Origin of the sequence: Sphingobacterium sp. FBM7-1 (assembly GCF_020687765.1) — a bacterium.
Taxonomy (GTDB): Bacteria; Bacteroidota; Bacteroidia; order Sphingobacteriales; family Sphingobacteriaceae; genus Sphingobacterium.
Genome location: NZ_JAJEWJ010000001.1, coordinates 1 through 230,686, shown reverse-complemented (window position 1 = coordinate 230,686; position 230,686 = coordinate 1). Strand labels below are relative to the sequence as shown.

General features: G+C 42.3%; 222 protein-coding genes, 4 tRNA genes, 2 pseudogenes and 1 riboswitch (1 of these 229 cut by a window edge). Of the genes and pseudogenes, 104 read left to right on the top strand and 124 right to left on the bottom strand.

Annotated features, from left to right (window positions below; genetic code table 11):
• On the top strand, window positions 1-33 hold the final stretch of the coding sequence (locus LKO28_RS01140) for an NUDIX domain-containing protein (RefSeq protein ID WP_227692676.1). The gene continues 414 nt to the left of window position 1, outside the view; 33 of the gene's 447 nt are visible here — the last part of the coding sequence; the start codon falls outside the window, past its left edge; it ends in the stop codon at window positions 31-33.
• Between the two features lies 1 nt (window position 34).
• Here LKO28_RS01140 and LKO28_RS15395 read toward each other — a convergent pair whose 3' ends face one another.
• Both LKO28_RS15395 and rlmH read right to left on the bottom strand, forming a co-directional pair.
• Complete coding sequence (locus LKO28_RS15395) at window positions 35-166, bottom strand: hypothetical protein (RefSeq protein ID WP_262905950.1); 132 nt, start codon at window positions 164-166, stop codon at window positions 35-37.
• Between the two features lie 56 nt (window positions 167-222).
• Window positions 223-696 carry a 23S rRNA (pseudouridine(1915)-N(3))-methyltransferase RlmH gene (gene rlmH, locus LKO28_RS01135; RefSeq protein WP_227692675.1) on the bottom strand — a complete coding sequence of 158 codons (474 nt, stop codon included), beginning with the start codon at window positions 694-696 and terminating at the stop codon, window positions 223-225.
• A gap of 209 nt (window positions 697-905) precedes the next feature.
• Between rlmH and LKO28_RS01130 the strand changes: the two genes are divergently transcribed.
• The gene (locus tag LKO28_RS01130) at window positions 906-1,505 is read left to right on the top strand and encodes a riboflavin synthase (RefSeq protein ID WP_227692674.1); all 600 of its coding nucleotides are present in this window, start codon (window positions 906-908) and stop codon (window positions 1,503-1,505) included.
• On the opposite strand, the gene LKO28_RS01125 is transcribed toward LKO28_RS01130, so the two are convergent.
• Window positions 1,493-3,235, bottom strand: a complete 1,743-nt coding sequence (locus tag LKO28_RS01125) for a chloride channel protein (RefSeq protein ID WP_227692673.1) — start codon at window positions 3,233-3,235, stop codon at window positions 1,493-1,495. The genes LKO28_RS01130 and LKO28_RS01125 overlap by 13 nt on opposite strands.
• A gap of 61 nt (window positions 3,236-3,296) precedes the next feature.
• Complete coding sequence (locus tag LKO28_RS01120) at window positions 3,297-4,238, bottom strand: hydrogen peroxide-inducible genes activator (protein ID WP_227692672.1); 942 nt, start codon at window positions 4,236-4,238, stop codon at window positions 3,297-3,299.
• A gap of 111 nt (window positions 4,239-4,349) precedes the next feature.
• Here LKO28_RS01120 and LKO28_RS01115 point away from each other — a divergent pair, with 111 nt between their 5' ends.
• The gene (locus tag LKO28_RS01115) at window positions 4,350-6,515 is read left to right on the top strand and encodes a S46 family peptidase (RefSeq protein WP_411028032.1); all 2,166 of its coding nucleotides are present in this window, start codon (window positions 4,350-4,352) and stop codon (window positions 6,513-6,515) included.
• A gap of 15 nt (window positions 6,516-6,530) precedes the next feature.
• Here the strand turns inward: LKO28_RS01115 and LKO28_RS01110 are convergent, their stop codons facing one another.
• The 5 genes from LKO28_RS01110 to LKO28_RS01090 all read right to left on the bottom strand — a co-directional run bounded on the left by LKO28_RS01110 (window position 6,531) and on the right by LKO28_RS01090 (window position 11,041).
• Window positions 6,531-7,688 (bottom strand): ABC transporter permease, encoded by a 1,158-nt coding sequence (locus LKO28_RS01110; protein WP_227692670.1) that lies wholly within the window; start codon window positions 7,686-7,688, stop codon window positions 6,531-6,533.
• Window positions 7,689-7,701: 13 nt separating this feature from the next.
• On the bottom strand, window positions 7,702-8,658 hold the full coding sequence (locus LKO28_RS01105) for an HlyD family secretion protein (protein WP_227692669.1): 957 nt from the start codon (window positions 8,656-8,658) through the stop codon (window positions 7,702-7,704).
• 2 nt (window positions 8,659-8,660) lie between these two features.
• Complete coding sequence (locus tag LKO28_RS01100; RefSeq protein ID WP_227692668.1) at window positions 8,661-10,049, bottom strand: TolC family protein; 1,389 nt, start codon at window positions 10,047-10,049, stop codon at window positions 8,661-8,663.
• A gap of 94 nt (window positions 10,050-10,143) precedes the next feature.
• The gene (locus LKO28_RS01095; RefSeq protein ID WP_227692667.1) at window positions 10,144-10,704 is read right to left on the bottom strand and encodes a Crp/Fnr family transcriptional regulator; all 561 of its coding nucleotides are present in this window, start codon (window positions 10,702-10,704) and stop codon (window positions 10,144-10,146) included.
• Window positions 10,705-10,729: 25 nt separating this feature from the next.
• Window positions 10,730-11,041, bottom strand: a complete 312-nt coding sequence (locus LKO28_RS01090) for a hypothetical protein (protein ID WP_227692666.1) — start codon at window positions 11,039-11,041, stop codon at window positions 10,730-10,732.
• 139 nt (window positions 11,042-11,180) lie between these two features.
• On the opposite strand from LKO28_RS01090, the gene mazG reads away from it, so the two are divergent.
• The 3 genes from mazG to LKO28_RS01075 are packed head-to-tail and all read left to right on the top strand — an operon-like array spanning window position 11,181 to window position 13,649.
• Entirely contained in the window at window positions 11,181-11,984 is an 804-nt protein-coding gene (gene mazG, locus LKO28_RS01085; RefSeq protein ID WP_227692665.1) for a nucleoside triphosphate pyrophosphohydrolase, read from the top strand.
• 49 nt (window positions 11,985-12,033) lie between these two features.
• Window positions 12,034-13,032: a tryptophan--tRNA ligase gene (gene trpS / locus LKO28_RS01080; protein WP_227692664.1), complete on the top strand. Its 999-nt coding sequence runs from the start codon at window positions 12,034-12,036 to the stop codon at window positions 13,030-13,032.
• 2 nt (window positions 13,033-13,034) lie between these two features.
• Entirely contained in the window at window positions 13,035-13,649 is a 615-nt protein-coding gene (locus tag LKO28_RS01075) for a deoxynucleoside kinase (RefSeq protein WP_262905949.1), read from the top strand.
• A gap of 12 nt (window positions 13,650-13,661) precedes the next feature.
• Here LKO28_RS01075 and radC read toward each other — a convergent pair whose 3' ends face one another.
• A complete protein-coding gene (radC, locus tag LKO28_RS01065; RefSeq protein WP_227692662.1) occupies window positions 13,662-14,348 on the bottom strand; it encodes a RadC family protein in 687 nt (228 codons plus the stop codon).
• A 149-nt stretch (window positions 14,349-14,497) separates the two neighbouring features.
• Between radC and LKO28_RS01060 the strand changes: the two genes are divergently transcribed.
• A complete protein-coding gene (locus LKO28_RS01060) occupies window positions 14,498-14,956 on the top strand; it encodes a peptidylprolyl isomerase (protein ID WP_227692661.1) in 459 nt (152 codons plus the stop codon).
• Between the two features lie 13 nt (window positions 14,957-14,969).
• Complete coding sequence (locus LKO28_RS01055) at window positions 14,970-15,374, top strand: DUF5606 domain-containing protein (protein ID WP_227692660.1); 405 nt, start codon at window positions 14,970-14,972, stop codon at window positions 15,372-15,374.
• A gap of 58 nt (window positions 15,375-15,432) precedes the next feature.
• Here LKO28_RS01055 and LKO28_RS01050 read toward each other — a convergent pair whose 3' ends face one another.
• A complete protein-coding gene (locus LKO28_RS01050; protein WP_227692659.1) occupies window positions 15,433-16,503 on the bottom strand; it encodes a PA0069 family radical SAM protein in 1,071 nt (356 codons plus the stop codon).
• Between the two features lie 144 nt (window positions 16,504-16,647).
• Between LKO28_RS01050 and LKO28_RS01045 the strand changes: the two genes are divergently transcribed.
• Window positions 16,648-17,118, top strand: a complete 471-nt coding sequence (locus LKO28_RS01045) for a response regulator (protein ID WP_227692658.1) — start codon at window positions 16,648-16,650, stop codon at window positions 17,116-17,118.
• 24 nt (window positions 17,119-17,142) lie between these two features.
• Here LKO28_RS01045 and LKO28_RS01040 read toward each other — a convergent pair whose 3' ends face one another.
• From LKO28_RS01040 to LKO28_RS00975, 14 genes are all read right to left on the bottom strand, one after another.
• Complete coding sequence (locus LKO28_RS01040; RefSeq protein WP_227692657.1) at window positions 17,143-18,243, bottom strand: sensor histidine kinase; 1,101 nt, start codon at window positions 18,241-18,243, stop codon at window positions 17,143-17,145.
• Window positions 18,244-18,428: 185 nt separating this feature from the next.
• Window positions 18,429-19,181, bottom strand: coding sequence for a hypothetical protein (locus LKO28_RS01035; RefSeq protein WP_227692656.1), 753 nt, complete (start codon window positions 19,179-19,181; stop codon window positions 18,429-18,431).
• 159 nt (window positions 19,182-19,340) lie between these two features.
• On the bottom strand, window positions 19,341-22,088 hold the full coding sequence (locus LKO28_RS01030; RefSeq protein WP_227692655.1) for a phage tail protein: 2,748 nt from the start codon (window positions 22,086-22,088) through the stop codon (window positions 19,341-19,343).
• 10 nt (window positions 22,089-22,098) lie between these two features.
• The gene (locus LKO28_RS01025) at window positions 22,099-24,486 is read right to left on the bottom strand and encodes a hypothetical protein (protein ID WP_227692654.1); all 2,388 of its coding nucleotides are present in this window, start codon (window positions 24,484-24,486) and stop codon (window positions 22,099-22,101) included.
• Window positions 24,487-24,493: 7 nt separating this feature from the next.
• On the bottom strand, window positions 24,494-25,000 hold the full coding sequence (locus LKO28_RS01020) for a hypothetical protein (RefSeq protein ID WP_227692653.1): 507 nt from the start codon (window positions 24,998-25,000) through the stop codon (window positions 24,494-24,496).
• Window positions 24,990-28,964 (bottom strand): hypothetical protein, encoded by a 3,975-nt coding sequence (locus LKO28_RS01015; protein ID WP_227692652.1) that lies wholly within the window; start codon window positions 28,962-28,964, stop codon window positions 24,990-24,992. Before LKO28_RS01015 ends, LKO28_RS01020 begins: the two co-directional genes overlap by 11 nt.
• A gap of 199 nt (window positions 28,965-29,163) precedes the next feature.
• Entirely contained in the window at window positions 29,164-29,646 is a 483-nt protein-coding gene (locus LKO28_RS01010) for a hypothetical protein (RefSeq protein ID WP_227692651.1), read from the bottom strand.
• Between the two features lie 2 nt (window positions 29,647-29,648).
• Window positions 29,649-30,158: a hypothetical protein gene (locus LKO28_RS01005; RefSeq protein WP_227692650.1), complete on the bottom strand. Its 510-nt coding sequence runs from the start codon at window positions 30,156-30,158 to the stop codon at window positions 29,649-29,651.
• Between the two features lie 40 nt (window positions 30,159-30,198).
• Window positions 30,199-30,642, bottom strand: coding sequence for a hypothetical protein (locus tag LKO28_RS01000; RefSeq protein ID WP_227692649.1), 444 nt, complete (start codon window positions 30,640-30,642; stop codon window positions 30,199-30,201).
• Window positions 30,632-31,165: a hypothetical protein gene (locus LKO28_RS00995; protein WP_227692648.1), complete on the bottom strand. Its 534-nt coding sequence runs from the start codon at window positions 31,163-31,165 to the stop codon at window positions 30,632-30,634. The genes LKO28_RS01000 and LKO28_RS00995 overlap by 11 nt, the downstream gene beginning before the upstream one ends.
• Window positions 31,162-31,566 carry a DUF5675 family protein gene (locus LKO28_RS00990; protein ID WP_227692647.1) on the bottom strand — a complete coding sequence of 135 codons (405 nt, stop codon included), beginning with the start codon at window positions 31,564-31,566 and terminating at the stop codon, window positions 31,162-31,164. The genes LKO28_RS00995 and LKO28_RS00990 overlap by 4 nt, the downstream gene beginning before the upstream one ends.
• The gene (locus LKO28_RS00985) at window positions 31,550-31,864 is read right to left on the bottom strand and encodes a hypothetical protein (protein WP_227692646.1); all 315 of its coding nucleotides are present in this window, start codon (window positions 31,862-31,864) and stop codon (window positions 31,550-31,552) included. The genes LKO28_RS00990 and LKO28_RS00985 overlap by 17 nt, the downstream gene beginning before the upstream one ends.
• A gap of 59 nt (window positions 31,865-31,923) precedes the next feature.
• A complete protein-coding gene (locus LKO28_RS00980; RefSeq protein WP_227692645.1) occupies window positions 31,924-33,027 on the bottom strand; it encodes a hypothetical protein in 1,104 nt (367 codons plus the stop codon).
• 61 nt (window positions 33,028-33,088) lie between these two features.
• Window positions 33,089-34,135: a hypothetical protein gene (locus tag LKO28_RS00975; RefSeq protein WP_227692644.1), complete on the bottom strand. Its 1,047-nt coding sequence runs from the start codon at window positions 34,133-34,135 to the stop codon at window positions 33,089-33,091.
• Window positions 34,136-34,311: 176 nt separating this feature from the next.
• Between LKO28_RS00975 and LKO28_RS00970 the strand changes: the two genes are divergently transcribed.
• The 6 genes from LKO28_RS00970 to LKO28_RS00945 all read left to right on the top strand — a co-directional run bounded on the left by LKO28_RS00970 (window position 34,312) and on the right by LKO28_RS00945 (window position 40,505).
• Complete coding sequence (locus tag LKO28_RS00970) at window positions 34,312-34,767, top strand: terminase gpP N-terminus-related DNA-binding protein (RefSeq protein ID WP_138090393.1); 456 nt, start codon at window positions 34,312-34,314, stop codon at window positions 34,765-34,767.
• A complete protein-coding gene (locus LKO28_RS00965; protein WP_227692643.1) occupies window positions 34,767-36,293 on the top strand; it encodes a hypothetical protein in 1,527 nt (508 codons plus the stop codon). Before LKO28_RS00970 ends, LKO28_RS00965 begins: the two co-directional genes overlap by 1 nt.
• Before the next feature lies 1 nt (window position 36,294).
• Window positions 36,295-36,711, top strand: a complete 417-nt coding sequence (locus tag LKO28_RS00960; protein WP_227692642.1) for a phage protein Gp36 family protein — start codon at window positions 36,295-36,297, stop codon at window positions 36,709-36,711.
• Between the two features lie 2 nt (window positions 36,712-36,713).
• On the top strand, window positions 36,714-39,389 hold the full coding sequence (locus tag LKO28_RS00955; RefSeq protein WP_227692641.1) for a DUF935 family protein: 2,676 nt from the start codon (window positions 36,714-36,716) through the stop codon (window positions 39,387-39,389).
• A gap of 141 nt (window positions 39,390-39,530) precedes the next feature.
• Complete coding sequence (locus LKO28_RS00950; RefSeq protein ID WP_227692640.1) at window positions 39,531-40,070, top strand: phage virion morphogenesis protein; 540 nt, start codon at window positions 39,531-39,533, stop codon at window positions 40,068-40,070.
• Between the two features lie 3 nt (window positions 40,071-40,073).
• Window positions 40,074-40,505 (top strand): hypothetical protein, encoded by a 432-nt coding sequence (locus tag LKO28_RS00945; RefSeq protein ID WP_227692639.1) that lies wholly within the window; start codon window positions 40,074-40,076, stop codon window positions 40,503-40,505.
• Between the two features lie 8 nt (window positions 40,506-40,513).
• Here the strand turns inward: LKO28_RS00945 and LKO28_RS00940 are convergent, their stop codons facing one another.
• The 15 genes from LKO28_RS00940 to LKO28_RS00870 form a co-directional block, all read right to left on the bottom strand.
• On the bottom strand, window positions 40,514-41,206 hold the full coding sequence (locus tag LKO28_RS00940; protein ID WP_227692638.1) for a DUF4145 domain-containing protein: 693 nt from the start codon (window positions 41,204-41,206) through the stop codon (window positions 40,514-40,516).
• 32 nt (window positions 41,207-41,238) lie between these two features.
• Window positions 41,239-41,553 carry a hypothetical protein gene (locus LKO28_RS00935; RefSeq protein ID WP_138090408.1) on the bottom strand — a complete coding sequence of 105 codons (315 nt, stop codon included), beginning with the start codon at window positions 41,551-41,553 and terminating at the stop codon, window positions 41,239-41,241.
• A gap of 85 nt (window positions 41,554-41,638) precedes the next feature.
• Entirely contained in the window at window positions 41,639-42,193 is a 555-nt protein-coding gene (locus LKO28_RS00930) for a hypothetical protein (RefSeq protein WP_227692637.1), read from the bottom strand.
• Between the two features lie 18 nt (window positions 42,194-42,211).
• Window positions 42,212-42,628, bottom strand: a complete 417-nt coding sequence (locus LKO28_RS00925; RefSeq protein ID WP_227692636.1) for a hypothetical protein — start codon at window positions 42,626-42,628, stop codon at window positions 42,212-42,214.
• Window positions 42,628-43,062 (bottom strand): hypothetical protein, encoded by a 435-nt coding sequence (locus LKO28_RS00920; protein WP_138090416.1) that lies wholly within the window; start codon window positions 43,060-43,062, stop codon window positions 42,628-42,630. Before LKO28_RS00920 ends, LKO28_RS00925 begins: the two co-directional genes overlap by 1 nt.
• A 5-nt stretch (window positions 43,063-43,067) precedes the next feature.
• Entirely contained in the window at window positions 43,068-43,871 is an 804-nt protein-coding gene (locus tag LKO28_RS00915; RefSeq protein ID WP_227692635.1) for a hypothetical protein, read from the bottom strand.
• On the bottom strand, window positions 43,868-44,188 hold the full coding sequence (locus LKO28_RS00910; protein WP_227692634.1) for a hypothetical protein: 321 nt from the start codon (window positions 44,186-44,188) through the stop codon (window positions 43,868-43,870). Before LKO28_RS00910 ends, LKO28_RS00915 begins: the two co-directional genes overlap by 4 nt.
• Before the next feature lie 8 nt (window positions 44,189-44,196).
• On the bottom strand, window positions 44,197-44,457 hold the full coding sequence (locus LKO28_RS00905; RefSeq protein ID WP_227692633.1) for a hypothetical protein: 261 nt from the start codon (window positions 44,455-44,457) through the stop codon (window positions 44,197-44,199).
• Between the two features lie 318 nt (window positions 44,458-44,775).
• Window positions 44,776-45,432, bottom strand: coding sequence for a DUF3164 family protein (locus tag LKO28_RS00900; protein WP_227692632.1), 657 nt, complete (start codon window positions 45,430-45,432; stop codon window positions 44,776-44,778).
• Window positions 45,433-45,578: 146 nt separating this feature from the next.
• On the bottom strand, window positions 45,579-45,920 hold the full coding sequence (locus LKO28_RS00895) for a hypothetical protein (protein WP_227692631.1): 342 nt from the start codon (window positions 45,918-45,920) through the stop codon (window positions 45,579-45,581).
• On the bottom strand, window positions 45,901-46,221 hold the full coding sequence (locus tag LKO28_RS00890) for a helix-turn-helix domain-containing protein (protein WP_138090434.1): 321 nt from the start codon (window positions 46,219-46,221) through the stop codon (window positions 45,901-45,903). The genes LKO28_RS00895 and LKO28_RS00890 overlap by 20 nt, the downstream gene beginning before the upstream one ends.
• Window positions 46,208-46,618, bottom strand: a complete 411-nt coding sequence (locus LKO28_RS00885) for a hypothetical protein (RefSeq protein WP_227692630.1) — start codon at window positions 46,616-46,618, stop codon at window positions 46,208-46,210. Before LKO28_RS00885 ends, LKO28_RS00890 begins: the two co-directional genes overlap by 14 nt.
• Window positions 46,618-47,472: an ATP-binding protein gene (locus LKO28_RS00880; protein ID WP_227692629.1), complete on the bottom strand. Its 855-nt coding sequence runs from the start codon at window positions 47,470-47,472 to the stop codon at window positions 46,618-46,620. Before LKO28_RS00880 ends, LKO28_RS00885 begins: the two co-directional genes overlap by 1 nt.
• Window positions 47,473-47,532: 60 nt before the next feature.
• Complete coding sequence (locus LKO28_RS00875) at window positions 47,533-49,614, bottom strand: hypothetical protein (protein ID WP_227692628.1); 2,082 nt, start codon at window positions 49,612-49,614, stop codon at window positions 47,533-47,535.
• Window positions 49,615-49,620: 6 nt separating this feature from the next.
• On the bottom strand, window positions 49,621-49,866 hold the full coding sequence (locus tag LKO28_RS00870) for a hypothetical protein (protein WP_227692627.1): 246 nt from the start codon (window positions 49,864-49,866) through the stop codon (window positions 49,621-49,623).
• An 84-nt stretch (window positions 49,867-49,950) separates the two neighbouring features.
• Between LKO28_RS00870 and LKO28_RS00865 the strand changes: the two genes are divergently transcribed.
• Window positions 49,951-50,856: a helix-turn-helix transcriptional regulator gene (locus LKO28_RS00865; protein WP_227692626.1), complete on the top strand. Its 906-nt coding sequence runs from the start codon at window positions 49,951-49,953 to the stop codon at window positions 50,854-50,856.
• Between the two features lie 317 nt (window positions 50,857-51,173).
• On the opposite strand, the gene LKO28_RS00860 is transcribed toward LKO28_RS00865, so the two are convergent.
• From LKO28_RS00860 to LKO28_RS00850, 3 genes are read right to left on the bottom strand one after another with little or no spacing between them, the layout of a single operon-like run.
• Entirely contained in the window at window positions 51,174-53,324 is a 2,151-nt protein-coding gene (locus LKO28_RS00860) for a 7TM diverse intracellular signaling domain-containing protein (RefSeq protein WP_227692625.1), read from the bottom strand.
• Between the two features lie 7 nt (window positions 53,325-53,331).
• Window positions 53,332-54,102: a methyltransferase domain-containing protein gene (locus LKO28_RS00855; RefSeq protein WP_227692624.1), complete on the bottom strand. Its 771-nt coding sequence runs from the start codon at window positions 54,100-54,102 to the stop codon at window positions 53,332-53,334.
• 11 nt (window positions 54,103-54,113) lie between these two features.
• Window positions 54,114-54,926, bottom strand: coding sequence for a hypothetical protein (locus LKO28_RS00850; protein WP_227692623.1), 813 nt, complete (start codon window positions 54,924-54,926; stop codon window positions 54,114-54,116).
• Window positions 54,927-55,103: 177 nt separating this feature from the next.
• Between LKO28_RS00850 and LKO28_RS00845 the strand changes: the two genes are divergently transcribed.
• The gene (locus LKO28_RS00845; RefSeq protein WP_227692622.1) at window positions 55,104-56,840 is read left to right on the top strand and encodes a thiamine pyrophosphate-dependent enzyme; all 1,737 of its coding nucleotides are present in this window, start codon (window positions 55,104-55,106) and stop codon (window positions 56,838-56,840) included.
• A 16-nt stretch (window positions 56,841-56,856) separates the two neighbouring features.
• Here the strand turns inward: LKO28_RS00845 and LKO28_RS00840 are convergent, their stop codons facing one another.
• From LKO28_RS00840 to LKO28_RS00825, 4 genes are all read right to left on the bottom strand, one after another.
• Window positions 56,857-57,987 (bottom strand): aldo/keto reductase, encoded by a 1,131-nt coding sequence (locus LKO28_RS00840; RefSeq protein WP_227692621.1) that lies wholly within the window; start codon window positions 57,985-57,987, stop codon window positions 56,857-56,859.
• A gap of 101 nt (window positions 57,988-58,088) precedes the next feature.
• Window positions 58,089-59,153 carry an acyl-CoA dehydrogenase family protein gene (locus LKO28_RS00835; RefSeq protein WP_227692620.1) on the bottom strand — a complete coding sequence of 355 codons (1,065 nt, stop codon included), beginning with the start codon at window positions 59,151-59,153 and terminating at the stop codon, window positions 58,089-58,091.
• Window positions 59,143-59,769, bottom strand: coding sequence for a nicotinamide riboside transporter PnuC (gene pnuC, locus LKO28_RS00830; RefSeq protein WP_227692619.1), 627 nt, complete (start codon window positions 59,767-59,769; stop codon window positions 59,143-59,145). The genes LKO28_RS00835 and pnuC overlap by 11 nt, the downstream gene beginning before the upstream one ends.
• A gap of 57 nt (window positions 59,770-59,826) precedes the next feature.
• Window positions 59,827-59,958: riboswitch (TPP riboswitch) on the bottom strand.
• Window positions 59,959-59,969: 11 nt separating this feature from the next.
• On the bottom strand, window positions 59,970-61,463 hold the full coding sequence (locus tag LKO28_RS00825) for a malate:quinone oxidoreductase (RefSeq protein WP_227692618.1): 1,494 nt from the start codon (window positions 61,461-61,463) through the stop codon (window positions 59,970-59,972).
• Window positions 61,464-61,657: 194 nt separating this feature from the next.
• Between LKO28_RS00825 and fabG the strand changes: the two genes are divergently transcribed.
• From fabG to LKO28_RS00785, 8 genes are all read left to right on the top strand, one after another.
• A complete protein-coding gene (gene fabG, locus LKO28_RS00820; protein WP_227692617.1) occupies window positions 61,658-62,401 on the top strand; it encodes a 3-oxoacyl-[acyl-carrier-protein] reductase in 744 nt (247 codons plus the stop codon).
• A 114-nt stretch (window positions 62,402-62,515) separates the two neighbouring features.
• A complete protein-coding gene (locus LKO28_RS00815; protein ID WP_227692616.1) occupies window positions 62,516-63,643 on the top strand; it encodes an NEW3 domain-containing protein in 1,128 nt (375 codons plus the stop codon).
• Window positions 63,630-64,595: an ABC transporter ATP-binding protein gene (locus tag LKO28_RS00810; protein WP_227692615.1), complete on the top strand. Its 966-nt coding sequence runs from the start codon at window positions 63,630-63,632 to the stop codon at window positions 64,593-64,595. Before LKO28_RS00815 ends, LKO28_RS00810 begins: the two co-directional genes overlap by 14 nt.
• Entirely contained in the window at window positions 64,570-65,559 is a 990-nt protein-coding gene (locus LKO28_RS00805; RefSeq protein WP_227692614.1) for an ABC transporter permease, read from the top strand. Before LKO28_RS00810 ends, LKO28_RS00805 begins: the two co-directional genes overlap by 26 nt.
• Window positions 65,556-66,536, top strand: a complete 981-nt coding sequence (locus tag LKO28_RS00800) for a helix-turn-helix domain-containing protein (RefSeq protein WP_227692613.1) — start codon at window positions 65,556-65,558, stop codon at window positions 66,534-66,536. The genes LKO28_RS00805 and LKO28_RS00800 overlap by 4 nt, the downstream gene beginning before the upstream one ends.
• A 744-nt stretch (window positions 66,537-67,280) precedes the next feature.
• Window positions 67,281-67,901 (top strand): hypothetical protein, encoded by a 621-nt coding sequence (locus LKO28_RS00795; RefSeq protein ID WP_227692612.1) that lies wholly within the window; start codon window positions 67,281-67,283, stop codon window positions 67,899-67,901.
• Window positions 67,902-68,041: 140 nt separating this feature from the next.
• On the top strand, window positions 68,042-68,713 hold the full coding sequence (locus tag LKO28_RS00790) for a hypothetical protein (RefSeq protein WP_227692611.1): 672 nt from the start codon (window positions 68,042-68,044) through the stop codon (window positions 68,711-68,713).
• Window positions 68,714-68,780: 67 nt separating this feature from the next.
• On the top strand, window positions 68,781-69,761 hold the full coding sequence (locus LKO28_RS00785) for an acyl transferase (RefSeq protein WP_227692610.1): 981 nt from the start codon (window positions 68,781-68,783) through the stop codon (window positions 69,759-69,761).
• A gap of 4 nt (window positions 69,762-69,765) precedes the next feature.
• Here the strand turns inward: LKO28_RS00785 and LKO28_RS00780 are convergent, their stop codons facing one another.
• A complete protein-coding gene (locus LKO28_RS00780) occupies window positions 69,766-70,623 on the bottom strand; it encodes a neutral zinc metallopeptidase (RefSeq protein WP_227692609.1) in 858 nt (285 codons plus the stop codon).
• A gap of 989 nt (window positions 70,624-71,612) precedes the next feature.
• Here LKO28_RS00780 and LKO28_RS00775 point away from each other — a divergent pair.
• Window positions 71,613-72,191 carry a PhnA domain-containing protein gene (locus LKO28_RS00775; protein ID WP_227692608.1) on the top strand — a complete coding sequence of 193 codons (579 nt, stop codon included), beginning with the start codon at window positions 71,613-71,615 and terminating at the stop codon, window positions 72,189-72,191.
• Window positions 72,192-72,231: 40 nt separating this feature from the next.
• Here the strand turns inward: LKO28_RS00775 and LKO28_RS00770 are convergent, their stop codons facing one another.
• From LKO28_RS00770 to LKO28_RS00760, 3 genes are all read right to left on the bottom strand, one after another.
• Entirely contained in the window at window positions 72,232-72,447 is a 216-nt protein-coding gene (locus tag LKO28_RS00770) for a hypothetical protein (protein ID WP_227692607.1), read from the bottom strand.
• 23 nt (window positions 72,448-72,470) lie between these two features.
• Complete coding sequence (locus tag LKO28_RS00765; protein WP_227692606.1) at window positions 72,471-73,361, bottom strand: SDR family oxidoreductase; 891 nt, start codon at window positions 73,359-73,361, stop codon at window positions 72,471-72,473.
• A gap of 64 nt (window positions 73,362-73,425) precedes the next feature.
• Window positions 73,426-73,611, bottom strand: a complete 186-nt coding sequence (locus LKO28_RS00760; protein WP_227692605.1) for a hypothetical protein — start codon at window positions 73,609-73,611, stop codon at window positions 73,426-73,428.
• 242 nt (window positions 73,612-73,853) lie between these two features.
• Here LKO28_RS00760 and LKO28_RS00755 point away from each other — a divergent pair, with 242 nt between their 5' ends.
• Together LKO28_RS00755 and LKO28_RS00750 are read left to right on the top strand one after the other, a co-directional pair.
• A complete protein-coding gene (locus tag LKO28_RS00755) occupies window positions 73,854-74,102 on the top strand; it encodes a Rho termination factor N-terminal domain-containing protein (protein WP_227692604.1) in 249 nt (82 codons plus the stop codon).
• A gap of 6 nt (window positions 74,103-74,108) precedes the next feature.
• The gene (locus LKO28_RS00750; RefSeq protein ID WP_227692603.1) at window positions 74,109-75,140 is read left to right on the top strand and encodes a DNA topoisomerase IB; all 1,032 of its coding nucleotides are present in this window, start codon (window positions 74,109-74,111) and stop codon (window positions 75,138-75,140) included.
• Window positions 75,141-75,161: 21 nt separating this feature from the next.
• Here the strand turns inward: LKO28_RS00750 and LKO28_RS00745 are convergent, their stop codons facing one another.
• From LKO28_RS00745 to LKO28_RS00725, 5 genes are all read right to left on the bottom strand, one after another.
• Complete coding sequence (locus tag LKO28_RS00745; RefSeq protein WP_227692602.1) at window positions 75,162-75,683, bottom strand: ferritin-like domain-containing protein; 522 nt, start codon at window positions 75,681-75,683, stop codon at window positions 75,162-75,164.
• Between the two features lie 249 nt (window positions 75,684-75,932).
• A complete protein-coding gene (locus LKO28_RS00740) occupies window positions 75,933-76,121 on the bottom strand; it encodes a CsbD family protein (protein WP_227692601.1) in 189 nt (62 codons plus the stop codon).
• A gap of 95 nt (window positions 76,122-76,216) precedes the next feature.
• Window positions 76,217-76,756, bottom strand: coding sequence for a CinA family protein (locus LKO28_RS00735; protein ID WP_227692600.1), 540 nt, complete (start codon window positions 76,754-76,756; stop codon window positions 76,217-76,219).
• A 29-nt stretch (window positions 76,757-76,785) separates the two neighbouring features.
• On the bottom strand, window positions 76,786-77,445 hold the full coding sequence (locus LKO28_RS00730; RefSeq protein ID WP_227692599.1) for a response regulator transcription factor: 660 nt from the start codon (window positions 77,443-77,445) through the stop codon (window positions 76,786-76,788).
• Between the two features lie 114 nt (window positions 77,446-77,559).
• Complete coding sequence (locus LKO28_RS00725) at window positions 77,560-78,240, bottom strand: DUF421 domain-containing protein (protein ID WP_227692598.1); 681 nt, start codon at window positions 78,238-78,240, stop codon at window positions 77,560-77,562.
• A gap of 105 nt (window positions 78,241-78,345) precedes the next feature.
• On the opposite strand from LKO28_RS00725, the gene LKO28_RS00720 reads away from it, so the two are divergent.
• The 7 genes from LKO28_RS00720 to LKO28_RS00690 all read left to right on the top strand — a co-directional run bounded on the left by LKO28_RS00720 (window position 78,346) and on the right by LKO28_RS00690 (window position 85,816).
• A complete protein-coding gene (locus LKO28_RS00720) occupies window positions 78,346-79,518 on the top strand; it encodes a cysteine desulfurase family protein (RefSeq protein WP_227692597.1) in 1,173 nt (390 codons plus the stop codon).
• A gap of 110 nt (window positions 79,519-79,628) precedes the next feature.
• Window positions 79,629-79,955 (top strand): HesB/IscA family protein, encoded by a 327-nt coding sequence (locus LKO28_RS00715; RefSeq protein WP_227693534.1) that lies wholly within the window; start codon window positions 79,629-79,631, stop codon window positions 79,953-79,955.
• A gap of 173 nt (window positions 79,956-80,128) precedes the next feature.
• Window positions 80,129-81,133: an aspartate--ammonia ligase gene (asnA, locus tag LKO28_RS00710; RefSeq protein ID WP_227692596.1), complete on the top strand. Its 1,005-nt coding sequence runs from the start codon at window positions 80,129-80,131 to the stop codon at window positions 81,131-81,133.
• A 79-nt stretch (window positions 81,134-81,212) separates the two neighbouring features.
• A complete protein-coding gene (gene fabV, locus LKO28_RS00705; RefSeq protein WP_227692595.1) occupies window positions 81,213-82,418 on the top strand; it encodes an enoyl-ACP reductase FabV in 1,206 nt (401 codons plus the stop codon).
• Window positions 82,419-82,612: 194 nt separating this feature from the next.
• Window positions 82,613-83,332 (top strand): TetR/AcrR family transcriptional regulator, encoded by a 720-nt coding sequence (locus LKO28_RS00700; RefSeq protein WP_227692594.1) that lies wholly within the window; start codon window positions 82,613-82,615, stop codon window positions 83,330-83,332.
• A 17-nt stretch (window positions 83,333-83,349) separates the two neighbouring features.
• Entirely contained in the window at window positions 83,350-85,380 is a 2,031-nt protein-coding gene (locus LKO28_RS00695; RefSeq protein ID WP_227692593.1) for a M3 family metallopeptidase, read from the top strand.
• 97 nt (window positions 85,381-85,477) lie between these two features.
• Complete coding sequence (locus tag LKO28_RS00690; protein WP_227692592.1) at window positions 85,478-85,816, top strand: DUF2853 family protein; 339 nt, start codon at window positions 85,478-85,480, stop codon at window positions 85,814-85,816.
• 76 nt (window positions 85,817-85,892) lie between these two features.
• Here LKO28_RS00690 and LKO28_RS00685 read toward each other — a convergent pair whose 3' ends face one another.
• From LKO28_RS00685 to metA, 6 genes are all read right to left on the bottom strand, one after another.
• Window positions 85,893-87,827: a cation acetate symporter gene (locus LKO28_RS00685; RefSeq protein ID WP_227692591.1), complete on the bottom strand. Its 1,935-nt coding sequence runs from the start codon at window positions 87,825-87,827 to the stop codon at window positions 85,893-85,895.
• Window positions 87,824-88,126 (bottom strand): DUF485 domain-containing protein, encoded by a 303-nt coding sequence (locus tag LKO28_RS00680; RefSeq protein WP_227692590.1) that lies wholly within the window; start codon window positions 88,124-88,126, stop codon window positions 87,824-87,826. The genes LKO28_RS00685 and LKO28_RS00680 overlap by 4 nt, the downstream gene beginning before the upstream one ends.
• A 115-nt stretch (window positions 88,127-88,241) precedes the next feature.
• Window positions 88,242-89,291, bottom strand: a complete 1,050-nt coding sequence (locus LKO28_RS00675; protein ID WP_227692589.1) for a histidine kinase — start codon at window positions 89,289-89,291, stop codon at window positions 88,242-88,244.
• Between the two features lie 48 nt (window positions 89,292-89,339).
• Complete coding sequence (locus LKO28_RS00670) at window positions 89,340-90,317, bottom strand: hypothetical protein (RefSeq protein ID WP_227692588.1); 978 nt, start codon at window positions 90,315-90,317, stop codon at window positions 89,340-89,342.
• 80 nt (window positions 90,318-90,397) lie between these two features.
• On the bottom strand, window positions 90,398-90,541 hold the full coding sequence (locus tag LKO28_RS00665; RefSeq protein ID WP_227692587.1) for a hypothetical protein: 144 nt from the start codon (window positions 90,539-90,541) through the stop codon (window positions 90,398-90,400).
• A gap of 441 nt (window positions 90,542-90,982) precedes the next feature.
• Window positions 90,983-91,936 (bottom strand): homoserine O-succinyltransferase, encoded by a 954-nt coding sequence (metA, locus tag LKO28_RS00660; RefSeq protein WP_227692586.1) that lies wholly within the window; start codon window positions 91,934-91,936, stop codon window positions 90,983-90,985.
• 265 nt (window positions 91,937-92,201) lie between these two features.
• On the opposite strand from metA, the gene LKO28_RS00655 reads away from it, so the two are divergent.
• The gene (locus tag LKO28_RS00655) at window positions 92,202-92,627 is read left to right on the top strand and encodes a nuclear transport factor 2 family protein (protein WP_227692585.1); all 426 of its coding nucleotides are present in this window, start codon (window positions 92,202-92,204) and stop codon (window positions 92,625-92,627) included.
• A gap of 93 nt (window positions 92,628-92,720) precedes the next feature.
• Here LKO28_RS00655 and dnaB read toward each other — a convergent pair whose 3' ends face one another.
• Entirely contained in the window at window positions 92,721-94,304 is a 1,584-nt protein-coding gene (gene dnaB / locus LKO28_RS00650; RefSeq protein ID WP_227692584.1) for a replicative DNA helicase, read from the bottom strand.
• Window positions 94,305-94,695: 391 nt separating this feature from the next.
• Between dnaB and ubiE the strand changes: the two genes are divergently transcribed.
• The 4 genes from ubiE to LKO28_RS00630 are packed head-to-tail and all read left to right on the top strand — an operon-like array spanning window position 94,696 to window position 98,532.
• Complete coding sequence (gene ubiE, locus LKO28_RS00645; protein WP_227692583.1) at window positions 94,696-95,436, top strand: bifunctional demethylmenaquinone methyltransferase/2-methoxy-6-polyprenyl-1,4-benzoquinol methylase UbiE; 741 nt, start codon at window positions 94,696-94,698, stop codon at window positions 95,434-95,436.
• A 49-nt stretch (window positions 95,437-95,485) separates the two neighbouring features.
• Complete coding sequence (locus LKO28_RS00640; RefSeq protein WP_227692582.1) at window positions 95,486-95,935, top strand: GatB/YqeY domain-containing protein; 450 nt, start codon at window positions 95,486-95,488, stop codon at window positions 95,933-95,935.
• Window positions 95,936-95,959: 24 nt separating this feature from the next.
• Window positions 95,960-96,595 carry a 3'-5' exonuclease gene (locus tag LKO28_RS00635; RefSeq protein ID WP_227692581.1) on the top strand — a complete coding sequence of 212 codons (636 nt, stop codon included), beginning with the start codon at window positions 95,960-95,962 and terminating at the stop codon, window positions 96,593-96,595.
• Between the two features lie 29 nt (window positions 96,596-96,624).
• Window positions 96,625-98,532 (top strand): DUF294 nucleotidyltransferase-like domain-containing protein, encoded by a 1,908-nt coding sequence (locus LKO28_RS00630; RefSeq protein WP_227692580.1) that lies wholly within the window; start codon window positions 96,625-96,627, stop codon window positions 98,530-98,532.
• A 209-nt stretch (window positions 98,533-98,741) separates the two neighbouring features.
• Here LKO28_RS00630 and LKO28_RS00625 read toward each other — a convergent pair whose 3' ends face one another.
• The gene (locus LKO28_RS00625) at window positions 98,742-99,416 is read right to left on the bottom strand and encodes a YceI family protein (RefSeq protein ID WP_227692579.1); all 675 of its coding nucleotides are present in this window, start codon (window positions 99,414-99,416) and stop codon (window positions 98,742-98,744) included.
• Between the two features lie 154 nt (window positions 99,417-99,570).
• Here LKO28_RS00625 and LKO28_RS00620 point away from each other — a divergent pair, with 154 nt between their 5' ends.
• Window positions 99,571-100,020, top strand: coding sequence for a nuclear transport factor 2 family protein (locus LKO28_RS00620; RefSeq protein WP_227692578.1), 450 nt, complete (start codon window positions 99,571-99,573; stop codon window positions 100,018-100,020).
• 3 nt (window positions 100,021-100,023) lie between these two features.
• On the opposite strand, the gene LKO28_RS00615 is transcribed toward LKO28_RS00620, so the two are convergent.
• The 7 genes from LKO28_RS00615 to fbaA form a co-directional block, all read right to left on the bottom strand.
• Window positions 100,024-100,998, bottom strand: coding sequence for an NAD(P)H-quinone oxidoreductase (locus LKO28_RS00615; protein WP_227692577.1), 975 nt, complete (start codon window positions 100,996-100,998; stop codon window positions 100,024-100,026).
• Window position 100,999: 1 nt separating this feature from the next.
• A complete protein-coding gene (locus LKO28_RS00610) occupies window positions 101,000-103,753 on the bottom strand; it encodes an outer membrane beta-barrel protein (RefSeq protein ID WP_227692576.1) in 2,754 nt (917 codons plus the stop codon).
• A gap of 109 nt (window positions 103,754-103,862) precedes the next feature.
• On the bottom strand, window positions 103,863-104,390 hold the full coding sequence (locus LKO28_RS00605) for a ferritin (RefSeq protein WP_227692575.1): 528 nt from the start codon (window positions 104,388-104,390) through the stop codon (window positions 103,863-103,865).
• Between the two features lie 173 nt (window positions 104,391-104,563).
• Complete coding sequence (locus tag LKO28_RS00600; protein WP_227692574.1) at window positions 104,564-104,926, bottom strand: DUF6686 family protein; 363 nt, start codon at window positions 104,924-104,926, stop codon at window positions 104,564-104,566.
• Window positions 104,927-105,043: 117 nt separating this feature from the next.
• The gene (hpf, locus tag LKO28_RS00595; protein WP_227692573.1) at window positions 105,044-105,388 is read right to left on the bottom strand and encodes a ribosome hibernation-promoting factor, HPF/YfiA family; all 345 of its coding nucleotides are present in this window, start codon (window positions 105,386-105,388) and stop codon (window positions 105,044-105,046) included.
• A 14-nt stretch (window positions 105,389-105,402) separates the two neighbouring features.
• The gene (locus tag LKO28_RS00590; RefSeq protein ID WP_227692572.1) at window positions 105,403-106,284 is read right to left on the bottom strand and encodes a tyrosine-type recombinase/integrase; all 882 of its coding nucleotides are present in this window, start codon (window positions 106,282-106,284) and stop codon (window positions 105,403-105,405) included.
• A 138-nt stretch (window positions 106,285-106,422) separates the two neighbouring features.
• Window positions 106,423-107,502 carry a class II fructose-bisphosphate aldolase gene (gene fbaA, locus LKO28_RS00585; protein WP_227692571.1) on the bottom strand — a complete coding sequence of 360 codons (1,080 nt, stop codon included), beginning with the start codon at window positions 107,500-107,502 and terminating at the stop codon, window positions 106,423-106,425.
• A 142-nt stretch (window positions 107,503-107,644) separates the two neighbouring features.
• Here fbaA and LKO28_RS00580 point away from each other — a divergent pair, with 142 nt between their 5' ends.
• The 3 genes from LKO28_RS00580 to LKO28_RS00570 are packed head-to-tail and all read left to right on the top strand — an operon-like array spanning window position 107,645 to window position 110,639.
• Window positions 107,645-107,995, top strand: coding sequence for an ArsC family reductase (locus LKO28_RS00580; protein ID WP_227692570.1), 351 nt, complete (start codon window positions 107,645-107,647; stop codon window positions 107,993-107,995).
• Window positions 107,996-107,999: 4 nt separating this feature from the next.
• The gene (locus tag LKO28_RS00575) at window positions 108,000-109,949 is read left to right on the top strand and encodes a M1 family metallopeptidase (protein ID WP_227692569.1); all 1,950 of its coding nucleotides are present in this window, start codon (window positions 108,000-108,002) and stop codon (window positions 109,947-109,949) included.
• Window positions 109,950-109,961: 12 nt separating this feature from the next.
• On the top strand, window positions 109,962-110,639 hold the full coding sequence (locus LKO28_RS00570; protein ID WP_227692568.1) for a carboxypeptidase-like regulatory domain-containing protein: 678 nt from the start codon (window positions 109,962-109,964) through the stop codon (window positions 110,637-110,639).
• 15 nt (window positions 110,640-110,654) lie between these two features.
• Here LKO28_RS00570 and LKO28_RS00565 read toward each other — a convergent pair whose 3' ends face one another.
• Both LKO28_RS00565 and guaB read right to left on the bottom strand, forming a co-directional pair.
• On the bottom strand, window positions 110,655-110,771 hold the full coding sequence (locus LKO28_RS00565; protein ID WP_227692567.1) for a 30S ribosomal protein THX: 117 nt from the start codon (window positions 110,769-110,771) through the stop codon (window positions 110,655-110,657).
• 98 nt (window positions 110,772-110,869) lie between these two features.
• Window positions 110,870-112,342 carry an IMP dehydrogenase gene (gene guaB / locus LKO28_RS00560; RefSeq protein WP_227692566.1) on the bottom strand — a complete coding sequence of 491 codons (1,473 nt, stop codon included), beginning with the start codon at window positions 112,340-112,342 and terminating at the stop codon, window positions 110,870-110,872.
• A 205-nt stretch (window positions 112,343-112,547) separates the two neighbouring features.
• On the opposite strand from guaB, the gene LKO28_RS00555 reads away from it, so the two are divergent.
• The 4 genes from LKO28_RS00555 to metQ all read left to right on the top strand — a co-directional run bounded on the left by LKO28_RS00555 (window position 112,548) and on the right by metQ (window position 115,396).
• Window positions 112,548-113,042 (top strand): hypothetical protein, encoded by a 495-nt coding sequence (locus LKO28_RS00555; protein ID WP_227692565.1) that lies wholly within the window; start codon window positions 112,548-112,550, stop codon window positions 113,040-113,042.
• A gap of 97 nt (window positions 113,043-113,139) precedes the next feature.
• Complete coding sequence (locus tag LKO28_RS00550) at window positions 113,140-113,886, top strand: methionine ABC transporter ATP-binding protein (protein ID WP_317206588.1); 747 nt, start codon at window positions 113,140-113,142, stop codon at window positions 113,884-113,886.
• Window positions 113,887-113,897: 11 nt separating this feature from the next.
• On the top strand, window positions 113,898-114,554 hold the full coding sequence (metI, locus tag LKO28_RS00545; protein ID WP_227692564.1) for a methionine ABC transporter permease MetI: 657 nt from the start codon (window positions 113,898-113,900) through the stop codon (window positions 114,552-114,554).
• A gap of 32 nt (window positions 114,555-114,586) precedes the next feature.
• The gene (metQ, locus tag LKO28_RS00540) at window positions 114,587-115,396 is read left to right on the top strand and encodes a methionine ABC transporter substrate-binding lipoprotein MetQ (RefSeq protein WP_227692563.1); all 810 of its coding nucleotides are present in this window, start codon (window positions 114,587-114,589) and stop codon (window positions 115,394-115,396) included.
• Between the two features lie 212 nt (window positions 115,397-115,608).
• Here the strand turns inward: metQ and LKO28_RS00535 are convergent, their stop codons facing one another.
• Together LKO28_RS00535 and LKO28_RS00530 are read right to left on the bottom strand one after the other, a co-directional pair.
• Entirely contained in the window at window positions 115,609-116,136 is a 528-nt protein-coding gene (locus tag LKO28_RS00535) for a class I SAM-dependent methyltransferase (protein WP_227692562.1), read from the bottom strand.
• Window positions 116,137-116,196: 60 nt separating this feature from the next.
• Entirely contained in the window at window positions 116,197-117,594 is a 1,398-nt protein-coding gene (locus tag LKO28_RS00530; RefSeq protein WP_227692561.1) for an APC family permease, read from the bottom strand.
• Between the two features lie 173 nt (window positions 117,595-117,767).
• Between LKO28_RS00530 and LKO28_RS00525 the strand changes: the two genes are divergently transcribed.
• On the top strand, window positions 117,768-118,766 hold the full coding sequence (locus tag LKO28_RS00525; protein WP_227692560.1) for a beta-ketoacyl-ACP synthase III: 999 nt from the start codon (window positions 117,768-117,770) through the stop codon (window positions 118,764-118,766).
• Between the two features lie 49 nt (window positions 118,767-118,815).
• Window positions 118,816-119,772 (top strand): hypothetical protein, encoded by a 957-nt coding sequence (locus LKO28_RS00520; protein WP_227692559.1) that lies wholly within the window; start codon window positions 118,816-118,818, stop codon window positions 119,770-119,772.
• A gap of 9 nt (window positions 119,773-119,781) precedes the next feature.
• Here the strand turns inward: LKO28_RS00520 and LKO28_RS00515 are convergent, their stop codons facing one another.
• Complete coding sequence (locus LKO28_RS00515) at window positions 119,782-121,293, bottom strand: SulP family inorganic anion transporter (protein WP_227692558.1); 1,512 nt, start codon at window positions 121,291-121,293, stop codon at window positions 119,782-119,784.
• A 265-nt stretch (window positions 121,294-121,558) separates the two neighbouring features.
• Between LKO28_RS00515 and LKO28_RS00510 the strand changes: the two genes are divergently transcribed.
• Entirely contained in the window at window positions 121,559-122,809 is a 1,251-nt protein-coding gene (locus tag LKO28_RS00510; protein WP_227692557.1) for a PQQ-dependent sugar dehydrogenase, read from the top strand.
• A 5-nt stretch (window positions 122,810-122,814) separates the two neighbouring features.
• On the opposite strand, the gene recR is transcribed toward LKO28_RS00510, so the two are convergent.
• On the bottom strand, window positions 122,815-123,429 hold the full coding sequence (gene recR / locus LKO28_RS00505) for a recombination mediator RecR (protein WP_262905948.1): 615 nt from the start codon (window positions 123,427-123,429) through the stop codon (window positions 122,815-122,817).
• Window positions 123,430-123,487: 58 nt separating this feature from the next.
• Between recR and LKO28_RS00500 the strand changes: the two genes are divergently transcribed.
• The 7 genes from LKO28_RS00500 (at window position 123,488) to coaA (ending at window position 128,802) form a co-directional block, all read left to right on the top strand.
• Window positions 123,488-124,192 (top strand): TIGR00730 family Rossman fold protein, encoded by a 705-nt coding sequence (locus tag LKO28_RS00500; RefSeq protein WP_227693533.1) that lies wholly within the window; start codon window positions 123,488-123,490, stop codon window positions 124,190-124,192.
• A 14-nt stretch (window positions 124,193-124,206) separates the two neighbouring features.
• Window positions 124,207-124,851 carry an MgtC/SapB family protein gene (locus tag LKO28_RS00495; protein ID WP_227692555.1) on the top strand — a complete coding sequence of 215 codons (645 nt, stop codon included), beginning with the start codon at window positions 124,207-124,209 and terminating at the stop codon, window positions 124,849-124,851.
• 220 nt (window positions 124,852-125,071) lie between these two features.
• Window positions 125,072-125,665, top strand: a complete 594-nt coding sequence (locus LKO28_RS00490; RefSeq protein WP_227692554.1) for a nucleosidase — start codon at window positions 125,072-125,074, stop codon at window positions 125,663-125,665.
• Window positions 125,666-125,724: 59 nt separating this feature from the next.
• Window positions 125,725-126,954, top strand: coding sequence for a nucleoside recognition domain-containing protein (locus tag LKO28_RS00485; protein WP_227692553.1), 1,230 nt, complete (start codon window positions 125,725-125,727; stop codon window positions 126,952-126,954).
• Between the two features lie 54 nt (window positions 126,955-127,008).
• Window positions 127,009-127,377 carry a methylglyoxal synthase gene (locus LKO28_RS00480; protein ID WP_227692552.1) on the top strand — a complete coding sequence of 123 codons (369 nt, stop codon included), beginning with the start codon at window positions 127,009-127,011 and terminating at the stop codon, window positions 127,375-127,377.
• Between the two features lie 15 nt (window positions 127,378-127,392).
• On the top strand, window positions 127,393-127,794 hold the full coding sequence (locus LKO28_RS00475; protein WP_227692551.1) for an OsmC family protein: 402 nt from the start codon (window positions 127,393-127,395) through the stop codon (window positions 127,792-127,794).
• 66 nt (window positions 127,795-127,860) lie between these two features.
• Window positions 127,861-128,802, top strand: a complete 942-nt coding sequence (gene coaA, locus LKO28_RS00470; protein WP_227692550.1) for a type I pantothenate kinase — start codon at window positions 127,861-127,863, stop codon at window positions 128,800-128,802.
• 1 nt (window position 128,803) lies between these two features.
• Here the strand turns inward: coaA and LKO28_RS00465 are convergent, their stop codons facing one another.
• Window positions 128,804-129,673 (bottom strand): mechanosensitive ion channel family protein, encoded by an 870-nt coding sequence (locus LKO28_RS00465; protein ID WP_227692548.1) that lies wholly within the window; start codon window positions 129,671-129,673, stop codon window positions 128,804-128,806.
• A gap of 122 nt (window positions 129,674-129,795) precedes the next feature.
• On the opposite strand from LKO28_RS00465, the gene LKO28_RS00460 reads away from it, so the two are divergent.
• Entirely contained in the window at window positions 129,796-130,749 is a 954-nt protein-coding gene (locus tag LKO28_RS00460) for an acetyl-CoA carboxylase carboxyltransferase subunit alpha (RefSeq protein WP_227692547.1), read from the top strand.
• A 120-nt stretch (window positions 130,750-130,869) separates the two neighbouring features.
• Here the strand turns inward: LKO28_RS00460 and LKO28_RS00455 are convergent, their stop codons facing one another.
• On the bottom strand, window positions 130,870-131,859 hold the full coding sequence (locus LKO28_RS00455; RefSeq protein ID WP_227692546.1) for a polysaccharide deacetylase family protein: 990 nt from the start codon (window positions 131,857-131,859) through the stop codon (window positions 130,870-130,872).
• A 133-nt stretch (window positions 131,860-131,992) separates the two neighbouring features.
• Between LKO28_RS00455 and ychF the strand changes: the two genes are divergently transcribed.
• Both ychF and LKO28_RS00445 read left to right on the top strand, forming a co-directional pair.
• Window positions 131,993-133,093 carry a redox-regulated ATPase YchF gene (gene ychF, locus LKO28_RS00450; RefSeq protein ID WP_227692544.1) on the top strand — a complete coding sequence of 367 codons (1,101 nt, stop codon included), beginning with the start codon at window positions 131,993-131,995 and terminating at the stop codon, window positions 133,091-133,093.
• A gap of 75 nt (window positions 133,094-133,168) precedes the next feature.
• A complete protein-coding gene (locus tag LKO28_RS00445) occupies window positions 133,169-134,050 on the top strand; it encodes a DUF72 domain-containing protein (RefSeq protein WP_227692538.1) in 882 nt (293 codons plus the stop codon).
• On the opposite strand, the gene LKO28_RS00440 is transcribed toward LKO28_RS00445, so the two are convergent.
• Both LKO28_RS00440 and LKO28_RS00435 read right to left on the bottom strand, forming a co-directional pair.
• On the bottom strand, window positions 134,047-135,027 hold the full coding sequence (locus tag LKO28_RS00440; protein ID WP_227692537.1) for a tetratricopeptide repeat protein: 981 nt from the start codon (window positions 135,025-135,027) through the stop codon (window positions 134,047-134,049). The two genes, LKO28_RS00445 and LKO28_RS00440, sit on opposite strands and share 4 nt — an antisense overlap.
• 15 nt (window positions 135,028-135,042) lie before the next feature.
• Window positions 135,043-135,813, bottom strand: a complete 771-nt coding sequence (locus LKO28_RS00435; protein ID WP_227692536.1) for a C40 family peptidase — start codon at window positions 135,811-135,813, stop codon at window positions 135,043-135,045.
• A gap of 80 nt (window positions 135,814-135,893) precedes the next feature.
• Here LKO28_RS00435 and LKO28_RS00430 point away from each other — a divergent pair, with 80 nt between their 5' ends.
• The gene (locus LKO28_RS00430; RefSeq protein WP_227692535.1) at window positions 135,894-136,361 is read left to right on the top strand and encodes a universal stress protein; all 468 of its coding nucleotides are present in this window, start codon (window positions 135,894-135,896) and stop codon (window positions 136,359-136,361) included.
• Here LKO28_RS00430 and LKO28_RS00425 read toward each other — a convergent pair whose 3' ends face one another.
• The 8 genes from LKO28_RS00425 to LKO28_RS00390 form a co-directional block, all read right to left on the bottom strand.
• Entirely contained in the window at window positions 136,362-137,537 is a 1,176-nt protein-coding gene (locus LKO28_RS00425; protein WP_227692534.1) for an RsmB/NOP family class I SAM-dependent RNA methyltransferase, read from the bottom strand.
• 8 nt (window positions 137,538-137,545) lie between these two features.
• Window positions 137,546-138,703: an ABC transporter substrate-binding protein gene (locus LKO28_RS00420; protein ID WP_227692533.1), complete on the bottom strand. Its 1,158-nt coding sequence runs from the start codon at window positions 138,701-138,703 to the stop codon at window positions 137,546-137,548.
• 82 nt (window positions 138,704-138,785) lie between these two features.
• Window positions 138,786-140,336 (bottom strand): glutamine-hydrolyzing GMP synthase, encoded by a 1,551-nt coding sequence (guaA, locus tag LKO28_RS00415; protein WP_227692532.1) that lies wholly within the window; start codon window positions 140,334-140,336, stop codon window positions 138,786-138,788.
• Between the two features lie 53 nt (window positions 140,337-140,389).
• Window positions 140,390-140,899, bottom strand: coding sequence for a hypothetical protein (locus tag LKO28_RS00410; RefSeq protein WP_227692531.1), 510 nt, complete (start codon window positions 140,897-140,899; stop codon window positions 140,390-140,392).
• Between the two features lie 104 nt (window positions 140,900-141,003).
• Window positions 141,004-144,144, bottom strand: a complete 3,141-nt coding sequence (locus tag LKO28_RS00405) for an error-prone DNA polymerase (protein ID WP_227692530.1) — start codon at window positions 144,142-144,144, stop codon at window positions 141,004-141,006.
• 8 nt (window positions 144,145-144,152) lie between these two features.
• Window positions 144,153-145,658, bottom strand: a complete 1,506-nt coding sequence (locus LKO28_RS00400) for a Y-family DNA polymerase (RefSeq protein WP_227692529.1) — start codon at window positions 145,656-145,658, stop codon at window positions 144,153-144,155.
• Between the two features lies 1 nt (window position 145,659).
• Complete coding sequence (locus LKO28_RS00395) at window positions 145,660-146,400, bottom strand: ImuA family protein (RefSeq protein ID WP_227692527.1); 741 nt, start codon at window positions 146,398-146,400, stop codon at window positions 145,660-145,662.
• 178 nt (window positions 146,401-146,578) lie between these two features.
• The gene (locus tag LKO28_RS00390; RefSeq protein ID WP_227692525.1) at window positions 146,579-146,929 is read right to left on the bottom strand and encodes a 4Fe-4S dicluster domain-containing protein; all 351 of its coding nucleotides are present in this window, start codon (window positions 146,927-146,929) and stop codon (window positions 146,579-146,581) included.
• Between the two features lie 135 nt (window positions 146,930-147,064).
• On the opposite strand from LKO28_RS00390, the gene LKO28_RS00385 reads away from it, so the two are divergent.
• The 8 genes from LKO28_RS00385 (at window position 147,065) to LKO28_RS00350 (ending at window position 153,327) form a co-directional block, all read left to right on the top strand.
• Window positions 147,065-148,078, top strand: coding sequence for an acyl-CoA reductase (locus LKO28_RS00385; RefSeq protein ID WP_227692522.1), 1,014 nt, complete (start codon window positions 147,065-147,067; stop codon window positions 148,076-148,078).
• A gap of 13 nt (window positions 148,079-148,091) precedes the next feature.
• Window positions 148,092-148,295, top strand: coding sequence for a fructose-6-phosphate aldolase (locus LKO28_RS00380; RefSeq protein WP_227692520.1), 204 nt, complete (start codon window positions 148,092-148,094; stop codon window positions 148,293-148,295).
• Between the two features lie 6 nt (window positions 148,296-148,301).
• On the top strand, window positions 148,302-148,988 hold the full coding sequence (locus tag LKO28_RS00375; protein WP_227692519.1) for a cell division ATP-binding protein FtsE: 687 nt from the start codon (window positions 148,302-148,304) through the stop codon (window positions 148,986-148,988).
• A 143-nt stretch (window positions 148,989-149,131) separates the two neighbouring features.
• Window positions 149,132-149,671 (top strand): nucleotide exchange factor GrpE, encoded by a 540-nt coding sequence (locus LKO28_RS00370; protein WP_227693532.1) that lies wholly within the window; start codon window positions 149,132-149,134, stop codon window positions 149,669-149,671.
• Between the two features lie 4 nt (window positions 149,672-149,675).
• Complete coding sequence (gene dnaJ, locus LKO28_RS00365; RefSeq protein WP_227692518.1) at window positions 149,676-150,827, top strand: molecular chaperone DnaJ; 1,152 nt, start codon at window positions 149,676-149,678, stop codon at window positions 150,825-150,827.
• Window positions 150,828-150,989: 162 nt separating this feature from the next.
• Window positions 150,990-151,733 (top strand): nucleotidyltransferase, encoded by a 744-nt coding sequence (locus LKO28_RS00360; protein WP_227692516.1) that lies wholly within the window; start codon window positions 150,990-150,992, stop codon window positions 151,731-151,733.
• A gap of 4 nt (window positions 151,734-151,737) precedes the next feature.
• A complete protein-coding gene (locus LKO28_RS00355) occupies window positions 151,738-152,475 on the top strand; it encodes a metallophosphoesterase (protein ID WP_227692515.1) in 738 nt (245 codons plus the stop codon).
• A 267-nt stretch (window positions 152,476-152,742) separates the two neighbouring features.
• Window positions 152,743-153,327, top strand: a complete 585-nt coding sequence (locus LKO28_RS00350; protein WP_227692511.1) for an outer membrane beta-barrel protein — start codon at window positions 152,743-152,745, stop codon at window positions 153,325-153,327.
• Between the two features lie 69 nt (window positions 153,328-153,396).
• Here LKO28_RS00350 and LKO28_RS00345 read toward each other — a convergent pair whose 3' ends face one another.
• The gene (locus LKO28_RS00345; RefSeq protein WP_227692507.1) at window positions 153,397-155,610 is read right to left on the bottom strand and encodes an NADP-dependent isocitrate dehydrogenase; all 2,214 of its coding nucleotides are present in this window, start codon (window positions 155,608-155,610) and stop codon (window positions 153,397-153,399) included.
• 180 nt (window positions 155,611-155,790) lie between these two features.
• Here LKO28_RS00345 and LKO28_RS00340 point away from each other — a divergent pair, with 180 nt between their 5' ends.
• The 4 genes from LKO28_RS00340 to LKO28_RS00325 all read left to right on the top strand — a co-directional run bounded on the left by LKO28_RS00340 (window position 155,791) and on the right by LKO28_RS00325 (window position 158,687).
• Entirely contained in the window at window positions 155,791-156,729 is a 939-nt protein-coding gene (locus tag LKO28_RS00340; RefSeq protein ID WP_227692506.1) for an ABC transporter ATP-binding protein, read from the top strand.
• Entirely contained in the window at window positions 156,722-158,038 is a 1,317-nt protein-coding gene (locus tag LKO28_RS00335) for an ABC transporter permease (protein WP_227692505.1), read from the top strand. Before LKO28_RS00340 ends, LKO28_RS00335 begins: the two co-directional genes overlap by 8 nt.
• Window positions 158,039-158,074: 36 nt before the next feature.
• Window positions 158,075-158,482 carry a hypothetical protein gene (locus tag LKO28_RS00330; protein ID WP_227692504.1) on the top strand — a complete coding sequence of 136 codons (408 nt, stop codon included), beginning with the start codon at window positions 158,075-158,077 and terminating at the stop codon, window positions 158,480-158,482.
• 131 nt (window positions 158,483-158,613) lie between these two features.
• Window positions 158,614-158,687: transfer RNA gene (locus LKO28_RS00325), tRNA-His, on the top strand.
• A gap of 155 nt (window positions 158,688-158,842) precedes the next feature.
• Here the strand turns inward: LKO28_RS00325 and LKO28_RS00320 are convergent.
• The 6 genes from LKO28_RS00320 to LKO28_RS00295 all read right to left on the bottom strand — a co-directional run bounded on the left by LKO28_RS00320 (window position 158,843) and on the right by LKO28_RS00295 (window position 162,102).
• Window positions 158,843-159,223: a hypothetical protein gene (locus tag LKO28_RS00320; protein ID WP_227692502.1), complete on the bottom strand. Its 381-nt coding sequence runs from the start codon at window positions 159,221-159,223 to the stop codon at window positions 158,843-158,845.
• A gap of 130 nt (window positions 159,224-159,353) precedes the next feature.
• Window positions 159,354-159,782 (bottom strand): DUF4279 domain-containing protein, encoded by a 429-nt coding sequence (locus LKO28_RS00315; protein ID WP_227692501.1) that lies wholly within the window; start codon window positions 159,780-159,782, stop codon window positions 159,354-159,356.
• Window positions 159,783-159,870: 88 nt separating this feature from the next.
• On the bottom strand, window positions 159,871-160,281 hold the full coding sequence (locus LKO28_RS00310; RefSeq protein WP_227692499.1) for a DUF4279 domain-containing protein: 411 nt from the start codon (window positions 160,279-160,281) through the stop codon (window positions 159,871-159,873).
• A gap of 477 nt (window positions 160,282-160,758) precedes the next feature.
• Window positions 160,759-160,962 carry a hypothetical protein gene (locus LKO28_RS00305; RefSeq protein ID WP_227692498.1) on the bottom strand — a complete coding sequence of 68 codons (204 nt, stop codon included), beginning with the start codon at window positions 160,960-160,962 and terminating at the stop codon, window positions 160,759-160,761.
• Window positions 160,946-161,458 (bottom strand): DUF5675 family protein, encoded by a 513-nt coding sequence (locus tag LKO28_RS00300; protein ID WP_227693531.1) that lies wholly within the window; start codon window positions 161,456-161,458, stop codon window positions 160,946-160,948. The genes LKO28_RS00305 and LKO28_RS00300 overlap by 17 nt, the downstream gene beginning before the upstream one ends.
• Before the next feature lie 8 nt (window positions 161,459-161,466).
• A complete protein-coding gene (locus tag LKO28_RS00295) occupies window positions 161,467-162,102 on the bottom strand; it encodes a fibronectin type III domain-containing protein (protein ID WP_227692496.1) in 636 nt (211 codons plus the stop codon).
• Between the two features lie 495 nt (window positions 162,103-162,597).
• Between LKO28_RS00295 and LKO28_RS00290 the strand changes: the two genes are divergently transcribed.
• A complete protein-coding gene (locus LKO28_RS00290; RefSeq protein ID WP_227692494.1) occupies window positions 162,598-162,891 on the top strand; it encodes a hypothetical protein in 294 nt (97 codons plus the stop codon).
• Window positions 162,892-163,105: 214 nt separating this feature from the next.
• Here LKO28_RS00290 and htpG read toward each other — a convergent pair whose 3' ends face one another.
• Window positions 163,106-164,992, bottom strand: a complete 1,887-nt coding sequence (gene htpG, locus LKO28_RS00285) for a molecular chaperone HtpG (RefSeq protein ID WP_227692493.1) — start codon at window positions 164,990-164,992, stop codon at window positions 163,106-163,108.
• Between the two features lie 144 nt (window positions 164,993-165,136).
• On the opposite strand from htpG, the gene LKO28_RS00280 reads away from it, so the two are divergent.
• Entirely contained in the window at window positions 165,137-166,171 is a 1,035-nt protein-coding gene (locus LKO28_RS00280) for an SMP-30/gluconolactonase/LRE family protein (RefSeq protein ID WP_227692492.1), read from the top strand.
• A gap of 3 nt (window positions 166,172-166,174) precedes the next feature.
• On the opposite strand, the gene LKO28_RS00275 is transcribed toward LKO28_RS00280, so the two are convergent.
• The 5 genes from LKO28_RS00275 to LKO28_RS00255 form a co-directional block, all read right to left on the bottom strand.
• Window positions 166,175-166,408 carry a hypothetical protein gene (locus LKO28_RS00275; RefSeq protein ID WP_227692490.1) on the bottom strand — a complete coding sequence of 78 codons (234 nt, stop codon included), beginning with the start codon at window positions 166,406-166,408 and terminating at the stop codon, window positions 166,175-166,177.
• A gap of 79 nt (window positions 166,409-166,487) precedes the next feature.
• Complete coding sequence (locus LKO28_RS00270; RefSeq protein ID WP_227692489.1) at window positions 166,488-166,724, bottom strand: DUF4256 domain-containing protein; 237 nt, start codon at window positions 166,722-166,724, stop codon at window positions 166,488-166,490.
• 116 nt (window positions 166,725-166,840) lie between these two features.
• A complete protein-coding gene (gene trxA, locus LKO28_RS00265; protein ID WP_227692488.1) occupies window positions 166,841-167,158 on the bottom strand; it encodes a thioredoxin in 318 nt (105 codons plus the stop codon).
• 98 nt (window positions 167,159-167,256) lie between these two features.
• The gene (dnaE, locus tag LKO28_RS00260; protein WP_227692486.1) at window positions 167,257-171,681 is read right to left on the bottom strand and encodes a DNA polymerase III subunit alpha; all 4,425 of its coding nucleotides are present in this window, start codon (window positions 171,679-171,681) and stop codon (window positions 167,257-167,259) included.
• Between the two features lie 468 nt (window positions 171,682-172,149).
• Window positions 172,150-172,524: a hypothetical protein gene (locus LKO28_RS00255; RefSeq protein WP_227692485.1), complete on the bottom strand. Its 375-nt coding sequence runs from the start codon at window positions 172,522-172,524 to the stop codon at window positions 172,150-172,152.
• A 175-nt stretch (window positions 172,525-172,699) separates the two neighbouring features.
• Between LKO28_RS00255 and LKO28_RS00250 the strand changes: the two genes are divergently transcribed.
• Window positions 172,700-173,092: a single-stranded DNA-binding protein gene (locus tag LKO28_RS00250; protein ID WP_227692484.1), complete on the top strand. Its 393-nt coding sequence runs from the start codon at window positions 172,700-172,702 to the stop codon at window positions 173,090-173,092.
• Window positions 173,093-173,161: 69 nt separating this feature from the next.
• On the opposite strand, the gene LKO28_RS00245 is transcribed toward LKO28_RS00250, so the two are convergent.
• Window positions 173,162-174,565 (bottom strand): alkaline phosphatase, encoded by a 1,404-nt coding sequence (locus tag LKO28_RS00245; protein WP_227692483.1) that lies wholly within the window; start codon window positions 174,563-174,565, stop codon window positions 173,162-173,164.
• A gap of 121 nt (window positions 174,566-174,686) precedes the next feature.
• Here LKO28_RS00245 and LKO28_RS00240 point away from each other — a divergent pair, with 121 nt between their 5' ends.
• Together LKO28_RS00240 and LKO28_RS00235 are read left to right on the top strand one after the other, a co-directional pair.
• Window positions 174,687-174,995, top strand: coding sequence for a hypothetical protein (locus LKO28_RS00240; protein ID WP_227692481.1), 309 nt, complete (start codon window positions 174,687-174,689; stop codon window positions 174,993-174,995).
• Window positions 174,996-175,076: 81 nt separating this feature from the next.
• Window positions 175,077-175,150: transfer RNA gene (locus LKO28_RS00235), tRNA-Ala, on the top strand.
• A gap of 46 nt (window positions 175,151-175,196) precedes the next feature.
• Here the strand turns inward: LKO28_RS00235 and LKO28_RS00230 are convergent.
• Entirely contained in the window at window positions 175,197-175,730 is a 534-nt protein-coding gene (locus LKO28_RS00230) for a lipocalin family protein (protein WP_227692480.1), read from the bottom strand.
• Window positions 175,731-175,813: 83 nt separating this feature from the next.
• Between LKO28_RS00230 and LKO28_RS00225 the strand changes: the two genes are divergently transcribed.
• The gene (locus LKO28_RS00225; RefSeq protein ID WP_227692478.1) at window positions 175,814-176,278 is read left to right on the top strand and encodes a DUF4268 domain-containing protein; all 465 of its coding nucleotides are present in this window, start codon (window positions 175,814-175,816) and stop codon (window positions 176,276-176,278) included.
• On the opposite strand, the gene LKO28_RS00220 is transcribed toward LKO28_RS00225, so the two are convergent.
• From LKO28_RS00220 to leuS, 5 genes are all read right to left on the bottom strand, one after another.
• Window positions 176,271-177,245, bottom strand: coding sequence for a bile acid:sodium symporter family protein (locus LKO28_RS00220; protein WP_227692477.1), 975 nt, complete (start codon window positions 177,243-177,245; stop codon window positions 176,271-176,273). The genes LKO28_RS00225 and LKO28_RS00220 overlap by 8 nt on opposite strands.
• Before the next feature lie 79 nt (window positions 177,246-177,324).
• Window positions 177,325-178,533: a pyridoxal phosphate-dependent aminotransferase gene (locus LKO28_RS00215; RefSeq protein ID WP_227692476.1), complete on the bottom strand. Its 1,209-nt coding sequence runs from the start codon at window positions 178,531-178,533 to the stop codon at window positions 177,325-177,327.
• A gap of 117 nt (window positions 178,534-178,650) precedes the next feature.
• Window positions 178,651-179,379: a DUF3307 domain-containing protein gene (locus LKO28_RS00210; RefSeq protein ID WP_227692475.1), complete on the bottom strand. Its 729-nt coding sequence runs from the start codon at window positions 179,377-179,379 to the stop codon at window positions 178,651-178,653.
• Entirely contained in the window at window positions 179,376-179,966 is a 591-nt protein-coding gene (locus LKO28_RS00205) for a SatD family protein (protein WP_227692474.1), read from the bottom strand. Before LKO28_RS00205 ends, LKO28_RS00210 begins: the two co-directional genes overlap by 4 nt.
• Before the next feature lie 138 nt (window positions 179,967-180,104).
• Window positions 180,105-182,888 carry a leucine--tRNA ligase gene (gene leuS / locus LKO28_RS00200; protein ID WP_227692473.1) on the bottom strand — a complete coding sequence of 928 codons (2,784 nt, stop codon included), beginning with the start codon at window positions 182,886-182,888 and terminating at the stop codon, window positions 180,105-180,107.
• Window positions 182,889-183,088: 200 nt separating this feature from the next.
• Here leuS and LKO28_RS00195 point away from each other — a divergent pair, with 200 nt between their 5' ends.
• From LKO28_RS00195 to LKO28_RS00175, 5 genes are read left to right on the top strand one after another with little or no spacing between them, the layout of a single operon-like run.
• Window positions 183,089-183,967 (top strand): cell division protein FtsX, encoded by an 879-nt coding sequence (locus tag LKO28_RS00195; protein ID WP_227692472.1) that lies wholly within the window; start codon window positions 183,089-183,091, stop codon window positions 183,965-183,967.
• A 42-nt stretch (window positions 183,968-184,009) separates the two neighbouring features.
• The gene (locus LKO28_RS00190) at window positions 184,010-184,252 is read left to right on the top strand and encodes a DUF3098 domain-containing protein (RefSeq protein ID WP_227692471.1); all 243 of its coding nucleotides are present in this window, start codon (window positions 184,010-184,012) and stop codon (window positions 184,250-184,252) included.
• A 2-nt stretch (window positions 184,253-184,254) separates the two neighbouring features.
• The gene (locus LKO28_RS00185) at window positions 184,255-185,049 is read left to right on the top strand and encodes an undecaprenyl-diphosphate phosphatase (RefSeq protein WP_227692470.1); all 795 of its coding nucleotides are present in this window, start codon (window positions 184,255-184,257) and stop codon (window positions 185,047-185,049) included.
• Window positions 185,049-185,786, top strand: a complete 738-nt coding sequence (truB, locus tag LKO28_RS00180) for a tRNA pseudouridine(55) synthase TruB (RefSeq protein WP_227692469.1) — start codon at window positions 185,049-185,051, stop codon at window positions 185,784-185,786. Before LKO28_RS00185 ends, truB begins: the two co-directional genes overlap by 1 nt.
• Window positions 185,787-185,795: 9 nt before the next feature.
• Window positions 185,796-186,773, top strand: coding sequence for a bifunctional riboflavin kinase/FAD synthetase (locus LKO28_RS00175; RefSeq protein WP_227692468.1), 978 nt, complete (start codon window positions 185,796-185,798; stop codon window positions 186,771-186,773).
• 9 nt (window positions 186,774-186,782) lie between these two features.
• Here LKO28_RS00175 and ispE read toward each other — a convergent pair whose 3' ends face one another.
• Entirely contained in the window at window positions 186,783-187,598 is an 816-nt protein-coding gene (gene ispE, locus LKO28_RS00170; RefSeq protein ID WP_227692467.1) for a 4-(cytidine 5'-diphospho)-2-C-methyl-D-erythritol kinase, read from the bottom strand.
• 860 nt (window positions 187,599-188,458) lie between these two features.
• Between ispE and LKO28_RS00165 the strand changes: the two genes are divergently transcribed.
• Complete coding sequence (locus tag LKO28_RS00165) at window positions 188,459-191,209, top strand: DNA gyrase/topoisomerase IV subunit A (RefSeq protein WP_227692466.1); 2,751 nt, start codon at window positions 188,459-188,461, stop codon at window positions 191,207-191,209.
• Between the two features lie 105 nt (window positions 191,210-191,314).
• Entirely contained in the window at window positions 191,315-191,839 is a 525-nt protein-coding gene (locus LKO28_RS00160; RefSeq protein ID WP_227692465.1) for a YceI family protein, read from the top strand.
• Between the two features lie 56 nt (window positions 191,840-191,895).
• Here LKO28_RS00160 and LKO28_RS00155 read toward each other — a convergent pair whose 3' ends face one another.
• From LKO28_RS00155 to LKO28_RS00145, 3 genes are read right to left on the bottom strand one after another with little or no spacing between them, the layout of a single operon-like run.
• Window positions 191,896-192,801, bottom strand: a complete 906-nt coding sequence (locus LKO28_RS00155) for an aldo/keto reductase (protein WP_227692464.1) — start codon at window positions 192,799-192,801, stop codon at window positions 191,896-191,898.
• A gap of 36 nt (window positions 192,802-192,837) precedes the next feature.
• A complete protein-coding gene (locus tag LKO28_RS00150) occupies window positions 192,838-193,524 on the bottom strand; it encodes an FKBP-type peptidyl-prolyl cis-trans isomerase (RefSeq protein WP_227692463.1) in 687 nt (228 codons plus the stop codon).
• Window positions 193,521-194,510 carry a glycosyltransferase family protein gene (locus LKO28_RS00145; protein ID WP_227692462.1) on the bottom strand — a complete coding sequence of 330 codons (990 nt, stop codon included), beginning with the start codon at window positions 194,508-194,510 and terminating at the stop codon, window positions 193,521-193,523. The genes LKO28_RS00150 and LKO28_RS00145 overlap by 4 nt, the downstream gene beginning before the upstream one ends.
• Before the next feature lie 113 nt (window positions 194,511-194,623).
• Here LKO28_RS00145 and LKO28_RS00140 point away from each other — a divergent pair, with 113 nt between their 5' ends.
• Window positions 194,624-195,565, top strand: coding sequence for a zinc dependent phospholipase C family protein (locus LKO28_RS00140; RefSeq protein WP_227692461.1), 942 nt, complete (start codon window positions 194,624-194,626; stop codon window positions 195,563-195,565).
• Here LKO28_RS00140 and LKO28_RS00135 read toward each other — a convergent pair.
• On the bottom strand, window positions 195,562-197,049 hold the full coding sequence (locus LKO28_RS00135) for a PLP-dependent aminotransferase family protein (protein WP_227692460.1): 1,488 nt from the start codon (window positions 197,047-197,049) through the stop codon (window positions 195,562-195,564). The two genes, LKO28_RS00140 and LKO28_RS00135, sit on opposite strands and share 4 nt — an antisense overlap.
• Window positions 197,050-197,101: 52 nt before the next feature.
• Here LKO28_RS00135 and LKO28_RS00130 point away from each other — a divergent pair, with 52 nt between their 5' ends.
• From LKO28_RS00130 to LKO28_RS00110, 5 genes are all read left to right on the top strand, one after another.
• Window positions 197,102-198,970 carry a TonB-dependent receptor plug domain-containing protein gene (locus tag LKO28_RS00130; protein ID WP_227692459.1) on the top strand — a complete coding sequence of 623 codons (1,869 nt, stop codon included), beginning with the start codon at window positions 197,102-197,104 and terminating at the stop codon, window positions 198,968-198,970.
• A 172-nt stretch (window positions 198,971-199,142) separates the two neighbouring features.
• Window positions 199,143-199,430: a DUF4342 domain-containing protein gene (locus LKO28_RS00125; protein ID WP_227692458.1), complete on the top strand. Its 288-nt coding sequence runs from the start codon at window positions 199,143-199,145 to the stop codon at window positions 199,428-199,430.
• Window positions 199,431-199,515: 85 nt separating this feature from the next.
• Entirely contained in the window at window positions 199,516-200,298 is a 783-nt protein-coding gene (locus LKO28_RS00120) for an N-formylglutamate amidohydrolase (protein WP_227692457.1), read from the top strand.
• Window positions 200,288-202,135 (top strand): flavohemoglobin expression-modulating QEGLA motif protein, encoded by a 1,848-nt coding sequence (locus LKO28_RS00115; protein ID WP_227692456.1) that lies wholly within the window; start codon window positions 200,288-200,290, stop codon window positions 202,133-202,135. Before LKO28_RS00120 ends, LKO28_RS00115 begins: the two co-directional genes overlap by 11 nt.
• Before the next feature lie 15 nt (window positions 202,136-202,150).
• Window positions 202,151-203,152 (top strand): glutathione synthase, encoded by a 1,002-nt coding sequence (locus LKO28_RS00110; protein WP_227692455.1) that lies wholly within the window; start codon window positions 202,151-202,153, stop codon window positions 203,150-203,152.
• A 50-nt stretch (window positions 203,153-203,202) separates the two neighbouring features.
• On the opposite strand, the gene LKO28_RS00105 is transcribed toward LKO28_RS00110, so the two are convergent.
• Window positions 203,203-203,718 (bottom strand): OmpA family protein, encoded by a 516-nt coding sequence (locus LKO28_RS00105; RefSeq protein WP_227692454.1) that lies wholly within the window; start codon window positions 203,716-203,718, stop codon window positions 203,203-203,205.
• A gap of 65 nt (window positions 203,719-203,783) precedes the next feature.
• A complete protein-coding gene (locus LKO28_RS00100; RefSeq protein ID WP_227692453.1) occupies window positions 203,784-205,982 on the bottom strand; it encodes a glucoamylase family protein in 2,199 nt (732 codons plus the stop codon).
• Between the two features lie 183 nt (window positions 205,983-206,165).
• On the opposite strand from LKO28_RS00100, the gene LKO28_RS00095 reads away from it, so the two are divergent.
• Both LKO28_RS00095 and LKO28_RS00090 read left to right on the top strand, forming a co-directional pair.
• Window positions 206,166-206,238 (top strand) — tRNA-Gly (locus tag LKO28_RS00095).
• 5 nt (window positions 206,239-206,243) lie between these two features.
• Window positions 206,244-206,328: transfer RNA gene (locus tag LKO28_RS00090), tRNA-Leu, on the top strand.
• A gap of 272 nt (window positions 206,329-206,600) precedes the next feature.
• On the opposite strand, the pseudogene LKO28_RS00085 reads toward LKO28_RS00090, so the two are convergent.
• From LKO28_RS00085 to tnpA, 4 genes and pseudogenes are all read right to left on the bottom strand, one after another.
• Window positions 206,601-207,620, bottom strand: a pseudogene (locus LKO28_RS00085) (5-methylcytosine restriction system specificity protein McrC).
• A gap of 27 nt (window positions 207,621-207,647) precedes the next feature.
• A complete protein-coding gene (tnpC, locus tag LKO28_RS00080) occupies window positions 207,648-209,132 on the bottom strand; it encodes an IS66 family transposase (RefSeq protein WP_227692452.1) in 1,485 nt (494 codons plus the stop codon).
• A 35-nt stretch (window positions 209,133-209,167) separates the two neighbouring features.
• Complete coding sequence (gene tnpB / locus LKO28_RS00075; protein ID WP_227692451.1) at window positions 209,168-209,521, bottom strand: IS66 family insertion sequence element accessory protein TnpB; 354 nt, start codon at window positions 209,519-209,521, stop codon at window positions 209,168-209,170.
• A gap of 1 nt (window position 209,522) precedes the next feature.
• Window positions 209,523-209,804: an IS66 family insertion sequence element accessory protein TnpA gene (gene tnpA, locus LKO28_RS00070; RefSeq protein ID WP_227692450.1), complete on the bottom strand. Its 282-nt coding sequence runs from the start codon at window positions 209,802-209,804 to the stop codon at window positions 209,523-209,525.
• A gap of 102 nt (window positions 209,805-209,906) precedes the next feature.
• On the opposite strand from tnpA, the gene LKO28_RS00065 reads away from it, so the two are divergent.
• The gene (locus tag LKO28_RS00065; RefSeq protein WP_227692449.1) at window positions 209,907-210,200 is read left to right on the top strand and encodes a hypothetical protein; all 294 of its coding nucleotides are present in this window, start codon (window positions 209,907-209,909) and stop codon (window positions 210,198-210,200) included.
• A gap of 44 nt (window positions 210,201-210,244) precedes the next feature.
• Here the strand turns inward: LKO28_RS00065 and LKO28_RS00060 are convergent, their stop codons facing one another.
• Window positions 210,245-210,850, bottom strand: a complete 606-nt coding sequence (locus LKO28_RS00060) for a tetratricopeptide repeat protein (RefSeq protein ID WP_227692448.1) — start codon at window positions 210,848-210,850, stop codon at window positions 210,245-210,247.
• A gap of 123 nt (window positions 210,851-210,973) precedes the next feature.
• Window positions 210,974-214,984 (bottom strand): hybrid sensor histidine kinase/response regulator transcription factor, encoded by a 4,011-nt coding sequence (locus LKO28_RS00055; protein WP_227692447.1) that lies wholly within the window; start codon window positions 214,982-214,984, stop codon window positions 210,974-210,976.
• A 276-nt stretch (window positions 214,985-215,260) separates the two neighbouring features.
• Here LKO28_RS00055 and LKO28_RS00050 point away from each other — a divergent pair, with 276 nt between their 5' ends.
• From LKO28_RS00050 to LKO28_RS00020, 7 genes are all read left to right on the top strand, one after another.
• Complete coding sequence (locus tag LKO28_RS00050) at window positions 215,261-215,899, top strand: MFS transporter (RefSeq protein WP_227692446.1); 639 nt, start codon at window positions 215,261-215,263, stop codon at window positions 215,897-215,899.
• The gene (locus LKO28_RS15540; RefSeq protein ID WP_227692445.1) at window positions 215,872-216,048 is read left to right on the top strand and encodes a carbohydrate-binding protein; all 177 of its coding nucleotides are present in this window, start codon (window positions 215,872-215,874) and stop codon (window positions 216,046-216,048) included. The genes LKO28_RS00050 and LKO28_RS15540 overlap by 28 nt, the downstream gene beginning before the upstream one ends.
• Before the next feature lie 66 nt (window positions 216,049-216,114).
• Window positions 216,115-218,553, top strand: coding sequence for a glycoside hydrolase family 31 protein (locus tag LKO28_RS00040; protein ID WP_227692444.1), 2,439 nt, complete (start codon window positions 216,115-216,117; stop codon window positions 218,551-218,553).
• Window positions 218,554-218,574: 21 nt separating this feature from the next.
• The gene (locus LKO28_RS00035; RefSeq protein ID WP_227692443.1) at window positions 218,575-219,939 is read left to right on the top strand and encodes a family 43 glycosylhydrolase; all 1,365 of its coding nucleotides are present in this window, start codon (window positions 218,575-218,577) and stop codon (window positions 219,937-219,939) included.
• Between the two features lie 73 nt (window positions 219,940-220,012).
• Window positions 220,013-223,102 carry a SusC/RagA family TonB-linked outer membrane protein gene (locus tag LKO28_RS00030; RefSeq protein ID WP_227692442.1) on the top strand — a complete coding sequence of 1,030 codons (3,090 nt, stop codon included), beginning with the start codon at window positions 220,013-220,015 and terminating at the stop codon, window positions 223,100-223,102.
• A 26-nt stretch (window positions 223,103-223,128) separates the two neighbouring features.
• Complete coding sequence (locus tag LKO28_RS00025; protein WP_227692441.1) at window positions 223,129-224,757, top strand: RagB/SusD family nutrient uptake outer membrane protein; 1,629 nt, start codon at window positions 223,129-223,131, stop codon at window positions 224,755-224,757.
• Window positions 224,758-224,768: 11 nt separating this feature from the next.
• Complete coding sequence (locus LKO28_RS00020; RefSeq protein ID WP_227692440.1) at window positions 224,769-227,189, top strand: beta-L-arabinofuranosidase domain-containing protein; 2,421 nt, start codon at window positions 224,769-224,771, stop codon at window positions 227,187-227,189.
• 297 nt (window positions 227,190-227,486) lie between these two features.
• On the opposite strand, the gene LKO28_RS00015 is transcribed toward LKO28_RS00020, so the two are convergent.
• On the bottom strand, window positions 227,487-228,125 hold the full coding sequence (locus tag LKO28_RS00015) for a helix-turn-helix domain-containing protein (RefSeq protein WP_227692439.1): 639 nt from the start codon (window positions 228,123-228,125) through the stop codon (window positions 227,487-227,489).
• Window positions 228,126-229,171: 1,046 nt separating this feature from the next.
• Here LKO28_RS00015 and LKO28_RS00010 point away from each other — a divergent pair.
• On the top strand, window positions 229,172-229,537 hold the full coding sequence (locus LKO28_RS00010; RefSeq protein WP_227692438.1) for a hypothetical protein: 366 nt from the start codon (window positions 229,172-229,174) through the stop codon (window positions 229,535-229,537).
• 255 nt (window positions 229,538-229,792) lie between these two features.
• Here LKO28_RS00010 and LKO28_RS00005 read toward each other — a convergent pair.
• Window positions 229,793-229,993: pseudogene (locus LKO28_RS00005) on the bottom strand (IS66 family transposase); the annotation flags it as partial.
• Between the last annotated feature and the right edge of the window lie 693 nt (window positions 229,994-230,686).

Sequence of the window (230,686 nt, the reverse complement as noted above, 5' to 3'; positions counted from 1 at the left end):
GCCTGGCAGCAATTCCGGGAACTAATCTTGTAAGCTATCCTAGAAAGTACGCCAAAGCAATCACCACGATAACGCCGAGTACGATAATAATCATATTACGTTTGCTATCATTGTCCGATTCTGCACTTTTAAATTTATAGTCTCTTTTAAATTTATTGATGTCCATAGCAGTATCTTTTTCCTTGATGATGATATCTCTCGTAAATTTACATAAAAAAATCTTTATTCGTGGTGATAAGGCTCACCCCGTATAATGGTAAACGCACGATAAAGTTGTTCTACAAAAAACAAACGGACCATCTGATGGGAAAAGGTCATTTTGGACAACGATAGCTTTTGACCCGCCCGACGATATACCTCGTCCGAAAAGCCATAGGGGCCACCGATAATAAAAACGATATGTTGGACCGAACCGATCATTTTCTGTTCGAGGTATTTGGCGAACTCGACTGAGCCAAAGGATTTCCCGCGTTCATCTAATAGAACGACATAGTCTCCGTTATGAAGTTGTTTTAAAAGAAGCTCTCCCTCTCGAATCTTTTGCTGCTCTTGCGTCAGGTGTTTAGCATTCTTTATATCAGGGATCACAGACAGATCGAAATGCACATAATGGCGCAGCCGTTTCAGGTAGTTTTCGATACCCGTTTTGATAAAACTTTCATCTGTTTTCCCTATACACAATAACGTTACTTTCATCGTAATCGACAATTTACGGTCTTCCATTAAAAAAGCCCGGGTGTAATCTTGCGATTTCCCAGGCTTTAAAATATGTTCCCGAAATCGGGATAATCAACCTAAACCTCTACAAAGGTATAATATATTGTTAGACTGCCCAACTTTTAGACGCTTTTTTTACGGGGAAAAGAAGGTATAAAGCCTTACCTTTGTAAAAAAAGACAAAGCGTATGTTTACCGGCATCATCGAAACTATTGGAACTGTGACCCGCACCGAAACGGATTTGGGGAATATCCACTTTTTTATACAATCGACTATTTCTAAGGAGCTCAAGATCGACCAAAGCGTAGCGCATAACGGTGTATGCTTAACGGTCGTCGATATCCAGGACGATGTCCATAAGGTAACCGCGATACAGGAAACCTTGATTAAATCTAACTTAGGCGATCTTAAAGCCGGCGACCTGATTAATTTGGAACGTTGTACACCGACCAACGGTCGATTTGACGGCCACATTGTGCAAGGGCATGTAGACCAGACCGCCATTTGTGTGGCAAAAGAAGAACAGCAAGGTAGTTGGTTATTTACTTTTGCCTATCAACCAGACTTGCAAAATATCACGGTAGAAAAGGGCTCGATTACCGTAAATGGAATTAGCCTGACTGTGGTTAATTCGCAAGCCGATCGGTTTTCCGTCGCAATTATCCCCTATACCATCGCGCACACCAATCTACAACATGTTAACGTAGGCGAGACGGTCAATCTAGAGTTTGATATCGTGGGGAAATACGTATCAAGAATAATGGCAATGCGGGATCAGGCTAAGTAATTCCCCTGACGTACTAACAAGGCTCTGTATTTATTGAAAACGCTGGACTTCGAAATAAATCCTAGATAGCGGTCATTGGTGTCCACCACGGGTAATATCCATACATCGTCCTTATTCATTTTCGTCATTACACTTTCCATATTTTCCTCCTCCCGCACGACGTCATTGGGCTTTTGGGCCAAATGTTCGAAAGCTTTATCTGCTCCCTCCTCTTCATTCAACAGCATAGACAATAGTCGCTCAATATGGATCGTCCCCAGCAGTTTCCCCTTATGGTCTACGACCGGAAATATATTCCGTTTGGAATGAATGATCGCTAGTTTTCTTTCGAGGGGGGTTTCCTCGGGCCGTAAAATCACAAAATTAGTTTCAATAACATACCGCAGTTTCATCATACTCAATACTGTTCGATCCTTGTCTTCATAAGACAGGAGGTCGCCAGAGTCGGCAAGCACTTTTGTGTAAATGGAATATTGAAGTATAGACCGATTGATAAGGTAAGAAATAGACGTTACGAGCATCAAAGGTACCATCAGCGTATAACCGCCGGTAACCTCGGCAATCAAAAATAAGCCGGTCAAGGGTGCATGCATGATGCCAGCCAGTGCGCCCGCCATACCGGCGACTACAAAATTGGGCACATTTAGCATGACCATACCGGTTTGATTAATGCCGTAGGCAAAGGCAAAACCTAGCAATCCACCCATAACCAGACTCGGTCCAAACATCCCCCCGTTTCCGCCACCGTTTAACGTAAACAAGGAAGCAAGAGATTTTGCGAATAGCGTTAGCACGGTATAACAGACTACCACGCCTGCCATATGTCTGTATTCGGCAAATAGACTATTCTTCACGATAGCGTTAAATTGACCGTCCAACATTTGTTGGATGGTCAAATACCCTTCCCCGTATAACGCTGGAAAAATAAGGATCATCACGCCGAGTGACAGCCCACTAAACCAGACCTTGTTGTAGGGATTGCTAATTTTCGAAAACCAAGCTTTTACAGTTGTACTAATCTTTGCAAAATAAACGGTATATAAGCCCACCACTACAGCCAATAATATATAGAAAATAAGTGCGCCGACTTCCCAATCGCTACTCACGGTATGAAAAAGCGGCTCACTATACAGCAACCGAGATACGACGGAGGCCAGCGCCGCAGAAATCAATAGGGGAATAAAAACCGGTATAGAAAACTCAGGGAGTAAGATCTCGATCGCGAAAATCATGCCGGCTATCGGACTGTTGAAAGCTCCGGCAATTCCAGCAGCAGCGCCACAGGCTAGCAGCATCGTTACTTCTTTATAATTTAAGCCAAAAAAACGGCCCGTATTCGACCCTATTGCCGAACCGCTATAAGCAATAGGAGCTTCCAGTCCGCAAGATCCTCCAAAACCAACCGTGATGGCACTCGTCACAATCTGGGAATAAATATTGTGGGGCTCTATTCTGCTGGATTTTCGGGATATAGCATATATTATCGGCGTGATGCCGTGATCCATCTTTTTGTTTTTAATCACCTTGCGCACGTAGAGTACGCTCAATAAAATTCCCAACAGTGGGAGGACCAAATAAAAAGAATATTTATACTGCCAGTCAATATCATTCTGCAACGTGGCGGCAATAAAGTGCGTTAAGCCTTTTAGTAAAGCAGCGGCTAATCCACCAATAATCCCTACCACAAAAGCCAACATGATTAGAAAATTTCGATTAGAAATCTTCTGCATGCGCCAACGGTTTAATCTATCTAATTTTCTCCTAAGGTTTATCTTCATCCATTACGCCTCCTTAAAGGTTGAATCGCATGATTTCCTTTTTCTTCTTCGTTCTAAAACGTTCGGGTACACTATTTAAAATTTCATCTTTCAACGCATTTAACGCTTGCTTTCGTACGAAATTCGCTGCTGTTATCAAGCTGATCTCCCGGACAGGTTCGGGCGTTTTGAAATACCGAACCCGATTTAACTGGTCTTCATCATAGGCCAAAACACTCATCTCCGGCAAAACCGTAACACCGCCATTGACATCCACCATCCGTTTCAGTGTTTCTACGCTACCGGTATGATAGCCAAATGTTCCATCCTCTGATTGATTATGCTTATAATGACACATGCTCAGTACCTGTCCGCGCATACAATGACCTTCATTCAGCAACCACAGTTTTTCGTTTGACACTTCGTCTGTTGTTACGATCTTCTTCTCGAATAACGGACCTTTTTCCGAAACATAAGCGACGAAGGTTTCGTAATATAAGGGCATTTCCTCAATACCATTCTCCTGCAAGGGTGTAGATACAACCCCGCAATCTAGGCGCCCTGTCTTAAGATCCTGTATAATACGCTCTGTAGTATACTCCCATATTTCCAATTTTAGTTGCGGATATCGCCGCAAGATATTGGTCAATACATCCGGGAGCAAATATGGGGCCACGGTCGGAATAACACCCAACTTTAGTTCGCCAGAAACCACCCCCATCTCCTCTTGGAGTAATTCCGGGATTTTCTTGCTTTCATTCAGAACCACACGTGCCTGTCGAATGATCTTTTCCCCTACTTCGGTAGGTACGACAGGCTGGCGACTCCGATCAAAGATTTTCGCACCCAAGGATTCTTCCAACTTTTGGATCTGCATGCTTAACGTAGGCTGCGTGACGTAGCACCGCTCGGCTGCTGCCACAAAACTACGGTACGTATCCACCGCGATAACGTATTCCAATTGCACTAATGTCATTCGATCAACTTTAACTATTCAAAGGTAATAATTTCCCGTTGCCCTGCTATTGATTTATCCCAAGTTAGAAAACTTTCTTAACTTTGAATCACGCTAAATTTGAAGTGTATGATGAATATAAAATTAAAAGGCGGCCTATTGTGTACGCTTTTATTGGCGGCGAGTGTATTTAATTTTTCAGCCTCCATTCCCGACGAGGGCATGTTCCCCCTAAGCGAACTGAATCGGGCAGGCTTAAAAAAAGCCGGATTAAAAATAGCGGAGAAAGATATTTATAATCCCGGTCAGATTGGATTAGTTGACGCCCTGGTCCAAGTAAGTGGCTGCTCGGGTTCCTTTGTTTCGCCTAACGGACTCATTATTACGAATCACCATTGCGCCTTTAGCGCAGTACAACTAGCGAGTTCGCCCGAATTCAACTACCTGAAGAATGGCTTTGTGGCCAACACCCGGGAGCAGGAGATTGAAGCGCAGGGATTAACCATAAGAATTACAAAATCTTACGAAGACGTATCTGAAGAAATCCTAAATGCCGTCACTTCGGTTAGCGATCCAGCAGAGCGTATAAATATTATCAACAAAAAACGCGCAGAAATTGCTAAACGTGCCGAAGCAGCGGACCCTACCATTAAAGCCGAGGTATCGGAGATGTTTATCGGAAAAAGCTATGTGCTTTTCCACTACCAGACTATCGAAGACGTACGTCTGGTATATGTCCCGAGGCAAGATATCGGAGAGTTTGGCGGAGAGACCGACAATTGGGTTTGGCCACGGCACACTGGTGACTTTTCCTTTCTGCGCGCTTATGTTGCACCAGACGGCTCCACTGCAAAATATGCCAAAGAGAACGTGCCTTACCAACCGAAAAAGCATCTCAAAGTAAATCCCAAAGGCGTCAACGAAAATGATTTCGTCTTTATACTAGGCTATCCGGGCAGAACGTTTCGGCACCGGCCCGCACAGTACATTGCGTATCAACAGAAATATTTATTACCCTATACATCAGAACTATACGACTTTCAAAATCAACAGATGCTAATAGTCGGAAAAGAAGATCCGAAAACAGCGCTTGCCTTGGCTACACGCATAAAACGCAATGCGAATGTGATGAAGAACTATCGCGGAAAACTGAAAGGTTTACAAAATTTGGATTTGGTAGATCGTAAAACAAAGGAAGACGAGGCGCTACGGAAGTTCATCGACAGCAAGCCCAGTCTTCAGGCGAGATACGGCACCTTGATGGCGGATATAGACGAACACTATCAAGCAGTGTTTGCCCTGGCACCCAAAGAACTTTGGTTCAACAATATCTACAGCAGCGTCTCCTTGTTACGCGTAGCGTATACCATACGGGATTTCAAAGAAGCGATTTTGAAACAAAATGGACTTAAAGCGCAAGAAGAAGTGTTTGCTCTAAACATCAATCAACTAAGAGAATACCTAGACAATATATATGGAAGTTATAACCTTACGGTCGACAAAAACATTGGTCGTCGGATGTTCGAAGATGCTTATCAGCTGGACGAAGTAAACAAACTAAATTACTTCGGGAAGAAAAATTTCGCGAGCAAAACAGAAGCAGGCGATTACTTGGTTAGCGTTTTAGAAAAATCCAAACTCAACAACAAAGAGCTGCTCTACCAAACGATATTGAAAGATATCCAATCACTTAAGAATTATAACGATGACCTATTAGTAATGCTGGACGAGCTGGACAACGAACGGGAAACATTTAATGCCGAACAAAAGCGCCGGGAAGGCAACTTGAATAGATTAATGGGCGACTATGTAGCGGTCAAAGAGCGATATCAGGCGAAAAACTTTATTCCGGACGCCAATTCTACGCTCCGCCTTACCTTTGGAAATATAAAAGGATACAGCCCTGCCGATGCCACTTATATGAGTCCATTTACTACGATAAAAGGACTGTTGGAAAAAGGCAATTCCGGATTAGCGGAATATGAATATCCCGAAAGTATCAAAACCGCGTGGCTCGAAAAAAATTTCGGTGCTTACGCCAAGAAAGACTTGAACGATGTTCCGGTAAATATTCTCTATAACATGGATACCACTGGAGGAAACTCGGGCTCACCCATTATGAACGCCCATGGCGAATTAATCGGAGTCAACTTTGACCGTGCCTATGATGCGACCATAAACGATTTTGCCTGGAGCGAAGATTATAGCCGTTCCATTGGTGTAGATATTCGCTACGTCTTATGGATAGCCGATAAAATCGACAATGCACAATTTATTTTAAAGGAAATGGGAATTTAAGTAAAGAGTAACCAGTTATTGGTTACTCTTTACTTTCCGTATCTTCACGGCCAGCACTACTGTAGCAATAACAAAACACACTGCAGCAATAATGGCCATGGCGATTAAACCGCTATAGGTATGATAATTTTCTCCGTGCTGGATAAACATAACTCTAAAAATGCGTAGGTAGTGGGTAGAAGGAATGACATCCGCAATAAGCTGTACCCAGGTTGGCATCAAACTAGACGGCCAGGTGAAACCACTTAAAATGAACGCTGGTGTTGCGATAACCATTAATATCTCCGTGGCTTTCAATTGTGACGGCAAAACGATGCTTACCAAAACACCGATAAAACATACCGCTAGCATAAAGACAAACGTACATAACACAAACCACCAAAAGTCGGCATGCAGCGGCATCTCATACCATTTTCCAAATCCCCAATACAAGATCAATATACCAATGGACATGAGGATATAAGGAATAATTTTAACAAAAATAAGCCCTACGGGATTCCGCATTCTCTGCGCTAATTCGACAAAGGTACCGTTTTCAAATTCCGAGGAAAAAGATAACGCCAACCCCAACAGTAGTACCTGTTGCAATACAATAATCAATACACCCGGCAGCATAAAATACAGGTAATTACCACTTCGGATATTCTGCCTTACCATGGTCGTTTTGAAAGGTTCGTATTGTTCAGCTGCAATCTTGGCAGGAACGCCTTGTTTCATCTGCGTCTCTATTTGTACACCCGCTTTGAGCGTCATCGCACAGACATTCACTGCCATGGCAGCTGTATTTGAAGTCAGGGTATTGGAACCATCCACAAAAATGGTCACTTCCGGAACCCGCTTTTGCTGGACACCTGCTGCAAAGCCCTTTGGGATATGCACAATAACCGTTGCATCATGTTCAATAGCAATCTCCTTTGAATCAAACAGCGATGGCAGCATACGCACCACCTTGATGCTTTCGTTGTCGTTCATCATGTCAACAAAAGTAGCGCTCATTGGACTACTGTCCTCATCGACAACAATAATCGGCATTTCCGTTACTTTCCCTTGTTGATACACATGCCCGATCAATACACCATAGAGAATAGGTGCGCCAATAAAGAGCATCATTAGCACACTGTTGTTGAAAAAGAGCTTAAACTCGCGTTGAATGAGTTCGATAAATTTTTTCACGTTCTAATCCTTTCTATGGTGCTTGAAGAACAACCAGCGTCTTTGTTAACAAATCACTTACCTCTGCATGATCTTGAGGCACTACTTTAACCTCAAATACCGTCAATTGGTTATCATAGTCCGGATAAGCCGTAGAAATATTCGCATACGAGCTCAATGCTTTCATCGCCACTACCCTACCTTTGATTTCTTTATTATCCAAATAAGGGACGCGCAGGATAACTTCACTTCCTCTATTTAATTTACCTACTCTATTTTCAGGAACAGTAAACCGGAAATAAGTCGCATTGTTAATGTAACCATTGATAACAGCATATCCAGCAGTGGCGAGTTCCCCTACGTTTAAATTAACGGTCTCCACACTCATATCCTGCGGAGCGATAAGGTATTTTTCCCGTGCAGCTACCTTAACTTCCGCTACCGCCCCTAAAGCACGCTCTTTCTGACCTAATGCCATAACCTGCTGCTCGTAACGAGCACCATTCCGCGCCTCTTCCATTTCCGCTTGCGCCGCAAGGTATTGATTTTTCGCTCCTTGGTATTTGGCGTACGTTTCGTCATATTGTTGCTGCGATACTAGACTGTCACGCAATAAGTTTTTCAAGCGATTGATAGATTTCTCGGCGAATTCATATTGCTCTTTTAATCCGTCTACCTTAGCCTGCAATTGTATCAATTGGCCGCGTGTAGCACCTTTTGTCGCCATATTATATTGTGCTTCGGCAGATTGTAGAGCTCCTTGTGCCTGCTCTGCTTTTGCATCTACTTCGGGGATATCCAATATCACCAACGTATCTCCCGCATGTACAAACTCTCCTTCTTGAACACGTATTTCCGCCACCTTTCCGGGAACTTTTGTCACAACCGTTATTTGTTCACGTTCTACTTTTCCTTCCAGAGGCTTCTCCCGAACTTCATTTTTGCAAGCAAAAAACAAGAAAGCAAAGGGTATAAGGTACAACTGTTTCATTTCTATTCGTATATGGTTTGTAATAGTTTTCCTGATGTATGTAATAATTCCAATGCCACTGCACGTTGCTGCAAAACATGGCTGTAAAAATTAAGATTGACTTTATACCATTCATTTTCGGTTGCCAACAGTTCCGTTACGTCAATCAAACCAGCTTCATATTGCTTCGAAGCCATCTTCAAATTATTTTGGGCAACTTTTACCTGCTGGTCACCGACTTTCAATTTTTGATTGCTAGTGGTATAACTGACTTTGTTTTTATCCAGCAACAGATTTAATTTTTCCGTTGCGTCAAGAAGCTTCGTTTCATTGATGGCTAGATCTAATTGTACTTGCTTTACCTTATTTCGGTGCTCCCCACCGTTAAAGATATCCCATCTCACCCCCACGCCAACCATAAAGTTAGGTCTACCTTTTAGATAGTTGGTGGAAAGATTGATATCACCTACTACGGGTCTGTCTTTAATGGTTAAATTAGTGTTATGAAGATTCAAATAGCTCGCTGAGCCGAAAGCAAAAACCGTCGGCAGTGACGCCCCTTTTTCTTTTTTATACAGATATTCATAAGCTTTAGATGACGCATCCAACGCTTTTAATTCGGAACGCTCCTCCACTCCCGTTGGTACATCCGATAGATAGATGGGCGAAAGATTATACAATACCTCTTCTACTGCTGATGTCGACAAACCTGTTTCCTGTTGTATTTTTTTGACCAGTAACGCACGATTTCCAGCTAACTCCACCTTTTTTTCTTCCAATTCCAACAGAGCAAGTTTAAGTTTATCCCGATCATATGGTATAGCCAATCCATTTTCGATGGCCTTATTCACTTTTTCCTGTTCCTTTGTCAACCTCCGTTCGGAATCTACAATCAGTTTATCAACCTCGTTCAACAACATCAGCTGATCGAACGTAGACGCAATCTCCTTTGCCATTCCCTCTTTTCCCGCTTCGGCTAGATACCCTTGTGCCCGCGCCTTTTCTTGGAGTGCACGTTCGCCATTGGGGATCTGCAATCCCGAAAAAATAACTTGTCTTACAGATACACCCCCATATGCAGCTTGTGATCTAAGATTAAAATCTGTCGCCCCGTCAAATAGCCCTAGATTTAATACCGGCAGATTGAGTGTAGGAATATCAAGGCTCCCATTGTTGTACATAAAACCATACAAGCCTGTTGCTGATACATGGGGTAGTTTATTAGCTTTCACACCCTCTGCTTCCAGGTTGGCTTTATCAACCTCATAGTTTTTGAGTTGCAAATCCTTATTGTTTTGGAATGACTGTTGGATTATTTCTTTGACTCTAGGATCAATAGTGGATTGTGCTTTTCCTGTCTGCTGGAGAACTCCGCTAAACAATGTAAAAATCCATATCCATTTTTTGTTCATAATCTTTACCTATTTATTGCGAAACAAATATCTGGTTAATTCGGTTTGCTTTTTTTAAGATATCTTAAAAAAATGGTTGACACTCGATACCAAGCTAACGCTGTGCTCTAATGACGCTGAGCGTTTGTTGAGAAATTCCCAAATAAGAAGCGATATCTCCTAATGGCGCACGCAAGAGTATATTAGGGTGCTGCTCCATTAATTGTTGATAACGCTCTTGTGCTGTTTCAAATTGCAGACTCTGCAGGCGGCTGGAGAATCCAATCAATGCTTGTAATAAAATTTCTTGTATGAGCCTGCTCATTGCTATAGAGTGGGATGCTAACCTTTCTATGGCATCAAACGGGATTAACGTAATGGTCGAAGGCTCAAGCGCTTCGATACCATAGATAGATTTTTTGTGATAGAATACACTTTCTGTACCCGCTGCAAAAGTATGCTCCGCAAAAAAATAATGCGTAACAACTTTACCTGATTTATGATAAAACATCCGGACAAGCCCTTTCTCAATGAAAAAGATATTACGCGAATAATGTCCCGCATCTAGAATAATATCTTTCTTCACATAAGATTTTGTGATTGAAACTTGTCCAAGATGTTCTAACAAATCATCGGATAACCCGAATGTAGTTTTTAGATAGGGAATTAATTGCATTCCCTAAAGTAACATTTTTTTTAAATTAAGCGTGCCGTCCGGTTTTATATTTAATTTCCAGTGCTAATATAATATCCCGTTTTTTGCCTTCTATCAAAGATAAATTTCCGGCAACAAATACGCCTTTTTTACCATTATGTGCATTCGAAATACCATACACGGTGGATTCATCCGCGGGATTCGACGGACCTTCGTAACGATAGAGATAATCAATCTGATAATTTTCTGCATCGGCAAGGATCTCATCAAATTCCACGTTAAAATCTACGTCATATCCCATTTCTTTTAATCTGGCCAACGCGACATCGGTCGTCTCGTAATTGTGTTTTGTATCCATAATATATATTCTTTGTCTGTTTTTGATTCATACAAGTTCAATAAGATAACACGCTAACGGGCTGTTCTGTTTTCGCTTTTTTTGGCTAGCTTTGAATAACTTTGATAAAACAGCTTCGATAAATAGGTAGATAATAACTATGGCATATCCCATACCCGAACCCCAATACACACCCGGAAAAGCCTTTGAAAGGTTGATCAGCATTCTAGATACCCTCCGCATAGCTTGTCCCTGGGACCGCAAACAAACAATGGATTCTTTACGGCTTCTAACGATAGAAGAGTTATACGAACTGACCGATGCGATCTTGGAAAAAGACTATCAGGAAATAAAAAAAGAACTGGGCGATGTGATGCTACATTTACTTTTTTACGCAAAAATTGCCGACGAACAGCAGCAATTCAACGTAGTAGACGTCCTGAATGCTATCTGCGATAAACTCGTGGTCCGACACCCCCATATCTATGCCGATACTCAGGTGGAAAATGAGGAAGATGTAAAAAACAACTGGGAATCCATCAAACTAAAAGAAGGCAATAAGTCCGTATTATCGGGCGTTCCCAAAGGCTTACCCGCACTAGTAAAAGCTTACCGGATACAGGACAAAGTGCGTGGCGTGGGCTTTGATTGGGACGACAAGGCGGAAGTATGGGCAAAGGTTGAGGAAGAGTTAGCCGAGTTTAAAAACGAATTTAACTTGACAGACACGGTTGCCGTCGATCAGGAGAAAGCCGAAGCCGAGTTTGGCGACCTCCTATTTTCGCTCATTAATTACGCGCGACATCTAGGCATCAACCCCGAGAACGCGTTAGAACGTACTAATACCAAATTCATCAAGCGCTTTAGTCATCTGGAAAAGCGGGCAAACGAAAAAGGACAGGATTTGAAAGACATGACATTGGCCGAAATGGATGTTTATTGGAACGAGGCGAAAAAACTATAGCTGAACTCTCAATCCTTTTTAATTAGCAATTAATCCGTAAATTCGCGACATGAAAGAAACTGTTGTTAGCGGTATTAGAAGTACCGGTAAATTACATTTGGGCAACTACTACGGAGCGTTGAGTAATTTCGTCAAAATGCAGCACGAATACAACTGCTTCTTCTTTATAGCAGACTTGCATTCCTTGACGACGCATCCTACCCCTGAACACTTAAATCGTACGGTAAGAGAAGTGGTGGTCGAATACCTAGCAGCCGGTATCGACCCTGAACAATCCACGATTTATGTACAATCGGATGTTCCGGAAGTGGCGGAGCTCTACTTATACATGAACATGAATGCCTATTTGGGCGAGCTGGAAAGAGCGACGGCGTTTAAAGATAAAGTTCGCGCCAATCCGGACAATGTGAATGCCGGCTTGTTGACCTACCCCGTCTTAATGGCCTGTGATATCTTGCTTCATCACGGCACCAAAGTTCCGGTTGGAAAAGACCAGGAACAGCACTTAGAAATGACGCGCACATTTGGTAACCGCTTTAACAGACTGTATAATGTCGACTATTTCAAGGAAGCTTTTGCTTTCTCTTACAGCGATAAATTAGTTAAAATTCCGGGACTAGACGGAAACGGGAAGATGGGGAAATCGAATGGCGAAGCCAGCTGCGTATACCTGAGTGATACGCCGGAGGTGATCCTCAAAAAGGTAAAGCGGGCCGTATCCGATGCGGGGCCTACTGCTATGAATCAAGCAAAACCGGAACCCATTCAGAATCTATTTGATTTGATGAAAGTCGTGTCCACCCCCGATACATTGCAACATTTCGACGATTTATACAACCGTTGTGAAATACGTTATGGCGATTTCAAAAAGCAGCTCGCTGAAGATATCATCACTGCCACGGAACCTGTCCGTTCGCGGATTCAGGAAATCTCCAATGACGATGAATACGTTAAAAAAGTCATTCGGTTAGGTGCAGAGAAAGCAAGTGAAAGCGCACGGAAAACTATACAGGAAGTCAGGGAAATCATTGGAATAAAAAAATTGTAACTATGCATATAGCCATCGTAGGAAATATAGGAGCCGGAAAAACCACCTTAACGGAATTAATTGCGCGTCATCTTAATTTTGAACCGCAATTTGAAGCTGTGGAAGACAACCCTTATCTGGAGGATTTCTACGGGGATATGAAACGCTGGGCATTTAATTTACAGATATTCTTTTTAAATAGCCGATTTCGGCATATCGTAGACTTACAAAATCAGCAGATCAACATGGTTCAGGATCGTACCATCTATGAAGACGCCTATATTTTTGCCGAGAATCTCTACGACATGGGATTGATGAGCGCCCGCGATTTTGAAAACTACAGCGGTATTTTTCAGAGTATTGTACATTATATCAAGCCACCTGATTTATTGATTTACCTCAAAGCTTCCGTACCGACGCTTGTGAGTAACATCCAAAAAAGAGGTCGCGATTATGAATCAGCAATCCGTTTAGATTACCTATCCAAACTCAACGACAAGTATGAGAAATGGATAGGCAATTACACAGATGGCAAACTATTGATTTTGGACCAAGACAATCTCGACTTTGCCAACAAACCGGAAGACCTCGGGCATATTATCGAAAAAATAGAAGCCAAAATGTTCGGTCTATTCTAGAATAGCCCTTGCTCACAACAAGCCTTCGTCGCGGAAACTGAAATAAGCGGTATCCGTAAAAATGATGTGGTCATTTACGCCAATACCCATCAGTTCCGCGGCGGTTACAATACGTTTGGTGATGAGCTTATCGGCGTTGCTGGCCCGCAGCGTGCCCGACGGATGGTTGTGGGCTAATATCATGGAATTTGCCTGTACCTGCAATGCGAAGCGCAGGACAACCCGCACATCAACCGGCGTTGCATCATTTCCGCCACGACCTATCAGCTTCCTATCCAGTAATTTGCATCCGGTATTTAAATATAGTACCCAAAACTCTTCATGCGGCAAATCCTGTATATAGCCGCTAAAATAATCATATACTTTTCGGCTGCTGTTCAATATTGGGATAACTTCTGGCTGCATCTCTCGACGACGGCGCCCCAACTCCAGCGCCGCTATAATGCTGATGGCCTTCGCTTCACCGATTCCACGGTAGCTGCATAGATCCGGCACCTCTAACCTAGCAATGTTATTTAAATTGTGTTGCGCGTCCGCTAGTATACGACGACAGAGTTCTACGGCTGTTTCCTTTCGGGAGCCCGAGCCGATCAAAATCGCCATCAATTCCGCATCAGACAGAGCTCTCCTACCCTGTTCCAATAACTTTTCGCGCGGGCGGTCGGCTTCCGACCATTCCCGAATAATAAGTTTTTCCATGTCAACAAGCATAAATGGTTAGTTAAATCTACTACTTTTTTTAGTAAAAACAAGCATGGCAGAACAAATGTGTTAACAAATCTTAACGATTAGACCACCGCAATTCGTCGAGAAATTTTATCTTTGCAATTCCATATAAATATGAAAACATGAGTAAAGCGATTATTAAGACGGAAAAAGGCGATATGACCGTGCAGTTTTACACGGAAGACGCTCCCAATACAGTAGCCAATTTCATTAAATTGGCGAAATCAGGTTATTACGACGGACTGACTTTTCATCGGGTAATCCCTGACTTCGTTATTCAAGGCGGATGCCCCAACACACGGGAAGGTGCAAGCGGCGTACCTGGTACCGGAGGTCCCGGATACAAAATCGATTGTGAATTGACGGGTGAGAACCAATACCATGATCGCGGCGTATTGTCTATGGCACATGCCGGCAGAAACACCGGAGGCTCGCAATTCTTTGTCTGTCACAGCCGCAACAATACGGCGCATTTAGACAGAAACCACACTTGTTTTGGTAAAGTCATCGAGAATGTTGATTTGGTAGATGATATCCGTCAGGGCGATCGCATATTAGGAATAGAGGTTATCGAAGGATAGTAACTAAATAAAAATGAATTTAAGAGCTTTAGTATCAGTTACGGGAAAACCAGGCCTTTTTAAATTGGTCGGACAGAGTAAAAATGGATTTATCTTAGAAACGTTAGACGAAAAGAAAATCAAATCCACCGTCAACCTATCCACCACAAAAATGGCTACGCTGGAAGACATTACGATTTACGGTGAAGAAGAAGAAATACGCTTATTGGACGTATTTGCAAACATCAAAGAACGCGGCGAAAATCTACCCGATAGCAAAGACGGGAAAGCTTTACGTGAATTTTTCCGGGAAGTAGCACCGGGACACGACGAGTCGCGTGTATACGCCTCGGATATGAAAAAAATCATATCTTGGTACAACATTATCAAGGAGCTTCCGTTATTTAGCGAAGAAGCACCTGAACCGATCGAACAATAACCCATACGTTCGGTAGTGGAAGCGCGCTAGCCCTGAGGTTAGCGCGCTTCATTTTTTCTCAAAACAGCTGCAATTGCCCGTCCCGATTGGGCCTCGTAAATAAATCCGTTCGCAAAGGCGGGGCAGCCGGACCATTCATATATTTCTGGACAGCAATGTTGAATAACTGCCGTATGCCAGCAGCAGTCTCCCCATCCCCCCGAATCCTTCTGCCCCATTGACTATCGTTCAACTTTCCGCCGTGGCAAGCCTCAATACCGTGTATAATCTTGGCAGCACTATCGGGATAATTCTTATGTACCCAATCTGTAAAAATTTGTGCGATCGCGCCATTTAAACGAACAATCGTGTAACTAGCCCATCGTGCCCCCGCATTGGCCGCCTGCTTGATCAAGGCCGGCATTTCGTCACTATTGATGCCGGGAACAATAGGCGCAATCATCAGCGACACCGGAATATTCCGTTCCGCCAATTGCTCGATCAACTTCAGTCTGGCCCCTGCCGTAGCCGTACGCGGCTCCATCTTACGCCGCACTTCCTCCCGCAAACTGTTGATGGTTACGGACACCCGAACCAGACCAAGTGTTGCCAATTCGGTTAAGATATCCAAATCACGTAGCATTAGCACATTTTTACTAATCAACGAAACCGGATGTTTATACGTCAAAAACGTTGACAAAAGCCGCCTGGTAAGTTGTAATTTACGTTCAATCGGTTGGTAACAATCCGTATTGCCGGACATAAAAATCAATTCCGGCGTATAGGTCTCTCGGTTAAACGCCTCTTCCAGCAACTCCACAGCGTTATATTTTACCAGAATCTTCCGTTCGAAATCCAAACCCGCACTGTACCCCCAATACTGGTGCGAGTTGCGCGCATAACAATAAATACAACCATGTTCGCACCCTTGATAAGGATTTAAAGAACGGGAAAATCCGATATCTGGACTATCCACCTTAGCCAAGATCGACTTAGGGTACGTCCCGATAATCTTTGTCCCCTCAGCCGCAAGAAACGGTTCATCCAAACCTTCTATATACTCCTGCACATATTGCTGTTCAAAAAATTTATTATGAGGATTAACCTGTGCGCCTCTGCCCTTGAAATAGGTCTCTTCGTTTGTATCCATACCACAAAAATACTAAAAATATTAGCTCACCATAACGACGTCGAAACAAAAAAATTACATTACGACAATATTTGTTACTTTAATTCCCCAAATATTGTCTTTACCTTGGTATACATTTTTCTCAGTGTAAAAGGATTAAAGAAAATGGAAAATAAGGGCGGTAAAATTTCTGTATTATACGTGGACGACGAGGAAAATAACCTAATTTCTTTTAAGGCTACTTTTCGGATGAAATATAAGGTCTACACCGCTATTAGCGGCGCAAAGGCCATAGAAATGGTAAAAGCACATCCGATCGATATCATCATTACGGACCAGCGTATGCCGGGAATGACGGGGGTAGAATTCTTAGAAGAAATCATTAAAATCAATCCGGACTCCATGCGCATTCTACTCACGGGCTATACCGATATGAGTGCGGTCATCGACGCGGTTAACAAAGGGAAAATTTTTCATTACCTCAGCAAACCGTGGAGTGAAGAAGAGCTTGATGAGACCATCCAACGCGCCTATGAGATCTATGCCGAAAAGAAACAGATCTTAGAAACCTATTCCAAACTAGAGGTGTCTAACGAACAATTGGAATTTTTGCTCCGTCAGAAATTACTTTCTTAAGGCTGCTTTTTTTAACCCTATAGGTTATTTACTCGGGATTGTTACACGGAAACAGGTACCTATCCCCAGTTCGGATTCTACCTTGATCGTGCCTTGAACCTTCGAAAGCGCGCTCTGCACGTTATACAAGCCGAAACCCATACCTTCTGCTTGATCGCTATCTCTAAAGAAGAGTTTGAAGATGTTATCAATATTCTTAGGAGAAATGCCGATACCGTTGTCTTTCACGGTTATAAAGGCGTGCCCCTCCCGAACTTCCACCGCTAAATTAACCTGATTGACGGCTATATCCTTCTGCTGATACTTAAAGGCATTCGAAAGTAGGTTGTGTAAAATCAATTCCAGCACGGCCTTATCTCCCTGAAACGCTTCCTCCTGCTGCACACTGACGTTAAATTGTAAGCGACTGTTCTGTGTATGTATCTTATAAAACTGTTGAATGTTTGCGAACAGCTCATTGAAATCGACCGCCGAAAGGTTAAGTTCGCCCCGGCGCAATAGATAGTAATCTCGCAAACTATTGATATAATCATCCAGCATGGTCACCGAACCTTCCATTAAGCCCAGTAATTCTCGAATTTCCGTTAGACTATCCAAGCTCGATGCCAATTGTAGCGCCGATAAAATCCCGGTAAGGGGATCCCGAAGATCATGGCTTACACTATACGCAAACTTATCCAACTCGTCGTATGCCTTTTGCAACTCCTCATTCCGAATATCCAACAAGGAGGTCGCCATATACAATTTACTAGCTTCCTCAACAGCAGAAATAATCTCCTCCTCAATCCAAGGTTTACGCACGAACCGAAATATATGCCCTGTATTGATTGCATCTATAACGGTTTCCAAATCCGCATGTGCTGTTAGCAATATACGGATCGGCCTCGGAAAATCACTCTTTATACGACTGAAAAAATCAATGCCCATTTCGCCCGGCATGCGCTGATCACAAAAGATAATCTGCATATCCGGATGCTCCCGGAGAACCTGTGCACCTTTATTGGTATCGGGAGCCGTAAAAACGTCATAACGATACCGAAAATTAGCTTTAAAGCCAATTAAATTATTAGGTTTAAAATCGCCAAAACCGCTTGACCCAAAATTTTTAAAAAAAATCAAAACCAAATGTACCAATTTTAAAAGGGTTATTTATTTGCATTTAAACACATATTTTTGTTGTTATTATCAATCGAATTTTGTATTTTTATAGTGTTAAGTTAGCCTTTTTTCATTTTAAAAACAACTGAAAACAAGCCATTAGGCATTAAATAAATGAAGCCCTTTAAAACAAATTTAAAGGGCTTTTAACATTACTTTGAAACCAATTCATAAACCATCTTAACACACCTATCTTTTATTAGTGTGGTATTCCTAACCCACTGTGTTGGTGTTTCTCCTTTTTCATACTCTGGGTATGTTTGCTCTTTTGATTTGATGAATTTGAAGTGTTTACACAAAGGATAAATGTACCTATAAGTTTTAACGCTGAATGTTTCAAAATCACCCAACAAATATGAAATGTTAGCTCTCAAATATCCAGTAGTTGAGGTGCTATTTGTGAATATCTGCTGATGTACTACTTCACCAGTTCGTTTATTTCTTAGGAACAAAGTATTGTGATATCCAAAATACTTAAAGTTAGAGGCTTTGTAAATTGTACCACATCCAAGCCTGCCATCAGCAAAGGACTGAACAGCCACAACGTCTTTATCCATTTTCTTTATCAGCTTCAACGAAGCCCCAATAAGTACAGTTTCTGCATTCTTACCCAATTCATCAGATATCCACATACGGTTTAGTTCACTCATCCAAGCTTTTTCATTAGGATGCTCAAAGAGCCTTGCATTTGGATTTTTTAAATAACCATAAACAGCAACACCCAAACAATTTTCCTCATCACTGCTTTTAAATATCCCAAAGTTGTATTTTCCGAAACCGCCATCGTTCCATTTGTGGCTATAATGATTTTTTACAATCAGTTCTTTTGCGATCCTTTTTTCAATTGGTTTTATTACTAATTCCCCTAGTCCTGAAGTCTTTTTTACAATTTTCAATAGTTCCATAATCTCTTATAAAGTTTAAGTTGAATTGTGCTATATTTGTACCTCTCACAACGACAAAATGCACAAATTGCCAGCAAGAGCTTTACGCCTCCAGCATGGTGCTTTGTGCATTTTCTTTTTGACGTTGTGAGAGACCAATAAAAGACTGGAGGCTACTTTTTACCCATAAGCTTCAAGCCACTGACTTCCTGAATATCTATACTTGTAAGTTCCTCCACGAACAAGACTTGAATTCCCTGAAGCCGTGTTATCCATTTTATAGATATCGCTTCCATTACCATAGATTGTGATATTACCGCCTGTAGCATTTTTAATTAAAACTGAACGTCCTGTTTCAACTCCAACGGATGGAAGAAATACATTTGAATTTGAGCCACCTTTGGCAACGTAGTAATCAAATTCAGTTATGTAAGTATCAGCATTTTCATTATCAACCCTTACAGGTTCGTACATAGCACCAAGAAACTTAACGCTTGATAACATTGCACCATAACGCCCCCACGCTCCCCAAAGCAATTGCAATGCTTGTGCTGCTAAATCTTGCCTCCTGACACCGATAACACCAGCACGAACATTTGATGTGAAAATTGGTCGCTCAGAAGGTCTTACAACAGAAGCTTCGCCAACTAAAGACCCTGAAAAATCTAAACCTGTAGATGATGGTAAAAAGCTCATACCTGCATTTCTGCTCAAAACACCCCAATCACTTAATATAATTCCACTGGATGGATTTGTAGGATTTGATCCGCCATCATCAACATTTGATGAGCGTAATGTAGTAGAATCAATTTCAAAGCCCCCGATCTTACCTTTTGTTGCTGACATTGATCCATCATTAAGAACTTTGTAAGGTGCTGTATTTCTATTTTCAGCCGTTGCACCAGCCCAAAACCTTACAGATGAATTACCAGCATCTGCAAGCCCCGAAATGCCTGCATTTGAATAACCATCAGAACCAACACTAATCAACTGAGCAAAGAGCCGAACCACATTGATAAAATAAGCAGTAATTGTGTCCGTTTCAATATCACCACCGCTGATCATGGTAAACATCTTTGTTGGTCTAAAGGATCGTTTACCTTCGATAACGGATGAAAGTACACCAAGATTAAAAAACCAGTAGCCGTTTTCCGAATCAACAGCTTGCTGATCTATTGTCAAAACCCATTCGCCAGTTAAAGCTGTTTGTGAACATTTGGCAGACAAATAGTATGGTTTAGTAGGTATTAGACCATTGGCATTAAAAACAGGCAAATCCCATATATATCCAAGCCCATCAATTTTATAACGCTTGTGTATGAGTTTGCCAGCTGTCAAACTGATAGCATTAGCATCATTTCCAGCATTGACAGTCAAAGAAATGCTATCCAAATCATAGTACATGCTATCCGTACCGAACAATCCAGCAATAGCCTGAATCAAGGCGTCTTCCAAATTTCCATCAGGATCAAACACAAGCCCTTTAAATTCATTTAGGGCTTGGATGTTCCTGCGATCATTTTCAATGCTAGTTTTGCTAACCTGAGTAACAACTTCTTTGGTTTCTTTAATATCCTTTTCAGCCTTTTGGATGCGTGTATATGTGACCTCGTTTCCAATTTCAGCTGTGAACTTCATTCCTTGTTCTAGTACAGGGAACATAGCTGGATAGCTGACAGCCGTCACCCGAATGTTATCATCAAGTCCTATCTTTTCATCCACTACATGAACAATATCGCCTTCATACAATTCGGTGTTTTGTCTCTTTAGCCAAAGGATGTCCGTATCAAGTTCATAGACCACTCTAGGCACTTTATTTGAATTCAGATATTCCAATCGCTTTGCTTCCAACTCGGATAAAGCAGATGTAACATAACTTTCAGGCATTCTTATACCAATAAGCGTATATAAATCACCGACTTCAGCAACCATTGCCCCAAATGGGGTAACATTGCCGTTGGAATCTTCATTTGCTTTATATCGAATTGTTTTCGAGGTAGGGCTATAAGAAAGAATTGCAAACTCTTGACCGTTCAAACCTCCCGACTTAAAAACAATTTTTGCTTCAGTTCCCTCAATACGTTGACCGTTCAAATCAAAATCTAAGCTACTATCGGAAATACTGAAGGTACGGTCATTGATCTGCTCGACCCCTGTAACCGATCCAGTACGTTTAGGATAAATCTCATGATCTTCAAAAATTCCTTCACGTATTCCATAAAGGTCAACAGATACAGGATCATCAAGATAACCATCTAACGTCAATTGCTTTTTTGAATATCCCTGAGGTAAATTTTGTGTCCCACCTACTGCATAAGCACGGGTAATGATGGAGCTGTTGACCAAAGCTTGACGTGACAATGAGTAAAGACCGTTGTCCTTTCCGTATCGCAATGTCAAAGCTCTAGCCGTTCCAACTGTTTTTTTGATGGTTATTTCTTTACCTACGATCTGCCATTCACATTTAGAGGCTTCAGCAATATCATTCAAAGCTGACAAGCAATCGATTTTGTTAAATTCTAACGCAAACGGTTCAACGTCTTCCAATTCTCCAACCGTCCAGCCCGAATCAATCGAATTGAGACATTCCAAAAACATAAACATATAATCGGTCAGGTCTCCGAAATAATCAAACACAAATGCACCTTCATCCTTCAGTTTAAACCGTTCCAATGTATGCCTTGCACCCTGAAAGGTCACAACGTATTCAAATACGTTGCTTCCTAGCTGGGTGTATTGCGGTTCTTGATTAACGGTCATAACTTCACCTTTATAGGTTAAGTAATCCCCAATGGTAATATCTAAAACATTTGCTATATTGATGGTAAATACAAGCGTATGCTCTGACATCAACCGCTTTGTATAGATGCCTGATTCCAATGGTAATCTAATATTAGATATTTGATTTCTAAAAATCTCAATGTTCATATAAAATCGGCTACTGATTGATATTACTAAATTTGTACTCAGTCTCTACATCCCAAAAATCCCCAGGATTTACCTCATTACCACCCATAGTGCCGTAAATTTTGTTATAATTTGGAGCTGTAGTATTTTTAACGAACATCCCTGAATTTGAATAAGCATATGGCAATATACCTCCATCTCCAAGGATGACTTGTTTTTTTATCATGGATACTTCAGCTTTAAATTCGTCACCCCATAGCACTATTGAATTACGTTTTGTATTCTGAAAATCGGTATTTATTGTTGTGGTAAAACCTGCTTGAGAAACATCATAAATAGTTCCATCTTCGTTACTCATTGCCGAATGCGTGATGTTACCCAAAATATCACTACGCATAACAGAGCACATCGTCACAAAAGCCCCGTTAGAACTACCAACTCTCAGATATAAATGTTCTTTCCAATCTATACTGTTTTTTAATTTTAAAACTCCGTTTCTAAACTCCCATTTCTTAAACGAAGAAGCTACATCGCCCGAACCATCGGCTTTCTTTAAACCAGTTTTCGTACAAAAAGTAAGGTATCTTCCTTTTACATCCTTTTCTATTCCGTCAACATCGATACGTTTACCATCCATGAATAGGCTAAAGCCATCATCCGATAACATTTCCCATCCGTGAGATGATCCTAAAGCGTTGTTATAAGAAGGCTCATTAAGATATATAGCATTTTCATATACACCAGTTAATATTACTTGCCTGATGTTTGTGAACACATCATTATTTCGCATGACAATCCAGCCTTCATCTAACCTCCATACATCTATAAATCGGGACTCATTCGTAAAACGACGTAAGTTTATCCTAAACCACATATTATCATTACCCCCGATATGATAATATATATGAAAATAATTGTCGGAAGTTTTACGAACAATAACTTCAGCTAAATCATACTTTGAGTTCGACGATTGAGGAAGTTTTGCTGGATCAATTTTATATCCAAAGGGTTCATAGGGCAACTGTACGATTCCCTCACTTACCATAAAGGAATTTGTAAAATCATTGTCTAATGGTCGTAGTCCAATACCCCCATTAGAAGATTGATTTGCGACAGAAAACGCATAGTCAACTGCACCTTGCGGAACTTCATAGACGCTTGGATAAGTAGTATTACCACTTCCAGCAATAATCTGCTCAATTGCTCCTGAAGCACTCCAGAATATGACGGCAGCCCCACCTGATGAGGGAACGCTACCGCCTCCATTCACTGCTAAAAAAACCTGCTCATGATTATCTAATTTATCTAAAATTGACTGAGGCAATCTCTTGCGAACTGTCTTAATCCAATTGGAAGAATTATTATGACTGCCTGACAAATTCCAGTACCCCCTAACAACATCCTCAGAAGTATCTACAAGGTTATTTGCAGGAATTACGACCGAATCTATACTTTCTTTGATTCTGAAAATTTTCGATGAAGGTACTGCGCCTTCACCTTCCTCAGTGATTTCGTTAGAAAATTTTATCGAATCGGGACGATCTATCTTTTCTGATTTAACTGACACACCAAATGGCTCGTAGGGGATAGTTTCAGTTCCCTCGTTAGCAATAAAAGAATTTGAAAAAACATTATCATTAGGGCGTGTACCGATCCCATTATTGGAAGGATCATTAGCAGGTGTGAAACCCCAAGTTTTAGCGTTTGCAGGAACTATAACTGTAATAAATTGGGGCGTTGCTGAACCACTGCCACCAACAGAATCTTCATTCATCCAAATTCCATCATTATCCCTAAAGGATACCGCCAAACCTCCAGCAGGTACACTTCCAAACGGACCAATAGTTACTTGCTTTCCTTTCAACTCGTTTGGAACAGTAGAATAAGGATATCGAATCCAATTTAGAGAAGATGTATAACCACCATTTAACGAGTCGATGTATCCTGCCTCTAGTTTTTTTGTGTCAACATAGTTCTTGCTTTTGGATGTAATCCCTGCAACTGTATCATATTCAGCGACACCACCCTCAACACCAATTTCATCCTTTTTTACTGAATTTGCATCTACTGGTAAATATGCCTCATCGGTTTTTTCCCAAGTATTATTGATTCCATCCCCAAATAGCTTTGCAACGGTATTGGGCAATATTTCAATACTATTACTTTCATAAGTCAATACTTTACCATTTACACCACCATAAACCTCAAGATAAACGTTTCCTTCTCCAAGTTCAGGTAATTCCGTTCCAGTAAACTTAACTGCTCCACCAACGTTCTTTCCAGCCTCTAAAACCAACAGATCAAATTCAACTGATCCGATTGTATCATCATCGCCATTGACAGCAAGTAATGACTTTACTTTGTTCGCCTGAGCAATTTTAGGCGTGTCTTTATCAAAATGTACTATATTATCTTCCATAAGTCTTTTAGTAACTTGTTTTAACCATCATTTTTTTATTATTGATCACAATGTATCTTCCTGAATTGTCCACAAGGTATTTGAATATGTACCCTTTGTTGTGATTGCATTCCAAGCGTAACACAAAACGAGCTGAAGTAGATGAACCTAGATCGACATTGATAAAGCTCCAAGATGCTACTCCTTTGTACCTCAATCGGAACGCTTCACCCCAATCAATTACTTGCAGGTCAAATTCACCGTTAAAGTCTATCAGAGACAAAAAGTCCTTTTTCTGCTTTCGGTAATCAACCATATTAGAAGCCGTAATCAGAAACGGAACTTCAAAAGTTTGGGTTTGATAAACTACAGGTGATTCCGTATCATAGTCACGCCCATTCTGATCAGACCATTCATTGAAAAAAGGTTCTTTAGGAATTGGTGGGATTTCAAAAACTTGCAACCCACCATCTTCAAGATAAACCCCAAAGGCATCCCTTAGATCAAATCCATTTATCAGGACACTAACCGCCATATTTGCCCCCTTTCGTATTGGTATTAATTGCCTTCAGCTCTGTAACTGCATTCTTTAACTCAGTCACGGTATTTGCCGTATTATCTCTAATTTCTTCCTGAACTTTTAAACTTTGCACAAGTGTTCTGTAGGTGCTTTGAATGAAGTCTAAGGATTTTTGGATTAGCTGATACTTTTGTTTGTTCAGATCATAGTCAGCACGGTTGATCCCCATGAGTTCCGTACCTGTTTGCTCTGAGATACGTTCAATACCTGAAGTCGCTAAAGAGTTAGAAGAACTGGTTGTATTGAAGATGTCCAAACCTTGCTGTTTAGCTGCTTCCTTAGCTGCTTCCATCCACTTGTAATAATTCTCACCAGCTGAACCAGCATCCTTCAGAAACTGAGCAAAAACATCAATTACATCACCTTCCTCGCCAAATAGTAAAGTGTCTGTCAATTGATCTTCAAATTGTTTAAAGATTTCGTCAAATGCTTTGGAGAATAAGAGCTGTGACATCATATCTTCCAAAACCTTGTTAACGGTTTTACCCATTGCTAAAGCAGCCGATTCACCTTGCTTAAAATATTCGACAAGGTTGTTCCGCATATCAGAGCCTAATGATCCTGTAAGCTCCTGAACTACCTCTTTTATTTGCGCTCTAGCTTCCTCAATCTTTTCAATCCATTCAAGAACACCCTCAATCATTTGCTTGGTGTTCGCATCGACCGCCTTATCATTGTTCAAAGACGTAAGCAAAGCTTTTACATCTCTTAAATCTTGTGGCTCTGACGATGTCAGCACATCCGCAACCTCTTTTGGAAGATTGGTGTATAAATCCTCATACTTAGGCTTTTTCTTTTTTCCCCCAAATAAACCAGTAAAGAAACCTACAACAGCACCAACAGCACCCCCGATCAGCGTACCAATGACTGGTAAAACTGAACCAATAGTAGCACCAATAACAGCACCGCTTACCGCTCCCGAACCAATATTTTTCCAATCAACGGCATTTTCTAAACCTTTGCTTATTTTCCCTTTTTGGGATAGCTCAATGACTGCTTTTTGATAATTTTTGATCGCATCTTCAGCAGCTAACATGCCATCCTTCATCCTGCCTACATAATCCTTCAGATAGATGCTTTCACCTAATTGGGATTGCAAACGGATTTGATCATTCAGGCTTAGATTGTATTCACGTTGTAAATCAATAATTGCCCTGTAATATTCTTCTTCAGCTTGTTTTCTTTCAGCAGCTGCATTTGCCACCATACTGATCAGGTCTACAGCTGAACTTATAGCAGCTGCATATTTTTCGGAACTGGTTGCATTCTTGTCAAAAGCAACTGATAAATTATCAATACCATTAGCCAAGCCTGAAAGAAATTGACCAGCATTGCTAATTAGGCTGTTTCCAAACGCATCACCTAAATTTGAAAGACTTTCACCAAGTTGGCTAACTGAAAACGCTATCCTCTGAAGAAGCTGAAGCATATTGCTCAAACCATCTTGATTGATTTGGTCAATTTCCTCCTGAGTTTCCTGAAGCTTATCATTGACCGCTTTAATTTCCTCTGCACTCGCTCCAACCTTTTTTAAACGTACCAACTCATCAGCCAGCTTTCTGTATTGCTTTTGAAGATTTGCGAGCGTTGCAGCTCTAGCACCAAGTTTGGCAGTTGATTGAGCATTTGTTAATGCTGATTCAAGTTCATTGCGGAATTGTGGTGTTAAATCTTCACGAGCTAACAAGTCTTTTATAACTTTGATTTGCGCACGAATACCAGCAGTTGTGATGACTAATTGCTGTTTAGCTGCTTGGATCAGGATTCGGTTTTTCCTAGCTTCAGTTTCGTTCAACTGGTCAATTTCATCCTGTCTAGCCTGTTTTAGAAGTTCTTTCTTTTCTTCAGACATTTGCTCACCTTGTGCTTTGTACAGCCTTTGGTATTTTTCATTGATGTCTGCAAGTTTATCACCGTATGTTTTGGTAAGATTAAACGATTCTAAAAAGGCTTTATCCTCCAAAGCTTGCTTACTTTGGTTGTATTCCTTTAAAAGCTCTAAAAGCTTATTTAACCGTTCCGTCTCAGCTCCTGTCAATCCAACCGTGTACTGTTTACCCTGAAGCGCATTTATTTCACCAGTTACATCACGGTAATAGTTTTTTATCTTGGATAGTTCAGAAGCAAAACGCTTATCAGCTTCCTTTTCACTCGATGAAGTTTTAAATTCCTCATATTCCTGAACCAGCTTTTTACGCTCATTCAATGATTCTGAAAGCTTATTCGTTTCATGCCTATACCTCAGGTCACTCATTGCCCTTTGCTCAATAGGATCAACAGCAGAAACGTCAATTAAATCAATCGGAGATTTTTTGTTTTTGGCATTGTACTCAGCAATCTTTTTATTTTCGTCCTGAAGCACACGTCTGAGATCAGCAAACTTTTGCTTTAATGCCTCAATCTCCTGTTGATCATTTTCAAATGACTTAACCCTGTATTCAGCATCAATTTCCTGAATTTTTTCAAGGGCTTCCTTTCTGATATTGACAATACGCTTGTAGGCGTTTTCTATGGCGGTTGTATTAACTTTTTTAGGATCATCACCGAAAACAGATATACCCATCTTACCAGCTATCTCAGATGCTTTTTTAAGAAAGTTGTCAGCAATTTTGGTTTGTGCATCCTCAGTTTTCTTAGCTTCAGCGATTGCAGCATCACGGGTTGCATTCCCCATTCGCTCCATATCCTTTTTAGCTTGCGCATCAACTTGATCAACATCGTACCTCATTCCGGGACCACCAAGTCCAGGCATTCTGTTCAGACCATCAACAAATTTTTGCCAGCCAGTCAAAGATTCTTCAGCGGTTTTTATTCTAGCTTGCTCAGCTTCATAAGCTCCTTTAGCTGCCTCCTGTAATGCGATGTTAGCAGCTGCTTTGTACATCGTCATTTTGACATAGTTTTGTGCATTGTCGATTAGGAAGCTTTCAACATCGTGGAGGGTTTTAACTTCACCTGTAGTTTTCCCAATGGTTTTATTGTACTCCTGTACAACAGCCTTTTTGGACACAAAACCTTTTTTAGCCAAATCGACTGCTATTTCAAGCCTTTTCACGTTTTGTACAGCTGTAGTGTATTCCGTACCAGCTAAAGAATTATGAAGGGCTTTATTCGCTTCCTCCAAAGCATTGATTTCTTTCTTAGCATTAAATAGACCTTTGATCCATTGACCGATTTCCTTTCCATAGGTTGTCATCAGGACAATACCGACCATCATAGCCGTTTGCCAGCTAAGTAAAGCTGATCCCAATTCCTTCCAGACCGATTTACCTTTTTTACCCGATGCTATAAGAGCTTCGTTCTCCTTTTTTACCCTAATGATTTCATCAGCGAAAATTGGAAGGTTGTTTGATATTGCCATCGCAAACGTCTGAAAGCCGTATGTCATGGCTGGCAATTCCCTAGTTAACTGATTGACGGAATTTTGCAGACCGTTCCAAGAACCACCGATGTTTTGCCCTTTTGTAAGCTTTGATATTTCGGAATTGATCAAACCAAGCTTTTGGCTGTACTTTTCCAAATTAGCTGGATTAGTCGCTTCCAACATTCCCTTTTCGTAAAGCTGGGCTGCACGGTACAAACGCTGTAAAATGCCCTCATTAGAAAGCATCGCATTCCCATGAGAATCAAAACCAGCCCGACCAGCCCGACCGACACGCACAAGCTCCTGCTCATAACGCTGAAGCTCTTTGTTTATGGAAGCAACCGACATAACGGAATTAGCCTTTTCAGCTTCATTCTTCAGTTCAGCCATACGTCTCCGCAAACGCTCCAAAATACCTTCACGTTCTTTCAGCGGAGCATTACCGCCCTTAGCCTCATCGTTGACAGATTTGACACCCTTGCGGATATCATCCGTTTCACGCTTAGCTTCAGGCGTATTAAATCTAAATTCTATATCTAATTGTCCGTCACTCATTGTTTAGTATTTGGTAGCTCATCGAAGCCCTTTAATTTTTGTTTCTTTTTACCGCTGGAACGCTGTACTCTTGGAGCATCAGCCAGCATCATTCTGATATTGATCCAGCTTCTTTTATAAAGTATTTCATCCCAACTGCATCCAGTTTCTTTTTGTGCTGTTATAATTGTTCCCCAAAGGCTATGTAGACCAACGGTCTTTAACTCCTCTGACTTTTTCTTTGGCTCGGATCGTTTGGTTTCGTCAGTCTCATCCCCTCTAACAATCCGATAGTATTCATAAAATCCTCTAGCCCTCCAAGCGTGATGATATGCATGATGTTCAAGAGAACGGAAAAAGGATAATGTTTTAATAATTGCTTTGCCAGCCATTTTCCAGCCAGCCAATTTCTTTTCCGACCTCGTAAAATGCCAATAGCGAGAATGCGACCGACCGTAAACCCATGATTTACCCTATACTTTAGACCATCTTCAACACTCATCTGCTCAAAGTCAACATCAGTTACCCCCATCTGCAAACGAAGTTTTGTTATACGCAAACAGACAGATGCAGTTGGATCGTGTAGAACAAGCGGAATCGTTTTGATTCGGAACAGCCTTAAAAAAAAGGGGGCAGGGATATCTAACCTGACCCCTTCTTCTAATATGGTCTGTGCTGCCTGTATTTCAGTAGCTGCCTCCATACTTATCCAGCATCTAATACACCGATGATCTCAGGAGCAATCCCAGCCTTTTTAGGTTGCAATACCGTCCAGCGCAATTCAATGTGATTAGGCTCACCAACACGGAAACGACCGATAACCTTAGCATTGATACGACAACGAGGATATGTATAAGGCATACCTTTGCCATCAATGATCTGAATAGCCTTTTCGATGTTTGGCGTGCCTGAAGGAGCATGGTACTGACCAGCAACTACAGCTCCTCCCAATAGATCAGCTCCAACCTCAGCAGTGACTTTGATAAGGTTTGCTACACCAGTTCTAAGACCAGCTTTTAATGAGGTTTCTAGTGGAGTGGATTCACCTTGTGCATAAAATGCATTTTCGGTCGGATCAGCCTGAGTGATTTCAATTGTATCTTCATGAACTTTCCCTGGGGATGTGAAGGCAGTCGCTAAACCACCATCTGCTGGAATGTCGGCAATCTTAAAGCCGTCAATCTCCATATCATAGCTTACTTCGTCTCTAAACATGATTTTAAATAGTTTTAAAAGGGTTTTAAAAGTTTGTTAATTACTCGTTTGGCAAAGTAGTTTCTTCAGTGCCTTCAACATCGTCCGAACCTTCAGGATCATTTGATTCAGCTTTCTTTTCATCAATTAAAGCCTTGACTTTTTCATCAGACCATTTGTGGTGTGGCTTGGTATCAAAAAGCTCAATGTATTCCTTTACCAAAGCATCACGATCGGTTTGAGAAGATCCATTTTCCGAACCTGTTGAACCTTCACTTCCTGAAAGGGTTTCTTTGATCTTTTCAATGATCTTGCTAACAGGATTGTGACGATGATAAACTTCAACAGTTCTATCCTTTAGTTTTTTCTTCCAGTCCTGTGCATAATGATCTGCACTGAAAACATTGCCATCAGAAGTGATGTAACAGGTGTTTTTATTACTGTTCTTTTGATTGGCAAAAAACGCCTTGGCTTCTTGCTCAAATTTTTTCTTATTATCTGCCATAAATCTTTTTATACAGTTTGAAAGCACCATATCCGACAAATCCCAAAAGGATCACTCCGAATATTTTGCCTAGATTGATAAATACTTTTTGAAAGAAGGTTAATTCTCGCTCGACTGGAACATTTACATACTGAGTTTCCTTAGTGTTCATTTCGGTCACCAGCTCTTCTATTCGAGCATGTAATTCAAGATTCTCAGTTTGACAGTCAACCATCAATTGTCCTAAATCGTCCAATTTGACTTTAGGAGCTTGCAACTGATTTTTCCCAGCACTTGAAATAGGATTCTTCAGTACAGGTTTATTGTTCACACATTCAATCCATGCCCTGTAATAAGAGCTATCCGCTTCAACCTCGATGACCGTATCACGGACTGTTTTTGTGACCAGCTTTTCTACTTCAACCGTTTTGGTTGAGGGAATTGTAATGGCTTGTTTGCTTTTGCATCCGATACACATAGCAATGATTGCCACGATTGCGAAAACTGCAATCTTTAGTTTTATAGTCGAAATTCTTCCTTTCATGCTACAATTAGTTTAAAGCCTTTTGGGGCAAGTTTTAAAATTCTGTCTAACGTTATTCTGCTGGATGTCACATCAAGGCTACCATCACCATTGATGTCCTTAAATTCCGAACCTACAAGGATGCACCCTAATATTTGAGTGTGATAATTTCCAGTGTGGATCAGGATATAAGTCCTGTTAGGCACATCCAAAATGTGGTAATGCTTAGAAAACTTTGGAGATGTGCGAGGAACAACATTGTATGTTCCTGAAGGAATACACGACTTTTGAAACTCATTGTTCCTCCACGGAAGCTCCAACGTTTTACACTTCATCAGTACCGTTCCTTTATCATCTTTCAGGATAAATTCACCTAGTGTCTGTTTATCCGTTTTAATGGTTCTGTTAATTTGTGCTATCATAACCTTGTTCCTTCTGTACTTTCTTTATTTGCTTCAACTCACTCAAAAGCCTTGCATTATCACGTCTGAGCGTTCCTATTTCCAGCTGTAGATTTTGAATCTGTAAACTTTGCTCTGCCAGCTCCTTTTTTAAATCCTGAGCTATTTCACGCCAAATAGCAACCGCCTTTTCAACTGATTCTAATTCGCTCTGGACGGCTTCAGCTGTTTGTTTACGTCTTCCAAAAAACCAACCTGAAAAAGCCCCAGCGATGCTAGTAATGAGAGGAATCAAAAGCGATTCTATTAGTTGCTCCATTTGCTAAGGATTAGAAGCGGGTCGCACGAAGCGTCCCCGCTATTGGTTTGGTTGATTAATTATTCTGCTGGCACTTGTTTTACCACACAAACACCTTCAAATTTTTCACGTTTTGCCCTTGCTCCAGCACGAACCAAGAATGAATAAATATCACCGTAGTAAGTTGCATCGTTTAGGTTTTCAAAGAATTTGATATCACCTAAGGCAAATTCAACGTTATTGCCGTTGTACAAAAGAATTCCTTCCACATCGGTTGTAGCAGCTTCAGCAGTCAAAGGTTTGAACGCACCAGCTGCATTCAACAATAACACTGTTGAACGTGTGAAAATCTTAAAGCCCTGGGCTTTGTACATGACACCATTACGGCGTTCCTCTTCTGTTACGCTTGCCATGTAAGTAGCTGTAACTTGACTGTCAGCAGGGAACATTTGCGCCTCAGCTTCAGCCGTAATTACTGCATACATGTGACCTTCACGCCATGTGCCTTGACGGATAAAGAATGATCTACCACGTTGCAAATCCTTCAGACTGTAAGCCTTTACATTTGCAACTGCTGTTGGAGCTGTTGGAGCAACGGCACTACCTTCAGTAGGCAAAATACTAGTTGCTGGAAGATTGGTTGTTGTTCCAATGGAAGCCGTAACCGTAGACAATAATACGTCCTCAGCAACATTTTGATTTAGGTTCGCCTGTTCATCCTGTAGAACCGATTGACGTTTATCATAAGAAAGCTCAACAGTATCTGCATTAGGAATCAAGATCGGATCAGAAGTGTACTCATTAATTTCATACGATGTCGGAATATCTGTACGGGTCTTAACGGTTGCTGGTAATGAACTTCTGTTTTTGACCACATCGCCAGCCCTGCCAGCTTGTGGAATGTGTACTGTTGTACCGTTGATGTTTTCCTTGTCAGCCTTTGAGAATGAATTAAGGAAAGTATTGTTCTTGTACAGGTTGTTTTGGATGTCCTTTGTCCAAATCTCTTTTTGGATAGCCATAAACAATGCAGCTTCAGGAGATTTGACGAATCCCAAAACAATACCCGAGACAATACCTACAGGAACGGAATAAACAATGTTCACACCTATCAAGGCAAACAACAACGCCACAACCAACACATTGTATAACAGGTTAAGCGGTTTGAATTCTAAATTTCTCATTTGATTTTAAATAGTTTTAAAGGGGTTTTAAAAGTTTGTTAATTACTGATTGATTTGTGGTTTAACCTTCGTACTCTTTGTCAAACTCAGCTTTAAAAAGCTCTTTGAACAAATTAGGATCATCAGATTTAAGCTTGATCAATAAGCCTTCCTGATCCAATTGTTCCCATGTCTTGTTTGCGTAAAGACTTACCTTGGCTTCCTTCTTTGTTTGGATTTGGCTCTGTACTGTTGGCGCACCTTGTTTGCCTCCCAAAATATTTGCAACTGAATCATAATCAGTCATTGCCAAAGTCACGAAATGTGGTTTTTCGTCAGCAGTGATTTTTCGGTCGTCTACTGCACCTTGAACTAACGTTTCCACTTTGGATGACAGCTGAATTTTTTCAGCATCATCAACCTTCTTTTGTAAGGCTTGATTTTGATTTTTAAGGTTGTCGATTTCGTTTTTTTGGGATGCAGCCAATTGAACTACTTCCATCACCTTTGTTTCAAATTGGTCAACTGACTTCACATCAGTTCCCAATATCGCTGCTGCCTTTGCAGCTGACAATTCGATTTTTTCCATATGTGATTTTTTATTATTGATAAGCAATGGGATTACAGCACTCGTGTCGCTGGATGAGAGTTCGATACGAGTATGATTGGAATCATACAAAGCGATGGATAAGGCATTATTATCTGCACCTATATCGGCAATACTGACTTCTTCGAGGATAGACCTTGCTAAGGTTTCACCTCTTTGCCCCTGAATGATCAGAGTTTCATCGGATGACCATTCGACAGGAAGCAAACCAGCCGAACCCATACGAAGTGTACCGTTCTCATATTTATTGTAAATAGACACGGCAAAATCGTCCGTATCATCAAAGACTGGCAAACCTGTCAAGCATTTACCAATACCGTCAATGGTTTCTATCTTCAGTTCAATGACGTTGCCCAAAGGAAGGATCACTTCATTCTTTTTCCCAAAAGCACGATAGTGCATCCAAAGTAAGATTGGGTTTCTTTCGTATTGTGCTAAGTCAACGCCTTCAACCAAAGCCCTGAAGCCATATTTGTTGACCTGTTCACTTAAAATTATTAGCCGTTTTGTCGCTTTTAACATCTGTCTTTTTCGCTATTGTTGGCACAAACCTACATCGACAAAAACAGTCAAAAAAATCGCCTTTTTGAATGCTAACACCCTGTGCAGTAAAAGCCTGTAATTATTGCCAGCTTTTAATTTTCCGATTTTTTACCCCTATATATAAGTGCCATTTTTGACCAGTTAACACGGTTTTTATGGCAAAAAATAGACTTAGCAAAGCAGAACTTCAGGAGAAAAGGGAACATGCAAAACTTCTTTTCATCCGTGAAAAATTAACCCAAAAGGAGATTTCCAGACGGCTTCAGATTACTGAAGGAACAATCAGTAAATGGTCAAACGAGGATAATTGGGAACAAGCAAAAAAGAGCATCATGATGACTAGGGAGGATCAACTTAGACAGATGATGGATGAGCTGGAAATTCTAAACACTGAGATTGCAACTGGTGGTAGAGGATATGCAACAAAAGAACAAGCCTATATCCGAGACACATTGATCCAAAACATTAAGAAGCTTGAAACGGATGTTTCCGCATCAGAGGTATTTGATGTTGCAACCAAAATGATCAGTCATTACAGAGGTATTGACTTAGACAAAGCTAAAGCACTTACAGAGGATTTTGATGGATATATTAAAACGCTTTTAAGATAATGGCAGCACAAAAGTTTACAAACAAACAGATATCCATAAAATGGGAGGACTTTGCCAAAGAAATGAGGCAAGCGACACCCATTGACATCCATGAAACTCCAACGCAAAAACAAAAGCGGATCGCTCGCTTAGAAAAAGAAGGGAATGAAGTGGAGTGGATGAAGTACTATTTCCCGAATTTCTGTAAAGCGGATTTTGCACCATTCCATTTAAAAACGTTTCGAAGGCTGATCAAAAACAAAAGATGGTTTGAGCTTTTAATGTGGGCTCGTGAATTGGCAAAATCTACCTCAGTGATGTTGATCGTGTTATACTTGGTTTTAGTAAGAAAAGAACTAAGGAACATACTTCTTGTTTCCAACAGCTTCGATAACGCTGTTCGTTTATTGATGCCATACAAATTAAGTCTTGAATGCAACCAACGCCTGATAAATGACTATGGAACTCAGGAGAAGTTAGGATCATGGACGGACGGCGAATTTACAACCAAAAGCGGTGTGAGCTTTCGTGCATTGGGTGCAGGTCAATCGCCTCGTGGTACACGTAATGAAAATTTTAGGGTTGATTGCATCCTGATCGATGATATTGATACAGATGAAGAATGCAGAAACCCACGCAGGATCATTGAAAAATTCAAATGGATTCAAGAAGCATTAATCCCAACGGTATCCGTTTCGGGCAATTATCGGATCATAGTGTGTGGGAACAAGATCGCAAAAGTATGTGTCGTTTCGCTTTGTGAGAAATTGGCTGACTATGTACATCAGGTAAATATTAGGGATAAGAATGGTAAAAGCTCATGGTTAGCAAAAAACAGTGAAGAAGATATTGACAAAATTCTCTCATTGATTTCTTATGCTTCAGCTCAGAAAGAATACTTCAATAACCCCATTTCAGAAGGGACGGTATTCAAGGAGATGAACTATAAAAAATTACCGCCATTATCACAATACAAATGGCTGGTGTGCTATACTGACCCTTCATTTAAAGATTCCAAGAAAAACGACTTTAAAGCAACTGTCTTGGTAGGAAGATGGAAAGACGAATTCCATGTTATTAAAGCCTTCTGTGATCAGACCACTACTGCCAATATGATTGAATGGCATTATCAGATAGCGGAATTGGTTGCAGACCGTGTGCCAGTTTATTACATGATGGAAGCCAATTTTATTCAAGACACGCTTATAAACAAGTTTTATGAGTATTCCAGCGAGCACGATAAAAAGATCATCCCACTAAAAGGAGATCAGCGAAAAAAGGCTGACAAATTCACTCGGATTGAAACCCTATTAGAGCCATTGAACCGAAACGAAAAGCTATGGCTTAATGAAAAGGAAAAAGAAAGCCTGCACATGCAAAGGCTGGAAGAACAATTTTTAGCTATCGAAGCTGGTAGTTCAGCTCATGACGATGCTCCCGATGCAGTAGAAGGAGCTGTATGGGTAATCAATAACAAAAGCATTCACAACGCAGATAACATTCAAACTATATCAACCAGCCAAAACGGCTCTAAACGTATCGCATAATATGGGACTAATAACACCTGAAGATTTTTACACGCACATGTACAGCGGAACTATCGAAGCTATTTCCGATGGTAACGAAGAAAGTTTAGCTGAAGCAATTGACACGGCAATAAGTGAAGCATTTGGCTATTTATCAAGATTTGACCTTGATGCAATCATGACCAGTGACGACCGTAAGACATACGCCAACCTTAGAACATGGCTAAAAGATATTGCCAAATGGCATTTTATAAACATCTGTAATGTTGCCACTGATTTGGAATTAGCAAAAGAGCGTTATGATGATGCCATTGAAAGACTGAAGGACATTCAAAAAGGAATAGTAACGCCTAAAGGCTGGGCATTGCCTCAGGATGAAAATGACCAATCAGGAGCTTTCACTGTATCCAGTAGACCTAAACGAGAAAACTATTATTAACAATGGCAAAGAACAACAGACAAAGAACAAAACAGAAAATTGTTGCTGGAAAGAATACTTCAGCACCGATTATCCAAAATATTTCAATTCAACCTTTTGCAAGGCAAAGTCAGGATATATCCAGCTGGAGGAATGCAACCCGATCAGCGGAATCACATATTCCAAGACGTGTTTACTTGTATGATCTGTATCACGACATCTCCACAACTGATGGACAGATCATAGCGGTATGGGGCAAACGTCAGGATGCAATCACAACAGCAAATTGGGAATTCACGGATAAAGATGGTAATCCCGTAGATGAAATAAACGAGCTTATTGACTGTATAGGCTTTGAGGATTTATTAAAGGAAATAATAGATTCCAAAGCTTGGGGTTATTCGATGTGCGAACCTACCTTTTTCATTAATGAAAACGGTCAGAATGAATTTGAACTTTATTCAGTACCAAAGAAGCACATGAGACCTGAAAGGGGATTCATTGTAAAACACCAAACGGATGATGAAGGAATAAATATCAACGATGGTATTTATAACAAAACCATCATGAAATTTGGTAAGGCAAATGATTTGGGGCTTTTGCTTTCTGCTGCTATGTACTCAATCTATAAAAGAGGCAGTACATCCGATTGGGCTGAATTCATTGAAATTTTTGGACGTGGTATCATTGATGCTGAATGGGACGGATTTGATGAAGGACAACGTCAGCAACTTGCAAAAGCAATCCGTGAAATGGGATCAGGAGGAATCATGATCCGACCTTCAGGAACTAAGGTTGATATCAAGAACAATACAGGTAATGCCAACGGTCAGCTTCAAGACACTTTTGTCAGTAAAATGGATGCGTACATTTCAAAGGTTCTTTTGGGATCAACCGAAACAACAGATTCCAGCACAAGAAGCGGTTACGCACAAGCCGAAATACACCAAAAAGAAGATCAGAAAAAAAATGAATCCGATCTTCAGTTTGTAAGACGTTCATTGAACTCGCAGTTCATCAAAATTTTGAAGGCTGCTGGATTTGATACCAAAGGAGGAACGTTTGTCATTAAAAAAGATAAGAACCTTGATAAGACCTCCTATGAAATACACAAGTCCATGCGTAAAGATTTGGGAATACCAATTGACGATGATTTTTATTACGAAGAATATGGAGTAAGAAAGCCCGATAACTATGAAGAATTAAAAAACGAGCTTGAAGATAGTAAGAACAAAGCTTTAGAAGCTAAATCCGATAACAAAAATGCAGTTACCCCCGAACTTTCAGAGGAAGAAAACACCGACACTCCTACCGAAAACAAGGTGGATAAACTCAAAAAGCTATCTTGGTTCAGGAGGTTGTTACAGCTTTTTCACCCAGCCCCGACAGCACAAAACAGACAGCTAGTCGGGGCGTTTGGAGATCACCACACGAGTAAAATACAGTTAGCAAAATTCACCGCTTCCAAAGCTTTTGACACCATTAAAGATGATGTCATCCAAAGAGCTTGGATTGCAAAAGGGACATTGAATTTTGATACCCAGCTGTATGAATTCACGGCTACGACTTTAACGATGGGTTTTGTTCAGGGATGGAAAACAAAGCCAACGAAGTTAATGGATTTGGGCTTTTCGTATGATGTAAACGATCCAGCAACGTTAACAGCCTACGAGATGAATCTCTTTAGGTTCGCTGGTGCTAAGACACTATATGAAGCCCAGCAATTAAATGAGTTGTTCCGTAAAGCAAAATCATTCCGTGAATTCTATGACACGGCAAGCTCAATGCTGGACGTTCACAATAAAGCTTGGCTGGAAACCGAATACAACACGGCTATTGCAGCAGGTGAAATGGCTTCTACTTACAATAGGCTGATGAAGCAAACGGATAATTTCCCTTACTGGCAGTATAAGACTGTTGCAGATGAGAGGGTACGTCATTCACACGCTTTATTGCACGATATTATATTACCGTGGAATCACCCAGCATGGAAGTACATTTTACCTCCCAACGATTGGAATTGTCGTTGCTGGATTGTTCCAAGAACTAAAGCTGAGGTTACGGATGAAGAATTGAAAGCTTCAGAAGAAAAGGTTAAACTGTATTTGGATAGCCCAGAATTTAAGAAAGCAGCTAAAGGGGGTTGGGGTATAAACAGAGCGGACAAAGGCCAGGTATTTACCGAAAACCAACACTATACAACGGATTATCTTGATGTAACCAAACGGATGAATAATCTAGGCTATAAGGATTGGGGTCTAAAACCGCTGGATCAAAATTTCAATGCAAAACAGTTCAGTCCCAAATTTGGTGAAGATCAGATTGAAGATGCAATTGAATATTTTACAGACAAACTCAAAAAGGTTACATCCAAGAAGTTTGGTATTACCGACTATAACAATAGGATCATTACCATTGATAAAGCAACTTTAAAATCTCATACAAATACACGGTATCAAAAGTACAGGACTAGGCATCTGTATTTATCTGAAGTGGAAAACATTTTAACCGCTCCTGATGAAGTATGGCTACAGAATTACCGAAACCAAAAGTATCAATCGTTTATATACCTGAAGTATTATAATGATCAAGCTGTTGTAGTGGTTTGTACGCTAACGGATAGTTTAGAGCTGAAAATCGAAACATGGCACAAGCTGGATGATACAAGGCTTAGAAGGGGATTGCTTATTAAGAATTAAAGCCATTAGCGTTAACTAATGGCTTTAATTAAGGTTGTGTAAAGTACCACGTTGGAAAACCAGTCATGAGCCACTGCTCAACCTATTTAACAGTCTCTCATTTACACGAGGTAGTATTACAATACAAATATAGCAAATAGTATGGATAAGTTTGATAAACAGCTTGAAGCATTATTTAAAAAGATTGACACAAAGATAGAATTAGCACCTCAGCTGGTTGCTGAAACCGCTTTGGAACATTTTCAAAATGCCTTGCTAAAGAAAGAATGGGACGGAAAGCCTTACCAGCCTTATAAGGACAAAAAAAGAGAGCCGTCAAGAGGATCACTGATGTACCGTACTGGAAATTTATTTCGGACACTTAGGATCAATTACGTTTATCATGATAGGGCTGGTCTATCTGCTGGCTCATCAAGAGTGCTATACGCTAAAGCACACAACGAAGGTGAAACCATCCAGCACAAAGGAGGAGTAAAACACATTACATTCAAGAAACATACAAGAGGAAAATTTAAAGGAAAAACACTATTCTCCAAAAACAATGAACGTGCATCCTTCAGCCAAAAAGCTTCAGTTGGCGCATATTCCATCACACTTCCTAAACGTCAATTTATGGGCAAAAGTCAAAGCCTAATAACGGATATTAAAACAAGATTTAAAACTAATTTTAAAACCCTTTAAAAAATGAAAGAAATATTTAAAAACACATTGTTAAAATTGGACACACTGGATAGTATAGCATTTATTGACAGAGATCGGGGGCAACTCGAAGGCTACAATCAAAGACCTGAAGTAAAATTCCCATGTGCATTGATTAAGGTAAATATTCCAAGACGTGAAAATTTGAACGCTATGATCCAACGGGCAACCTGTCAAATTCAAATCCGTGTAGCATTTGAAAAGCTTATCGACCAAAACAATTTAAACGCCTCACAACGGCTCGAAAAAGCTTTAGAGTATTACGACACCATTGAAGAGATTGAAAGCTTGTTTCAGGGCTTAAAATTAGGTAAAACGGAAAAATGGGAATGCACCAGCATAATTGATGAAGATAGAGCGGATTTTGATGTAGTGCGAATTACTTTTGCGACTGGTTTTGTCAAGGAATATCTATAAAAAAGCGGTTATTTACCGCTTTTTAACTTTGGTTTTCCGAGTGATGCTAATTTTTCATTTAAGTCGTTCCTTCTTGCCTCCAGCTTTTTGGGTTGAACAAATGTAAAATCAAACAATGCTTCAATAACCTCTACAAGCCATTCCGCTTCTCCATCTTCAACATCAACGACAACGCCAGTTTCAGAGTTTTTAAGAGGATGAGCAGCGATATTCCCAATCCATCTAACAGCATCCACAGCATCTGAAATATATGTTGGTATTGACGGCAAGGAAATGAATTTATGTATCTCTGCATCTAACGTTCTTTCGCTTATAGCATAGTGTTCCCTTATAATGTTTTGTAAAATTCTTCTAGACATTGCAGCAGACGATTTCCGACTTACTGGTAACACATCTATAGATTCTTTATACTCTCCATATAAATTTTCCGGTATATAGTCTGGCTTCATTGTTCGACTATATTGAGGGTAAACAATCTCTTCAAAAATGGGCGTGTCCACATTGTGTTTACCAAAAGCCCATCCTTTTTGACCATATTGTACCCCGACGATCAATTTTCTACAGATTGGACATTCATTATAATAAATTTGCTTAGCTAAATCATTTTCCCTGTCTTCTTCAAATAATTCAGTAGTTTTCCAGTGGATGAGAGGATCCTTAAAACAATAAGGACATTTAATAGTTGATTCGTAAAATGGCATACTAAATAGATTATCTTAACAAATCTATATAATTAATTCCAGACAAATTGAGGGTATTTTTCTCTAAGCTCTTTTTTTGAAGGCTTATTGTAGACTATATCTTTTAATAAATCGGCATAATCAACAAGTCTGGTCATGATGGTAGAAGCGGAAACAAAAAATTCTTTTTCCATAGTAGCAACGGCATCATCCATGCGTACACGAAGTATTTCATAATGGTAGTAGTAGCGGTAACACATACAAATATCACGATCCTGCGTATAAACTCCTTTGATGCTTTTACGGCTCGATTCGGATTTTATAGCAGTCGGAAAAATTTGAGTAATGGTTTGGCTTCCTCTTATCATTAATACAAAAATATATCAAATTCCAACACCAAGTTAACCGAGTTTTAAAGCATAAAAAAAGCCCCTAATTCATAGGGGCTTACATTTACCAAGTGGAATAGTTTTTTATTTCTTTATCTAACCATCCAACCCAATTATTGAAATACTTTTCTACATCTTCTTTCAACCATTCATTTTTTAGATTACCATCATAATCCCATATTCCATTTGTTTTGCCTATTTTCTTTCTGTTTGCAACTAAAAAGAAATTATATCCGCTTAAACTTTCTTGTTTAAATAGGACTGAGGGTATCTCAATACGAATTTTAGAATCTTTAAAATCCAATAAAACTACATAGTCAACGCTGTATTTTTGCTTTTCAAGAGCTGTCAGTTTATTTACAGAAATGATATTGCTGTTAGCGTTCACTTTTATTGATGCATTTTCCACGGCATCAATCACATGTTCAGGAGAATTATAAAGCTTATTTAACGCACTCAATGTAGCTTTATATAATTCCGATTGTGGAACTTGATAATCCAAAACAATGAAGTGATTTGAGGTATCATTAGCATCCCTTATGCCATCCTGTGTAAGTTGTATTTGAGCATTTACGGTAATGCAAGCTATAAGTATAAAAAGAGTTAACAGAGTTTTCATATTACGAATATATAACTTTTAAATCCCTTTTAAATGCTTTAAATACATGTTTTCAAATGCAGACACTAAAGCAGGAAGTTCGTTTTCGGTATATTGATCTAAACGCTTACTCAGATAGCCATAATTGATGCACCAATTGTTGACCCTATTCATATCTATTTTACCGCTTGGAAGCTCCCAGCTCATTTCATGAGCCATAGATAATATCTTACGTCTCATTTTGTTTGCTGGTGACTGAAATTGAACGTGACCACTGGTCAAAGCTTTAATTACTTCTTTGGCTTCTTCAAATTGTAATTCCCGAATGCTGGTGGTTCTACCATCAGTATAGCTGTAAATGATTTCTTCTTTGGTATCATCATCCAGCTTTAATCGGCTAACTAAGTAGCCGATCATTGCATTTTGTTTTTTAGTACTTGATATTTGTTTCATCATTAAACCCTTTCCGCTTTCCAGTCAACATTCCAATAGCCCTTTTTAAAATAGTTTTCAGGGTCACACTTACCTCTATAGCCAGTACGTTCTAAATATTCCTCATACGGCTTGATATTGCGAATAGCTAATAGCTTTTCAGCATCTTTTAATTTCTTGAAAATAGGTTCACACCTGATCTTATTTATTTTTTTTCCATACCTATTCCAAAATGCATCAAAGCTGATATCTTCAGGTAGTTCCTCCAAATATCCTTTAACCTTTCTTTTGTATTCTGACAATTGACTTTCATGGATTGGAAGGAAGTCCCAAAACCAAGAAAATTGCTTTTCGGTCATTATAGCATCATTCTCCACAAGAGACAATAAACCATCTTCGTTATAGCCTAAAACCACTTGACCTTTAAAACTGTCTGATGTTAACACGAATCTTTTCATTGCATTTACCCCACTACTTTTAATTTATTGTTTGCATCTACCCCCTTACTTTCAACAGGAACTTTTTTCGATACCCCTTGCTTTTCATTCTCCGATTCTTCAAATAGCTCCGCTTGTTGGTTTTGGTTTTTACATTTTACCTTACTCTTTGGATCAAAGAAAAGTGGGTTTAGCTCTCTCGCTTTTTTCTCCCAAATTACAAATGGATCAAAGCCCCCAAAGCGATTTTTTAAGGGAGTAGCTATATACTTTGAAACGAAAATAAACATGCCACCATCAAAGATGATATCACGTGCAATGGACTTTCTTGGATTTCCTGAAGGATCAGTATGGCAGATGAAAATAAACGTCTTTTTCCCTTCATATTTCTCTTTCAAGTATAAATAATCTTCCTTCTTCCAGTTGGTGTAATCAATACTGTCAATGAATACATATTCAGAGCTTCCACGCTTTTCAAGATATGCGTCCAAATCTTCCAAAAAACTAACCCCCTGAGGTAAATTAGCTATCGGGTCAATTGGGATAAATAAGCCTGAAACCTCTTCCATATTGTTACGCATGGTCGCTGTTTGCAAGTCAAACCCATGCCTTTGCTCATACGACCACCAAGAAGCCTTTACCCCGAAACGCTCACAAAACATTTTAGCCAATCGGATGCAAAATTCAGTTTTACCATTACCGCTAAAACCGCCAATTACACAAGTAAAGAACTTTGGTATATTACCCAGAGTAGGTTTAAATTGAGAACCTTCTAAATCGAGTAATTTGAATGTTTTCTGATGAAATTGTTTTATTCCTAATGCTTTCATTTGCCCTTTTCGTTGTTAATTATTGTAGTCGGTATTCTATACCTATGCACGTTAAAATAATCCACCATTGATATCACGCTATCATCAGCTGGATCGCTGTTCAATTTCAGAGTATCGCTAAATCCATGTACAAAGCCCGCCACTAAATTAATTTCACCAGCACTAACTACTTGTATTTCGCTATCACCCCAATAATTTGAAATGACTTTAGTAATTGCTTCAGCAATGTCTTTATGCACTAATTCTTTAGGAAAGATAATCGGATACATAGTTACATTATCATCGTCCATAGAGGATGACAATGTTCTTTGAATCATAATGTACTTCATATAAATCCCTCCTTTGATCTTAAATAAACAACCTTAGTTTCTTTACGGATCGGCTTCACAAAGGCAGCCTTAAAAGTGTCAGAACCTCTACCATCAGACACGCTTGCAGGAATGCACCAATTAGAATAGGTTTGGTAGTTTGTGACCTTCTTTTCATGTTCTACCATTTCCCAAACCACCTTGTTTTTGTCATTCAGGAAATAGAAACGGTCGCCAATTTGCAGATTGTCAGCCGTTGTTACTTCATTCTTTTTCATATTTATTCGCTTTAGTTTACTTGTCAATATCACGTCTACATGATGGACATATTTTCTGATGCCATCTTGCATCATACACCTCGCCACAATGGGGACATGTCCACCATATTTCGTGGTTAAATTCAGGCATTAAATTACCGTATCCCCAATGCATCAATAATATTGGAGGCAATTGCCATTCAGATTGATTAAAACTGATTTGATTATCCATGTTATTTCGCTTTATTAATATTTTGAACCCAACAGCGGTAACGATCCGCTGTACGTTCCATACTTGGGTTTATCATTCGTTTTAATGATATTCAGGATTATCATCAGTTACACTGATAGCTTAGCGAAGTTTAACAGGATTGGACACCATTCCCCGTCATCACTACGGTAGTAGTATTCTGCATAAAATTTGGTGTTATCGGGTACAATTGACTCTTGTAATAGTTCAATACCTTTGTGCCAATGCTCATTGTTGAAATCGTTTTTCATACCGATAAGCTTTAATACAAGGTTCTTATCCAACGCACCTTTTTTACGTTCTAACAGTGATCGAATAAGTTTGGAAGTGTTACTTCCTTCAGGATATTCAGAGGTTAAAAAATCCAATATATGAGCTTCAGCCTGTGTGGCTCTTTCGTCAAATCGAGTATTGTCCGACCTTTTATATACTACTCTATATTGACCATCAGCCGTGTCTAAAGTCACATTACCTTTGCCGTTAGCATGGCGGTCACTATGCTCTTGTAGCATCTTATAAAGGGTTTCAATCATCTCAAATGATGAATTCTTAAATCCTGTCAATTGCTCATTTAGCGATAATGCATAGGATATCATGTTGCTAATAGCCTCATCTCGTAAAGTCTCGTATGCCTCACGAGCCTTCTGTTTTTTATCGTTAGCCTCAGCTCTTTTTTGTGCTGCTATTGCTTCGATTTCTTCTAATGTCAGTTCATTTACTGGTTTGCTTAAAATTGTAGTTTCCATATTATTTTGAATTTATTTGTGCTTTTAATGGGCTTTCGCCTTTGTTTAATAGTTTCAATCCTTCCTGAAGCTTATTCAGCCTCTCATTAAGTTCTCGTAGCCTACTAATCATTTCTGATTTTTCGGTTTGACCAACGTGAGGCTTATCACGTAGCCAATTTTCTATGACTGCTATCTGTGTTAATAAGTCTTCCATATTCTTGATCTAATTTTATGTAAATAGTATCCAGTTGAATTTCTTCGTATAAGTAGCCATGTGGTATGGGAAAGTTTGAAATGAACACATGCATCGCCAAAGCTTCTTGCTCCCCAAATTTGATGCTCCAACCTTCTTTAGTGGCAGTAGCACGCTCTACACGTGTACGGATTCGGCTATAAAATTTATATACGATATCGTAAACCAGTTTTTCAGCTGGATTGGATGGTTTGTTTTCATCCAACATCAATCGAATAATTAACTCAACAGCTTCAAGCTGATTTCTGGTCATTTTCATCTTCATAATCGCTATCCTCCACGGCTTTCACCGCCTTTAAATACATATCCTTAAATTTTCTATTGTAGGAAAGAAGATCATTGAACACCTCTACACAGTGGTTTGCAATGTTATTACGTGACCATTCTGTAAACAGGGATGCTATTTCATTGGTACTATAACCTTCCTCCCTTAGGATGGCAATCGTTATATAGCGAGCATACAACACATCCGTTTTCTTTCCTTTGGTTAAAATATCCTCAACACTATAGCCCAACTCCTGAGCTATAAGCTTTAAAATGTTACGCCTTTTCATATTGTCCTTTAGTCATTGGGATCACTACTTCTTTATGGAAGATATCTTCCAGCACTACAGCATGGGGTTTAAAGTCTGCGTGCAGTGGATCATGCACATCATCATAGAGCTTAGCCCACTGATCTCTTGGAACTTCTTTAGTGTATTCCAAGAAACGAGTATCCCAGCGTTGCCAATGGTTCAACCACCATTTCCAAAAGATGCGAGCATTCATAAATTCGGGCTGCCATTCACCAACTTCAATCACATCCGTTAAATAATGGATTCCAGCATCTAACCACATATCGTGATAATCTTCTTCTGAAATACCCAGCTTACGCATGACCAGCTCACGGTTTACCTGCTGTATAGTCTTAACCTTGTTAATCCAGCTTGTTTTAGTGTTTGTCATTTCCATTATGCAGCTCCTTTCTTGCGTTTATAAGCCAATACAAGACGTTTAACCCTTCTGATATCCCTTTCACTGTCATTCACTATTCTAATGGCTTCAAGCTCATCATTCACACCGTTCAACATGGCTATTCGCTTTAGTTCCTCATCGGTATTGTGAGGCAACTCAATGAACTTTCTACCAATACGGCTTAATATCTCCTTAAACCCTTTCTTATTGATTGCAACGCCTTTTTGTATTCTCTTTTTAAGGTGATCCGTTGCCTGAAGAACCAAGCCACATTTACCTTCAGTTTCATTGTAGATTGTAATGAAGAAGTAAAGCACCTGATCACTGATCTTATCCGCTTCATCCAATATGATTAGAGGTGATTCAGCCCTCAATATGGCTTCCAGTACCACGGTCATCATTTCATAGACCGTATATCCTCCGCTGTCTTTACCCATAGCCTGTAGCAATTCGCTCAAAAAGGTTTTGCGGTTCAAATGCTCTTTACATTTTAGGATATACACGTTTTCATTGCTGGAAAAAATCTTTGCTGGCTCTGTCTTTCCGCTTCCTTCAGGAGCGACAATACAGAAAACCTCACTGAAACGCTTAGCATCCATATACAGCTGATGCATCATGCTCATACGTCTTGTATCGGTCAATACTTTCCACTCGTTGCCGTTTGCGGAAACTTGTTTCTGAATGCTTATCCACATACTATCACCTATGTTATCCCACTTTCCAGCAAGAATATTGGATATAGTAGCATTGCTTACATTCGTCAATTGCTTAGATGCAGCGTTTTGGCTTCCGACTTTCTGCACAAATTGGTACAAGTCGTTTTTAATTTGTTCTTTTGTGGTTGTATTCATTTTTATTCGCTTTATTAATGTGTACACTTTGCACTCTCACGGTTGCAGCCGTGGGAGTTTTTACATTAGATTATAAATGTCAAATCCTTCATCGTTATCCTCATCTTTCTGAGGTTCAACAGGTACTTTAAATTCTTCTTTTGGCATTGGTAACGCTTCTTTTTTACCGTATAGCTGTTGTAGATATCCAGCTTCAGCACCATTTTTCAAATCCTTTAAAAGGACACCAGCCTGTAGCAAGCTTTCAGGGTTGATGTTTGAGCCATCCAAAGCTTTTAGCTTATCCTGAAGCACCGAGGTTAGGCGTGTTGATATTTCCTCTTTATTATCCCAATCCTGTTGTATCCGTTTTCTATCTCCTTCCTGATAATCAGCTATTGCAGATGGGCGTTCGTCATATTGTCCAGCGACAAACCGTAAACCGCTACCATCCGTGATCAATACTTCATTTAGGTTAGACGGATCATAGAACACATCTACTTTTGCACCGTTATATTTCCATATCACTTCATTAGGAAGATCGAAACGCAATTTTTGCCCTGAAACAGTCCATTCAATACCTTTGGAAGATATCTTTAAAGGTTCACCAGCACGTTTTTTACCAACAATGGAAAGCTTTGTAGCTGTATCAATATGATTTTTACGGCTCTTATCGCTATTTCTGAATGCTTCCAGCCATTCAGCTTGACGGCTGATCCCTGTTTTTGGATTAGCCTTTGTTCGCATCAAATTGATAAAGCCCTCGATGATCGTTGGCATTTCAGTTATTGAAGGATGGTTTTTGGCATTTTGTGCAACAAACTCAGGGTTTAAGCTCTCTTTAGCCTTTACGTTGTAGCCAGCATAATTATTGAATGGAAGGGCTTTTAATACTTGATGCCATTCTTTACCGAAAGAACGTTCGATATATTTACCCTGAGGAACTTTGTGGGCTTGTGGTGTGAATTTACCCCCAACTTTGCGATAAAATTCACCAAGCTCATTCTTCATTTTCACATCCAGCCCCCAACGGTCAGTTTGCAACTGGTGTGATAGGTAGTAACCGCCAGTAAGCTCGTAAATATGATTTATAGCATTTCGGAATGCTTCATAAATCAGTTCATGCGTTGAGTTATCTCCATACGCATAGCCTAGTATATAATCATTGAAGGTATCAATGACAACATATAATACAGGACGGTAATAGTGGTTTTTCTTTGTAGCACCAGCGTTATCCTTATATTCTACAGTAAAGAAAAGGTCAAGGTTGTTATCATCACTGTTTAGCAATAGCAATGGAGCTGAAGCACGTTTACGTTTGATCTCTTTGGTATATTGGTTATAAGCTGCTTTAGCACCGTCACGCGTGGCTTTTATAATATGCTCATTTTGCCTACGTATATACCCAACAGCCCCAGCCGTGATAGTTTCTTTTTCATTGTCAACAGCATATTTATTATATGCAGCAGCTATTACAGTATCATCATGCTTTCTTGGATCGCTCAGGAGCTTTAATAATAATGCTTCACCTTCTTCATCCGTTTTCTTTGCATTTGAGTTACCAAAACGATGTTTTTCAATAAGCATTTCATATTTGTCACTCGCATCAACATAAGAGTTGAATTCTTTAAGTTTCTCCTTTAGCCTTTTTGGATTGGCAGGAAGTGCAATCTTTTCCTTTACGACCAATTCCCCTACAACATCCCAAAACTCCATTACGGATATATTTAAAGCTTGTTTTAAAGCTCTTTTATCTGTTGTGAATTTACCCAGCATATTGAGCCAGTTAACAGCTTTAGTATATCGGTCAACATAGTTTATTTGCGCTTTACCCATAGCATCTAAATCACTTGCAGGCAACTTAGTGCCATTAGGAAGGACATAATCAGTGTAGAATTTTTGCGCTTGGTAATCCCAATCTATTAGGTCTAAAATGGGTTGTTTGGCTAAATAGTCATAAGGATTTCCATAGTGTTTTACTATAGTTTCTTTTCGGTTTGGTTTCAGGGATTCAAATTCAATAAACACTTTGCGACCATTACCACCAATACCGTGAACAACGATATTATTACGTTTCTTATCGGATTTATATATTTCTATACCGAACAAGCTAACGTATTCGTCATATGTCAAACACAGGATATTATTGTTAATGTATTGCATAATTAATTACTTGGTAGATTCGACTACCTTTTGAACTTCTTTTACCCCCATATCAACAGCTTGTATTAAAAGCTGATCTACTAAAACCACCTGTTGGCAGGTCTTACCTCTGCCACTTTTTCCTATTACACCAGTGCGAACCTTTTTCACCGTTGATTCGGAACATCCCACTATCCGTGCAGTGACAACCGCTGGAATAATGATTCCATCCGAAATCGCAGAAAATTGGCACAACTCGTTTTTGTTTTTCATATATTCGCTTTATTAATGTTCCTTTGCGTTCACAATTATACAGACAATATTCTGTATAAACAAAAATAATAGAGACTTTTTTCTGTGGAAAATAAAACTGTAAATAGAATCAAACATTACCTCGATAGTAAATCAATCAGCTTAAATGCATTTGATAAGGCTATTGGCGTGGGTAATGGCTATTTCGGTAAACAAATAAAGAGACAGGCTTCTGTAGGAAGTGATATATTAGAGAAAATTGTCTGTGTTTACCCTGATATAAATCCTGTATGGTTACTAACAGGAGAGGGGCAAATGTTACTCAGCCCTGAAGCTGATAGCACAAAAATTGTAAATACCCCTAATGCTCGTAATCAAAATACTATGCTTTCAAATGAAAATATTACAAGTATTGCCCCCCCAACTAACGATAAAAACGCCCCCCCAAATGCCCCTGCAACTACCACTTTAGGACTACCAAAGGTTATAACAGTAGCTGAAAATGATAGAGAGGTTATAAGCTTAGTTAGTACCAAATCTGCTGCTGGTTATCTAAATGGTTATGCTGATCCTGAATACATAGAACAGTTACCAACGCTTAGGATTCCAAACATTGGACATGGTACATTTAGGGCTTTTGAGATTAAAGGACAATCAATGTCACCCACACTGCACAATAGCAGTCTTGGTATAGGTCAATGGATAGAAAGCTTTGAAGATATCCGTGACAGGCGTATTTACACGATTGTAACGAGGTCGGAAGGAATTGTGACCAAACGTGTTTTAAATAGGATTGACGATACTGGAAGGCTTATTTTGATAAGTGACAACCAAAATAAACGTGAGTATCCTAACATTCTTCTTGATCCTGAAGAAGTATTGGAAATGTGGTATCTGAGAGCTAACCTAGCGTTTGAGTTCCCCGAACCCGATGCCATTTATAATAGGGTGAATGACCTAGAAGCAAAGGTCACTTTAATAATGGATCAGCTTCAGCACCGTTTAAAATAGAAGCGGATTTGAACGGTTATCGAACTTATTTTAATAACCATTTAAAACCGCTTTAAAAAATTATAGTAAAATTGCACCAAATTATAGAGGATTGCACAAGTGGTTTTTTATCCTCTTTGACTAAAAACCGCCTTAACACTATCAAAAAACACATTTTTTGCACTTTTTTATATTATTGAATTGGTACAAGTGGTTTTAACCCCCTTAGGTTCATCATCAATATATAATATTTTTGTTTTTTCTGACATAACCTGATCACCCAGACCGAAAACAGTATTATTTGAAACGAAGTTAGGGATTATTCCAATAACTAACGGTTATTTTCCCGTAATGTTTTGATGAATAGGCAGAATAAGGGTGAATACTGTACCCACTCCTTCTTCGGATTCCACCTCGATTTTCCCTTGATGTTTAGCGATGGTATTATAGGTGATCGACATGCCTAAGCCCGTACCCTCCCCCACATCCTTGGTCGTGAAAAAAGGTTCGAAGATCTTTTCGCGGATCGTCTCGGGGATACCAATACCGTTATCTGCGATTCGCATATAAATATTGGCTGAATCTTTATGAAGTCCTGTTTCGATTTCCAGCTTCCCCCCGCGCGTGTTACCGAATTTCTGGTTGATAGCGTAAATCGCATTCGTCAATATGTTCAAAAATGCTTGATTCATCTTACCCGCCGCACATTCCACTTTAGGTAACTCTCCGTAATTTTTCTCCACCGTCATATCCGGCGTGATGAGGGTATTAAGGATCACCATGGTCGATTCCAGCCCTTCGTTGATATCGACAAACTTGAAACCATCTTCGTCCACCCGCGAAAAAATACGCAGACTTTTCACGATTTCGGCCGTACGGTGTGCACCGTCATGCATCCCTTTCAGTAGAAAATCCACTTCCTCCCTCAGATAGGCTATGTCGATCTCTTCTTTATACGCTGCTATCTGGGCGTGCTTTTCTTCCACCGATAACTCAGGATCAAATGCAATCCGTTCCACTTCTGCTAAGGTATCCCAGATCATCTTTATATCGCGTTTAAGCGGCGCCACATTGGACGACACAAAGTTGATAGGATTATTTATTTCGTGGGCCACGCCTGCGGTAAGCTGCCCTAAAGAGGCCATTTTTTCCGCTTCCACCAATTGAGATTGCGTTTCTTTCAGGTGAAGCAAAGTCTCCTGAAGCGAAACATTCGATGCCGTCAGTTCCTCTGTACGCTCCTCCACTTTCTGTTCCAAAACAACATTTTGTTCGCGGACCAACCTGTCGTTTTCCATCAAACTAGCCAGTTCGCGTGCCTGCGACTCCTCTTTTTCTTTCTTCAGAATATTGATCCGGGCAGCTAGCGCGAACGACAAGAGCGCCATCTCGACAATCGAGGCTAGTCTAAACGAGTTGCTGGTAAACGTTGTATACGGCAAGATGCCGTAGTCTTTAAGCAGGAATATCAAGGCACCCACCAATACGATTGCCCAGGCAATAAAAAAGTAAAATGCCGGTCGGTAGTTTTTCCGGAGCATATACATGGAAATCCCAAATAGGGTCAACGCCTCCAAAGTTGTTGCAAGCTGCATAATTTGGAAACCAAACCGTTCGATTCCACCAACGGTGGTGATAAAACCCGCAACGAACAACAACAAGAGTCCCGCTAGCATGCAGCGGGCTCTTGGTAAATATCTTTTGAGCTGTAAAAAATGATCGGAAAAGAAAAGAACGGCGATTCCGCTAATGCAGGCAAACAGCGTTACGCTTACTTCTTCCCAGGCGTGCCAGTTGGGCCAAAGGAATTCAAAGTTCAAGCCGGCAATACCGAATTGTGTAAATCCTAAAAAAACGACGTAAACGACATAATACAAATAGGAATAATCCCGGACAGAAAGAAATAAGAAAAAGTTATATAGGGCCATAATAAGCACCACGCCTAAATAAAGTCCCAATAAGATATCCGTCTTACGTATTTGTCCCCAAACATCATCCCGCATACCCAACGTAAGTGGCAAGATAATTTGTTCAGCACTCCGCACCCGTAGATAGTAAGTTTTCGATTCAGCGGGGCGGATAGGCATATCGAAGATATAGTTCGGATGTTTATACCGGCGATCGCTAAATTTCTTAAAACTACCAAAATGCGCAACCGAATTTAAATGGCCCAGCGTATCCACCTCATACAGTTCGATTTCATCCAACAAAGGATAAGCCACATTGAGCAAATAGTCTGACCATTGACCCAAGTTTTCAATCTCGAAGCGCACCCAGATATTATGACGGCTCAGGCCCAAATTCGGATTGACCGCCTCGCTCCGCACAAATTCATCCCGCAGTGATCCGATCTCGTTAGCATTCACCTGTCGGTCGGGCTTCAATATATACAGGCAGGAATCTAATCCAACCAAGGTGTCTACATCCGTTAGTTTGATTTGACCAAATATTCCTAACGGAAACAGGAGTAGCAGAAGAAGGAACCTCACTATCATATTATTTTACTGCGGATACGAGTACAATATTCATACTACAAGCAAAAAAACCACGTGCGTCCGCAGCCTGCTGCGCCGCTACAAAATCCTGCTGCTGGGCTGCTGTAATCCGATCCAACGCCACCATTTCCTCGATCATCTTGTCGATCCACAGATACGTACAGGCATCCGCATAAGAAGTCAGGACAAACGGAAAAACCTCGGCAGTCACCTTGCCGAATCCCCATTGATCCAGATAGGTGCTCAGCGATTGCGCTGCTTTCCCATTATTTACCTTTTTAGCGGATAAATACTGGTTGAGTTTATCGGCTACGGACAAATCACCCTGGTAAAACGCAATACTTTTCCAATCCGACTCCACAATCACCACCCTACCGCCGGCTTTCATAACGCGGTACACTTCTGTAAACAGCGCCTTCGGGTCGACCACGTGCTGTACCAAACGCTCCATACGTATACCATCCACCGTGGTATCCGCTAACGGTATATGCAGGGCATCCCCCACCAAAAATTCGATACGCGGATCCGATGCACTAGCCCCGTTCTCCTTAGCGATCATATTTGCGTCGTGATCTATGCCAATAAAACGCAGGTTATCTCCCGAGAAAGTGCGTGCCATGTTGAGTACGTCCTGCCCGGTTCCGCAGCCTAAATCCACCAGTGTTCCACCATCCGCGACGGAGTTAAAAAAAGTGTAGGATTTGGTTTTGACCCCTTGGAGTAATCGCATCGTGTCGGATAGATACGTGCTATTATAATGTTTTTCAGCCATAGTCTTATTTTTCAGAATATACTCGGTTCTTTACCGTCAAAGGATTGGTCGTTAACGTCATAACGGGTCATGCCTTGTATCATCTTCTGGAGATCCCAATTCTTCAAATTATCCAATTGAAGACTGTAATGAATTTCAATTTCCTTTCTACGTAGTTCCTCTATCCGCACCACTTCACCCTGTGCCCTTAACGCTAAAATCGCGGCTTTATCTTCTTCGGACGCTAAAGGCAGGCTTTCTACATCATCCAGAATCATCGTTGTGGCCAACAGATCCAATTTGGGATAATAAAACGTTCCGTTATTGCCCACGCCCGTTTCCTGCCGATATCCCACGCTTTTCGTCAGATTTATGGTGTAAGGTGCACAAAGGGCAAAGAGCGATTTTATACCGATACGCGGAGCGATCGCAATAGCAGCCCGGGTTAGAAAGATACTACCGATACCGTATCCGGCAATCTCGCGGGAATTCCACAAGCCGCAGCCCTCTCCGGTTCCCTCCTGCGCGTAATCCCATACCAGATCGAAAATTTTGGGATCCATATTTCCGGTTGCTTCTTCGATCGGAAGAGGTTGAGAGCCTCCTGCCACATGTATCCGCGCACCACCGTACACCCGCTCCCCGTCCAGCGATTCCACAATCAACACAAAAGCGGCCGGATTATACATCCAGTCGTTTTTTGAAGAGGTAACTTTCTTTACGCCTATTGCCGTGAGCACGTGCTCATGTCCTTCAATAAAACGTTCACACGTTTTAGGATCATCAATAGCTCGGAATGCTCTGAGTCGGACTACCGGGCGTCCATCTTTAAATATTAATGCCACGTTAAAGGTTAAAATTTTATCTACACTAACAAAACTACTCAAAAGTCTTGTATATGACATGTATTCCGCGACATTTTTCCATAAGAAATAGGGAACAAAAAATTACAACGACACTTTTTAGAAAAAAACCATTTGCTGCAAATCGTGTTTTATAGTCAACCCTTTTACAGAAATACTATGGCAAAACTTATAGCAGACCAACTCGTAGAAACAATCGCGCAGGCGGGCATTAAACGTATTTACGCCGTTGCCGGCGATAGCCTAAATGAAGTAAATGACGCCGTCCGCCGATCTAGTGATATCGAATGGATACACGTAAGGCATGAAGAGACTGGTGCATTTGCCGCTGCTGCAGAAGCGGAGCTCAATGGAATTGCCTGTTGTGCAGGAAGCAGCGGTCCCGGACATGTACATCTTATTAACGGGCTGTATGAGGCACAACGAAACAATGTGCCTGTATTAGCGATCGCTTCAACCTGTGCAACGGAAGAATTTGGCACAGGCTATTTTCAAGAAACCAACACGATAAAGCTTTTTGCCGATTGCAGTGGCTATAACGAGATCGCCACCACGCCGAAACAACTTCCCCGTATGTTGCAGGCGGCCTTACAATATGCCCATACCAATGGAGAAGTAGCCGTTTTGGGACTTCCAGGGGATCTCACGAAGGAAAAAGCCGAAGAAAGTAGCACCTCTCCCTATTTACTTACACAACAGCCTATTTTCCGACCTTCGGACAGTGAGCTTCGCGAACTTGCCGAACGCTTAAATAAAGCATCTAAAATCACTATTTTTTGTGGATTTGGTGCAACAGAAGCACATCAAGAAATCATCACCTTGGCAGGCCTGCTAAAATCACCGGTGGCTTATTCCTTTCGAGGCAAGATGGGCATACAGTATGACAATCCGTTTGAGGTAGGCATGACCGGCTTACTTGGGTTACCTTCCGCTTTTTATGCCATGCATCATTCCGAGCTGTTGTTGCTGTTGGGAACAGATTTTCCTTATAAGGAATTTATGCCAGATGATCTCGAAATTATACAAGTGGACAAACGCGCAGAGCGTCTCGGACGGAAGGCTAAGGTATCATTAGGTTTAGCCGGAAACATAAAAGACACGTTGGAAGCACTACTCCCTTTAGTTGAAGAAAAAAAGGATGATGCATTCCTACAAAAACAATTGGATAAATATGAAGATGTTAAGAAATCGCTTCGAACCTACGTAGAAGATACAGGAAAGCACCATGCCATATCGCCTGAGTTTTTGACGGACACCATTAATCGGTTAGCAGATGACGACACTATTTTCACCGTAGATACCGGAATGTGTTGTGTGTGGGGAGCGCGATACTTACACGCAACCGGGAAACGAGTATTATTGGGGTCGTTTACACACGGATCGATGGCTAATGCCTTGCCACATGCGATAGGAGCTGCTTTAGCCAGACCCGCTCAACAGGTTATTGCACTTTGTGGTGACGGTGGGCTATCCATGATGATGGGCGATCTGGCTACCGTCGTGCAATATAAACTGCCAATAAAAATTATCGTATTCGATAACCGATCATTAGGCATGGTAAGATTGGAAATGCAAGTAGAAGGACTGCCCGATGGCGAAACCGATATGTTCAACCCTGATTTTGCCAAAATAGGTGATGCGATGGGCATGAATAGCTTTACGATAGATTCCCCAGATGATGTGGAGAGAACATTGCAAAATGCGTTCGCTGCCAACGGGCCGGCTTTGATACATGTATATACCAATCCCGATTCACTCGCTATGCCTCCAAAAATAGAATTTGAACAGTTGAAAGGAATGGCTTCTTCCATGGGTAAAATGATGCTCCATGGTGATTTTAAAGATGTTGCCAATATCATTAAAAGTAACTATAAACACCTTAAAGATGTCTTTTAGATAGTGTGCCTATTACCTATTTCGGTACAGGCGCATTTTCTTCGATCAATCTTTCCTGTTTCAACTCCTCCCAAAAAGCGGCCGGTATCTTTTCTTCAAAAGATGCCGCATTTTCTTGGGCTTGCTCAACGGTATGTGCCCCTGGAATAACGGCAGAGACCACCTCTGGAGCGGCGGCAAACTGTAATGCTGCAGTACGTAAATCTACCCGATGATTATCTGATACGCGTTGCAAAGCAGCAAGCTTTTCTTTTACCCCAGCCGGAAAATCACCGCCATATAGGTAACGATCTTTACCGGCCAGAAATCCCGCACAAAGCGGAGCGCCTACTACAATTGAAATATCACGTTCTGCGGCCTTCGGAAATACTTGGTTTAAATCATCCCGATGATGAATAAGGGAATATTGGCAAGCTGAAAGAAAGATATCGGGATCGGCAACTTCGATTGTTTTCAAAATAGGCTCAATCGTATTGACCCCCAATCCCCACCCTTTAATTAGTCCTTCCTCCCGCATCTTTGTCAATTCCGGCATGGCACCTCGGGCGGCTATTTCGAAATATGTTAACCAATCATCTTTCATATCGCCATTGTCGGGAGACAGATCATGGATAAAGACAATATCCAAAGAGCCGATACCTAAGCGTTGCAAACTAGCTTCCACACTTCTGCGGACACCTTCCGCGGTATAGTCATATTCATAGGAAAAATTCAATTGACCTTTCCAGTTCTCTTCCAATTTAAAGTCATCATGCGGATGAAGGATTCGTCCGATTTTGGTTGAAATGACGTAGTCTTCCCGTTGTTGATCCTTTAAGAACAAACCCATTCTGCGTTCACTTATACCTAAACCATACCACGGCGACGTGTCGAAATAACGAACGCCAGCATCCCACGCCGCTTCCATGGATTGCAAACACTCCACATCGGGATTGACATCAAAGCCATTTCCCAATGCTACTCCACCAAATCCTACTTTACTGTTCGGTCTAAATCGTTTATGATATCCTGAATTTTGAACTTGTTCCATTGTCTTATTCTTACTATTAATACCTAAATCTGTCGCAAATACAGGGAGCAGTGCAGAAGCTGCCATTCCGGCTGTTGCCAAACCTGTATGCTTTAAAAATGTCCGTCTTTGCATCATATAGCTATTTCGTCACTATTTATCTTTACCCCACCTATCAATTAAAGAACAAACACGGGAAAAGGTTGTTTTGATAATTTCTATATGCGAAATGTAGAAGACTAAATATTTAATAAAGCGTGTTGCGAAGCCGTGAAAATATGACGAAAAACAATATTCAACTCGTTATCACGCTGTGCGCCGGCAATGCCCGCATAAGGAAACAAATCCACTGTTCCTATTCGAATATCGCGCACCATCTCCTTACTTAAATCAGCTATTTCAGACAATAGTATTGCATCCGGTGCTATCTTATCCCATGTTTCGTCTATGAGTTCATAAAAACGATCACGTTTCTTTTGAAAGGCACTTCTTACAACATCGATTTTTTTAAACAATGTTTTTCCTTTCTCCCTCGCCCATTCCGGATCGGAAGACTTCACAAGAAGTTGCTTTTCGAACAGGTCAAGAAAGCGTCGAAACATCCCGATATAATTGACCGCAAGTGTACATTCGGCAAAGGTCATAAACGGATAATAGAAAACCGGTTCTTCGCTTGTCCGCTTATCGGGTTGCAAGTCGAAGGCCCGCCCTGCCGGCACACGCAATTCGTGTACCGAAAAGCTATGGCTCGCTGTGCACTCCAGCCCGAAGGTATCCCAATCGTAGTGGATCAGCACATCCGCTCGATCAATAAAAAAAGAATGGTAAATGGGTTCACCCTGCTTGTCCAGGAGCGGAACGCCATCTTCGTATATCCAGGCGTTTAGCGTAAAATGCGTTAAATGCGGTGCGCCGGTAGCATATTTCCAGCTTCCGCTGATGATAAAGCTATCGCCGTCCTTATCGGCGCGTCCGCCAGGCTTACCACTTCCCCCCCAGCACACTTCCCGCTCGCCAAAGATCCGGCTTGCCAGTGCTGGGTCTATAAATCCGGCAAACATATTCGCCCCTGCACAGAGTGTTACCGTCCAAGCAAAACCACCATCTGTATAGGCTAACTCTTCCAGTAAGCGGCAACCCGCGGGAAGCGCGGTATTCCGGCCGCCGTACGCCTTAGGCACCCATAAATTAAACCAGTTTTGCTGGTAGACCAGTTCTAACAGCTCCGGGCTCAACGTTTTCAGCGCGATACTTTCACGCATGTAATCTTTAATCGTATAACGGATTTCAGTATCAAGTAACATGCAGTTGAGATTGAGTAGACATAATCTTCTTCCATTTTACATAGCCCGAAATGGCGACAATAAATAGAAATAAGGTTAAACAAGCAAAGAGATAAAGTTCTTTATAAAACAATAAGGGGATCGCCACAAAATTGCTGATATTTAATAGGATCCAATTTTCGATTTTACGTTTCGCCAACAGCCACATCCCCGCCCAAGCCGTACTCGATACAAAAGCGTCCATGATCGGCACATCCGAGTCGGTAAAAGCAGTTAAAAAGACAAACAGAAGCACAAAGCCCCCTAATACAATCCCTGCCACTACTGACCAATCCCGGCGGCCGCACCGGGTGATAGCCAGCTGCCGCTGACTTCCGCTACCATAGCGCCAGTACCATAGGCCATAGACGCTCATGACGAGATAATAAATATTCAAGAAAATCTCGGCATACAACTTGGCCGCATAGAGTACCGATATGGTCAGGCAAATACCTATAATACCAAAAAAGTAGTTGGATATTTTATTTTTACGAGATAGCAGTACCTGCACGATCCCGAACAACACCGCGAGGCGCTCTAACCAAGAGGTTTGGAGAAAACCACTTTGTACTTGTTCCAAAAATTCTGATACCTGCATACTATATAACGGTGTAATGGATAAATCCAACACATTTACGGGGTAGCAATATAACAGAATAAGAATAGAAATTATCCCTACGCCAGCATTATCTGGATCAGGTTCCTCCTGTAAATAGACAGGATTGGGTATATTCTCAGCCTTGTAATCAAGCGGTTCCCAACCGCCTGAAAAGCACCCCATTAAATATGTTGCTTAGCTTATGCTAACTGTAGCGCTTCTTTCGAACGCTTTCTGACCGTTTCGCAAAGCTCCTGGTCATCGTTCAAACTTTTACCCCAAGAAGGAATAAGTTCTCGCAGTTTTTTGCGGTACTCGTCCGACTTGGCTCTTTCCGGGAAACAGCGTTTCAAGAGATTGATCATGATCGGTACCGACGTCGATGCACCCGGCGATGCACCTAGTAAAGCTGCAATCGAACCATCTGCACTCGATACCACCTCGGTACCAAACTCTAAAATGCCCCCGTGTTTCGGATCTTTCTTAATAACCTGTACCCGTTGTCCGGCAACTTCGACTTTCCAATCTTTCAATTGTGCCGTAGGAATAAATTGCTTCAGGGAATCCAGTTTATCCGACGGACTTTTCATCACTTCGGTGATGAGGTATTTCGTCAAATCTAAATTATGTAAACCAGCCGAAATCATCGGTTTGATATTCGACAACTTGATCGACGCCGGCAAGTCGAAATAGGATCCCTTCTTCAAGAACTTCGTTGAAAAACCCGCATACGGACCAAATAATAATGCCTGCTCCCCGTCGATATAACGGGTGTCCAAATGCGGCACAGACATCGGCGGCGCACCTACCGATGCTTTCCCGTACACTTTAGCATGGTGTTTTTCAATGATCTCCGGATTGGTACAACGCAGCCATTGTCCGCCCACCGGGAATCCGCCATAACCCTTTGCTTCGGGTATACCGGATTTTTCCAATAGCAACAGCGAACGGCCACCCGCTCCGATAAACACGAATTGCGCTTTGATTTCGCGCTTTTCACCCGTGTTCATATCCTTGATTTCCACTTCCCAGCGACCATCGTCCTCGCGTTCAATGTCCCGCACTTCCTGATTGAGCGAAAGTTTAATATTATCTTTAGTCTGCAAGTGGCTAATCAAATCCCGCGTCAGCGCACCGAAGTTCACATCCGTACCGATCTCCATGCGCGTTGCCGCCATAGTTTCCGTCGCGTCGCGTCCCTCCATCATCAACGGAATCCAATCGCGCAATACCGCTTTATCTTCGGTATACACCATCCCTTTAAAGAGGTTTTCTTTCTCCATCGCTTCATAACGCGTACGCAAAAAGTTTACGTCTTTTTCACCAAACACCGCACTCATATGCGGCACTTGGCGGATAAATTCCGTCGGATTCTTCAAAATACCCTTTTCGACCAAGTAGGCCCAAAATTGTTTGGATATCTCAAATTGTTCCGCAATATGAATGGCTTTATCTATTTTCACACGCCCATCAGGTTGTTGGGGTGTATAATTTAATTCACATAAGGCAGAATGCCCTGTACCGGCATTATTCCAGGCATCTGAGCTTTCAGCAGCGACAACGTCCAACCGCTCGATGATCTCGATATTGATATCGGGATTCAGTTCGTTTATTAAGGTCGCTAATGTAGCGCTCATAATACCCGCACCGATCAATACGACATCGACTTCAGATTTTTTTGCTTTTTTACCCATAGTTTCAAAATTGCGTACAAAATTAACATTCAAATTGCTTATAACCGAATGAATTTGTCAAAATTCTTTCATTATTGTTTAAAATTTCCTAACCAATCACTTTATGTGCCGACAGTTTATATTGCATATAAATGCGAAATTATTTAGGTTTGTTGTAAATTGGATAGAGAAATAAAAAAAACGAAAATAAACAGATGAAATTATTAGCAGGCAAAACGGCTCTAATCACCGGAGCATCAAAAGGTATCGGCCGGAAAATCGCCGAAGTTTTTGCTCAACAGGGAGCGAATGTAGCATTTACCTATTTATCTTCTGTAGAAAAGGGAGAAGCATTAGAGCAAGAATTGCAGGCTTTTGGGACCCGCGTTAAAGGTTTTCGCTCTGATGCATCGCAATTTGACCAAGCCGAAAAATTAATCGACGATATTGTCGCCGAATTCGGAACGATCGACGTGGTGGTGAACAACGCCGGTATCACGAAAGATGGTTTGTTGATGCGTATGACGGAAGAAAACTGGGACGATGTGATCAATATTAACCTAAAATCCATATTCAACGTTACGAAAGCGGCTTCAAAAATCATGATGAAAAACCGTAAAGGTTCGTTTATCAACATGAGTTCGGTAGTTGGTGTACAGGGAAATGCCGGACAGGCCAATTATGCTGCTTCGAAAGCGGGTATCATCGGCTTTTCGAAATCCGTGGCAAAAGAATTGGGTTCGCGCAATATCCGTACAAATGTGATTGCACCGGGCTTTATCCGCACGGAAATGACGGACGTACTTGACCCGAAAGTAGTAGCCGGATGGGAAGCGAATATTCCGTTAAAACGTGCTGGTGAACCGGAAGACGTGGCTAACGCTTGTTTATTTCTAGCGTCCGATTTATCTACGTATATCAACGGACAGGTTTTGCCGGTTGATGGCGGTATGCTCTAGCCCGTAGCTGGAATTGCGACAGTGTAAAAAAATGTTAAAGCCCTTGACAATGTTGTCAAGGGCTTTTTATTTTAGTGCCTAATTATAAAAACCAAATTTTTAAAAAGTTTACTTATGCTAAAAAGTCGAATAATCTATTTATTGGGCCTGCTTTTGGCATCAACCATAGCCTATGCCCAGCAGCTCCAGCTGTACACCACGTACCCGAAGATTTCCGTATCTCCTGGGGAGGTAATTGATTACACTGTAGAATTGATCAATAGAAGTAGCACGACACGTAATGGGCAGATCCGTGTGCAGAACCTTCCCAAAGATTGGGATTACGAAATAAAGTCAGGAAATTACAATACCACCGAAATATCTGTCCTACCTAAAGAACGTAAGTCACTCAACCTGAAAATCATTGTGCCGTCGAAAATCGAGAAAGGCCAATACCGCTTTCAATTGGTTGCACAAGGAGAATCCACTTTACCGCTTACCGTCGATGTAACTGCTGATGGAAAAAGCTCTTCGGAGTTCAACAGTACGCAAACCAATATGGAGGGATCAGCGAAATCTACCTTCACCTACAATGCCTCCCTGCTCAACCGTTCTTCGAAAGCACAGGTATACAGCCTGGCCGCAAATTTACAACCCGGTTGGGGAGCTACCTTTAAAGTGGATGGCAAACAGGTCTCCTCGGTTAATATAGAAGGGAACCAACGGAAAGACATATTGATTGAGCTCCTTCCGCCCGAGAGTGTAAAAAAAGGAACTTACACCATTCCGGTATTTGCAAAGAGTGCTCTCAATCAATCGGAGCTCGCGCTAGAAGTGGTGATTACCGGCTCCTACAGCATACAGCTTAGCACACCCGAGGGCTTGCTCAGCACGACAGCCACCGCTAACCGCAACAAATCCATTTCACTTGTAGTGAAAAATACGGGCAGTTCGGATCTGAGTCAAATTAACCTCAATGCCTCCTCGCCGACCCAATGGGAAGCTCATTTTGAACCCAGCCGCATCGCAAGTCTCAGGGCCGGGGAAAGTCAAACCGTTACCGCAATTATTAAACCTGCTAAGAAGGCGATCGCGGGTGATTACCAACTTACGTTCGATGCCAAAACGAGTGAAACGAGTGATAGTGTTAAATTCCGCGTCACGGTAGAGACTTCCCTGCTATGGGGTTGGGTAGGCGTGTTAATCATTGCCCTGGCCGTTGGTCTAGTCTATGTGTTGATCCGTAAATATGGAAGGAGATAAAATGACCGAGCCTATTATCCGTGTACGGCAGTTGACCAAAAAATATGGAGATTTCACGGCGGTAAATGACCTGAATCTCGAGATCGCTCAAGGCGAGGTGTTTGGCTTGTTAGGACCCAACGGTGCCGGAAAATCGACAACGATCTTGATGCTGCTCGGCTTGAGCGAACCTACGGCCGGCGAAATCACGGTCTGTGGTATTGATCCCGTGCGTTCCCCGCTGGCCGTTAAGCGCCTGGTGGGTTACCTGCCCGACAATATTGGTTTTTACGAGCACTGGACGGCGCTCGAAAATTTGCTATTAACCGCGCAGCTGAACGGGCTATCCCGTACTGCAGGCCGAAAGCGAGCGTTTGCGCTATTAGCGAAAGTGGGGCTTCAGGATGTCGCCGAGAAAAAAGTAGGCAAGTTTTCCCGCGGTATGCGGCAGCGGCTGGGTTTAGCCGACAGCTTGATCAAAGAACCAAAGGTATTGATTCTGGACGAGCCCACTTTGGGTTTGGACCCGATGGGCGTTAAAGATTTCACGGCCTTGATCCTGCAGCTGAGCCGAGAAGAGAAGCTGACTGTTCTGCTCTCCAGCCATCAGCTTTACCAGGTGCAACAAATCTGTGATCGAGTCGGTTTGTTTATCCAAGGTAAATTAGTGGCGGACGGCCCTATACAAGATTTAGCTGCCCGCCTATTTCAAGACGAAAAACGCTATATTCAACTTCAGGTAGACCCGGCAGATACCGAACGTACCCACCAGATTTTAACCAGGATGGAGGCTATTGACACGGTCGAGCAAAACGGTGATCGCTTTCAAATCCACACCGACAAAACCCCGGTGCAGCAACTCCTTAAACTATTGGTGGAGCAAGCGATTAATATTGTACAGCTACAACAACGCAGCTATGGTATAGAAGATATTTACACCCATTATTTTGAAGGAGGAACTCGCCATGCCTAACCCTAAGCATTCCCAGCTTTATGCCTTTTCCATTTTAGTACGAAAGGAAATTGCCGATCATATCCGCAGCTGGAAATTTATCATTCTTTTGGCCATTATAGGCCTGACCTGTGTCGCATCCCTCTACACGGCTTTATCGGCCTTAAAGAATACCGCACCCGCCCCGAATGATCCCGACGCGGCATTTTTCTTCCTCAAGATTTTTACCACTTCTGACGGCACCATGCCCTCGTTTCATCTATTTGTCGGGTTCTTGGGTCCCCTTTTGGGAATCTGTTTGGGCTTCGACGCGGTGAATGCAGAGTTTAACGGCCGCACCTTGGGGCGTATCCTTTCACAACCTATCCATCGGGATTATTTCCTTAACGCTAAATTTATAGGTGCGTTATCGGTCATCGCGAGCTTATTTGTTGCGCTCATCTTATTTACTGTGGGCGCTGCAACCCTACTGGTAGGTTTTCCGCCCAGTTGGGCAGAGTGTAACCGGCTCATGCTATTTACCTTATTGACTGTGGTGTACATCGCCTTCTGGTTAAATTTGTCCATTTTGTTTTCGGTACGTTTCCGACATACCGCCACCTCTGCGCTGGTCGCCATTGCGATCTGGCTGTTCTTTACCGTATTCTATCCGATCATCCTCAATATCGTTGCGAAAAGCCTACAACCGAATACCTATGCTTCGGAAGCCGAAATAATGCAATACCAACATGCTATGCTCACCCTCATGCGTTTTGCGCCCAGTCAGCTTTACAGCGATGGCACCAATATGCTACTCATGCCTTCTATCCGGAGCCTCGGCCCCTTACATATGGAACAGCTCCAAGGTGCCATTCCTTCGCCATTACCCCTGTGGGAGAGTATTAAGGTGGCCTGGTCACAGATGGTGGCTTTAATTGCCTGTACGATTATCTGTTTTGCAGCCTCCTATTATTTTTTCATGCGTAAAGAAATACGTTGCCCATGATCGCCTCTAAAAACTATAAAGGCTACCTTTCCTTTTTGCCTCCTCCGGATAGCTTCACGCCGCAGGAGGCTCCTTTTAAGGTACACTTGGATGCTGCCAGCCAACACCAATACCGAAAATACCACAGTCGAGATTTTTGCTGGTTTGAATTTAAAGATGTCCTGCCGGAGCAGCCTTTGCAGTTTTCGATCGAAACAAAGGACAATTACCTGTGGATCTTTATTCAGCTGTTGGGAAGCGGAAAGATAGCGATTGTACCGACCTTATATGTAGCCGACGGAAAGGTATATTGCTACCAGCTGCACGATCGAAAGAAACATATGGCCTTAGACCCCGGCAAGAACTGGTTCTTCTTGCTCGGTATTGCCCAAAGTCATTGGCCGGATATAGCTGCAGAATACCCGTTGCTACAGCCGATTGCGGAAGCAACGACACCCGAGGGATTAACCCGCAGCGCACTTTTGGGCCAAACCAACGTGCAGGCCAAATTAATGGCCGCACTGGATGCGCTGAGCCGTTTTGAATTTCGTCCGTTCAGTCTCTCCTTTCGGCTGGCGGCCTGGAATCTACGACTGTTCAACCTGGTCTTTCAAGAATTGAAAAGTCCCGAGAAGCCCCAAGAAGATACGCTGATCACGCTTTACTACAAAGCAACGCACTACATACGGGAAAACTTTCGCGAAGAAGCGCTCACAGCCGAACTGGTCGCCAAGACGCTGCATGTTAGTCTACGGAAACTATACAGCAGTTTTGAAAACAGGCCGTATTCGGTGATGGGGTATGTGCAGGAATTACGGCTTGTCCTCGCGCGTGACATCCTCAAGGATTCTCAAAACACCATCGCAAGCATCGCGTTCTCCTGTCATTTTAGCTCCGATAAACACTTTAGCCGACTGTTCAAAAAGCGTTTTGGTAAAGGACCAAATGCCTACCGTGAGGCCATGCAGGGCAATGTTTCTTATAAATATAAGCGGTAGCCCCCTACCCGAGCGCAAGGAAAAAGCTTACCGTCGTTTCTCTGCTATCTTCACTCCTTGCAGGTATAGCATCCTGCTGTCCTGCCCTAGGTTGGGGTACAACAGGTATCGGTGTGCGGCCTTTCGTGATAACAAGACGCCCATACCGTATCCGTTGGCGTCCTATCGGTATAGGTGCTCGCATTGCGCGTATAACGAATATACCGCAGTGTATCGCTCACACGTCATCCTATATGCCGAGTACCTTACCCCGTACAACGAATTCACTGTAGCGTATATATAAAGCATCCCGCCGTATAACGAGTGCATAGCCGCGTATAACGAATATACCGTAGCCTATAACGAAAGCATGGCCCCGTATAACGAACAAGTCGTCAGGTATACAGATCGCGCCATCACGTAGCGCTTCTAACGGATTCCATCAGCGAGTTGTCTGGCGGGCTATACGATTTCTTCCGGCGCGCCTACCTTTTGAAGCATAACGTATAACAAATGGATGATCTCGTAGGAGTTTTCGTTCATTACGTATACGTAACGGTAAGTATACACTTACCACAAGAACTGCCTTTACGACGGTTAAACCCACTTTTTTAGCTGTTTTTGCCACAAGGTGACTAAAAATGCAAACAAAAAGTGCCCTTGTGCGGAAAAGTTTGCACCCACAGACCCCAAGTTGATCAGACCTACCTCCTATATTTGACACCGATAAATAATTAATTTCTAACTATTTAAATTTTTATGATTATGGCAAAGCCTACTTTATCGTCAAAAATCGGTACAGCAACAAAGCTGTTAACGTATGCAGAAAACGTCCTGCAGAAAACCAAAGACAATGCGGATCTTTTCGCCGATGCAGCAGAAACGATCGTACTGCTAGAAACCGCCGTTGAGGCCTACCGAAATGGCCTCGTCGAATCCGCTTACCGCGACAGGCGGCAGGTTGTTATCAAAAACCAGCAAGCCGAAACGCTGAAACGTGTGTTGCACACGCATGCACTCTATGTGGAATCCGTCTCGGTCGGCGATCCCAATGTGATTCTGGCTGCAGGTTTTATTCCGAGCCAAAGCACTGTGCAACCTCCCGTGGGTGCGTCTCCTCGCCCCAGCGACCTACGGGCAGAAATTAAGCACGCCGGTACCTGCTCCGTCCACCTCCGAGTGAATAGCTGGAAGTACGCGCGTTACTATCAGTTCGAATATCGGAAAGTCGGTAGCATGAGCGAGTGGACACGCGTGCTAAGCACAAGATCCAGAACGGTAATTCAGGAGTTGGAAAAAGGACAGGAATACGAGTTCCGTGCTACCTATCTCGGCAGCGATCCTGCGCCCAATTACTGCGACACCGTACACTGTTACGCGGTTTAAGGACGCATCCATGCGTTTTCTGGTGTCCGAGCGGCACCAGAAAACGCTATTTAATTGTTAAATTCCCGTCACTTCTGTATCTTTAAGGCTCATAACAATCCGTTAACTTTATCTAGCATTACCTAATCAACACTAAATTGATGACAACGATCTATATACCACACCCCTTTCGGGATATCACTTACCAATCCAAAAACAAATACTACTTCCTGCCGTACGAGCGGCAGCAACTACAACGCTATCGGGCCGCACACGACGAAGCCTGGCAACTAAAAAAGCGTTTCGAAACCGCCAAAGGTGCGGCTCTGCTCGCACAAAATGAACTCAACGATTACGACTACGACCGCGAGGAGCTGGAGTTTATTTGGGAAAACTACGTGACGGAAATTGATTTTACCGACAAAGCCCTGCTGCATACCTTAGATATCCGTGCGCAGGTAGAATTGCGGGATTTCTACCTGGAAGTCCGTAAGCTGCATGAACGCCTGATTAAATTTTACGATAGGCTAGCGGCGGTAGAAGCGGAATACAAGGAACTAACGAAAAGCTATTTACGACAAGACAAGCCGCTCGACCCGCTAAACTTTACCCTGCTCGACGATATTTTCAAGTTCCATGCAGACCGGGAAACGGATATAGAATCCTTGGATAAGGATTTACAGGCCTTTCTCCAGGAACTAACCGCGGTATACGCCATCTTAGACACTTACGTGGAGGTCTATAGTGCGCTGCACAGCCAATATGGGGACAGTCTCCATAAAATGGCGCAGCTGATGGATACGATCCAGCAGCTGGATAACTTGTGGAACTAAACGCAGCGGCAATTTTCCGTTTTCTCCGCGTGAATACAAAGCATTTTTGGTAGGTTTGCATCCGAATATGGACATACAGGAACGTATTTTTTCGATCGATAGCGCAGATACCTTTAACGAACTCTGCCTGGAAGTATACCGTTTTCAAAAAGCGCACTGTGCCCTTTACAGTCGATACCTCGACCTGCTGGGAAAGACCGAAACCGACGTCCGGCACTACACGCAGATCCCCTTCTTACCCATAGATTTTTTTAAAACCCAACAGGTATTGGCCAGCGGAAAGCAAGCGGAAATTATTTTTTCCAGTTCCGGCACTACGGGTATGGTCGCGAGCCAGCACCATGTGGCCGAACTTGCTTGGTACGAACGGAGTTTTCGTAGTGGCTTTCAGCGTTTTTATGGAGCCGTCGAAGATATCGCTATTTTAGCGCTGCTTCCTTCTTACCTAGAACGTTCCGGGTCTTCGTTGATCTATATGGTGGACGACCTCATCGCGCAAAGCCAGCATCCGGCCTCGGGTTATTTTTTATATAACCACGAGGATCTTTACCAGCAGCTACTTGCGCTACAGCAAGGTGGTACAAAAACGTTGCTCATCGGCGTCACCTACGCCCTGCTCGATTTTTGCGAGCAATACCAACTAGATTTTCCTGAACTCATCGTGATGGAAACCGGGGGGATGAAAGGCAAGCGGAAAGAAGTGATACGCGAAGAATTACATACGATCCTCCGGCAGGGTTTCGGCGTGGAAAACATCCACTCCGAATACGGTATGACGGAGTTATTATCGCAGGGCTATTCTTCCGGAAAAGGGATTTTTCAGACACCACCTTGGATGAAAGTCTTGATGCGCGACACGAACGACCCCCTTAGTTTGGTCGAACAGGGGAAAACCGGCGCGTTGAATGTCATCGATCTGGCCAACTATTATTCCTGTTCCTTTATTGCCACCCAAGATCTCGGGAAATTGCACCTCGACGGGTCATTTGAAATCCTAGGGCGTTTTGATAACAGCGATATCCGGGGCTGCAATTTATTGGTGCAATAGGTCGTTATTGCAAACTGGGATCGTTAAAGGTGTTCCCGGCTTGGATATCGCCACTGTCATACCCTTTCTTAAACCATTGCACGCGCTGCTCCGAAGAACCATGGGTGAAGGATTCGGGATTAACATGTCCATGAGCCTGCTCCTGTAAGCGGTCATCTCCTACCGCAGCCGCGGCCTGCATCCCGTCCACAATGTCATCATACGTCAGCTCGATATCCGAATAATTTTGAACATGATGTGCCCACACACCGGCATAAAAATCGGCCTGCAGCTCGGTCATTACCGATACTTTATTGTACGCCCGCTCACTCATTTTCGCTCGCATGGCATTCGTCTGTTCCAATACTCCCAGTACATTTTGTATATGATGTCCCACTTCATGGGCAATAACATAGGCTAAAGCGAACTCCCCTTTTGCACCGTATTTTTTAGACAACTCTTCGTTAAAGCTCAAGTCGAGGTAAATCTTATGGTCACCGGGACAATAGAAAGGACCAAAAGCCGATTGCCCGACACCGCATCCGGCCGTTTCGACAGCACCATTGTATACCGTTAATTTGGTCACGGGATAATCCAAGCCATTGGCCGCAAAAATATTTTTCCAGACATCCTCTGTACTTCCTAAAACCACATCGGCAAAATCGAGTAACCGATCTTCCTCCGGCGTAGACTGATAGGCTTCCTGCGTCGCCGGTGCACTTTGCTGCATCTGCGTTAATAACTCCCCCGGATCGCCTCCAAATAAAAATCCAATTATCAGAACGATAACGCCCCCAATACCACCGAACGCCAGTTTCTGTCCGCCGCTCATGCCTCTTTTATCTTCGATATTTCCGCTTCTGCGGCCGCCTTGCCATTTCATAATTTTGTTTCTTCTTTTTCTCCGTGAAAAAGAAGCAAAAACCTCGCCGCTTCGGATGTTTTACATAAGGGAAAGTGCAAAAATTGATTAAGTGCAGTTGTAAAACATCCGGATGCGGCCTTAAAATGTTAATAAGGGTTGGTGCAAATGTATAGTCCGATATTGAAAATAAAGTTCTTTGTAAAACAAACCCATGTTCGTAAACCTTGCCGATTATCATGGTTTACTTTCTTTTTTTTTCTCCGGGAAAAAGAAGCAAAACCGAACGAAGTGAGCTCATGGACACCAAAATAGATACGAGTCCATAAACCTCGCCGCTTCGGATGTTTACAGGAAGGAAAGTGCAAAAATTGAATAAGTACAGTTGTAAAACATCCGGATGCGGCCTTAAAATGCTAATAGGGGTTGGTGCAGATGTATAGTCCGATATTAAATAATAAAGTTCTTTGTAAAACAAACCCATGTTCGTAAACCTTGCCGATTATCATGTTTTACTTTCTTTTTTTTCGTGGAGAAAGAAGCAAAACCGAACGAAGTGAGCTCATGGACACCAAAATAAACACGACTCCATAAACCTCGCCGCTTCGGACGTTTTACATAAGGGAAAGTGCAAAAATTGATTAAGTGCAGTTGTAAAACATCCGGATGCGGCCTTAAAATGCTAATAGGGGTTGGTGCAGATGTATAGTCCGATATTAAATAATAAAGTGTAAAATTCCAACCGTATATCAATTGAAACAATACAAAAGCACTAGCCCCCTTTTAACTTTGACTGTCGCATCCAGCTATTTGAGATATGTAGAAATTCATCCTTAGTACTACCCATTAACTCAAATAGATGAAGCGACGATTTTTTGTCAACTTTTTTTAAAAAAAAGTTTAAAGGAAACTCTAAAACCACAGAGCCTCATCCATACCAAAAAAACAGACACGAATGGATAAAAAGTTAAAAGAAATATTTCTTAATTTAGCAATTAAATCAATTTATTATGTCTTTAGAACAACAGCTGATAACGCGAAGTAATAATACCTGCGAATTGTGTACGCGTGACAATAATTTGTCTGTCTACGCGGTTCCTCCGGCGGATCAGCAAACTGCAGATAACGTGATCTATGTATGCTCCACCTGTTTAGACCAAATCGAAAAACGGGAGCAGCTCGATTCGGCGCACTGGAAAGTCCTTTCGGAAACCATGTGGTCGGAGTATCCCGCCGTACAAGTAGTTGCATGGCGTATGTTAAGCCGGTTGCGTCATGAGGGGTGGGCCGCTGATAACCTGGATATGCTCTACTTGGATGATGAAAATTTAGAATGGGCAAAGAAAACGGGCGATCATGAGCAGGACGGCACGGTGCAGTTTCATGTCGATAGCAACGGCACCCGTCTCTACGAGGGAGATACCGTCGTACTCATCAAAACCTTGGATGTGAAAGGTTCTTCCATCTCGGCCAAATTAGGAACCGTGGTGAAAAACATCCGTTTAGTGCCGGATAACCCCGAACAGATTGAGGGAAAAGTCGAAGGACAAACCATTGTGATCTTAACGAAATACTTGCGTAAGGGCTAATATCCGAAGTAAAACCGGGGCAGATAGGCTACGCGAACAACTATTCCGCTAGCGTATCTGCCGCAACCGAATCTTGGCTGTCGTGCAGCATCTCGTCGGTCTCATTCAGATTATACCGAGATTTATCCATCTCCGTTATGGGTCCAGGCGATAGGGTGTCGGCATCGAGATCTGTCTCGTTCCTATTTCCGCTCGCACAGGACAGCAAGCAGCTTACTGCAAGCGGTATCATAAAATATTTTAGTGGATTGAACATATGCTTATTGCTTAAAAAGTGTACTAAATCGTTGCTCGCCCGCCCGTAGCCGGAATGGTTGCTCCAGAAACGTAAGAAGCGGCGTCCGACGCTAAGAATATATATACGGGAGCGATTTCCGCAGGCTGTCCCGGTCGGCCCATCGGGGTATCTTCACCAAATTTTTCGTGATCAGGAATCGTGCTCGGAATGAGCGGGGTCCATACCGGCCCAGGCGCCACGGCATTAACGCGTATACCCGAACCGTCTTGTAGAAACATTTGGGCCAGACTCGATGTGAAATTTTGGATAGCCCCTTTAGTGGCGGCGTAGGGCAGCAAACTGGGATTGGGGTTATAGGCATTTACCGAGGTGGTATTAATTATACTGGAACCTGGCGCCATATGTTTTTTTGCATATTTTACTAAGTAGAACATCGCGCTCATATTTACCTGAAACGTCTTGTTCCATTCCTCTTCGGAGATATCTTCTACGCCATCATAACTCATTTGATAAGCGGCATTGTTCACCAAAATATCAATTTTACCGAATTTGGCTACGGCTTGATCCACGATGCGTTTGCACTGGGCGTCGTTCCGTATGTTACCTTTAATGAGCAAAGCCGTACGCCCTGATCGTTCTACCCAGTCGCGCGTATCGAAAGCGTCCTCATCCTCTATATCATCCTTATAGGAAATCACAACATCTGCTCCTTCCCGCGCCATGGCGATGGCCACCGCTTTCCCAATGCCCGAGTCGCCGCCGGTAATGATGGCAACTTTGCCCAACAAGGTATCGCAACCGATGTAACTTTCTTCGCCATGATCGGGTCTTGGTTGCATGGCCGAGGTGATACCTGGTGGTTCCTGGGTTTGTTTGGGAAAAGGAGGTTTGGGGTACAAATCCTTCGGATTGCCTTTTTTGTAGGTATTCATAAATCTTTGTTTTAATAGCTTATTAATATCGTTTCCACATCATGTATCTTCTACCTAGACCGAACTAGTAGAAAAACACGAAGTAAATGATGGCGAGTATAAGCACTGCTATAAGAATCGTCCACTGAATGGTACGGGCGGCAGGCTTATCATCTGGTTCCTCTTTAGCAACTTCTGGCACCTCTTTACGGGGTACACCGTGCATGGATTCGTCCATTTCCATTTCATTGGGGTCTCTGCTATTTTCCATAACCTTATTTTTAAGTTTCTTATTTTTCACGCTAATCGCTAAGCGTTACTGTCTGACATAAAAACAACCTGCATCACATTTAAGTTTGGAAACCCATACATAACAAGTATTTATTACAGCAATACCTAACCGATGGAAGATTTAGTAAGTACTTCACCTCCGGCAAACCGTATAAAAACCCAAAACTTATTCCAATTGACAACGGTTCACTCTAAAAGATTTCAAGGTTAAAATATACAATCATGACAAAGAATCATGGAAAGTCCATTAAGGACGACGAAAAGTATGAGGCACTGCGCGACAAAGGCATGAGTAAAGAAAAAGCAGCCCGTATAGCCAATACACCAGACGCCAGTAAAAAAGGCGGAAAAGCTAGTCCGTTGGACGAGCGCACGAAAGAGGATTTACTTCAAGAAGCAAAAAAAATCGGGATCACCGGGCGGCATAAAATGAATAAATCTGAACTTATCCGTGCCATCCGTAATCATTAAAAGGCTGTGGACATTCAAAATACGACTTTACTGGCCCTGGTAGATTCGGGACTCCGTTATACATCACCCCAACAAAAGGGATATAGCCGGAAAGCCAAAGGGAATAGCTTTGTGTACCTGGATAAAGAAGACCAGCCGATTACTAACTCGCAGATACTGGCACGTATCCGCTCGCTAGTGCTCCCACCGGCCTGGCGAGATGTTTGGATCTGCGCATCTCCCAATGGACATTTACAGGCTACTGGCATAGATCTTAATAACCGAAAACAGTATAAATACCATCCAAAGTGGGTTGCGTTGCGAAGTGAAAAGAAGTTTTCGGACCTCTATGCTTTTGGGCGAAAACTCCCCTTGCTGAAAAAGAAACTAGCACAAGATCTACGAAAAAGAAAATTATCGCGCGACAAGGTCTGCGCGCTAGCCATCGCCATCATGGGCAAAACCTCTTTCCGCGCTGGAAATCGGTTTTATGAGAAAAATTATGGCTCGTACGGCTTAACGACCTTACGCAATAAACATATACAGCAGGTATCTGCCCATAAGGTGTTTTTTAAATTCGTCGGTAAAAAGGGTGTCGTACAACAATGTTTTTTGCGCGAAAAAGCCTTGGTACGGGTTTTAGCGAAAGTGAAAGACTTACCGGGGCAGTCGCTTTTCCAATATTATGACGAATACGGGGATATTAAGCCGCTAGATTCGGGTACTATTAACGATTACCTCAAGGAGGCTATGGCAGCGGAGGTAAGTTGCAAAACCTTCCGGACCTGGAATGGTTGCTTATTGGCGTTATCGTATATGACGGCCTTGCCCATCCCGGAAAACGTGACCGACCGAAAGAAGTACCTTATCCATATCATCGACCAGGTAGCGAAGGAACTCGGCAATACGCGGACGGTGACGCGGAATTACTACATTCATCCGCGCATTCTTTCAGCTTATGAGGAAGGCGCTTTAGATAAATGGATACAGCGTATGGGCAATAAAACGGAAATAAAGGAAAAAGCGGTACGAGACCGCTTAATGAAATTGTTAAAATAACTACGCTTTACTATTTGCAAGTTAAGCGGTCTCGCCGACATTCGCCTCTGACATGGCTATTTCTGTCAGCAGCTCATCGGTCTCTTTTTCCTCGGCTAGGGTTTGTCCGAGTAGGTCTTTCACCTCGTCGTGTCCCATTAGTTTTGCATAGGTCACGATACAACCGTAGCTAGCAATTTCGTAGTGTTCTACTTTTTGTGCGGCGGCGATCAACGCGGCATCCACCACTTCGGGACTACCTTGAAATTCCTCAACGATTTCTTCGGCTTCCACTAGCAGACCCTCCATAGCCTTACATTTTTTTCCGCGCCCGCTTAAGCCCAAGCTAGAAAGAGCAGTTTTTAAACGTTCTATATGATTTTCAGTCTGCTCGTAATGCGTCTTAAAGGCTTCTTTTAGCGTCGGACTTTCTGCGGCGCTTTCTAACTTTTTTAAACCTTTTAAAAGCTGACGCTCAGCGCCCATAATGTCGCGTAACTCGTCAACTAAAAGTTCGTGTAGATGTGCATTCGGCATATTGCCATTTCCTTTTGTCTGTGCCATAATTCCTATTGTTTATTTAGTAATAGAACAGCGCGGCTTTTCGATGGTTCGCCCTTTTTCTATTTTCCGTAATAATCGGTCGGCGGGCAGCGTACAAAGACCCGAGCCCGACGTATAAAACCCCGGGGGGAGTAACGCCCACCCGCATAAACGGAGGACGAATATCGGGCAAAAAAAAGAGGCAACTTTTCTTTAAAGTCGCCTCTTCTTCTTCTGACCTAATCGCTTACGCGATTATAAACAGGTTTCTTAATCCAGATTGTTTAACCAATCTTCTACTTCTTCTTTTGTTTTGCCTGTTTTCTTTTGCAGCGTACCTAGTAATTCATCTTCTTTACCTTCTGCATATAACAAGTCGTCATCTGTTATATCTGCATATTGTTGTTTAACTTTCCCTTTTAATTCGTTCCAACGACCTTTCCATGTTAACTTATTCATTGTTTCCTCCTTTTAATATATTGTCTATATAAAGAACGTGGCTGCTTCTTTTTAGTTCTGTTTTTTTCAAAAAATTATTTTTCGGCGCTGGCTGCCTAGATAGTTTTTCGGCCATCATCCGTTTGTTCTTCGTCCGCGTGGGCCACTTCAGGTAGCCAGGTCAACAGATCATGAAAAATACTGTTGCAGGTTTGAATAAGCACCGCGCTGGCGTTGCCTGAAAATTGCTTTTTGTAGATACGCTTTTCCTGTTTATACTGAAAAGCATAATAGACGGTGCCAACATTGCGTTTCTGCGTCGGATTTTTCGTCTTAAAGGCTAGCCCCGTAGTAGCCAGCAGAACCGTAGCTTCAGGGATATCTTGCCGGCTTAAGCCGTCGAGCATGCACAGGGTCACAACGGCCGACTCGGCGCAGTATTTTTCGATCGTATGCTCGGGAACGCCGAGTAATTTGGTTTTGCAATGGTTATCGTAACAGACCAACGAACCCAGGTAATAATCGCCACTATGAAACTCTAAGGACCATAGCGTACTTAAATAGCCGGCCGTCATACTTTCTGCGCATAAGAGTTTCAGACCGTGCTCCTTAAAAAATTTGCCACAGGCGGCTAAAGCTTCTTCAGCTATCTGCATGGTACATCTTGTTTTTAAGCTTTTTCTTCCTAATTCAGTAATCCGTTCTTAATAGCGAACTTGATCAATGCGGGCGTATTTTTTGACTTGGTTTTATCGATTAAATTCTGCCTATGCCCTTCTACCGTACGTTTGCTCAGAAACAGTTTTTGCGATATCTCTAGATTGGTTAACCCTTCCCCCAGCAGCTCCAAAACCTCCATCTCACGGGAGGAAAGCGACAGTTCAGCTGGATCTATTTTACGGAATTGAGATGCTTCTTTGTTAATCAACTTATCGACTAATTTCATCGTAAGTTCCTCGCAAAGGTAACGGCCACCTTTGGCTACATGATTTACACAAAAAAGCATTTCGTCTGCCGTGACATTCTTAATCAGATAGGCTCTCACTCCATATTGGAAACTTTGTGCAACGTGCTGTTCATCATCGAGCATCGATAATACAATGACGCGTATCCCGACGCCGCGCTGATTCAACGTTCGCATGAGTTCCAAACCGTCTACGTTATCCATCGTCAAATCGGTAATCAAAATATCGGCGCTTACGCCCGAATCCAATACGTCCAATATCTCCCTTCCACTCCCTACATCGGCCACCACTTCAAAATTTGCTTGGGTATCCAGCAACAGCTTGATTCCGTTGCGGACCACAAGGTGATCTTCGGCCAATAAAATTTTTGTTTTTTCCATGTTGCGTTTTAATCCTTTACTGCTTCTCTCTTCATCGAAACTGTCTGTTCAACAAATAACTTGCCGGAATGGTTTCGGGGTTTATGCAATTCCTTAAAAAAAATCAGCGGAGCGTTAGGTTATGCGCTTTGTTTTTAACGCTACTGCCCATTTCTGATGGTTACAGCGTGGGCAAGTGGAACCCAACAGGACAGCTTTGTACGCCTGTGTACAGCCGCAGTGCATGCAGGCTAACACGCCTGGATCGCTCGACAAATCGGCTTCCTTATAATTTTGAGGAAACAAAGGTAAACCGAAACGTACCTCGTCATCGGCATAAAATAACACACTCATCGTCCCATCGACTTCCAGTACAGCCGTTCTGACCTGGCCTAAGTGCTCCACGGATTGGTTGCGTAATTCGGCAAAGAACTCGAGGGTAGAAAAATCACGATCTTCATTTTTTACATTAAACACGCTGTTTTCGACCACAACTAGCTCTTGTCCCTCTAGCATGCGATGCACACGCAGGGATTTTGCTGCCATCCAGGTTAACGTTTTATAGATCCCCATTACGATTGCAAAAACAACAAATGCCTGAAAAATAGGAATGTCTTCCTGAAACATGGGGTCGCCGGCTGCAGATCCTAAACCGAGTATAATGGCCACCTCGAACAAGGTCAACTGACGAACGCCCCTCTTCCCAGAGATACGAAGAACCAATATGATCGTGACAAACATAATGGCGGTACGCAGGGCGACCTCGACCATAAAATGCCAGTCACCGTCGCCGAGGAATAGATTTTTAATATCCATGTGAAGTCTATTGTATGCGCTATAGTAGTAAGACAACATAGGATTCAAATAGTTTTCCGGAGAGTGGTATGGTAAAAAATATTTTTTTACGCTATCTTTAGGGCTATGTCATGGATATACTTAGACAATAACGCGACCACAAAGATGGATCCGGAGGTACTCGAGGCCATGCTGCCTTTTTTACAGGAATCGTATGGGAATGCCTCGAGTGTTCAGCACCGGATTGGACGGGAAGCTCACCGGGCCGTAGCCGAAGCACGGGAGCAGGTTGCGCAGACTTTAGGCGCCGCCGAAAGTGAAATTTTCTTTCATTCGGGTGCTACCGAGGGGATCAATACGGTACTACGTGGCGTGGCACAGGCTTATCTGCGCAAAGGAAAACACATCGTGACCTGCCAGACAGAGCATAAGGCTGTGCTAACCACCTGTGCCCAGTTGGAACGTAACGGCATGGAGATTACCTACCTACCGGTTGATCATACCGGCGCGATCAATTTGCAACTTCTTCAGAAAAGTATTCGGCCAGATACGGTGCTTGTTTGTCTCATGGCGGCCAACAACGAAACAGGGGTGATCCACCCGCTCTCGGCTATTGCCGAGCTATGCCAGGAAAAAAATGTACTGTTTTTTTGCGATGCCACACAATTGATCGGTAAAGCAACCATCGATGTGCGGCAGATTCCGATCGATATCCTAACGTTTAGCGCTCACAAATTCCACGGTCCTAAAGGGGTTGGCGCGTTATACGTACGCCGAAAACGCAGCCCCATACAAATCCCGTCCTTAATATCAGGGGGACAGCAGGAAGCCGGCTTCCGTGGTGGCACATTAAATGTGCCCTATATCGTAGGTTGTGGTAAGGCTTTAGCTTTGGCGACTCCTCACCCAACGATGGCACAATACCGGAACGAGCTGGAAAGGCAAGTCAAAGCCCAAATTCCCGAAGTTATTATCCATGGTGAACAGTCGCCTCGTTTGGCCAACACCAGCTTCATCGCTTTCCGGCACATTAAAGCCGCCGAGATCATGACGGGCATCCCCCATATTGCCCTCTCCTCTGGCTCGGCTTGTACATCCGGCTTGCTAGATCCTTCGCATGTATTGAAAGCCATGTCGGTGAGCGACGAAGACGCTTTCAGCAGTATCCGCATCAGCTTGAGTAAGTATACGACGGCCGCAGATATTCGACAAACGGTGGAGAGCTTGCAGGAAACTGTTCAGAAACTGCGGGCCGCCTCGCCTATCTGGCAACTCTTTAAAGATGGACTGATCGCGTAATACCGTGGTCAGTTTTCGCGGAAATTTGACATTCAGCAAACCGCGAAAATTGGAAGTCAACAAAAGATTAACGATTTTTGTATTCTTAAGCGCTAAAAAAAATGAACGAATTGGTAACAATCACAGATAAAGCAAAGCAACGTATCGAGCAAATCATGCAGCAAGAGAATTATGACCATAATTATTTTGTACGCGTTGCTGTGGAAAGTGGTGGATGTTCCGGCTTGTCCTACAAGTTGACCTTTGATAATGAAGAGAAAAAAGGAGACCAGTTTTGTGAAGATAAAGGCATAAGGGTCTGTCTCGATATTAAATCGTATCTCTATTTAGCCGGCACGGAACTTGATTATTCGGACGGATTGAACGGCAAAGGCTTTGAGTTCCACAACCCGAATGCATCGCGTACCTGCGCCTGTGGAGAGAGTTTTTCGGTATAAGGAACAAATAACCGGCTGAGTATAAACGTTTCGGATCTTGCTAGACGATATTTTAGTAATATTTTCAAAACATCCTTTGTTTTATTGTTAAAACCTTTATTTTTGCTGATAAAATTTAGGAAAATATCAATCTTCAAAATCTGGATTATGGTATTTTGAGGGCTAGCATTTTTATGGGACGTAACTTACTAAAAACAGAACAAGCGATTACGTTTGTTAAGCATACTTTTTCACAGAAATTAATTCAGGCGCTAAACCTTATTCCGGTTTCGTCTCCACTTGTTGTGCTCGACGGAACAGGCATCAATGATGATCTAAATGGCATCGAACGCCCAGTGGGCTTCCCTATTAAATCTTTAAATGAACAACGCGCTGTGGTCGTTCATTCGCTTGCAAAATGGAAACGTTTACGTTTGAAAGAGCTGGAAATAGAATCGGGGGAAGGAATTTTAACGGATATGCGTGCTTTACGTCCGGATGAAGACTACAGTCCGATACACTCGATCTATGTAGACCAATGGGATTGGGAAAAATGCATCGATAGTCAGGACCGTACATTTGCTTACCTAAAAGATACGGTGTTAAAGATCTATCAGGCGCTCTACGAAACAGAGCAAGAAGTGGAACAACGATATCCGGCCAAACAGGCTATTCTACCAAAGGATATTCATTTCATCTCCTCCGAAGAATTGCTGGCCAAATATCCTGACCTTACTCCAAAAGAGCGGGAAAACGCGATTGCTAAAGAATATGGAGCGGTATTTATATATGGTATTGGGGGCGAGCTTAGTAACGGTTTTCCGCACGACGGCCGCGCAGCGGATTACGATGACTGGAGTACGGAAAATGAGAACGGCTATAAAGGTCTCAATGGCGATATTCTCATATGGAATCCTATTCTCCACACGGCTTTTGAGCTTTCTTCTATGGGTATCCGGGTAGATAAAAAAGCATTATTACATCAGTTGGAATTGAGACACAGTATGGAAAGAACAAAACTTTCCTTTCATAGCATGTTGCTTAACGATGAGCTCCCTTCTGCTATAGGTGGAGGCATTGGCCAATCTCGCGTGTGCATGTTTATGCTAAAAAAGGCGCATATCGGGGAAGTGCAGGTGAGTATCTGGGATGATGCACAACGCGAAATACTGGCATCGCAAAACATCAACTTGTTATAACGATGTGCTTTGAGCCCTTTGGGCCTCGTGATATTTTATGTAAGTTTGCACTCATTATTTGGTTAAGAAAACAGACAATATGATTATACAACCACGTGTAAGAGGTTTTATCTGCTTGACTTCCCACCCGGAAGGAACAGCCCAACATGTTAAACAACAGATCGATTATGTAAAATCTAAGGGTAAAATAGCAAATGGCCCTAAGAAAGTATTGGTGATTGGTGCATCAACCGGTTTCGGTTTGGCATCCAGAATCACAGCGGCTTTCGGTTCTGACGCGGCTACCATTGGGGTATTTTTCGAAAAACCGGCAGCGCCGGGAAAACCGGGCACAGCAGGCTGGTATAATACGGCCGCTTTTGAAAAGGAGGCACAGGCTGCCGGACTTTACGCGAAAAGCATTAATGGCGACGCGTTCTCGGATGAAATCAAAAAGCAGACGATTGATCTTATTAAGGCAGACCTTGGTCAAGTGGATTTGATTGTATATTCGTTGGCATCACCCCGCCGGACACATCCGAAAACGGGTGTAGCGCATGCTTCCGTTTTGAAACCTATCGGGCAGTCTTTTACGGATAAGACGGTGGATTTCCATTCGGGCGTCGTTTCCGATATTTCTATTCAACCTGTAGAAAATGAAGAGGACATCCAAAATACCATTGCGGTTATGGGGGGCGAAGATTGGAAATTTTGGATGACGGAATTGAAAGCAGCAGGTGTGTTGGCGGAAGGTGTAAAAACGGTTGCCTATTCTTATATTGGGCCGGAGTTGACTTATCCGATATATAGAAACGGTACGATTGGTAAAGCAAAAGACGATTTAGAAGGTACCGTACCGGTTTTAAACGATTTATTAAAAGAATTAAATGGACGCAGCTATGTGTCTGTGAATAAAGCACTAGTAACACAATCAAGTTCTGCTATTCCGGTGGTGCCTCTTTATATTTCTTTACTCTACAAAGTGATGAAAGCAAAAGGGATACACGAAGGTACTATCGAACAGATGCAACGCTTGTTCGCAGATCGGCTTTATAACGGTAACGAAATTGCTTTAGACGAGAAGGGTCGAATCCGTGTAGATGACTGGGAAATGCGTGCAGATGTACAGAAAGAAGTAGCGGAATTATGGGGGCAGATTACGACAGAGAACTTGGAAGGGCTCGCAGATATCGCTGGCTATCGAAATGACTTCTTTAACTTATTCGGCTTCAATTTTGATGCGGTCGATTACGAGAAGGAAACGGAGGAAGTGGTGGCTATACCGAGTATCAAGGAAAACGCATAGTCACTTTGTGTAAGATAAAAAAAGGCAGAACGGATAGGATCCGTTCTGCCTTTTTTATTGATAATCGGTCGTCAGATGCTTCCCTGTCAATATCCGACTACTATACATGGAAAAAATATTTCATCTATTGGTATTTACAAGATAAATAAGGAACTTTACTTATCGACAGAAAGAACGATTCAAACTAACCGACCATGGCAAAAAATAAAAATCAAGCAGCACAAGAAACAGATGCTATTCCCGCGAAGAAACCCCGGAAAACCGTTGCCGGCCCTATTCGGGATAAGGAACGGACGAAACGGAGATTAATCGCGACTGTGGGAAAGGTCCTCCAAAAGTATACGTATGCCGGACTCACCATTACCAATATCGCGAAGGAATCTGGTCTAAACCCCAAGCTTATTTATCTTTATTTCGGGAATCTAGATGGTCTAATCGAAGCCTATATTCTGGAAAAGGATTTTTGGGCGGGCAAGCTCCGTTCGCATATTTCGGACCTTGCCGAAAATCCCAAACCGATTACTGCGGAAGATACCAATGATTTATTTCAACTACACTTTGACTCATTCCGGAAAGATAAATCCTTACAACGGGTTATCCATTGGGAAATGGGCGTGAAAAACAAGTTGTTGCGAAAAATTGCGGACGAGCGGGAAAACGTTAGTAAAGGTCCGCTTGAGCTTATCGCCCACCAGTTTGAAGGCAGCGATGTAGATATACAGGCTACATTAGCAATTGTTCTCGGAGGCATCTATTATTTAACGTTACATGCTAAAAACAACGGCAGTACGGTTAGTGGCATCGATATCAATGAAGATGAGGGTAGGCAAAGGATTGAAAGAACCATGCAAAGATTGATTTTCCGAGATTTCGAAGATGCCAAAAAGAAAAAAACGCCTCAAGGGAAAAAATAAAGGCGTATTTTTGTGACATGTCTATATTAAATCAAAAATTCGAAACAGTGCATGATACGGCACCGTTTTCAAAAATAAAAAACGAAGATTATATCCCGGCATTTGATTCTGCTATCGAAAAAACAAAAAAGGAGATTGATGCCATTATACAGATGGAGGATGTACCCACCTTCGAAAATACGATCGAAGCTCTGGCGTATTCAGGCATGGAACTTGAGCGCATCTCTTCTATCTTTTTCAACTTACATTCCGCAGAAACTAATGATGCGCTGGAGAAAATTGCGCAGGAAGTGGCACCGAAACTTTCGCAACTGGCCAACGATATCACGTTGAACCCGCAGCTGTTTGAGCGAATCAAAGTAGTCTATAACCAAAAAGACAGCCTTTCCTTAAGCGCCGAACAGCAAACCTTGCTGGAAAAATCTTATCGTGATTTCGTTCGAAATGGAGCACTGCTGGATGAAAAGAAAAAGGAAAGGTTACGCCAAATCGATGCAGAATTGGCGGTACTGACTCTGAAATTCGGGGAAAACGTACTGGCGGAAACCAACGCTTATCAACTGCATATAACCGACGAAGCGGATTTAGACGGACTTCCCGAAGGTACGATGGAAGCTGCCAGAGGAATTGCTGAAGCACAAGAAAAAATCGGTTGGATATTCACGTTGGATTATCCCAGCTATGTTCCTTTTGTGACCTATGCAAACAATCGTGCTCTTCGCAGGGAAATAGCCCTTGCGGCCGGTCGTAAAGCTTTTCAGGACAACACTTATAATAATGAAAAAAATATTCAGCATATTGTCCAATTACGTTTCCAACGGGCGCAGCTCTTGGGGTATGAAACCCATGCACATTTTGTTCTGGAAGAACGTATGGCTCAGCAACCGACTGATGTGCAAGCTTTTTTAAACGATTTGTTGCACAAAGCAAAGCCGGCAGCGGAACGGGAATTTCAGGAACTACAAGCTTTCGCACAGGAAATGCATGGCATCACGCAGTTGGAGAAATGGGACACTGCCTATTACAGCGAGAAACTGAAACAGAAAAAATTTAGCTTAGACGATGAATTGTTAAAGCCGTATTTTCAACTTGAAAAGGTTTTGAACGGTGTATTTACCATCGCGCAACGACTGTATGGAATACACTTCAAAGAGGTACAGCACATCGATAAATACCACGACGAGGTGCGTACCTTTGAGGTTTATGATGACAGCCAACACCTGGTTGCCGTATTCTATGCGGATTTCTTTCCACGAAAAGGGAAGCGTAACGGTGCTTGGATGACCTCCTTTAAACCCCAATATCGACAAGCGGATCAAGATCACCGCCCGCATGTAGCGATCGTGTGTAATTTTACCCGTCCTACAGCGACTAAACCCTCCTTACTAACCTTCAATGAGGTGACGACCCTCTTCCATGAATTCGGACATGCTTTACACGGCATGCTGGCCAACACCACCTACCCTAACCTATCCGGCACATCCGTATTCTGGGATTTTGTAGAGCTGCCGAGCCAGATCATGGAAAACTGGTGTTACGAAAAAGAAGCATTGGAACTGTTTGCTCAGCATTACCAAACAGATGAAACGATCCCGATGGAGCTTATTGATAAGATCAAAGCTTCGGCCTCTTTTATGGAAGGTATGGCCACGCTACGCCAACTGGGCTTCGGCTTGCTCGATATGGGCTGGCACGGCCAAAACCCCAGCGGGATCGACAATATTAAAGCATTTGAAACCAGCTGCCTCCATTCTACCCAGTTACTCCCAGATGTGAAAGAAAACGCAATAAGTCCCTCTTTTTCACATATTTTCAATGGAGGTTATGCTGCTGGATACTATAGCTATAAATGGGCGGAAGTATTGGATGCGGATGCGTTTGCTTATTTTCAGGAAAAAGGGATTTTTAACGAGACGGTTGCCAAAAAATTCAAGGACAACATCCTTTCTAAAGGAGGTATAGAACATCCTATGACGCTTTATAAGCGGTTCCGCGGAAAAGAACCTAGCGTAGATGCTTTATTGAAGCGGGCAGGATTAATCGTGTAATCGCTACAAATTTGGTTTAAAAATCGGGTTCATTTCCAAATACACAAAAATGTATTTAACTTTAGTTCAATAATCGTTGTATCTTAAATATATACTTATGAGCAAATTAGAAGAAAAAATCACTGCTTACGTAGCGGAAGCGAAAAAACTAAATCTTTCTCTTGATGAAAAACTAATTGCTGCGGTAGCGAAAGGATTGGGCCCCTCTATCTATAATGCAGATGCGGAGACTATTGCTTCCTCCGATCAAGCGGAACTTGATCGTGTGAAGAATAATTTTTTAGTGAAGAAGTTAGGTTTGACAGATAGCCCTGCTTTAGACTCAGCTATCGATGAGGTTATTGAACAAGTTGGAATATCAAACAGGAATAAATACCGCGCTATTGTTTACGCATTACTGGTTAAAAAATTCAATAAAGAAAGCGTGTATGCTTAGATAGACATGCATAAAGTAAGAAAGCTCGATTCGGATAACCGAATCGAGCTTTTTCTTTAGATACAAATACGAAACCTTACGATACTATTTCGTTTTCGATACGCGCTACTTTATTCCGTTTAGGGTACCACAACGACACAAAATAGACTGTTAATACCGCAAGCGGAAAAGAAATCAATGCCGGATTTTCCAATTGATGCCAGGCATTTGAAGCACCTAATCCATATCGATCCCACATGGTGGGCGAGGTTAAGATGATAAGCAACGAAGATAGGATACCGACGATAATCGATGCGGCAATCCCCTTTTCTGAGGTTTTCTTCCAAAAGAGTAAAAACAAAATAGCCGGCAAATTGGCGGAAGCCGCGATAGCAAACGCCCAACCTACTAAGAAGGAAACATTTATTCCTTTGAAAGCCATACCCAGAAGGATGGCAAAAATGCCGACAGCGAATGCCGCAATTTTTCCGACTTGAACTTTTTTGAGATCGCTTAAGTTCTTCTTCAGGTAAACGTCTATAAAATCATGCGCGATCGCTCCCGAAGATGCCACAATCAGTCCGGCGACGGTACCCAAGACAGTAGCAAAGGCTACCGCAGAAATAATAGAAAACAACACGGCACCAAAAGCACGCGCTAACAAGGGTGCCGACATGTTACTAGACTCTACATCCAGCACACCGTTCACGGCCGATCCTAGCCCCATAAAAAGCGTAAGGATATAAAAACCTCCTATAGCCGCTATCGCTAAAATAGTGGATTTTCGTGCGTCACGCGGTGTTTTTACGGTGTAATAACGGATAAGAATATGCGGTAAAGCGGCCGTCCCTAAAAATAAGGCGAGCATGAGGGATATGAAATCCAGCTTACTCCATAAAGTGGCATCACGACCAATTTTGTACTTGAGGCCGGGAAGCATAAAAGACGCGCCTGCGGTGGGTTGCTGATAGTATAGGGAAACTTCGTCATTTCCGTCGGGAAATTTCACCTGCAAAAAGCGAACGATCTCACTCTGCTGTAAAGTAGAGAGAAACTGAAACGGACTCAGCGCACCGGTCTCTTGTACTTCCTCTCCATTTACGATAATCTTACTCATGTGACCCACTTGATAAAACCGACGGCTCTCTTTCGGCTCGCCGTTGTATAAAATCGATCCGTCTGCCCGCTGTGTGACGGTCAACGTTTCCTTTAACACGGGGCCGTTCTGGCTCGCCGCTAGATCAAACCATCGCGCTACGCCGTCTTGCGATAGCTGGACAAATGTTTTATTTCCTACAGCTTGTTGTGAAATCACTTCCCAATTGGCTACGGCTATTATTTTTTCATTTTCTATTTCAGGACACAGTTCCATAAATGTATAATGGCCACTACTCCCTTTGAAATCAGGATTTAGCGTAAAGCCATTTTTTAGGATAAAAAACGTCAGCACCAAGGAGAGTATAATCAACAGTCCCCCTTTTAGAAATTGCACGTAGGTCGTCGAGGCCATCCCTGCACTCGCTACGATAATAATCACAATGGCCCCCACCAGCAGAACCCCTGCCCAGTGCGGCATACCCAGAAGTGGCATCACCAAATCGCCGGCACCTACCATTTGGGGAATAAGATAGAAGATGGAAACGATTAGCGTACTGATCGACGCAGAAAGGGTGATCGCCCGCGAATTGAATTTGGAGTTTAGCGCATCAGTGAAGGTATATTTACCTAGTCGCTTAAAGGGTTCCGCAATGAGAAATAGCGCCACAATCCAACCGGCCAAAAAACCAATAGCATATAAAAATCCATCGAAGCCGGATACGGCAATCATTCCGCATATTCCTAAGAAGGACGCGGCAGATAGATAGTCGCCAGCAAACGCAATTCCATTTACACCCCAGTGAATCTGTCCACCTGCGGCAAAATAAGAGGAGGAGGAACTTGTCTTCCTTCCAAAATAGAAGGAAAGCCCCACTACCAAACCCACAAAAATAAAGAAGAATATCAGTGCGGTATACGAAATTTCATAAATCATGCAACACCTCCACCTTCGATCTCATTTGATGGTTCTGCATCAGCTTCATCCTCGTATTTCGTACAGTAATAATTGTATACGACACCGAGAATAACGGCAAAGATGATGAGGCCAATTCCGTAAGCTAAGGCTAAATTGAGCCCGCCCAGTACCTGTATGGCCAATAGTTCGTATTGGAACACACCAATGGCGACGAACCCTGCATAACAAATAAGATAGATGAAAAATAAGCGTATCCCCAAAACAGATTTTCGCTTAGTCAGACTTTCCTTTTCTGTAGACGTATTGTTAACGTGCATAATAATATTTTGGAACGGTTTATAAATTGAAACTCCGGCTGTATGATTGTATTATACAGCCGACACACAAACAAATGTAACCAAAAACAGGAAAAATGTATAAGATTTTTGAAATTTAATTTAGGGCCTGTTTCACAATTAATTCTACATAGAAATAACCTAAACGCTTACCGTACCGCAAATGATAACGTTGCGGAGCCAAAAGCTCCAGACGTTCTTTAACGTTGGAAAGTCCAATGCCGCTTCCCGGACGGCTTCTTCGCTGATCATCATATTTATTGATCGCGCAAAAAGTAAACTGCTCTTCCTGACAATCAATTTTTATTTTAATCGCACGACCGCTAGGATTTACGGAGGCGTATTTCAAAATATTGTCCATAAAACTCAAGAGCAAAACGGAAGGAACCTGATGTTCTTCCACCGAGCCTTTCTTCACGTATTCCACCACATTGGTACGCCCGTATTGAAGACGCAGTACGTCCACTAAACTTTCTACTTGATTCAGTTCCTCCCGCAGATTGATCATCGTTTGACGAGCCTGTGTTTTCTCATAACTATAGCGCTGGACACTTCCTAATCGCCCCAAGGACCGGGCAAACTCCCAATTCCCCCTCAACGCCAATTGATTGGCAATGGATGAAAGGACGTTATACTGGAAATGGCCATCCAGTACGAACCGTAATTGTTGTTCCTTAAGCGCGCTGTTCTCGCTTTTTTGCTGCTGCAGGAGCGAGATGGAACGGATTCCCCAAAGTATTAACCGGAATAGAAACACATGTATCAGTAATTTGCAATATTCGACGATCAAGGTTCCGAAAAGGTCTGTCCAGGTCAATCTATATTCACTGTTATAGAACACTACATCATACAAGGGGAACAATTTATAGATCACTAGGTAAGTTAAACTCACCAAAGTAGGATAAAACAGAAGTAACAGAAGAAAACAAAATTGCCAGGCGCGTTTCGCTGCACAATAACTTACGATGTACCACACCGTATAAAAAAGAGGAATATAGAGCGCTAAAAAACTAGCCGCCGCCAGATAAATGTTTCCTTCAAATTCACTTGTTTGGTTACGGGAGACCGTTAACCCATAATAAGCAATCCAACCTATAAGATGGATAAGGATACGGATAGGGGCTGTAACGGCCGTTATGTTTTTCATCAGGGTTGAATAAGGTAGTACTTCAACCGTTAAAACTACTAAAAAAAATTAATTTTTTAGCTGTCCAGTGAAACGTTTCCATTTATAGAGGCACCAAAACGACCATTTACCGATCTCCTGACAAGTATATTGGGGACTAATCATGACGTAATATCTTGTTCCAACGCGACACGGCCAGTACGTTTGCGTCCTTCTTTTACTTTGGTCGACGGGCATGGTATGCACATAGAGCCAGCCCTCCCACATCGCCACCTGATGCCTAATAACTTCCTGCAAATGAGTATATAACCCCCGAAATACACGTGCGCTATAATCTTCTAAGAACTCGCCGCTTGTAGGCAGAATAGCAGGATAACCCTGATAGCATATTTCATCTGCTTCATTCAACCCCGATAGGATGGGATAAATAGGAATTTGGCGTTTATAAGAAAGTACGGCCAAGCCTTTTCGTACCCGGAGATCGCTCTGAAAGAAAGGTACTTCCTCCATATCAGACCCATCTTTAGCAGTTCCAGCTCCGTGGTTGCCGTCCATATATACAACAATATGATAGCCATCGCGAATAGCTGCCAGAATTTTCAGCAGGCTATTGCCGGCATCGGCATCGATCAGTTGCAGTCGACCAACATCATTCATTTGCTGATGCTGTGCAAATAAATATTCCCCCTGCTCCGCCAAAATCTCTCGAGACATCAATACCGCTACATTTAAACCTTGCGTATACATCACCCGGCTGAGCAGCCGATACGAACCGGTATGAAAAGTAGCTACGATACCCGGGGCATCTTTTATTTGTCGGACGTAAGTCTGCAATTCGGCCAGGACGTCTTCTTGAACGGGTAAAACAGTAGCCATCTGATCGTCTGCCGCGCGGTATTTTGACGATATCAAGCGTTGGTAAATCTGTGGATAATCGCGAGCATCTATCTCGGGACGGAAACGGTATAGGTTCGCCGCAAAGAGCGCGTACAGCCATGACGTGGCTCCATCACTCCCATCCACAGCACCATTCTCCAAAGCATCCATGATGATGAAGTTAAAATAAGTAATGCGTTCTTAAAACAGGGTCTGTCTCCCGCGGTGGAAAACAGACCCCCATCTTTACTTTAGAATGTTCTGAAAAAACACTTTGGTTCCTTTCTGCCGTAAGACTCCAGATCCCAGAATGCCACCATCGTCGGCAACGCCACTTGTGCGTTTTGCCGGTTAAGCCCCAGTACTTTACGTAACCATACTTTTAAGTTTCTCATGTTTTTCAAGTTAAATGTTAATTATTACGTATTCCAGCAACGGTCAGTTCCCATGCCGCCCCTCCCTTGTGGTTAGGAGTTTTATGAAATACAGGAAAAAGTTAATGATAATATTTGGAATTAAAAAAATAAAAGCAGGCGTTTCGGACGGTTTTTGTACTATTTCACCCCTTAAAACACCTTATATACCCCCAAAAATAGGTTTATTACAGTTATTTTTTGTCGTAAACTGATAAATATCCACTTTAGCATCGTTGCGGGGACAAAATCATTCGGCTTGTTTCTGTTGCCCCTAGGATTGAAAATCTGAGTTATGAAAACAGAAGGGGCACGCCATAGAAACAGCTTATCAGGAAGTAGTAAAAGTCATGGTGTTGCATCCGGGTGTGGCACACCTGACTTACTTCCAATGATAATCTTGAAGCTACATTATGTTAAGAATTAATTTCCGCTCTCCGGGTGCTTGATCTCTCCTAACTGGGGGACATCTTTTAAATCGAACGGGGTTTCTTGATAGACAAAATAATTTAACCAGTTATTGAACAATAAATTTGCATGACTAGTCCAACGCACCAATGGCGGATTATTCGGATTATTGTCGACATAGTAATTTAGAGGCATACGGATGCTGACGCCTTTTTCCAAATCCCTTTTATATTCATCACTCAACGTAAGCGGTGCGTATTCGGAATGACCGGTGAAATAGAACTCACGTCCTCCTCGGGAAGAAAGAATTGCAAGACCGGCATCTTCGGATTCGGACAAAACCGAGATCTGTGCCTTTTCCGCGATCGACGATTTTAGAATAGTGGTATGACGACTGTGCGGAATAAAGAATTCATCATCAAAGCCGCGGAATAGCGGATGACGCTTTTCCGTAGCAGTATGTTTAAATACGCCGAATAACTTCTCATCCAAAGGCGATTTGTCTACCCCATAAAAATGATATAGCGCGGCTTGCGAAGCCCAGCAGATATATAACGTAGAGGTCACATGGGTTCTAGCCCATTCAAATATTGACTTGATTTCTTCCCAATAAGATACTTCTTCAAAGTCCATCATTTCCACCGGTGCACCGGTGATGATCATACCGTCATAAAAATCATCCCGTACTTCATTAAAGCCTTTGTAAAACATTTCTAGATGTTCTTCCGGTGTATTTTTAGAAATATGGGTATCCAATCGTACAAATTCTATTTCAACTTGCAACGGGTTATTAGACAATAATCGTATGAAATCGGTCTCCGTGGATATCTTCAGTGGCATCAGGTTCAGAATAAGAACACGTAAAGGGCGAATGTCCTGCGCATCGGCTCTTAAATCGCTCATCACAAATATATTCTCTTTCTCCAAAAGTTGAATAGCTGGAAGATTATCTGGTATCTTGACTGGCATACTATTTCCCTCGCTTAAGTTAATCTAAAAAATTACATGCAAAAATATAAAGAATAAACCGCAAGAAAAAACATGCTGCACTAAAAGGCAGTGCTGTCTATGTGATTTTGATAACGGCCGGCGAAAAATTCACCGAAAATTAATCCCGTTTCACCGAGAAATAGGGAATACTGATCTAAACCGTGTTCGGTGTTTTCTCCTGTCCACTTACTTTTGATGCAACAAAACAGCACAAAAAAATAGAACACATTTAAAACTTAAGACAATGAAAACGAAAATTACCAGCATCGCGACAGCCTTTATCGTCATGGCATCTTTCTGTTCCTTTGCAGCAGAAAAAATAAACCCACTCAAAGACCTCAATTCGGCTAACATCATCCGAACCTATCTAGAAGCCGCAACGGCGGGCAGTATTGAATACAACAAATTTTTATTTTCGGATGACTTTCAATATTTCAATACGGCAAACAACGTTTCGCATAGTAAAAGACGTTACCTAAGCTTTCTGAAAGCAAACCGGGGTTTAAAATTCAACTGTGAAACGACCTATCAGCTATTGGACGAATGCGGTAAAGCTTGTGTGGCAAAAGTTATGATGAAATTTGATAAGTTTACGCGTATAGACTATATTACGCTCAATCAAAGTGAGGACGGGTGGAAAGTAAGTAAGGTAGTCACAACCTATCTTTAAGAACACATCCAGCTTTTTAGCGTTGTCCCCGTGTACACAAGCGGCCCTATATAACAAAAAGCCTACGAATTGTAGGCTTTATCTTTTTATCGGTTAAAACGGTGCGTCGTCCGGCATATCGTTCATTCTGGATGGCATAGTGATACCTCCTCCACCAAATGCGCCAGCTCCGCCGAAAGCATCTGACGGGTTGATGGCCGAGAAGCTGTCCATTCCACCTCCAAATGAATCTGCGCCGCCAAAGTCTTCTTCCAAGTCCACGAACTTGACATATTTACCAATAAAACGCAGGGGTACGATACCTGTTTCGCCGTTTCGGTGTTTCGCAATAATAACCTCACCTACCCCTGCAGTCGGCCGCCCTTCTTCATCCTCCGTCAGTCCATAATATTCCGGACGGTACAAGAATAACACCATATCGGCATCCTGCTCAATGGATCCCGACTCCCGGAGATCCGATAACATGGGCCTTTTACTATTTCCGGGGCGTGATTCTACCGCACGGCTTAACTGAGAAAGGGCCAATACGGGTATATTCAATTCTTTCGCTACCGATTTCAGTGCACGCGATATACTACCAATTTCCTGCTCCCGGTTTCCGCCACCTTTCCCTTCACTTTTCCCATGCATCAGCTGCAAATAATCCACGATAACCATCTGTATATCGTGTTGCGCTTTTAAACGGCGACATTTTGCCCGGAATTCAAACACGTTAAGTGCCGGAGTGTCATCAATGATCAACGGCGCTTCGGTTAATCTGCCGATGCGCGAGTGCAACTGTTGCCATTCGTGATCGGCTAAGTTTCCTTTTTTTAGTTTCTCCTGCTCAATTTCGGTTTCGCCAGCTATCAGACGGTTAACCAACTGCACCGACGACATCTCTAGGGAGAATACCGCTACTGGTCGCTGGTGATCTACAGCGGCATTCCGCGCCACCGACAAGACAAAAGCGGTTTTACCCATCGCCGGACGAGCAGCGATAATAACCAAATCGGACGGTTGCCAGCCCGAAGTCATACGGTCCAATGCCGTTAACCCAGAAGGAATCCCTGTTAGCCCATCTGTACGATCACGCAGAGCCTCCAGATTGGTAATGGCTTCCCGCATAATATCGTCCATCTTTCTCGAATCCCTACGCAAATTATTTTGTGCGATGTCGAACAAGGATTTCTCGGCATGATCCAACAAATCAAATATATCTGTCGTCTCGTCGTACGAGTTATTAATAATCTCCGTTGATACCTTTATCAGCTCCCGCTGAATGTATTTTTGAGAAATAATACGAGCATGGTATTCGATATTCGCAGCCGAAACTACACGGTCTGTCAGCTGCGTGATATAATATGCACCACCTACTATCTCCAGAGCACCCATTTTACGCAATTCAGCGGTTACGGTCAATAGATCGATGGGCGAGGTGTGTTGAAATAGGTTATAAATGGCTTGATATATTTTTTGATGTGCTTCTTTATAAAAAGAATCAGGCGTAAGAATATCTATCACTTCACTCAGCGCATTTTTTTCCAACATAAGCGCACCTAAAACCGCCTCTTCTAAATCTACAGCCTGTGGTGGTAATTTACCCAATCCACCTACCAGATTACTTAGACTCGCCCGTTTCTTAGCAAAGTTAGTCCTGCCTCCCGCAGTGTTCGAAAATTCATTCTCTATCGCCATTCCAAAAAATTTCTCTGTTTATTGTTCGTTTTGATCGTAAAGCTTAACAAAGCTATAAAAAATAAACAGGAACAATCCAACTATTTGTACACACCGTTTTCCTACCGTACAAAGCAAGCCTTATACCTTCTTGTAGATGAAGCTCTTTCTAAAGTAGTTTATCCACAACCTTTGTTTATAACCTGTGGAAAGTTAAAAAAGTCTCTTTACAATCAGTCTGTTGTGGACTTGTGGATAACTCCGAGGAATGTTAATAACCGCAATCTCAACGCTTCTTAAACCAAAAACAGGCATACCCATAGTATTCTTATTCAGTACCAAACAGTTATCGTATGTGACAATTTTTATCTTCCTTTTTTAAAAAAGAATTTATAGAATGTATCTTTGTCATATGGCAAAGGATACTCCTACGATAAAACCTTACAAAGCAAAAGAAGGTGGAAAGAAAGAACAAGTAGCTACGATGTTTAACAACATATCGAAGACATATGATATGTTGAATCGCATGATGACCCTGGGTATCGACACGATATGGCGTAAAAAGGCAATTCGATCACTCCGCAGCATCCATCCTCAACACATGCTGGATGTCGCCACCGGTACAGGGGATTTTGCATTGGAATCCATACGGATCCTCAATCCCAAAAAAATCATCGGTGTGGATATTTCAGCTGGCATGTTGGAGGTCGCCCGCCAAAAAATTGTAAAGAAAGGCCTGCAGGAACAATTTGAAGTACAGCTTGGCGATTCGGAAAAGCTACAATTTAACGATAACACATTTGACGCCATAACCGTCGCTTTCGGGGTTCGAAATTTCGAGAATCTTGAACGTGGCCTGAGCGATATCCTTCGCGTATTAAAGCCAGGCGGAAAAGCCATTATCTTGGAATTGTCGAACCCGACCACCTTTCCTATTAAACAGCTGTATCACTTTCATTTTCATAAACTGACACCGGCTTTAGGCAAACTCATTTCTAAGGATGCTAGTGCTTATTCGTATCTTCCAGAATCTGTAGCCAATTTTCCGGACGGTGAGCGATTTGCCGCTATTACCAGAAAGGTAGGTTTCGGCGAGACTAAAGTCCGTCCGCAAACGTTAGGGTTCTGTACGATTTACGAATGTACCAAATAACATCTCCCAGCTTATATAACGGATCTATCACTTATAATCATAAAACACTATGGCATTAGAACAAAACATTAATCAGGATATCAAAGCCGCCATGATTGCCAAGGACAATGTTAAACTACGTGGTCTGCGTGCGATAAAAGCAGCTATATTACTCGCTAAGACGGAAAAAACACAAGTAGAAGAACTTAACGAAGAAACAGAAATCAAAGTTTTACAAAAGCTTGCCAAACAACGTAAAGAATCAGCTGATATTTATAAAAATCAAAACCGGGATGACTTGTACCAGATCGAGATAGAAGAGCTACAAGTTATCGAAGCCTATCTGCCCCAACAACTTGATCGTGCGGCCATCGAAGAAATCGTAAAAAACATTATCGCGGAGACCGGCGCATCATCTATCAAAGAAATGGGCAAGGTTATGGGTGCAGCGAATCAGAAACTTGCTGGTAAAGCGGATGGTAAAACGATATCGGAAGTCGTAAAGTCTATGTTAAATTAGTTAGCTTTTTATTTCATTGCGTTGTTGAAGAATCATCTTTTATTTATCGATACCGAAACATCGGGTATTCCACAGCGCTGGAACCGTCCCTATTCCGACGGAAAGAACTGGCCAAACGTCATCCAAGTGGCCTGGATCGTCTATGCACTTGACGGAACCGAAATCAAACGTACCAGTAAATACATCTATGAAAATGATATCGATATTACCGCTCGTTCCTATGATGTACATGGCATTACACGCGATTTCCTAAAGGAACATGGGGATAAAAGGAAAATTGTATTACGTAAGTTAGCACATGATATACAAAAGTATAAACCGCTTATAATCGGACATTTCGTCGAGCTGGATGTACAAGTACTAAGTGCAGATTATTACCGGGCAAATCTTCCCAACCCTTTTTCCACCCAATCGTTTTTTTGTACGATGCTGGATAGTGAGAAATATGCTACGAATCCGTCGGTCAACTATTTCCGGCTTCCACAGCTTCACGAATACGTGTTTGATACCCCCCTAACAGAAATCCACGAAGCCGAACAGGACGCCAGTGCCACGGCAAAGTGCTTTTTCGAATTACGGGGCCGTAAGGAAATAACCTTATCGGATATTGAACGACAAGAGAAGCTATTTTCACAGAAACTTAACTTTTTAGATAAATAGAATAGTTAATATTGCCTTAAAAGCAGATTATGCCGAATTTGATTGAAGTATTAAAAAAGACAACGCCCTTTAATATCCTCCCGGAGAGTATCCTGGGCGACATTTCCGAATCGCTGATCCAAACCTCCTATTCCCGGGATACCTTGGCTTATCGACAGGGGATTACTGAGTTAACCGGTGTGGATATCATCGTTAAAGGAGAATATGAAACTTTTTTTTATGACGCTTCACAAAACAGGCGGTCTATTGAGATTCACCATCCGGTTTATTGCTTCGGTGGCATTTCTATCCTACTCAACCGAAAGAAAGCGTTAAAGTCGGTAATGGCGAAGCGAGGTACCGTGGTATATAGTTTGCCTCGTAAGGAATTTCTCAAACTTTGCCAAGCCTACGATGAATTCTTCCAATATTACACGACCGACTACGGCCGGCGCATGTTGGACGAAGAATTTTCACATTTTGTCAAAACGCCGGCTTCTTTTGAAGAAAGTTACATCGCTGCAGAGCAGCTTTATTCCCGAAAGATCGACGGAATCACCTATAAGGACATTGTTGCCTGTCCGCCCGAGACACCCATCTATCAAGCGGCAAAATACATGGCCGAAAATCGAGTGAGCTGTCTTTTCATCGAGGACAAAGACCAAAAAATACTTGGTTACGCCACAGATATAACACTTCGGGATAATGTCATTGCAAAACGTATAAATGTGAATACACCTATCGCGGATGTCATGGATAACCCGATTGTATCGATATCGCATCAGGCATATCTCTACGAAGCAGTGCTCATGATGTTTAGTACCAAAACACGTTACCTCCTTGTCGAGAAAGAAGGGCGATATGTAGGGTTTTTGAGCAGAAACCGAATATTAAGTGAACAGGGACAGTCCCCCCTGGTATTTATTCAATCTGTGAAACTGGCAGAAACGATCGAGGAATTACGACAAAAATGGAACTATGTACCCCAAATCATCAAACAGCTTTTGGGAAGAGGTATCAATGCAGAAATCACCAATCAAGTAATCACGACGATCGCCGATACAATTGCCATTAAGGTGATTGAACGGGTTGTGCGCGAGATGGGTGAACCACCCGCCAAATTCGTGTTTATGGTTACAGGAAGTGAAGGCCGGAAAGAGCAGTCCCTAAAGACTGATCAGGATAACGCGATTATCTATGAGGATAAGGCTAACGAACAACGCGAAATGGTCCGCGAATATTTCTTGACTTTTGCTACTAAGGTGTCTGATTATTTAAATGAGATTGGCTTCAGTTACTGCGAAGGTGGATATATGGCGAGCAATCCTGAGTGGACACACTCACTCTCACATTGGAAACGTAACTACAAAAAATGGATTGAGGACAGCGTTCCCGAAAACGCCATCAAATTCTCCACCTTTTTTGATTGCCGCTTTTTGTATGGAGACCGCAATATTATCGAGGAGCTTAAGCTGTTTTTAGATGAGGAACTACAAAAGCCCAACGACCGCTTTTTTGCCTTTACTGCTAAAAATGCGCTTCAATATGAACCACCTCTTACGTTCTTCCGGAATATTAAAACAGAAACTATTGGCAAAGCAGAGGTTTTCAATATCAAGAACGCCATGACACCAATCGTGGATCTAGTTCGAGTATACGCGCTTCAAAAAAGAATCTATCAAGAGAATACAGGTGAACGGCTAAAAAAACTGCTGGAGCGAGGAGTATTTACTCCTCAGCAGTACCATGAATTGTACCAGTCTTACTATTATCTGATGGCTATGCGCCTGGAAAATCAAGCCAATCAAATCCTAGTAGAGAAGCTGGATCCTAACAACTACATCCGCATAGATACCTTAACTAAAATAGAAAAAGCCACGTTGAAAGAGATATTCAAGACCATCAGTAACTTTCAAATGGGGATAAAAATGCGGTTCACGAATAACATATTGGGATAAGCATAATATTGTTACAATCCAACAACTAGAAAGACTTGACTTAGTGTTGAAAACACACTATATTTGTACTTTCATAATTTAGGTTTATAATTGGTTAGTTAAGGGCTTTCATTCTCTCCGTTTGAAAGTCCTTTTTTATTTAAATAACCTACAAAAAAGCCCCCTCAAGTCCTGAGGAGGCGATTATTCTGTTAAGGAACTATTAGAGCTTACTGCTTTGTCGCTTGTAAATTCACACCAACTTCTATGTCTTTGCTGATACCCCATTCTGCTGGATCTAACTCTGACGCGCCGAATTTAATTCCCCAATCAATACGGTTCACCGTGAATTTAGCTTCCACAGCAACCTGATCGCCTTGGACATCTATTTTAGCCGGGAATGTCACATTCAAAGTACTGTCCTGCAAAGTTAGGTTTCCACTAACCAGCTTATTGGCGCCTTCTAGTAAACTTTCTGCGGCGGGATCCAAATCGCTCACTTGCGTAATATGGAAGGTTGCTGTCGGATATTTTTCAACCTCAAAAAAGTCAGCACCTTTCAAATGGTTTTGTAGGTCGATCGCTTTCTTGTCAGCTTCTGTTACTGAAGCATTGTCAACAACGATAGATTCCATATCAACTACGAAATCACCTGCTGTCAAATTGCCATCGGTCACCGATAACTCTCCAGAAGTGATGGCAATATTTCCCCAGCGAGGAGCAAGTCCGCCTTTATGTGTAGCCCTCCAGCTCACATTGGATGTCGTCGTATCCGTTATAAATATTTCACCCTGTTTTTCAGCAACCTCCTGTTTTTCGGAAGTTTGTGTATTTGTGGAGTTCCCCCCGCAAGATGCAAATAGGATGGCAGTACCTACCATCGCTGATAAAAAAATCTTTTTCATAAACGTGTTTTTATCTAAATAAAATTGATACCAAAATAACTATCTTTTTTGAAGTTCACAACACCCTCAATTATGACTCGGCTATTGTAGATAATTTATTTGGAATACCGACCCAGAGTCGGTAAATTCGGTTATTAAATAAAATTATCACCATATGATGTTATACAATAAAGTATCCGTCGTCATGCTGACGATTATGATGACAGCTATTTTTTCCGAGGCATCCGCACAGGAAAACAAAGCCACCCAGGAAGTAGAGATCGCGACAAAAGCACTCATCAACGCTATGTTAAAGCCAAATAGTCAGCAATTAAATCAACTGGCATCCGATAAACTCAGTTACGGGCATTCCAGTGGTAGAATAGAAACGAAAGAAGATTTTGTCCATACACTTGTTTCGGGAGCGTCGGTGTTTGAAGAGATTGAAATCACCGATCAGACGGTCGATGTACAAGATCGTACGGCTATCGTCCGTCACACACTAAGCGCCCGAACAAACGACCCTGGGAAAGGAGTCGCTAATATCCGCTTAGGTATCCTATTAACCTGGGTAAAAGCGACGGATGGCTGGCAGCTATTAGCAAGACAGGCGTTCAAACTCTAAAACCTAGACGCGGAGCACAAGTTTACCTAAAAAAGCGCCATTCTCCATAAGCGCATGTGCTTCGGCTGCTGCTTCCAGTGGAAATACCCTAAACAACTGCGGTTGGAAAGATTTCCCCATAAGCGGCCATACATACTGCAATACATCACGCGTAAGGGATATTTTGAAAGAAAGATCCCTAGCGCGTAATGTACTACCCGTTATCAAAATACGTTTTTGCATCAAGGTTAAAATAGGAAGCTCAACTTTTTGCCCTCTCATCGCATTGATGTAGATTAAGCGTCCGTCGGCCTGCAATAAATCGATATTCTTCTGAAAATAATCCCCACCGATACTATCTACCACAAGATGTACATGTTCAGCAGCGAAGCCTTCCCTAAAATCACGTGCCGTATAACGCACAACTTCATCTGCGCCCAAGTTCCGACAATATTTTTCTTTCTCTTCTGAACTAACGGTAGTCAGTACACGCGCGCCGAAGGCTTTAGCTAGCTGTATAGCCGTACTCCCAATTCCACCGGATCCACCGTGTATCAAAACCGTCTCTCCTTTCTGTAGAGCCCCCCGCCGAAACACGTTGTCCCATACTGTATAAATAGTTTCGGGTAAAATTGCTGCTTCTTCAAAACTGAATCCGGCAGGCATCGGAAGACACATAGCTGTATGGGTAGTCACAAACTCGGCATATCCACCACCTGCGACTAAACAACATACCTTATCCCCCACCTTCCAGGATGTCACGGCCGAACCGATCTGCGTAACGAGACCCGAAACCTCCAGCCCCGGAATATCTGCTACTACTCCCAATGGTGCTGCATAATTTCCCTTACGCTGGAACAGATCCGGTCGGTTAATTCCGGCGGCTTTCACCTGTATCAACACCTCATCATCCCCGATAACAGGAACAGCTCGGTTTTGCAACTGTAAAACATCTGGACCGCCTGCTTTTGTAATCACTATGGCTTTCATCTGTGTCATGTTATCTATCTTTTGGGAATTTCTGTAACCGCAGGTTTAAGGTGATCATAAAGTAACGTCCAAGTCGGTTATTTCGTGCTTCATATAGATCATTCCCTACATACTCGCTATAAGTACCCATGTTTTTATTCTGATCCAATAAATCAAATCCTTGTAAACGCAGTAATGCTCGTTTATTATGCAAAAAAGAAAACTCTAGATACGCGTTTATGATCGTCGGGTTAATATTCATAAAACTACTGGCATATCCCGAATTAAAACGTTGAGACATCTCTGCACCCACCGTCACATATTCACCCAAATAACTTTTGGCAGCCGCACTGGCCAGTAAGCTATGTCCCGTGATCTTCGTCGGATAAGGCCATGTATAACTAGCTTGATTAAGCAGATAATTCGCTTTAAATACAGACTCTACGTATTCCCCCCAACTATAGCGGAGCTGGGCCGATTGCGAATAGAGGAATTGCTGAGTAGTATTCCGTTGATCATTTACGTACGACAAATTATGGTAATAATCCGTGTTTCCACTAATATCCAATTGGACATTTTCGCTAAACAAAGGAGTATTGAAAAGATAATACCACCTGATATCGTAATAACCGTCCGTATTTTTGAAAGTCGTTTCCTGAATGGTAGAACCGGAAAAGGCGGTTTTATCCGATACGATCTTATTACTCACGTAATTGTACGCAAAATTCGTCTCCAAATATTGCCCTCTCGAGGTTACAAACTTTCGCAGCGTCGTACTAATTCGGTTGGAAAATTCGGCTTTTAGCTCAGGGTTTCCTACGATAATATTTTGAGAGTTGCTATTATCGCGAATGGGAATAATATGTAAAAGATTCGGTTGGTTGTTTTTACCGATATAATCTACACTCCAGTCCGTCTCCTCGTTCAACCGCCACTTAAAACCTGCTGTGGGTACCAGATTTACATTTTCGTAGGTGTACTCCATATCTTCCTTCGGTAGAAAACTGCTTAATCTTACTGGCTGTACCGCGAAGCCAATATTGGTTTTAAACGATTTGTTGGGCGTATACTGATAATTCAATCCCATCCGGCTATTCCGAAACCGGTAATTATAATTTACCCCTAAGGAATCCACATACACGAAATCTCCTAACTCCTCTGACTTTAATTTATCCTCCACTAACCTTTGCGTAGTCATATCGGTAAGCTCATAATGATATAGAAGCTCTAGCGTGCTATAATCGGAAAAAGGCTCTACAAAAGACATTGATGCTCGAACCGCATCCGTTCCATTTCGCAGTTGAATAAAATAGCGTTGTTCAAATAAACTGCGCAAAGGCTCTAAGGGTGTGGAATCCAGCGACACATAACGATCCAGTACGTCCTCCAGTTTACGCTGACTATTAAAATTGAAGGAAACGTTCCCCAACAGTTTTCTACCCGGTTTTTTGAATGCTTTCACATAGAGCAAATCTAAGTCAAGATTCGGATTTTTTTGATAAGACGAATCTTGATACGTTCCCCTATTCGTTATGCGGTTATTATTAACTTGTCTCCTTCGGTTATTCCAAAGGTGCACGCTACTGTACGAAAAAATCGGTTTTATTTCTAGTACATCCTGATTTTTAAATAAATGTTTAAATTCTGCTGCAAGTCGATGGAAATTATTATCGTTCGTGATATCATAGTTTTCCTCATTAGAAATTCGGTTCAACAGATAATCTGAGCGAAGTATAGAATTCCCTTCCGTAAAATTTTTCTTCCGACTAAAAGTGTAGCTGGCATTAAACTGCGTATTTTCCGCTAAATTATCTGAAAAACTAACCCCTAGCGACTTGATATTATTAAGCCCATCAGTCGGATCGACAAAATCGGTAGCATCAAAAAGAGAGGTTTCCCGTTCCCCCATTCCCGTCGGCGAACCAAAAGAAAAAAGACTGGTATTGGTATTATTTATAGACCCCACTACAGAGAACTCCTGTCCATCATCAAAACGATTGAGTCCCGCACTACCAATATAACGCTCACGCGTACCGACACCAGCTGTAAGTTGTCCAAATGAAATACGTTTACGATCCTCTTTGAGCACAATATTGAGAACTTTTTGCGGCTCCTCCGGTGTAAAGCTTTTATCCGTCGAATGTTCATTGCGGTAATTTAGTACCTGAATACTTTTAATAAAATCCGCAGGGAGGTTACGCGTCGCTGTCAGCACATCTCCACCAAAGAAACGCTTTCCATCTACCTGTACAGAAGAAATAGGCTTACCTTGAGCATACACCGTACCATCTCGAGATACCTGAATGCCCGGTAATTGTTTCAACGCTTCCTCTAAAAGGGAATTTGATCGGAAAGTAAATGCATCCATATTATACTGAATGGTGTCCCCCATGTAAACCATCGGAATTGTCTTGACAACATATACCCCTTCAATTAATGAATTCTGCGGCCGAAGGATCACATTGGGCATAACAATAAAACTGGATAGGTCTTGAGGAGAAAGTACGCGGCTTACAATTTGATAACCGATCATACTATACGAGATCCGTATATCCGATCCCCTTATATCTTTAAACCGGTAATATCCGGCATTGGAACTGATTGCCATAATCGTGTCTTCCGTACTGGTTAACCGCACCGTGACACCTTTTAACCTCGTCCCAACGGTATCCACTACAAAACCCTGGATCTGGCGTTTCTCCGTTTGAGCTTGGACTACATTAGCTTCCAGCCCAACAAAGAAGAGCGCTCCAATCAGGAATATAAGATACCGATATTGTCTCACAAAATTATCGTTTACACATTTGTGTCAATATACAAAAAAATGAAATCTGACAAAAGAAAAGCGGGTCATCTCCCTCTCGAAATGACCCGCCTACCTGATTTTATTGAAATTATTCTCCGTCAAACGTTACTTTAACCAAATGTTTGTCAATCTCCCAACGTCCAGTACCTTCCTCACCGATTACATCGAACAATTCTAAAATGCGACGTGCTACATACTCCTCTTCTACTTGCTCCTCTAAGAACCACTGTACAAAATTGAATGTTACATAGTCTTTCACCTTCATACATCTGTCCGCGATATTGTTAAACTGTTCGGTAACGTGCATTTCCTGCTCTAAGGTCTGCTCAAATACACCACGGAATGATTCGAAATCAACAGGTATATTCGTAATCTCAGGAGAAATCGCACGACCACCGCGGTTACTGATATAGTTAAACAGTTTTAGCATATGCTCGCGCTCCTCATCCGCTTGCTTAGCAAAAAAAGTTGCGGCATTATCTAAACCCTGATCATCACACCACGAAGACATGGCTAAATAAAGTGCAGAAGCATGTGCTTCTACTTTCACCTGTGCATTTAATATATTTTCTATTTCTTCCGATAGTGAAGACTTTAATTTTAATAGATCTTTCATATTTATTGAATTTTAAATATATACGTTGTAATAGGTAAACAATGTATTCCTCACATTGTTTATACAAAGATAGTTCAATAATGCCCAAAAGGTGCCAAGAAAATACAATACAAATTAAGTCTAAATTACTGCGAATCAACTGTAACTTGTTTGGAATCAGTACAATTAAAAAACTAAACTACAAATAACGTATCCTTTCGAAGTGCTCGTTTGATTTCACTATTTAGTTCGATCATAAATTTTGCACCAGCTAGGATTTCCTTTAAATTAAGGATATCCTGAACAGAAAGAATGAAACATCTTTCGGTACGGTGAGGCATGATGATTTCAAAATCAGCAGAGCGTGCTGTATCGGCTAGCATGCGGGCGATATCCATAGCATCTATACGCTTCTTAAACAGAAAAAAGTCCGAAATCTTAAATGCCGTAGTCGTGTCTTGATATTCTAACCAATAACAGTTTTTGCGGCTGCACTGATAAACAGCGCCGTTTGATGTTCTAAATACTTCTTCTACGTGTGCTAATGGACAAATCATCGTTATTGAAATTCGCTGAGCAAATATATGTCTTATTCAGATTCAATCCAAATTAATTACCGAAAGATTATAAAAAAAGCCGATCATACGATCGGCTTTTCTATTTTCACTTATTAGTTAAAAATCCTCTTCGGGATTACCTAATAACTCTTTGTGATTACTTACTGCTGTCCTAGTTTTCGTCTTATGTTTATTGATCTGTCGCCGTAGCGATTCCACCGCAATATCAGTCGCTTCTTCGAAACTTTTCGCCTGTGCTTTGGCAAATAATTGATTACCCGGTATGTTCATCTTCAATTCTACTACTTTGTTCGCCTCGTCGTCTACATTTTCCAACCGAAGATAACATACACTTTCGATGATGTTGTCCAAAAACTGTTCTAGTTTCGCTGTTTTCTTTTTGATAAAATCCACTAACTTTTGATCAGCATCAAACTTGATTGATTGCACAGTAATGTTCATTTTTCCTCCTTTTTTTAAGCCTTTGGATGGGCTTGTTTATAAATAGACTTTAATCTTTCTACAGAGTTGTGCGTATAAATTTGTGTAGCCGCTAAACCAGCATGTCCCAGTAACTCTTTAATGGCATTTAAATCCGCTCCATTATTCAAAAGCGCCGTTGCGAAGGTGTGGCGCAACACGTGCGGACTTTTTTTCTGCTGGGATGTAATATGTCCTAGGTTTTGCCGGACCCTATTATAGACCAAACCACGATAAGCCTGCTTTCCTTCTTTGGTAACGATTAGATAGGAGGATTTGTTTTTAAAATCTTGCGCGTTTTTCAACGCTAAATACTGCTTGATTTCTTCCAATAGCGTCCGGTGTATAGGCACCAGTCGCTCTTTGTTCCTTTTTCCGAATATACGTATCCGACTATTATAGGTATCAATATCACCTTCTTGAATAGCCAGTAGTTCGGATACACGAATCCCCGTGCCAAATAACATTTCCAAAATCAAGAAATCGCGTGCTTCCTCAAAACTATCCTGATCTATACGCCTCTTCTCCAACAAATCCACCATCTTTTCCGATTCGACTACTACGGGTAATCTCTTCGGAGTTTTGAGCGCCTGCACAAGCTGCATAGGGCTGGAAACTATATAGCCTTCTCTGACTAGAAATTTATAAAAAGAACGTAAGGACGATATAGAGCGGTTAATACTCGAGGCCTGTCTTCCATTTTCTTTCATCGATGCTAAAAAATGTCGGACAACTCGATAATCCACGCTTTCAAAAGCAATATCTTCGGCAGATAAGAACTGGAGAAAGCGCTCTATCTCCAACTCATAGGCCGAAATGGTATGCGCCGAATAGCGTTTCTCAAACTCCAAAAACCGTAAAAATCGCTGCTTATTCATGATCTACATCGTTCTTCTATAAATATATAAAAAAGACAACGATAAAAAAATAATAAAAATATTTTTGAAGATTAAATGGCATAAAAAAACAGCCTAGGTAAACCCCTAGGCTGTTTGCGAAAAAACGTATATCCTTTCTTATAATTTTGCATTCACATCAATGGCATTCAACTCACTAAAGGCTTGTTTTAAACGTTCTACAAACGCATCCTCTCCTTTACGCAACCATACCCGTGGATCATAATATTTTTTATTCGGTGAATCTGCCCCATCCGGATTACCGATTTGCGCCTGCAAATAACCCCGATTTTTAGCCTCATAAGCCCGAATACCGTCCCAGAATGCCCATTGCATATCGGTATCGATATTCATTTTAATAGCACCGTAGGAAATAGCTTCTGCAATTTCTTCTGGTGAAGAGCCCGAACCACCATGAAAAACAAAATTTACCGGCTTCTCTGCAGACAGACCATATTTCTCACGGATATATTCCTGCGAGTTATGTAAAATAACGGGCTGCAACTTTACGTTACCTGGTTTGTACACACCATGCACATTACCAAAAGCCGCAGCCACCGTGAATTTATCCGAAACCTTCGACAATTCTTCATAAGCATAAGCCACTTCTTCGGGTTGTGTATACAACTTCGAGCTGTCTACATCCGTATTATCTACACCGTCTTCCTCTCCACCGGTCACACCCAATTCAATTTCGACCGTCATACCCAGCGGCTTCATACGTTCTAAATATTTTTTGGAAATTTCGATATTCTCTTCGATCGACTCTTCCGATAGATCGAGCATATGCGAAGAAAACAAAGGCTTTCCGTGTTGCGCAAAGAATTTCTCGCCCGCATCCAAAAGCCCATCAATCCAAGGCAATAATTTTTTAGCGGCATGGTCCGTATGCAATATAACCGCTACACCATAGTGTTCTGCTAACAAATGAACATGTTGTGCAGCCGACACTGCTCCCAAAATACAGGCTTGCAATCCGTCATTATTCAATGATTTTCCTGCGTAAAACTGTGCCCCACCGTTGGATAGCTGAATAATGACCGGCGAATTTACCGCTTTCGCTGTTTCCATAACAGCATTAATTGAATTCGTTCCGATCACGTTTACAGCAGGTAAAGCAAATTTATGCGTCTTCGCAATCTCAAAAAGCTCCTGTACCTGATCGCCCGTTAAAACACCCTTAAAATCTTTTAGGCTCATATTTTTCGTCTATTATGTTGTGTTATTTTGAATCTAAAGATAAGGAGTTTTTTTCTAGCTCACAATACTTAGTGTAAAAAACACACGACAACATTTCAAAAAAAGATTAATATCTTTATCCGAAGATAAATATAGGAGGATAATGATGTTACAGGTATATGGAATTAAGAATTGTAATACAGTAAAAAAGGCGTTGACTTGGCTCGATGATCAACAGATTGCTTACACCTTTCATGACTATAAAAAAGAACCGGCGACACTGGCCCAGCTAACCGAATGGGAAAAACAAATACCTTGGGAATCTTTGGTCAATAAAAAAGGAACAACCTGGCGAAAACTACCTGCTGAAGAACAAGCTTCCGTGGTTGATGCCGATGCGGCTAATCAAGTGCTCTTAGCGAACAACAGTATGATTAAACGACCGCTGATCGAGTCAGCCAACGGTATTATTTTGGGTTTTGATGAAGAGGAGTACCAGACCAAACTAAAGTAACACCATGATAAAAACAATTATTTACGCTGGGCTGAGCACCGTTTTATTCTCGGTAGCACAGCTAAATGCCCAGACAAACAGCATCTATAACTATACCGAAGCCTTCGACCCCATTTTTTATACACAGAACGGCTCGCCTTACCGCTCCGCTAGTGGAAAACCGGGGCATGCTTACTGGCAAAACCAGGCAGATTACAACATCCACGTTTCTTTGGACGATCAGGATAATAAAGTTTCGGGCCAGTTAAGTATACGCTACACGAACAATAGCCCAGACGATCTATCCTATCTTTGGTTTCAATTAGATCAGAACCTTTTCCATCCGGACTCCCGCGGGCAAGCTGCCATTCCTTTACAAGATAGCCGTTATGGTTCGGCTGCGTCCAACTTTAGCGGGGGATTCCAATTAGCCAATATGCGCTTTTCAGACGGTTCCGCCGCCTCTTATACCGTAACCGATACGCGGATGCGGGTTATATTACCGGAGCCGCTAAAAGCCGACGGCCAGGCGATTACTTTAACGATGGATTTCTCCTATATCATCCCGGAATACGGCGCCGATAGAACAGGTATATTAACTAGCAAAAACGGGAAAGTATACACCATCGCGCAATGGTATCCGCGCGTATGCGTTTACGATGACATTTTAGGCTGGAATACAGAACCTTACACCGGACCGGGTGAATTTTATCTCGAATTTGGAGATTACCAGATAGCGATCGATGCACCGGCCGATCACATCGTGGTAGCAGGTGGAGAACTCCTTAACCCAGCAGAAGTCTGGACCGCCGAACAACTCGCCCGTTATGAACGCGCGCAGCAAAGCGATAAAACTGTCATTATTCGATCCGCAGCAGATGTAACTAATCCCGACTCGCGTCCAAACAAAAAACGCTTGACCTGGAAATACAAACTCAACCAGGCACATGATTTCGCCTGGGCCTCTTCCCCAGCCTTTATGATCGATGGCGCCAAAATCAACAACCCCAGCGGAAAAAAAGCCCTCGCTCTCTCGGCCTACCCCGTAGAAAGCCATGGAGGGAACGCCTGGGAACGTTCTACCGAATACACAAAAGCATCCATCGAACACTACAGTAAAAAATGGTTGGAATATCCTTACCCCGTAGCGGTTAATGTTGCTTCTAACGTGGGTGGCATGGAATACCCCGCGATCTCCTTTTGTGGCGCCTCCGCCAAAGCTGGCAATCTTTGGGGTGTCACCGATCACGAATTTGGTCACAACTGGTTTCCGATGATCGTGGGCAGCAATGAACGACTCCATGCCTGGATGGATGAAGGATTCAATACCTTTATTAACGATTTGTCCACCGAGGAATTTAATAAAGGAGAATATCACAAGAAATTTGGCAATCGAAATGCCCTAGCTCCCGCCTTTTCTAAACCTGATTTAGAGCCGATCATGTCATCTCCCCAAAACATGAAAGAGCGAAACATTGGTATTCTCGCTTATTACAAACCTGCGTACGGGTTACGCCTGCTACGCGACGAAATAATCGGTGCAGAACGTTTCGACAACGCCTTCCAGAATTATATTACATACTGGGCCTATAAGCACCCTACGCCCGATGATTTCTTCCGGACCATAGAAAATGAAACAGGGGAAAATCTAGCTTGGTTTTGGCGAGGTTGGTTTAAAAACAACTGGGCACTCGATCAAGCAATCCGTTCAGTAGAATATGAAGGATTAGATCCAAAAAATGGCGCCATTATCACAATCGATAATTTACAGCAGTTGGCCATGCCCGTTGTCATCGAGGCAACAACCGAGTCCGGACAAAAAATAAGGAAGAAACTTCCTGTGGAAATATGGCAACGGAATACCGCTTGGCGTTTTAAACTTAAGTCCACGGAGAGATTGACCAAAGTGGTGATTGATCCCGACAACGTTTATCCCGACATGGATCCTTACAACAACATTTGGCCAAAGAATTAAAGAAACATACACATGCACAACCTATTTTTAGCAGTCCTTTTCTCGCTCGGATTAAGCCTTTCCGTCAAAGCCCAAGAAATTAAAGGTATCGTCCACGAACTAGAAAGTAGTCAACGGCTAAGCGGGGTCACCGTCAAGAATCTTCGCACAGGCCAAGCGACGCAAACGGATGCGGACGGTAATTTTCTTATCTCCGGAAACATCAATGACTATATTTCATTTACACAGCCCGGTTATGAAGTGGATACCGCCTTCGTATACCAAGAAGGTGTACAACGGATTTATCTAGTCCGCGATAGTAAAACTATTGTGATCGATGAAGTCATCATTAGCAAACTGACCGATAGCAGACTGGCGTATGAAATTGCAAAGGCCAAAAACGAAGGACAAGTCGCCGAAGTATCACAGAGCCGCGGAGGAATACGTCTTTCTCTTTCCCGTTTATTCGGCAGAAAAAGTAAACTGGCTCGCAAGAATCTAGATCTCCTCCTAGAAGAACAGCATAACCGAAAAATAGACCACTTATTCAGTCCACAGGTTATACGCGCCGTTATACCCCTTACGGACACCGAAATGGCGCTTTTTAGAGAGCAATTCCGTCCTTCTTTAGAGTTTATCCAGACAGCATCGCCTGAAGATGTTAGAGCCTACGTACTCGATTCTTACAGTAAATTCAAAAATCATAAATAAAAAAAGAAGCTGTAGTTAAACAGCTTCTTTTTTATCTTTGACTTTTGCATTGGGATGTTTTCTTGGTCTTTTCTTTCCGTACGATCCCGCGATAATTTTTCCTCTTCGTGTTTTTTTATCTCCTTTACCCATAGTTATTTCAATTAAATATTACAATGAATTGATCGATTGAAAGCAATTTAACAATTTCTATAGGGAAATCCAAATACGAACCGGAATTTTATCGACAACTATCCCCTACTGTAATTCGGAGCTTCTTTAGTAATCGAGATATTATGCGGGTGCGATTCACGTAATCCTGCACCAGTAATCCGTACAAATTGTGCCTCTTTCAGCCTTTCAATACTTCCTGCCCCACAATACCCCATAGACGCCCTTAATCCACCAATATACTGATAAACCACTTCTGCTAGTGTTCCCTTATAAGGCACACGTCCTACGATCCCTTCCGGCACTAGTTTTTTAATATCCTCTTCTACATCCTGGAAGTACCGATCTTTCGAACCCTTCTCCATCGCCTCCACCGAACCCATACCGCGGTACGACTTAAACTTACGGCCTTCGTAGATGATGGTTTCGCCCGGTGCTTCTTCTACTCCGGCAAATAACGAACCCGCCATAATCGTGTCAGCACCTGCTGCAATCGCTTTCGCAATATCTCCTGTTTGTTTGATGCCACCATCTGCAATCAGCGGTACACCCGAACCTTTAAGTGCTTTCGCTACTTCGTACACCGCATATAACTGTGGTACCCCTACCCCGGCAATAATACGTGTCGTACAAATTGATCCAGGTCCAATTCCTACTTTTACAGCATCGGCACCCGCTTCTGCCAAAGCCTTCGCAGCGGCGCCTGTCGCGATATTACCTACAATAACCTGCAATTCAGGAAAAGCAGCCTTAACTTCTTTCAATTTTTCGATAACACCTCTCGAATGACCGTGAGCTGTATCGATCGTAACCACATCTACACCAGCCTTAACCAAAGCGGTGACACGTTCTAGGGTATCGATCGTGACACCCACAGCAGCACCTACCAACAATCGTCCATGCTCGTCTTTTGCGGCATTCGGATAATGTCTATATTTCTGAATATCCTTAAAGGTAATTAACCCTTTCAAGTTGCCGTCCACATCAACTACCGGTAACTTTTCTATTTTATGATTCTGCAAAATCTCTTCTGCGCGAATCAAATCCGTTCCTTCCGGGGCTACCACCAAATTCGTTTTTGTCATCAGCGTATTGATCGGCTTCGCCATATCTTTTTGGAACCGAAGATCACGATTGGTCACAATCCCTACGAGCTTTCCAGCTTCGCTAATGATCGGAATCCCCCCTATCTTGTGCTCTTTCATAATCTTGAAAGCATCTCCAACGGTTGATCCTTCCAATAAGGTTACCGGGTCTTGGATCATCCCGCTTTCCGAACGCTTCACTTTACGAACTTCTGCAGCCTGTTCCTCAATCGTCATATTCTTATGCAACATACCAATCCCCCCAGCCTGCGCAATAGCAATAGCCAAGTCAGCCTCTGTTACCGTGTCCATTGCGGCAGATACCAGCGGAATATTTAAGCGGATTTTCTTTGTAAGCTGCGTACTCGTGTCGACGTCACGGGGTAATATTTCTGAATAAGCGGGAATCAATAAAACATCGTCGTATGTAAGGCCTTCCGCTACGAATTTTTGTGGATCTAATTGCATATGGCAAATATCTTTGGGGTTTCTATTTGCCAGGCAAAATTACATTTTTTTTTGAGATTATCAAAAACTTTGATTTTTTTATAACGAAAACCCTCCTACTTATTTTCGCTGTTTTCCGAGTTTGGCAAACTATTTGCTAGCGTATAAATCTAAAAAACCGACTTATCGATAATCGATTAGTTTTTTGAAGTTATATTATAATATCATGAAAAAAGTATTTCTATCGTTATTAGCAGCTTCCTTTGTTGCAATTGGTGCACAAGAAGCTAACGCACAAGCCCGTTATCGTACCTCTCTTGGGTTAGGAATTGATATCGGCGATGGTCCTACCTTAGTTGGTCCACAAATAAAACATTTTTTTGACGGTACAAACGCCGGTAATGCGCAGGTATTATTCGGTGATAACGTTACTATTTTAGGCGTTGACTATTCTTATAACCAAGCAATCAATGGCACAAACGGCTTAAACTGGTACGTAGGTATTGGCCCTCAGCTTGCGTTCGTAGACGGTGGTGGTTGGTGGGGTAACGGCGGTGACGACACTTACTTCGCGTTACGTCCTGCAGCTGGTTTGGAATACAAACTTCCTACCGCTCCATTAGCTTTCCATTTCGATTGGAAACCTTGGTGGAACCTGTCTAACAACAGTAACCTCGAGCCTGCACGCTTCACATTAGGATTTAAATTTACCCTTCGTTAGGCATTAATCCGACATAATATTTAAGATATAGGTATACCTTTGGTATACCTATATTTTTTTAAAGAACCAAACAAACACTATCTTTGCACTAGATTATATGATTAAGCTAGAGCAAGTCAGTAAAATATTTTACAAGCACAAAACGGAGATACAAGCACTCCACAATATCACTCTACATATAAAAAAGGGAGATATTTTCGGTATTATCGGCTATTCCGGTTCCGGCAAGAGTACGCTGGTACGTACCATCAACCTCTTAGAACGCCCTACCTCCGGTAGCATATACCTGTCTGGTCAAGCAATTTTACCCCTTTCCGAGCAAGAACTAATCCCGCTCCGCCGAAAAATTGGAATGATATTCCAACACTTCAACCTGCTTTCCTCCCGTACGGTTTTTCAAAACGTAGCTTTTCCACTGGAATTGACGGGCATGACGAAAGCAGTTATAAACAAAAAAGTAAATGATCTGCTTCAAATGGTAGATTTATTGGAAAAACGGGATGAATATCCCGCTGCATTGTCCGGCGGACAAAAACAGCGAGTTGCCATTGCCCGGGCATTGGCTTCGGACCCAGAGATTTTGCTCTGTGACGAAGCCACCAGCGCATTAGATCCACAAACCACACGGTCTATCCTTTCTCTTTTAAAACGCATCAACCGTGAGCTAGGTATCACCATCGTATTGATTACCCACCAAATGGAAGTTGTCCGTGCAGTATGCAACCGGGTAGCAGTCATCTCACAAGGTCAACTCATCGAAGAAAACGAGGTAAATGCGTTATTTAAACATCCAAAGTCGGCCGTTACACAAGAATTGTTAACCCCCGCATGGACAATTGATTAATACGAATACTGATGTCAGAAGCAACATTTTGGTTACTAGCAAAAGGCACCTTGGAAACGATCGCAATGACGTTTACGTCAGGATTTTTTAGTTTTCTACTCGGGTTGCCGTTGGGCATCTTATTATTTTTAACGCGCGAGCGGCAATTACTTGCTAACCGACCGTTAAATAGTACGATTGCTTTTTTTGTGAACATATTCCGATCAATTCCGTTTATTATCCTTATCGTCTGGATGATACCTTTCACGCGTGCTATAGTAGGAACGTCGATAGGCATGAACGCCGCTATCGTACCACTCAGCATTGGTGCCGCCCCTTTTGTTGCACGACTCGTCGAAAACTGCCTGCTCGAAATCCCTTACGGCATTATCGAAGCAGCGCGATCCATGGGAGCCACTACGCTGCAGATTATACGTAAAGTGCTTATTCCCGAAGCACTTCCAGCCCTCATTAACAGTGCATCCCTTACGCTGATCACTCTTGTCGGGTATTCGGCTATGGGTGGAGCCGTAGGCGCTGGTGGATTAGGACATATTGGATATCAATACGGATATGTAGGTTATGATGCGTTCATTATGAATTTCGTCTTGGTATTGTTAATCGGCATTGTCTTTGGTATACAAATTATTGGCGATCGACTATCAAAATATGTAGATCACCGCAAATAATCATTACAAAATATACATTTTCAAAAAATAATATGACCCATATCCTCCATTCTCTCGTCAGTGTAGTAATTATTTTAACCACACTTTTATCCTGTGGCGGTACAAACCGGTCCTCCGATATTCTTCGGGTAGGGATTCAGGCCGGACCCGAATATCGTCTAGCAGAAGAGGCTAAGAAAGTAGCGAAAGAAAAATACAATTTGGAAGTAGAACTCGTCACTTTTAACGATTACGTGATGCCCAATGAAGCGCTACATCAAGGCGATATAGATATCAATGTTTTTCAGACAACCCCCTATTTAGAGGACCAAATGGCTAGCCGTGGTTATAAGCTAGCAATTGTCGGAAACACCTTTGTATATCCCATGGCTGGTTATTCCAAGAAAATAAAAAACATTAGCGAACTGCAGGCTGGCGCAACAATCGTGATACCTAACGACCCTACCAACCTCGGCAGAGCACTTTTATTACTACAGGGAACAGGACTTATCCAACTGAAAGATAATGTAGGTTTACTACCTCGTTCCCAAGATATTATAAAAAACAACCTAAACCTTAAGATTATAGAACTAGAAGCTCCGCAATTGCCTAGGACACTCGACGACGATAAAGTAGCTGTAGCTGTGATCAATAATAATTTTGCGGCGAGTAACGGTCTCATTGCGAAAAAAGACGGAATATTTGTCGAAGACGAGAAATCGCCCTATGTCAACATCATAGTGAGCCGGGAAGACAACAAAGAAGACGAAAAAGTAATTAGTTTCGCTAAAGCCTACCAATCCGAAGAAGTCGCAACAGTCGCGGAAGAGGTCTTTAAAGGCGGAGCAATAAAAGGATGGTAGTTTCTCTTCTTTTTTTTCTTGACAAAAAAAGAAGCAAAAAAGTCAAGATTGGCACCCGGAACTTGACGGCCGCACAAATTTGCCTTTGTACGATCCCATTTGTCAAAGATCCGAAGCGACGAAGTTTATGGACTAGTGTTTATTTTGGTATCCTTGAGCTTACGTCGTTCGGTTTTGGTTCTCTTTTTTTTAAAAAGAAGATAGAAAAATTATTAACGATTAGGAACAGTCCATAAATAAAGCGTACTTCCTTCCACGGTCACCTTTTTTTCCGGTTCCCAGTTCCCCATACCAAACGCATGTGAGACCACCCGTGTTCCTGGTTTCAATTCATTCAAAATCTTGGGACGTAACTTTAAATTCACTTCCGGAAGTAAATACAAAGTCAATACATCCGCTTTACTGAAATCAAAGTCAAACAAGTTTCCCTGGACGAACGTAACCTGATTCGTTACTCCGGCTTCTTTCGCATTTTCCTTTGCTTCTTTAATACGCTGTGGATCGATATCCACGCCCGTCGATGTTGCACCTCTTTTAGCAGCGGAGATTGCAATACGTCCATCACCACAGCCCAAATCGTAATGCACATCTCCGGCTTTTACTCCCGCCAGATCTAACATAGCATCAACCACCGGTTGTTTAGTAGGTACATACGGAACATCTAAGCGCGGTGTCTGTGCCAGCGTCTGCATACCTATTAGCAGACAAGCCATAAGCAAATAGTTTTTCAAAGCATTCATTTTATTCAATTTAAAGCGTAAACAATATGTAATATCCTATTTGATGTCCCCCAGCCTACCTTATAGTACATCTGGGTCTTGCTTTTTGTTTTTTTTCGGTAGGAAAAAGAAAAATAGTGTTCCCAACAACAACACCGTTACCCCTAGCCACGCACCTTTTCCGGCAAACGTTAAGCTCGCATAAAGCATATACAACGAGGTTAGGCAAAATATAACCGGAAGTACCGGATACAAAGGTACGCGGAACGGACGTGGCGCATGAGGTTCCTTGTATCGTAGAACAAAAAGCGCTATACCTGTACATAAAATAAAAAACCAGAATATGGGAGCAGTAAAATCCACCATCGATTCAAATCCGCTACGCGCAAAAGAACCCGCGATGATCAGAAACACTGCGATGAAGCATTGTGCCAGCAAAGCACTTACCGGACTAGAAGTTTCTGATTTCCAGGTACGCATAAAAGAAAAAACAGTAAAATCACGCCCCAGCGCCTGATTGGTACGTGCCCCGGTAAAGATGGTTGCATTGGTGGAAGTCAATGCTGCCAAAACAACCAATAAACCGATAAAGAACACCCCGAAATCTCCCATAATAACCCGCATGGTTTCTACCCCAACGGCTTCCGAAGAAGCTAATCCATCAATCCCCAGCACGTTGAGATAAGCTAAATTTAACAACAAATAGATAACGGTAATGATCACAATACTAGCGATCATCACCAAAGCCATTTTGTTGCTACCGCCTCGCATTTCCGAAGATATATAACCCGCCTCATTCCATCCTCCAAAAGTTAATAGTACCATCACCATCGCACCACCTATTGCAGAAGTTATGCCCGAACCTACAGGTGCACCAGACCCGCTCTCACTCGTTTCGGGCGCAAAAAAAAGGCCGGCAACAATCAGCACGAACAATCCGACAAACTGTATACTAACCAATAACTTCTGGGTTCCCGTACCTACGTGCGCCCCGATAATATTAACCAGTGTTAAACCTACAACCACTAATGTGGCATAAATCGATGAGGAAAACCTACCCAAGCTAAACAATTCGCTCATATAGTCACCGACGATAAAAGCCAATAACGCGATAGAACCCGTTTGGATAATACTCATTCGCGCCCAAGCAAACAGGAAAGCAAAACGCCTCCCGAACGCACGATGCAGAAAATGGTAATCCCCGCCCGTATTGGGAAAAGCCGTACTCAATTCTGCATAACACAACGCACCAATAAGAGAAACGATACCACCCAACACCCACACCCCGAAAAAAAGCTCCGGGCTAACGGTATGGGCCGCAACAATCGAAGGCGTACGAAAAATACCAGCCCCCACTACGACCCCGACGATTAAAACGACTGCATCGATTACCCGCAAAATTTGTTTGGGTTGTGTAGATTCAGTGATACGGGATTTTAGGTTCTGCGTGTCTTTCATGCGCGCTTTCCATTGTAGCATTTATTTTTATTCCTTACCTAATAATACAAATAACTACCCCAAATTGTTTACCACTGAATATTTGTACAAAGGCATGTTAGTAAAAACGGTAAGATTATCCATTGAGGGGACACCCAAACTAAATATAAAATTTCTTACCTTTGTCCTGTTTTTTATTTTGAGAAATCAAATTTATGCGAAATATTTATTCATCTCGACCCTACGCCGCCATCACTGCCATAGGTGGATATCTTCCCCAAGAACGAAGAACTAACTTCGACTTAGAACAGGTGTGCGACACATCGGACGAATGGATTATTAAACGTACCGGAATCAAAGAACGCCGTATTTTAGAAGCCGGCTTAGCTACATCAGATATGGCTGTTATGGCTATCCACGACTTATGTACGCGCTATAATAAAGATGTAGCCGACGTGGACGCGATTATTGTCGCTACCTCTACGCCCGACGTATTAATGCCGGCAACAGCCAACATTATTGCCCAGAAACTGAATTTAAACAATGTGTGGGCCTTTGATATGAATGCCGCTTGTTCCGGATTTCTTTACGCACTCGATATGGGGGCATCCTTAGTCGAAACCGAGCGGTATAAAAATGTACTCATTGTCGGCGCTGATAACATCAGTGCTTTTGTTAATATCCATGACCGATCGACCAATATTCTATTTGGCGATGGAGCCGGTGTGATTTGGTTAGAACCTTCCGCGGAAGAAGGCATTATTGATGCCTTTATGCAGAGCAATGGCGACGGACGCGATTTTCTGAACATTGAAGGAGGTGGCTCACTCTACCCAACCAGCGAAAAACCGTTTAACCAAGAACGTAGCTATTTGAAACAAGACGGAAAAGTTGTCTTTAAACAAGCTGTACAATCCATGAGCAACGCCTGTAAAAGCATACTGGAACGCAATCAGCTAGGTATCGAAGCAGTAGACTGGTTAATTCCTCATCAGGCGAATAAACGTATAATCGACGCTGTAGGTAAGGACATCAACATCCAGAAAAACAAGACGTTAACGAATATCGAATATCGTGGCAACACTATTGCTGCAACCATTCCGCTCTGTATCTGGGAAAACATTAAGCAAATCCAGAAAGGCGATCTACTCATGTTGACCGCTTTCGGAGCCGGTTTTTCTTGGGGCGCCAGCTTATTACGTTGGATGATATAGATATCAAAATATATACCTATATTGATTCCGGAGCTTTAATTTCACGGATATGCGTCTACGTTCATTCACCCCATGGTTGTTTTTGATTATGGCACTCTCAGCTACAACAGCATGTAGAGCTGTCAAAGATGCCCATATAAAACAACAAACGATAGCTAGCACTTGCAATCAGCAAAATATCTATAATTATACAGAAGACGACCTGCCTCAGCCCCTCCATACCCTCCGTATCGACAGTACATTATCCACTCATCTGACTTATGAAAACTTAAACATGGCAAACGCGATTGGCATCTTGGCCGATCTCACATCCTATGTGCATTTAAAGCTTGATCAGACCTCTACCGACCTCGAAAGACGAATCAGCCTGTTAGAACTAAAGCAACGCATAGACCATAAGCTCCAAATGGCTTCCTTGGAAGTATCCGCAATAGCCTCTGAAATGGTCTGTGAGGAAGAGCGCACCAGCCAGGTGGCTAACTATTTAAAAAGCGGCGAGAGTGAGTTAGAATCTAAACTTACGGTAGCGGCTATCGTAGTGGGCGCTACCGGCGCTATCACCACCGGCGGCGTTATCAAAAATGAAGCCGCCAGCAACACTGTTGGAATTGCTACAGGTATTACCGAAGCCTCCTTAGGCCTTATTATGCTCTTCAACAACCGGAAAATTGACTTCTACCACGAACGCAATGCGCTTCGCGAAGTTTGGAAAGGCGAAAAAATATCATCCAGTTTTCCACCATCGGTATGGTATTATCTTAATTACAATGATCCTACGAGCGATACCCCATCGGTTAGAATGCAGATTATTGAAAAGTGGAAAAACTTCAAGCAGATTGCCGATGACGAGCACACACACATCGAACAAATATATTTCGGTAAAGGCGGACGATATACGACCGAACAATTAGTAAACCGGGCAGATATGTATGATCAGCTCGAATCCCATATCACGCTCATGAAGCAAGACCTCAAATCACTGTCGCTCGCCATGGAACGACTTTAATAGTCTCTTTTAGTCTTTTGGCATCACTTTATAAGTCGGATCTTCCCAAACATCCACCTGTACAACGCCTTCTGCATTCTTTAATAAAGAACGACAATCCGGACTCAAGTGCCGCAATTGCACATGCTTGCCCTGCTTCGCATAACGCTCCGTAATTTTATTCAGCGCATCGATGGCAGACATATCTACCACCCTGCTCTCTTTAAAATCAATAACGACAGCTACCGGATCTTGGGGTACATCAAATTTTTCCATAAAGGCTGCCGTTGAACCAAAAAACAAAGGTCCGTATATCTCATAATGCTTGATACCAGCCTCATCCACATATTTTCTCGCCCGTATCCGCTTCGCATTGTCCCATGCAAAAACCAATGCAGAAACGACTACACCGGCCAATACCGCCAAGGCTAGATTATGCAAGATTACCGTGATGGCCGCCACCAAAATGCCTACAAATATATCTGAACGAGGAAATTTATTAACTACGCGCAAACTGATCCACTGAAATGTCCCTATAGCAACCATCATCATCACCCCGACTAATGCCGCCATCGGAATCTGCTCGATAAACGGCGCACCTACTAAAATGATCACGAGAATAGCTATTGCACCGATGAAAGAGGAAATTCGCGTGCGAGCACCAGCATCCAGGTTAACCAGTGTCTGTGCAACCATGGCACATCCCCCCATACCGCCGAAAAAGCCATTAACCATATTCGCTACCCCCTGCGCCATGGCCTCTTTATTCGATTTACCCTTGGTATTGGTGATTTCATCCACCATATTTAATGTTAATAGCGATTCGATCAGCCCGACACCTGCCATCACCAGCGAGTAAGGAAAGATAAGCTTCAATGTTTCAAAAGTCCAGGCAATGTCCGGAATATGAAAAGTAGGCAAAGATCCACTTACAGATGCAATATCTGCCACTTTTTTGGTATCAATACCCCACACGGAAACCAACCCAAACACGACCAATATTGCCACCAACGATGCGGGAATTTTCTTGGTCAACTTCGGAAAACCTAACACAATAAGAACAGTTAGCAACGTTAATCCCAACATGGTGTACAAAGCCGTGCCACTCATCCAGGATGACGGATCACTAGGCAAACGGAATTGCTGCACCTGCGCCATGAAAATAATAATAGCCAAGCCGTTTAAGAATCCGTACATCACAGGTTGCGGAATTAAACGCACAAATTTCCCCAACTTAAACAACCCCACCAGCAATTGTAAAATCCCTGCTAAAACGACTGCCGCAAATAGATATTGCACGCCGTGGCCAGCAGCTAAGGCAATTAATACCACTACGGTAGCCCCTGCCCCTCCCGAGACCATCCCCGGACGACCTCCCAATACCGAAGTTACCAATCCCATCAGAAAAGCCGCATATAACCCTGTAAGCGGAGAAAGACCTGCTAAAATAGCGAACGATAAGGACTCGGGGATCATCGTCATCGCGACCGTCAATCCCGCGAGAACTTCGTTTCTTAAATTGATGTTTTCCAGAAATTTCAAAGCAACAAAAACTATAGTTTAAACCGCGCCAAAGGTACCATTTTTTAAAAGAAGACACTAAAATCCCTATCGCAAACTTTTTAAAAAAGACATTTGCATGTTTCAAACAAAACCCCTACCTTTGCAGTATCATAATTTAGGTTTATAATTGGTTAGCTAAAGGTTTTCATTCTCCCCGTTTGAAAACCTTTTTTTGTGTCTTATCAAAACATTTTCCTACATTTAAAGCTTATAAAGAAGATACACTAAAAATCTATTAGACAAGATGAAACGAACACGACCTGCTTTTTTATTATTGTCAACCGCGTCCATGCTATTTGCTGCTTGCAATACCAATGGCGCGTCTAACACGTCAAACGACCCGGCTGAAACAGACAGCATCTATCCACCCGTAGAAACTAAAGAACCCAATACCGACTATCAGCCCGCTTTCGAAGGGCAAACGCGTGCTCCAGGGGTAAAAACGAAAACTCCTTACGAGAGCCAGGTGGTGACAGACAAACTTAAATCCCCTTGGGGGATAGCCGTGCTTCCCGATGGCCGTTTATTGATCACGGAAAACGAAGGCAATATGCGCATCGTGTCAGCTACCGGCGAGCTGAGTGAGGCTATCGGCGGCATTCCAGAAGTAGATGCACGCGGTCAAGGCGGTTTGCTCGGTATAACACTGGATCCTAACTTTACCACTAACCGAATGGTATATTGGGTGTTTTCAGAACCTGTAGCAGGTGGCAACCACACGGCGGTGGCTAAGGGACGTTTGGCCGATGATGAAAAATCGATCGAAAACGCCCAAGTAATTTACCAGGCACTCCCTACTTACGATGGAAACAAACATTACGGCGGACGTATTATTTTTGATAAAGACGGAAATTTATTTGTCGGTACGGGCGAGCGCTCTGACCTCGAGACCAGACCACAGGCGCAAGACCTGAATTCCGCGTTGGGCAAAATCGTCCGCATCACGAAAGACGGTCAGCCGACCAGTGGCAACCCGTTTGCATCCGATAGCGAGGCTCGTCCAGAAATTTACAGCTACGGAAACCGAAATGTACAAGGGCTAGCCCTGCACCCTGAAACCGGCGACTTATGGTCGACCGAATTCGGCCCACGCGGCGGCGACGAATTGAACCGCATAGAAGCCGGAAAGAATTATGGTTGGCCCATCATTACATATGGTCTAGAATATAGCGGAAAAGACATCGGGAATCCACCTATCCAGCAACAAGAAGGTTTAGAACAACCCGTTTATTATTGGGATCCTGTCCTATCACCCAGCGGCATGATGTTTTATACACACGATGCTATTCCGGAATGGAAAAACAACTTATTTAACGGGGGCTTAAGCAGCACACATATTGCACGGCTTGTCCTCAAAGACAACAAGGTAGTTGGAGAAGAACGTTTGCTCGACAAAGAAGGCCAACGTTTCCGTGATGTAGCCCAAGGTAAAAACGGTGAACTATTCGCGATAACAGATAGCGGCAGGCTATATAAGATTCAAAAGAAAATATAGGGTATTTACCCTATATTTCTTTCGTATGGTACACGCGTAGCTATAGAGCGTCCTAACGTGATTTCATCCACGTATTCCAATTCACCACCGAAAGCAATACCACGAGCTATTGTGCTAATCTGCACGTCGAAATCTTTTAACTTTCTATACAAATAGAAAATCGTTGTATCACCTTCCATGGTTGCGCTAAGCGCTATAATGATTTCCCGGACCTCATCTTTCTTCAGTCGTTCCAACAAAGCCTCGATTTTTAAATCAGCAGGTCCTACACCATCCATAGGCGAGATGAGTCCCCCCAATACATGGTAAACACCCTGGTATTGGTTCGTATTTTCAATCGCCATGACATCCCGCGTATCTTCCACCACACAAATGGTGGCATGATCACGTTTTAAAGCAGTGCAGATTTCGCATACCTCGTGATCGGAGATATTAAAGCAGGTTTTACAATATTGTATCTGTTCTTTCAGCTGATCTATGGCATGCGTGAAACGGCTCACCTCGCTGTCCGATTGTTTCAATAAATGCAACACCAAGCGTAAAGCGGTTTTTTTTCCAATTCCAGGCAAACGCCCGAATTCTTCTACAGCCTGTTCTAAAAGTCGCGACGAAAAATGCATGCACAAAAATAAACAAAAAATTCCCTATCTTGGAAAGCACATCAGTATAATGAGATATATGGTCAAAGAAGACAGAATTAGAAGTTCATTTGCTAATAAAACTTGGCAAGAAATAAAGGTAAAAGACTCCTGGCAGATATTTAAAATTATGGCGGAGTTTGTGGACGGTTTTGAAAAATTGGCTAAAATAGGCCCCTGCGTATCGATATTCGGTTCGGCGCGGACACAAGCGGATCATAAGTATTATGAAATTACCGTAGAAATAGCGCGCTTACTTGCCCAAAAAGGCTACGGGGTGATATCAGGCGGCGGACCTGGCATTATGGAAGCCGCCAATAAAGGAGCCCATAGCGCAGGCGGAAAATCAGTAGGGCTTAATATTGAGTTGCCGTTTGAACAGTTCCACAACAAATACATCGACCGTGATAAGCTTCTGGAGTTCAATTACTTCTTTGTGCGTAAAGTAATGTTTACGAAATATTCACAGGGATATATTGTAATGCCGGGTGGATTTGGCACCATGGACGAGCTTTTCGAAGCTATTACGCTAATCCAAACCGGTAAGATTGCCCGCTTCCCGATCGTATTAGTCGGCACCGAGTACTGGAAAGGATTGTTCGATTGGATTGAACAATCCATGCTGGGCAATGCTTATATTTCTAAAGAAGACCTCAAGCTTTACCGTTTTGTAGACAGCGCTGAAGAAGCGGCTGATCATATTTTCCGCTTCTATGATAAATATTTGATGAAACCGAATTTTTAATTAAATTACCGCATATGGCGCAGTGGTTAGCAGATCTTCCAATACAGAGTATATTAATTTCAATTGCATGCGGTGCAGTGGTAGGGTTCGAACGTGAGTTTAAAAACAAATCGGCAGGTTTCCGTACGATCATCCTAATCTGTTTAGGTTCTACCATCTTTACCTTGAGTTCCCGTATGGGCAATATTTCGGACGACCGTATCGCCGCGAATATTGTCACGGGAATTGGTTTTTTAGGCGCAGGCGTTATTTACCAAGGCAAGTTTACCGTACAGGGATTAACCACTGCTGCTGTCATTTGGTCCATGGCTGGCATCGGCATGATGATCGGTTTTGAGAATTATAAACTCGGCTTTATTCTCACCATTTGTATGGTGGTCGTTTTGTCCTTGTTCCAGAAAATCGAGAACCTCCTGGCAGACATCTACTTTATACGTACCATCCATGTTACCTTTGATAACATTGAAATTTCTAGTCTAGGCGAGTTTGAAAATTTCATGAAGCAATATAAAGTAAAGCCATTACGAAAAGGTGTAGAGAAAAACGGAACACACCTTACAGTGGTTTACGAAATAACCGGCACGCAAAAAAATATCCGGCGCGCTAATGACGCCATTGTATCGCTAGATTACGTCTATTCGTTCAATAATCTGGGATAAAGTGTCCTCTATTCGGCAGATATACGAGCAATACAGCCGACTATTATACTGACCACGATGAATGTATACCGTAGCCTATCTCCCACTTTTAAGTCTCAACAAATTTATTACCTTTGAGAAATCAAACCCTTGTTATGGCTTTTAGAGACCTTTTAAATATCAACGACACATACAACAACCGATCGCATAACATATTTTCATCACCCATCTACTAACCCGAATGATAACGATAAATACACAATATGCTTTTGCTGTAGAGGACATTTTGTTCACGTTTGCGTTAGCAGACGAGGCTGCTGCTATTTTCACCCCGTATTCTCCTTTGATCTGCGGAATTGGTAAAGTTGCTGCAACCTATAATTTGATGAAGGCTATACAAACAAAAAAACCGAAATTAATCGCCAATTTAGGATCTGCCGGAAGCAGCCAATATAGCCGAGGCGAGATTGTATGCTGTACCAAATTCATCCAACGAGATATGGATGTCCGCGGATTAGGGTTTGCACAATATGAAACCCCTTTATCTGGTTTACCGATCGTACTGGAATATGGTTTGCCGATGGAAGGTCTACCGACAGCGATTTGCGGCACCGGCGATAATTTTGAAATGGCGCATACAACATCCCTCTATAATGTGGTGGATATGGAAGCGTATGCTTTGGCCGCCGTGGCCATGCAAGAAAACATCCCTTTTCTAAGCCTCAAATACATCTCCGATGGTGCGGACAACCAAGCGGCCGAAGATTGGCACATTCAAGTTCATCATGCTGCTACCGCATTTGGGAAGTTACTGAAAATCCCCATTTTGGTTTAGATCAGAATGACACACCAAAGAGGTGTAAACAGCGTTTAAAAATTAGCAAAACGACAAGTATGGCATTAAATTACATTTGGGTCTCTTTTTTCTTAATCACCTTTTTGGTCGCCGTCATTAAGCTGATGGGCGGTGATACTGAAGTCTTCCAAAATATTGTAAATGCGCTTTTTGAAAGCGCAGCAAACGGCGCTACGATATCGCTGGGCTTAATTGGCATGATGACCTTCGCATTAGGAATTATGAAAATCGGTGAAAAGGGAGGTATGATCAATATCTTTGCGAAAGCTGTCGGACCATTTTTCAACAGGCTTTTTCCGGAAATACCTAAAAACCATCCGGCCTTAGGTTCGGTACTGATGAATTTTTCCGCCAACGCATTGGGACTCGATAATGCCGCCACCCCCTTGGGTTTGAAGGCCATGAAAGAGCTACAAGAACTAAATCCGCAGAAAGATACGGCGAGCAACGCGCAAATCATCTTTATCGTTCTGAATGCCTCGAGCTTGACATTGCTTCCTATATCAATCATGGCCTACCGACAAGAAGCCGGTGCTGCACAACCCTCTGATATCTTCCTACCTATCCTTATTGCGACCTTCTTCTCTACGCTGGCTGCGCTGATTATGGTTGCCATCTATCAAAAGATCAATCTTTTTCATAAAACCATTCTCCTTTATTTGGGTGGTCTACTCGTGTTAGTGGGTGGTGCCTTATATTATTTCAGCACGTTAGCACCAGCTGAGATTGATGTGATATCACGTGTATTTGGCAACCTCGTACTATTTAGCATATTCGTTTCCTTTATTGCCTTGGCTTTGTTCCGACGAATCAATGTTTATGAAGCTTTTATTGAAGGGGCGAAAGAAGGATTTGAGGTAGCCGTAAAAATTATTCCATATTTGGTCGCCATTCTGGTGGGTATAGCCGTATTTAGAGCATCGGGTACGATGGATTATCTGGTTGATGGCTTTTCCTCACTCGTGGCCTTTTTGGGAATGGATACGGGATTCGTTGATGCATTGCCGGTGGCTTTTATGAAGCCACTGAGTGGTTCGGGTGCACGCGGGTTGATGGTAGAACTGATGGCAACAAAAGGTGCGGATGATTTTGCTGCTCGGGTGGCATGTGTCATTCAGGGATCGACAGAAACAACGTTTTACGTCCTAGCCGTTTATTTTGGATCGGTGGCTATCAAGAAAACACGTCATGCGCTACCTTGCGCGCTTATCGCTGAATTAGTGGGCGTTATTGCTGCCATTATTGTCGCCTATATTTTCTTTGGATAGCTAGCTATTTTTAACTACCTTGAATTACGGAATCAAGAAACAAATTATACACAGATGAAAAGAACAATTGCGTTAATTGCACACGATGGAAAGAAAGCCGATATGGTAGCATTTGTAAAAGACCATATTGAATTTCTACAAAATGCGCACATCATCGCTACGGGTACTACGGGGTCCTATGTGGCAAAAACCGGTCTGAACGTGGAGCTTAAACTGAGTGGTCCCAAAGGGGGGGATGCGCAAATAGCCGCCTTAACGGCAGAGGGTAAAGTGGATGGCATCATTTTTTTCCGTGATCCCTTGGGCAAACACGTCCACGAGCCTGACATTCAAATGTTAATGCGGATATCGGACCTATACAACGTACCTTTAGCCACGAACCCCGCTACGGGAAGTTTAATTATTGAAGGATTATTTACCTAAAAATCCATAGATGCTATGACGAAAAGTGTTATTACCAAAATCGGAAAAGATCCTTATCGGACGGAAATTCATATCCAGCCGCATGTGATCCTTGCTGACGAACCAAAAGATATGGGCGGACAAGACTTGGGCCCTGCTCCCGCGGAATTGCTTTTATCGTCTATCGGCAGCTGTAAAGCAATTACCATGCGGATGTATGCTGATCGTAAACAATGGGATTTGACCGGCGCAGAAATCTCGTTATCGATTAGTAAACAGACAGGCGAACTACAGGACACCTACTTTATAAAATGCCATATTCGCTTAGATGGAAATCTGGATGAGACACAACGACAACGTCTTTTAAAAATTGCGGATAAGTGTCCTATCCATAAAATATTGAGCAACCCCATTGTCATCGAAAGCAACTTAATATAAATTCATTTTGCGTTGGGGAATACGAAGCATTTTTTCTAAGTTTGCCGACATTCAAAATTTCAATCGATGTCCTCAACTAATAACAGCGAGGTTGACACCCCATTTCAACTATTTGATAGATCGGAATGGAAAACTTTAAACGGTCATTTTTCTCATCATCTTACCTTAGATGACATACAAAATCTGCGTGCTTTAAACGAGCCACTCACTGTTACTGAAATTGAAGAAATTTATTTCCCGCTCGCTCATTTATTGGGTATTTTGGTAAAACGGAATAAAGATCAGCATGCTGCCGTGAATACCTTTTTAAACCAAAGCACAGACAGCCTGCCGTTTATTATAGGCATAGCAGGTTCCGTGGCAGCAGGAAAAAGTACGACCGCACGGGTATTACAAAAAGTACTCTCCATGCTTCCGGGAAAACCAAAGGTCGAGCTCGTAACCACCGATGGTTTTTTATACCCCAATGCAATTTTAGCGGAACGAAACATACGAAAAGGCTTTCCTGAAAGTTACAATACGAAACTTTTACTAAGCTTTCTTTCGTCCATGAAATCGGGTGTTACCCAATTTGAGGTGCCCGTTTACTCCCATTTGGAATATGATATATTAACCGATGAAAACCAAATCATCGCGCAGCCGGATATTTTGATCGTAGAAGGGATCAACGTATTGCAAGTCAATTCGACGACAAAAAACAGTGTTTTCGTCTCGGACTATTTCGATTACGCTATTTATGTAGATGCCGATGAAGAGGATCTCATAAAATGGTATATCAACCGATTCGAGTCTTTGCGCGCCACTTCTTTTCAAAACCCCGCTTCCTATTTCCACCGCTATGCTAATCTGGATAAAGAAGAAAGCGTCGTAATGGCCACCACCATCTGGAACACCATTAACCGTCCCAATCTTCACGAGAATATCTTACCTACCCGTTACCGCGCAGATCTGATTCTAAAAAAGGGTTCTCACCATTTCGTGAAGCAAGTTAAGGTACGAAAAATATAAGCTAAAGATCAGTTTCAAAATTTTGCTTAAATTTTAAAATCTCTCGAAACACTTCGTTTTCCACTTGTTTATGTACTTTACTGCTGCTGCTAGTTGCATGTAGCTCGATCTTATACCGAATGTGATCTTTACCGATCTTCACAACTTTTAGGTGTAATTCCTGTTCATTCGTTAAATACGGATGATTGATTAAAAGCGCACGGATATTTTCTTCCAGCTTATTTACTTCTACCCCCACTGCTAGCGGTAACTCGAATTTGACGAGAAAAAAAGTAGACCGGTGCGAAGAGAGATTAACCATTGGAGATGTAAAAACCATATTATTAGGGACCATCACCATATCATCGTCTTCATTTTGGATCACAAGACTGGAAAAGTTAATGTCAATGATCCGACCTTTATGCTCCCCTATTTTGACGCGATCACCGACCGATAGCTGATCGGAAAACATGATGAACAGACCAGATAATAAATTGGTAATGTATTCCCGGAACGTAACAGCGAGGGCCATCGCTACAATGGTCATACTGGTGACAAATTCCCGCGGATCGATACCGAATGCGATCATAATACTGATTGCTGCCATCGTGGCATTCAAGACGACGACAAGCCGATTGATACCGAGTACAAAGTTTCCGCGAACGATACGTTTTTCGTGTCTTTTATTATAAATAGTGATAATCGTATATCGGCCTATTGAAAATAAAATACTGGCAGACAAAAATAAATTAAGCCCATTCGATACACGATTTAACCGTGGATGCTCTTTATAAAAGTCTCCAAAATACCAAAAGGAAGCGTAGAGTAAAATCCACAGCGCTACCTTTACCACAAATTGCAAAGGATTCGTATCTTTCTTTTCTGTTACCATAATTATAAAAACAACCTAAATTATCACTTTCCCCTTGATATGCGGCTTTTTTCGTTCTTTTTTCTGAAAAAGCATAAAATACCCTAACTTAGCGTGCTAAAATGCGCTAGACACATATAATTATGCAAACAACATTTGATTTTGAAAAGCCTATTGCAGACTTGCAAACGCAAATTGAAAAGGTCTTACAAGTGCAGGAAAAGACCAAAGTAGACATGAGCGCTACGATAAATGAACTAGCGGAAAAGCTTGAACAAACCAGACAAGATATTTATTCAAACTTGACGGGCTGGCAGAAAGTGCAGATGTCTCGTCATCCGGACCGGCCGCAGACTTTCGATTACATATCCATGATTTGTGATGAATTTATCGAGCTCCACGGCGACCGTACCGTTCGCGATGATAAGGCTATAATTGGTGGCTTTGCTTCCATTAATGGGCAATCTGTCATGGTCATCGGACATCAAAAAGGAAAAAACACTAAAGAACGTCAATATCATAACTTTGGGATGGCTAATCCGGAAGGATATCGGAAAGCGCTCCGGTTAATGAAAATGGCAGAAAAGTTCAATAAACCGGTAGTGACCTTAATCGATACGATGGGTGCTTACCCTGGCTTGGAAGCCGAAGAGCGCGGACAAGGGGAAGCTATCGCACGAAATCTACTGGAGATGTCTGTCCTCAAAGTGCCTATTATCTGTATTGTTATCGGCGAAGGCGCGTCTGGAGGGGCTTTGGGAATTGGTATTGGAGACCGTGTTTACATGATGCAAAACACCTGGTATTCGGTTATCTCCCCCGAATCGTGTTCTTCTATTCTTTACAGAAGTTGGGACCAAAAAGAAAAGGCTGCGGAATCGCTTAAGCTCACTGCGGAAGACATGTTGAACAATGGGCTGATCGATGGAATTATTGACGAACCTATGGGAGGTGCCCATCAGGACGCAGCGATCGCAGCGCAAAATGTTAAGACCAAAATATTAAATGACCTGGCTGAACTAACGAAAAAAGATGCGGAGACCTTAGTGTCTGAGCGGATTGATAAATTCAGCAATATGGGGGTTGTTGTAGAGTAATGTAGTATTGAGAGGGGGATGATGCAATCATTCCCCCATTGCTAGTTCGATACCTCTCCAAGTGGGTGTAGAAATCATGTCAATTACATGAATGATCTTACATCATAGTTCAGACCACACTTAGTACCGAAACGGATAATCCCGCATAAATTCAAATTTAAAGTCCGTTGTCGCTTGAATCGTATCGATCAGTGACGTTAGCAAATGCTGACCCTTCTTCGTTTGAAACATATCGTCATGCATCAATAAAACCACATTATTCGGTTCCATCGATGATTTGTTAGCCATGTAATTACGAAGACGGGTATATATTTCTTGTACGGATTGCACAGGCCTGCCTGAAGCTGCATATATCCTCCACTCTACGTCCCAACCGTATACTTTATAGCCGTTGGTATATAACATATCAGCCGTACTCGCACCGCTTTTTAAATCGATTCGCCTGATATCATCGTAAATCCAGATGTTCCTGCCTGGCAAACGGGCTATTTTATGCGTTAATCCTAAATCTACCTCATTTTTATCGAAATCTTCATAGGCACCCACTGGATTACTATAAAAAGTTTCAAATCTATTTCCTCCATGCGTATAGCTATGGTTATAACAATCTATCAAGCGATTATCTTTATACCGTTGCAGGTCTCTTTGTAGCCGTCGGGACATATGCGCATGCCTCCCCACCAAAAATGCACTTATCTTGATGTTCTTTGCCCGTGCAATGGAATCAATTGCGGAACTGCCAATTAAGGGGCCGTCGTCAAAAGTAAAATAAATATGTTTCGGAAGTTTATCCAGCTCCTGACGAACGGAGTCTCTGACTCGCCGACGTTCCATGCGCATAAACCGCGCTAATGAATCTTTACTAATCGGATTTAAGGTATCGTTTGGCATCTGAACCGGATCCCGCCAACGATTTGTTAAATATCCTTTTCCATTGTCGACCGTATCGTCGGGTAAAGTATCTAATAATACGTTGTGCTTATCCAGTTCTACCGTGTCTAGGGGTGAACTTGCAGCACTCGTGATTAAATTACCCTGACATCCCGCAAAAGCGACCGCTGCAACCATGATAGCCCCCAAATTCAAAATGGGTTTTATCGTTTTCCACATATATAACTTCACTTATTAAATTTGCTTCAAACTTAAAGAATCCGATTGACAAAAAGAGGATTGCCCGAGGAGAAGACGTGAAAAATACGGGATTTTAGCTATCTTTGTGGAATTTATAAAAATTGAGACTTTCATGGCTTTACAATGTGGTATAGTAGGTTTACCCAACGTCGGTAAATCAACCTTATTCAACTGCCTCTCTAATGCAAAAGCACAGGCGGCAAATTTTCCTTTTTGTACAATAGAACCTAACGTGGGGGTAATTACAGTTCCTGACGAGCGGTTAAATAAGTTAGCGGAAATTGTTAAGCCACAACGCATCGTCCCGAATACGATTGAGATTGTCGATATCGCCGGACTGGTAAAAGGCGCATCTAAAGGTGAGGGACTAGGAAATCAGTTTTTGGGCAACATCCGCACTACAAACGCGATTATCCATGTTTTACGTTGTTTTGACGACGGAAATGTTATACACGTTGATGGCTCGGTGGATCCTATTCGTGATAAAGAAATCATTGATACGGAATTGCAGCTAAAAGATCTGGATACGGTCGTGAAACGCATTCAGAAGGTAGAAAAAATGGCCAAAACTGGCGGTGACAAGGACGCGAAAAGAACGTACGAAATTTTATCGGTGGTTAAAGAACACTTAGAAAGTGGGAAATCTGCACGGACGGCACCCATCGAAACGGAAGATTTCGAGTTTATCGGTGATTTGGCTTTACTTACGGTAAAACCTGTCTTATATGTATGTAACGTAGACGAAGCATCTGTAACGCATGGAAATGCGTACGTAGATCGTGTAAAAGATGCGGTGAAGGATGAGAATGCAGAAGTGTTGGTGATTTCGGCTCAAATCGAATCGGAGATTGCGCAACTTGAATCGTATGAAGAGCGCCAAATGTTCCTGGATGATCTGGGACTAGATGAATCCGGTGTATATAAATTAATCCGGGCAGCTTATTCTCTCTTGGATCTAGCTACATATTTTACGGCTGGTGTGCAAGAAGTTCGGGCCTGGACAATAGAAAATGGCTTTACCGCGCCACAAGCAGCCGGTGTTATTCATACAGACTTTGAGAAGGGCTTTATCCGGGCGGAGGTGATCAAATATGAGGACTACTTACATTACGGTTCTGAAAACGCGGTTAAGGAAGCAGGCAAATTGAGTGTGGAAGGAAAAACTTATATCGTTGAAGATGGCGATATCATGCATTTCCGATTTAACGTTTAATAAATCATACGCATATTATAAAATGAACGCCGAACAAATGTTGGGCGTTTTTTATATTTTTTTCTATCTTCGGATATGAAATTCGGTCAAGTAAGTAATCCGGAGGAGATTGATTTTTCGCTTCCCCCTACCCCGCCTGAAACATTTGAATTATTGGCATCCCATAAATCCGATCAACCTTTATCCATATCGGTGGGCTGTGCCAAGTGGAACAAAACCGATCTAAAAGGCTTCTACCCCCGCGGCACAAAGGATGAGTTGGCTTACTATGCTAAGCAATTCAATTCGATCGAATTGAATGCCACCTTTTACAATTCGCCCGCCAAAGAGCAGGTGAAAACCTGGAGAGATAAAACTCCGGCAGGTTTCAAGTTCTTCCCGAAAATTCCGCAGTCCGTAAGTCATTATTCCCGATTACTCCGCACCGACGAAAAAATAAAAGAATTTGTGGATGCTACGGTATTATTTGAAGATAAACTCGGGATGGCATTTTTACAGATGCACGATAATTACAAACCGAAAGATTTTGATCGATTGGCAAATTTCTTGCATAATTTCCCCAAAGGTTATCCGTTGGCGGTAGAGGTTCGAAATGAAGCTTGGTTCTCGGATGTGGAGATTAGCCGACAACTGTACAAACTGCTAGAAGAAACAGGAACAACCAATGTACTCGTGGATACGGCGGGGCGCCGTGATATGGTGCATATGCGCTTAACGACCCCTGTTGCGTTCATACGCTACGTGGGTGCAAATCATCCATCGGATTATGATCGACTAATCGCCTGGGTTCAGGTTATCAAAAAATGGAAAGAAGCAGGTCTGCAACAATTGAATTTCTTTATCCACCAAAACATTGAGCAAGAATCACCCTTGCTGGCGGCGCACTTCATAGCGCACCTCAACAAGGAAATCGGCACAGACCTTCGGATACCCAATAAAGAGAATACCTTATTTTAATCTTCCTTTTCGAGCTCGGCAAACATCCGGCGATCTTCCGCCGCTCCAGTTGTATCGCCAACCCGATCCTTCATCTCGGCTCGGTAAGCGTATAAATCAGAATAATACGGGTTTAAGGAGATAGCTGTTGAATAGTCTTCAATTGCTTTCTCCCAATTTTCTATCTTTTCAAAAAGATCGGCCCGAAGGGCATACACATAAAAGTCTTCGGGTAGCAATTTAACCAACTCATCAAAGTCCATTAAGGCTTCTTCATACCGTTTTATATCCATTAAAAAGCCTCCACGTTCTTCATAAAGCATACTCGATGCGGGCTGAAGCGATACTGCTTTATCAAAATCGGCTTTGGCCCTATCGTATTCCCGTACGGCTTTAAACAGTTTAGCCCGAAATAAATAAGCTTGAAAATGGTTCGGATCCATAGCGATTGCCTGATTTAAGGCATCGCCTGCGCAATCGTATCGCAAAAGGCGCATATACAAGGCCGCTTGGTAAACTAAAACGTCTGTTTCTGCCGGATATGCCTCGCGTGCCTGTGCGTACAATTTTAACGCCTGTTCGTAATCAAATTGCTGCGTAGCCTCCAATGCGGCAGCCAATAATGGTTTCAATTCGGTAGCCCCGCCCGGAAACGTAGCTACCTGTGGGCCATTTTCGGTCCATTCCAAAAAAGCTTGATAATTAAAATCTAAACTTTTCGCGACTTGGTAGTCATAAAAAGCACCTTCGTCATCGTCCAACAGGTTGTTTAATATAGATCGGCAGGCATAGAAAAACGGTTGATCCGGGAAACGCTGAATGGCCGCAGTATATCGTTCCAGGGCAACGGACAGCTCTCCGTCTTTAAAAGATGTATAGGCTTGTTTCGCGGCGACAAATGCCGCGTCGGCTACCTGCATGGTAACGGGTTCCAAAGTAGTCAACGGAAAAAGTTGGGCGCTTGCTAAAATGAAATATCGATTGTCTGTTAGAAACATAATCAAAAATAATAATTACCAGTATCTTTTCACCATACGCAACTTATGCGTGTAGCGATTTAGCTCCTTATTAAAGATTCCTTCTGTATCCATTTTATCTATACGTACGTTTGCCGAAGCATGAAAAATGGTTTCGGGATCAATCATGAGGCCAACATGTACAATTCGTCCTTCCTCATTATCGAAGAAAGCCAGATCTCCTGGACGAATTTCGGACAATACCGCAATCCGTTTACCTTTTTCGGCTTGTTGGTAGGCGTCTCGTGGCAAAGACACGCCGAAGTAACTATAGATAATCTGACTCAACCCCGAACAATCCACCCCGGCCTGAGTGCGCCCACCCCAAAGATAGGGGCTGTTATGATAATAATCTACCAAGCGGTTAAATTGGCTCGTAAAATCCTCGATTTGCGGCATCCTAAAGTCTCCGACTATTTGGTATGGAAAAGCGGAGTGCGTTCGTTCTAAAATAGACTCGGGAATTTTCGTACCCGGGAATAACACAACCTTTTTTTTACCATTGGTAGCTGTTCCCCCCATAATATCGATTATACGTATATTCTCATTTTCAACAAGTTCATCAGAAATTTCTGTTAGTAAGGAAAACTGTCCTTGTTGGAGCCAACCTTCATAACCTGTATCGAAAAGCCGAACGCGAACCCATTCGTGTGCTTCTTCAAGTATCTCAAATTGTTCCGCAAAAAGTACTTGATTCACCATTTCACTACGATGGGTGTTAGCAGCTCTTAGCGGGATGACAGATAAGTTGCAGATTCCGGTATGCATATGCGATATTTTTTTTTAAACAATTCGCCCAATGGCGTTGTTTTACTTATACGAAGGTATAACTTTTTATATAGTCAACGATGAGCAACCCTAGATTTAATCGCATCCTTTTAGCAGTAGACGACACGCCCTGCACCCTAAAAGCAATAGACTACGCTAAAGATTTAGTTCGAGAATTTCGTTCGTCCCTTGCTATTGTCACCGTAGTTCCGCCTACATCGCCGGCTAATTATGGTGCAGATCCTTTATTAGGCCAACAACCGATCATCGTACCGGAGGTTTCCGAAATCCAACAAGACGCTGCGCAGCGTTATCTGGAACGTATAGCTGCTGATTTTGAGCGTACACAGGAAATTTTCTTGTTTAATAAAGTGGGCAACGTACGTGATGAAATTTTGCATACAGCTACGGAATGGACCGCAGACCTTATTATCATGGGTTCCAACGGACGCACAGGCTTTGAACACTTTATATCCGGAAGTGTATCCGAATCCGTTATACGGAAAGCTAGTTGTCCGGTATTGGTTATCCCAGGGAAATGCGACTGATTAAGCGTTACGAAGTCGGGCAGCGAACATACTGTCCGATTTTCGATCATACCCTTTGATAATCCCTGCAGCTTCTACAGTCAATCCATGTTTATCTACTAGATAACGAACGAGCTGCTCATTTTCGGCGTCGAAGACGGAGCAGGTGATGTACATTAATACGCCATCCGGCTTAAGATAACGTACGACGCTATCTACAATACGCTGCTGCAACGAAACAAAAGTCTGTATATGTTCTTCATCAAACTGGGTTAGCATTTCAGGCGTGCGCCCCCAAGTTCCCGAACCCGTACAGGGTGCATCAACTAATATGCCGTCAAAGGATTTTCCCTCCATGATATCATCAATATCCTGCGTTAAATCCATCACCTTTGTTCGAACGTCTGCTTTGATTTTGGCTTTGCGGAAACGTTCATCAAGGTTCCGCAAAATACTCGGCCTAATATCGGAGACCAATAGTGCTATAGCCGGACAGCGATCTAATAGCAGCAGCGATTTCCCCCCTGCACCTGCACAGGCATCCCACCATTTTGCTCCCGCTACCAAATTAAGTCCTGCTAAACTTTCTTGAGAAGACACATCTTGTACTTCATATAATCCCTCTAATTTATTTACAGCCTGCAAGTTAGTTCCATTTGGCAAACGATACGCATTTCCAGAAAGGGTTTCAAAACTAATTTGCTGCGCAGTTAGTTCTTTTTCAACACGCTGCTGGTTGACGCGTGGCACGCGAATAAACAAATCGGGTTGGATAAGGTGACTCAGCGCAAATTGTTCCGCATCAATAGATGCGGACAACGGTGATGAAAAAGAGAAAAGACCATGCGTAATCTCATGACCTTGCTTTGCCAAAAACTGCATCTTTTCTTTTAGGGGCAGCTGTATATGGGCTACCCAAGCGGGCTGATGAAGCGTCACCATATCACTCTGCTTTTCGCATAAGAACTCAGCGATCACCACGCGATCTAACGTCGGGAGGTTTTCTAGGGAACGGCCTAATCGGAATAAATTATAACTTAAACGCGAAACCATGCGCCTGTCCGACGACCCCATTTGCTTATTTTCTTTGAAAAATTTTGTAAGAAACCGTGCAAAGGGTTCGGGGGGATGATATGCGTCAAGTACGCGTTGCAAATTTCGCAACTGCTGCTCCACTCTCCGGGGGTTAACCTCCATACGCTATATTAATTTAATTGAAATGAAGCGCCCTGATAACTTTTAAAGGAGACCGCTTGGTTTACAAATCCCCAACCCTGGTTATAATCAAATGCGTAAGTACTGAATAATCCTTCAAATTTCTCTTTGGTGATATAATCCCGATAATTATCACCATATTTCGCCAATAAATTGCCAAAGTATCGCGCAGCGTCATACCCTTTATAGGAATGATCCGAAGGTTGTACGCCGTACAGTGTGTAATACTTATCTTTAAATTCTTTCACACCTTTTGCCCAACTTTTCAGATGACTTTCTGTCGTGATGACGGGCTGAAAATCACTAAAATGATTATAGATGCTAAAATCAATACGATCCCATAAAGGATGACCATATACCCGAAACATATAGAATTCTTCTACGGATTTGGATTCCAGATTACTCATGAACGCGCGTAATTGGAATTTGTCCGTCGTACCAGCGACAACCAAATTGGTACCTGTTAGCGTAAGTTGCTCATTTAATTGCGGGATGGAGGATACCGAACGTACCTGAACGGTTGGATTTGCTGTTTTTAATTCGGATAAAAAACCATCCAAAAACTGCCTACCGTCGTTATCGGCAGTGTTGTAAATGATGACCACATCGCCCGTCTTATAATCACGGGCTACCCGTTCAGCCATGGCCTTTGTATGTACATTAATAGACGGCGTTAACGATACTAAATTCGGGAGATTAAACTCCAAGGCTTTCGTGGCTGCTAACGGATTTACTTGTAGGACGTTTTTATTCGGATGATGGGTTCCGAAAGCAATAATTTCCTTCGGAAACACGGGTCCCACAATAAGCGCTGCATGAGCAACCGCTTCTGATTGTGCAATAGACTGATTGTGAGACGCATTATCTCGTGAATCCACTACATGCAGTGAAAAAGAGCGTCCTTTCTGTGCCAATTCATCCAATCCTAATTGAAAGCCTTGATAGAAATCCAGCGCTATAGCGGAACGATTCACATCTTCTTTGGATAAGGTGCTCGGTACGAGTTTATCCAATTGAAATGGCAAAATCAGTGCTACGCTATTTTTTGCTGCTTCGATTTTACGAATATCGTCAACAGGTGCTTCGCGATCTTCAATTTCAGGTTGTTCTTCTTTGGGAAGTGTACCTCCTACATTGCCTCCACTCACATCGGGTGACTTTAACACCCTGGTTTTGGGGCTACACGCTCCTAGAAAAAGAAAGATACTAACGATAGCTAGGAGAAAGAACCTATTCCCATTCAATCGTAGCAGGTGGTTTTGAACTGATATCATAGACAACTCTATTGATTCCTTTAACATGATTGATGATTTCGTTTGAAATTTTTGCTAACAAATCGTAAGGCAAGTGAATCCAATCTGCTGTCATACCGTCTAACGAGCCTACCGCACGTAAAGCCACTACGTGTTCATAAGTCCGTTCGTCGCCCATAACACCTACCGATTGCACCGGCAAAAATATAGCGCCCGCTTGCCAAACCTTGTCATACCATCCCGCTTCCCTCAGGTTACGGATATAAATGTCATCAGCTTCCTGCAAAATCCGTACCTTTTCTTCGGTAATATCTCCTAATACCCGAATAGCGAGACCTGGGCCTGGAAAAGGATGCCGCCCTAAAATGCGTGCATCTACTTCTAAACTCTTTCCTACGCGACGTACTTCGTCTTTAAAGAGCGCCTTCAAAGGCTCTACTACTTTCAACTTCATAAAATCCGGTAAGCCACCTACATTATGGTGCGATTTAATGGTCGCAGATGGTCCTTTCACGGATATAGATTCGATAACGTCGGGATAAATTGTGCCCTGTCCTAACCATTTCGCTTCAACACCTTCCGGTAGTTCATGTTGAATATCTTTAGAGGCTTGATCAAAGACATCAATAAATGATGCACCGATAATTTTACGCTTTTGCTCTGGCTCTGAAACACCAGCCAAACGGTCGAAAAACAACTCCTTGGCATTGATACCTTTAATATTCAATCCCATATTTTTGTAGGAATCCAACACCTGTTCGTATTCGTTTTTACGAAGTAAGCCATGATCTACAAAAATACAATGGAGGTTCTTTCCAATGGCTTGATGTAATAATACTGCCGCTACGGTGGAGTCCACACCACCAGACAATGCCATGATCACGTGATCTTCTCGCAGCTGTTCTTTGAGAGCCGCTACCGTCGATTCTACAAAAGTATCTGGTGTCCAGTCTTGCGAACAGCCACATATATCAACCACAAAATTCTTTAGCAATACCTGTCCGTCTGTGCTATGGGTAACCTCTGGATGGAACTGGATCCCAAAGGTACGAGTGCCTTCTATTTCATACGCCGCCACACGTACTTTGTCCGTACTGGCAATAATTTTAAAATTAGAAGGTATCTCTTTAATGGTATCACCATGCGACATCCACACCTGGGATTGCACCGGTACGCCTTTGAGTAAGGCACTTTCTTGATCCACAAATTGCAGATTCGCGCGGCCGTACTCGCGAATTTCGGAAGGCAATACTTCTCCGCCTGACTGCTGTGCTAAATATTGTGCACCGTAGCACACCACTAGTAGGGGAAATCGCTGTTGAATGTGGGTATAATCAATTTGAGGTGCATCCTCCTGTCTAACAGAATACGGGCTACCGGAAAAGATAACACCTTTTACTTCGCCGTCAAATTCAGGCAAGTTATTATAAGGATGAATTTCACAGTAAACATTAAGTTCACGAACACGACGTGCAATTAACTGGGTATATTGCGAGCCAAAGTCAAGAATGATAATTTTTTCGGACATGCCGCAAAGTTACATATTCGCCTTGTATTTTAAACGATTTTAATTGATTTCCTTTAACGGCATAATAACGCTAATTCGGCATCGGAATACATCTTTGCCCCTTTCAAATAAGTATAGATAAGCTGCTTGGTTTCTGGATCTTTTAGCTTATATAAATTATTTACCAAAAAACCTTTATCTTCCTCTATATTATCCTTATATCCTAAAAATGCCGGGCTATAATATTGAATACATAAACGGATATAACGCAACTCAATTTCGCGGGGATTCTTTGCGATTTCCTCCTCCAGCATTTTTTTCCCATTTTTAAAATAACCTAATTTCTTAAATGGGTTCCCTGTATGGTTAGCCATAAACATATGATATGCGGCTTCATAACCCCGCTCTACAGGGCTTAACGCGTGTTCCTCCAGCGTCTTTAGGTGTTTCATGCATATCGTCTCGTCTTCATGACCTATTTTAAAATCTGTTCTAATAGGATTCAGGGAAAGTTTTTGACCAAATAACGCTGCCGTCGTTAACATTATTTGGAAGAGCACGAGATAAAGACATCTTTTCATCATAAACCTTAGTATGTTGGTTATCAAAGTATATTTGCAAAAAACAAGCCAATCCTCGTTTTACGCTTTACAAGTTAAGCATAATACAAAGAGCTACCATAAAATTATTATTTAAAATTTCGACCTTTATAAAATACCGTATCGGTTGATGCGTCTGTATTGTTCTCCAATTCTAGCAACCAACTATTAAGGTTAAAACACTGCTCCACCACCACATGAATAACCTCGCCTTCTACTTGTACTTTTCCGGTCACCATGAATAGCTTCGCCTGTAATATTTCTCGACGGTACTTTTCAAATACCTTCGCCCATAGCACCAAATTTGCAAAACCAGCCTCATCTTCGATGGTGACAAATAATACGCCTTTTGCGGTACCCGGCCGCTGCCTGACGGTAATAAGACCACAAACCTTAACGGGCATACCATCTTTGACACGAGATAATTTATCCGTCGGAAGTACATGCAGTAAATCCAATTTTTTTCTTAAAAAAGATACCGGATGCGCTTTAATAGACAAACCGGTCGTTGCATAATCCTGCACGACATGTTCGCTTTCCGCCATAAAGGGTAAACGAATCTGCTTTTCGTGTACGCTTCCCGTATCTTGTCCTTTAAACAACGCAACATGCCTATCTTGTACGGCAGCAACTTCCCATAACGCTTGCCGGCGATCTAGCCCAATAGACCGAAATGCATCGGCATCTGCAAGCCTTTCTAGGGTAAAGATACTTACAGCGTCTGCCACTTCTGCTACACGCGTGTAAGGCTTATGACGGCATTGGATCAACTTTTCGATATTTTCTGCTTTCAATCCCTTCACTTGCCGGAAACCTAATCGTAGCTGATGAGGAACTGCGCCAAACTCCCCTTCCAACGTATTGTCCCATTCTGAATAATTGATATCCACCGGCAATACCGTTACACCGTGCTTACGTGCATCGATAATCAGCTGGGCCGGCTGGTAAAAACCCATGGGCTGGCTATTTAACAAAGCTGCCGCAAAAACATCCGGATAATAGTATTTAATCCAACTGGACACATAAACTAATAAAGCAAAAGAAGCCGCATGGCTTTCCGGGAACCCGTAGCTACCAAAGCCCTCCAGTTGCCGAAAAACGCGCTGTGCAAACTCCTCCTTATAGCCTTTTGCTAACATTCCGTTTACCATTTTATCCCGAAAGTGACTAACCTCTCCCTTCGATTTAAAAGTCGCCATGCTCCGCCTAAGCGCATCTGCTTCGTCGGGTGTAAAGCCTGCGGCCATAATGGCGATCTCCATCGCCTGTTCTTGAAACAAAGGGACACCTTTCGTTCGTTTTAAGATACCTTTTATCTCCTCCGACGGGTAGTCTATCTCCTCTTCTCCATTTCGTCGTCGCAGATAAGGATGCACCATATCGCCCTGTATAGGCCCTGGGCGCACAATAGCCACCTCAATAACCAGATCATAAAAATCTTTAGGTCTTAAACGAGGCAGCATAGACATTTGTGCACGGCTTTCAATCTGGAACACGCCCACGGTATCCGCCGAACTGATCATCTCATAGACTTTTTCATCTGTAGCGTCTATACTCGTTAGCTCGAGCTTTCGGCCGTAATGTTTTTTAATCAAATCGAACCCTTTTCGGATACAGGTCAGCATGCCCAATCCCAATACATCTACTTTCAAAAACCCCAGGGCTTCCAGATCATCTTTGTTCCATTCGAGATTAGTACGTCCTTCCATACGGGCAGGAATAATAGGACAAAGTTCGTGTATTTTACCCTGGGTAATAACGAAGCCACCTGTATGCTGGCCGAGCTGACGCGGAAACCCGATCAGTTGTTCTGCTAGAGCTAATATCTGACGAAAATGAGGATCTTCCACATGAAAACCCTGTTCTTTAAACCGCGCCGGTTCCAAACTATTGTCCCAGTGCGATCCAATGGCTTGGGAAAGTCGGTTAAGCGCATCCATCGATAGGCCCATGGCCTTTCCTACATCTCGTAAAGCACCTTTCACCCGTTCTTGGGTTACTGTAGCAACAATAGCTGCCCTATCTCGACCGTATTTCTCATAAATATACTGAATAACTTCCTCCCGCCGTTCATGTTCAAAATCCACGTCAATATCCGGTGGTTCATCACGAGCATCCGACATGAACCGAGCAAACAGCAATTTTATTTTCGTAGGGTTAACGGAGGTAATTTCCAAGCAATAGCACACAATGGAGTTTGCTGCGGAGCCCCGTCCTTGACATAAAATTCCCCGTTCGCGTGCGAAACGTACATAATCATGGACGGTCAAGAAATAAGAGGCATAGTTTTTCCGCTGGATAAAGTCCAGCTCCATCTCTATAGTCGGTCTATGCTTTTCTAATTCTTCCGTATTAAAAAGTTTTTTTGCTCCTCGCCACACCCATAATTCCAATTCTTCTTGAGGTGTCCGCCCCTCCTGTGTAAGCTCTTCAGGGTAAACATATTCTAGTTCGTCCAATGAAAAGCGGCACATATCAGCAATCTGAGATGCATGCTCCACTGCCTCCGGATAAGACATAAACAAGCGTGTCATTTCCTCTTGTGACTTTAAGTAACGTTCGGCGTTTGGATGGAGGCGAAAACCAGCCGTATATATCGTACATTTTTCGCGAACGCAAGTCAGGATATCCTGTAATGCACGGCGTTCCGGAATATGATAATATACATCGCCGAGTGCTACTACCGGGATCTGAAGCTCTTCAGCTAAATGATACAGGCGAAATAAGCGTTTCGCATCATCTCCCTGATAATTGCGAGACAAGCCTAGGTACAGCTGCCCTTCCAGTTCTGTAACGTACTCTCGTACATGCTCGAGAAAGACCGTATCTAACGCAAAGTCTGCAGAGAGTGTATCGGGCGGCACAACCACAAAGATGAGTTCCTCTTTGTACGCATATACATCTTTTAAATAAAGGTGACATTTCCCCTTTTCTGCCCGCAAATTACCCCTACTCAGTAAACTGCATAAATTAGCATACCCTATTTTGTTTTTAGGATAAGCCAATAAACTAGGTCCATCTAATAAATCCAACCGGCAACCTACTACCAGACGCACCCCATATTTTCGAGCAGCCACATGTGCCCGCACCATGCCTGCCAAAGTATTTCGATCTGTAAGAGCTATGGTTTTATAGCCTAACGAAGCGGCTTGCTCTATGAGTTCTTCGGGATGCGAGGCACCTCGAAGAAAACTAAAGTTACTGGTGATTTGTAGCGCTACATATCTCATGATTCCTTTTACGCAAAAAATCCATGTACATACCAATTGGAAGAACGGTCTCCTTGATAATGCCCTAGACGAAACAGCCAGTACCTTCTCCCCTGATCATCTTCCACATAATAATAATCACGATGTTCTCCTTGTTCTACCCACCATTCTCGTTCTATTCGTTCCGGGCCATCTGCTTTTTTGATAAGATGGACCTCTCCTTTGTAACGGAATAACATAGGTGGATAATCCGGAATAGGGGCAGTTACTGCAACGGGATGAGGAGGAGTCAAGATCCTTACTGGACGCGGACGATCTCTACCCCATGCTATCATTCGCTTTTCGGTTAAGGATGTAGCTAATCTTATAGACCGTTCTGGCCAATGGTGTTCATCCGGCAAAAACCGACGAATAGAACAAGTAGGATCTTTTCCTTTAAATTTATCTAGTAATTCGGCCAATGCCTCTTGATCCAAGCTTCCTTCTCCACTCCATAATAATTCTTGAACGGGGGTAGCATCTTCTACGCTAATCCCTTCTAACACGAAAACTTCCACTCCCAAACCCGGTGCTAGGGCAGCAATTTTTTGTTTGAATAAACCCAGCAGATGTTTGACATGGGCTGAAGCGCGATTTGTTCCAATCTCGATAGATGTTATTTTGCCGTCTATGCGATAGCATGATAATTTTACTTTGCGTACCCCTTTTCCCTCTCCAATCAGACGTTGACATAATTTATCCAGCAATTTTTCGATCGCTATCTCAATACCTTTGGCTGTTTTAATCGGCTCCAGACAAGGGAGACGCTCTGTATAAGGTAAAACAGGTTTTAGGGGGTCGATGATAAACTCCTCTTCTTTCCCCATCGTCTGTGCTAAACGTTGCACGAGCTCGTTTCCAAAACGTCTTTTCAATACTTGATCAGGCAGGCCTATCACGTGTCCCACCGTACGGAATCCAAGCTTCAACAACTTTTCGACCAAACTGAGTTCCAAACGCAAGCAAGCAATAGGCAATGCCAATAAGGGTTTTTCTGGTATTCCTTCCGGTACGATGGTTCCAGAGATACCATAACGCGCTAGGGCCCATGCAGCTCCAATAGTGGAGGCAATCGCCGATCGGACCTGATAACCTCGCTGACAGAGCTGTCGGTCAATTTCTTGAAGATAAGCTATTTCTCCACCCCAAAGGTGAGCACATCCGGTAATATCTAAAATCAGACAACCTGTTGTATCTACAGCCACTAAAGGTGTATAGCGTATGCACCACAGTCCGATAGCCCTCAACAGCTTATCCTTGCGCGCCGGCTTATCCGACAATACGTTCAATTGGGGAACGGCCGCACGGGCATCTGCCAGCAGCATCTGCGGCACAACACCAAGCTGTTCTGCATGCGGGTTGACTGCCGAAACAGCCATTCTTCCTCGCAGCTGGACGGTAAATACAAGGGGCTCATCGGCGCAATCTAGGTGATGCTTTGTGTACCAATCCGTCAGCAGATAAGGTAACCACAGTACCGCATATCTTTTTCCCATTTTAACCTACCTTTCTTTTGTCGGTAGAAACGGAAACTTTCGCTTTATACAATTGCTCCACCAACAAATTCCCCTGCTTCCAAATGAGTTGCCAACGACTGGGTTGTCCATTTTTAACTTTTAATAGTTCAGCTTCCCAAACCGGGAAGCCTACACCAGGCATATTGTCTTGCACGTAGCTCGGACGGGGACGAATATGCCAGCGGACCGCACAGGTTGTAGCTCCTAATACCCGTGGTTGGAACCGTAATAATAAACCGGTAACCTGACTCTTCTCTACCACCAGCTGCAACCTTCGGGATTGTACAAAGTTGATCTCCTGTATTTCAGCAACAACAACTTTTACAGCGGTACATTTCAGACCTTCTTCCAATGCCCACAACAAGTCTTTCTGCTTTTGAATCTGAACAAAAATGATACGGTCTGGCTCGAGACCAAAGGAGGTCATCGCGGGTGCAAAGAGCTGATCCGACCCACTGATCCATAAAACGACACCGTCTTTCTGGATCAAAAAAGACAATAAACTACCGAGAAAACCGCTCGACGCTGCTTCCTCTTCTTTATTTCCACAGATAAACTCATGTAAAGCCCCCACCGGGAAAACATTCCCGGGGAAAGCCTGTTCAAGCTCGCCCAAACCTAACCCGTCGTGCTTTCTCTCTACTTGTTTAAAGCCTTGCCATTGTAGTATTTGGTTTTGTAGCTCGGCTATGCATATCGATTTCTCGCCAGATTTTTTCATCACTGTCTCCTTTCTACGAGACAAATATAATACTAATATTTTTAGTATTCAGATTATTAAAAAATCCTTTTAAAGTATCGAGCTTGTGTTTCTCCCAAACTAAGTAATACCAAATAAAAAAGCATTGCCGATATGTAACAGCAATGCTCTTTTATATTTATTGAAAAGTAAGTTCTTTTTATTCAGCGTGAAGCCAAGCTTTCTTAGCTAGAAGTTCTTCTTCTGATTCTACAACTTCTTCATCTTCCACACAGCAATCTACCGGACAAACTGCCGCACACTGTGGCTCATCATGGAAGCCTTTACATTCCGTACATTTGTCCGAAACGATATAATATACCTCATTAGAAATGGCATCTTGGGATTCATTAGCGTCTAATGTTACACCATCTCCAAAATCAATCAAACCATCTAAAGCTGTACCATCAGAAAATTTCCAAGATACACCTGCATCATATATAGCGTTGTTCGGGCATTCGGGTTCGCATGCCCCGCAATTTATACACTCGTCTGTAATTTTAATTGCCATTTATCACCTCACAATTATAATAAATAAACTAATTTTGTCTCGTCCTTGAAATAACACTACAAAGTTAGTAGTTATTTTTAAACACAGGCAAATATACTTTAAAAAAAAATCAGAACGGTTCTAAATTAAAAGATTTTGACACAGAAACAACGAATAGATGCCTTTGTAGCATTGGGTAAACTACTCGCTTCCGACCAAGAAAAGATAAACAATGTTTTGCAACAGGCTGCTTTTAAAAATCCTTGGTATACCCCAGCGAATACTAAAAAGCAATTTCAGGTTTGGTCTTCCAATCTCACCGCTGAGAAACTTACACCATGGATAGCTTCCTACCCGTTTGGCGAATCCGACAAGGTTGTGGGATTGATATTAGCAGGCAATATCCCTTTAGTGGGTTTCCATGATATCCTTTGTGTGCTTCTAGCTGGTTTTCATGCACAAATTAAATTATCTTCGGACGATGCCGGCCTCACAAAATTCGTTCTTGACGAACTCATCACCATAGAGCCTGCCTTTGAAAAGAAAATTCAATTAGTCGAAAGGCTGCAACAATATGACTTAATTATTGCCACCGGAAGTGACAATAGTTCGCGGTACTTTGATTATTACTTTGGGAAAAAACCGCATATCATTCGAAAAAATAGAAACGCAATTGCTATCCTAACAGGTAGGGAATCTAAGGGACAATTAAAAGCCTTGGGAGCTGATATTTTTGATTATTTTGGGCTCGGATGTCGTTCGGTTTCAAAACTGTACATTCCTCAAGGGTACGACTTCCATTTGTTTTTTGAAGCTATGGAAGATTATAACGCCGTCAAAGAACACCATAAGTATGTCAACAATTACGATTACAATAAATCCATCTATTTAATTAACGGCGACCGGCATTTCGATAATGGTTTTATGTTGCTCAAGGAGGACATACGGTTTACTTCTCCATTGGCAACTGTATTTTTTGAAGAATATGAGCAACTTGATCCTGTTAGGGCACAATTGGAAGCACAAGCGGATAAAATACAGTGTATCGTTACCGAAGCCACAATAGAAACAGGTATTCCGACGTTTCCTTTAGGAGGTAGCCAATGTCCTGCTTTAACGGACTACGCTGACGGAGTAGATGTATTGAAATTTCTTTCTGAAAAAAAATGATAACTTTGTTAGGATGTATGTAATTAAAGTTAAAGGCGTGGCGAAAATCCCCGATTATGTCCAACTGCGGGACGAAGCATTTACTTTATTGGCCTATTTTCGTGTAGATAGACCAGATAAATCCTTAGAAAAAATAGGGTTAGGTGACAAAGCCGACTATATCATGCAGATTGTAACGGAAATGCCCTTTGGTCAAATAAAAAAAATAGATGTATAAAACAGTATGACGACAGCAAACAATACAGTTATCAAATTAAAAAACGTAGATATATACCAACAAAAACATTTGGTGCTATCGCATGTTAACCTCGACATCAACCAAGGCGAATTCATCTATTTGATCGGTCAATCCGGAACGGGAAAAAGTAGTTTATTGAAAATAATATACGGGGATCTTTATATTACCAGCGGCGAAGGAATGGTAGCAGGCTTCGACCTTAAAAAACTCCACGAAAACGATGTCCCGTATCTTCGCAGAAAACTAGGCATTGTCTTTCAAGATTTCCATCTATTGAATGATCGAACAGTAGAAAAGAACCTCGAATTTGCTTTGAAAGCAACCGGCTGGACAGACCGTGGACTGATCGAAAACCGGATGTTGGATGTATTGGAAAAAGTAGGTTTACGCTCTAAATTGCGTAAAATGCCGCACGAACTATCAGGCGGTGAACAACAACGAGTGGTAATCGCCCGGGCGCTATTAAACAATCCCGAAATTATCCTTGCGGATGAGCCAACCGGAAATCTTGACCCAGCGACCTCCGAAGAAATCGTACTTCTATTAAGAGATATTGCAGCATCAGGAACAGCCGTGTTGATGGCAACACACGATTACCAGATTATAAAAAACATGCCTGCGCGGATTATTAAAACCGCAGATACCGCCCTATATGACGAGGTAACTCTATAGGACATTACACTGACAGAACATCACGAAACCGACATTTTGGTAGTTTATCTCCGAATAGACTGACAGGGTGTCGGTTTTATTTGTGTTGGCAATATTATTGAACATATATTACGAATATTAATGTAGGCTATATTATAGATATGATGAACGAACAGGAAAACAATATTCAAGACGAAAATTTAGCGTCTGTTGACTCCACTTCGGAAGAAAATACGGTACAACCAGAAGAAACAGCGGAAGAACGTTTACAGCAGGAATTAACAAATGCGAATGATAAATATACACGCCTGTTTGCTGAGTTTGATAATTATAAAAAGAGAACTTCTAAAGAACGGGTAGAGCTTATACAAGCTGCCAGTAAAGACGTTTTGATTAAGATTTTACCTATTCTCGACGACTTTGACCGCGCTTTGGCAGCCATGGAAACAGCGCAAGAGGTAGCTCCGGTAAAAGAAGGTGTCGAATTGGTTAGCCAAAAGTTCAAAAAAACATTGGCAAATGAGGGATTGAAAGAAATGGAAAATCTTATCGGACAACCTTTTGATGCCGAATATCAGGAAGCCATTACTGCCATCCCTGCCCCATCAGAAGAATTAAAGAATAAAATTATAGATGTAGTAGAAAAAGGTTACTTCCTCCATGATAAAGTAATCCGCTTCGCAAAGGTGGTAATAGGTCAATAAGAAAATGTCAAAAAGAGATTATTACGATATATTAGGTGTTTCAAAATCTGCAGAGGCATCTGAAATCAAGTCTGCATATCGCAAACTCGCGATAAAATATCACCCGGATAAAAATCCGGATGATAAAGAGGCAGAAGAGAAATTTAAAGAAGCTGCAGAAGCTTATGAAATATTAAGCAATCCAGAAAAACGCCAACGATATGATCAATTTGGTCATGCGGGCAATTCTGCTTCCGGCTTCGGTGGAGGCGGCGGGATGAATATGGAAGATATCTTCAGCCAGTTTGGAGATATTTTCGGTGGAGGCCATCCTTTCGAGAGCTTTTTTGGAGGAGGAGGCCGCAGCGGAGGAGGCCGACGTGTTCAGCGCGGCACTAATCTTCGTATTAAAGTAAAACTGACTTTAGAAGAGATTGCTAAAGGCGTAGAAAAGAAAGTTAAAGTAAACAAGCAGGTACAGTGTCATACCTGTAGCGGTACGGGAGCAAAAGACAAATCATCGCATCAGACCTGTAAAACCTGTGGTGGTGCGGGATCTGTCCGGCGTGTAACGAACACCATTCTCGGACAAATGCAAACGACCAGCACCTGTCCAACTTGTAATGGCGAGGGGGTAGAAATTACTTCCAAATGTACTACCTGTCGTGGCGAGGGTTTAGAAAGAGGAGAAGAAACGATAGCGATCAACATCCCTGCAGGCGTAAGTGAGGGCATGCAGCTGTCGATGAGTGGAAAAGGAAATGCGGCACCAAGAGGCGGGATTCCTGGAGATCTAATCATTCTTGTCGAAGAGATTCCGCATGAAACTTTAAAACGGGATGGCATTAATATCATCTATGATCTATACATTAATTTTGCTGACGCAGCCCTTGGTACTAGCGTAGAAATCCCTACTATCGACGGGAAAGCAAAAATAAAAATTGATCCGGGAACGCAGGGTGGAAAAATCTTGCGCTTAAAAGGCAAAGGTGTGCCAGAGGTCAATTCTTATCATAAAGGAGATCAATTAGTATACGTGAACGTATGGACTCCAAAAGCTGTCTCTCCAGAAGAGCGGTCTGTCCTAGAAAAGTTAAAATCGTCTGCAAATTTTAAACCCCAACCGGGGAAGAGTGAAAAATCATTCTTTGAGCGGATTAAAGAATATTTTGAATAAATCCACAATAATTCTATTTTAAGTAAGCCCCGGGTAAATTCCGGGGTTTTTCTTTTATACGTCTTCTTTAAATCAGCTGAAGCCACATGGCATGTAATCGGGTTTTATTACAGCTGGAACAAAAACGCCTGTGAGTTGTTCAAAATAGACAAAGTATACGGTATGATAACAACCCAGGAACAAAAACAAGCGTCGGCAGCTTTTTATCGAGAAGCACTCCAAGTTTTGCGCGACGGCGACTGTCAGTTTATGCTGGGAGGAGCTTTTGCCATGTTTCATTATACGGGTATATTCCGCGACACTAAAGACTTGGATATTTTTTGTAAAAGTAGTGAATACCCTAAAATCTTGAAGTATTTCGCTGCTCAAGGTTACGAGACTCAATTAACCGATGTACGTTGGCTAGCGAAGGTATTTCATGGCGAATATTTTATAGACATTATTTTTGACACCGTCAATAATATATGTACCGTAGATGATTCCTGGTATGAAAGGGCATCTCGCGGTACATTTATGGATATACCTGTAAAATTCATACCGGTGGAAGAGCTAATTTGGTGTAAAATATATGTACAGAACCGCGAACGGAATGATAATGCGGATATTAACCATATCCTATTAAAATACGGGAAAAATGTAAACTGGGAACTACTCTTACGGCGAATAGATCCTCATTGGCATTTGTTATTAGCACAGTTGCTTATTTTCCAGTTTGTTTATCCCGCAGATTACCGCGACATCGTTCCTAAATGGCTTTTTGATCAGCTTATTTCCCGTGCAAACGAGCAATATGACCTTCCTCCCCCCTTGGAGAAAGTCTGCCGTGGTCCCTTAATTGACCAAACCCAATATCAAGTAGACATTAAGGAATGGAATTATAAAACGTGTACCATAACGACGATTTAATACGATGACTAAAAGAAAGAAAACCAAAATTGCAGCTATGGGTGATATCCATACGAAAATAACCGATCAAGGAATTTTGCGCAACACTTTCGAGCAAGCGTCAGAAGAAGCGGATGTGTTAATTATCTGCGGAGATTTAACCGATACCGGAGACGAGGAAGAAGCAAAGATTCTGGGAGAACAATTGAATGCGTTGAAAATACCAGTTATCGGAGTTCTCGGAAATCACGATTTTGAAAAAGGTCGACAGCGGATTATTAAACAGATTCTCTCCGAACATGGTATGCTAATTCTAGACGGGGAATCTGCGGTAATAGAAAACGTGGGGTTCGCAGGTACCAAAGGGTTTGGAGGCGGGTTTGATCAGTATATGCTTTCCATATTTGGTGAAGATATGATGAAGCAATATGTACATGAAGTCGTCCAGGAGTCACTGCAACTAGATCGTGCGCTTACCCGTCTAGAACAAGAGTTTCCCGAGTTACCTAAGGTAGCTATTTTACATTACGCGCCGATTAAGGAAACCATTGAAGGTGAACCAGAGCAAATATTTCCTTTCTTAGGATCTACTCATCTCGTCGAACCGCTCGTCCGACGGCAAGTTGCCGCAGCTTTTCATGGACATGCCCATTCCGGAAAGCTGTATGGACATACAACAACTAAAATACCGGTATATAATGTCGCGTTACCGGTATTAAGAAAAGAACTTGCAAATGCGCCTTATTTGATCGTGGAAGTATAGTTAACACTCCCCTATCCTGCCATTATAGCACTGTCATCACAGCCGGATTTCTGCCAAATTGCCTCCCTCCTCGCGATTGCCGTCATACAATAAATTATTTGTTTACAACAATTTCATCTTCCGTTAAAACTAAGTTCATCCAAATCAATTGGTTGCACAAACAAACAATTTGGTGACATTCTAAACGGTCAACTGGCACATCTATTGAATAAACTGAACATGATTGACAAAAAGTCAAATCAAGAAAATTAAATTAATTCAATTAACATGAAAAAGTTTTATTTAACATTAGCAGCTGTAGCAGCTTTGACATTTGCTTCACAAGCACAAACTGAAAAAGGAAAATTTATTGTTGGTGGCGGACTAGGATTTGATACGGAATCGGTAAAAGACACGGACAATAAATCTACTAGTTTCAATATCATGCCTTCTGCAGGTTATTTTGTAGCTGACAATATTGCTGTAGGTTTGGGCTTAGGTTACCAATGGAGCAAAACTGAAGAAGGTGTAAACGAGTCTACTACAGGATTATTTTCCGTTGCGCCGTTCGGAAGATGGTATTCTGCAAATGGTCCGGTAAGATTCTTCGGTCAACTTTCTGCTCCTATGGGATGGGGAAACATGAAAGAAAATGGTGATAAAGTAGGTAACGTGTCAAGCTACGGTGTTGAACTTGCTCCGGGTATTGCGTATTTTCCTACATCAAAAATCGGTTTAGAGTTTAAAGTAAGAGGTTTATATTATAACTCAAACAATATCGAACCTACTGGAGAAGCAAAAACCACTGTTAATACTTTCGGCTTAAATGCTAACTCCCTAGCGCCGACAGTAGGTGTACAATTTTATTTCTAATAAAATCGTCAGCACATATGTAAAAAGAGCCGGTCTTTTGGACCGGCTCTTCTTTTTTGCAATGTGTTATTAGAACGAATCTATCGCTGCATTGAATGTCGCCGATGGGCGCATCGCTTTTGAAGCTAAGGCATCATTCGGAAAATAATATCCGCCAATTACTTGTGGCTGGCCTTGCGCTCCAATCAACTCCTCATTGATTTTTGCTTCATTTCCTGCTAACGCTTTCGCTAAATCAGCAAACTTATCGGCTAACACGCCATCATCGTTTTGTGCGGCTAATGCTTCCGCCCAATATAAAGCTAGATAGTAATGTGACCCGCGGTTATCAATCTGTCCAACCTTACGTGCTGGCGATTTATCATTGGCTAAGAACTTTTCCGTTGCTACGTCTAATGCGTCGGCTAGTACTTGCGCTTTCGCATTTTGTTGTGTTTGCGACAAATGTTCAAACGATGCACCTAACGCTAAGAACTCACCTAAGGAATCCCAGCGAAGATAACCTTCGCCTACAAATTGCTCTACGTGCTTCGGTGCTGATCCACCTGCTCCGGTTTCGAACAAACCTCCTCCATTCATCAACGGGACGATAGATAACATTTTCGCGGAAGTTCCTAATTCTAGGATAGGGAATAAATCAGTCAGGTAATCCCGTAATACGTTCCCTGTTACGGAGATAGTATCTAAGCCCTGCCGGATACGCGCTACCGAGAATTTTGCAGCGTCGATCGGCGATAATATCTGAATATCCAATCCGGATATATCGAAATCGGCTAAGTATTTATTTACTTTCTTAATGATCTCGCGGTCGTGCGCACGATTCTCATCTAACCAAAAAACTGCTGGGGTATCTGAAAGACGTGCCCGGTTAACGGCTAATTTCACCCAGTCTTGGATAGGTGCATCTTTCGTTTGACACATGCGGAATACATCCCCTTCTTCTACGGGTTGCTCCATGAATACATTTCCTGAAGCATCCACCACGCGAATAGTACCTTTAGCTACGGCTTGGAAAGTCTTGTCGTGCGAGCCATATTCCTCTGCTTTTTGCGCCATCAGCCCAACGTTTGGAACTGATCCCATGGTCGTAGGATCATACGCGCCGTTTGCTTTACAGTCTTCGATAACCGCGGCATAAACACCCGCATAAGAACGATCCGGAATAACGGCAAACGTATCTTGTTGTTTTCCTTCTTTGTTCCACATCTGGCCTGAAGTACGGATCATGGCTGGCATGGAAGCGTCAACAATTACATCAGACGGCACATGCAAATTGGTAATACCTTTATCAGAATTGACCATGGCCAAATCAGGACCATTCGCAATCGCTGCCTCAATCGCTGCTTTCACTTCTGCTTCCTGCGGCTGGCCAGCGATCTTAGCATATACTTCACCTAAACCGTTGTTTTTGTTAATTCCAAGATTCGCAAATAAATCAGCGTATTTAGTAAATACATCGTGAAAATAAACTTCGACTATCGCGCCAAATATGATGGGATCAGACACCTTCATCATCGTTGCTTTCAAATGAGCGGAAAACAACACGCCTGCTGCTTTCGCTTCCGCAATAGTATTCGCAACAAATGCTTTGAGTTTTGCCAGGTTCATGACGGAGGAGTCAATAACTTCTCCCGCTTTCAAATTTGCTAAACCTTTTAATTCTTTTACATTTCCGTTTTCTCCTACAAATTCAATTTTGAATTGCGTATCGCTATCGACTGTAACCGATTTTTCTGTCGCATAAAAATCACCCTCCGACATGGAGGCTACTTTTGTTTTGCTATCTGCTGACCAAGCCCCCATGCTATGTGGATTAGCTTTCGCATAATTTTTCACGGCTTTCGGCGCTCTACGATCCGAGTTTCCTTCCCGCAACACTGGGTTTACCGCCGAACCTAACACTTTCGCATAGGCTGCCTTTATCGTTTCTTCATCTTCATTCTCTGGTGTGTCGGGATAGTTAGGTACATTATAACCCGCTTTCTGTAATTCCGCAATCGCTCCTTTTAGTTGAGGTATCGACGCTGAAATATTAGGCAGCTTGATAATATTAGCCTCAGGTGTGGTCGCTAATTGCCCTAGTTCTGCAAGCGCATCAGCTACTTTTTGATCTGGAGCTAAGTAATTGGAAAAGTTGGCCAATATACGTCCAGCTAAGGAAATATCTCTTAATTCTATTTCGATATCGGCTGTTTTCGCAAACGCCTGAACGATGGGTAAAAACGAATAAGTTGCCAATAACGGCGCTTCATCTGTCTTTGTGTAAATAATTTTGGATGACATAATTTTCAATTGAAATAAAAATTCGCCTAAAGATACGTATTTGCACGCAAAAATAGAAGTGTGAAAGGGATCCATGTTATGCATTTTTGTTTATTTTTAACGGCAGACATGCGCTCATTTAAAATTCCGTTCGTGAATGCGAAGCATTTTATTTAGGTTTAACATCAAATTACGCACACCATGCTAGACATCCGTCATATTGTGAAGCAATATAGTCAACATCGTGCTTTAGATGATGTATCACTGCACGTACCCAGCGGCAGTATCTTTGGTCTTCTAGGACCCAACGGCGCTGGAAAAACTTCTCTTATACGCATTATTAATCAGATTACAGCCCCTGATCGCGGCGAAATCTATTTCGATGGCGAACTTCTTCAGCCTAAACATATCGAACGAATCGGCTATCTTCCTGAAGAGCGAGGCCTATATAAAAAAATGAAAATAGGCGAACAGATGCTGTATTTGGCGCAGCTCAAAGGGCTTTCGAAAACTGATGCCACACAGCGTATACGAACATGGTTTGAAAAATTACAGATCGGCAGCTGGTGGGATAAAAAAGTAGAAGACCTGAGTAAAGGCATGCAACAAAAGGTGCAATTCGTGGCGACGGTGGTACACGAACCTGATTTGATCATTCTTGACGAACCTTTTTCGGGTTTTGACCCTGTCAACGCGCAGACTATACAGCAGGAGATTTTAGAACTAAACCGTAAAGGCGCAACGATAATCTATTCCACCCATCGGATGGAATCGGTGGAAGAACTTTGCGATAATATTGCCCTGATCAATAAGTCAAAAAAGGTACTAGATGGTTCTGTACACGAAATAAGAAGTTCTTACCGGAACCAGATCTATACCATCGAATTTAAAACTCCGGAGGCCGCCGTCTCCTCTTTGACAGCGTCATCGCTATTCGACGTAATTGATGCACGACAAAGTGCAGAACACCATGAAGTTACTATTCGTTTAAAAGACGGCAACTCACTAAATGACACTTTACTATATCTTATCCCTCAAGTAGAGATACAGCAAATAAAGGAAGTTATCCCATCGATGCACGACATTTTTATTGCCAACGTTACCGAATCGTCCACCAATAAGTTTTCCCATTATGAATAAGATACTATTAATCATCAATCGGGAGTACTTTAGCCGTGTGAAAAAGAAATCTTTTTTACTGATAACGTTTTTGGTCCCCATACTGTTTATCGGCATGTACGCCGCGATCTTTTTTCTTACGAAACAGAGTTTCGAGGACAACCATGCTATTGTACATATCATAGACGAAGAAGGATCCGTTGCGGGCCAACTGAAAAGCCATAAAAACATTACGTACTCCTCGTCAAACACCGACCTACAGGAACAGATCAGTCATCTAAAAAATGGCGCCAAAAACACGAATTTATTAATTATACCTACAGATTTTTATACGCATAGAAAAATTGAGTTGCTATCTTCAGGCAAACCCAATATTAGCACACAAAACGAAATCAGATCACAACTCCAAGAAATTATCCGGGATGCCCAATACAGAAAAATGGGATTGAATGTGGATAGCATCCGTAACATCGATGACCGCATCCATATTGCATCGAAAGAAATTACGGAAACGGGAGACGCTAAGGATAGCCATACGGAGGTTGCCATGGGTATCGCTATGGGATTGTGTTTCCTCATTTATCTTTCCCTCGTCCTGTTTGGCAACCAGGTAATGCGGGGCGTGATCGAAGAAAAATCTAATCGCATTGTCGAGGTTGTTATTTCCTCGGTAAAGCCGTTTCAATTAATGATGGGCAAGATTATCGGCATCGGCATGGTGGGGATGACGCAATTTATACTTTGGATTGCGCTGTCTTTACTATTAATGGGAACCTTCTCTACCACTTTATTTAATGACGCAGAAACGACCCAACAGGCAATCAGCCACGATATGATTGAGAGGCCGGGTAATGTATCCACTGACCGTGCAGATTATAACTGGATAACCGCACTCGATTCCATAAACTTCCCGGAACTTATTACCTGTTTTTTTATTTTCTTTTTAGGCGGATACTTCCTTTATAGCGCTTTATTCGCCGCTGTGGGCTCCGCTGTAGACAGTGAAACAGAAGCCGGACAATTTACAGTACCAATCACCATGCCCCTATTGATACCTTACGTATTGTCTTTCGGTGTATTAATCAACGATCCGCATGGAAGCATCGCGACCTGGCTGAGTATGATTCCATTTACCTCACCCATTGCGATGCTGGTGCGCATTCCTTTTGGCGTGCCTACTTGGCAAATTGTTCTGTCGGCCTCGCTGCTCGTTGGTGGGTTTATACTCACCACCTGGTTTGCCTCTCGTATATACCGGGTGGGTATATTGATGTATGGAAAAAAAGCGAGCCTGAAAGAGCTTCTGAAATGGTTTAGATATAAGGATTAGGTGTCTCAAACTCTTAAAAAAATCACATAATTGACTATGACAACATCTCAAAACACAGAAAAGAAAAAGTCGGGAGTTTTCGGAAAAATCCTGGCGTGGCTACTTATCATCGTATTTTTAACTGTCGGAGGCTTCGTTTATTATAAATACTATTTCGTATTTGGGGAAGGCGTAAAATCGGGTTATCTTAATTTCGCGGTAAAAAAGGGCAACCTATTCAAAACGTATGAAGGAAAATTAATTCAAGAGGGTTTAAGAGCACAAACCGGCACCGGTGTATCAAGTAATGAATTTGAGTTCTCTATCGAGAACGATTCGATCTTCAAGATACTGGAGCTAAACGGCGGCAAATATTTTGATCTCCATTACAAAGAATACCATGGCGTATTACCGTGGCGCGGTAACACACGCTATGTCGTGGACCAGGTGATTAATATGAAGTAAGGAGGTTTATTTTTAGGGGATAAAAATTATCTCATTATAAATGAAGTTCTTTGCTACATATCCACGCTTTTTGTATAAAAATATTTGGAGTATATACAGAATTGTTCTACTTTTGTGACATCAAAATCACGGTGGGTATAGCTCAGTTGGTTAGAGCACTAGATTGTGGTTCTAGGGGTCGTGGGTTCGAGCCCCATTACTCACCCGAAAAGCTTCTCTGAAAAGAGGAGCTTTTTTTTAGCCAGCTGTATTTCAGCGCTCGGGAGTATTACACCTCCAGCTAGTATGTCATGTGTAATACGGGCTTTAACCATAGCGATATAAATTCTTTGTCATCGCCAATAACGATAACACAATTATTTATAAACTCAACAGCATTACCGTTCTTTTCTGGGCTTCCAATACATAGCCAGCCACTTTGGACATTAATAAACATTGGCAAATCATCTTTGCCACTCTGTAAGAAAAACCTCCCTCTATATTACCCGCAACTTTCAAAGTACCGGTCTTATAATGGGGCGGTTCAAAATTAGATTTTTGCCATTCTTTATATCCACAAAAACCACGAAGCTGAACAATCTTATTATCACCATCAACTGCCGATAAGCTTAACTTGTTTATCACGACATCAAAATTGATCTCTTGTATTGAGGGTTCTGTATTAAAGGAAAATTCATCTGTATCGTAGGTTAGTCGTTTAGAGTGATCTATAAAACCTGTATAATCAATTATAAACTTCATAGGTTGTTAGTTGCCGAAATTAAAATGATAAACGACATTTGTTTTAGGGTTAATACCTAATTCCCACATTCCTTGAGCCCCTCTAAATGTACCCGGCACCTTCCAATTTACACCTCCTTTAAAAGTAGCGTCAATACTTTGGAAGATCTTTAGGGAAAAAACATATTTTAAGGTCGAACGTAATATTGGTTTCTGTTATGAATGCATTATAACGTTTATCAAAATGTATCCAAGGTATACTTTCTTCCCGATTACTCAGCAATACTACACATAAAAATTTACAAACATACTCCTCTGTATACTTTTTCAAAACAGGAATTTTAGGTTCTAATATGTTCAATAAATAATTTAATTGATCTGCAAAGGAGTTTTCGTCATTAACAGGCGCATCAAATATTAATCCTTTATGTGAAGCTGTCAAAGACGAGATCCCATCTAACAATTGTCCTTTATTATCGATTGTACGAGGTTTTATGCCTAACGAGGTGGAAATATCCGTATCATTTAGATTTTCGTCTCCCCAAATACAAAAGCTTAAATTCAAATAATTTTTGTTCATGTACAGGTCATTTATTTATTCCCCTATTCGGAATCCTTGTTATCCTTTGGATGTTTAGAATTTTACATTTAAGTTTATTCATCTATCATTAATAATAAATATCAAAGTCGAATTCTGCATCCACCTCTTTAATGAAATTGTTATAGCGTTCATTAAGTTGTATAGACGTATCAGCAGGCTTCTCGTCCGAAAAGAAAATCGCACATGAAAATTCACACTCGTATTTTTGAGCGTACCTCTTCAACTTAGCTATTCTCGGCTCCAGTACATCTAAAATTCCATTAAGTTGCCCCTCGAAAGAGCGCAGCTTGCCATAGTTTACTCTATAAACCCATCCGTTGTTTTTCGCTTCTCGAGGACTGCGCGGGCTCATTGGCTCTCCTTTAACATAAACTTTATAGGGCACTAAACCCAGGGAGTCAGATATATCATCGTGACTTATATCTTCGTAACCTCTGATAGTAAAACTAATGCTAATTTCTTTATTAAACCTCGTCATCCTTTCGATATACTTCTATTACCCGTTCTAATTTCATTTTTTATTAAATTTTGTATTATTGAAGCAATGGTCGAAATTTGATTAATGTCCCCCTATCGCTTGATAAGGAGAATACTGATGAAAACGAAAAGTGTCTTGAATAGCATCTTCTTTACCATTGTAATGGTTAAACCGTTCTGTTAATATAAATTTAACTTAAATTATCAATATCTTACAAATTAATTTTTCAACAAAAATTTATTAAATAAAAACCCCCCGAGAACTAATATTCCCGAGGGCTCTTTTAAAAAATGACCAAACCTAAAAATGCAAAGCGCTACTTATCTTCGCGGCCGTCGCCGGCCCTCCAACAATCTACTAACGAGGTAACTCACCGTTGCTCCTACCGCAGCAAGAACCGCCGTCTGCAACATATTACTCCAGTCGAAGCTGTTCCAGACCGAGCAGAGCGTGCCGCCCAGTGTGCCCAGCTGCACATTACTCAGCGGCTTCATCGCTATCCTCCTTTCCCGCGGTTTCGGCCGGACCCGATTCCTCCTGCTCCTGGTCGAGTACCGTCTCGATGATCCCGAGTCCTACCGCCACATATTTCAGTACCTGCAAGGCCTTTACCGGCAACTTGATCGGCGCCAGCAGTACCACTTGTACCACCTGGCTAATTTTTCTAATAATCTTTTTCATCGTCGTTCTTTTTTGATTTACGTTTTACTTTAGGCTCAGGTTGAATCATATCCTGCAGCACTACATACACCTCCTCTTTTTCCATCGCGGCAGCCAGCCGCTTGTAGAGGGACACATAGGCATCTCTGGACTGGCGGGTTTCATACTCTTTGATTTTCTTGAGGTATTTCATCTTATTACCGACCAACAGGCAGCCTGCCGTATCCGAGAAATTGTTGCCCATGTGGATGTAGATGTAGGAATAGTTCGGCACATTTTGGAGCTGTATCATCCCCCTGTGAAAACCGGGGAATAGCTTGCTGTAGCGGCTGTTCATCCCGCCATAGCGGTTGAATTCGAGCTTATAGCGCCCTGCAGGGATCGCTGTGCTGCCCTTGATCTTCTTGTAACGCACAGAATCTTCTAAGCCATAGCAGACCAACTCATTATCGATATAGAGTTCAGACAGGGTACTGTTCTTCCCCTGCCTGACACGTTTTACGTGGAGTTCGACCATAATCCTAACTAGCGGATAACATGGGTTGCCATTTCCGACCAATCCGAGCGCCCATAGCCGTTTATGGCCCGAACCCGTACCCCGTACCGTTGAAAAGGTATCAGCGGCGCGATAATGTTGAGACGGGAGGAACTGGTGATATACGATTCGCTCCATTCGTCCGGCTGACCGTTCGCATCGACCTGACATACCTGGTATTCGTAGACCTTGGCCGATGGGTTGTGGTAAAAATCCAGGCGCATCTGTCCCTGCTGGCGCCCGTCGCGGAGGGTAATCCCTGTGACGACCACAGGCACATCGCCCTTCTGCGGTAGACTCGAGACGGGAAAACCCGAGCTCAGCAGTTTGGGCAAACTGCCGTCCGCGGTCTGCGTCACATAAAAAGCAAGGCGCTTGAGCATCTGCTCCGTGGCCTTTCGGGCGTCGTTCTTGGCCGCCGTGTCCTCCGGGCTGCCGCGCCGCCTGGCCATGGACAGCTTATGCTCGTAATCGTGCAGTATTTCGGTTACCGTTTCCAGAGCGGGCTCCGGGGTAACGAAATTTGGATTGTCGGTCATCGCCAGTAAGACTGCCTTACCTCGGACCAATACGGCTTCATCACTTTCCCTTCTGAAACCGCCCAATGCTTGTTGTTTAAAGCTCATAACATATTTGTTTTTACCAGCAGGGTCCATTCCCTGGCTGTGTGACAAAAGTGGCCCGAGCATGAAAACTTTAAGGAAAAATGCGGACAGATGAGCACAGATGCGGACAGATGCGTACGCATTTGCGGCCGCTGTCTTCATATTGAGCAACAACAAGAGCATGACGAGGCCCCTCTTTGTCCTGACGACGGACTACTGTACGCTGTTGAGGCTCCTCGATGCCACATCGAGGGGCCTCAATAACAGGCGGAGGTACCGATCTATCAACAAGACGTCCCTCAATAGCTATATGTCGTGCGTCCCGGAGCTCTTGAGGGACGTCGACGTCATGTCGAGGGACCTCAATAAGATATTGACGTTGCTCAAAACGTTATCGAGGTATGGGATTGTCGCATTGAGGAGCGGATAGGTTACGTCGAGGGGCGGATACAACGCATAGACGGAGGGATACAGCGTCTTGAGGGGACTCTTACCGATATTGAGGGACGACGGGAGATGCAAGAGGGACCTCAACACATTATTGAGGGACGGACACGTAGCATATCGGTGCCTCGACACGCCCATGAGGGGCGCCGTCAGCTCATAGACGTACGTCGTCACGTTCAAGAGGTGCCTCAAAACAACAAAAAAGCGTGCCTTTCGGACGCTTTCCTGTTTACAAAATGCGGCAAAGTAGCACGTTATGAGCTTATCGTTTGCCTCTGCGCGCACATTCTTCGAGGGCGCGCTGGAGATCGGCCTCCGTATAATAATGTCGCGAAAGGACATTTATCCCATGACCAAAGCTAGATTGTTAGAAAAGGTAAGCCAATCCCCGAGAACGATATCTGGATAACTGCCGTCGTCAACCAGCATGACTAAACCTAGACCACCAATGATAAGCATTTGAATAAAGATAGAATACCAAAAGAATCTCTGTTCTTTCTGTGATAAACAAATATTCCTAAAAAATGGGTTGACCGACGGCCAACCCATTATCATGTAAATATGTTCCGGAGATCTTCTAAATCATCCCGACGCTACGTTTTATAAACGACGTCAGATCCGCGCCCTTTAGTAGACCACGTGACAATAGCGCTAAATCAAAGGCTTGTTTCGCTAATTGAGTTCCCTCTTCATCGGAGCTTTCCAAAATCCTTTTAATTAACGGGTGATTCCCGTTGACGGTTACCTTGTAGTTATCCGGCAACGTACCGTAGAAACCCATTCCTCCGCCTGTTTTTGCCATATCTTTCATCCGGCGCATAAACTCATCCTCCGTTACGGATACCGGGAGGGCGTCGGCATGCAAAGCATCAACTTCCACTTTCATTTCTGCTCTAGCAATCGCCTTTTCAAAAATTTCAGAGGCTTTCTTGGATTCCTCTTCCGATAAGGATAGTGTTTGTGTTTCCTCTTTCTCAATCAATTTGTCAACGACGTCCGCATCCACTCGTTTCGCCTGAATTTTTTCACCGCCCTTTTGTTCCAAATATCCGACGAAATGATTATCCAATTGACCATCCAGCACCAAGGTATCGTACCCCTTGTCGCTTACCGAAGCGATGAAACCATCTTGTTGTGACGGATCATTGGTATATAGGTATACGATATTGCCGTTTTTATCTACTTGAATATCTTTTACTTTTTCGTAATATTCTTTCAGTGTATAATTTTCACCCGCTATATTAGATAACAAACAAAAATCATTAGCTTTCTCCGCAAACTTTTCATCACTCAACATACCATATTTGATAAAGAGCGCAATATCGCTCCATTTTTGTTCAAAGTTTTTACGGTCTGCTTTAAATAACTCATTGAGCTTATCAGCAACTTTCTTCGTGATATAATTATTGATTTTCTTGACGTTGCTATCCGCCTGCAGGAAGGATCTAGACACGTTCAATGGGATATCTGGAGAATCAATAACACCTTGTAACAACATCAAAAATTCCGGTACAATGTCTTTCACCTCATCCGTGATAAATACCTGACGGGAATACAATTGAATTTTGTTCCGCTGTAGTTCCATCTCGTTCTTTATTTTCGGGAAATAAAGAATACCGGTCAAGTTGAATGGATAATCTACATTGAGGTGAATCCAGAATAAAGGTTCATCCATCGAGTAGGGATACAATTCCCGATAGAATGCCAAATAATCTTCATCTTTCAACTCGGATGGCGCTTTCGTCCATGCTGGTGTCGTATTATTGATAATATTATCGACCTCTACCGATGTATATTTCGGCTTGCCCTCCTCGTCTTCCCCATCAGGCTGTGATTCTGTTTTTGTTCCGAACCGAACCGGAACAGGCAAGAAGCGCGCATATTTATTTAAAATTTCACCTAAACGGCTTTCACTCAAAAACTCTAAAGATTCTTCGTTGACGTGAAGAATCACATCAGTACCACGCTCGGTGCGCGTACCTTCACTTATTTCGTAAGAGGTACTTCCGTCACACGTCCAATGTGCCGGGGCAGCTCCTTCCTGAAAAGATAAGGATTGAATCTCTACCCGATCGGCTACCATAAAAGCAGAATAGAAACCAAGACCAAACCGGCCGATAATCTCGTTCGCGTCATTGGCTTCTTTAAATTTTTCCATGAATTCCGTAGCACCGGAAAAGGCGATCTGGTTAATATATTTTTTGATTTCTTCGGCGGTCATACCGATTCCACGGTCCGAAATCGTAATGGTCTTAGCGTTCTCGTCAAACTTCACATCCACCGTTAAATCGCCTAGTTCCCCTTGAAATTGTCCTAAAGAAGATAGGCGTTTTATTTTTTGGGAGGCATCGACGGCGTTGGATACGAGCTCGCGTAAAAAGATTTCATTATCAGAATAAAGAAACTTTTTAATCACCGGAAAAATATTCTCGGTATGAATCGAAATACTACCTTTTTCTTGCATATATTTTTACGTTTTTTTTTAATCTATAAAGTCCGCAAACATCATATCAAGTAACATTCCATTTATCTTTTTCAGGACAGGATGACAGTTGTCACAAAAAAAAATGTAAATTAGACAGTCTCGTGACCATTAAATGCAAAAAATATGAAACTCTCCTCCTGCTTTTATGCGATACTTCTTCTTCATGTAGGTTGTTTGCCCATCGTCTTTGGCCAGCATGCGTCTGTACAGGACCAGCAACCTTATCCTACCATAGGTAGCGTAATACGATACGATGTGGCACTAGATGCTATTATAGACAGTACGGCAACCGCCGAAATTATCGCAAAAGGTTTTGTATGGAGTGAAGGTCCTTTATGGATAGAAAGTGAAAAGATGTTATTATTTTCGGATGTGCCTACCAACACGATCTATAAATGGACGGCAGAAAAAGGCACCGAAATTTATTTAACGCCTAGTGGATATACCGGCAGCGAACCTAACCACCGGAAAGAGCCGGGTAGCAATGGCTTAGTGCTCGACCCTAATGGTCATTTGGTGATGTGTCAGCATGGTAACCGTCAGGTCGCCCGGATGGAAGCCTCCCTAAAACAACCTCATGCTAAATTTCAACCGCTAGCTCATCAATACGAGGGCAAGCGGTTAAGTAGTCCCAACGACGCCGTATTTAATGAGGCCGGCGAGTTGTTTTTCACAGATCCACCCTATGGATTACCGACGCAACGCGACGATGATCCGGAGCGGGAAATCGCTTTTAATGGGGTATATCGCGTAAAACAAAATGGCGATACCCAACTGTTGACGGATAAGATTAGTAAGCCCAATGGTATTGCGTTCTTTCCTAATGAACAGAAGCTATTGATCGGCAACTCGGATCCTCACGCAGCCGATTGGTATATACTAGATTTGACGGCACCCATTATAACGCCCAAATTATTTTACAGCGCCACGAATGAAAGGACCGGTTTAACGGGTTTACCCGATGGCCTTAAAATAGACCGTAAGGGCACTGTATACGCGAGCGGTCCGGGCGGTGTCTGGATATTCAACGGCACCGGAAAACCCCTTGGCAAAATAGCGTTGGAGGATGCGGTATCCAATGTCGCGTTATCGACAGACGAAGCAATACTTTACATCACCAATAGCGACAAAATCTTACGTATCCAACTGAAAAACTAACTGTTATACGAAGACACCAAAACTTTGTTGAACGAGTTGTGCCAGTTGACTAACGGGAATTGACGGCTCCGATCCACCGCTCGTCGTCCATGCTTTAGCCTCCGGATTAAATTGCAAGGTATAGGAAACCTGGTCATCTTCTACCACGTTAAAAAAATGGGTTTGTAAATCGTATGTAACATGAAAGTTTATCGTCCTTCCGTTTACTTCTTGTGTAAATGTTCTACTTAAATTCATGGTAAACAAATTATATCCGGTACTAAAAGAGTCTTATATTGATTGATTAGGCGCTCCCAATGCCGGATGGATTCAACTATTAAACGCTTAATATACCCCGGAAACCACGTGCCGCATAGTATGATTCTGCTCCGTTGCCCCCCGTTGCTTCCATTTGGTAAAGTGACGCGAGCTTCTCTGGATTAGCGACAAGTTTTTCTTGTATTTTCGTCCAATCTAGACCGGAATGACGTGGCTCATTTTTAGCAAACCGTTGATAGAGGGTTTCCAAAACCTCGTCTATTTGGATGGCTGAAAGGGCGTGTTTTATTGTCATGATTTAAGCGTTTAGTTATATAATAACGAATATACAATATTTCCGTTTTAGGTAAAATAAAAAGCCGGCCTTTCGATAGAGAAAAACCGGCTTTGAAAATTGTTTTAATAAAGCTCTTAAAGTTGCTTGCTAAGCTTTTCTACCAATACCGACTTCGGTACTGCACCAATTTGTTTGTCCACGATTTCGCCATTTTTGAAGAACAACAAAGCAGGAATGTTACGGATACCAAACTTAACAGAAATATCCGGATTATTGTCCACATTTACTTTTCCTACTACTGCTTTTCCATCATATTCTGTAGCGATTTCATCAACAATAGGACCAACCATGCGGCAAGGGCCACACCACTCTGCCCAAAAATCAACCAAAACAGGTTTGTCGGATTTGAGAACCAGTTCTTCAAAATTGCTGTCTGTAATTTCTAATGCCATAATATTTAATTTTTCTGATTTTCTCTAACGTAATAAACAAAGATAAAGATTTGACTATAGATAATCGTCATTGGCTCTTCACAAATTTTTATATGCTATCAATTTAATTTATATTGTACACCCTCGATTTTTTCTAGCCCGTCCAAAAATTCGTTCGTTAAATTTATTTTCATCGATTTTGCGGGCATTTCTATGGCTAACTCTTCTTGGATATCCAATATTTTAAACTTAAGCTGGCAATTACTTTCTACGCCTTCTTCTTTCGTCGACTCGACTAAGCGGTACATTTGCTGAACGAACTGATCATTTAAGAGATGAAGTGGACAATTTATCGTGAATGATTTTGCCATTTTATCCCGAAGCTCCGAAAGCAACTGTATATTTTTCAATTCAAAACCCCAATTCCCTGCCTGTCTGAACCGCTCTTGGACCAATCCCCTTATCTGTACAAAAAAACCTTCCTGCAAATACCCCCGAAACTTGACGTAATCTTCTCCAAACACCATAATCTCAAATGATTCACTGTAATCTTCGATGATAAAAGAACCAAATGGTTTTCCATTCTTAGAAATTCTATGATTTGCCGCGGCGATGATACCGCCTACAACCACCTCCTTATTTTTTATACGGTTAAATTCCAACAAAACTACCTCTTCTACTTCACTAGCTTTGACCTTGTTGATCAAATGAAGGTCGATAACTCTATTCTGGCAAAAATGTTTGACTTCAAATTTATAATTATCGAGCGGATGACTTGTTAAGTAAATACCGATAACATCCTTTTCATATTTCAGCTTTTCGATGAGTCCCCAAGGCGGACATGGAGCCAGTACAGGTTCCGGTAATTCCGTCGCGGCCGAGCCTCCAAAAAGACTTGCTTGCGCCGAATTTTCGTTCTCTTTTATGCGCTGACCGTATTTGATGGCTTTCTCAAGCCCCGTAGAATTGTCTCCATCCGTATGAAAATACTGTGCCCGGTGCGTATTGGTAAAACTATCGAAACCACCAGCATACGCCAAACTTTCAAATGCTTTTTTATTCGCCGCGCGAAGATCAATACGCTTGGCGAGGTCGAAAACGGATTTGTATTTACCGTCTTTCTCTCGGGTTTGGACAATGGTATCTACCGCTCCGGCGCCAACACCTTTCACCGCCCCCATTCCAAAGCGAATGGCTCCTTGCTCGTTCACGGTAAATTTATAATACGATTCGTTTACATCAGGCCCCAATACTTGAAGTCCCATCCGCCGACATTCTTCCATAAAGAAGGTTACGGTCTTGATATCGTTCATGTTGTTGGACAGTACTGCCGCCATATATTCCGCCGGATAATGAGCCTTGAGGTAAGCTGTTTGATAAGCCACCCAAGCATAACACGTAGAGTGTGATTTATTAAAAGCATAAGACGCAAATGCTTCCCAATCTGTCCAGATTTTCTCGAGTATTTTCGGGGCGTGTCCATTTGCAGCAGCCTGTTCGATAAATTTGGGTTTCATCTTATCCAACACCGCTTTCTGCTTTTTACCCATCGCTTTCCGTAAAACGTCCGCGTCACCCTTAGAGAATCCTGCCAATTTTTGCGACAGAAGCATCACCTGTTCTTGATAAACGGTAATTCCATAGGTCTCTTTCAGATATTCCTCACAGGCTTCCAGATCGTAAGTAATAGGTTCTATACCGTGCTTTCGTTTAACGAAAGATGGAATATATTCCATAGGTCCGGGTCGGTACAGTGCATTCATCGCAATTAAATCTGCAAATACCGTAGGCTTCAGCTCCTTCATGTATTTTTGCATCCCCGGAGATTCGTATTGAAACACTCCTACCGTTTCACCACGCTGAAATAGTTCATAGGTCTTGGTGTCATCTATAGGGAAATTATCGGGATCAAGATCAATACCATGACGAAGTTTTACGATAGCTACCGTATCCTTAATTAACGTTAAGGTCTTCAGCCCTAAGAAGTCCATTTTTAATAACCCGGCGCTTTCTACCACCGAGTTATCAAACTGCGTGACGTACAGATCTGAATCCTTTGCTAACGATACCGGTACGAAATTCGTAATATCGTCTGGCGTAATGATAACGCCACAAGCATGGATTCCCGTATTCCGCATAGACCCCTCCAGAACACGGGCTTGTTTGATGGTTTCCGCCTCTAAGCCAGCACCGTCAGCCAATGATTTTAACCGGTTCACCGCTTCCATCTCTTCTGCGCGCAATGCTTCTTTCATCGATTTATCATCCATCGAGAAAATCTTGCTCAATTTGAGGTTAGGAATAAGCTTTGCAATTTCATTGGCATCCTGCAAAGGTAAGTCCAGTACACGCGCCGTATCCCGTATAGACGATTTAGCTGCCATGGTGCCGTAGGTAATGATCTGTGCAACCTGCGAAGCGCCGTATTTGTCGATAACGTATTGCATAACGCGACTTCTACCTTCATCATCAAAATCAATGTCGATATCGGGCATCGAAACACGATCTGGATTTAAAAAGCGCTCAAAAAGCAAATCATACGCAATGGGATCCAAATTGGTGATTTTCAAACAGTAAGCAACAGCCGAGCCAGCCGCAGAACCACGCCCGGGCCCTACAGAAACGCCCATCTTACGAGCCGCATCGATAAAATCGTGCACAATAAGGAAGTATCCGGGGTATCCCGTCCTTTCTATCGTTTCCAGCTCAAAATCTAAACGTTCTCGAATACTCTCACTTATTTCTCCATACCGCTCCTTCGCACCTTCATAACTCAAATGGCGCAGGTAGGCATTTTCTCCGCGTTTACCCCCGTCCAGCTCATCTTCTGGGTGTCGAAAGTTTTCGGGAATAATAAATTTAGGTAGGAGTACGTCCCTATTTAACGAATAAACCTCAATCTTATCTAAGATATCCTGTATATTGATAATGGCTTCGGGCACATCTGCAAATACCCGTTTCATTTCATCAGCCGACTTAAAATAATACTCTTGGTTAGGTAAGCCAAACCGGAAACCGCGCCCCCTACCCTTTGGTGTAGATAATTTTTCTCCATCTTTTACACAGAGTAAAATATCATGGGCATGCGCGTTGTCTTTACTGACATAATAGGTATTATTTGTACCGATCAACTTCACATCATGCTTGTTTGCAAGTTGAATGAGCGTTTGGTTCACCCGATCTTCATCTTCCTGACCATGCCGCATCAGTTCAATATAAAAATCGTCTCCAAATTGCTGTTTCCACCATATCAACGCTTCTTCTGCCTGGGTCTCACCGATGTTTAACACTTTACTAGGAATCTCACCGTATAAGTTTCCCGAGAGTACAAGCAGATCTTCTTTATATTGTTCGATCACGGACCTGTCTATACGCGGGACATAGTAAAACCCTTCTGTATACGCAATCGACGACATCTTTGCTAAATTGTGATACCCCTTTAGATTTTTTGCCAAAAAGACAATTTGATAACCATTGTCTTTTCTGGATTTATCTTTTCGATCTTCACATACATAAAATTCGCAACCAACGATCGGTTTCAAGGGACGACCTACAGGAGGCTTACCTTGCGCTAAGGCTTCCGCATTTTTAGCTTCGATTTCCTTATTATATCCCAGCGCTGTATTTACGAAGTGAAATGCCCCCATCATATTACCATGGTCCGTAAGAGCGACGGCTGGCATATCTGCCTTCGCAGCTGCCGCTACCAAAGCAGGAATAGAGATGGTAGACTGTAATACAGAAAACTGTGAATGATTATGGAGGTGAGCAAACTCCGCATTATCGAGTGCCTTCTTGAGTGCTTCATCTATAACAACGGTTGGTTCGTCCGTCTTTTGAGCAGCGCGTATTGCATCCGATGCAGCTTTTAAGTTAATGTGTTTTAAACCCACAGACGCAATCGTGTGCGGATTGTGTTGGTTAAAATCGACGAAATACCCGGTATCTACCTGAAGTTCATCCGACGTAAATACTTCTCGCCTAATGAGTTCGAAAAAACAACGTGTCGTCGCTTCTACGTCAGCCGTCGCATTATGAGCTTCCGCAAAAGGAATTCCGAATAAATAATGATGAAGTTCGGTTAGCGTAGGTAATTTGTAACGTCCGCCACGACCTCCCGGAAGTTTTAACAACTCCGCAGTAACTTCTGTACAAGTATCCAATACCGGCATGGCCGCTAGCGGGGAATCCACTCCGTAACGGTAGAACTCGCTCCCCATAATGTTAACATCAAACCCGACATTCTGTCCGACGATAAACTTTGCCTTGGCTAAAGCTGCGTTAAACTTGTCTAATACTTCAACAAGCGGAACTCCCTCCTTTTCTGCTAACTCCGTCGATATACCATGGATCTTTTCCGAATCATAAGGGATATTAAAGCCATCTGGTTTAATTAAATAATCCTCATGCGCTATCAGATTTCCCATTTCATCATGTAGCTGCCAGGCTATCTGAATACAGCGGGGCCAGTTATCGGTGTCGGTAATGGGCGCGTCCCAACGCTTGGGCAAACCCGTTGTCTCGGTATCAAAAATTATATACATCAAATTCCCTTTCTCGTCACAAAAATTAATCGCTTCCCCACAAAATTAAACAAATAAAGATATGGAAGACGTTTGTCATGACAAAACACGATGCGTTTAAAACACTTTTTAATAAGAACCACATTTGTGTTAAAATATGTTAAAAATAACAGAACCGATAATAGTTTTGAATCGCCTACGTTATAAAGGTATAATTTCATAATTTAGGTTAATAATTGGTTTGGTAAAATCCTGGGGCTCCCGCTTCAGGATTTTTCGCTTTATAGGATCAAACTTGTATTTTGGAACGCATAAACTTCACATAAAAAAGAAGGCCTCCATCCGGGCGGAAAGAGGCCTAACTAACCAATTATAACTTGCCGCCATGCTCTAGCGGACTGAATTATGAATTGCTAAGTTAACGAAAAAATAACGTTATGCAAATTAACACACCCTTATTTTTTCACTTCTCCGTTCCGTCTCCGAATCTCATTTGTAACGTTCTTCGGCTATTTTTTGCCGGACGACTAAAATTCGTTCCTCGTCTAACGGCAAATACGCATACTCATAAACGAAAAAATAAATTTGTCCTCTAGCCGTCATAAACTGACCCGTAAAGAATTCAAAATCAAGCCCTCTAGATAGCAATTTATCACGGGATACCTTTTGCATTTTTTCTTTACCGAGTACCTCAGACAAAACACGCCGATTCCGCTTTAATACATCGTTGATTTTTCGCACAAAACTGTTAGGAATACTGTTTTTTTGATTGTTGTAAGCATTCCGACAGCCGTCATCACAATAGCGTTTATCCGACCGTCCAACAACAGGCTCGCCACAAGCCAAACACATACGTTTTTTCATGTTTACATAATTCTTTTAGTGCCCAAACGTTTATAATCGCTTATAAACGCATATAATTGGTTAACTACCGGCTAGCCTAGACCAGCTTTCGCAACTTTGAAATGTCAAAAGCAACGCTACTGACACGATAAAACTAATATAACTATATCAAAATTGCAACTAAAAATTCAATATTATGAATACTTTAATCAATGTAGTACAACTGATCGGACGTCTGGGAGCCGATGTGGAAGTAAAAATGACAACAACCGGCACGAAAGTTTGCAATGTACGTTTCGCAACAAATGAGTACACTAAGAACAGCCAAGGAGAATGGGTAGAAACTACTTATTGGCACAACTTGGTTTTCTGGGGTAGACTAGCGGAACATTTAGACAAAAAATGTAAAAAAGGGACCCGACTCTTAATACAAGGTTCATTACTTTACCGAGACTATATCGACGTTAACAACATCAAAAGAGAAATCACTGACATTCGGGTACAGCAGTTTGTTGTACTCGATGCCAACCAGGCAAATACATCCATGGAAGCAACTTCGATGGTTACAGACGACGAAGATACGCGCTAATATCTCCAACAAAATAGGGGTGCTTCTTGTGAGAGACACCCCTATCTATTAAGATACCCTATCTTTTTCTTAAAAATCCCAACCGGCAGCCTCTGCCACTTTTTTAGGAATATCCGTATTTTCCATCTTGTGAGAAAATTTTTCTGCTCCCGCTCCTATAGCAAAAACGGGGATATAAGCGGCGGAATGCCCCCCTGAAGCCCAACTCACCGATCCCTTCTTATTCAATATATTAATAGCTTCGCTAGCCAGTTTATCGTCGTTCGCATACAAACTTTTTGTCGTTTCTTCCTTATGCTGTACAAAGCTTTTCTCGTAAATAGCCACAAGTGCTTCTTCTTCCTCCTTACTCACTGTTACTTCCGCAAAGAGGCCGACGTTATCCGTCAAAACACGTTTTACTTCTTCCCAGCTCACGTCGTCATTTGTAGATCTTAAACTCGTCAATATTTGAGATAACGCGCCTTGCGATACCCGTTGGTTTGCCAGCAGCTTCGTATTCAAGCGACTGCTCCCGTTACCTATCGCAATTCCTCCTGTCTCATGGTCTGCTGTGACAAGTAGCAAAGTTTCTTCTGGAAATTTTTCATAGAATGCGAATGCCCGCTTAACCGCTTCATTAAAATCTAATACTTCCCGAATAGTCGTTGTTGCGTCATTCGCATGAGACGACCAATCAATCTTCCCGCCTTCTACCATTAAAAAGAATCCGTTCTCATTTTTTGACAACGAAGTAATAGCGGCATCGGTCACCGCTGCTAAAGTCAAATCGCCGTCTTTCTGATCAATGGCATATTTCAACGCAGCGGGATCCTCTTCCTTTGCCTGCATTAAAATTATTTTATCAGCTGTTTGCTGCACACGGTTATAGTCATCTAAGCCATACGCTAACGTATATCCTGCTTGCGTAAATTGCGGAAACAAAGAAGGAGCATCCTTTTTATCCGAACTTTTATCTGGACTTAAAAATCCCGCTCCGGCAAAAAAATCAAAATTAGATTTTATGAGATCCTGCCCAATTTCATAATAATTATTACGACTTGGCTGATGCGCATAAAAGGAAGCTGGAGTAGCGTGATCTATACTTACCGAGGTCGTAATCCCCACACCGAAGCCAGCATTTTTCGCTGCATAAGCGATGCTTTTATAAGTAACGGTCGCCGTGCTATCCATTCCGATTACGCCATTTTTGGTTTTCTTGCCAATGGCCAGAGCCGTTCCGCCGGCTGCAGAATCTGTCACACCGTGAGACAAAGAATAAGACGTCGCGAATGTGGCGTAAGGAAAGGTAGAAAATACAAGCGGAAATACCGTATTACGATCTTCCTGTGCCGCTAGAAAGACTTCTGTCAAATTTATCTGGTTTAAACCCATTCCATCCCCAATCATAAAAAATATATATTTGGGCTTTTGTGCTAATGCGCCAAATACAATAGACACAAGGAGGCAAAGAACTAACAAACTTTTCTTCATTTTTTTAAATATGTTTAACGCGGATAAAATTAAGACTTTATTATAAAGTTTATGTTAAATTACGACCAAATCTTATTTCATAAGCGATGCCGGTTTTGACTAAAATCTTATTTTTGCAAATATGACGACACAACAGCGAGACATGATTGTCCAGGATTTTGAAAAATATATGCGCTATACTTTACACCAAGCTACTCCTTTCACTTTAGAAGCTTTTGCGGCATTTGCGACCTCCTTAATCAATTTTTACAGCGGAAGTAAACTTATTGAGAACACCGAAAGAACGGAAAGCGCTTTGTTACTTTGTCGTTCGTTTAATGCTGGACTGGGTAATCAGATCAGCGGGGAAGATATCCACGAAATTGCAAATCTTATCGTGTCCGACGACACACTTGATTACACCCTTTTAAACCCCATATTTTCCCATTAATGTGGCCTCGCGAGAACTAATTTAAAAATCAGTTTGTGAATATAAACCATTTTATCTATGTTTGGATGTTTTTTAAAAAGAGGGGGATTAGCTCAGCTGGCTAGAGCGTTTGGCTGGCAGCCAAAAGGTCATCGGTTCGACTCCGATATTCTCCACAAAACGGAAGCGAGGCAGGACCAGATGGTCTTTGCCTCTTTTCTTTTATTCCTGTACGGTCCACACTAGCTTATCAATAGCGTATCCCGCACGTTTGGCATAAGCAAGGTATTTTTGCTTGATGTCTTCGGGTATCGTCTTTTCACGAGAAAGTATCCACATGTAGTCGAGATTCTCGCCAAATACTAAAGCGTAACGGTAGTCCTCATCCAGCATCACTACATTATATCCCGAATAAAATGGACCGAAAAAAGACACTTTTAAAGCCCCCTCCTCTTCCGTTCTTACAAAATTAGCTTTACCTATGCTTTGCTTATATTTTTCCTTTACCGCATCATATCCCTGATTGTTGACGCGAATACTACCGTCCTCATTCTGTGAATAAGTAGCCATTACGTTTTTAAGGTTTTTTTCCCAATAAAAATCCAGACGGGCTATCTCATACCAGTCGCCTAAATATTTTTCTTTTTGGAACCCCTGTATAACGGCGACATTCGATTTAATAGGCTTTAATAAATTATACAGCGCTGTACCGGCGGCAACAGCCGTTAGCAGTAAAAATGATTTTTTTCTATCCATATTCTTTAAACCCAAAAGCGCTATAAAAGTTTGGCGATAAATTTCTAGTTTTGAAGTCGGTCAGCGAAATAGTGCAGAAGCTTATGTATTCAAAAGAAGAGGCAAAAAGATTAAAAGAGCGATTTTGGACAAACTTTGGCCAGTTTATGTCCTTAGTTCCTAATGAAGAAGGCGTAAAAGTCAATTGGGTTAATTATAAAACAGGCATCAAACATCTTTACTTCCGCATGGAAGCAGATAACAAAGCCGCCAATATTTATATTGAAATCAGCCACCCGGATGCAGGGATAAGGGAATTGATGTTTTCGCAATTCCTTACATACAAGACGATATTGCATGCGGAACTGGATGAAGAATGGATTTGGCACCCAGAACATTACGATGAATACGGTAAGAACACTGCTCGTATCGGAACACAGTTAGACAAGAAAATTTCGGTTTTCAAAGAAACAGACTGGCCCGAATTAATCCAATTTTTCAAACCACGGATGATCGCCTTAGACCATTTTTGGAGCAACGCTAAATATGGCTTTGACATGTTTAAATAACGTCTTTCCCTTCCTTATCGTAACGCTGAGCAATTACTGTTACGACCAATATCTGAAAAGCATGAAATAGCATCAATGGAAGAAAATAGAGGCCTGCGCTAGGGGAATGAGCAAACAAAAATTTACCAAATACAGAACCATGGGTCAGCGATTTTTTAGATCCACAAAACAAAGCTGTAATCTGATCTTCTTTGCTAAACTTAAAAACATGTTTAGCGAGAAAATAAATCAAGCCGTAAACCCATACAAAAAGGAAAACCACGCCCACAGAAATCCATAACAGATAGAAGGACCCCGTACTTGCGAATATGCCGCTTACAAAGGATTCAGCGAAACTACTATATACAATAAGCAGAATAATTGACTTGTCAAATAATCCCAACTGCCTGTTATGATTCCATACCCATTTGCCAAAATAAGGTTGTAACAATAATCCGATGATCACGGGGAGGATGATCTCTTTAATTAGCCCCCAGTAGACATCATTTAATATGTCAACATCGCCAAAATCAAGAAAAAACTGCATCCATAACGGCGTAACTACCACACCAATTAACCCCGATATACTCGCGTTGAAAATGGCTGCAGGAACATTTCCACGGGCGATGGAAACCATGACCACGGAAGAGGACACCGTAGAAGGTAAGGCTGCCAGAAAGAAAAAAGAAAGCCAAAAATCACCTTGCAGTTGTGTTTGGATAAACGGGTAGAAAGGCAGCAAAAGCAAAGGAAACAATACGAATGTGACGGTTTGCACCAGGAGGTGGAGCCGCCAGTTACGTAACCCTGCTTTCAGTTGTGGAAAACTTAATTTAAGTCCATAAAAAAAGAAAATAAGTGATACCCCGACACTCGTGATCCAAGCAAGAACCTCACCCTCTTCCCACAGATATAGTTGTGGAAAAAAATAAGCTACTGCTATAAAACAGAATAGCGCCAGAATAAAACCATCAATTTTTAGTTTCATACAGACTTATATGAAATAGAGACGCAACATGTTATTGCGTCTCTATCAATATTTATGCATATGTTCGTTAACCGTAAGGTTAAGAAGACAACTTGCCTAACGCCTCTTTTATGCGTCTTAATGCTTCTTTAAGATTTTCATCGGAAGCTGCGTATGAAAGTCGAATGTAGTTATTGTTTCCAAAAGAGTCTCCCCCTACAGTAGCCACATGTCCTTCGTTAAGCAGATAGAGCGCAAGATCCGAAGAATCCTTAATGATATTCCCTTGCGGATCTTTCTTTCCAAAAAACGAACTGATTTCAGGGAAGAAATAGAATGCCCCCTCCGGAAGATTTGTTTTCACACCTGGGATATCGTTCAATAAATCGTACACCAATTTACGCCTGCGTAAAAAAGCTTCCTTCATTTCATTTACACTTTCCAAACCATCGTGGTAAGCAACGATACCTGCCCGCTGGGCGATAGAACACGTACCAGAAGTTGTTTGTCCCTGTAATTTATCGTTAGCTGCAGCGATTTCCTTATTAGCGGCGATATATCCTAAACGCCAGCCTGTCATCGCAAATGCTTTCGAAAAACCATTTACAATGATCACACGATCCTGAATAGGCTCGAACTGCGCAATCGATTCATGTTTGTCGATGAAATTAATGTGTTCATAAATTTCATCCGATAAAATGAAAATTTGCGGATATTTTTCAAAAACCTTCGCCAAAGCAGCTAATTCATCTTTGCTATATACAGAACCTGTAGGATTACACGGCGAAGAAAACATAAACAATTTCGTTTTCGGAGTAATAGCGGCCTCCAACTGCTCTGGTGTTATCTTAAAGTCCGAGTCAATATCCGTATCGATGAATACAGATTTCCCCTCCGCTAATACCACCATTTCGGAATACGAAACCCAATATGGTGTAGGAATAATGACCTCGTCTCCTGGATTGATTAACGTCAAAATAACATTTGAAAGAGACTGTTTAGCTCCGGTCGAAACAACAATCTGTGAAGGTTCATACGTCAAGCCGTTTTCATTCTTTAACTTATTGACAATTGCTTGGCGCAATTCGGGATACCCTGGTACAGGAGAATAGCGCGTATAATTCTCATCCAAGGCTTTCTTTGCGGCATCCTTTACATTATCAGGCGTATTAAAGTCGGGCTCACCCACACTTAAACTGATTACGTTAATACCTTTAGACGCCAATTCGCGCCCTAATTTTGTCATTTTCAGCGTTGCCGATTCGGATAAGTTATTAATCCGATCTGATAGATATGATGTCGTGCTCATGACTACAAATATATACATAGTCTCGATTTATCGTAAGGAAATTTTTAAGAAATCTTCTTTTGTAGGTCTTGGTAGTCAGATCACAGGGTATCGGATTGGGCTTCAGGCACAAAATCCCTAGTTTAGATACTTCAAACCTAAGCGCAAAGCATAACCAATGGCTATCCCTACCACGAAGCTTGCTAAGGTTCCGACTAGGATATATTCGGTATATTTTGTGTCTTTTGCATTGGTTAAGTCGCCAAAACGAAAAATAGATTTCGCGCCTAACAAAAAACCTATGCCTGACAAAAAACCTACTTGGATGAAAAGCACAATCAGCAAACGTTCCATAATACCAATGAGCATTCCAGCATCAACAAGAGAATGCGTCGGTTTGGCAGCCACGTCCTTTTCAGACCTCCATTTGCTAAAGAAAACACGTAACATAATCGGGCTAACAAACACGATCAGCACAAAAGCTAACAAATACAAGAGATTGTTTGCTGACCATAACATTGACCAATCTATCGATAATCCATAAACATATCCTATTACCGCTATTAAAGACAACAGATGCGCGGTCTGATCGGCGACGAATAACAGAAAGGTATGACGGGGAAACTTTTTTTCAAAATAAATCTTACCACTATCTATCACGAGATGTGCACAACCTACAAATAATATTATTTGCCAATGCTGGGATAATTCGGGAAGAAAAAATAATAGCAGTAAGCCGACATGAATAGCAATATGCAAGAGTAAATAACCAATATTTTCCTGCCGTTTCTGCACCCATTTTTTGGGTTGCAGCACAAAATCACCGATAAAATGGGCAAGCAGGAGTTTCAAGAAAAAAATACTCATAACGCTAATATTTCTTTTGTACAATAATCCAGCGCCCGTTTTATTTTGGCGTAGCCTGCTTTCTGTAATTCCGTACTCACCTGACTTTGGTATTTCTTATCCAGCATTTTAGCCAGTTCAGCTTGGCTGGCATCTTCATGCTGGAAAGCTACTTTCACGGTTTCCGCCATATTAGTCGTCCAACGCGTAGTCAGCTCTGCAGCCAGCGGCAACATCACATTACATAGTTCATCAAGTTTAGGATAAGCCGATTTAAATAAAATAGTTTCCTTTTTTAGGTCTTCGAAGGCTTCTCCCGAATGAATCAGTGCAGACCCGAAGGAGTTTTTAATACGTGGTGCATGATAGTCCTTCGTACCGATACCTACACCGATACGTACGTCCAAATTAAAGGCCCGCATAGCGGCTTTAATATAAAATGTAGCCGTCAACACATTTTCAAGGGTGAGTTCTGCTTGGAAACTGTCTCCACGGAAAATATCAAATTTTTCCGTGTATAAACCTATGGCGTTCTCCAGCCCCGGCACCCATACTTTCGGATCCACCGAACGCGATTTGATGATGTCGCCTGATATTATCGCTATCATATCTATCTTTTATTCAAAGATAAATATACCCGAGCATATCACCAAAAATAGTGATAAGTAAAAATATCATTAAAAACAATGATAAACCCACTTATCACTAAAAATAACAATAAACACGGTATGGTCTTAAATCGCCTATCACACGACGATATTGATAATCTTACCTTTCACAAAAACGACCTTCTTTACCCCTTTTCCATCTAAATAACGCTGTACATCTGCATTTCCTAAAACGATTTCCTCTACTGCTTTTGGATCTAAATCCAACGCGAGGGAAAGGTTCATTTTCATTTTTCCATTCACAGAAACCGGATAAGCAAATTCAGATTCCACCAAGTATTCCGGACGGAAGGGAGGATAAGTTGCATAGGAAATGGTGCCCGCCTCATTTCCTAACAACGCCCATAATTCTTCGGTGATATGCGGCGCATAGGGTTCCAGAACAATGATAAGGTCTTGCAGTATTTTCCGCTTATTACATTTCAAATCGGTCAGTTCGTTTACGCAAATCATAAACGCAGAAACAGACGTATTAAACGAAAACCTTTCGATATCCTCCTCTACTTTTTTGATAATTTTATGGAGTGCTTTATATTCCGCTTTGGTAGGCTCTTCATCAGAAATAACGAGTTTTCCTTCCGCATCATGGAACAGACGCCACACCTTACGTAAAAATTTATATACCCCCTCAATACCATTTGTATTCCAAGGCTTTGATTGCTCAAGCGGCCCTAAGAACATTTCATAAAGACGAAGGGTATCTGCCCCGTAAGTTTCTATAATGTCATCTGGATTAACCACATTGAATTTAGACTTTGACATCTTTTCCACTTCGGTACCACAAATATATTTGCCGTCCTCCAAGATGAATTCCGCATTTGCAAAATCAGGTCGGAAAGCTTTAAACTTAGCCGTGTCAAGCACATCATGATAAACGATATTGACATCCACATGCAGTGCCATCGTACTATACTGATCCCGCAAGCCATGAGACACAAACAAATTTGTTCCCTTACCTTCGTCGTCCAGCACCCGATAAACAAAGTTAGAACGACCTTGAATCATCCCCTGATTAATTAATTTTTTAAACGGCTCTTCCTCGTTGTGATACCCCAGATCCTTCAACACTTTATTCCAGAACCTTGAGTAAAGCAAATGACCGGTAGCATGCTCTGAACCACCTATATATAAATCAACCGACTTCCAATAATCAACAGCTTCTTTAGCCGCGAAAGATTCCTTATTTGTCGGATCCATATAGCGAAACCAATACCAAGAGGAACCTGCCCAACCCGGCATCGTGCTCAACTCATAATCATATTTCCCCTGATACTTCCATCCGTCCGCTCTACCCAATGGCGGCTCCCCCGTTTCTGTCGGTAGATATTTGTCTACCTCCGGCAGCAACAATGGCAGCTCTTCTTCTTCTATTAAATAAGGTAGTCCTTCTTTAAAATAAACCGGCACAGGTTCTCCCCAATATCGCTGGCGACCAAAGATCGCATCCCGCATCCGATAATTTATCTTTGCCTTACCCAAGCCCAGTTCTTCCAAACGTTTGATCAAGGCGGGTACGGCCTCCTCGTAGACCATGCCATCAATGAAATCCGAGTTGATATATCGGCCTTCCTTCGTAGCATCAGCCTCTTCCGCGATATCTTGCACGTCCGAAATAGCTATAATCGGCAAATTAAAATGCTTTGCAAAAACATAATCTCGCTGATCGCCAGACGGGACCGCCATCACGGCCCCCGTCCCGTATCCTGCCAAAACATAATCTGCGATCCAAATTGGCACATCTGCTCCGGTTAATGGATGCTTAGCATAAGAGCCCGTAAACGCACCCGATACCGTTTTGGTATCAGCCATACGGTCTAACTCCGATTTCTTCGCAGTTTTCTCTTTATAAGATTCAATTTCAGCCCGTTGACCTATCGTTGTTAAAGTATCAACTAATTCGTGTTCCGGGGCCAAAACAATAAAAGAAACTCCAAAAATAGTATCCACGCGCGTCGTGAAAACTTCAATATTCGATACGAATTGCGGAAGCGGAAATTTCACCGATGCCCCCACAGATTTCCCAATCCAGTTACGCTGCATTTCTACTAATGGCTCAGGCCAATCTACCGTATCCAAGCCCCGCAACAAACGGTCGGCATAGGCGGTAATACGCATGGACCACTGCATCATTTTCTTCTGCTCTACCGGATATCCTCCTCTTTCAGATACACCATTGATTACCTCATCATTCGCCAATACCGTTCCCAATGCAGCACACCAGTTCACCGTACTTTCTCTTAAATAAGCTAACCGGTATTTTAGCAATTCCAGCTGTTGTGTTTCTTCCGAAAAGGCTTTCCATTCTGCCGCAGTAAATAGCGTCACATCCTCATCACAAACAGCATTAACCCCTTCTGAACCATTATTTTCAAATCTCTTAATTAAAGAATCAATAGGCTCTGCTTTATCGGCATCTACGTTATACCAAGCATTAAAGAGCTGCATGAAAATCCACTGTGTCCATTTATAATAATCCGGCTCAGAAGTGCGTACTTCCCGGGACCAATCGTAGGAAAAACCGATATTATCCAATTGCTCCCGATAACGTTTGATGTTGGCTTCCGTCGTAACAGCCGGATGTTGCCCGGTTTGGATAGCATATTGTTCGGCTGGCAATCCGAAGGAATCATACCCCATCGGATGTAATACATTAAAACCTTTTAATCTTTTATATCGTGAAAAAATATCGGACGCAATATACCCTAACGGATGTCCCACATGTAACCCTGCGCCAGATGGATAAGGAAACATGTCTAAAACATAATATTTAGGTTTATCCGTTGTCGCAGCAGGCTTAAAGGTGCCTTTCTCCGCCCAAAACTGCTGCCACTTCTTTTCTAACGACTGATGATTGTATTCCATAATGATATGCTGAATCTAAAAGAGATGCGAAAATAGCCATTTTACCTCAATTTAGGTAGATTAAATTTTAGAATAGGCAATAAAATCGGTATATATGCTGTTAAATGTCTTAGGTGCCCTAACAAATTATTCGAACGAATAGTTTCTTAAATGCACATTATTATTTACTTTCGCATCATAATAATAGATTAAAAGAGCGTATGTCTACTTACGAAGAAGGTTCACCAAGAAAGAAAACCAAGTCTGTTTATGTATCTACGGTGATTAGCATTGCCTTGGTATTACTGATGACAGGTTTGTTGGGCTTAATTTTGGTACATGCTAAAAACCTATCAAAATACGTTAAAGAAAATATCGTCCTCAATATCATTGTAAACGACAACGTAAATGAAGGAGATGTCCTCGCTATGCAAAAAGACCTAGAGAAGGACCCTTACGTTTTACGTACCGAATACATCAGTAAAGAACTGGCCGCTAAAAATCTAAAAGAAGATTTAGGAGAAGATTTTGTCGAATACCTGGGGCATAATCCCTTGTTACCATCGATCGATGTGTATTTGAAAGAACAATATGCAAATACAGACAGTATACAAACCTTTATTCAAAAATCTGCTAAAAATAGCCGCGTAAAGGAAGTGGTTTATCAGGAATCACTTATCGATATGGTCAACAAAAACATCCGTATCATCGGGATAGTCGTTCTCGGCTTCACCATCGTCCTGTTAATTATAGCCGTAGCGCTAATCAATAATACCATTCGTTTAGCAATCTATTCGCAACGGTTTCTGATCAAGAGCATGCAGCTTATTGGCGCAACGAAAAACTTTATCCGCAAACCCTACTTGCTATATGGAATCTTTCATGGTCTGTTAGGGGCTTTAATTGCGATTTTATTATTGATATTTACGTTGCAATTTGCACAACAGCAAATTCCAGATTTAGTATTCCTCCGCAATTGGTATGAGTTTGGTGCGATTTTCCTTATCGTCGTCGCGCTAGGTATCGTCATATCAGGCTTCAGCACGTATTTTGCGGTCACCAAATATCTGAAGGCAAAATCGCATAGCCTATATCGATAGTCATCACGCGATGAATTCAGGGAAATAAGTAACAATAAAAAGATGTCAGAAAAAAAACAACAACATACTTCACAGCCAAAATCCGGCTTTGTTTTTGAAAAAATAAACTATCAGCTATTCGGCGCAAGTGTATTGGTCGTTATACTCGGATTCTTGCTCATGATGGGTACAGAAGACATTTATAGTTTTACCAAAATAACACTGGCTCCCTTTGTAGTTGTTCTCGGATTCGCTTTAGGGTTCGTAGCCATTTTATACAAACCCAAAAACAAAAAAAATAACTAAGGATGACCTATTTTCAGGCGATTGTTTTGGCAATCATCGAAGGATTAACAGAATTTTTACCTGTTTCTTCAACAGGTCATATGATTATCGGAACGGCATTAATGGGCATGGAGCCCTCTCCTTTCGTCAAATTATTCACCATCGTTATACAGCTCGGCACGATTCTTTCCGTTTTAGTGCTGTATTATCGAAGATTCTTTAAGTCGTTAGACTTTTATTATAAACTGGCCGTGGCCGCAATTCCAGCGTCTATCCTAGGTCTTGTCTTGAACGACTTCATCGATTCTTTATTAGAAAGTCCGTTGATGGTAGCCGTCATGTTGGTCATTGGTGGTATAATTTTATTGTTTGTAGATAAGTGGTTTAACCGGCCGCAAGTTGATGACTCGGATGAAATCTCTTACAAACAGGCATTCATTATCGGTTGGTATCAATGCCTAGCCCTGATTCCCGGCACATCGCGTTCGGCAAGTACCATAGTTGGCGGTATGACCCAAAGCCTAACACGCAAAGCTGCCGCCGAATTTTCCTTTTTTTTAGCGATCCCCATGATGCTCGGAGCATCTGTGGTTAAACTGTATAAGTTTCTAAAAGAAGGACATGTTTTTACCAGTGAGGAAATAAACCTGCTTCTTATCGGAAACCTGGTAGGCTTTATCGTCGCTATTATAGCGATAAAAAGTTTTATTAGCGTACTGACTAAATACGGTTTTAAAGCGTTCGGTTGGTATCGTATTATTGTGGGACTCGTGATTATCGGACTGTTAATTAGCGGGCGTAGTCTGGAAATTATATAATGACAAACGTAGAAGAAACAATAACTTCTCCATTTGATTTTGTCGGAGGTGAAGTACTATTGGTGGATAAACCTTTGGAGTGGACAAGTTTTGATGTGGTTGGTAAGCTTCGTAATAGCATAAAACCACAAAAAGTGAAGGTAGGCCATGCTGGAACATTAGATCCCCTAGCAACGGGATTATTGATTATCTGCACAGGCAAATTCACCAAAAGAATAGACTCCTTTCAAGCCGAAGATAAAGAATACACCGGCATCATTTCCTTAGGTGCCACTACCCCTTCTTACGATCTGGAAACAGCCGTTGATCAAACATTTGATTATAGCCATCTCACCGAAGCTGATATCTGCGACATGACTTCGCAGTTTGTAGGAGAACTAGAGCAATTTCCTCCCGCCCATTCTGCCATCAAAATAAACGGCGAACGGGTCTACGAAAAGGCCCGTCGTGGTGAAGAAGTAGAATTAAAAGCCCGCCGTATCATGGTGAAAAGTTTTGTGATTGAAAAGATTGAAATGCCCGAAGTACATTTCCGGATCAATTGCTCGAAAGGGACTTATATCCGTTCTATTGCCCATGATTTTGGAAAAGCGCTAGGAATTGGCGCGCACCTCCGTCAACTCCGACGGACCAAAAGTGGAGATTTTCATGTGGATGATGCATGGGATTTGCAAGATTTAATTAAAAAAATTAAATTACATAAAACGACCCTTTCAACAACAGTAGACAACAGCTAATTATACGTAGTGAAGATATATAAAAGTTTAGATGAGTTTGAACCGTTATCGAATGCGATCGTCACCATCGGGACATTCGATGGGGTACACATCGGGCATCAAAAAATATTATCCAAATTGAGAGAGTGCGCGGCAGAAAGAAACGGAGAGACGATCTTGCTTACTTTCTTCCCCCATCCTCGTTTAATCATCAACCCCGATGATGACAACCTGCGTCTCATTAACGATATCGAAGAAAAGACCCACCGGCTGGCGCTCTCCGGTATTGATCATTTAATTATCACGCCTTTCACCCGCGACTTTTCCAATCAAACAGCCGAAGAATACATTAGTAATGTGCTAGTGGGACGGTTAGGTACCAAACAGATTGTTATCGGGTACGATCATCACTTTGGTAAAGATAGACAGGGCTCTATCAAAGATTTAAAAGAGCTCGCTGAAATATACGATTATACCGTCGAGCAGATTCCCGAACAAGATATCGAGGATGTAGCCGTATCCTCCACCAAAATCCGGGAATCTTTGATTAAGGGGGACATTGAAACCGCCAATAAATACTTAGGTTATCCCTTTGAGCTAACCGGTACGGTTGTCCGCGGCGATCAAATTGGACGGGAAATTGGCTTTCCTACAGCAAATCTCAACATCCACGAAGCACACAAGCTTATCCCTGCTTACGGCATTTATGCGGTAGAAGTAGAGATTTACGCGAATATGTCCACCGTACACACCGGTGAGTATATCACGCCTCAGCCCGATCGCATTGCAAAAGGAATGGCTTATATCGGCACGCGGCCAACGGTCGATGGGATGACCCGCAAAATAGAGATCAATCTGTTAGATTTTAAAGACGATATCTATTCCACCACCCTACGGGTAAAATTCCTGAAATTTATTCGTCACGATCAGTGGTTTGATTCGCTGGAGACGATGCGCGATCAAATTAAAGCAGATGAAAAAAACATTCGCAACTATTTTTCACTCTAGCTTAAAAAGCTATAGTATAGTAGGGTAATAGCATGTACCTAAATCTTTTAAAGGCGTCAGATCGACTGGTTCCCGGAAGATGCCATACACGGCCGAACCAGATCCAGACATGGAAGCGTATAGTGCTCCACTTGCATACAACGCCAATTTAACTTCCCGAATGCAGGGATGCTGTTCGAAAATACCCTCTTCAAAATCGTTGTTGACGTAATATTTCCAATCCTGTACGGGGAGCTTCAACAATTTTCTTAAATCCTCTCCAGACGGACGTGGCGTTACATGTTGGTAAGCCTCCGCCGTTGCGATGTTTACCGACGGTTTTATAAGCACGACAAACTTATCCGATAAATCCAATGTGATATCCGAAAAATCTGTTCCAATTCCCTCCGCATACTGCGGTGTATTCTGAATAAAAAATGGGCAGTCTGCACCTAATTTTTCGGCTTCCTGCTCCAATTCGGAGATGGAAAGGCCAAGATTAAATTTCTCGTTCAGCATTTTTAACACAGATGCAGCGTCAGATGACCCTCCGCCTAACCCTGCGCCGAAAGGGATTTGCTTATGTAAATGAATATGGACGGCGGGCAACCGATATTTTTCAGCCAGTAAATGATGCGCCCGAAGACATAAATTATCCGACCGGACCGACAAATCCATCCCTGTTATCGTCAGTGTTGTTTCTAAGGCATTTGGTGCATCCGTTATTTCAATAATATCGTAAAGCGGAAAGGGATAAAAAACAGATTCCAATAAGTGATATCCATCGGAACGCTTGCCGACGATATTTAGTCCGATATTGATTTTAGCGTTAGCAAATGAAATCATATACAATATTACTTAACTTTCGTTATAAATTGTAATGTGGTTTAGAGAATAAAGGAGTATTTCATTTTCGTGTCGCTCGAGCCGCGACGTGGCTTACACATTTTTTCTGATATGCATAGGATAAAATCCTGCCAAAATGAGGGTACCTCAAAAATCTGTTTGGCAGGATTTTGCCCCATAAAAGGCTTATTTACAATATGCTTTTTCATCAAAAAACAGCCCTAAAAAGTATTTAAAGTTGTTTTTTACATACTTGCAGTAACAACCATAGAAAAATAAGAAACGTCTAACAAAAACAAAAAGTCATCTAACAAAGACAAAAAAACGTCTAACGAAAACGAAACGTCAGATGACGAAAATGAAACGTCAGATGACTCAGCAAAATTAACTGAAGCATATTTTGTTCCGACAGCCAATGTTTTCATATTGTCATCTGACCAAGTAAATTTACCAGTCGAAGATTTTGTTCCGTTAAAAGCTGTCGTGGCATTGTATCGATATAAAAACAATTCCTCGCGCTACCACGCAAAAATATGTGTCGAAAATTTTGCACGGCATCGATATAAAAACAATTCCTCGCGCTACCAGGCAAAAATATGTGTCGAAAATTTTGCACGGCATCGATATAAAAACAATTCCTCGTGCTACCAGGCAAAAATATGTGTCGAAAATTTTGCACGGCATCGATATAAAAACAATTCCTCGCACTACCACGCAAAAACATACGACAATGATTTCCGTCGTTATCCAGAACGAAACAAATAGGTAGGCTATTTTTTCTGCGGTTCTTCGTTTTTTTGTACTTTTACGTAATTCAAAATAACATACACGGTATCAAAATAAAAGGCATTTTATTTTAAATGAGCGAAGAGACAAATTTTCCAAACGGCAATTCAGCGCAGAATACAGAACATCCAGAACACGAATCAAATTCTACTACCATCCCTTTATCGGGCTTGTATGAGAATTGGTTTTTGGATTATGCTTCTTACGTCATCCTGGATCGTGCCGTTCCCCATATCAACGATGGTTTTAAACCGGTACAGCGTCGGATTCTGCATTCGCTGAAGGAGATGGACGACGGGCGCTATAACAAAGCGGCCAATGTCATCGGTAATACGATGAAATACCACCCGCACGGCGACGCCTCTATTGGTGACGCTATGGTGCAGATCGGCCAGAAAGATCTTTTGATCGACTGTCAGGGAAACTGGGGCGATCCCATCACAGGGGATTCTGCAGCGGCGGCGCGTTATATTGAAGGACGTTTGTCTAAGTTCGCTAACGAAGTGGTCTTCAACCCGGATACCACCGAATGGCAATTGAGCTACGATGGCCGGAATAAAGAACCTGTCACCCTACCGGTTAAATTCCCACTCCTATTGGCGCAGGGCGCCGAAGGTATTGCCGTGGGATTGGCGACTAAGATCATGCCCCACAATTTTATCGAGTTGATCGATGCCTCTATACAAGTGCTTCGAGGGGAGCGTCCGAATTTGTTACCAGATTTTCCAACCGGTGGATTGGCCGACGTGTCCAATTATAACGAAGGTCGCCGTGGCGGAAAAATCCGGGTGCGTGCCAAAATCGAAGAGCGGGATAAGAAAACTTTGGCCATTACTGAAATCCCTTTCGGAACAACAACGGGTGGTTTGATCGATAGCGTGGTCGCGGCCAACGAAAAGAGTAAAATCAAAATCAAACGTATCGAGGACAATACCGCGGAACATGTGGAAATTATTGTACACCTCGCCCCGGGTATATCGCCCGATGTGACGATTGATGCACTCTATGCGTTCACTGCTTGCGAAACATCTATCTCGCCCAATACCTGTGTCATCATCGATAATAAGCCACACTTTATGAGTGTGAATGATATCCTGATCCAGAATACCAACCAGACCAAAGCGTTGCTAAAAAGGGAATTGGAAATCAAGCTCCATGAGCTGCAGGAAAAGATATTCTTCAGCTCCTTGTTAAAGATTTTCATCCAGGAAGGGATGTACAAACACCCTGACTACGAGAATTCAGGCGATTTTGATACGGTTGTACAGGTATTGGACAGACTCTTCGAACCTTTTTTCGATCAGTTTTATCGCGCCATTACAGCGGAGGATTATAAACGGCTCATCGATAAACCAATGAGTAGCATCACCCGTTTTGATGTAAAAAAGGCCGACGAGCAAATGCGAGCGCTCGAAGATGACATTAAAGTGGTGAAGCGGAACCTTCGTAACCTAACGGAGTATACGATAGACTGGTTTGAGCATTTGCGGAGCAAATATGCGAAAGGACGGGAACGTAAAACGGAGATCCGTATTTTCGACAAGGTAGAGGCCTCCCAAGTGGCCTTAGCCAATGCAAAATTATATGTCAACCGGGAAGAAGGTTTTATCGGTACGGGAATGCGAAAAGATGAATTTGTATCGGAATGTTCGGATATTGACGATATCATTGTCTTTCGGGCGGACGGCAAATATGCGGTCACCAAAGTGCAGGACAAAGTCTTCGTCGGTAAAGATATTATTCACGTCGCCGTGTTCAAAAAAGGCGATGAACGGACAATTTACAATACGATTTATAAGGATGGTACATCCGGCACCAGCTACGTAAAGCGGTTTGCCGTTACGGCGGTAACGCGGGACAAAGAATACGATATTTCTAAAGGCACCAAAGGCTCTAAAGTGCTTTATTTCACGGCTAACCCGAATGGGGAGGCTGAAGTAGTGAACATTCAACTAAAACCACACTCCAAATTGCGGAAGTTGAACTTTGACATCGATTTTGCAGAAATTGCCATCAAAGGAAGAGCATCTCAGGGGAATATTGTTTCCAAATACCCCGTAAAAAAAATTGCTTTCAAAAACGCGGGCGTGTCTACGCTAGCCGGACGCAAGATATGGTTTGACGATGTCCTCCGCCGCCTCAATGCGGACGAACGTGGTCACTATTTAGGAGAATTTGATGGCGACGATAAAATCTTACTGGTGTATCCGGATGGTTCTTACGAGTTCTCTAGTTTCGACCTCAGTAACCATTTCGATAGCAATGTGCTGCGGATGGAGAAGTTTGCTCCGGAACATGTGTATACGGCAATTCATCAAGATGGTAAATCGGGAACCTATTATGTGAAACGGTTTAAATTTGACGATCAGCCGCTGGGTAAACGGGTATCGTTCATTAACGATACGCCTGGCTCCAAACTCCTTATATTGACCAACGGTCTGGAGCCGGTGGTTCGGGTAGACCTGCTTAAAGGTAAATCACAGACACCCGAAACGCTGGAACAACCGCTCAACGAAATTATCGATATCAAAGGTATGCGTGCACAGGGAAACCGGCTTTCTTTCCATACGGTTAAAAGAGTGAAGTTGATTACGCAAGACGTGGATTTGACCGAGGTGATGCCGGCGGCAGAATCCCCTTCCTCCGACGATGACCGGAATACGGCAAACACGGAAGATACAGTGATCGATCAGCCAGCCGTGCAGGAGGAGGACCAAGCCGAAACGAAGCCGTCAGCTACGCAGACGGATGCGGATATTAGTCTCGAGATTACCAATCCAGATGATATTAATCTCAACGACTCGGGACAGACATCGTTGTTTTAATTTTTTTTATTTTCTTATCATACGTCAATGCATAATGCTTATTTTGGGTTGATATTTGTATTGTTCAAAAGGATTAAAGTTTAAATAAAAAAAGGAAATAAGATTATGGCAACATGGAGTTTAGACAAAGCGCATAGCGAGATAGAATTTAAAGTAAAACACATGATGATTTCAAACGTCAAAGGGTATTTTCACGACTTTGATGTTACGGTTGATGGAAAAGCGGAAGATTTATCGCAAGCTACGGTAGATGTGGCAATTAAAACGGCTTCTATCAATACGAAAAGTGAATCGCGGGACGAACACTTAAAAAGTGTGGATTTCTTTAATACAGATGCCTATCCTACGATTCGTTTCAAAACGACGAAAATCGAAAAGACTGCTGATGACGAATACAAATTAACAGGTGATTTGACGGTAAAAGACGTTACCAAACCTGCTACGTTTGTTGCCGAATTCGGTGGCTTGGCGAAAGATCCTTGGGGAAATCAAAAAGTGGGCTATACGATAAATGGTAAGATTAATCGTCAAGATTTTGGCTTGACCTGGAACGCAGCGTTAGAAACAGGTGGGGTTATGGTAAGCGAGGATGTTAAATTCCACGCGGATGTCCAGTTTGTACTTTCGTAAAAAACGAACAACATCTATAAACAAAAAGAGACGTGCTGTGGCACGTCTCTTTTTGTTTATAGATGTTCTGTATAATGCAATTTTCGGATCCCTCGCTCCAATTCCGACCGCTCGCTATCCGATAGTATAAGCGGGCGCTTTATCGCTTCCTGAAGATCATCTAACTGCGCGAGCGTGCGCACGCCTACGGCGGCGACATCGACTGCGGAATGATTAAGCACGTAGGCTAACAAGAGCTGCGATTTACTGACGGCAAGGCTATCCGCCAATTTTTCGACATTCCGCTGAGCGTGTCCTACTTCTCCGGAGGTTAGTTGCAGAAAATTTTTCACGGGCTTATCGATCAACAAACCCTGTGTCAGCGCTCCCCGGCTGATCACCGAAATCTTTTTTTCGCACAAAAGTGGAAAAACAACTTCAGGCCGCCTGTCCAGCAGATTGTACTGCATCATCACACTCACGATATTCGATTTTTCCGCATATGTTCGGATCACATTCGGACGTATAGAAGAAAGGCCATAGTAACGGATCTTTCCTGCTTTCACCAGCTGCTCGAAGGCTTCAATAATCTCGTCGATCGGATCATCCATCGTGCCGCCATGCAGCTGGTATAAATCGATGTAATCCGTGCGCAACCGAGTTAAGGAGGCTTCCACCGTTTTTATAATATACGGTTTGGAGGCTTTCCAGTCCCAGGTGCTGCCATCGGAACGCCATTGATTGCCCACTTTAGTGGCCAGAATAATTTGCTGACGTATCGGCTCGATAGCCTGACCCACCATATCTTCATTCATGCCGCGTTCATAAAGGTCGGCGGTATCCACATAATTAATGCCTGCTGCTACGGCATGCTGTATCACGTCACTGTTCTGTTTGGTAGCTCCGCCTTTGAGCGACATCGCTCCTAGGCCGACAGGTGCTACCTGCAGTTCGGACTGACCTAATTTTGTTAACGCTACCATCTTTCCTAACTTAAAAAAAACCGTAACAAAACGTCTTTATAAAGGCGCTTCCTGATCTTTAATTCCTATTAATTCAATCTCGAAAATCAGCGCACTATAAGGAGGGATATCGGCTCCTGCGCCCCGCTCTCCGTAACCTAGTTTCGAGGGAATATACAAGCGATATTTTGAACCTGTCGCCATCAACGGAATACCGATTTGCCAGCCTTTAATAACATTACCTAAATCAATATCTAAGGGTGCGCCCCGCTGGTAGGAATCGTCAAAAACTTTCCCATTGGCTAAGCTCCCTTTATAATGTACGGTCACTTCGTCCTCGCTGCTTGGTTTTGCACCGGCCCCTTCTTCGATCACTTCATAATAAAGTCCATCTTCCAGATGCTGTATACCAGCTTTATTTTTGATCGTATCGAAAAACGCCGCTTCCTGCTCTCTAAAAACCTTGGTGCGTTCTTCTGCTGCTTTGGTGAAGGCCAACTGCATAATACGCATGCTTTCTTCGTCGCCGATTAAAGCCTCTTTACCCTGTAGCGCATCGTTGACACCTTGCAAAAAGCTTTCGGACTGGATCGTAATCCCCGTGCGAGACAAGGAGTTGCCCACATCCTTCCCTAAAACATAGGAAACGGTATCTGTGTTGGATTTTAATACTTGTGCCTGTGTTACGGACAATCCCGTGCAGGTCAGGGCCATCATGGCAAAAGCTATTTTTTTACTATTCATGGTGTATGTTTTTCTACGATATTGGTGACAATCTCCCGCGTCATATTGGGATAATCAACCATTACTTTGTTTTTGCTATTGAGCCAAGCCTCGATCGCATAATCAAATTTCTTCTTTAAACTACCGATAACCGGAACGCCCATCTGCTCCAAGGCTGCTGCATTTAAATGTTGTTCATATTGATTTTTCATCGGAATGACCAACAGTTTCTTTTGCAAAAACAGGGCTTCTGCCGGCGTTTCAAATCCAGCTCCGCACAGCACGCCAGAAGCGTTTGCCATACTGTTTACAAAGGTATCGCTCTGGATAGGATTAATGGTAACATTTTTAACGGTAAACTTACTTTTATTATGTTTCGAATAAACATCCCAATGCACATCGGGAAACTTTGATAAGTTTTTCAATAAATGGGCATCGTCGTACGAAGGTAGATACACGGTGTAATGTCCTTGATCTTTGGGATCGAGCTGACGGACCGACTCTCGGATTACCGGCGTGTAAATGTGGTCGTTATACGTTTTAAAATGAAAACCGTACGAGGTGCTGGCAGGTGCATAATTCTTCATAATAAACTTGCCCAGCATATCGGTTTCTTCGGGCTTCGGACTGGTAGGATGCAGTGCGGCGATCTGATGGCTTAGCCCAATACAGGGGATATCCCGTGTTTGGCAGGCCCAAGCCGAAATCGGTTCGAAATCATTGATAATCAAATCGTATTTTTCCACCGGCAGCGTATTGATCTCTTTAATAAACCGTCGAACGGTCGAGCTCATAAAGGTCCGCCAGAGGTCAACACCGCCCGATTTTCCAAAAATAAAGCTCAAACCGTGCAAACGATATTTAACCGGAAATGGCAATTCTATATCGGCCTGAATGCCGCTCACCAGCACATCTACTTCGCCCAAAGTCTGTAATATCGGGATGATGTCCAACGCCCTACATAGATGGCCGTTTCCAGTCCCTTGCACGCCGTACAATATTTTCATCTTCTAATCTCTATCTCGCCCAAAGTACTAAATTTCCATTAATTAGTGAATGAATAGCCAATATTTAATGAAAAATTATTAGCTTTATAACAAACCATCTATACAAGTGAATTATGTACAGCACATATCGTTATCTATTGGGCATGTTCCTGATCGCATTGTTCAGTTCATGGGGATTCTATGCCCACAAAAAAATCAATCATGTCGCCGTATTTCCTTTGCCCGCTCCGTTAGCAGCTTTCTACAAAAAACACATTGATATCATTTCCGAAAAAGCGGTAGACGCGGATAAAAGATGTTATGTTGACTCGCTGGAATCTCCCCGGCATTTTATTGATGTGGAAGAATATGAAGGCGGCCATGTGGATTCCATTCCTATACATTGGAGCCAAGCGACCGCAAAATTCGAAGAACGTAAATTGCTTGCTAATGGCATCGTGCCTTGGCAGATCTATTTTACTTACCAAAAGTTAGTCAAGGCGTTCCGAGAAAAGAATACAGAAGCGGTAATTCGCCATTCGGCCGACCTGGGTCATTACGTGTCGGACGCGCATGTGCCGCTCCATACCACACGGAATTATAATGGACAGCTGACCGGACAAATCGGTATTCACGCATTTTGGGAAAGTAGGTTGCCTGAAATGTTTGCCGATGCGTATAATCTATTCGTCGGAAAAGCTGTTTATCTCCACAGCCCGCTCGACTCGGCCTGGACCATCGTGCGTGAAAGCAATGCGCTTGTCGACTCTGTTTTACTATTGGAAAAGGAACTTTCTGTAACCTTTCCGAAGCCGCTCCAGCGAAGTTATATTACCCGGAACAATATCCTGATTTCCACCTATTCGGATGCCTATGCAAGTGCATACCACACACGTATGCAGGGCATGGTAGAAGATCGGATGCGAAAATCCATCCTGCGTACCAGCTCTTTCTGGTTTTCAGCCTGGGTGGATGCCGGGCAGCCTGTATTGGACCCACGAGATATGCCAAGCAAACAAGAAGATAGTATGCCGATTGAAAACCGGGAGATCATAGGCCGGCCGGAGTGGCATTAGATTGTTTTCATCACTGCTCTCCGCAGTACCTCCAACGACTGTTCTATTTCCGTTTCATTTAAATGGCCGAACCCGAGACGCATGGCAGATCGAATATTGTTTTGGTATAATATATTCTTGGGGATAAATAAGTCTCCTTGCCGGCATTTATTGGCGAGTTGAAAAAGAGAAAAACCCGGGGTCCACGCCGTCCATAACGCTAGGCCACCGGCAGGTTTTTGAAACTTGACGAGTCCGTCGAAACGAGTTTCCAAAATTTCACAGAACAGATCCCGACGCTCGCGGTATACCTTCAGCGATTTTTTGAGATGCCGGTGCACCTCCCCTTCTTCGATCATCTCTCCTAATGCCTGTTCCATAATCACGTCTCCTTGCCGGTCGATAATAGCCAGGTATTTACGCATCTCCGCAATGAAGTTATCCGGAGCGACCACAAAACCAGTTTGAAAGGCCGGTGCGAGTGTTTTGCCAAAAGCGCCTACATAGACCACCATGCCATCGATATCGCCACTCGCCAATGGCATCACGGCCGTCTGTTCGTACTGGAAATCGTAGTCGTAGTCGTCCTCCACGATAACAAAGCCGTATTCCCGCGCCAACTGCAACAACGAGATTCGTCTTTGGGCCGAGAGGGTGACGGTCGTGGGATAGTGATGGTGGGGCGTTACGTACACCATACGAATTTGTCCCGGTTGGAAGTGTGTCCGGATGTAATCCACGTCAATACCATTTTCATCTAAAGGGATCGTACGTACCTTGGCACCTGTTTGTTGAAAAACCATGTTGGCCGAAAACATACTCAAATCACCGACTAAAACCTGATCACCTTTCGAAAGCAAGATTTGCGAAATAATATATAAACTCATTTCCACACTGCGCGTGATGAGTAAGTTATTTTTAGAAATATGCAGGCCCCTTGAAAAATTCAAATAGTTGCTCAATTGCTCCCTAAAATATTCACTTCCTTCCATATTATGCCCCGTAAGACGTTTCAAGTTGTGCTTACGTTTCATTGACGCACTATACCAGCGGGAAAGGTTCTGCATTTGTGTGAGCCGTATGTCTGGTTGCCCATCGTTAAAAACCAACTGGTTCTTGGAGAATTCAAAAGGATTATTCAGAATTGTCGATTGTCTAAAGGTAAATCCGGTCGAGGTGGGATATTTTGCTAGTGAAACCAATTTTTCATAAGGTTTATCCATTTTCACCTGATGCGATTGATTGACCACGAACGTACCCTTGTTCGGCCGCACCTCCACCCATCCCTGCGCTTCGAGTTCGTCATATATCGCAATAATCGTTTTGCGATGCACTTGCAACACTTCGCTTAGTGCTCTCGTTCCCGGAAGCTTCATACCCACTAATAGATATCCACGCTGAATAGCATTAATCATCTGTTGGGAAACCTGTAAATATATAGGCTGTGCCGATGTTCGGTCAATAAACACAAAACTGGAGAACAAATCTAAAACCGGACTACTCATCTTATTAAAATTGGAACCTTACAACAATCCGGAAAGATAATACTTTTGCCGCATGAAATTCATAAACAATCACCAGATTTTATTAGCCGTAGCATTTTTGCCGTTGTGGGGACACACGCAAGAAGCAAAACAAGACAGTATTCAGGAAGTGACCGTTCATGCAAACCGATTACAGATTCCTTTCAGTAAAGACAATAGAAATGTCGAGATTTTGAGTGCAGCGCAAATTAAACAACTACCTGTCAAAAATTTGAACGAAGTACTCGGACTCTTAAATGGTGTCGATTTGCGACAACGTGGTCCTTTCGGTGCCCAAGCGGATGTAAGTATTGATGGGGGGAGTTTTGAACAAACGCTGATATTGGTCAATGGAGCAAAGGTTTCTGATTCGCAAACTGCCCATCATAGCCTGAATCTGCCTATTCCTTTAGATGCTATCGAAAGAATAGAGGTACTTCGGGGTGCAGCGGCACGCATTTATGGTGTCAATGCTTTAACTGGAGCAATCAACATCATTACCAAGACAGTAGACAAAACTTCGATCCAAGCCAACGTATATACGGGAAGTTCGTTTAAAAACAGAGACGAAGAGGCCAAAGACGGCATTTATTATCATGCCGGTACGCAAATCGGTGCAAGTTGGTTTAATGACAAACACCAACATCAGGTTTACTATAACAAAGAAAAATCCAACGGACAGCGCTACAATACGGCATCCCAAAACGATAAAATATTTTATCAAGGGAATCTCGCGATAAATAACGATAATGAGGTAGAATGGTTAGGCAGCTATATGTATAACCGTTTCGGGGCTAATGGCTTTTATGCGGCTCCAGGTGATCGGGAGTCTGAAGAAATTGTAGAAACCGTATTTGCTTCCTTAAGCTCCAAACATCAACTTTCCGACCGTTTCTATCTTAGCCCGCGCATAACCAACCGTTATAACGAAGATGATTACCGTTATTTTAAGCATAACCTTTCCTCCGCACGTTCACGGCATTATACCAACGCGTTCTCTATGGAGCTGAACAGTCGATATCACACCACATTCGGAGATTTTGGTTTGGGTTTGGAATCCCGTCTCGACCGTATCGCAAGTTCTAATATGGGTGTTCACAACCGAAACAACCACGGTGCTTACGCCGAATTTAGAACCGAACAGCTAAAAAACCTGACGGTCAATGCAGGTGCATATATAAACTATAACACACAGTATGGCTGGCAGGTTTATCCCGGTATCGACTTAGGGTACAGCATCACACCGACATGGAAACTGGTGTTCAACACCGGGTCAAGTCAGCGTATCCCCTCGTTTACAGATCTTTATTTAAACCAACGCCCGGGAAATATCGGCAATCCGGACTTATTTTCGGAAGATGCCTGGCAAACTGAAGGCGCGATTAAATTCCAAAGCACAAATTTTATTGCACATGGAGGATATTTTTATCGGAACATCCGAGATTTTATCGATTGGATAAAAACGGATGTAAACGATCCTTACCAACCATTTAATATCGGTAAAAACAAAGTACACGGGATAAATACTAATTTTCTATATACGTTTCAAGTAAACAATATACGTTATCGAGTCAATCTAGGATACAACTACCTAGATGCCTCCCTGGAGCAAACAGAGGGGATTATATCCAAATACAGTTTGGAAAATCTAAAACACCAGGGAAAACTACTCCTCATGGCAAACAATAGGATTTGGAATGCTTCTATAGCTAATCGCTTCCATCAGCGCATATCAGATAAATCCTATTTCTTAACGGATTTACGAATTGGATATAGCTTTCCGTTTCTTTCGATGTATGTAGATGCACAAAATATTTTTGATATCACGTATATCGAAACGAGTGCCATCCCTATGCCCGGAAGGTGGTATAGTTTTGGGGTAAAATATCAGTGGAGCAGGTAATGCTCCACATCTTTCACCGACGATAAAGGGGCTTTCGCCTATTTTAACGACTTATTAACCTGATTTCGCTCTTATTTCCATCTGATTCGTCGTTAATTTGTTGTTAGATAACGAAGAACAAAGCGACAACCCTGCTTGTTATGCTTTATATTGAACATTAAAAACGAATATTATGTCACTAAAAGAAACATTCATCGTAAACGGTGAGAACCTGTTAAAGAAAATCAAAGAGATTATCGCGGAAGGCAATGTAACAAAAATCAGTATATCGGATAAGTCTGGAAAGGAAATTATGAGCTTCCCCGTTACTATTGGTGTTGTAGGTGTTGTATTTGCACCGATATTTGCGGCAATAGGTGCGCTGGCAGCACTGTTGACAGAGTGCAAAATCACGGTAGAGAAACGGAAGGACGACGACATCCCACCTTCGAACGATTCCTTAACAGAAGGCCCGTTGTAAAAAGGCCAAACATAATATAGAGAAGTAGGCCGCTAAAACTATTTGTCGATTAACATGTTATTATTTAACAAAAGACAGAATAGTTATGGCGTCATTATTTCAATACAGTATACAGGTTGCTGACAGTCCTTATTGGGCATTTGCGGTCCATGACGGGCATCAGGTAGATTCGATCGCAGAGCAATTTATTCTGTTAGATGAAACGCAAAGGCTTAGGGAGGAAGATCCTTATACGGCCTCCATATCGGAACTACCGGTGAACCGACTTGTTGTCGGGACTTCCCGCTTTCAATTGGACGTGAATCGAAAGGAAGAAGACGCGGTATACCTCCGACCAGAACAGGCTTGGGGGTTAACTGTGTGGAAAGATACGTTGCCCTCCACAGTGTTAGAACAGCTTTATGAAGATTATCGGGATTTCTACCGACAAATCGATCGTTATATCCAGCAGACAATCGAGCAACATGGTTTTTTTATCGTTTTTGACGTACATACCTATAATGCCCAACGCATTAGCGAAGAGGAACCGGTGGATAAACACGCCAACCCACAGATAAACTTGGGTACCCAATACAACCAAGAACGATGGAGGCCGGTAGTCGACCGTTTTGTGGAAAGCGTGCGGAATCAGCAGCTTTTAGGTGACCCAATTGATATCCGTGAAAACGTAAAATTTAAAGGAGGCAACCTCGCCCAACATATACTCCATAAATTCGGTGCCCATGGCTGTGTACTCTCCATAGAGTTCCGAAAAGATTTCATGAATGAATGGACCGGCCAGCCTTATCAGCCTGCTATCCTGGCCTACAAACAGTTACTGCTCCATGTCTTAAAAGATTTGCAAAACTTAACGATATATGGAGTTTAAAGATAAGATATTGCCGCAATTAATACGGGCAATTAAAAGTGGAGCACCGATACATAAACAGATTCCTAATAAGGGAAAAATTGTTTTTAACAAGATCGTCCCTTATTTATTTATATACCGCATTCCTCCTACCGGCAAAGATCGGGTATTATCCGAACTGGCAAAGTCGGAAGCAGCAAGTATTATTTTTTCTCCGGGAGACGACGACGATCAGGTCAGTCGTTGGATTCCTCAATTGGCAGCGACATTAGCCAATGAGTTTGGCACTTGCTTACTCATTGAAGTCTGGAATGCGCCGGAAGAACAGACGGCTGACATGGCTATTCATCTTTCCCAAAAAAATGCGCTTGTATTGGCAGAGTATCTAAAAAAAAATATAGAGACCGAAGCGCCCGATTTGCATATCGAACTCCAAAAAGAAACGAAGTTGCCTCGGCCTCCGCGCTGTCCGCTTTTGGTCAACACAGAGGACACGAAAAGTAATATTGTTTTGACGTTGGGTATCTCCGTCCGGAAAAGGTATGAGACGCTCGACGGCACTTTCCTTCCCTTATTGGCGAGGGTCTTTCGGGAATCACTGGCAAAGGGTCTTTCAAGACTATTTTTTGAATTCGTACGGCTTTATACGACGGCGCAGGCGGCGCATTTTAAAATGAAAGGGCAGGAAAAACTCCACGAAGAGATATACGATATTGACCGTGCGCTGGCGAAAGAGAGTCAAAAGTTTGATTTTTTGTTATTGACCACGCCGACTAACTCGCACGAGGCATGGTTACAGTTTAAAAAAGATAAATTTCGAAAAACGCCGGTGTTCCATTACCGTCCGATTCCGATTGATCCGGATATCGTGAAGAGAAACCTCTATAATCTGCGTATTGAAGATATCTACGACCCCACTATCGCCTATCTTTTTAGAGATAAGCGTCGGGAGTTGGACGATATGATGACTATGTTGGCCTCTCGAGGTACCTCGGACTTCAAATATGGAAGCTTGATGGTCTTCGGGAACGTAGATGAACGGCTCTATGAACTGGCGAAAGCGGTGCTTACGGTCATCGACAACATCGCACAGCCAGAACGACAGGTGCCGGAAGAGGAGTATTTAGACGCACAGAGCTTCGCCAAGTTGGCGGAGGAGGAAATGGCTTTCCTGCAGCGCCAATCGCCTGGATTCAAAACGAGTGTACGGGTACGTGACGATATCGCAGGGGTTATGGTAAACCATGGTGTCTTGAATATTAGTAAACAATACCGGATCAGTCAAAAGCGTGCACGCGCCTTGATTCAGCATGAAGTGGGCACGCATATCGTTACGTATTTTAACGGCAAAGAACAGCCTTTCAGCTTTTTTCGCTTGGGTGTTCCCGGATACGAGCAATTGCAGGAAGGGCTTGCCGTACTGGCTGAATTTTTGGTGGGCGGACTGACGAATGAGCGTTTACGAATCTTGGCAGGTCGCGTCATTGCTGTGCGCCACATGCTGCTCGGCTACTCGTTTGTGGAAACATTTACTATGCTACACGAAGAATATGCTTTTGGTACCAATACAGCCTTTACAATGACCATGCGCGTATATCGCTCGGGAGGGCTCACAAAGGATACCGCCTATTTACAAGGATTCAAAGAAATTATTCAATACATTCAGCAGGGTAAAAACCTCAACCTGCTTATGATCGGCAAGATTCGAGAGGACTATCTGCCTATCGTGCATGATTTGATCCAACGTGGGGTATTGAGACAGCCACGTATTACGCCGCGCTACCTACAAGAACCTTATACCGAAAAACTTAAAGATTTAAATCAATTTGCCAGCATTTTTAAAATGATTAATTACTAGTATTATATTAAATATATGAACATCGCATTCTTAATCAATCAGACACATAAGGAGGAACCCGCATTTACGACGACTGTACTTGCTTTAAAAGCGCACAAGCGCGGGCATACTATATTTTATATAGGTCTTGCCGACTTCACCTACCACAACGAGCATAATATAGGGGCTCATTGTCGCGTCGTCGATCCTTCGGAAAACATCGAAAATCAGGAACAGTTTTTAGAAAAGGTGCGTAATAAAGAGAAGCAATATATAGATGCTTCTCAAATGGACGTGCTGTGGCTACGTTATGATCCTGTACTCGACATGATTAACAGACCTTGGGCATCGCCGACGGCATTGCAATTCGCGCAACTTATCAAACGGCAGGGTACTTGGGTCATCAACGATCCGGACAAATTAGTGGAAGCAACCAATAAACTCTATCTGGAGTATTTTCCGAAACAAATCCGTCCAAAAACGATGATCACCCGGTCCTATCAGGACGTTGTCGATTTTTTGGAGAAACAGGACCATCAGATTATATTAAAACCGCTAACGGGGTCTGGTGGGAAAAATGTTTTCCTAGTGAAAAAAGATGAACGACATAACTTGAAACAAACCGTAGAGGTGATTACAAGAGATGGTTATCTGCTGGCGCAAGAATACTTACCGGAGGCTGCAAATGGCGATATCCGCTTTTTTCTATTAGACGGCGACCCCGTCATTATTGATGGTAAATATGCTTCTGTTAATCGCATACAAAAAAAAGGTGATATCCGGAGCAACATTCATCAAGGCGGAAGCGCAGAACCGGCCGATATTAATGATACTATTTTAGCAACGGTATCCCAAGTGACCGAAAAATTGAAAGAAGACGGAATGTATTTTGTTGGTCTAGATATCGTCGGAGACAAGATAATGGAAATCAATGTTTTCAGTCCAGGCGGACTTAATCTCGCATCTACCTTAAATAACGTTGATTATTTCAATCTCGTGCTTGATCATATTGAAAAACGGGTAGCAGAACGAATGTAATAAAAAAAACACGTCATAAGGTCGCTTCACCTTATGACGTGTTTTTTTATCTAATTTAAAATAATAACTTCTACACGACGGTTCTGCTGGCGACCTTCTGGCGTTTTATTATCAGCGACCGGAGCAGATTGCCCTAAGCCCTTTGTAGAAATACGCGACGAGGCTACACCGGCATCTTCCAAAAACTTCTTTACCGACGCTGCTCTTTTTTCAGATAACCATTGATTGTATTCAGCCGTACCCGTTGCGTCGGTATGGCCTTCTACGCGAACCTCTCTAGCGGAATCATTGGTCAATAGTTTAGACAACTTGCTCAATTCGACTTTTGCTTTGTCCGTTAGATAAGAGGAATTTGTCGGAAAAAGTAAATCGGAGGATAAGGTGAATTTAATCCCCTCATCGGTGCGGGTTGCATCTTTAAACTCCCCTTTTACATTTTTCAAACCGTCGTCCGTACCATCTTTAGATACAACAGCACCGGGATTGACCATAATCGCCTGTTGTTTACAAGATGTTGTCCCTAAAGCAACGATAATAGAAAACGCTACAGTACCTAGATATTTCATGAAATTTGCTTTTTAAGTATCTCTGTAAAGATAGTAATTTTCATCTTAAACGACATGCTTCCCTTTTATTTATCTGGGCCGAATAACTTTGTGAATAGGGCCTTGATTTCGGGGATCTCTTTATATAGATTCCAGATCAGCCCGCTACGTGCATTTTCAATCGACACGGTGATCGCTGCCTGATTGGTCGCAAAATACTCATCCGATACATCATTGTTACGTAAATCAAGCCATGCGCGAAATCCATACTCTGTAAAAAAGTTCTCCCCATAGTTATGGTACAATGCCAACACTGCCTTTTCCCCTTCATCCTTTAGTATAAACATGGAGGACGGCCCAATCGCCGGATTAATACGATAGTTTCCGATACTGTCCATACGTTGATAGAAACCCCACACGTCGGAATCGGTGGAGCCCACTCCTATTTCATTATCCTGTCGTTTGCGTACTTGTATATAATTCCGAATAGCTTCTTCGTAATTGACTTTACCGTCGCGCAATAGACTCGGGTCTATGGTGAAAAATGGTTTGTATAAATCCAGTAAGGTAGATCCAGAAAAGCCAAAAGGAAGGTGCTCGCCGTACATAATGGTATCTTGAAAAATGGAAACCCGGGTAGCCATATAATCCGGCCTATGTTGAAGGGGATTAATCGCGTACCGGAAAGTTCGCATAAGTGTAGCCACCGTATCTCGAGCGAGACTGTCCATCTTATTGTAGGCGGAGGAATAAGCTAAATCGATATTTTTAATTCCATTTTCGTAAGCTGACAGTGGAATGGCGTGTTTTGGAGAACTCATAGCCAGTAAATAGGCGTTCATGGATTCGTTTATTCCGCCCAATGTAGGGTAGTGATAAGTGGAATCCGCCACCGATATCTTTTCGACCAGTACATCATCATATCCCGGTGCAACTAATTCATTCCATTTAATATTTTCCCAAAGAGCGGTGATCCGTTTTCGTAAATCTGTTTCTGCTTCCTCTTCCTTCGAAAAATATTGACGTGCGACCAATAGTGCTTCTATAATCGATGAAGTAGCTAGGATATCGTACGTGGATTCGTTGTTTCGATGCTCTGGCAAACCTGTGCGTCCGTCAAAATAAGCAGGAAAAACACCTAAATGACTTTGTGCTTTCGCTAGGAAATAGACCATCCGGGAAATGCGTCCAACGGCTAACGATCGGTTTATACGCTCTTTTTCTACCCCCACGATAAGACTCAAAATGGCGTTTCCGCTTTCTTTTACAGAAACCACGGCCCGTTCTTTCAGTCGAAATGGAAGATACATACCACTGTTGATATCGTAATTTTCTACGAAATAATTGACGTGGGCACTTTGGACCAGATCCAGCATCTCTGCCTTTTCGAGTTCTTTTGTTTTCACTTCCTTGATTTCGGAGAATGGAGATTCTTCGTAATTATAGTCTACCCAAGTAATCTTATAGTAATAGGTTTTATTCACCTCAGGCACGTAATCTAGACAGCCCTGCATAGATACGGGGCGAATTCCAACTGGCTGGAAATTTTCTTTATCTTCAGATCGGTATATTTTAATATAACGAATGGATGGTGTCAGTGGCAATTGCCACTGCAAACGGACTTGCTTATCATAAGCGGTGATACCCGATAATATCGCTGGGGAGGACAGTTTCACTTGGGAAACATCTTTCGTCAGAAATTCTACTTGGTCGATAAAGAGGGAGTGCATATCCGTGCTTGCACCGTTTTGAGCGAAACGCATAGCTGTAATAGGTTCTTTGACATGTAAATTCCGGAAGTCCGCTATCGGAATACGCACATCTATCCATTTATCATATGTTATTTTTTTAATATACGAAGCGAGCTTCAGCGGATTTGTCTCTGTTTCCTTTTGCTGAATACTGATCGTAGGTAGCTGCTCTTCTTTTGTATTTTTAGATTGGATATACAATTTAATCACCAGAAAGTCGGTACGCTCCACCTGATAATTGAGCTTTTGTCGGCTATATTGTAAATCAACTTGCCAATCACCGTCCGGGGCAGACTTATAGCGTAAAGAAAGCGCATTCCCCGGTGTAAAAAAGAGCGTATCGGACACCAAGAGGTGACGATTTAAATTTTCTACCCAGGAGCGCCCCTCATAGCTTACTTTACTTTTAGCATAAACGCCTTTCACCAAACTATTGTCGAAAACAACTTCGGGATAGGTATCGGCTTTTACCCGCTGCCAGGTTCCTATCGTCATCACGGTGAATATCAAAAAAAATAAATAGAACTGCTTCATAACAAATATCGATCTTCGGCAAAAATAAGCAAATATTGCACCATTTAACTAATGGGGCCTATTGAAAAGAACAGAGTAAGAAAAATATTACGCACATTTTTAGACGGTTAGCTTCTACAATATTAAAAAGGATGAAAATAATTTTTGGAATAAGATTTTCTATCTATATTTGCATCGTCGCAAGCGAAAGTAGCTCAGTTGGTAGAGCACAACCTTGCCAAGGTTGGGGTCGCGAGTTCGAATCTCGTCTTTCGCTCAGTTGCCTAGGTGGTGGAACTGGTAGACACGCAGGACTTAAAATCCTGTTCCCGTTAAGGGAGTGCGGGTTCGATTCCCGCCCTAGGTACTTCAAACCCTTGATAACACATTGTTATTCAAGGGTTTTGTTTTTTATAAGGTGTAAAGAAAGTGTAAAAGTTTGCGAGATATTATTTGAAAAAACTAAATTATAGATAGGTGTTTTGTAACATAGAAAATATGGGTTCAAATACCTCCGACTCCACAATTAGCGCTGATAATAAATCAGTTACAAAATTTACACCACAAAACGCACCACCTTTTAGATGGTGCGTTTTTATTTTGTGATATTTTTATTGGTTGTAACAACATTTTAGTTAATTAACTAATTAATGGAAGCTTCACTCCTAACTTATATACCTTATGATAAACCTTAATTGGTTCTCTTTTATCAATTATATTTACTAAAGTAAAATCATCAGTTCCATTTTTGATATCAGGATAAATAATCAAACAATCAACATTGCTATCATCTGTAACATTAAGTTTATCACGAACTTTATTTAATCGTGCATAACCAGCTACCTGTCTAATATCTTGATGTAAGTGACTATTTTGGTAATGAAGTTTATATTTTGCATCGATGACCATCTGATAACCATCCTTAGAAACCAAAATATCCAACGCGTTACCATAAGTTGAAAATTGATATAATATGTCACGCTTTGAATCAGGATTGTCCTCAATCATTTTACTGAAAACATACATTTCAAATAGTCTAGGCATATCAATCCAAAAAGGTGGTGTAGCGACCTTTTCCGAAGAAGTCTTCGTAATATTAAAGGCAAATCTTTTTAAAATATGATTACCGATATGAATTGCCTCTTTGTAATCTTTGTAAAATGGATTATGTTTTATTTGATTTAATTCATTTTCACTAACATCATCAGATATTAATTCAAATGCTGGTCTACAATATCTTATTGTTTCCTGTAGTACTTTGTAATTTTAGGATAGAAGAACTTTATGATTTTCTACATAACTAATAACAAATCGGAGAACTTTCTTCAAAAAACGATTTTCAATATGATCTTCACCAAATACCTGATATTTACAATATGTAGCTGTAAAACGATTTTTATAAATATTTTGTTTAATATGTTGACCAACTAGAATTTTGCCTTTAATACGATTATTAAGATTTTCTTGAACTTTATAATAATTTTTCTTTAAACCCTTTCGGACAATAGATTTCAATGTTTGCAGAAAACGAACGATCAAAAATGGAGTCAGTCTATCATCTTTTTGATCAATTGGAATTTGTTCTACATCCCAATCAATTTGAACTAAATCTTTAACTTCTACATTACTTTCACGAACAGATGTTACTTTTAATAACATCTTTAAATAATGTATCCGCCCTATGAACTACATATTTGATTTGTCAATAATTTGCTTATAGTTCTGCGGATACAGATCTTTGATATTTTTGTGGTTTATGGATGCTATGTTCAGTAGGGTATGTTTTAACCACTGGTACGGGTTCACCTCATGCTTTTTACAGATGGCCAAGAACGAGTATATCATTGCCGATCGCTGTGCGGCTTCATGGCTGCCGGCGAAGAGCCAGTTCTTGCGACCGAGGGCGACAGGTCTGATAGCATTCTCGACCAGATTATTGTCTATCTGCAGATTTCCGTCGTTCAGATAAGCCGAAAGCGCATCCCATCTGGCATACGCATATGCCATGGCTTTACCGATCTGGCTCTTTGGCAAGGTATTTTTTATCTCCTCAAAGATCCACTTGCCCATCTCGTTGATGATATCCAGCGATTCTTTTAGACGAAGTTCCTTGATCTGCTGGGGTGATAGGTTTTCTTCTTTTGCCTTACGCTCGATGTTATAAAGCCCCTGTATCATCAGCAGTGCCTTTTCAGCCCTTGGACGGTCATTCTGCAGTGCTTTCTCGAACTCACGACGTGCATGTGCCCAGCAGGCCAGATGGGTGATACCTTTCTTTTTGCCATATTTATCATAGGCGGGATATCCATCCGTCTGCAGATAACCCTTAAAGTTATCCAGCATGGATTTAGGCACGTGGCCACCACGTGAAGGATTATAGTCAAACAGTACGGTCCTGTCCAATGGGCAGTGGTATACCCAATACCACCCCTGATGGGCAGCGCCTTTTTTATCGCTGTCGAGTACTTTTATGGGCGTCTCGTCAGCCTGCAGGTAACCTTTTGCTTTTGTATCGAAGGCGAGCTGTTCATACAACGGCTCGAGTTTGATCAGTGCCTCCTTTGTCCAGCCTTCGATCGTTGAGGAGGCGATCTGTATGTTTTCTCTGGCGAAGATCTGCTTCTGTCGGTACAGCGGGAGATGGTCCATATATTTCCCCGTCAATATCATCGCCAACAGGCCTGCTCCGGGGATACCTCTTTCGATGACACGTTCGGGAAGCTCGCCGATCTTAACGCCATCTCCATTTTTAGGCGTGTATTTATAACGGATATAGCGTTTGATATAGAACTTTGCCGGTTCGCACTCCAATTCCTCGGTAATCTCCTTCCCGATGCATATCATATCCGTCAGGTCGCCTTCAGGGTAAATATCGATCTCCTGTACGGGAAGGTGTTTAGGCAACTTTGCACGTCCCTTATGGTTGGGACGTTTGCGGGTATATTCGATCTTTTGTTTGATTTCCTCCTGCTGTTGCTCTACTTCTACAGGTGCTGCTTCAAAGGGGAGTTCTCTCTGGTTGGGATCGCCCTGGAAGCGCTCACGCTTCTGGCCGAACTGCATCCGCTTGTACATGGCAAGCTGTGATTTTAGATAATCTATTTCTTCATCACGGCTGGAAACAACCTTCAGAAGGTCTTCTTTCGAGAGGTTTTCCAGCGCTGTTTCCATACCTTAAAGGTATGGTTTTATCTGCACTGTTGCAATCAAAAAAGCTGTTTTTGTGGCAGTGAATAACGTTTTTTCTGTATGCTTTTTACAATCTGGACGCCCTCGATGAGCAATACCAGATCGCTCCATGACAGCTCCCCTTTTTTAAGTGAAGATGTACCAAAAGTACCCTGCTCCAGACGTTTGTAATAAAGAACAAAGCCCCCGTGTTCCCAGTGAAGAAGTTTGATATGGGTACGGCTACGGTTCAGGAACACGAACACCTCGCCACTGGTCGGCCGGCGCTGCATAACCGAAATGACCAGGCCGCATAGGCCGTCAAAACTCTTGCGCATGTCGCAGTGGCCATCATATAAATAAAAACGGTGCGAGGAACCTAGCGAAAACATATCAGTAAAGACGGATCAGCTGGCAAAGTAAACCAAGATCGGTATCTACTTTGATCCGCACACCATTGGGGTAGATAACCTCAACATCGCCTTTTCTGCCGGTCTTATCCATCGCTATAAAGCCGCCGCTGGATGTAGCGTTTTCTTTGCTGCGCGAAAACCAGTAATAAAACGTAGCCTCATTGATCCCATTTTCCTCGCAGTATCGTTTCTTGCTCATACCGCTCTGCTGCCAGTCTGCGATCATGGCAAACATCTGTGTTCTTTTTTCCTCTTTGCTCATCCAGCAAAGCTACCCACCACATAGGAGTATTCATAGACGTAGACCATAGGGCGGATACATATCTTCAGACATATTGACGCCAATATTGGATTGTCGGATAATATGGTCAAGGGGATCAGTAGTCTGCCCGATGGCCGAATCAGTATCCGCACCCAAACCATGCTGAACCTCTATAACGGAGCAACATTTGATTATTTTAGAAAAGGAATCAGTTCTGTATATCAATGGCATTTTAATGGTTACGAGCGTGAGTACATAGATGTCCAAGAGCGTTTATGGATCAAGCAACATCAACAGTTACAATTGTTGGATCTGAAAACGAACCGGTTTGTAGAAGAAATTAGCCAGGTGATGACATCCTATGGTTTTCAAAAAAACTTGTCGACTTTTTTATAGATAAATCAAAAAATCTCTGGTTTCTTGCCGACGACAACGAATTTTCATACTACGATGTTGTAGAAGAAGAGTTGATTGTCTTTCCAAAAATGGATTCGGTGTCGCAAAAGAGGTATGGTGTGCCGCGGCAGATCGAACAAGACGGTGATGACTGTTGGATTCTTTATTCTAAAGGGCTGGTACACGTGCACCTGTCCGATGTGTGCCAGGGCGTCGGCTATACCCTCCTCTGCGTCTACCGATTTATATAAGGCAAGTCCCTGTTCAAAGGCTTCTAAGGATGAAGGATATTGTTTGTTATGGAATTTTGTTTCACCGATTTTAATCCATATCGCTGCCAGTTCCGGCAGCTGTTTTTGTTTTCTGAGCAGGGCCTCGGCCCGGTAGAAATTGTCCAGTGCTTGTAGATAGGCTGCTTGAAAATAGTATAACTCACCTAGTTGTCCGTAGCAGACTGCCGCCTGGTAGTCACGGCCATCGGCTAAAGCGGCTTGTAATGTTCTTCTTATCTGTTTAAATGCCAAATCGGGATTTTCACGCATCGATTCCCGTATGAGCGGTGGAGAAGGAGCATCGTTTTGAGCAAGAAGCACCTTACCTGTACATAAAAAGAACACCGGAAGAAATACATACCTGAATAAAATTGCCATCTTAAATTATAGTCCTATGTGAAATGGAGGTAATAGGGTTAAAAGTAAGATGCTTGTATGATGTTATTGTTAGGTTTATGTTAATTAAATATTTCTTAACCAACACCCGTGAAATAAAGCATATCAACTATGCTGCTTCGCGTGTCGGTTAATGTATTCCGATGGACTCAAACCATACATTTTTTTAAACAGTGTCGAGAAATGTGTTTGATTGGTAAATCCCAATGCGTAAGCTACCTGAGAAATATTCATTTGCTTATCCAAGAGTAATTTTTCGGCTTGCTTCAGACGGATATTTCGAATAAACTCGCTCGTCGAAATACCCGTTAAAGCCTTCACTTTACGGTGTAACTGTACTCGGCTTAATCCAACTTCATCGGCTAACAACTGCACGTTGAGGCTAGGGTCTTCCAGGTATTTGTTAATGATGCTAACGATGCGTTCCATCAGGATTTCATCGCTTGATTTAAAGGAGATCGTCTTTACTTTTCCTTCCTGCTCCTGCGCGCCCGAATATTTCCCTTTAACGGTCATCCGGTTTTTAATCAAGTTCTCGGCCATGATCAATAACTCTTCGATAAGAAATGGCTTGGTGAGATATGCGTCGGCACCTAAACCGATTCCCTGCATACGGTCTTCGTGGTTTATTTTGGCCGTGAGTAAGATAACCGGAATATGATTGGTCGAGCTATTACTCTTTATTTTTTTGACGAGTTCAAACCCATCCATATCGGGCATGGAGACATCTGATATAACTAAATCAGGAAGCTGTGAAAGGGCAAGTTGAAAGGCATCACTCCCATTTTCCGCAGATATAATTTTATAGATACTTTGCAGTTCCTGGCTTACATAACGTAGAATGTCTTTCTCATCGTCAACCACAAGGACCTTGAAATTTGTTTTGTGCGGAATGACACTGGAAACGACAGGTTCTGCTGCGGTCGATGTGATACGTGGTTTTTCAATCACTGTATTTTTATCATCATTATCTTTTATCAACTGTGTTTTTGGTAAATGGCTGGTACCCAATGGTATTTTCACGAAAAAGCGGCTTCCGGACCTATCTGTCCGGTTTTCCGCAAATACACTTCCTCCGTGTTTCTCAACCAATACCTGGGTAAGATGCAAGCCGATACCTGATCCTTGTTGTCCTCCGGAAACCTGGTTGTTGCCCTGATAAAATCGTTTGAAAATCTTGACAGTATCATCTTCTGGGATGCCTGGACCGGTGTCTGAGACCGTTATTTCAGCATAACTAGGGTGTTTAGTGTTCTGTTTGTTGAAATGTGACGTGACGTGGACCGCTATCGTACCGCCTTCTGGTGTATATTTAAAAGCGTTTGACAGCAGATTATGGAGTACCTTATCCAGACTATTCGTGTCCATCCAAACCGGTATGTAGGTAGCATCGGCAGTGATCTGAAAGGCTATATTTCTTTCCTCGGCTTGTTGTTCAAAAGAGTCGGCACACTGCATGATAAACGCAGTTAGATTTGTTTCTTGAAATTTTAATTGAAGCTGGCCACTTTCCAATTTCCGGATATCGAGCAGTTGGTTGACAAGATTTAAAATGCGATGTGCATTTCTACGCATATTTTGCAGGGTTTCTTTTGCATGTATATCGGTCGCATTTTTAATCAACTTATCGATGGGGCTAAGAACCAGTGTTAGGGGAGAACGGATCTCGTGGGAGATATCTGTAAAAAGCTGAAGTTTATAGGCATGTAACTTTTCCAGCCGGCGCTCCCGAAGATAATTGGCAATCAGGGTAAGTATGCCAATGAATACCGCTAGGTAGATGAGATAAGCAAGCGTGCTACGATACCATGGAGGCATAACATGCAACGTGACGAATTTGCTCTCCGAATAGGCGCCGAATTTGCAGGCTCTGATTTCTAGTTCGTGTTCCCCTGGCGACAGATTGTTATATGTAATGAGATTGACACCTGGTAGGGTCGTGTTCCAGGTTTTGTTGAAGCCTTTCAATCGATACTCGTAATGGATGTTTTCCGGACTATTGAAATCCATAGTTGATAATTCCAACGTAAAGCTATCATCCTGACTCCCAAAATAAAACGTGTTAGCCGTAGAAAGTCCTTGTGTGTAGATTGGTTTCCCGCCCGACAGGTCTCCCGGTTTGATGGTTTGGTTTCGGATGTATAAGTTCGTAATATACACGGGGTGTGTATATTCGGATATGTGAATCTGTTGCGGAAAGAATGAAGTGATGCCCTGTTTTCCGCCATAGTAGATCTTTCCATCTGCATCTTGATGATAAACAGAGTTGTTGTACGAGCGGTCGACTAGCCCATCTCCCGTATAGTAGTTTACAACTTTATTATCGGTTGGGTTTACATATTTAATACCATTAAATGTACTACACCATATATTACCTTGTTTATCTTCGCCTAGTCCGGAAATAACATTACTCGAGAGCCCGTTGTTGGTCGTATAGCTCGATAGTTGCCGTGTATCTTTAGCAATTTTATGCAGTCCATTATATGTGCCTACCCAAAGGTTTTGATGCTGATCTTGCAGTAGTGACAGTACGATTTGTTCGGAAAGACTATTGTTCGCCCATTGATTTGTGAACGCATTTTTTTGTGGATCGTAACAACTGATTCCTTTATGGTGTCCTAGCCAGATCAGTCCGTCTTTATCGCGGAGCATGGTCGTGATCCAATCATTTCCTAACACACCACTGTAAGCAGTGGTATTGTTCATGCTAAATTTTCTTGAGGTATTTGTATGGGGGTCATATTCTATAAAACCACTACCGAAGGTGGATATGTAAAGTTTATTATCCTTTCCAATAACCATCGCGTTTAGCTCTTGCCCTACAAATAGATTCAGGAAAGTAACTTTCTCGTTTTCGACATCTATTTTACCCAATCCTTTATCGAACGACAAAAACCATATATTACCATGCACATCTTCCAATAATTGTGTTACACGAAGTAATTGGGGATAAGATTCGAGAACTTCTCCCGAATTGTCCGTCTTAAAAACACCTTTACTCTCCACACTATACCAGACATGTTTATGCCGATCGCTAGTAATCGTGTTTATTTTTTTGCTATCTGACTCCTCGCGTTCTAGTATTCGCCAGAATTCAAACTGTTTACTGGACGACGGAATGAATACGAGCCCTCGCTGAAACCAGCCGAGCCAAAGGTTTTTTTCTCTGTCTTGTAAGACTGTCTGTATTCGGGCTTTAGTATAATTATTGTCCAAATTAGAGAATTCAGCTTGTTTGATTAGGAGAGGCTGTTGAGAGGTGTCCAAATACCATATACCATCATTTTCTGTACTGATGATGATAGAAGCGTTTTCAGCATGTTGTACATCGTTAATTTTGGGACGTTTCCCCTTCTCAAACGAAAGTGGATAAGCCTGTGTTTTTGATTTGTTAACACACACAATGTGAGATCCTTCACTTAATATAAAATCGCCAGATGCGGTTTCTAACATATTATATCCACCACCTGCAGGCATGGGGAGGTTTAGCTTTGCTATTTTTTCATCTACTTTTTTGTGATCGGGCGATAAGCATACCACACCGACACGGTCTACAGCTATCCACATATGTCGGTTACTATCTTCTAAAAACTTACGTCCATACATACCTCCTGCCAGTTGGTTAATGTGTTCCAATGAACTGGCTACTCGTCGGGACGCATCTATAGAAAAAATACCCCAACCAGAAGTAGCGACCCATAAGGAACCATCTTTACGGGTCAAAATATCGGTGATATGGGGTGCTATTTGATCAGGAAACGTGATATGAACAAATTGTTCACGATCTCTGTCATAATATTGTAGACCGTTCGAACACCCAACCCACAAGCGGTTGTTATCGTCTTGATGGATTATCGTCACATGATTGCTAGAGATCGAGCTCGTATCTTGTACATCATGGAGGTACTGCACAAAACGCACACCATCGAATTTGTTTAAACCGTATTCTGTGGCAATCCATATATATCCATCTTGATCCTGGCGGATACTCCTGATGAGGTTAGAAGATAGCTCTCCAAACCCATAATCCCGATGATCGTGTATACGTGTGGCTTGTCCGCTGACTTCTACAGTGGTATAAAAAAGAAATACGAATATGGTAACAAATCTTAACATCGGTTTTTCGGTTACTTTTTCGAAAGATACATAATCTGTGATTTATTCACGATGTGTAACATGGTTTTTTTGATGCAAAATAGCAATGAAATAGTATGAAGAAACAAAAAGAAACGAAAATGTAACAAATACTATAGTGCCTGCAACAGAAAGGAGATTGGATGTAACACAGGTCATAAGTAGTCGTGACAGATAACAGTACCTTTACTTTTGTGATTTTTCTAAAGCGGAAAGTAACAAAGCACAATAATAAACCACCAATAATAAATATTTAATATGCAGGCAAAAACACGTTCGGTTAACGAATCAAAAGGCTTTTATAAGTTATCACAAATACAACGTATTGGATTCGGATCTGGCGATTTGGCACAGAACCTTATATACCAAACGGTTTCGATGTACCTGCTTATTTTTTACACGAATGTCTTTGGAATTTCTGCTGCCGCTGCCGGTGTCATGTTCCTTGTCGTCCGGATTGTCGATGTGATCTGGGATCCCATTGTAGGTGCCTTTGTCGATAAACGCAATCCCAAAATGGGAAAATACCGCTCTTACCTTATTTTAGGAGGTATACCACTCACCGGATTTGCTATTCTGTGTTTTTGTAACGGATTTTCCGGTTCATTGGTATATGCCTATGTGACGTACGTGGGATTGTCGATGCTTTACACTTTAATCAATGTGCCCTATGGCGCACTCAATGCTTCGCTAACACGCGATACGAACGAGATTACGAAATTGACATCGACCCGGATGTTTATGGCGAATCTAGGTGGTTTGGCTGTGGGATACGGTGTACCGATTGTGGTACAGTATTTTTCGCCGGATGGAAAGATTAATTCTCGTGAATCGGGCGAAGCCTGGTTCATAACGTACGTGTTGGTGGTGTGGACGGTGAATTGCTGGGGACAGTAAATATTCCCCGTACCGGAGGTAGTGATAGGTGGAGCTTGGAAACCATCGATGTGAAAAAAGCCACAGGCATACAGGACATATACTTTGTCTTCAAAGGACACGGAGTAGGTGAACTGGCCTATTTTGACTACTGGAAATTTTCTAAGTAGTTTTTTAATCAAAATATAACCACTGTAGAAGTTTATACCCTTAAAATAAGCAATAAAAATAAAATTATGCATAAATTATTTATAACAACAATCATCAGCCTGTTTCTCATTTTGCAGCTGCAGGCGCAAGATTATCGCAAAACAGAACAAGGTATCAAGACTGTACTTAAGGATATCGATCTGGAAATACAGTTTTTCAATCCGGCAACTGCTCGGGTGATTAAAGTTCCACACGGACAGTCTTACCAAAAGGAAAGTCTTTCCGTTGTATCAGATCCGCAAAACGTAAATTTTACGGTCACGAAGAAAGGCTCGACCTTGCTGTTGAAGACCGAAGAAATTGTCGTCAATGTGGATTTCAATAATGGACAAGTATCGTTTGCTGACAAAAAGGGGAAAAATCTCCTGACTGAAAAAGGAACACCGGTGTTTACGCCATTCAATGATGCCGGAGACGATACCTATCGGGTCAAACAAGCGTTCCTGCTAGAAAAGGATGAACCTGTATACGGACTCGGCATCCTGCAAAACGGTAAGATGTCCCAAAGAAATGAAAACCGAAACCTAGTACAGGGCAATGTGGAAGACGTAGTGACCTTTATCCAGTCCGTAAAAGGATATGGTCTCTTTTGGGATAATTATTCACCTACCCATTTTGCGGATAGCCCGGCGGAAACCTCCTTTGAGTCTGAAGTTGGAGATCTTGTCGATTACTACTTCATGTATGGCGGCCATGCGGATGGTGTCATAGCCCAGATGCGTCAATTGACCGGACAGGTGCCGATGTTTCCATTGTGGACCTATGGCTTCTGGCAAAGCCGTGAGCGCTACAAAAGCCAAAAGGAATTGCTTGAAGTCGTTGAAAAGTATCGCGAATTGGAAGTTCCTTTGGATGGAATTATCCAAGACTGGCAATATTGGGGCAACAACTACCAGTGGAACGCGATGGAATTTCTCAACCCAGAGTTCCCCAATCCAAAGCAGATGGTCGATGAAGTTCACAGCAAAAATGCAAACCTTATCATTTCGATATGGTCATCTTTCGGCCCGCAGACTAAACCCTATCGGGAATTGGACAGCAAAGGACTGTTGTTTAATTTTCAGACATGGCCGGAGTCGGGGTTGGAAACATGGCCTCCTAATCCAGAATATCCATCCGGTGTACGGGTATATGATGCTTATAGTGCAGAGGGGCGCGACATTTATTGGAAGAACCTGACCCGTCTCCATGATTTGAATATCGATGGTTGGTGGATGGACTCGACTGAGCCGGATCACCTGCATTTCAAACCGGAAGATATGGACACCAGGACGGCGATGGGGTCGTTCCGTAAAGTCCGCAATGCCTATCCGCTAATGACCGTAGGGGGTGTCTATGATAACCAAAGAAAGACATCTTCAGATAAGCGTGTATTTATCCTGACGCGTTCGGGATTCGCGGGCCAGCAACGCTATGGCGCCAATGTGTGGTCGGGCGATATCGGTTCATCTTGGGAATCGTTCCGCAATCAGATTCCAGCGGGACTGAACTTTACCCTTACCGGAAATCCGAATTTCAACGCTGATATCGGCGGATTTTTTGTCGGAGCCTATAATAAGACATGGAATGATGGTACGGCTACGAAAAATCCGCACTTCCAGGAATTATATGTACGCTGGATACAACAGGGAGCTTTCACCCCGATGATGCGTTCGCATGGTACAGATATTAAAAGAGAGATCTATTATTTTGGAGAAAAAGGTGAACCCATCTACGATGCCATTGAAAAGGCAATCAATTTGCGTTATAGCTTCTTGCCTTATATTTATTCCACATCGTGGGATGTGACAAAAAACCAGTCTAGCTTTATGCGGGCATTGGTTATGGATTTTGCGCAGGATAAAAAAGTATGGAATATCAATGATCAATACATGTTTGGTAAATCTATTCTTGTAGCACCGGTTGTCAAAGCACAGTATACCACTGAAAAAGTAGTTGCGGTAGATGAGTCTACCGGTTGGAATAAACAGGAAAATACCGGAAACGAACAGTTTCATGCGGTAGATTTTACCGAATCAAAGTCTACACAGGTTTATCTTCCTGCCGGAACGATCTGGTACGACTACTGGACTAACCAGAAATACAATGGCGGACAGGAAATCACTCGGGAGACATCTATCGACAATATTCCTTTATACATCAAAGCAGGTAGTATTATTCCGCTGGGACCAAAAGTACAATACGCTACGGAAAAGAAATGGGATAATTTGGAAATAAAGGTTTATGCAGGAGCAGATGGTGCTTTCACACTTTACGAAGATGAGTTTGATAACTACAACTATGAGAACGGTGTCTATACCGAAATCCCATTCGTGTGGAACAACGGAGCACGGAAGTTGACCATTGGTGAACGGAAAGGAAATTATGAAGGCATGTTGTCAAATCGGACATTTACTATTGTGTTACAAGATGGCACGGCGAAAAAGGTTAGCTATAACGGGCAGAAACTAGATGTCAAATTCTAAAATTGTAAACTAATTATAAAAATGAAAAAATATATCTTTTTAACGTCGTTGGTTTGTTCATTGTTTAGCATCGTGCGTGCTCAAAATCCTGTGATTCAAACAAAGTTTACGGCCGATCCCGCGCCAATGGTTTATAATGATACCGTGTTTCTCTATACAACGCATGATGATGATAATGCCCCCGAAGGGATGGCTGGTTTCCTAATGAGGAACTGGTTACTATATACGTCCACGGATATGGTTAACTGGACGGATCACGGTATCGTCGCTTCGCTGGATACGTTTGATTGGCCAGCTTCGGCTGGATGGGGTAATTCTGAAAATGGAGCTTGGGCTCATCAATGTATTGAGCGCAATGGTAAGTTTTATCTGTATGTCACGCTCCATGGGCGAGGTATCGGTGTCCTGGTAGCGGATAGTCCATATGGACCTTTTACGGATCCTATAGGCACACATTTAATCAGTGGCGATTACGATACAATTGATCCTTCGGTATTCATAGATGACGACGGACAAGCCTATTTGTACTGGGGGAATCCAAATCTGTGGTATGTGAAACTGAACGAGGATATGATTTCCTATACCGGTGAAATCGTAAAAGACGCTTCTTTTGCCAAGGAGGAAGGAAAAGAAGACCCGTATCATTTTCAGGAAGGACCATGGTTATATAAACGGAATGATATTTACTACATGGCTTATGCCAGTACTTGTTGCCCGGAGGGTATGGCCTATGCAACGAGCAATAGCCCCGTGGGGCCATGGGATTTTGGAGGGTACATTATGAAGCCCGATGGAAGATCGTCTGGAAATCATCCAGGGATTATCGATTATAAAGGGAGTACATATGTGTTTGGGTTCAATTATAAATTGAATTTTATGATAACCGATAAGCACCATGAACGACGTTCTGTTGCGGTGGCAAAAATGGAGTTTAACACAGATGGTTCGATACAAGAGCTTCCGTGGTGGTATGAAGGAACTCCTGTTGAGCAGTTAGGAACAATAGATCCCTATAAAAGGATAGAGGCCGAAACCATAGCTTGGAGCGAGGGACTTAAGACAGATACGGATGGGAATGCCGGAATGTATGTGACAGATATACAGGATGGAGATTATCTAAAAGTGCAAGGCGTAGATTTTAAAAAAGGTGCGCGGTCGTTTCACATCAGTGCAGCCTCCAAGAAGGGTGGAAACATTGAAATTAGAACCGGAAGCATAGATGGACCGCTACTTGGTATATGTACCGTCGATGATACAGGAGGATGGGATAAATGGAAGACATTCTCTGCCAAGATAACAAAGACAAAAGGTGTCCATGATCTGTTTTTGGTCTTCAAAGGAGAATCGGAACAGTTATTTAATTTGGATTATTGGCGGTTCAAATAATGATCCGGCTCTTGTGAGCGCATCGCGCTTGGATAGCGATAGGGAAAAAGTTGAATTTTAAACAGAAAGAATTATGGAAAAACAAGTAAGGAAGATAATCTATCCATTTTTGTTCTTTTTTTTGGCGGTATCATTCGCGCAACCGCTGGAGCTGGTTGCGCAAGAAAGCGATATTTCCATCAATGGAACAGTCAGAAGTGAAGTTGGGCAACCATTGCCGGGAGTCAGTGTTACGGTAAAAGGAACGAGGTGGGCGACGACGACCGATGCAGTAGGTGTATACCGCATTACAGCCCCCGGCAATGCAGTACTGGTTATTTCGTCAGTGGGGTTTTTGGCACATGAAGAAAATGTTGCGGGGCGGACGCAGATTGATATGGTATTGGCTCCGGCATCAGACGAGATCGATGAAGTGGTTGTCATCGGTTATGGTACACAGAAAAAAGTCGACTTGACCTCGGCAATCTCTACGGTAAATACCGAGGATATGTTAAAGGTTCCGGGAGGCTTTCAGGCGGTGATGCAAAGTGGAGTACCCGGTGTACAAGTTAATGCAGGAACAATAAGAATACGTGGTGTAGGCTCTATCAACAATACCGATCCACTCTATGTGGTTGACGGTATGATTGGTGGCGCTATGCCAGATGAGAATAACATTGAAAGCATACAGGTGCTCAAGGATGCCGCTTCGGCTGCCATATACGGATCGCGTGGCGCAAATGGTGTGATCTTGGTCACGACCAAAAGAGGAATCGCAGGGCCGCCTAAGATCGACTACAATGGCTTTGGAGGCCTCAAATCCCTAGCACATAATATTGATCTGTTAAACGGGCAACAATTGGCGGAATTGATCAACGAATCCATGTACAATCAAACCCCTTCGCGTACAGATTATTTACAGGCTTTGTCCGATCCGGCAGCTATCGGTGAGGGATACAATATGGTGGATGCTTTACTGCGAACAGGCGAGTATCAAAAGCATGCGTTATCCATTAGCGGTGGTTCCGAAAACACGCGCTATCGGATTAATGGAACCTATGGATCCGATAAACCTATTGTTATTCAGGACGGATCAAAAAATTATGGTATGCAATTTATCTCCGATTTCACGAAGGGAAAATTGAAAATCGGACAAACATTGCTGCTGAGTTATAACACAAGAGACTGGAGCGATAAAAATATTATCGATGCACAACGTTGGTCTTCCACGCTGCCCATCTACGATCCTAGTAGCTCCACCGGATTTGCAGGCGCTGGAAACGGCACTGATGTGGCGAGTGCATTGGCAAATGCATACCTCAATTGGAACAATGATGAGAGTTTCAGTAGCAATGGCAATCTATGGGCCACCTATGATATCATGGAAGGCCTGACCTATAAGTTTAACCTTGGAATAGACCTGTATAGGAACAGAACACAGAATTATACGTCTGCCTATTCTGTCGGTCAATATCAGAATTTTGATCCCGACGAACTAAATATATCCAATGGACGTAATAACCGTGTCCTCTACGAAAATACCCTATCTTATGACAAGTATATCGGGAAACACAGCATCAGTGCCTTGGCTGGTTTAACAGCCGAAACTTCCCGTTATTATGGTCTGAATGCCCGTGCACGTGATTTGCCAAGCCCTGATCTGTTGATCTTAGGCCTGTCTCGCGATGCCGCTTCCAGAATAGTAGGTTCGGGAATAGGACAGTCTGCGATGTACTCTTTATTGGGTAGAGTCAATTATAGCTACGATAGCAAATATCTTTTTACGGTAAACTTCAGACGTGATGGTTCGGCCAACTTCAGTAATCGATATCGCTTCGGTAATTTTCCTTCAGTGTCTGCAGGGTGGCGTATCAGCGAAGAATCCTTTATGCAGGATATTCCCTTCATTAGTGAACTGAAAGTCAGGGGAAGTTATGGCGTGTTAGGTAATTCCGATATTGCGCAGTATCAATACCAAAGTACGGTAGCTTTTAATCAAGTGTGGTATTACCTGAATGATATCCAAACCACCGGAGGGCTTCCGATGACCCCGGCCAATCCCAATGTGAAATGGGAAACGCAGTATTCAACAGATCTAGGATTGGATATTGGCTTGTTCGATAATAAACTTTCATTCACCCTAGATTACTATCATAAAAAAACAGAGGATATGTTAGTCAATGTTCCCATTTCCTATGCAGCCGGATACATCGAAAGTTTCCCGGTCTTGAATGCAGGTAGTATCAGCAATAAAGGATTTGAATTTATAGCAACCTATCGTAATACAAGTGGGAAATGGAATTATGCCGCATCGGCAAACCTCTCCACCGTACGCAATAAGGTGGTCAGTTTGGGGAATGGTAATGAGCTGCTTTGGGGCAACGTGGCACCAGGTAATGCGAACGTAACCAGAACAGCAGTGGGACACGCCATTGGACAATTTTGGGGTTTCGTCACCGACGGACTTTATCGCACCGAAGAACAACTGGCCGCTGATCGTTCCTTTGCACCGAATGCCGCGCTTGGCGATGTCCGTTTTCGGGATCTGAACAATGATGGGGTCATTAATGACCAAGATAAGGACTTCATCGGCAACCCAATTCCCAAATTCAGTTACGGACTTACGACCGATCTAAGTTATACCGCTGATTTTGGAACCATGGACCTCTCCATGATCTGGCAGGGTAGCCAAGGCAATGACCTATACAACAACAGCCGCTATTGGGGAGAGGGAATGTACCATTATTATAATAATTTTGCCAGTACACTGGATCGCTTTCGGGCCGAAGAACTCGTTTTCACCAATCCGGTATCGGGCGTGACGACTGTCTACCCGCAAAATACGGATACCGATATTCCCCGTGCGGTGTTGGGCGATCCCAACCAAAATCTACGGGCTTCAGATAGATTTATCGAAAATGGCTCATACTTAAGACTGAAATCATTGACCATTGGTTACACCCTTCCGCAATCACTTTCAGAACGGTTGAAGACAGACAAGCTCCGAATTTATGCGGGAGGGAAGAATTTGCTCACATTTACCAAATATACCGGATATGACCCAGAGGTCGGATCGGGTGATACACGGTACAATCTGAGTAGAGGTATAGACGGGATTTCTCCTTGGGGTACCACTTTCACCAACACACGAGAATTTTTCTTAGGGTTTATGTTGACATTTTAACGAAACATGTGATAAATTATATAATTATGAGAACTAATTTATTAGAGTATATGAAAAAGGTATCTGGTTGGTTATTTCGGATGATGTTGCTCGTTCAACTTGTAGGATGTATGCCCGATCTGGATCTGATCAATCCACAGGAGATATCCGTAGATACGTATTATCAGACCCCGGAACAATTGGAGGCGGCTATTATTCCTGCCTATCAGGCGCTCATCGGTCGGACGCAGGGAGGTTATGCCCGCAATCTTTACTACCAGCTGCTGGCACCAGGCGATGATTTTACGAATACGTTTAAATGGGAGCCGATGTATCAGGCTACCTACAATACACCAGCAAGTGATGGTATGGCAGCCAGTTCTTGGAGAGATCTTTGGAATGGCGTATTTGCTGCAAATATTGCCATTGATCGGATTAGCAATTATGAGGGGGAAATCGAAGAAGAACGGAGAAACCGAATGCTGGGCGAAGCACATTTCCTGCGCGGGTTACATTACATGCATTTGAGCATGTTATTTGGAGAGACGATACCATTCATCACGCTTCCGGTGTCTTCTGATGAAGATTATTATCCGGGGCATTCAGAACCGGGGCAGATTTATGGATTGATTATCGACGATTTTAAACAGGCCGCTGAACTATTACCTTTGAGAAGTGCGCTATATGCTAACGAAGCACATATCGGTAGGGCAACCAAAGGATCTGCACAAGGCTATCTGGCAAGGGCTTATTTGTATCGACCTATTCTCGAAAAAGGACAGCCGGCCGATTTTGCTTCGGCACAAACCGAACTGAAAAAAGTAATCGATAGCCAGGAATATGACCTGATGTCTAGCTATAGCGATAATTTCAAAGAATCGACCGAAAACAACCGTGAATCCCTTTTCGAAGTTCAATTGCATAATGGACCTGGGTGGCTTGGCGAGGATATGGCAAGCTCTTGGAGATGGCAGGAAATAGGCATGTTTGACGGAACAGGGGGTGCCTGGTGGAATCTTGCGCCCGTTCAGAAAGTTTACGACGAATTTGAGACGGGAGATCCACGGAAGTACATGACCCTATGGTGTGACAACGGAGCTTATTACACCGACTTAAATGGGAATGTAAGCGATTATGACGACTGGATGGCTAATCTCGCCACTGACAAGGATCTCTACGGAACCCGGAAATACTGTCCGGACACACAAGTTGCAGATATCGATAATGGAATCAATCAACGTCTGTTGCGTTATGCCGATGTACTGCTAATGTACGCAGAATGCTTGAACGAAAATGGAGATACCGATGGTGCAAAAGCATATATAGATTTGGTGCGGAACCGGGCCAACAATATCGTGCCATCAGAACAATCGCATCTTTGGTACAAGAGTTCGCGTGGTACGATCCCAGATGTCGATGGCTTGTTGGCCGCCGATGTTACCATCAACGGTGTCAGGTTGAATACCGTCAAGAACATCATTGCACACGAACGGTTTGTGGAACTCTGCGGCGAATACCTCCGGTATTTTGATTTGTTGCGTTGGGGCATGGCAGATCCAACTTGGCTTGCTCCTTTGCAGGAACTGGGGTGGACAGAAAGGGCCATGTATTATCCGTTTCCACAGGCGGAGCTGGACAATAACAGGAACTTGGTGGGAAATGACATGAACCGTTGATATTAGCAACAATGATGATAAGAAAGAAAATAATATGGAGCCTATATTTTATGGCAGGGATTGCAGGAACTCAGCTTTCTGCGCAGGAAAAACTATACAGTAATGCGTTTGAGCTGAATGACGTCCGATTATTGGACAGTCCTTTTAAACATGCCACCGATCTGAATACCGAGATACTTCTCCAATATGATGTGGATCGTTTGTTGGCTCCATTTCTCAAACAGGCAGGATTACCTGCCAAGGCCGAAAGCTTCCCTAATTGGGTTGATCTCGATGGTCACGTTGGTGGACATTATCTGTCTGCACTCGCTATCCATTACGCCACGACCGGAAATCCCGAGCTCAAAAAACGTATGGACTATTTTCTGTCTGAACTCAAACGTTGTCAGGAAACTTTCGGCGATGGGTATGTGGGGGGTGTTCCGGGAGGAGAGACGCTATGGAAAGATTTACGCGAGGGCAATCCCCATGTGGTATGGAATTATTGGGTACCGTGGTATAACCTGCATAAAACCTATGCCGGTTTGCGAGATGCATGGGCGTATGGTAAGGTTGAAGACGCAAAGCAAATGTTTTTGGACCTCTGCGATTGGGGAATTACACTCGTCAGCTCCTTGAACGACGAACAGATGGAAGCTATGCTTGCCAATGAATTTGGTGGGATGAACGAAGTTTATGCCGACGCCTATCATATTACAGGCGACGAAAAATATCTCGTGGCGGCCAAGCGTTTCGCACACAAGGAGATTTTCGAAAGTATGGCAACGGAAATAGATAACCTCGATAACAAGCACGCCAATACACAGGTGCCCAAGGCTGTAGGATATCAGCGGGTAGCCGAATTGAGTGGGGATGCTGAATATATCACGGCTTCCGAATATTTTTGGGATAGGGTGGCCAACCATCGGTCACTTTCTTTAGGAGGCAATAGCCGTCGGGAACATTTTCCGAGTGTTGCAGACGCCATCAGCTACACCGAAGAGAAGGAAGGCCCCGAGACCTGCAATACGAATAATATGCTGAAGCTGACCGAAGGCCTGTTTCGTATGAATCCCGAGGCGCGCTATGCGGACTTTTACGAGCGAGCCCTATATAACCATATCCTTTCTTCGCAGCATCCGGAGCATGGTGGTTACGTCTATTTCACATCGGCAAGACCTCGGCACTATCGGGTATATTCTGCGCCTAATGAGGCAATGTGGTGCTGCGTGGGCACAGGTATGGAAAACCACGGCAAGTATGGCGAATTTATTTACAGCCATCATCAGGATTCACTTTACGTTAATCTGTTTATAGCATCGGAGCTGGAATGGAAAGAAAAGGATGTTGTTATCACCCAACAGACCACATTTCCGGAAGAAGAAGGTAGTAAGCTGACTATTCAGGTGGACAAACCCACGTCGTTTAAATTGATGGTTCGGCATCCCGGCTGGGTAGCCGGCGATGAGATGCAAGTAATCTGTAACGGAGAAAACTATGCTATAGGCTCGTCGTCGTCATCCTATGTGGTTGTGGATCGGGTTTGGAATGATGGGGATATCGTGGAGATTAAGACGCCGATGAAGAATACGATCGTTGAGATGCCGAATGTTCCTTCTTATATCTCGGTACTTCGTGGGCCGATTCTTCTAGCAGCTAAGACAGGAACGGAAGATTTGCATGGTCTAGTGGCAGGCGACGATCGATGGGCTCACATTGCAGCAGGCAAGTTGCTACCACTTGATGAGGCGCCTTTTAGTATTGGGAGCAGGGAAGAAATACAGGCCAAGTTAGATCATATGCAAGCTGTTCCCGGAAAATCGTTGACGTATACCGTGCCTGGATTATTTGAACAGGAGCAATACAAAAACTTGGTGTTCGAGCCCTTTTATCGTATACACGATAGCCGTTACCTCATGTATTGGTTGTCCATGACAGGAGAAGAATATGAAGAATACCGAGCCGAATTGACCCGCAGGGAGCGGGAAAATATCGAACTCGAGCGCCGTACTATTGATGTGGTTACTCCAGGTGAACAGCAACCTGAAGTGGATCATCAGATGAAAAGCAAAAACTCCGGATCAGGGCACGCCTATGGTGAGGGTTACCGCGAAGCGCACGGCGCAGACGGTTTCTTTAGTTATAATCTGCTGACCAAAGGAAATACCGATCTCCATCTGTTGGTAAGGTACTGGGGGAACGAAGGGGGGAAACGTACATTCGATATATTGATCGACGGTGAACTGCTGGTTACAGAGAATATTTCGGAAAGATGGAAGAAAGAAGAATTTGTAAACGTCGAGTATAAAGTTCCTGAAAAGCTGTTGAAGAATAAGGACGCGATTACTGTCGAGTTCAGAGGTAACACCGAAAATGTGGCCGGCGGAGTGTATAAAGTTCGTTTGGTAACATCTCCAGCGAGCATGCAAGATTCAGAAAATCCCATTATATAGTCTGTACAAAAAAACATAACAAAATGATAAACAGGAAATTAAACAACAAAAAACGCAATATAAACAATCGGTAAAAAAACATTATTTTCCGTAAAAGAAAAAGCACACATACTTTAAAACAAAATTTCATGCATGAAATGAGACAAAAAAAACACACACAAATTTATTTGATATGCAAAAATATACACATCAACAACGACCATAATCCTGATGGACTTTAAAGCATTTTCCCTTACACAGAATACAGGAAAAACATCCTATACATAGATTAAAAATTATGAAAAGAAATCTCATAATTCAAGGTGTCGTTTCTAATTTCGTGACTCGGTATTGGTGAGGTGAACAGCCAAATGCTGCTGTAAAATTTCGATAGAAAGAGGCTCTCGAACGAAATCCACAAATAAAACTCAGGTCGTCTATAGTATATACGAATTCTTTTCGATTCAGTTCCTTTGTTGCGTAAGCAAGCCGAAGCTCATTAATAAAACCGTTGAAACTCTTATCGTACGCTTGTTTTAGAAATGGTGAAACGTGTCCTTGAGGGATATTGATACGCTCGCAAAAATTATTTTTATTTAAATCAGCATCAAGATAAGCTCTGGATGCGATGAAGTTCTCAACCTCCAATCGATAACCTAACGCTAAATCCTTAGGTATAACAAAAGGCGGCTTTACTTCGGTCAAGACTTCTTCTATATGTGAGCCACTAGCGGTATCACTATGAACAGCCTCCGAAAAAATACGATCCTGATGTTGCTGCCTTTTCATTTCCGGCAGCGATAGCCTAACTATCGGTAATAATGCTAATACGTAAAACGATAAATTCAAAGCCGTGTATGCTTCAATGTTCCCCGGCTTTACCTCCTTAATCATCATCATCCCCATACTTAGAATCATCAAGGAGAGGGGCAATAGAAATTTCTTACCCGTTTTCACAAAAGTTCGCAGACAATAATCTGGTCTGGAATGGAGCCTCAGCCCTATTGTCAAAATATACGTTACAAATAAAATGCATGATACGGCATACAAACCTGTATAAATTTCGTGGTAGTAATAATATCTCCATGCGGGATAGCACGTGATCACCATATATCCTAAAAATGCAACAAAGAAGGGAATAAAATGTAAAGATATGCGAGACGTTTGCCTCCCTAATGAAACGTTATAAATAAAGTAAACAGCCATGCCGTACAGCATGCTGATGGGAAAAGCAATAGATCGGTATAGCTGATACGGATAGAATACTGAAACGATGTATCCCAGCAATATATGAAGTAGTCCGAGAAATAAAATTAGCAGTGCATACCGACTGAATCGTTTTTTCTTATAACGGGTGTTTAAATAAACGCCGTAAGCATTTAAACTAATCGCAATGATATATAGTATACTGACCAACATCCTTTCTTTTGCTCCTTGAAATTTTACACACGGGCTGAATAAAAGATTTTGTTTAGGCAATAGCCCGATTATTCTATTCGGTTAAAAATTATTATGTAAATAAGGGAAATGTTTCAGCGTTCTACAACAAAAGCGGCGGCAATATTTTTATTTGTGGACATCAGACTACAACGCCCGTCCACCCCGCAATTGTACGTCTTCAAACTAAATTAGACACATTAGGATGAAACCTTAAGGAGACTTTCGAGTTATAAATTTATTAATTTTTGTTGATTATACAATTGTCTTCTTTTATTCAGAGAATCGATTGTTTCCGATGTTTAAAAGTAACGTTTTAGTAACCTTACTTTTGCCAATCGTTGCTTTTTCCTGCTTTTTACCACATTACCAAAAAATCATAAAACGGCTGTAAAGCCTTTATCTACAACCGTTTTACCTGTTTTTAATCTTTGATGTATTTTTACTGAAAATTTATTTTAAAAATATATGGCACAAAACAAGCCTCTTCAGCTCCACTTCAACGACATTTTTTTGACAAACAATTCAATTTCATAAACTATCTATACACTAAAATATTTTAAGACATGTTAGAAAGATTGATAATATTTGCATTCTTATTTACACTTGGTTGGATAGGTTCATTTGCAGCTATTGGTTCTGCAACCTCGGATACACCTGATGGACCTTTGGTTGTTGACATCGTCAAATATTTTCTTGGCTTAGGACTTATAGCCCTAGCATTCCGAGTATTGATAGGGAGAGGATCGGGAAATACTGTACTGAAAATTTTCGGATTGGTTGCTCTATCCAATTTGGGCGGATTAATATTTATATCAGACACTGTTAAAATCATTCTCGGTGGTATATGGATACTACGGTTCGATTTGTGCCAGTCATTTCGGTCAGATGATGCCAGCTGTTACGGTTCAAAAGATGCCATTTTAGTTTGATATTTATGGTTACCGTTACGGTTCGAATGGTGCCAATATCAATCAGGTCTTTTGCAGAACAGTGGTTTTAAGTAAATGATTACGTTTCGATTTGTGCCACTATAAGAGATCAAGAAACTACCTTGCCGCTTGAAAAAAAATATAGCGACATGGCCCATATCCTTGATCCGATGGACTTAAAACAAATAATTACATTACACCTTGACGGAGCGAGCAACCGAAAGATAGGCTCGACGCTTGTATCCGCCCGACGAACTACATGTTTGATTTCTGAATATTATTCTTAAAGTTGTGTGGATAGAGATCCTTCAGGTTTTTGTGGTTTATGGACATGATATTTTCCAAGGTATATTTTATCCATTGGAAGGGATTGACTTCGTGCTTTTTGCAGATCGCAAAGAACGAGTAGATCATTGCCGAGCGTTGTGCTGCCTCATGGCTACCCGCAAAAAGGTATTATTTCATAGTATTGAACTCTAAAACTGGAGCTAAATTGCATTATATAAAAAGTTTTTTTTACTTCTAAAGTAAATTAGTATCCATATTAAAAAGTTTGCACTAACAAAAATATACAAGAATAAATTAAATTTATCTTTTAGTGTATTTAACACACTATTATAATGGTCTAATTTGAACTGAATTTTCAAAGGTTCTTCTGATTTAGTATAGAAAGAGTTGAAATAGACATTACCTATAGACAATGAAAAGGGACGTGAAGATATTTTTGTCGTTGTAAATTTACCTATTACCCATCTTGCAGAATCCTCAAGAGGGTAACCAAAGTCAATTCTATAATATTCGTTTTCAATCTTTTCTAACTTTTCTTTTAAGTTCTCGTTATTTAATGATAATTGATTGGGATTTATATGATAATTTGGAAAATTTTCTTTGATTTCATTAATCAAGTATTCACTTGCCCTATGATAATAAGATTCAACATCTTCAATGTTGTAAGTTCTTTGTTTTTGATATAATGGAACATATTTAGAACCATTTATATTATAGCTACCTATTTGTTTATTAACATATTTGTCGGCTTCCCGAAATTAAGACTGTGTAATTTTACAAAATTCTCTTCAAATTAACCTAAATCTAAATACCCTAACACGCCTGTTTATCGCCTTCAAAATTGGATAGAGCAGCATATTC

Excerpts from the sequence above, each read along its gene's own strand:
- LKO28_RS00510 (WP_227692557.1), top strand. The coding sequence starts at position 121,559 with ATGAAACGAACACGACCTGCTTTTTTATTATTGTCAACCGCGTCCATG.
- tnpB (WP_227692451.1), bottom strand. The coding sequence starts at position 209,521 with ATGTTTTCGCTAGGTTCCTCGCACCGTTTTTATTTATATGATGGCCAC.
- LKO28_RS00370 (WP_227693532.1), top strand. The coding sequence starts at position 149,132 with ATGAACGAACAGGAAAACAATATTCAAGACGAAAATTTAGCGTCTGTT.
- LKO28_RS00130 (WP_227692459.1), top strand. The coding sequence starts at position 197,102 with ATGAAATTCATAAACAATCACCAGATTTTATTAGCCGTAGCATTTTTG.
- LKO28_RS00815 (WP_227692616.1), top strand. The coding sequence starts at position 62,516 with ATGCTAAAAAGTCGAATAATCTATTTATTGGGCCTGCTTTTGGCATCA.
- LKO28_RS01015 (WP_227692652.1), bottom strand. The coding sequence starts at position 28,964 with ATGAGTGACGGACAATTAGATATAGAATTTAGATTTAATACGCCTGAA.
- LKO28_RS00755 (WP_227692604.1), top strand. The coding sequence starts at position 73,854 with ATGACAAAGAATCATGGAAAGTCCATTAAGGACGACGAAAAGTATGAG.
- LKO28_RS01095 (WP_227692667.1), bottom strand. The coding sequence starts at position 10,704 with ATGCAATTAATTCCCTATCTAAAAACTACATTCGGGTTATCCGATGAT.
- LKO28_RS01000 (WP_227692649.1), bottom strand. The coding sequence starts at position 30,642 with ATGGCAGATAATAAGAAAAAATTTGAGCAAGAAGCCAAGGCGTTTTTT.
- LKO28_RS00150 (WP_227692463.1), bottom strand. The coding sequence starts at position 193,524 with ATGAATAGTAAAAAAATAGCTTTTGCCATGATGGCCCTGACCTGCACG.
- LKO28_RS01075 (WP_262905949.1), top strand. The coding sequence starts at position 13,035 with ATGCATATAGCCATCGTAGGAAATATAGGAGCCGGAAAAACCACCTTA.
- trpS (WP_227692664.1), top strand. The coding sequence starts at position 12,034 with ATGAAAGAAACTGTTGTTAGCGGTATTAGAAGTACCGGTAAATTACAT.
- LKO28_RS00445 (WP_227692538.1), top strand. The coding sequence starts at position 133,169 with ATGAAATTCGGTCAAGTAAGTAATCCGGAGGAGATTGATTTTTCGCTT.
- LKO28_RS00495 (WP_227692555.1), top strand. The coding sequence starts at position 124,207 with ATGGCGCAGTGGTTAGCAGATCTTCCAATACAGAGTATATTAATTTCA.
- LKO28_RS00335 (WP_227692505.1), top strand. The coding sequence starts at position 156,722 with ATGAATAAGATACTATTAATCATCAATCGGGAGTACTTTAGCCGTGTG.
- LKO28_RS00845 (WP_227692622.1), top strand. The coding sequence starts at position 55,104 with ATGGCAAAACTTATAGCAGACCAACTCGTAGAAACAATCGCGCAGGCG.
- LKO28_RS01050 (WP_227692659.1), bottom strand. The coding sequence starts at position 16,503 with ATGGATACAAACGAAGAGACCTATTTCAAGGGCAGAGGCGCACAGGTT.
- LKO28_RS00565 (WP_227692567.1), bottom strand. The coding sequence starts at position 110,771 with ATGGGTAAAGGAGATAAAAAAACACGAAGAGGAAAAATTATCGCGGGA.
- LKO28_RS00485 (WP_227692553.1), top strand. The coding sequence starts at position 125,725 with ATGGCATTAAATTACATTTGGGTCTCTTTTTTCTTAATCACCTTTTTG.
- LKO28_RS00625 (WP_227692579.1), bottom strand. The coding sequence starts at position 99,416 with ATGAAAAAGATTTTTTTATCAGCGATGGTAGGTACTGCCATCCTATTT.
- LKO28_RS00790 (WP_227692611.1), top strand. The coding sequence starts at position 68,042 with ATGACAACGATCTATATACCACACCCCTTTCGGGATATCACTTACCAA.
- LKO28_RS00680 (WP_227692590.1), bottom strand. The coding sequence starts at position 88,126 with ATGCACGTTAACAATACGTCTACAGAAAAGGAAAGTCTGACTAAGCGA.
- LKO28_RS00360 (WP_227692516.1), top strand. The coding sequence starts at position 150,990 with ATGATAACAACCCAGGAACAAAAACAAGCGTCGGCAGCTTTTTATCGA.
- LKO28_RS01005 (WP_227692650.1), bottom strand. The coding sequence starts at position 30,158 with ATGTTTAGAGACGAAGTAAGCTATGATATGGAGATTGACGGCTTTAAG.
- LKO28_RS00460 (WP_227692547.1), top strand. The coding sequence starts at position 129,796 with ATGCAAACAACATTTGATTTTGAAAAGCCTATTGCAGACTTGCAAACG.
- LKO28_RS01125 (WP_227692673.1), bottom strand. The coding sequence starts at position 3,235 with ATGCAGAAGATTTCTAATCGAAATTTTCTAATCATGTTGGCTTTTGTG.
- LKO28_RS01090 (WP_227692666.1), bottom strand. The coding sequence starts at position 11,041 with ATGGATACAAAACACAATTACGAGACGACCGATGTCGCGTTGGCCAGA.
- LKO28_RS00290 (WP_227692494.1), top strand. The coding sequence starts at position 162,598 with ATGCAAGAGGGACCTCAACACATTATTGAGGGACGGACACGTAGCATA.
- LKO28_RS00690 (WP_227692592.1), top strand. The coding sequence starts at position 85,478 with ATGAGCAAATTAGAAGAAAAAATCACTGCTTACGTAGCGGAAGCGAAA.
- LKO28_RS00685 (WP_227692591.1), bottom strand. The coding sequence starts at position 87,827 with ATGATTTATGAAATTTCGTATACCGCACTGATATTCTTCTTTATTTTT.
- LKO28_RS00380 (WP_227692520.1), top strand. The coding sequence starts at position 148,092 with ATGTATGTAATTAAAGTTAAAGGCGTGGCGAAAATCCCCGATTATGTC.
- LKO28_RS00145 (WP_227692462.1), bottom strand. The coding sequence starts at position 194,510 with ATGAAAATATTGTACGGCGTGCAAGGGACTGGAAACGGCCATCTATGT.
- metI (WP_227692564.1), top strand. The coding sequence starts at position 113,898 with ATGTCAGAAGCAACATTTTGGTTACTAGCAAAAGGCACCTTGGAAACG.
- LKO28_RS00615 (WP_227692577.1), bottom strand. The coding sequence starts at position 100,998 with ATGACACAGATGAAAGCCATAGTGATTACAAAAGCAGGCGGTCCAGAT.
- LKO28_RS00520 (WP_227692559.1), top strand. The coding sequence starts at position 118,816 with ATGCGTCTACGTTCATTCACCCCATGGTTGTTTTTGATTATGGCACTC.
- LKO28_RS01060 (WP_227692661.1), top strand. The coding sequence starts at position 14,498 with ATGAGTAAAGCGATTATTAAGACGGAAAAAGGCGATATGACCGTGCAG.
- LKO28_RS01045 (WP_227692658.1), top strand. The coding sequence starts at position 16,648 with ATGGAAAATAAGGGCGGTAAAATTTCTGTATTATACGTGGACGACGAG.
- LKO28_RS00995 (WP_227692648.1), bottom strand. The coding sequence starts at position 31,165 with ATGAAAGGAAGAATTTCGACTATAAAACTAAAGATTGCAGTTTTCGCA.
- LKO28_RS01055 (WP_227692660.1), top strand. The coding sequence starts at position 14,970 with ATGAATTTAAGAGCTTTAGTATCAGTTACGGGAAAACCAGGCCTTTTT.
- LKO28_RS00350 (WP_227692511.1), top strand. The coding sequence starts at position 152,743 with ATGAAAAAGTTTTATTTAACATTAGCAGCTGTAGCAGCTTTGACATTT.
- LKO28_RS00640 (WP_227692582.1), top strand. The coding sequence starts at position 95,486 with ATGGCATTAGAACAAAACATTAATCAGGATATCAAAGCCGCCATGATT.
- LKO28_RS00990 (WP_227692647.1), bottom strand. The coding sequence starts at position 31,566 with ATGATAGCACAAATTAACAGAACCATTAAAACGGATAAACAGACACTA.
- LKO28_RS00885 (WP_227692630.1), bottom strand. The coding sequence starts at position 46,618 with ATGGAAATGACAAACACTAAAACAAGCTGGATTAACAAGGTTAAGACT.
- tnpA (WP_227692450.1), bottom strand. The coding sequence starts at position 209,804 with ATGAGCAAAGAGGAAAAAAGAACACAGATGTTTGCCATGATCGCAGAC.
- LKO28_RS00430 (WP_227692535.1), top strand. The coding sequence starts at position 135,894 with ATGAGCAACCCTAGATTTAATCGCATCCTTTTAGCAGTAGACGACACG.
- LKO28_RS00930 (WP_227692637.1), bottom strand. The coding sequence starts at position 42,193 with ATGAAAACTCTGTTAACTCTTTTTATACTTATAGCTTGCATTACCGTA.
- LKO28_RS00280 (WP_227692492.1), top strand. The coding sequence starts at position 165,137 with ATGAAACTCTCCTCCTGCTTTTATGCGATACTTCTTCTTCATGTAGGT.
- LKO28_RS00020 (WP_227692440.1), top strand. The coding sequence starts at position 224,769 with ATGATGATAAGAAAGAAAATAATATGGAGCCTATATTTTATGGCAGGG.
- LKO28_RS00390 (WP_227692525.1), bottom strand. The coding sequence starts at position 146,929 with ATGGCAATTAAAATTACAGACGAGTGTATAAATTGCGGGGCATGCGAA.
- LKO28_RS00655 (WP_227692585.1), top strand. The coding sequence starts at position 92,202 with ATGAAAACGAAAATTACCAGCATCGCGACAGCCTTTATCGTCATGGCA.
- LKO28_RS00215 (WP_227692476.1), bottom strand. The coding sequence starts at position 178,533 with ATGAGCACGACATCATATCTATCAGATCGGATTAATAACTTATCCGAA.
- LKO28_RS00695 (WP_227692593.1), top strand. The coding sequence starts at position 83,350 with ATGTCTATATTAAATCAAAAATTCGAAACAGTGCATGATACGGCACCG.
- LKO28_RS01120 (WP_227692672.1), bottom strand. The coding sequence starts at position 4,238 with ATGACATTAGTGCAATTGGAATACGTTATCGCGGTGGATACGTACCGT.
- metQ (WP_227692563.1), top strand. The coding sequence starts at position 114,587 with ATGACCCATATCCTCCATTCTCTCGTCAGTGTAGTAATTATTTTAACC.
- asnA (WP_227692596.1), top strand. The coding sequence starts at position 80,129 with ATGGGACGTAACTTACTAAAAACAGAACAAGCGATTACGTTTGTTAAG.
- dnaJ (WP_227692518.1), top strand. The coding sequence starts at position 149,676 with ATGTCAAAAAGAGATTATTACGATATATTAGGTGTTTCAAAATCTGCA.
- LKO28_RS00570 (WP_227692568.1), top strand. The coding sequence starts at position 109,962 with ATGCACAACCTATTTTTAGCAGTCCTTTTCTCGCTCGGATTAAGCCTT.
- LKO28_RS00975 (WP_227692644.1), bottom strand. The coding sequence starts at position 34,135 with ATGTTAAAAGCGACAAAACGGCTAATAATTTTAAGTGAACAGGTCAAC.
- dnaB (WP_227692584.1), bottom strand. The coding sequence starts at position 94,304 with ATGGCGATAGAGAATGAATTTTCGAACACTGCGGGAGGCAGGACTAAC.
- LKO28_RS00195 (WP_227692472.1), top strand. The coding sequence starts at position 183,089 with ATGTCTACTTACGAAGAAGGTTCACCAAGAAAGAAAACCAAGTCTGTT.
- LKO28_RS00220 (WP_227692477.1), bottom strand. The coding sequence starts at position 177,245 with ATGAAACTAAAAATTGATGGTTTTATTCTGGCGCTATTCTGTTTTATA.
- LKO28_RS00735 (WP_227692600.1), bottom strand. The coding sequence starts at position 76,756 with ATGCAGATAGCTGAAGAAGCTTTAGCCGCCTGTGGCAAATTTTTTAAG.
- LKO28_RS00500 (WP_227693533.1), top strand. The coding sequence starts at position 123,488 with ATGGTCAAAGAAGACAGAATTAGAAGTTCATTTGCTAATAAAACTTGG.
- LKO28_RS00675 (WP_227692589.1), bottom strand. The coding sequence starts at position 89,291 with ATGAAAAACATAACGGCCGTTACAGCCCCTATCCGTATCCTTATCCAT.
- LKO28_RS00915 (WP_227692635.1), bottom strand. The coding sequence starts at position 43,871 with ATGAAAGCATTAGGAATAAAACAATTTCATCAGAAAACATTCAAATTA.
- LKO28_RS00205 (WP_227692474.1), bottom strand. The coding sequence starts at position 179,966 with ATGATAGCGATAATATCAGGCGACATCATCAAATCGCGTTCGGTGGAT.
- LKO28_RS00555 (WP_227692565.1), top strand. The coding sequence starts at position 112,548 with ATGAAAAAAGTATTTCTATCGTTATTAGCAGCTTCCTTTGTTGCAATT.
- LKO28_RS00185 (WP_227692470.1), top strand. The coding sequence starts at position 184,255 with ATGACCTATTTTCAGGCGATTGTTTTGGCAATCATCGAAGGATTAACA.
- radC (WP_227692662.1), bottom strand. The coding sequence starts at position 14,348 with ATGGAAAAACTTATTATTCGGGAATGGTCGGAAGCCGACCGCCCGCGC.
- trxA (WP_227692488.1), bottom strand. The coding sequence starts at position 167,158 with ATGGCATTAGAAATTACAGACAGCAATTTTGAAGAACTGGTTCTCAAA.
- truB (WP_227692469.1), top strand. The coding sequence starts at position 185,049 with ATGACAAACGTAGAAGAAACAATAACTTCTCCATTTGATTTTGTCGGA.
- LKO28_RS00840 (WP_227692621.1), bottom strand. The coding sequence starts at position 57,987 with ATGATGCAAAGACGGACATTTTTAAAGCATACAGGTTTGGCAACAGCC.
- LKO28_RS00440 (WP_227692537.1), bottom strand. The coding sequence starts at position 135,027 with ATGTTTCTAACAGACAATCGATATTTCATTTTAGCAAGCGCCCAACTT.
- LKO28_RS00255 (WP_227692485.1), bottom strand. The coding sequence starts at position 172,524 with ATGAAAAAACGTATGTGTTTGGCTTGTGGCGAGCCTGTTGTTGGACGG.
- LKO28_RS01115 (WP_411028032.1), top strand. The coding sequence starts at position 4,350 with ATGAATATAAAATTAAAAGGCGGCCTATTGTGTACGCTTTTATTGGCG.
- LKO28_RS00600 (WP_227692574.1), bottom strand. The coding sequence starts at position 104,926 with ATGATTTGTCCATTAGCACACGTAGAAGAAGTATTTAGAACATCAAAC.
- LKO28_RS00465 (WP_227692548.1), bottom strand. The coding sequence starts at position 129,673 with ATGGTAACAGAAAAGAAAGATACGAATCCTTTGCAATTTGTGGTAAAG.
- LKO28_RS00970 (WP_138090393.1), top strand. The coding sequence starts at position 34,312 with ATGGCAAAAAATAGACTTAGCAAAGCAGAACTTCAGGAGAAAAGGGAA.
- LKO28_RS00155 (WP_227692464.1), bottom strand. The coding sequence starts at position 192,801 with ATGGTAGCGTTAACAAAATTAGGTCAGTCCGAACTGCAGGTAGCACCT.
- LKO28_RS00980 (WP_227692645.1), bottom strand. The coding sequence starts at position 33,027 with ATGAGAAATTTAGAATTCAAACCGCTTAACCTGTTATACAATGTGTTG.
- LKO28_RS00040 (WP_227692444.1), top strand. The coding sequence starts at position 216,115 with ATGCATAAATTATTTATAACAACAATCATCAGCCTGTTTCTCATTTTG.
- LKO28_RS00835 (WP_227692620.1), bottom strand. The coding sequence starts at position 59,153 with ATGTTACTTGATACTGAAATCCGTTATACGATTAAAGATTACATGCGT.
- LKO28_RS00825 (WP_227692618.1), bottom strand. The coding sequence starts at position 61,463 with ATGGGTAAAAAAGCAAAAAAATCTGAAGTCGATGTCGTATTGATCGGT.
- LKO28_RS00725 (WP_227692598.1), bottom strand. The coding sequence starts at position 78,240 with ATGGATATTAAAAATCTATTCCTCGGCGACGGTGACTGGCATTTTATG.
- LKO28_RS00855 (WP_227692624.1), bottom strand. The coding sequence starts at position 54,102 with ATGGCTGAAAAACATTATAATAGCACGTATCTATCCGACACGATGCGA.
- LKO28_RS00110 (WP_227692455.1), top strand. The coding sequence starts at position 202,151 with ATGAACATCGCATTCTTAATCAATCAGACACATAAGGAGGAACCCGCA.
- LKO28_RS00345 (WP_227692507.1), bottom strand. The coding sequence starts at position 155,610 with ATGTCATCCAAAATTATTTACACAAAGACAGATGAAGCGCCGTTATTG.
- LKO28_RS00575 (WP_227692569.1), top strand. The coding sequence starts at position 108,000 with ATGATAAAAACAATTATTTACGCTGGGCTGAGCACCGTTTTATTCTCG.
- pnuC (WP_227692619.1), bottom strand. The coding sequence starts at position 59,769 with ATGCAGGTATCAGAATTTTTGGAACAAGTACAAAGTGGTTTTCTCCAA.
- LKO28_RS00210 (WP_227692475.1), bottom strand. The coding sequence starts at position 179,379 with ATGAGTATTTTTTTCTTGAAACTCCTGCTTGCCCATTTTATCGGTGAT.
- LKO28_RS00230 (WP_227692480.1), bottom strand. The coding sequence starts at position 175,730 with ATGGATAGAAAAAAATCATTTTTACTGCTAACGGCTGTTGCCGCCGGT.
- LKO28_RS00700 (WP_227692594.1), top strand. The coding sequence starts at position 82,613 with ATGGCAAAAAATAAAAATCAAGCAGCACAAGAAACAGATGCTATTCCC.
- LKO28_RS00160 (WP_227692465.1), top strand. The coding sequence starts at position 191,315 with ATGGCAACATGGAGTTTAGACAAAGCGCATAGCGAGATAGAATTTAAA.
- LKO28_RS00740 (WP_227692601.1), bottom strand. The coding sequence starts at position 76,121 with ATGAATAAGTTAACATGGAAAGGTCGTTGGAACGAATTAAAAGGGAAA.
- LKO28_RS00320 (WP_227692502.1), bottom strand. The coding sequence starts at position 159,223 with ATGAAGTTTATAATTGATTATACAGGTTTTATAGATCACTCTAAACGA.
- LKO28_RS01130 (WP_227692674.1), top strand. The coding sequence starts at position 906 with ATGTTTACCGGCATCATCGAAACTATTGGAACTGTGACCCGCACCGAA.
- LKO28_RS00055 (WP_227692447.1), bottom strand. The coding sequence starts at position 214,984 with ATGTTAAGATTTGTTACCATATTCGTATTTCTTTTTTATACCACTGTA.
- LKO28_RS00580 (WP_227692570.1), top strand. The coding sequence starts at position 107,645 with ATGATGTTACAGGTATATGGAATTAAGAATTGTAATACAGTAAAAAAG.
- LKO28_RS01030 (WP_227692655.1), bottom strand. The coding sequence starts at position 22,088 with ATGAACATTGAGATTTTTAGAAATCAAATATCTAATATTAGATTACCA.
- LKO28_RS00030 (WP_227692442.1), top strand. The coding sequence starts at position 220,013 with ATGGAAAAACAAGTAAGGAAGATAATCTATCCATTTTTGTTCTTTTTT.
- guaB (WP_227692566.1), bottom strand. The coding sequence starts at position 112,342 with ATGCAATTAGATCCACAAAAATTCGTAGCGGAAGGCCTTACATACGAC.
- LKO28_RS00590 (WP_227692572.1), bottom strand. The coding sequence starts at position 106,284 with ATGAATAAGCAGCGATTTTTACGGTTTTTGGAGTTTGAGAAACGCTAT.
- coaA (WP_227692550.1), top strand. The coding sequence starts at position 127,861 with ATGTCCTCAACTAATAACAGCGAGGTTGACACCCCATTTCAACTATTT.
- ychF (WP_227692544.1), top strand. The coding sequence starts at position 131,993 with ATGGCTTTACAATGTGGTATAGTAGGTTTACCCAACGTCGGTAAATCA.
- LKO28_RS00925 (WP_227692636.1), bottom strand. The coding sequence starts at position 42,628 with ATGATGAAACAAATATCAAGTACTAAAAAACAAAATGCAATGATCGGC.
- LKO28_RS00305 (WP_227692498.1), bottom strand. The coding sequence starts at position 160,962 with ATGAAAAAGATTATTAGAAAAATTAGCCAGGTGGTACAAGTGGTACTG.
- LKO28_RS01105 (WP_227692669.1), bottom strand. The coding sequence starts at position 8,658 with ATGAAACAGTTGTACCTTATACCCTTTGCTTTCTTGTTTTTTGCTTGC.
- ispE (WP_227692467.1), bottom strand. The coding sequence starts at position 187,598 with ATGATTTCATTTGCTAACGCTAAAATCAATATCGGACTAAATATCGTC.
- LKO28_RS00535 (WP_227692562.1), bottom strand. The coding sequence starts at position 116,136 with ATGAATGCTTTGAAAAACTATTTGCTTATGGCTTGTCTGCTAATAGGT.
- fabG (WP_227692617.1), top strand. The coding sequence starts at position 61,658 with ATGAAATTATTAGCAGGCAAAACGGCTCTAATCACCGGAGCATCAAAA.
- LKO28_RS00270 (WP_227692489.1), bottom strand. The coding sequence starts at position 166,724 with ATGACAATAAAACACGCCCTTTCAGCCATCCAAATAGACGAGGTTTTG.
- LKO28_RS00065 (WP_227692449.1), top strand. The coding sequence starts at position 209,907 with ATGGTCAAGGGGATCAGTAGTCTGCCCGATGGCCGAATCAGTATCCGC.
- LKO28_RS00400 (WP_227692529.1), bottom strand. The coding sequence starts at position 145,658 with ATGGGAAAAAGATATGCGGTACTGTGGTTACCTTATCTGCTGACGGAT.
- LKO28_RS00105 (WP_227692454.1), bottom strand. The coding sequence starts at position 203,718 with ATGAAATATCTAGGTACTGTAGCGTTTTCTATTATCGTTGCTTTAGGG.
- LKO28_RS00060 (WP_227692448.1), bottom strand. The coding sequence starts at position 210,850 with ATGGCAATTTTATTCAGGTATGTATTTCTTCCGGTGTTCTTTTTATGT.
- LKO28_RS00355 (WP_227692515.1), top strand. The coding sequence starts at position 151,738 with ATGACTAAAAGAAAGAAAACCAAAATTGCAGCTATGGGTGATATCCAT.
- LKO28_RS00550 (WP_317206588.1), top strand. The coding sequence starts at position 113,140 with ATGATTAAGCTAGAGCAAGTCAGTAAAATATTTTACAAGCACAAAACG.
- LKO28_RS00950 (WP_227692640.1), top strand. The coding sequence starts at position 39,531 with ATGGATAAGTTTGATAAACAGCTTGAAGCATTATTTAAAAAGATTGAC.
- LKO28_RS00395 (WP_227692527.1), bottom strand. The coding sequence starts at position 146,400 with ATGAAAAAATCTGGCGAGAAATCGATATGCATAGCCGAGCTACAAAAC.
- LKO28_RS00165 (WP_227692466.1), top strand. The coding sequence starts at position 188,459 with ATGAGCGAAGAGACAAATTTTCCAAACGGCAATTCAGCGCAGAATACA.
- LKO28_RS00480 (WP_227692552.1), top strand. The coding sequence starts at position 127,009 with ATGAAAAGAACAATTGCGTTAATTGCACACGATGGAAAGAAAGCCGAT.
- LKO28_RS00720 (WP_227692597.1), top strand. The coding sequence starts at position 78,346 with ATGTCATGGATATACTTAGACAATAACGCGACCACAAAGATGGATCCG.
- fbaA (WP_227692571.1), bottom strand. The coding sequence starts at position 107,502 with ATGAGCCTAAAAGATTTTAAGGGTGTTTTAACGGGCGATCAGGTACAG.
- LKO28_RS00760 (WP_227692605.1), bottom strand. The coding sequence starts at position 73,611 with ATGGAAAATAGCAGAGACCCCAATGAAATGGAAATGGACGAATCCATG.
- LKO28_RS00300 (WP_227693531.1), bottom strand. The coding sequence starts at position 161,458 with ATGGTCGAACTCCACGTAAAACGTGTCAGGCAGGGGAAGAACAGTACC.
- LKO28_RS00770 (WP_227692607.1), bottom strand. The coding sequence starts at position 72,447 with ATGTTCAATCCACTAAAATATTTTATGATACCGCTTGCAGTAAGCTGC.
- LKO28_RS00935 (WP_138090408.1), bottom strand. The coding sequence starts at position 41,553 with ATGATAAGAGGAAGCCAAACCATTACTCAAATTTTTCCGACTGCTATA.
- LKO28_RS01020 (WP_227692653.1), bottom strand. The coding sequence starts at position 25,000 with ATGGCGGTTAGTGTCCTGATAAATGGATTTGATCTAAGGGATGCCTTT.
- LKO28_RS00035 (WP_227692443.1), top strand. The coding sequence starts at position 218,575 with ATGAAAAAATATATCTTTTTAACGTCGTTGGTTTGTTCATTGTTTAGC.
- LKO28_RS01035 (WP_227692656.1), bottom strand. The coding sequence starts at position 19,181 with ATGGAACTATTGAAAATTGTAAAAAAGACTTCAGGACTAGGGGAATTA.
- LKO28_RS00620 (WP_227692578.1), top strand. The coding sequence starts at position 99,571 with ATGATGTTATACAATAAAGTATCCGTCGTCATGCTGACGATTATGATG.
- LKO28_RS00115 (WP_227692456.1), top strand. The coding sequence starts at position 200,288 with ATGGAGTTTAAAGATAAGATATTGCCGCAATTAATACGGGCAATTAAA.
- leuS (WP_227692473.1), bottom strand. The coding sequence starts at position 182,888 with ATGGAATACAATCATCAGTCGTTAGAAAAGAAGTGGCAGCAGTTTTGG.
- LKO28_RS00050 (WP_227692446.1), top strand. The coding sequence starts at position 215,261 with ATGCAGGCAAAAACACGTTCGGTTAACGAATCAAAAGGCTTTTATAAG.
- LKO28_RS00730 (WP_227692599.1), bottom strand. The coding sequence starts at position 77,445 with ATGGAAAAAACAAAAATTTTATTGGCCGAAGATCACCTTGTGGTCCGC.
- LKO28_RS00800 (WP_227692613.1), top strand. The coding sequence starts at position 65,556 with ATGATCGCCTCTAAAAACTATAAAGGCTACCTTTCCTTTTTGCCTCCT.
- LKO28_RS15395 (WP_262905950.1), bottom strand. The coding sequence starts at position 166 with ATGGACATCAATAAATTTAAAAGAGACTATAAATTTAAAAGTGCAGAA.
- LKO28_RS00880 (WP_227692629.1), bottom strand. The coding sequence starts at position 47,472 with ATGAATACAACCACAAAAGAACAAATTAAAAACGACTTGTACCAATTT.
- LKO28_RS00875 (WP_227692628.1), bottom strand. The coding sequence starts at position 49,614 with ATGCAATACATTAACAATAATATCCTGTGTTTGACATATGACGAATAC.
- LKO28_RS00985 (WP_227692646.1), bottom strand. The coding sequence starts at position 31,864 with ATGGAGCAACTAATAGAATCGCTTTTGATTCCTCTCATTACTAGCATC.
- LKO28_RS00960 (WP_227692642.1), top strand. The coding sequence starts at position 36,295 with ATGGGACTAATAACACCTGAAGATTTTTACACGCACATGTACAGCGGA.
- LKO28_RS00795 (WP_227692612.1), top strand. The coding sequence starts at position 67,281 with ATGGCAAAGCCTACTTTATCGTCAAAAATCGGTACAGCAACAAAGCTG.
- LKO28_RS00670 (WP_227692588.1), bottom strand. The coding sequence starts at position 90,317 with ATGGATGCTTTGGAGAATGGTGCTGTGGATGGGAGTGATGGAGCCACG.
- mazG (WP_227692665.1), top strand. The coding sequence starts at position 11,181 with ATGGCATATCCCATACCCGAACCCCAATACACACCCGGAAAAGCCTTT.
- LKO28_RS00810 (WP_227692615.1), top strand. The coding sequence starts at position 63,630 with ATGGAAGGAGATAAAATGACCGAGCCTATTATCCGTGTACGGCAGTTG.
- LKO28_RS00905 (WP_227692633.1), bottom strand. The coding sequence starts at position 44,457 with ATGAAAAAGAATGAAGTAACAACGGCTGACAATCTGCAAATTGGCGAC.
- LKO28_RS00245 (WP_227692483.1), bottom strand. The coding sequence starts at position 174,565 with ATGAAGAAAAGTTTGTTAGTTCTTTGCCTCCTTGTGTCTATTGTATTT.
- LKO28_RS00135 (WP_227692460.1), bottom strand. The coding sequence starts at position 197,049 with ATGAGTAGTCCGGTTTTAGATTTGTTCTCCAGTTTTGTGTTTATTGAC.
- LKO28_RS00870 (WP_227692627.1), bottom strand. The coding sequence starts at position 49,866 with ATGAAAAACAAAAACGAGTTGTGCCAATTTTCTGCGATTTCGGATGGA.
- LKO28_RS00945 (WP_227692639.1), top strand. The coding sequence starts at position 40,074 with ATGAAAGAAATATTTAAAAACACATTGTTAAAATTGGACACACTGGAT.
- LKO28_RS00190 (WP_227692471.1), top strand. The coding sequence starts at position 184,010 with ATGTCAGAAAAAAAACAACAACATACTTCACAGCCAAAATCCGGCTTT.
- LKO28_RS00120 (WP_227692457.1), top strand. The coding sequence starts at position 199,516 with ATGGCGTCATTATTTCAATACAGTATACAGGTTGCTGACAGTCCTTAT.
- LKO28_RS00900 (WP_227692632.1), bottom strand. The coding sequence starts at position 45,432 with ATGGAAACTACAATTTTAAGCAAACCAGTAAATGAACTGACATTAGAA.
- LKO28_RS00295 (WP_227692496.1), bottom strand. The coding sequence starts at position 162,102 with ATGAGCTTTAAACAACAAGCATTGGGCGGTTTCAGAAGGGAAAGTGAT.
- LKO28_RS00785 (WP_227692610.1), top strand. The coding sequence starts at position 68,781 with ATGGACATACAGGAACGTATTTTTTCGATCGATAGCGCAGATACCTTT.
- LKO28_RS00025 (WP_227692441.1), top strand. The coding sequence starts at position 223,129 with ATGAGAACTAATTTATTAGAGTATATGAAAAAGGTATCTGGTTGGTTA.
- LKO28_RS00315 (WP_227692501.1), bottom strand. The coding sequence starts at position 159,782 with ATGAACAAAAATTATTTGAATTTAAGCTTTTGTATTTGGGGAGACGAA.
- LKO28_RS00665 (WP_227692587.1), bottom strand. The coding sequence starts at position 90,541 with ATGAGAAACTTAAAAGTATGGTTACGTAAAGTACTGGGGCTTAACCGG.
- LKO28_RS00605 (WP_227692575.1), bottom strand. The coding sequence starts at position 104,390 with ATGAAAGATCTATTAAAATTAAAGTCTTCACTATCGGAAGAAATAGAA.
- LKO28_RS00965 (WP_227692643.1), top strand. The coding sequence starts at position 34,767 with ATGGCAGCACAAAAGTTTACAAACAAACAGATATCCATAAAATGGGAG.
- hpf (WP_227692573.1), bottom strand. The coding sequence starts at position 105,388 with ATGAACATTACTGTGCAATCAATCAAGTTTGATGCTGATCAAAAGTTA.
- LKO28_RS00490 (WP_227692554.1), top strand. The coding sequence starts at position 125,072 with ATGATAACGATAAATACACAATATGCTTTTGCTGTAGAGGACATTTTG.
- LKO28_RS00530 (WP_227692561.1), bottom strand. The coding sequence starts at position 117,594 with ATGCTACAATGGAAAGCGCGCATGAAAGACACGCAGAACCTAAAATCC.
- fabV (WP_227692595.1), top strand. The coding sequence starts at position 81,213 with ATGATTATACAACCACGTGTAAGAGGTTTTATCTGCTTGACTTCCCAC.
- LKO28_RS00910 (WP_227692634.1), bottom strand. The coding sequence starts at position 44,188 with ATGATTCAAAGAACATTGTCATCCTCTATGGACGATGATAATGTAACT.
- LKO28_RS00140 (WP_227692461.1), top strand. The coding sequence starts at position 194,624 with ATGTACAGCACATATCGTTATCTATTGGGCATGTTCCTGATCGCATTG.
- LKO28_RS00100 (WP_227692453.1), bottom strand. The coding sequence starts at position 205,982 with ATGAAGCAGTTCTATTTATTTTTTTTGATATTCACCGTGATGACGATA.
- metA (WP_227692586.1), bottom strand. The coding sequence starts at position 91,936 with ATGCCAGTCAAGATACCAGATAATCTTCCAGCTATTCAACTTTTGGAG.
- LKO28_RS01025 (WP_227692654.1), bottom strand. The coding sequence starts at position 24,486 with ATGGAAGATAATATAGTACATTTTGATAAAGACACGCCTAAAATTGCT.
- LKO28_RS00310 (WP_227692499.1), bottom strand. The coding sequence starts at position 160,281 with ATGACGAGGTTTAATAAAGAAATTAGCATTAGTTTTACTATCAGAGGT.
- LKO28_RS00630 (WP_227692580.1), top strand. The coding sequence starts at position 96,625 with ATGCCGAATTTGATTGAAGTATTAAAAAAGACAACGCCCTTTAATATC.
- LKO28_RS00890 (WP_138090434.1), bottom strand. The coding sequence starts at position 46,221 with ATGAAAAGGCGTAACATTTTAAAGCTTATAGCTCAGGAGTTGGGCTAT.
- LKO28_RS00895 (WP_227692631.1), bottom strand. The coding sequence starts at position 45,920 with ATGACCAGAAATCAGCTTGAAGCTGTTGAGTTAATTATTCGATTGATG.
- LKO28_RS00780 (WP_227692609.1), bottom strand. The coding sequence starts at position 70,623 with ATGAAATGGCAAGGCGGCCGCAGAAGCGGAAATATCGAAGATAAAAGA.
- htpG (WP_227692493.1), bottom strand. The coding sequence starts at position 164,992 with ATGCAAGAAAAAGGTAGTATTTCGATTCATACCGAGAATATTTTTCCG.
- LKO28_RS00435 (WP_227692536.1), bottom strand. The coding sequence starts at position 135,813 with ATGCATACCGGAATCTGCAACTTATCTGTCATCCCGCTAAGAGCTGCT.
- LKO28_RS01010 (WP_227692651.1), bottom strand. The coding sequence starts at position 29,646 with ATGGAGGCAGCTACTGAAATACAGGCAGCACAGACCATATTAGAAGAA.
- LKO28_RS01100 (WP_227692668.1), bottom strand. The coding sequence starts at position 10,049 with ATGAACAAAAAATGGATATGGATTTTTACATTGTTTAGCGGAGTTCTC.
- LKO28_RS00455 (WP_227692546.1), bottom strand. The coding sequence starts at position 131,859 with ATGTGGAAAACGATAAAACCCATTTTGAATTTGGGGGCTATCATGGTT.
- LKO28_RS00340 (WP_227692506.1), top strand. The coding sequence starts at position 155,791 with ATGCTAGACATCCGTCATATTGTGAAGCAATATAGTCAACATCGTGCT.
- LKO28_RS00240 (WP_227692481.1), top strand. The coding sequence starts at position 174,687 with ATGACGACACAACAGCGAGACATGATTGTCCAGGATTTTGAAAAATAT.
- dnaE (WP_227692486.1), bottom strand. The coding sequence starts at position 171,681 with ATGTATATAATTTTTGATACCGAGACAACGGGTTTGCCCAAGCGTTGG.
- LKO28_RS00425 (WP_227692534.1), bottom strand. The coding sequence starts at position 137,537 with ATGGAGGTTAACCCCCGGAGAGTGGAGCAGCAGTTGCGAAATTTGCAA.
- LKO28_RS00330 (WP_227692504.1), top strand. The coding sequence starts at position 158,075 with ATGACAACATCTCAAAACACAGAAAAGAAAAAGTCGGGAGTTTTCGGA.
- guaA (WP_227692532.1), bottom strand. The coding sequence starts at position 140,336 with ATGTCCGAAAAAATTATCATTCTTGACTTTGGCTCGCAATATACCCAG.
- LKO28_RS00955 (WP_227692641.1), top strand. The coding sequence starts at position 36,714 with ATGGCAAAGAACAACAGACAAAGAACAAAACAGAAAATTGTTGCTGGA.
- LKO28_RS00410 (WP_227692531.1), bottom strand. The coding sequence starts at position 140,899 with ATGATGAAAAGATGTCTTTATCTCGTGCTCTTCCAAATAATGTTAACG.
- LKO28_RS00225 (WP_227692478.1), top strand. The coding sequence starts at position 175,814 with ATGTATTCAAAAGAAGAGGCAAAAAGATTAAAAGAGCGATTTTGGACA.
- LKO28_RS00765 (WP_227692606.1), bottom strand. The coding sequence starts at position 73,361 with ATGAATACCTACAAAAAAGGCAATCCGAAGGATTTGTACCCCAAACCT.
- LKO28_RS00940 (WP_227692638.1), bottom strand. The coding sequence starts at position 41,206 with ATGCCATTTTACGAATCAACTATTAAATGTCCTTATTGTTTTAAGGAT.
- LKO28_RS00275 (WP_227692490.1), bottom strand. The coding sequence starts at position 166,408 with ATGAATTTAAGTAGAACATTTACACAAGAAGTAAACGGAAGGACGATA.
- tnpC (WP_227692452.1), bottom strand. The coding sequence starts at position 209,132 with ATGGAAACAGCGCTGGAAAACCTCTCGAAAGAAGACCTTCTGAAGGTT.
- LKO28_RS00920 (WP_138090416.1), bottom strand. The coding sequence starts at position 43,062 with ATGAAAAGATTCGTGTTAACATCAGACAGTTTTAAAGGTCAAGTGGTT.
- recR (WP_262905948.1), bottom strand. The coding sequence starts at position 123,429 with ATGCATTTTTCGTCGCGACTTTTAGAACAGGCTGTAGAAGAATTCGGG.
- LKO28_RS00475 (WP_227692551.1), top strand. The coding sequence starts at position 127,393 with ATGACGAAAAGTGTTATTACCAAAATCGGAAAAGATCCTTATCGGACG.
- LKO28_RS00125 (WP_227692458.1), top strand. The coding sequence starts at position 199,143 with ATGTCACTAAAAGAAACATTCATCGTAAACGGTGAGAACCTGTTAAAG.
- ubiE (WP_227692583.1), top strand. The coding sequence starts at position 94,696 with ATGGCAAAGGATACTCCTACGATAAAACCTTACAAAGCAAAAGAAGGT.
- LKO28_RS00775 (WP_227692608.1), top strand. The coding sequence starts at position 71,613 with ATGTCTTTAGAACAACAGCTGATAACGCGAAGTAATAATACCTGCGAA.
- LKO28_RS00745 (WP_227692602.1), bottom strand. The coding sequence starts at position 75,683 with ATGGCACAGACAAAAGGAAATGGCAATATGCCGAATGCACATCTACAC.
- LKO28_RS00405 (WP_227692530.1), bottom strand. The coding sequence starts at position 144,144 with ATGAGATATGTAGCGCTACAAATCACCAGTAACTTTAGTTTTCTTCGA.
- LKO28_RS00010 (WP_227692438.1), top strand. The coding sequence starts at position 229,172 with ATGTTAGAAAGATTGATAATATTTGCATTCTTATTTACACTTGGTTGG.
- LKO28_RS00250 (WP_227692484.1), top strand. The coding sequence starts at position 172,700 with ATGAATACTTTAATCAATGTAGTACAACTGATCGGACGTCTGGGAGCC.
- LKO28_RS00525 (WP_227692560.1), top strand. The coding sequence starts at position 117,768 with ATGCGAAATATTTATTCATCTCGACCCTACGCCGCCATCACTGCCATA.
- rlmH (WP_227692675.1), bottom strand. The coding sequence starts at position 696 with ATGAAAGTAACGTTATTGTGTATAGGGAAAACAGATGAAAGTTTTATC.
- LKO28_RS00375 (WP_227692519.1), top strand. The coding sequence starts at position 148,302 with ATGACGACAGCAAACAATACAGTTATCAAATTAAAAAACGTAGATATA.